Origin of the sequence: Neorhizobium sp. BT27B (assembly GCF_050455485.1) — a bacterium.
Classification (GTDB): Bacteria; Pseudomonadota; Alphaproteobacteria; order Rhizobiales; family Rhizobiaceae; genus Neorhizobium.
In genome coordinates, this window is record NZ_JBCIYT010000005.1 from 57,251 (window position 1) to 287,936 (window position 230,686).

A 230,686-nucleotide genomic window follows, 5' to 3' on the forward strand; every position below is an offset into this window, starting at 1 on the left:
AACTCCTGACCAAGCGTCATCGGTACGGCATCCTGCAGCTGCGTGCGGCCGACCTTCAGGATGGCATCGAATTCCTTTGCCTTGCGCTCGAAAGCCGCCTGCAGGAATTCCATCGACGCTGCCAGCTGATCGATGGCTTCGATCGTGCCAACATTGATGGCTGTCGGATAGGCGTCGTTGGTGGATTGGCTGAGGTTGACGTGGTCGTTCGGATGAAGGTGGCCGTAGTCACCCTTGGCGTGACCAAGCAGCTCGAGAGCACGGTTGGCGATGACTTCGTTGGCGTTCATGTTGGTGGATGTGCCGGCCCCGCCCTGAATGACATCGACCACGAACTGATCGTGCAAGGCGCCTGCCCGAATCTCCCGGCATGCGGCCACGATAGCATCGCGGCGCGCTTCATCGAGAAAACCGAGTTCATGATTGGCCTCGGCCGCCGCTTCCTTCACATAGGCCAATCCGCGAATGACATGCGCATACCGGCTGACCGTGATGCCGGTGATCGGAAAGTTGTCGACCGCCCTCGCCGTATGGACACCCCAATAGGCATCCTGTGGAATTTCCTTCGGACCCAGCAGGTCCTTCTCAATGCGTGTTGCCATCTCCGGCATCCTCCACCCTATTTAAATCTGTCATGCTGTATGACAGATTTAAATACCTACTCCTCTCCTTGCAAAACCGTCAAATGAATTTCATCAAACTTGACGAAACCATGATCCTGGCACTATGAAAGCAAAATCTGTATTACAGCATTACAGGCTTCACGACGAAACAAACGCATGATCGAACAACATCCGGCCTCACCGGCAAAGGATGTGGAAGCTCTAGGGAGGAGCGTTTCAGTGGATAAATCGATACAGGCCAAGGCTGAAAAAGGCATCGAGTTTGCCGAGGAGCTTGGTTACCAGAAGGCCCTCAAACCGCGCCAGATCCAGATGATCGCCATTGGCGGCGCCATCGGTACCGGCCTCTTTCTCGGCGCCGGCGGCCGTCTGGCCGCGGCCGGTCCCGCGCTCATCTTCGTTTACGCGATCTGCGGCTTCTTTGCGTTTCTGGTTCTGCGCGCGCTTGGCGAACTGATCATGCACCGCCCGACCTCGGGCTCGTTCGTATCCTACGCCCGTGAATTCTACGGCGAGAAAATGGCCTTCGCCGTCGGCTGGATGTACTGGCTGAACTGGGCGATGACCGCCGTGGCCGATGTCACCGCCGTCGCCCTCTACATGAACTTCTTCAAGCAGTACGTGCCCTTTCTTGTCGGCATCGACCAATGGGTGTTCGCGCTTGTCGCGCTGCTGGTCGTGCTGGCCATGAACATGCTGTCGGTCAAGGTGTTTGGCGAACTGGAATTCTGGTTCAGCCTCATCAAGGTTCTGGCGCTTTCAATCTTCCTGATCGTCGGCGTCTACTTCGTCATCTTCGGCACGCCGATCGAAGGCCATGTCACCGGCTTCAGCGTCATCACCGACAATGGCGGTTTTCTGCCCAACGGCATATTGCCCGCCTTCGTGATCATTCAGGGCGTGATCTTCGCCTATGCCTCGATCGAGCTGATCGGCACCACTGCCGGCGAAACCGAAGATCCGCGCAAGATCATGCCGCGCGCCATCCGCACCGTCGTCGCACGCCTGCTGGTGTTTTACGTCGGCTCGGTCGTGCTGCTTTCGCTGCTCCTGCCCTATAGCGCCTACAAGGCAGGCGAGAGCCCGTTCGTGACGTTCTTCGGCGCGATCGGCATTCAGGGCGCCGATGTCATCATGAACCTCGTGGTGCTGACGGCCGTCCTTTCGTCACTCAATGCCGGCCTCTATTCGACCGGACGCATCCTGCATTCGATGGCCGTGTCCGGCTCCGCTCCGGCGGCACTTGCCAAGATGAACAAGGCCGGCGTGCCTTATCGCGGCATCGCTGTCACCGCTGCAGTGACGGCCATCGGCATCGTCCTCAATGCCATCGTGCCCGCAATGGCTTTCGAGATCGCGCTTAACCTTGCGGCACTGGGCATCATCAGCGCCTGGGCCGTGATCGTGTTGTGCCAACTGAAGCTCTGGAGCCTTGCAAAGAAGGGCAAGATGCAGCGGCCGGATTTTGCCATGTTCGGCGCCCCCTATACCGGCATCATCACGCTTGTCTTCCTGTTCAGCGTGCTGGTGCTGATGGCACTGGATTATCCGGTCGGCAGCTGGACGATGGGCTCGCTGATCATAATCATCCCGGCCCTGATCATCGGCTGGTATCTGGCGCGTGACCGCATTACAGCAGTCGCAGCCGAAAACGCCGCCAAACAGACGGCCGTGACAGATGGGACCGCATTGTGATCGCATTCGAGAAAAAGCCGTTGGTGGCGATTGTCACCACCGGCGGCACCATTGCCAGCCAGCGGGACTCGGACGGCGTCAGCCGCCCGAGCCTCGATGGCGACAGCCTCATCGGCCTGATCCCGGATGCGGGCGTCGATCTGAAAGTCATCGATCTGATGGCAAAGGATTCGGCCAGCCTGACGCTTGCCGACATGCAGGCAATCAGCAATGCCGTCGGCCTGCTGATCAGGGACCCGCTCATCGATGGCATCGTCGTTCTGCATGGAACCGACGCCATGGAAGAGACGGCGCTGCTTTTGCAATTGCAGCACCAGTTGACCAAGCCGGTCGTTCTGACCGGCGCGCAGTTTACGGCCGATGACGAGCGCACGGACGGCCCGGCCAATCTGGCAGCAGCCGTGCGTGCCGCTGTCGATCATCCCAACACCAGACGCGGCGTGCTGGTCTGCTTTGGCGGAAAGATTCATCCGGCCTGGGGGCTTTACAAGCACGCCACCGATAACGGCGACGCCTTCCGGCAATCGATGCCGGTGCAAAACCCCATACTGCATCTGCCGGCAGATGTGAGCGCGGTACGGATCGATATCATCACCGTCTATCCGGGTGGTGACGGCACGTTTCTGGACCACAGCCTGGCAACGGGTGCGAAAGGCATCGTTCTGGCAGCACTGGGTTCCGGCAATGCCACATCGTCGGTGGTTGAAGCCTCAAAACGGTGCATTGCAAAACAGATCCCCGTCGTGACATCGAGCCGTGTTCCGCAGGGCGGGCTGACATCGACCTATGGCGGCGGCGGCGGCGGCCATGATCTTGCCCAGGCGGGTGCGGTGCTGTCGCACAATCTGCGCCCCGGTCAGGCGAGAATACTGCTCGCCAGCCTTGTTGCGGCAGGCGCGACCGGCGAGACCATCAGCGAAGCGTTTGCGCAGTCTGTCGCGTAACGCTTCATCTGGTACCGCTGCATGAAACTGAACGGGAATTTACCATTGGCAAGGCAAGCATAAGTTAGATTTATCCGCCGCTTGCTTCGCCGCACTCCGGCGCCTATCTCTGGCACTCCCTTATACAATCCGGAGTGTTTTCTTGGCCGCCTCCCCGAAATCGCCTTTCGCCAACCTTCCTGTCGCCCCCATCGCGCCAAAGAAGTCTGTCAGCGACACCCATCACGGCATTACCCGCACCGACGATTATGCCTGGCTGCGCGCCGACAACTGGCAGGCGATGTTCAAGGATCCGAGCCTGCTGGATCCGGAAATCCGCAAGCACCTCGAGGCCGAAAACACCTATATGGAAGCGGCACTCGGCGACACCGCCGATCTGCAGAAGGCCCTGTTTGCCGAAATGCGCGGCCGCATCAAGGAAGACGACAGTTCCGTACCGATGAAGGACGGACCGTTTGCCTATGGCTCGCTGTTCGTTACCGGCGGCGAGCAGCCGCACTATTTCCGCACGCCCCGCGATGGCGGTGAAAAGCAGACACTGCTTGATGGCGACAAGGAAGCGGCGAACAAGGATTATTTCCGCCTCGCCGGCATTGACCACACGACCGATCACGCCAGAGGTATCTGGGGTTACGACGACAAGGGTTCCGAATATTTCACCCTGCGCATCCGCGACCTTGGCACCGGTGAAGATCTGGACGACGTCATCGAAAACACGGCAGGCGGTGGCGTCTGGGCTCCCGATGGCAAGAGCTTCTTCTACACGCTGCAGGACGAGAACCACCGTCCGTCAAAAGTGTTTCACCATATCGTCGGCCAGAAACAGTCGGAAGACCGGCTGGTGTTCGAAGAGAAGGATCCCGGCTTTTTCATGGGCGTCGGCGGATCGCTGCTCGACGACTTCATCTATATCGACATCCACGACCATGAAACGTCCGAATACCGGCTGATCCCGACCTCCGATTTGACCGCCGAGCCAAAGCTGGTGGCGGAACGCGAAGAAGGTATCGAATATTCGATGACCGAAGGCGGTGACGTCTTCTACATCCTCACCAATGACGGTGACGCCAAGGATTTCAAGATCGTCGAGGCTCCGGCTTCCGAACCTGTCAAGGCCAACTGGAAGGAAGTCGTGCCGCATGAGCCGGGCCGGCTGATCATTTCGCATATGGCCTATGCACGCCATCTGATCTGGTTGCAGCGCATGCAGGGCCTGCCGCAGATCGTCATCCGCGACCGTATCTCTGGCGAAGAACATGCGATCGCCTTCGACGAGGAAGCCTATTCGCTCGGCCTGTCCGGTGCGGCCGAATACGAAACAGACACGATCCGTTTCTCCTATTCGTCGATGACGACGCCGACGCAGCTGTTTGACTACAACATGGTCACGCGTGAGCGCACGCTGCTGAAGACCCAGGAAATTCCGTCCGGTCACAACCCGGATGACTATGTCACCCGTCGTGTCATGGCACCCGCCCATGACGGCGAACTGGTGCCGGTTTCGCTTCTCTACAAGAAGGGCACGCCGCTCGACGGTTCATCGCCCTGCCTGCTTTACGGTTACGGCGCCTATGGCATGACCATCCCGGCCTCGTTCTCGACCAATGCCCTGTCGCTCGCCGACCGTGGCATCGTCTACGCCATCGCCCATATCCGCGGCGGCAAGGACAAGGGTTTTGCCTGGTACGAAGACGGCAAGATGGAGAACAAGCAGAACACCTTCAAGGACTTCATTGCCGCCGCCGATCATCTCGTGGCGACCGGGTTCACGGCCTATGACCGGATTATCGCGGAAGGTGGCTCTGCCGGCGGCATGCTGATGGGCGCAATCGCCAACATGGCACCGGAAAAGTTCGCCGGTATCATCGCCGCCGTGCCTTTCGTTGACGTTCTGACCACGATGCTCGACGACACACTGCCGCTGACCCCACCGGAATGGCCTGAATGGGGCAACCCGATCGATTCGGAAGAGGAATACCGCTGGATCGCGGCCTATTCGCCTTACGACAACGTCACCGGCCGCGCCTACCCGCCGATTCTGGCCATCTCCGGCCTCACCGATCCGCGCGTGACCTACTGGGAACCGACCAAATGGGTGGCGAAGCTGCGGGAAAACACGACCGGAACGGCGCCGATCCTGCTTAAAACCAACATGGCAGCCGGCCATGGCGGCAAATCGGGACGATTCCAGCGACTGGAAGAAATCGCCTTCGAATATGCATTCGCCATCAAGGTCGCCGGCAAGATGTAAGTTCATGGTTTTGGTGCGGCCGCCTGCCCTTTGGGCGGCTGCATCAGCTTGCCGATCTTTTCACGACGCTTTTTCTAATTTGTGCGCCGCACAATAATTCTTTTGAAACCATTCAAAAATCCGGAAAAACGGCGTAAAGCAGCGGTTTTTCATTTTCGCATCCGCTAAAACGCAAGCTCCGCGCAAGGTTCCCTTGTTAACTATTGGTTAACGGAACCAGAAACGGAACAGACCGCATGAAAATAGACAGCGGACTGAGCGGATATGGCTACTCCCATCGGTCATACGAGATTGACCGAACGACCGAGGAAGTCCCGCAGCGAGAAGTCGAAGCACGCCAACGCTCTGCATTTGCACTGACGGGCAGCAGTACACTTCTGTCGAGCTCTCTTGCCAGCGCACTGTGGGCTGTCGAAGGAAGCAGCGAATACGATGACGACAGCGATACTCCTCTCATGCAGACGGCCGCTCCGTCGATTGAATGGGTAGAGGGCGCCTATCAGGAATTCTCCGACTACAATTGATTTCGGTCGGATTGACAAGACTCACGAGGGCGAAGGTGTGTTGCGATTGGCGGATCGCAGCACACCTTTTCTTTTTGCCTCACGCCTGCGGCGACACTTCCACGGTCACATGGGATAGCCCCTCCATCGCCTTCAGCTTTTCCTTGTAAAAAGCCGGAGCGCGCGGGTTTTCCGCGGAGATTGCGATGATCGCGGCATGGTGACCGGGGCCAACCTGCCAGATATGCAGATCGGTGACACGATCACCTTCGTTCTCCATCCGTGTGCGGATTTCCTTCGACATCGCCTTTGCTTGCGGAAGCGCATCGAGAAGCACGCCGGACGTCACGCGCACCAGCCCCCACGACCAGCGGGCAATGACCAGACCACCGACGACACCCATGATCGGGTCGAGCCATGTCCAGCCGTAAAGATTGCCAAGGGCCAGCGCCACGATTGCCAGAACCGAGGTGAGCGCATCCGCCAGCACATGCAGATAGGCAGCGCGCAGATTGTTGTCCTTGCCGGCGTGAGCAACATGCCCATGATGCTGATGAGCATGCCCGTGATCATGGTGGTGGTCATGCGCATGATCGTGATCGTGATCGTGATCGTGATCGTGGAGATGCGCATCGCCGTGATGGTGGCCATGATGCGCGTGATCATCCTTCAGCAACCACGCACTGACAAGATTGACGCCCAGACCAAGCGTGGCGACCAGAATGGCCTGACTGAAATCGATGGCGACCGGATTGGCGAGGCGCAGCACGCTTTCCCAGGCGATCAACAGCGCTATCAGGCCCAGTACGATGGCGCTGGCAAAACCGGCCAGGTCCCCGAGTTTGCCGGTGCCGAAGGTGAAATCGCGGTTGCGCGCCTGTTTTCGCGCCACGAGATAAGCGACGGCGGCAATTAGCATGGCGCCAGCATGCGTGGACATATGCCAGCCATCGGCCAGCAGCGCCATCGAACCATAAATCGTGCCGGCGATGATTTCCGCCACCATCATTGCCGTGGTGAGTGCGATGACCGCCCACACACGTCGCTCGTTGCGATCATGATCGCGACCGAGAAAGACGTGCTCGTGTTCCATTGCGTCCGTCGATAGGGACATGGCATTTTCCTTTTGCCTGAATAGCTGCGCCGCCGTCGAATTCCGTAATTTTCAGCGAATGTAGGTTCTGAGCGCTTCCGCCAGTTCATCAACGGCGGCGGCACGCTCCTTTTCGCTTTCGGCATGCAGGACGTGTTCGCGCAGATGATCTTCCATCACCTCGCCGGTCAGGCCCGAAAGGGCACCACGGATCGATGCCAGTTGCTGCAGGATCTGTCCGCAAGGAGCTTCCGCCTCAAGCGCCCGCTCGACGGCCTCCATCTGTCCCTTCATGCGCCGTACCCGCGCCAAAAGCTTTGCCTGTTCCCGAATGGTGTGCGACATGATGGCCTCATTACTATAGGGGGCTACCCTATATTGACAGTCGAACAGATGCAAGAAGGGCGCCGCTTGGCGCCCTTGCAGGGAAATCGTCAGAGATTGCTCAATGTCGTCAGCAGGACAGCCGCCAGTGTAATGCCACCGACCAGCAGCAGCGCGCGCACTCTTGCTCACACGAGACGGAAGGCGGGGCGATCAGACGATAGCCGATTGCGGCTGCCGACATTGAGTGCAGCTTGTTCAGCGCCGGAAGCGATTGCACCATCGGGCAGGCAGCAGACGGCGCCCGGCTGGTGATCACTTTCAAACATTGCAAAATGCACGGCCGAAGCCCGATCGCGAAAAATGCCGCCGACCAGTCCGTCCCGGTCCTGCACGATCCAGCACCCTTTCTTGTCGCGACCGACTGTGAAGCGGACGCCCGAAAATGTGGCCGGATTGTCATGCATCATTGCTTTGCCCATGGGAGAAGTTCCTTCCTGAAAAGGCATTCGGTTAAGGTGTTTCAAACAGTCGGCGTCGCTTTCGGACCCGATTGAACGCGCGGCGCTCTATTGCATCGAATGCAGAACCGCTGTGGCGAGGCCGGTCACGATCAGCACGACCGCGAGGCGCACAAACGCCTGCCAGTCGGTCTGACGGGCGGCCTCATCGGCAATCACAGCCGGAGCCCGACGGACAACATCACGACTCACGACCGGCGCAAGACGACGGCGCTGGTGATGGGGACGGGCCAGCTGATGGGAAAGCATTTTGCTGTTCATCGTTTCATACTCCATGTCCTGCACACCCTTTCAAAAATCCTGCAATTCGGCTTGCCTATGCATTTGCTGCGGTGTGCAGTCTGGAAGGTATGCGCCCAGTCATATGTTTTCGATTGGAGGGTCGCTGCGAAGATGTTGGCGTTTCATAGGAATGCGGGCAAACGCGATCGAGCCGGCCATTTGCCTCGCGTTCGGCTCAGGCAACGACCGGCGATCTGCATTCCTCGACAGGTGCTTCATGGCTGGCCAGCAACCGTTGCAACGCATCGCGCATCTCGGCGTCGATCCCGACCAGCGGCAGCCGCACGGCATCGGCACTGCCCCAGAGAATGGCACCGGCCGCCTTTATGGCGGACGCATCCCACTGGCCGCCGGTCGCCAGTAGCAGCGCCGCCATCTGCTGCGCGAACCGGGCGGACGCACCGGGAAATCCACGCCCCATTGCCGCCAGCAGAAAGGGGAACAGATTGCCGGCGGGCGACACGACACCATGCCCACCACAGGCGAGAAACGCGGGCACATCGACCTCGTCGCCGCAATAATGATGATACCGACGGCGCAAAACGGGATCGAGATGCACAAATGCCAAAAGACGCCCCGCGCCGTGGCGAATACCAACAATATTCTCCACGTCCATCAGCGCCGAGAGGAGCGTCGCCCCGCCTTCGATGACTGTCCGCTGCGGATCGTCATCGATGATGATCGGCAAGTGGGTGGCATCGGCAATGCTGCGCAAGTGATTGGCGACACCGGCCTTGGTCGGTTTTGAATAATAGGGAACGGTAACGAGCAGGCCATCGGCGCCGAGCTGTTGCGCGCGCTGCGTCAGTGCGATGCTGCGCGCAGTGCCGTAAGTACCGGTGGCAGCGATTACGGCAAGACGGCCTCCGGCTTGCTCTAGGCAGGTCGAAAGCACGATATCGCGCTCGGCATCAGTCAGCGAATATCCCTCACCGGTCACATCACAGACGATGACACCATCTACGCCCGCAAGCACCTGCCGGTCGATCGCGGTCATCAAACCGGCACGGTCAATCCCGGCACCATCGAATGGCGTTGCCAGCGCCGTCGCCGTTCTGATATTCGATAATCGCCCGCGCATCCGCATCTCCCGCTCCTGTTCAAGCGGCACGGCATAATCCTCATCCACATAGGAAAGCGAGACCATGTGGCAGAGAGCCGCATAGTTTTCCCATAGCCATCATGGGTCTTTGCAACCTCAAGACTGGGCGAAATAACCGGCATCTTTCCAGTCGAGATTGAGCGACGTCTTGCCTATGCCGGGATTGAATGTGTTGGTCGGATCAAGCTCGCGGTAGAATGCTTTCAGGCTTTCGGCCGCCTCATAAAGATGGCCAACATTGTGCTCGGCCGGATATTTGGCACCCCGCGCTTCCAGCAACGCCAGGATCTCGTGCTTGATCGCGTCGCAATCCTCGCCCTTTTTCACAAGATATTCCTGATGCAGGACGTGGCAGAAGAAGTGGCCGCAATACATGGTGAATTCGATCTTTTGCGAAATCTCCGACGGCAGTATCTCGAACCAGTCGAGCGTATTGCGCGGCAGCGCGATATCGAGCGCGACGATATCCTCCACCGTTTTTGGATGTACGGCACGATAGCGCACAATGGCGCCACCGACGGAGAAGCGGTTGAGCAGCGCCGCCTTGCCTTCCTTCTCGTCGCATTCGAAATAATCGCCGTTTGCCGAGGGAAAACGGGCGGCGAGATAGGCGCGCGCCTCGTCGATACCGGCATCGCCCATCTTCAGCAGGAGATGATGTTCGTAGCGGTCACGATAATCGTTCATGCGGCGCGGCAGATGGTTGGGCATTCGGTCGAAAACGAATTGCAGGATCCGGTCACTGACGGTACCGCCGAACCCGAGCTTTTCCGTCACGCCATCGAACCGGCTTTTCCACGCGAAGGCCAGCGGCACCTTGTCCGTGCCAAAGGCCTGAATATAGAGGAACAGATCCTTGCCGTAACGCCCGCTGGCATCATAGGCGGAACGGTGCATGTATTCACCGGCAATCGGCAGGTTTGCAAAACCTCCCAGAATGTCACGCCGGATGGTTTCGAGTTCGGCCGGATCGTTGCTGCCGATATAGAAGACCTGCGTCTCCTCTTCGGCAGCAAACGTATCGAGCCGCAGCGCAAAGACGGCCAGCTTGCCAGCCGAACCGGAAGCCTCGTAGAGACGCCGCGGATCGGCATTGAAGCGCGCCGGCGTGTCTGCCGAGATGTCGCGCACATGGTCGCAATATTCATGATCGGAGGCATGCAGGTTCGAGACCTCGACGATATCGCTTTCGTCGAACCGACCCTCGTCAAGCCGCCGCAGAATATCTTCAGGAGCTTCGCCCAGCGATATGCCGAGATTGTTGACCAGATGCAGTTCGCCATTCGCATCGACGCGGGCATAAAGCGCGAACTGCGTGAAGGCGGGACCGCGCCGGATAAGCGCACCACCGGAATTGTTGCACACGCCGCCGGTCACGGAGGCGCCGATGCAACTGGAACCGATCACCGAATGCGGCTCGCGACCGATCGGCCTCAGCGCCTTTTCCAGCTGGTCGAGCGTGACGCCCGGATGCGAAACCACCTGCTCTCCGCCATTGACGAGATCAAGCCGGCGAAGACGCAGCGTGTTGATGACCACGACCGGGCGGCCATACCCTTCCGGCACCGGTGTCGATCCGCCGGTCAAACCGGTATTGGCCGCCTGCATGATGATCACGACACCGGCCTGATGGCAGGCCTGCAAGGCCCGCCACATTTCCACCAGCGTGCCCGGCCGCACCACCGCGAAGGCGCCTCCTCCCCCGTAACGATAACCCTGCCGGAAACGCCGGGTTGCGGTGTCACCCGTCAGGCAATGCCGCTTTCCGACGGCATCGCGCAGTTTTTCAAGAAGATCATCCATCCGTTTCGGGCCTCCACCCCAGCACAGCGCGTGGCCTAATAACTGCTTACCATCGGCTGCGAAGCGTCCCCATCCTTGTAGCGGTTGGCGAGCGAGGTGAGGCTCGTCAGAAGAACCGTCAGATCGGCACCGACGGCCACGAAGGACGCTCCCTTTGCGATAAAGCGCCGGTTGAGTTCTTCATCGAAGGTGAGAATACCGGCCGGCTTGCCGGCGGCGATGATGGTTTCGATGGCCGCATCGATCGCCGACAGGACCTCGTCGCTTTTCAGCGGATAACCCATATCGGCGGAAAGATCGGCCGGGCCGATGAAGACACCATCGACACCATCGGTTCTGGCGATCGCCTCCAGGTTTTCCAGCGCCTCCTTCGTTTCCACCTGCACCAGCAGGCAAATTTCGTCGCTCGCCTTTGCGGCATAATCGGCAATCGTGCCGTAACGCGAGGCGCGGGCAACGATCGCTCCCATGCCGCGGTCGCCATTGGGAGGATAACGCACGGAGCGCACGCATTCCGCTGCCTCTTCCGGCGTGTTCACCATCGGGATCAGCAGTGTGCGGGCGCCGATATCGAGCAGTTGCTTGATCATCCACTTCGAACCGACCGGCGGCCGCACAACCGGCTCGACGGGCAAGCCATCGAGAACCTGCAACTGCCGCATGATGCTGCGCAGGTCGTTCGGCCCGTGTTCGCCATCGATCACCAGCCAGTCGAAACCGGTGCGTCCGACGATATCGGCAACCGTGGCCTCCCCGGTGGAAAGCCAAAGTCCGAACTGTTTCTGATGCTTGCCAATCGCTGTCTTGAACCCATTCTCGGTCATGTCGCTCCCATCAACTCCTCGAAATGCTGTTCATTCAACGCCTGAAAAGGCGATTTCTCAAGCCACGCCCAAGCCGATAATCGGCGGCTTGAACACGATCGTCTTCGGTCCCGAAACGCCGCCGTTTGCCATCGCATCGGTGATCAGTCTCGCCGCCGCCTCGCCCATCGCCCGCCTGGGCGATTTGCTCGTGGCGATCGGTGCCGGCAAACTATCCGTCAGATCCAGCCCGTTAAAGCCGGCAAGCACGATCTGCGATGGAACGGCAATGCCATGCTCCATGCACGCGAAAAGCCCGCCGGCCGCCATGTCATCATTGGAATAATAGATACAATCGATATCCGGTTTTGCCGCGATGAGGCGCGTCGTCAGCCGCTTGCCGAGTGCGATGGAGGAAAAGTCGTCATCGAGCTGCTCGGCGGCAAAAGCCAGACCCTGCGCTGCCAGAACCTTGGCAAAGGCCGATTTACGCTTCACCGCCCGCAGATCCTTTTCAAGCGCACTGCCGACATAGGCAATCTTTTTGCGCCCGGCTGCCAGAAGCGCCACGGCCATGTCGCGGCCGGCATCCCCATGCGACAGGCCGACATTAAAATCCACCGGCGTGCCATCGAGATCCATCAGCTGGATAACCGGGATATCGGCCAGTTTCAGCATACGCACGGTCTCTTCCGGCTGGTCGAGACCGGTCACGATGATCGCTGAGGGCTGCCACGACAACATGTCGCGAATGATGTCGCGCTCCTTGTCGGTGTCATAATCGGAAATGCCGAATACCGCCTGCATGCCCGAGCCTTCCAGCCCGGTGGTGATCCCGGAAAGCACTTCGGGGAACACGGTATTGGACATGCTCGGCACAACCACGGCGACAAGATTGGTGCGCTGGGAAGACAGGGAAAGCGCCAGCCGGTTGCCGACATAACTCAAGCTTTTCGCCGCCTGCCGCACACGTTCACCCGTTTCCGGCGCAACGTCGGAGGCGCCGCGCAGCGCCCGCGACGCCGTCATCTTGCTGACGCCGGCAAGAGCTGCAACTTCTTCCAGAGTGGATCTGCGCATGCCGGAAAGATCCTCGAAATTGTAGAGGCCGCGCGTCGGCGGCACAAACAGTCATAGGACTTTTATGCGCTGGAGAAAACTCTCTCCACTTGACATAAATGCACAAAATCGCCCATGTTACCGATACCGGTACCGTTATCATGGTGCCTGAACTTGTGTGGCTCCTGGGGAGGATACGCCGTGCAGGATGCTGGAAAGACGACATTTCCCGCCGGTCATTTGAATGGCTCGCGGCATCATCTTTTAGTTTCAAAATACCATGTCAGAGCCGGCGACAGCGTCGGTCCTGTCGATAATGCATCCAGACCACCACCATCATCCGCGCCGGCAATATCAAACTTATGTTCGATTGCGGGCTTGGCCAAATCGTTGCAAGCTGGCCCGATCCAGAAGTTGCATGGAGCGTGTGGAATGCAGCAATAGTCATCCGGCGGTTCGAAGTGAGGAGCGAACCATCGGACGGAAATATCAACGGCGTCACTGGGAGGAGAAGCCGGAATGCATGTGATGATTTTGGGTGCGGCAGGCATGGTCGGCCGCAAGTTGGTCGACAGGATAGCCGCCAGTCCGCAGGTGCTGGGTGCAGAGATCAGCCGGCTGACGCTTGTGGATGCCTTTCAGCCGCCGGTTCCGACCAGCCTACAGTCGATCACCACGGTGCAGACCGCCGATCTCGCCGATGCGACGATTGCCCCGACACTGATCGCCACACGCCCGGACCTGATCTTTCATCTCGCCGCCATCGTCTCGGGCGAAGCGGAAGCCGATTTCGACAAAGGTTATTCCGTCAATCTCGATGGCACACGCGCCCTGTTCGAAGCGATCCGCCATGAAGGTTTGAAACAGCCTTATGTGCCGCGTTTCGTCTTCGCCTCATCGATTGCCGTATTCGGCACACCTTTCCCCGACATCATCCCCGACGAGTTTTTCACCACGCCGCTGACCAGTTACGGCACACAGAAGGCGATCGCCGAACTGCTGCTCGCCGACTATTCGCGCCGTGGCATTTTCGACGGCATCGGCATTCGCCTGCCGACCATCTGCGTGCGGCCGGGCGCGCCGAACAAGGCGGCATCGGGCTTCTTTTCCAATATTCTGCGCGAGCCGCTGGTCGGCCAGCCGGCAATCCTGCCGGTCAGTGATCAGGTGCGTCACTGGTTTGCCAGCCCGCGCGCGGCTGTCGGCTTTTTCGTGCATGCGGCAACCATCGACACCGCCAAAATCGGCCCACGGCGAAACCTCACCATGCCGGGCCTTTCCGCTCTCGTGGCCGATGAGATCGAGGCGCTGCGCCGCTTTGCTGGCGACAAGGCGGTGGCGCTGATCCGCCGCGAACCGGATCCGGTTATCGAGCGCATCGTCGCCGGATGGGCGACGCAATTCGATGCTCGGCGGGCTTCGAGCCTCGGCTTCAAGGCGGAGGCGAGTTTCGACGAGATCGTGCAGGCGCATATCGAAGACGAACTGGAAGGCAGAGTTTTATGACGGCAGGGAATAAAAGCGGACAGATTGCGTTGGTAACGGGTGGCGGGACCGGTGTCGGGCGCGCCATTGCCAAGGCGCTCGGCGATGCCGGCTACAAGGTGGTCATCTCCGGCCGGCGCGAGGACGTGCTCAAATCCGCCGCGACGGAACTGGCAAACGAAACGGGCGCCGAGTTCATAGCAGTCACCGCCGACGTCGGAGATCCCAACTCGGTGCGGACCCTGTTCGACAGGATTTCGAACATCTATGGCAGGCTCGACCTTCTGGTGAACAATGCCGGCATCAACGTGCCCAACGTGCCCATGGAGGAACTGTCCTTCGAGGACTGGAACGCCATCGTCGCTGCCAACCTCACCGGGGCATTTCTTTGCACCCAGCAGGCGTTCCGGCTGATGAAGGCGCAGGCGCCGCGCGGCGGCCGTATCATCAACAACGGCTCGATCTCGGCCACCGCGCCGCGCCCCAATACAGCCCCCTATACGGCCACCAAACACGCCATCACCGGGCTGACCAAATCGACCGCCCTCGATGGCCGCCATTTCGACATCGCCTGCGGCCAGATCGATATCGGCAATGCCTCGACGGAGATGACCCGAAAAATGGCGAAGGGTGTGATGCAGGCAAACGGCGATATCGCCGTCGAGCCGACCATCGATGCCAGCCATATCGCCAATGCCGTCGTCTACATGGCAAGCCTGCCGCTCGAAGCCAATGTGCTGACGATGACCGTGATGGCGACAAAGATGCCGTTTGTCGGGCGCGGCTGAACCACAGTCGACCGATCGCATACGCAGAGACTAGAGACGGGACTTCATAACATACCCAGGGAGGGAGCATGGCAGACGTTCAATTCACCGATGTCCGCAAATCGTTCGGCGCATTTCCGGTCATCAAGGGTGTGGACATCGAGATCGCCGATGGCGAATTCGTCATCCTCGTCGGCCCCTCCGGCTGCGGAAAATCCACTCTGCTGCGCATGCTGGCAGGGCTTGAAAACATTTCCGGCGGCCAGATCAGCATCGGCGGCAAGGTGGTCAACACGCTGCCGCCCAAGGAACGCGACATCGCCATGGTGTTCCAGAACTACGCGCTCTATCCGCATATGACGGTGGAGCAGAACATGGCGTTTTCGCTGATGCTCAACAAGGCGCCGAAGGCGGAGGCCGACAAACGCGTCAAATATGCCGCCGGCATTCTGGGCCTCGACAAGCTGCTGGAGCGCTATCCGCGCCAGTTGTCCGGCGGCCAGCGCCAGCGTGTCGCCATGGGCCGCGCCATCGTGCGTGATCCAAAAGTGTTTCTGTTCGACGAACCGCTCTCCAACCTCGACGCCAAACTGCGCGTCGCCATGCGCGCCGAAATCAAGGAACTGCACCAGCGGCTGAAGACCACCACGGTCTATGTCACCCACGACCAGATCGAGGCGATGACCATGGCGGACAAGATCGTCGTCATGCATGACGGCGTGGTCGAGCAGATCGGCAGCCCGCTCGATCTGTATGACCAGCCGGCCAACCTGTTCGTTGCCGGCTTCATCGGCTCGCCGGCCATGAACATGATCAAGGGCAAGCTCGACCCGCAGGATCGCAGCCGCTTCATCGCCACCGACGGCACCGTTCTGCCGGTTGCCAACGCACCGGCCGAAGCGCTCGGCCGCGACCTGATCTACGGCCTGCGCCCGGAATATATAGCGCTCGATGCAAACGGCATCCCGGTCGAGATCGTGGTGATCGAACCGACCGGTTATGAGACGCATCTCATCGTGCGGCTGGGCGGCACGGAAGCCAATTGCGTGTTTCGCGAACGTGTCGGCGCCAAGCCGGGCGAAACGCTGCGCGTGTCGATCGATGCCACTCATGTTCACCTCTTCGATGTGGAAAGCGGAAAGAGATTGACCGACTGATACCGCGCGGATGGCCACGGGCAGGAAGAGGAGCCTTCCCGTTTCACCATCCTCGTCGGCGCATTCCGTAACCGAGAATGCAAGGGCCGCCATTCACCAAGCGGGACAGTGGATGCCGGGGGATTTTCGACCCGTGTTTTGGAGGAGGAATATCATGACGATCAGAAGACGTGACTTTCTCGCAGCAACCGCCGCCACTGCCGGTGTCGCGGGTTTGGGCATCCGCCCGTCATTCGCGCAGGCCGAACCGGCCTACAAGCCGGAAAGCGGCGCGAGCTTGAGGCTTTTGCGCTGGACGCCGTTCGTGAAGGGCGACGAAGAGGCATGGCTCGCCAATACCAAAAAATTCACCGAGGCCACCGGTGTCGAAGTCCGTGTCGACAAGGAAAGCTGGGAGGACATTCGCCCCAAGGCCGCCGTTGCCGCCAATGTCGGCTCCGGCCCGGATCTGGTGATGTGCTGGTTCGACGATGCCCACCAGTATCCGGACAAGCTGGTGGATCTCACCGAGCTCGCCAACTATCTCGGCGGCAAATACGGTGGCTGGTATGACGGCATGCGCGGCTATGCCGCCCGTGGCGACCAGTTCATCGCCATGCCGCTGGCCGCCATCGGCAATGCCGTCGTTTACCGCGACAGCCATGTGAAGGCGGCCGGATTCAACGAGTTCCCGAAGGATACGGCCGGTTTCCTCGAATTGTGCAAGGCGATGAAGGCCAAGGGCACGCCGGCCGGCTTCCCGCACGGCAAGGCCGTCGGCGACGGCAACAATTATGCGCATTGGCTGTTGTGGAGCCACGGCGCGCAGATGGTTGATGCTGATGGCAAGGTGACGATCAACAGCCCCGAAACGCTGGCCGCGATCAACTATGCCAAGGAACTCTACGCCACCTTCATTCCGGGCACGGAAAGCTGGCAGGACGTCAACAACAACCGCGCCTTCCTTGCCGGCCAGGTATCGCTGATCGCCAATGGCGTGTCTGTCTATTACACCGCCAAGGGCGACCCGAAACTGGCGGAGATCGCCGCCGATATCCGCACCACCAACTTTCCGATCGGCCCGGTCGGCAAGAGCGTGGAACTGCACCAGACCAGTTCGCTGCTGCTGTTCAAGCACACCAAATATCCTGAAGCGGCCAAGGCCTATATCAAGTTCATGATGGAGGCTGACCAGATGAACGCGTGGCTGACCGGCTCCAGCGCCTATTGCTGCCAGGCACTGAAATCCTTCGCCAAGAACCCGATCTGGACAGCGGACCCGATCCACGCGCCCTATTCGCGCGCGTCGGAAACCCTGCGGCCCAACGGTTATGCCGGCCCGCTCGGTTATGCCTCGGCCGCCACCATGGCCGATTATGTTCTGGTCGACATGTTTGCCGCCGCCGTCACCGGCCAGCGCTCGCCGGAAGACGCGATGAAGGAGGCCGAACGTCGGGCCAACCGTTATTACCGCGTCTGATCCGACCTTGTGACAGTCACGCGGCACGCCTTAACCGGCGTGCCGCCGTTCCCTATCAGGAGGTTTGTCATGGCGACGGTGATTACCAAGGAAACGCGAGGGCCGTTCACCTCGCTCTTGCAGAACAACAATGTGCTCGGCGCCCTGTTCATGCTGCCGGCAGCGATCTTTCTTTTGTGTTTTCTCACCTATCCGCTCGGCCTCGGCGTCTGGCTAGGCTTCACCGATACAAAGATCGGTCGTGACGGCATTTTCATCGGGCTGGAAAACTACCAGTTCCTGATGGAAGACGACGTGTTCTGGCTGTCGGTGTTCAACACCGTGCTCTACACCTTCGTCGCCTCGGTGCTGAAATTCGCACTTGGCCTCTGGCTGGCGCTGCTGCTCAACCAGCATCTGCCGTTCAAATCCTTTTTTCGCGCCGTCATTCTCCTCCCCTGGGTGGTGCCGACGGTTCTTTCGGCGCTGGCCTTCTGGTGGATCTATGATGCGCAGTTCTCGATTATCTCGTGGTCGCTGATGCAGATGGGCATGATCGACAGCCCGATCAATTTCCTCGGCGATGCCACCAATGCCCGCATTTCGGTGATCCTGGCCAATGTCTGGCGCGGCATCCCGTTCGTGGCAATCTCGCTTCTCGCAGGCCTGCAGACCATCCCCGCCTCGTTGCAGGAAGCCGCATCGCTCGATGGCGCCAGCGGCTGGCAGCGGTTCCGCTATGTGACGCTGCCGATGCTGACGCCGATCATCGCCGTGGTGATGACCTTTTCGGTGCTGTTCACCTTCACCGATTTCCAGCTGATCTACGTGCTGACCAAGGGCGGCCCGGTCAATGCCACGCATCTGATGGCGACCCTGTCCTTCCAGCGCGGCATTCCCGGCGGGCAACTGGGCGAAGGTGCAGCGATCGCCGTTGCCATGGTGCCCTTCCTGCTGGCCGCCATCATGTTCAGCTTTTTTGGCCTGCAACGCCGCAAATGGCAGCAGGGCGGACAGGATTGAGGGAAACGAACACATGACCACACAAACCACAACCACCCGCCCCACCGATGATGTGCTGACTGACAATGCCGAGGGCATGAGTTATCTCAACCGCCTGCCCCGGCGTATCGTCATGCTCTATCTGCCGATGGCGGTGTTCACCTTCGTGCTGCTTTTCCCGTTCTACTGGATGGCGATCACGGCGGTAAAACCCAATGACCAGCTGACCGATTACAACAATTACAGCCCGTTCTGGGTGGTCGGCGCCACGCTCGACCATATCAAATATCTGTTTTTCGAAACCTCCTATCCGGGCTGGCTGTGGAACACGATGCTGGTGGCGGTCGGCTCGACCGCGTTGTCGCTGGTCGCCTCCGTCCTCGGCGCCTATGCCATCGAGCGCATCCGGTTCACCGGTTCGCGGCAGGTGGGTCTCGTCATCTTTCTCGCCTACCTGATCCCGCCATCCATCCTGTTCATCCCGCTCGCCTTCATCGTCTTCAAGCTGGGCATCTATGACAGCCGGCTGGCGCTGATCTTCACTTATCCCACCTTCCTCATTCCCTTCTGCACCTGGCTGCTGATGGGTTACTTCCGCTCGATCCCGTTCGAGCTGGAGGAAAGCGCGCTGGTGGATGGCGCAAGCCGCTGGCAGATTCTCGTCAAGATCATCCTGCCGCTGGCGGTGCCGGGCCTGATCTCGGCCGGCATTTTTGCCTTCACGCTGTCATGGAACGAATTCATCTACGCGCTCACCTTCATCCAGTCGTCGGAAAACAAGACGATCCCGGTCGGCGTGTTAACCGAACTGGTGCGTGGCGACGTTTTTGAATGGGGTTCGCTTATGGCGGGCGCGCTGTTCGGGTCTCTGCCGGTGGTGATCCTCTACTCGTTCTTCGTCGACTATTACGTGTCGTCGATGACCGGGGCGGTGAAGGAGTAGCGAATAGCGAATAGCGAGAAATGTCGTCCCCTGATTGCCGCGCAAGAGGTCTCTCCTGCGCGGCATTCGTTTTTATCAGGCAGTCGGTGCCACGCAGCGGTCACCCGTGTCGTCAAAGACATGAAGGTGTCTCGGCGGAAATGACACGTGAACGCTCGGCCCCGCCGACAAGGCCGCACGATCCAGCGTGAACACCTTGAACGCCAGTCCATGCAAGGAGAGATGCAGGATGATGCCGAAACCGGTTGGCTCGACCAGATCGACACTGGCCGCCATGCCTGAGCCCTCGCCGCCCATCACCACATGTTCCGGCCGAATGCCGACGGTCACCTTGGCGCCATCGGCAACCGCCAAAGGTGCCGGCAGGGCGATGACGGTTCCATCCTTCAGCGTCACACTGCCGTTGGCATAGGTTGCGTCGAGAAAATTCATGCCCGGGGAGCCGATGAAACCGGCGACAAAGAGGTTGGCGGGACGGTCGTACAACTCCAGCGGAGCCCCCACCTGCTGGACCACCCCGCCATGCATGGCGACGATCCGGTCCGCCAGGGTCATTGCCTCGATCTGGTCGTGGGTGACGTAGATCGAGGTGGCCTTGAGGTCGCCATGCATTTTCTTGATTTCTGCGCGCATCTGCTCGCGCAGGCGGGCATCGAGGTTCGACAAAGGCTCATCGAACAGGAACGCCTTCGGTTGGCGCACGATGGCGCGGCCCATGGCGACGCGCTGACGCTGGCCACCGGAAAGCGCCTTAGGACGGCGCTCCAGCAGCGGTTCAAGACCGAGTTTTGCAGCGGCACCCGCCACCACGCTGGCGATCTTTTCCTTGGCGATCTTTCTGAGCTTGAGGCTGTAGCTCATGTTGCCGGCAACATTCATGTGCGGATAGAGCGCATAGGACTGGAACACCATGGCGATGTCGCGGTCCTTCGGATGAAGCTCGTTGACGCGCTTGCCGTCAATGCGCATCTCGCCATCGGTTACGCCCTCCAGCCCGGCGATCATGCGCAAAAGCGTGGACTTGCCGCAGCCGGACGGGCCGACCAGCACGACGAACTCGCCGTCCTTGATCTGCAGGTCGATGTCGTGCAGCACCTGCACGTGGCCATAGGCCTTCTTGACGTTCTGGATATCGATCGAAGCCATATGATTACCCCTTGACCGCGCCGGCCGTCAGGCCCTGGACGAGGTAGCGCTGGATGAGCAGGAAGAAGAGAGCGGCCGGGACGAGCGCGAGCACGCCTGCCGCCATCATCTGTCCAAAGTCCACCGAGAATTTGGAAACGAAGGTCAGCAACCCGACCGGGAAGGTGGCGGCATTGTTGCCGTTGATCAGCATCAGCGCGAACAGCAGTTCGCTCCATGCGGCGGTGAAAACGAAACCGAGTGTCGCGGCGATGCCGGGCAAAGTCAGCGGCAGGATGATTTCCCGGAACGCCGTGAACTTCGTGGCGCCATCGATCATCGCCGCTTCTTCGAGATCCTTTGGAATGCCGTCGAAGAAGGACTGCATCAGAAACGTCGCGAAGGGCACGTTGAAGGCGGTGTAGACGACAATCAGCCCCGTCAAACTGTTGGTGAGACCGAGCGGCGTCAAAATCTTGAAGATCGGCGCCACCAGCATGACCAGCGGAAACATCTGCGTCAGGAGCATCAGCCCGACGATCCAGTATTTGGCACGGAAGCTGAAGCGGGAAAGCGCGTAACCGGAGAGCGATGCGCAGATCGTCACGATGATGGCGGTGGAGCCTGAGACGATCAGGCTGTTCTTGAAAAATGTCGGAAAAGCGCTGTGCTGCAATACGAAGGAATAATGTTCCCATGTGGTCCGCGACGGCCACATGCGCACGCCTTCTGAATAGAGAAGGTCGTTCGGCGTCAGCGAAACCTTGAACAGCCAGTAGAGCGGAAAGAGCGCGAAAACGACGTAGGCGAGGATGGCCAGACGATGCGCGGTGGTCGGAAGAAGCGGCGTTCTCATGGTGTCACCCCTTGTTCAGCAATGTCTGCCGCAGCAGGATGATCAGCATCGAATAGGCCAGAAGCAGCACCAGCAGCACCAGCGCGATCGCCGAGGCATACCCGAAATCGAGCGCCTTGAAGGCCTGGGTGAAGATATAGCTGGCAACGATCTGGGTGCGGTCAGCAGGTCCGCCACCGGTCATGACGACGATCAGATCGGCAAAGTTGGAAATCCACACGGTGCGCAGCAGAACGGTGATGGCGATGGTCGGCGCCAGAAACGGCAGCGTGATCGACCAGAAACGCTGAAACCATGAGGCGCCATCGATGGAGGCCGCTTCATAAAGATCACGCGGGATCGATTGAAGTGCGGCCAGAAGCGTGATGGCGAAGAAGGGAATGCCCCACCAGACATTGGCGATGATCGGTCCCCACATCGCATATTGCGGATCGGACAGGATGTTGCCGGGCTGGCTCATCAGGCCGAGATCGAACAGCCAGTGCGGGATCGGCCCGATGACCGGATTGAACAGCCATGCCCAGTTGAGGCCGGCCAGAAACGACGGCACCGCCCATGGCAAAAACACCAATGCCTGAACGAGACCACGGCCCATGAACGGCTTGTCGAGCAGAAGCGCCAGAATGAGGCCGAAGGCAAATTGCAGGAAGACCGACGCGCCTGTCCACCACAGCGTGTTTTTCAAAGCGACATAAAACGCCTTGTCCTTCGACAGGGTTTCGAAATGCTCGAGCCCGATGAAACCGCCGGAAAACGGATTGAGCAGCTGGATATCGCGAAACGCATAGGAAATGCCGACGACCAGCGGCACCAGCATGACAACGATGATGAGGATCAGCGCCGGTGCGCTGTAAAGATAAGGCTCGGAGGCATCAGCAAGGCGCTTTTGCCACGGCCTGCGATCCTGGCGACGATCATAGACGTCGGCGGTCATGGACATCAGACAGTTTCCCGTTTGCGGCGCAAATCTGCGCCGTCATTGCATGAAGAAGAGCGATGTGGCGGCGCGGGTATTTTGCGCGCCGCCACGTAGAAAGTTACTTCTTGGAGAGGTTCTTCTGCTGTGCCTTGGTGAGGTAAGCCGCCCATTCGTCAGCCAGTTCCTTCGCCGTGATGTCGCCGAGCAGAGCCTGTTGCGAGGTCTTGATCGCCAGCGAATCCTTGAAGAAGGCGAATTCCTGCAGGAAGGTCGGCATCACGGTCGGAACGGTGTCCTTGTCGGCCAGTTCCTCGAACCAGCCCTTGAACTGGTCACCGGCGTAGAACGGATCCTTTTCAGCCGCCGTATAGGCCGGCAGCGCGCCGATCTTCTTGTTCCACTCGATATTGCCTTCCGGGCTCTGCAGCGTTTCGATCAGCTTCCAGGACAGGTCCTTGTTTTCGCTCTTGGCGAACATCGACCAGCCGGCATAACCGATCGTCGGGAAGGATTTCCCCGTCGGGCCCTTCGGCAGCGGTGCAACGCCAAAATCTTCCGGCTTCATACGCTCGGCCACGGCGATCAGCGCATCCGGGTCCTGATCGAGGAAGGCGCAGGTACCGGAATAAAACCCGGCAACGACTTCGTTAAAGCCCCAGTTGACACTGTCCTTCGGGGCCAGACCCTTCTTGTAAAGGTCGACCATCCACTCGATACCCTTTGCCCAGCCTTCGCTGTTCATGGTCGAAGTGCCGTCCTCGGTGAAATACTTGTTGTCGCCGGCCATGGAGGCGGCAAAGATCATCCAACCGTTCAGGCCACCCGGCCCGCCGCGCATGCAGTAACCGTATTTGCCCGGCAGCTTGGAAACGGCTTCCGATGCCTTGGTGAACTCGTCCATGGTCTTTGGCGGTGCGGAAACGCCAGCTTCGCTCAGCAGCTTCTTGTTGTAGAACATGGCGCGCAGGTAGAAGCCGTAGGGCAACATATAGGCGGTGTTCTTGACGTCACGGCCGAGTTCCAGCGCGCGCGGTGTCAGCGCCTTGGTGTGCTCCCACTTGGCCAGATAAGGCTCAAGGCTTTCGAGCATGCCGTTATTGCCGTAGAGCGAAAGCCAGGTATCCGGCATTTCCATCACGTCGGGCGTATCGCCGGCCGACACCATGGTGGCGAATTTCTGGAACGCCTCGTTCCAGGGCAGCGAGATGATCTCCACCTTTGCGCCCGGATTTGCGGCCTCGAACTTGTCGACCAGCGATTTCAGCGTCTGCGTGCGCTCCGGGCTGGTGATCACTTCCACCAGCTTGAGCGTGGTATCGGCCATGGCGGTCCCCGCCATCATGGTCGCGATGAATGCAGCCGTTATGATTGTTTTCATTGTCCTGCTCCCAGTTGTTTATTGGTTGATGCGCTAGGTGGCGATGGCAATCGCCTCCTGAATATCGCTCCACAAAGCCTCGGTTCCCTCGAGGCCGACATGGAGGCGTACGGACCGCGCATGGATGCCAAAAGTATGCGCGGAATTCGGCTGGGCCTTCTGCTGCAGCACCACTTCGCCCGGAACGATCAGGCTTTCGTGGCCACCCCAGCTGACGCCGAGCTTGAAGAGTTTCAGGTGATCGGCAAAGGCGCGGATATCGACGCCTTCCTTGAAGATGAAGGAAAACAGGCCGGACGTGCCGTTAAGGCCGGCCGGGAGTCGGTTCGCAAGGCCCGGATGGCAGACCGTTTCCACTACATCGAGTTCCTGCAGGCGCCGCGCGATGGTGAGCGCCGCATCCTGATGCGCCTTCATGCGCAAGGGCAGCGTGCGCATGCCGCGGATCAGCAGCCAAGCATCGAAGGGGGAAAGCTTGCCGCCGAGATAGGGATAGGCCTCCGCCTTCACCCGCGCGATCATTTCCTTTGAACCGGCAACCACACCGGCAACGACATCGCTATGGCCGCCGAGATATTTCGAGGCCGAATGAATGACGAGATCGACGCCAAGCGTGATCGGTCGCTGGAAGACGGGGCTGGCCCAGCTGTTGTCGATCATCGACACGGCACCATGCTTTTTCGCAAGCGCCGCCAGCGCACCAACATCATGCGCTTCCATAACCCAGCTTGTCGGGCTTTCGAGATAAAGCAGTTTCGCACCGGGCAGAGCCTTGTCGACCGCTTGCTCATCGCGACCATCGACATAGGTAACCTCCACCTTCATCCGCTTCAGCAGCGTGCCGAACAGGCGAAAGGCGTCGGGATAAACGTGCTTGACCGCGACGATGCGGTCACCGGGCTCGACAAAGCTCAGGACCGAAGACGAGATCGCCGACATGCCGCTGGCAAACCCGAGCGCGTCTTCGGCACCCTCCAGCTTGGCCAGCATTTCTTCGAACATGCGCACTGTCGGGTTGAGGCCACGCGTATAGATCGGCCGCACCTTTTCGCCGCGATAGGACGCGATCATCTCGTCGTAATCGGAGAAGGTGAAAAGCGAGGTCTGAAAGATCGGCGGCACCACAGCATCGGCAAAGTTGCCATCGTCATGGGCGGTGATCAGCGAGGCAAACGCCGACGGATCGAGCATTTCGTTCATTTGGACATTTCCTTGATGTCTTCCTCGACGACAGCGAGGATTTTTAATGTTTCGCGCCGCGCGCCTTCGGGATCCCGGGCGGCGATGGCGTCGAAAAGCGTGCGATGGAACGGAAAGGAGCGGCGGGCAAAATCCTTGCGATCAAAGGGTGATGACCAGAAATGCTCGAAACTTTCACGCATCTGTTCGAGAAGCTGCCGGAACAGCGGGTTGTGCGTGGCGTCATAAACAGCCAGATGAAAAGCCAGATCTTCCGGGCCGGACGAACCCTGTTCCAGATGGACCGTTTCCATCTTCACCAGCTTGTCCTCGATGATTGCCAGATCATCAGCGGTGCGCATTTGCGCGGCCACCATGCCGGCCTCGCATTCGATGCCGCGGCGAACCTGCAGCGTCTGCAAAAGCACGTCACGCAGGCGTGTCGTATCCAGCGACAGCGGCATATGTACGGTATCGGGAGAGATCGGCCGCAGGAGATAGGTGCCACTGCCCTTGCGGGTCTCGATGACGCCAAGCGCCTGAAAATGACTGATGACCTCGCGGATAGTCGAGCGCCCGACCGCCAGAGCGCCCATCAGTTCACGCTCCGCCGGCAAACGGTCTCCCGCCTTGAGCCTGGCATCGGCGACATATTGGGCAAGTGCTGCCGTGACCTGCTTTGCGCGGTCAACACTCGGCAAAGGCCGAAGCGTATCGGACAGTTTTGGCTTCATGCCACCTCCAGTTTCCCCGCCGACCGCGCTTTACACAGCGTCCAAATTGGTCTGACATCTTAGCAAATCACTTGGGAGCGTGGCTGTCAATCGGGTGTGACAGTGGACATGCATTGCAGGCGCGCCCTTAGCATCCGTATTTGTAGGCCGTAGTTTTTTCTGGAATCGACCGCGCAGCACGATCCCGCCCAATCGCGCCATGATAGACATGCCTTTCCGTCTGGCGGATTTGCCGATCGCCTTGATGTTTATGCCACCAAGCTAACGCCTAGGCAGAAAACATGATTTGAAATCGCAGCCGGCGCGCAAAATAGCTTTGTAGAAAAATAGATGCACTATGGATGACCGACGCAGACCTGACCGCGATCTGCATCGGTTTGAATGGCGGGCACATCAACGCATCGGCGATCGAATCGATGCCGAAATCATTCGCAAGAAACCGTACCCACAGACGCGGTATGCCTGATCGCTTTTGCCGGCCCGCAAGTCACGCTTCAGCACAAGGTCTGAAAAGCGATCCACCTTCAGACCGGATTGATCAGGCCGAAAACCTTGTCGAAATTTCCGGTGGCCTCTGCGGTGCGCTGGGGCATGACGCGGCCGACCAGTACTTCCGATGGTGTCGGCTGGCTGCAAAGCAGCTCTACGGATTCCGTGACGAAATCGGCGAGCGGCATGGCGCGCGGATTTTCCGATTGGCCCGGTGTCAATTCCGTCGCCACCAATGGCGGCGCGATCTCCACCACTGCCACATTTGTGCTGCGCAATTCATGTCGCAGGCTTGTGGACCAGGAATGGATCGCGGCCTTGCTGGCACTGTAGGTCAACGTGTCGGCACGTGGCACGAAGGCCAGGCCGGACGATACGGTGACAACCGCCGCCTCATCACGCGTGCGCAGATGCTCAAGCAGGGCTGCCGTCAGACGGATCGGCGCCAGAAGATTGGTGGATATGGTCTTTTCGACGATGTCGAGATCGTAGCTCTCGGCTAGCACCTTTTCGCTGACCATGATGCCGGCATTATGGATGACGACGTTGAGATCAGGATGATGTTCGGTGATATCCGCCGCGAACTGCTTGATCGCCAGCGGGTCGGTTACATCCAGTTCGTAGCCCAGCATGCCGGGATTGGCATACAGCGTTTCCTTGAGACGCGTATCATCGCGCCCGGTGATGATGACCTTCGCGCCTTCTGCCATCAAGGCCTTGGCAAGCCCCCTGCCAATACCCGAATTGCCGCCGGTGATGAGAATTGTTGCTTTCGAGAAATCCATTTTTCTGCCTCCAGATCGCTTCGGTTTCAGAGATAATCCCAATACTATCTTTTGGTAAGTAGGCACCTTTTAGTAAGTGAAAGATTTTTTCGTGCCCGGCCGGCTATACTATTTGGGGCGCAGCCAACGCATGTGAATGGCTGCAATTTTGGTCAACGTCCCGCTTAATCATCGCGCAATAGTGGCAATGGCTGCGAACTGACGACCGCCACAGACGCATCCATTTAATCTATCACCATGATTTTGATGTGAAATTACAGTTTCATGAAAACTGGCATGAAATCTGCCTACCTTCTTGAGTGACTGGGCAAAAGCTCGGCAAATCAAAAAAGAGGGAACAGCATGACGAAAGAATTGGAGACGAAGCGTTTCGGCATCGACATTTTCACCATGCGTCGGCTGGCGCCGTTCATCGGCGCCGCCACCTTTGCATTGCTGTCGGCAAACACCGTGCTTGCGGCCGGCACATTGCGCATCGGCATGACGGCTTCCGACATTCCGCTCACCACCGGCCAGACCGACCAGGGCGGCGAAGGCCAGCGTTTCATGGGGTATACGGTCTATAACTCGATGATCGAATGGGATCTTTCCAGCGCTGAAAAACCTTCCAGCCTGATCCCGAGCCTTGCGACCAGTTGGGCTGTCGATGGCACCGACAAGACGAAATGGACATTCAAGCTGCGTGAGGGCGTGAAATTTCACGATGGCAGCACGTTCGATGCGGCAGCTGTCGTCTGGAATTTCGACAAGCTGCTGAAGACGGATGCCCCGCAGTTCGACAAACGCCAGGCGGCGCAGGGCAAGTCCCGCATTCCGGCTGTCGTATCCTACAAGGCGGTCGATCAGCTGACGGTGGAAATCGTCACCAACACCCCAGATGCCACCCTGCCCTACCAGTTGAGCTGGATCCTGATGTCGTCGCCGGCCAATTGGGAAGCCCAGGGCAAGAACTGGGATACGGTTGCGCAAAAGCCTTCCGGCACCGGCCCATGGAAAATGGAAAGCGGTTTTACGCCGCGCGAACGCGCCGAACTCACCCCCAACAAGGAATATTGGGACAAGGCACGCGTACCGAAACTCGACAAGCTGGTGCTGATCCCGCTTCCCGAGCCGAATACCCGCGTGGCCGCCCTGCGTTCAGGCCAAGTGGACTGGATCGAGGCGCCTGCCCCGGACTCGGTCAAATCGCTCAAGGATGCCGGTTATTCGATCGTCACCAATTCCTACCCGCATAACTGGACTTGGCACCTGTCGCGCGTCGAAGGTTCGCCGTGGAATGATGTTCGCGTGCGCAAAGCCGCCAATCTGGCGGTTGATCGCGAGGGTCTGAACGAATTGCTGGGCGGTCTCTCCATTCCGGCTCAGGGTTACATGCCGCCCGGCCATCAATGGTTCGGCAAGCCGACATTCAAGCTGGAATACAATGTCGAGGAAGCCAAGAAGCTGATGGCCGAAGCCGGTTACGGGCCGGACAAGCGCATCAAGACCAAGGCTGTGATCTCGTCCTCCGGCTCCGGCCAGATGCTGCCGCTGCAGATGAACGAATACATCCAGCAGACGCTGGCCGAAATCGGCATCGACGTCGAATACGAGGTGATGGACTGGAACACCGTCATCAACGTCTGGCGCGCCGGTGCCAAGGATGCCAGTGCCAAGGAAGCCACGGCCGTCAACTACAGCTACTTCATCCAGGACCCGTTCACCGCAATGATCCGCCAGTCGGAATGCCGGCTGGCACCGCCGACAGGGACCAACTGGGGTTATTACTGCGACAAGGACATGGACGCACTGTTCGCTCAGGTGCGCAACACGTTCGACGCCGAGGAGCAGGACAAGGTGATGCAGAAGATCCACGAAAAATACGTGGACGATGCCCTGTTCCTGATGGTGACGCATGATGTCAATCCGCGTGCGATGACCACCAAGGTCAAGGGTTTCGTGCAGGCACAGAACTGGTTCCAGGATTTTTCGCCGGTCACCGTCGATCCCTGATCAGCCAGATGGCGCGCGGTTTTCCGCGCGCCATTCCATGATGCCCGATCAAGACCCATTCGTGAGGACACCATGCTGCTTTATGCCCTCAAACGCCTGCTGCACGTCATTCCGGTGACGATCGGCGTCAGCATCGTCTGTTTCATGCTGATCCACATTGCCCCCGGCGACCCGCTCGCCGCCATCCTGCCCTCCGATGCTTCCGCTGAAATGCAGACGCAGATGCGCGCGTTCTATGGGCTCGACCGACCATTGCCCGTGCAATATCTTCTATGGGCATGGCACGCCCTGCAGGGTGACCTCGGCACGTCGATCGCGTCCGGCCGACCGGTCCTGAACGAAATCCTCAGCGCCTCCGTCAATTCCATCATTCTCGCCGTCTTTGCGGCAATAATCGGCTTCGTCTTCGGTGCCACACTGGGCTTCCTCGCCGGCATCTATCGCGGTGGCTGGATCGATCGTATCGCCTCGGCATTCTCCATGCTGGGCGTTAGCGTGCCGCATTACTGGCTCGGCATGGTGCTGGTCATCGCCTTTTCGGTCACGCTCGGCTGGCTGCCGGCCATGGGCGGCGGGCCTGAAGGATCGGCGGGGCGCGGTTTCAGCTGGGATTACCTTCGCTTTCTCATTCTGCCGGCAGTCACCATGTCGGTCATCCCGATGGGCATCATCGCCCGCACCATCCGCTCGCTGGTCGCCGACATTCTCGCGCAGGATTTCACTCAGGCGCTGGCCGCCAAGGGACTGATGTCGAGGCAGATCCTTCGCCATGTGGTGCGCAATGCAGCCCCGACGGCACTTTCCGTGATGGGTCTGCAACTTGGTTATCTGCTCGGCGGCTCGATCCTCATAGAAACCGTGTTTTCGTGGCCGGGAACCGGCTTTCTTCTGAACGGTGCGATCTTCACCCGCGACCTGCCGATCCTGCAGGGTACGATCCTCGTGCTCGCGATGTTCTTCGTTTTCCTCAACCTCGTGGTCGACGTGCTGCAAAGCGCCATCGATCCCCGCATCCAGAGGAGCTGATCATGGCCGTCATCACTGCCGATATTGCACCCTCTGTGCAGACGATCGCAAAGTCGCCGGGCTTCTGGAGCGGCGTTGTCAGACGCGTCTGTCGCGATCCCGTCGCCGTCATCGCACTCAGCATTCTGCTGATCCTCGTGCTGATGGCGATATTTGCTCCCTATATCGCGCCCTACGACCCCGCCAAGGGCAGCGTCATCCGCCGTCTGAAACCGATCGGAACGCCGGGCTACATTCTCGGCACAGACGAACTCGGCCGCGACATGCTCTCGCGTCTCATCTACGGCGCACGCCTGTCGCTGATCATGGGTGTCATTCCCGTGCCGATCGCCTTCCTCATCGGCTCGACCATCGGCATCATCGCCGGTTATGCCGGCGGCCTGACAAACACGCTGATCATGCGGCTGGTCGATGTGTTTTATGCCTTCCCCTCCGTGCTGTTGGCCGTGGCGCTGTCCGGCGCACTAGGCTCCGGCCTCACCAATGCGCTGGTGTCGCTCACCGTCGTTTTCATTCCGCAGATCGCGCGGGTGGCGGAAAGCGTGACGACGCAGGTGAGAAAGCTGGATTACGTCGATGCGGCGCGCGCATCCGGCGCGCCGGCGCTGACCATTATCCGCGTCCACATTCTCGGCAATGTGCTGGGACCGATTTTCGTGTTCGCCACCAGCCTGATCTCGGTCTCGATGATCCTCGCCTCCGGCCTATCCTTTCTCGGCCTTGGCGTGCGCCCGCCGGATGCCGAATGGGGCCTGATGCTCAACACGCTTCGAACCGCCATCTACAACAACCCCTTCGTGGCAGCACTTCCCGGCGTGATGATCTTCATCACCTCCATCTGTTTCAATCTTTTCTCCGACGGGCTGCGCTCAGCCATGGACGTGAAGTCATGATCAGTATCGTTGAAGAACCGGCCTATGACCTGCCCGTTGGCGAACGTGGAGGACCGGCGCAGCCGCTGGTTTCCGCACGCGGGCTTTTGAAACATTTTCCCGTAAAGGGAAGCGGGTTTCTCAAGCCGAAAAAAGTGGTGCGCGCTGTCGATGGTGTCGATTTCGATATCCTGAAGGGAGAAACCCTTGGCGTCGTCGGCGAAAGCGGCTGCGGCAAGTCGACGACGGCGCGGCTGCTGATGCAACTGATCATGCCCGATCAGGGCGATATCCTGTTCGACGGCGAAAAGGTCGGCGGCGCGCTGTCATTGTCGGAATACCGGCAGCAGGTGCAGATGGTGTTTCAGGACAGCTACGCCTCGCTCAATCCGCGGCTGACCATAGAGGAATCCATCGCCTTTGCGCCACGCGTGCACGGCATCCCCGCTGCCAAAGCCATCGATCGGGCACACGATCTTCTCTACCGCGTCGGTCTAGAACCCTCCCGTTTTGCCGGCAGATACCCGCATGAACTGTCGGGCGGCCAGCGCCAGCGTGTCAATATTGCCCGTGCACTGGCGCTGCGACCACGCCTCGTCATCCTCGATGAAGCGGTCTCGGCGCTCGACAAATCCGTCGAGGCACAGGTTCTCAATCTGCTGCTCGATCTGAAACGCGATTTTGGCCTGACCTATCTGTTCATCTCCCACGACCTGAACGTCGTGCGCTTCATGTGCGACCGGGTGATGGTGATGTATCTCGGCAAGGTCGCGGAACTCGGCTCCCGCGACGCGATCTTCGAGCATACGCGCCACCCCTATTCATCGGCACTTCTCGCCTCGATGCCAAAGATGGATCCGGCCGAACGGACGCAAGAACCACCGCTCTCGGGCGATCCGCCCAACCCGATCGATCCGCCCTCGGGCTGTCGTTTCCACACACGCTGTTCGTTCGCCGAAAGTGTGTGCAGCGATATGCCACCGCCGCTGACGGATATTTCGAAAGACCAGTCCACCGCCTGTCTTATGTCCCTGCCCGGCTCGGCTCACAGCCGCGCACCCGCATTGATGGAGGCCTGACATGGAAGCCACGATCCATTCATCCGAACCGATGATCGACATCGAAAACCTGTCCGTGACCTTCCATCGCGGTCGCAAACCGGTGAAAGCCGTCAATGGCGTCAGCCTTTCGGTGCGCCCCGGCGAGGTTGTTGCACTTCTCGGCGAATCTGGCTCAGGCAAGAGCGTCACCATGCGCTCGCTGCTGCGGCTGCATCCGAATGGAACGACAGTCGATGGCTCGATGACAGTGTCCGGCCGCGATGTGATGGGCCTTTCCAACCGGGACCTAGGGCAATTGCGTGGGGCCGTGGTGTCGATGGTGTTTCAGGAACCCCGGCTGGCACTCGATCCGGTCTATACAGTCGGGCGACAGATCGAGGAAACCATCCTGCGGCATGAAAAAGTGTCCCGCGCGCAAGCCGCCGCACGTGCGCTTGCTCTGTTCCAGAAGGTGCGCATTCCCTCCCCGGAACGCCGTCTCCAAAACTATCCGCATGAAATGTCCGGCGGCATGCTGCAGCGTGCGATGATCGCCATGGCGCTCGCCTGCAATCCCAAAGTTCTGCTCGCTGACGAACCGACGACAGCGCTCGATGCCACCGTACAGATCCAGATCCTGCTGCTGATCCGGGAATTGCAGGAGGAATACGGGCTCTCGGTCATTTTCGTCACCCACGACATCGGCGTCGCAGCCGAAGTCGCCGATCGGATCGCCGTGATGTATGCCGGCCGCATCGTCGAGGAAGGCAAGGTTGGCGATATCATTCGCGATCCAAAGCATCCCTATACGAAGGGGCTTCTCGGTGCCCGCGTCGAGCTGGCCCATGGTCGTGATCGGCTGATCACCATCCCCGGCTCGCCGCCGGATCTGGCCGACATGCCGCCCGGCTGCGCCTTTGCTCCACGCTGTCCGCAGGCGGAAGAGATTTGCCGCAGCCATGTGCCGGCGCTGGCGGCCACCGGCGACACCGGCAAGGTTGCCTGTGTGCGATATGCCTGAACACATGCGCGAACCATGAAACCCATCGTCCTGATCAATCCCAACACGTCCAGCGCCACGACCGCCATGATGACCGCGATCGCAAGAAAATATGCGTCAGGCATTCCGGTAACGGGAAAAACGGCGTCCCGCGGTGTGCCGATGATCCTAGACGAGGCCGCGCTTGATGCCGCAGCCGAAGGTGTCGTCGAGATGGGCCGGCAGGCCGAGGCTGATGGTGCCGCCGGAATTATCGTCAGTGCCTTCGGCGATCCGGGGCTTGAGGCACTCGCACACATCTGCCCTATCCCGGTCGTCGGCATCTGCGAGGCCAGCATGCTGGAGGCATCGCGCGGCAACAGGCGTTTTGGCATCGCGACGGTGACACCCGATCTTGTCGCGAGTTTTGCGGCAAAGGCGGAAGCGCTTGGGCTGCGACATCTGTTCACCGGCACGCGATTGACCGAGGGCGACCCGATACAGTTGACGGCGGATCCGGCAATGTTGCGCGATGCCCTTCAGGAGACGGCGCGCAGCTGTTTCGAAAAGGATGGCGCCGAGGCGGTCATTATCGGCGGCGGTCCCTTGGGGGAAGCGGCGGAACATATCCAGCAAAGCCTTTCCGCCCCTGTGATTGCACCGATCCGCTCCGCCGTCACATTGCTTCTGTCGCGCCTGAGTGCGGAGCAATCCCGATGACACTCTCGGGCAAAAGCTTCGCTTTTTCTGTTGCAAGCCCGTCCGCAGCGGTCGTAAACCTCAGCGCAGACGATGTGGCGGAGCACCGGGTGCCCAAGGACAAATCCTTCCTGTTTCGCGTGCGGCAAGCGCTGCCGGACCTACACCCCGCCGAAAAGCGGCTGGGCGAGTTCGTCTGCGATTTTCCGGGCGAACTGGCGAGTTATTCCGCCCAGGAACTGGCTGCGCTCGCGCATGTTTCCAAGGCGACCGTCACCCGCTTCATTCAGCGGCTCGGTTATGAAAACTACGAGGAAGCCCGCCGCCACGCCCGCGCCGAAAGGCAGACCGGTTCACGCCTGTTCCTGACGACGGCCGCCGATGCGTCCACCACCCAATCGGTGAAGACACATATCTCTCAAGGTGTCGCCAATCTCGAAGCCACGTTCATGGCAATCTCCGACGCACAGATAGACGGCGCTGCTTCGGCGATGATGCACGCACGCAAGGTCTGGGTGCTGGGCTTTCGCAGCAGCCATCCCTTTGCCTCCTATCTGCAATGGCAGTTGACGCAGGTGCTCGAGGACATCATCGCCATACCCGGCGCCGGAGAGACGCTGGGCGAACATCTGGTCAGCCTGCGGGAAGATGATGTCGTGGTGTTTTTCGCCATGCGTCGGCGGATCGCACAGCTCGATTCCATTCTGGCGCATGTGCGCAAATCGAAAGCCAGGCTCATCTACATCACCGATGAAAGCGCGCCTTTCGAAACCGGCGCGACATGGCATTTCCCCTGCCAGACGCTGGCGCCGGGGCCATTGTTCAACCATACGGCGGTAATGGCGCTCTGCCATCTGCTGATCACGCGATGCCTGGAACAGGCCGGCGTCGAGGGGCGCAAACGATTGCGGCAGATCGAGACCTTGAACGAAAGCCTCGACGAACTCTGACGAGAAGTCAGCTGCCTATGCCAAGCCGCTTGTAGAAAGTCCGCAAGGTTCGGGCGTCGCGTTTCACGATCGTAATCACATCGCCGCGCTCGGCAAGCGCATTGAGCTCGCGAATCGCCAGTGCATGCTCGACGCCCAATATCCGAGCAAAACTGCGGCTGTCACTCGCAATGCCGAGATCGGCAGCAACCATGATTGCCGCCTGAATCGAGGACAGCGCAGGGTCCCCCTCCTGCGCTGTCGCGACAAGCGCCAGGAAGCGTTTGGCCTCCGGCGCGTCGTCGGTCACGCTGCCTGCCGCTTGCGGAAGGACACCATGATAGACTTCGAGGTCGGTGTGTCGCTCTCATCGCCGGCACTGCCGAGCGGAACCAGCACGTTCAGTTCCGGATAATAACCGGCAATGCTGCCGCGCGGGATATCATAGGGCACGAAGCGGAAGTTTTCAGCGACGCGGTCGATACCGTCATTGCTTTCCGTCACGACGTCGACCCGGTCACCGGCAGCGGCGCTCATCGCTTCCAGATCGGCAGGGTGAATGAAGATCACCTGACGCTCGCCGTAAACGCCGCGATAGCGGTCATCGAGGCCGTAAACCGTGGTGTTGTACTGGTCATGCGAACGGAAAGTCTGGAGGGCGAAATTGCCGCCACCCTTGTTCGCCCGCTGATGAACGGTTTCGGCCGGCAGCGCGACGTTCGAGAATGTCGCCTTGCCCTTTGCCGTGTTCCATTCGCGATGGGCTGCGGCATTGCGCAGGTGGAAACCGCGCGGCTTGCGCAGACGCTCATTGTAGTTTTCGAAGCCGGGAATGGTGGCTTCGATATGGTCGCGAATGCGGTCGTTGTTCTGTGCCAGTTCAGCCCAATCGACCACCGCATTGCCGACAGTCGCTTCGGCTATGCCGGCAACAATGGCGACTTCCGACATGAGGTATGGCGAGGCCGGACGGTTGATGCCGGCAGAACCATGCACCATGCTCATCGAATCCTCGACGCTGATCAGCTGCGAAGTGCCTTCGGCGTTGAGATCCATCTCGGTGCGGCCGAGGCAGGGCAGGATGAAGGAAACCTCACCCGGCATCAGATGCGAGTGGTTCGGCTTGGTGGCGATATTCACCGTAAGCTTCATGCGACGCATCGCCTGTTCGACGATGGCGCTATCCGGCGTGGCACGGGCAAAATTGCCGCCGAGCCCGATAAACACTTCCGCCGAGCCATCCAGCATGGCGCCGATGGCGGCGAGAACATTATGGCCTTCATGGCGCGGCATGGCGACGCCAAAATGTTTTTCCAGCGAGTCGAGGAAGGCAACCGGCGGCTTTTCGTTGATGCCGACCGTGCGGTCGCCCTGCACGTTGGAATGGCCACGCACCGGGCAAAGGCCGGCGCCCGGCTTGCCGATATTGCCGCGCAGGAACATGAAGTTGGAAATTTCGCGAATGGTCGCGACGGAATGCACGTGCTGGGTGACGCCCATGGCCCAGGTGCAGATCACCCGGCCGGCTTTCATGTAAATATCGGCAGCACTCTCGATCTGGGCGCGCGACAGGCCGGACTGATCCTCGATCTGCGCCCAATCGGTGGCATCGACGGCGGCTCGGTATTCGGCCAGGCCGACACTGTGTTCGGCAAGAAATGCGTGATCGAGCACGGCCGGTTGGCCCGCCGCGATTGCCGCATCTTCCGCTGCAAACACGGCCTTGGCCATGCCTCGCACGGCAGCCATGTCGCCGCCGAGGCGCGGCTGCAGGTAATCGCTGGCGATATCGGTTGCGCCACCGCGCAGCATTTCCAGCTTGTCCTGCGGGTCGGTGAAGCGTTCCAGACCGCGTTCTTTGATGGGGTTGAACACGACGATCTTGGCGCCACGGACCGCGGCGCGGCGAAGATCACCCAGCATGCGTGGATGATTGGTGCCGGGGTTCTGGCCGATCACGAAGATGGCATCAGCCTCTTCGAAATCCTCGAGAAGGACGGTGCCCTTGCCGACGCCGATCGACTGGCGCAGGCCGACGCCGCTCGCCTCGTGGCACATGTTGGAGCAGTCGGGGAAATTGTTGGTGCCGTAAAGGCGCACGAACAGCTGGTAGAGATAGGCGGCTTCGTTGCTGGCGCGGCCGGATGTGTAGAATTCGGCCCGATCCGGGCTGTCCAGATTCTTCAGCATGCTGCCGATTTCGGCAAAAGCGTCAGCCCAGGCGACGGGCAGGTATTTGTCGCTGACGGCATCGTAACGCATCGGATGCGTCAGACGGCCGTGAAGTTCGAGTTCGTAATCGGTCAGCTTGCGAAGGTCGGAAACGGTGTTTGCGGCGAAGAGTTCAGGGGTTGCGCGTTTTTCGGTTGATTCCCATGCGACGGCCTTCACGCCGTTTTCGCAGAATTCGAACGAAGACCCGTGCGCAGGATCGCCCCACGCACAGCCGGGACAATCAAAGCCATCCGGCTGATTGGCCTTCAGCATGGTACGCGCGCCGGAAAGCGGCGTACCACTTTTCAAGAGCTGCTTGCCGCAGCTTTTCAATGCACCCCATCCACCTGCGGCGGACGATTTCTTACCGATAAATCCTGTGTCCATTTGCCGCATTTCTGACAAATCGCAAAAATGATCAAGCGGATCAAACCCATAGGCCGATAGAAAAAATCTATCGTTGGGCGTGACATAGAGCCGCGCGGCAAAGCGCAGCAAAAAGAACGGGCCGATCTTGCGACCGGCCCGCTGATATTTTCAGTTGAATCGAGAGACCTCAGGCGGCCTTCAGCGTCGCCATGTCGATCACGAAACGGTAACGCACATCGCTCTTGATGACGCGCTCATAGGCTTCGTTGATATCCTTGATATCGATCAGTTCGATCTCGCTGACGATGTTGTGGCGGCCGCAGAAGTCCAGCATTTCCTGGGTTTCCTTGATCGAACCGATCATCGAGCCGGAGATGCTCTTGCGGCCCGGGATCAGCGAAAATGCGTGAACCGGGATGGCATTTTCCGGCGCGCCGACGACCACGAACGAACCCTCGACCTTGAGCAGGCCCATATAGGCATTCCAGTCGATCTCCGCCGAGACCGTGCAGACGATCAGGTCGAACGTACCCGCCAGTTTGGTGAAGGTCTCCTTGTCGTTGGTCGCGTAATAGTGATCCGCACCAAGACGCAGGCCGTCTTCCTTCTTCGACAGCGACTGGCTGAGAACCGTCACTTCAGCACCCATGGCGTGGGCGATCTTGACGCCCATATGGCCAAGGCCACCCATGCCGACGATCGCGACCTTCTTGCCGGGACCGGCCTTCCAGTGATGCAGCGGCGAATAGAGCGTGATGCCGGCGCACAGAAGCGGGGCAGCGGCGTCGAGCGGAAGGTTGTCCGGAATGGACATGACATATCCTTCCTTGACGACGATGCTGTCGGAGTAACCGCCCTGCGTCGGCGTCTTGCCGTCGGCTTCGACACTGTTATAGGTCTGAACCAGGCCGGGCATGTACTGCTCGAGATCGACATCGCGGGTCGCGCACCCAACGCAGCTATCGACGAAGCAGCCGACGCCGACATGGTCACCAACCTTGAACTTGGAAACCTTGGAACCGACTGCGGTGACGACACCGGCGATTTCATGGCCCGGAACGATCGGATAGACCGCACCGCCCCATTCATTGCGCACGGTGTGGATATCGGAGTGGCAAACGCCGGCGAACTTGATGTCGATCACGACATCATCGTCATTGGGTTCGCGGCGTTCGAAGGTGAAGGGAGCGAGGGGTTTGGATGCATCCGTCGCGGCATAGCCTCTTGCAATAGCCATGATGAGAACCTTCCGATTTGAATTGAATGGAAACTCGGCCCTTTCGGACCGATGGGCGAAACATAGGGCCGAGCCGCAATTTAGGCCAGTTCATTCCACCGAGATGATTGCACGATCCTCCGACGCCATGGCGCAAGAGTAAGCATCAATACGGCAGGCCGACATAGTTTTCGGCCAGCGATCTGGCGGCTGCGTCGGAATGGGTCAGATAATCGAGTTCGGCCTCCTGGATTTTCTGGCCAAAATCGCCACCCTCCGGGAAGCGATGCATCAGCGTCGTCATCGACCAGGAGAAGCGCACGGATTTCCAGACCCTTCTCAGGGCTCTCTCCGAATAGGCATCAAGCGCTGTCTGTGTGTGATCGAGATAATGGTCGCGCAGGCCTTCGAACAGGTAATGCACATCGCTTGCCGCGAGGTTCAGCCCCTTGGCGCCGGTTGGCGGCACGATGTGCGCGGCGTCACCAACCAGAAACAACGAGCCAAAACGCATCGGCTCGGCCACGAAGGATCGCAGCGGCGCAATCGATTTCTCGAATGACGGGCCGACCACCAATGCTTGTGCATGCGTCGTCGGCAGCCGGCGCCGCAACTCGTCATAAAAACAGTCGTCGCTCCAGTTTTCCACTTTTTCGTCAAGCGGGCATTGGATGTAATAACGACTGCGGCTGGCCGAGCGCATCGAGCAAAGGGCAAAACCGCGTGGGTGATTGGCATAGATCAGTTCGTGGCTGACAGGGGGCACGTCCGCCAGAACACCAAGCCAGCCGAACGGATAGGTTCGCTCGAAGGTCGCAATCGATCTTTCGGGCACGGATTTACGGCTTATGCCGTGATAGCCATCGCAACCGGCGATGAAATCACAATCGATACGGTGCGTTACGCCATCCTTCTCATAGGTGACATAAGGGCGACCACCGCCAAAGTCATGCGGCATGACATTTGTCGCCTCATAGATGCTGACGCCGCCAGTCGCTTCACGCCTGTCCATCAAATCGCGGGTCAGTTCGGTCTGGCCGTAGACCATGACCCGTTTGCCGGTGAGTGCGAACAGATCGATCCGATGATCACGGCCGTCAAAAGCAAGCGAAAAACCGTCATGCGGCAGGCCCTCTTCGCGCATGCGCATATCTGCGCTAGCGTCTTTCAGGAGGCCAACTGTCCCCTCTTCCAGCACGCCAGCACGAACCCGGCCGAGGATGTAATTCTTGGCGACACGATCGAGGACGACATTGTCGATGCCGGCATTGCCAAGCAACTGACCGAGCAGAAGGCCCGAGGGCCCGGATCCGATGATAACGACTTGAGTGCGCACGATATCCTCCCAGTACGGTGCGCGCAAAGATTGACGAATGACAGAATGGCTTACAATGGACATTTGAAGCGTATTCCTGCACAAATCGAACATCGCTCGGGAGGCGTTTTTGATGTCGCGAACAATTCCGACCTACGATCTGTTTGGCGAAGACCGCGACGACAGTGCGCATTTCCAGCTTCATTGCGAAACCATAGCGTCGCGCAGCAGTGCCTATCATTGGGAAATCGGCCTGCACCGCCATGAGCATTTTCTGCAATTTCTCTACATCTGGGATGGCTCCGGCGATGCCATGTTCGATGGCGCCACGAAGCCGCTCAAGCCACCCTGCGTGGTCTTCATCCCGCCCGGCCCCGTTCACGGCTTTCGTTTTTCGCAGGACATTGCCGGCCTTGTCATCACGGTCATGGCGGCGAAATTGCCATCCCTGCAGGCCGGTCGAGAAGCACAGGTGATCCTGCTTGATGCATCCGGCCCCGACACCGTTTATCTGGACCAGACCTTTCATCGTATCGCTGAGGAGTATGATGCCGCACGACCGGGTCGAACGACCATTCTCGACGCCTATCTTTCGGTCGTCGCCGGACTGGTTTTGCGATCGGACAGCCCTGCCTCCGCTTCAGCCGATATTGTGGTCGATGATGCACAACGTCATGTTATCGCTCTTAACGAATTGATCGGCCGCCATTTTCGCCAGCAGATGACAGCGGCGGAATATGCGGCGCGGCTCGGGCTCTCGCCTACGCACCTCAACCGGGTCGTGCGAAGGGTCACGGGCATGACCGCCCACGATATGATCATCGGCCGCTCCATCGACGAAGCCAGGCGGGCGCTGGCACTTACCGGCGCTAGCATCCAGCACATTTCCGAAAACCTCGGATTTTCCGACGCCACCTATTTTTCCCGCTGCTTTCGACAGCGCACCGGCATGTCCCCAAGCGATTATCGACGGGCGCAACGATCTCAGCAGACAGATGCCGCGTGAACATTCGCACCGCTTGTTAACCTTTTTCATTGCTCCGCCCCGAAAATGCCATGCGCATGGATCGAATTGGCGATGGATTCGTTAACGGATCGCCAGCTTGTCTCATCGCCGGAATGAAGATGGCGGCAACAGGGATTTTTAAGGAGACTGACATGAAGAAGATTATCGCCTTGGCACTCGCCGCCACACCGGTCCTCGCCAGCGCCGGCGCTGTTTATGCCGCCGATGTTGTGCGTGCAGAACGCCCCGTCGTCGTTGAGGAAGGCGCTCGCAACGGCGTCAAGATCGGCTATCTTGATTGCAACATTGCCGGTGGCGCAGGGTATGTGCTCGGTTCCGCCAAGGAAGTCGACTGCGTATTCAAGTCGACCATCGACGGCGAGCCGCTCGACCACTATTCCGGCGCGATCCGCAAGCTGGGCGTCGATATCGGCTTCACAACCCGCAGCCGCCTGATATGGGCCGTCCTTGCCCCGACAGCCGGTTATCACCATGGTTCGCTCGGCGGCATCTATCAGGGCGCCACGGCTGAAGTGACGGCAGGTGCGGGCATCGGTGCAAACATTCTGGTGGGCGGCACGACCGGCTCGATCCATCTGCAGACGGTTAGCGTCACAGGCCAGCTTGGACTCAACGTCGCAGCGACCGGCACTTCGATGACGCTGGCGTCGGTCAACTAAACCGAAGGACACTGTCCTTCTATCAAATGGCGCAAATCCGCTTGGGTTTGCGCCATTTTTCATTGTGTTCCACGGGTTTACCAAGATCTCTTGTTGAAAGCCGCTCCGTTGCAGATATCTTCATGCGACCGCAAAGCGAACGACCGCATCAGGCTTGAAGCGATAGGGAATTGTCCTGTTTGCTGAGGCCCCATCCGTTGGAATTTTGGAGCAAGCATGACCGAGACCGCCGTTACCCTCTCTTATGCCGATCTTGTTACCCTGCTCGAACAGATTTTTGTGAGAAACGGAGTGTCGGAGCAAAACGCGGCAATCCTGGCTGAAAACTGTGCGGGCTGCGAACGTGACGGCTCCCTCAGCCATGGCATATTTCGCATGGCCGGGTACGTTTCATCGCTCAAAAGCGGCTGGGTGGATGGCACGGCGGTAGCGGAGGTCGAGGATGTCGGCCCGGCATTCGTGCGTGTGGATGCAAAGGGCGGGTTTACCCAGCCGGCAATGCTTGCCGCACGGCCATTGCTGATCGAGAAGGTCAAGGCAAACGGCGTCGCCGTTCTTGCCATCCGCCGGTCACACCATTTCAGCGCGCTGTGGCCCGATGTCGAACCATTTGCCGAAGAGGGTTTTGTGGCGCTCAGCGTCGTCAACAGCATGGCCTGCGTTGTGCCGCATGGCGGCAAAAAAGCGGTTTTCGGCACCAATCCGGTCGCTTTCGCCTCGCCGCGCGCGGGTGCTGCCCCCTTCGTCTTCGATCAGGCATCGTCAGCGATCGCCCATGGCGATGTACAGATTGCAGCACGCTCCGGCCATGACCTCAAACCCGGCATGGGTGTCGATCGGGATGGTCAGCCGACCAATGATCCGAAGGAAATTCTGGACGGCGGCGCGCTTCTGCCGTTTGGCGGACATAAGGGCAATTCGATCGCGCTGATGGTGGAAATCCTCAGTGCCGCGCTCACCGGCGGATATTTTTCCGGCGAATTCGACTGGAGCGGCCACAAGGGCGCTCAGACGCCGTTCACCGGCCAGTTTTTTATCGTCATCGATCCGGCACGCGGCGGCAATGACGTGTTTGCCGAACGGGTCGCCGGCATCTGCGATCTGGTGCTGGACGCCGGCCAGGAACGACTTCCCGGCGAGCGCCGCCACATTACCCGCGCCAAGGCGGAGAAGGACGGCATTCCGCTGTCTCGCGAAAATTACGAGAAGCTGAAGGCATTGGCCGAAGCCTGACAATCAACGCTGCAGCGCCACGCCCGATGCAAATTTCCTCAGGATCGTACAATCATAGCGGCTGTCTGGGCGCTTGTGTCAGGATCGCCACGTTATCCGTTCTGAACACGGCGGCAGCATTTTCCTGCAGCATCTGGTCGGTCAGGCTGTCGGCCAATCCTCCCATCCGCGTCAGATAACCGGCATCGCCATAGCGTTTATAGCTCAGCGCCAGCCGTCGCAGCCAGGTGTTCGGGTCCGAAAGCCGTCCAGATTCCGCAAACTCGATATCCGAGCGGATGCGTGCCGTATCAGTCTGCCGCGCGTATTCCGGCATGTTCCTGAGGACGGCAAGTGCTGCCTCCGCTAGTTCCTTTGCCCTTTCCGGAGCGCAGTAGAATGACAGGCTGCCGATGGCGCGATTGCTATCCGTATCCAGTTCCAACTCGAATTGCAGGGTATAGATACCCGCCAGCCGGTACCGCAGCTCGTTTTTCAATGCCTGCTGCGCGACGGGCGTCAGAGCGGAGACAAGAAAACTTGCCTCCGGCGTCCAGTTCATCGGCGTGAAGAAGGAGAGCTGTACGCGGGCACGATCTTTTCCGGCACCTTCACTTTCCGCAATACGAACACCTTCGGCCTGCAAAAGCGGTTCCGGTGTCAGAGCCACGCCACGCGGCACGGCGCCAATCACACCGGCAAAGGCATCGCGTATGGCGGCATCCGGCGCCGGTCCAACAGCAAACCATGTGACGCGCTGCGACAGCAAAGCCCTGGCCGCTGCCTCGAAATGTTCGGCAGAGACGGATGGGGTAGAGCTAGCCGCGCCTTCGACCTCATCCTTTCCGTACAGAAGCCGGGAATAGCTATCGTCGCGACCATCGAGCGACACTCGGTCCTCCTCGACGGCATTGACGGCTTCTTCCCGAACGGTACCGAAAGCGACATCTCGCGCATAACGCTCGAGCATTTCCGGCAGATTTGCGGGTTTGGCGGCAATGGCGACATCCAGCATGCCGGCCTTGAGCGCATAACTCCAATGCCCGCCGTTCGATTGCGCCGAGTTCCAGACGTCATACTGATCCTGCGTCCAGAAGCGATATCCGCTCTGCGTCCACAGTTGCAGGGCAATCTGTGAGGTGGCGCTGCCGTATTCGGCATTCATGAAACCAACCGCCGATTGCCCGGACAGATAGGTTTTTGCGTCCGGCGTATCCCTGACCAGCCAAACAACCCGGTCGCCATTGGAAAGTGTCCATTCGCGAACCTCGGGTGATGTCCGGTGTTCCTGCGATACAATCGTTCCAGTGCGCGCCACCTGCACATCAGCCGGCCATTGTGGAACGGTTGCGGTTTCGTCTTTCGCGCTTGTCTTCAAGGCCGGCAATTGCGCAAGCACGGCGCGTGCCGACAATTCGTCCCGCATGGCCTCTATTTCGGCGGCCATTGGTGCGCTACGCGTTTTACCGCCCGGCAGCTGGTAGAACACGACCTGATCCGGCGCCGCGAGCATTTCCCGCATCCGTGCCTGCAAACCCTCAAACGTGATGCTGGCCAGAAGTTCCTTCGTGCGTTCCGCCCTTCGCGCCGGATCGTCGAGAACGGACCCCATCAGCACGGCGGAGGTGATGCGATCCTCCCATTCGGCATAGGTTCGCTGGCTGGCGGCTTCTATATTGGCTTCATTCACGCGGCGGGCCGAAGCCATGGCGGCATCGAATGCCTTCTGCGAGATGCCCTCGCGCCGCAAGCGCTCGACCGCTTCCAGCAGGATCGACAGGGCAACATCATGGTCTTGACCCGACGCATTGAAGGCCAGGATCAACCGGCGTTCTGTCGTCTCCTGCGCCACGAAACCGAGGCTTTTGACCGTGTCGGCGTAATGCGGTGACTGCGCCTGAATGGCATCGCGGATCAGCCGGGTGAGCAGATATTTCTGCAGATAGGCAAATTGCCCCTCCTCGCTGCTGCGCTCGGGCATTGCCATGCGGAATGCGTATGTCGTCTGCGATGACGAACCGGCTGGGTCCTGAACCAGACCTGCCGTCAGGCTTTCTTTCAGCGGAAGCTCGACATAAGGGCGGGCCGGCTTTGGCTTTTTGGGCGCATTTCCGAAAAGGCGGCGGATTGCCGCTTCTGCCGAGACGCGGTCTATCCGGCCCGAAACGATCAAGGTCATGTTGGAGGCGGTATAAAATTGTTCGTAGAAGGCGCGGATATCCTCGATCGATGCCGCCTCGATGCCCTCGCGTGTGCCGATCGTCGGTCGATCGACGTAACGCGAGCCAACGCGCAAAACCGCCTTCTTCTGGCGGCTGATCCTATCCGCGGCGCTATCGCCCTGCCGCAACTCCTCCAGAATGACAAAACGCTCCTTTGCCCAATCCTCGGCACGCAGTTCGGCGCCGAACGCCAGGTCCGCCGCCAATGCCAGCGATTGCGAAAGGTCCAGCGCATCGTCGGGTCGGGTGCGGATCATGTATTGCGTTTCGGTCTCGCGCGTTACCGCGTTGACCTGAACACCCTGGCGCCAGCCGATCTCCTGAATGTAGCGATGAATGCTTTGCGGATGCGCGCGGTTTGACTGGAAGACCATGTGCTCCAGCATATGTGCGGCACCGCTCGGCCGATCCTCATCGACCGAACCTGCATGGACGACAAGCCGGATATTGAACGGGTCTTCGGGCTTGCCGCTATCGTGCAGGATATAGTTCAGGCCGTTATCGAGCGTGCCGCGGGTGAGACGAGGATCCCACTGCGCCTCGCCGGCGGTGACCGGCAGGGCGATGGCGACGAACAGCAGGAAGGCGAAAAGGCGGGTCATAACTGGCATGCTTAGAACGTCGCCTTTGCACCGACCCAAAAGGTGCGACCGATTACCCACGGCCTTGTATCCGAGGTTTTGCCGTTGCCGATCTGATCGAAAACGTTCTCGACCCGCACATTGAAGCTCAGGCCGGCATTATCCTTTTTGTAGACCTCATAGCTTGCTGCAAGATCGAAGGTCATAAGCGATTTGAAATCGAAATCTTCGTAAATGGAATGCTGTTTGCCGTCGACCGAGATCGTGTCTTCCGTATCGAGCGCGGCCGTATAAGCCAGATTGTAGTTAGCCGTAACATCCAGTTTCAATGCATCGTCGAGCCAGCTGCTTGATAGCCCCGTCTGAAAACGGACAGGAATATCCATGTTTCCGGTCACAACGCTGAAGCCCGCCTTCGAGTAGGATTGCCCCTTGTAATAGATGTAATCGTCCTCGAACGAATCCTCATAATAGCTGTCGTTGGAAACTTCGCGCTTTGACCATGTCACCGATGCATTGAAGAGCAAGGCATCAAGCCCTGGCAATTCAGGTGCCTTCAACTCTTTTGAATATTCTGCAGACACTGACTGATATGCGCCGGTACCATTGTTGGTCAGCGTGTAGCTGTTGCCTGATTTGTCAGAAGCAAACTGGTCTTTGGAGCGCCGGTCCATGAAGCGCAAACGCCATTGACCTCCCAGAAGCGGTTCAATTCCAGATAAGCCGACAGTGAACTCGTCGGTATAGGGTGTATCAAGACCCGTGGCCGAGCTGGTGAAATAAGTTTCAGCAAGCTCTTTCCAGTTTTCTTCGGCGGGTTTAAGGATGTTGCGGGTGGATGTCACCGGCCGTGGTTGGCGCTCACGGATGGCATAGGCAAGGCTCTGGGCATTATAATAACGGTTGGCCCCTAGTGAGATCGAAAAATCCTGCCATGGCGTAATGGTTGCGACCACACGCGGCGCCAGGTCGACGTTTTTCATGTAATCGTCATAGCTTACCCGCCCGCCAGCCCTAAGGTTGAACCATTCCCAAGTCTGTTCCACTTCGGCATAAGCGCTGAACTGGTTGAGCTTTGCGTCGACGTCAAATGCCTTGTAGACAGTCTTGTTGCTGGCATATTGCTCTTCGTTGCATTCTTCGGTCGTTTTGCAAACGAAACCAGTGACGCCTGCTTCTCCTTTTGAGGTGTAAACACCGTAATAAGTCGCGTCTTCGGGTCGGCGGCGATATGCGTCCGTGTGGACGTATTCGCCACCCAGCTTGAAAGAGCCGTTCCCGACATCGCCGGACAGGTCCTGCGACCATGTCAACTGTTCCTGTCCCTGCTCCTTGTCGCCGGTGGCACCATCATAGCAGATCGTCGTCGTCGTAATTCCGGGAGGAGTACGGCACCAGTCGGAGATACCTGACAATTCTGTAGCTTCAAATAACTTCCGGTTAGACCGGTAAAATGTCTGCTTGTAAGCGCGGGCAACATTGCCGTTCATATCGTTGATATTGTCCGACGTGCCATATCCCAGCTTGGACTCAAGCCTGACGTTCGAAAGCGCCATGCCGGCAAGGTCGAAATCCGAAAATTCATAATCGTGTTGCAGCTTGGTATTCAGTCCCTGCGCGATCTGGTCGATCCGCATGTTGCGCCAGCTCGCGTATTCCCACGCCTGCACGTAATCGGTGTAAACACCTTCCAGCGTGAAATCACCGAGGTCGGTCGTGGCCTTGATTTGCGCCCTGTAGAATTCATTCTGGGCTTCCTCTCCGACGCGCTGACTCTCGCTATACTGATAGTCCTTGTCTTTTTCTGTCACCGCTGTCTGGCGGCTATACTGACCCAAGATCGCGATGTTGTCGGTGATCGGCCCGCTGATGGAAATGGCCTGCCGTCGCTTCAGGTAATCCGGCGTGGCGACACCGGTCGGGTTCAGGCCGCTTTTCGATGCAACATGATATCCGGTCCAGTCGCTGGTGGTGAAGTCGGTACTAACGCTGCCGGTCCAGCGATCGGTAGACACCTGCTGCATTCGATAGGACACCACGCCACCCTGAAAATTGCCGTAAACGGCGGAGGCATTGCTGTCGATAACCGTCACATCCTGCAGGAAATCGGTGGGCACATACACAGACTGTGAATGAAGGCCGAAAAAACGTTCCTGGGCGGGAGGGCTTCCCCTATCGAGGTCATCAAGCTCTGCACCCGTGCCAAATTCTTCGCTGCCTGTCACCGTGTTGATGGCCATGCCTTCAAGAAGAAAATTGTTCTCGTAGACACGCCCGCCGGCAATAGACACTTCACGCGGCTTCAGATCGATCACATCCTGATCCGACACGCCCGCATCGTCGTCGACATCGTTCTGGTACTGCACGTTCGGCAGGTTGCGCAGAATATCATTGGCATCGTTTCCGGCAGAGCGGGCGACGATCTGGCCGGCGGCAATGGTCGTCGTGCCGGTGTCGGAAACGCTGTCGGTGCCGAGGTAAACGCCCTTGTTGGTGCCATCGACGGTGATCGTGCCGAGAACCGTGCTGTCACCGCCATCGACTGCGGTTGCAGCGTCCGCTTCGCCGATCAGCGCAACAGTTTCCGGCCCGGTAACGCGCATACTGATACCAGTGCCGGCAAGCATTGCCCCCAATGCCGCCTCAGGTGCCATCCGGCCGGAAATGGCACTCGATGATTTATTCTGCAAAAGGGCTGCCGGATAACCGACCTGCCAGCCGGTAGCGCGGATGAATGCCTTGATAGCAGCGGTCAGCGGCTGGGCGGGAATAGCAAAGGAAATATCCCGGCGGGCCGTCGCTGCTGGTTTGGCAGTTTGTGCAGACGAAATCCCCGGAGTAACCAGAATGATCGCCGAAGAAGTCAACAAAATCGCAAGCTTCTTGCCAACCTTCGCGCCGTGAGCCCCCGCCCCGCGCTTCAACCCCGCCTGCAATGCCATTCCCATCTCCTGAACGCCCCCTGCCATCCGTCATGGATGGCAGGCATTTATCGTCACCAAGCCGCTGAGCCCCTCGGCTCAACGGTTGCCTGCCGTCATGCAACAGGCCTCAGTAGCGTTCGACGTGCGAGGTCGATCGATCTCACAAAAAAAGTTGAGAATTTAACGAATGATTATGTAACCGCCCGGAAGAACGGTGGTTTTTCCGCCAGCAGCGGCAGCGAGGCCGGCAATGGCGGCCTGGGCGCGGTCGGTGCGATAGTCGCCGCTGACGGTGACATCCAGCAGGCTGCGATTGAGCACCATCACCCTGCCATCGAAGTAACGGCCAACCTCCGCCAGTGCATCGCCCAGCGGTTTTGCGTCGATCACCACCCGCCCCTGTAGCCAACCAAGATCCCGCTCGTCGTCGAATTTTTCGACGGGCGACATCGCATCGCTGGAGGCGACGACCATTTCTCCCGGCACAAGATGGACCAGGGAGATCGACTTCTGCTCATGAACGGCGTCAACCGCACCGCGCTGGAGCAGGACCGTATCGGCATCACCTTGAACCTTGACGACAAAGGCGGTGCCTTTCACCTGAACATCACTGTAATGCCCTGCCACATGAAACTGCCGCGTGGCGTCATGCACGACATCGAACCAGACTTCACCCTCGATCAACCGCACGCCGCGTTTGCTTCCGGCAAAATCCAGAGACACGGCGCTATCGGTATTGAGGATCATGCGGGAGCCATCCGGCAGTGTGATCTCGCGACGCTCACCGGCGTCCGTTGTGTAATCCGCCAGCATGCGCGGCATGGATTGCAGGGCGAGATACGTCGCGCCGATGACAACGGCCAGACAGGCAGCGGCGGCCCAGGCCTGCGAACCGATACGGTGTCGCGGCATTTTGCGAGCAGCATCCAGTGGCACGGGCAGGCCGCGCAGGTGGATATCCAGTTCCTGCGCCGCGACGAGCGTTTCCGGTGAGGCCCAGAGCGTCTTGATCTCCTCGAAGGCGGCACGGTGGCTCGGCTCGGCATCCAGCCAGACGTCGAACTCGGCCCTGGCGCCACGATCGACAAAGCCGCCGGCTTCAAGGCGAACCAGCCAGTCCAATGCTTCATCCATTGCCCGGTCCGGATGCCGGTAGGCCTCGTTCAATTCCTGTCCCGCCGTGTTCTCACGCATGGAAAACGCTCACATGCCTATCCATCAGGTGACCATATGAATGATGACGATTGGCCTGCGCCTTTCTCACAAAAAAACAGGTAGGACATTGCAAAAAATCGGGTCGAGCTGAAAAGCGGTCCTGAAACATCATTCTGCATCCATCTTCTTGCGAAGTTCCAATAACAAGGCCATCACCATCTTGATGTCGTTGAAAACGGTATTCGGCGACACCCCCAGATGCGCGGCAATCCGTGGATAGGGCCAGCCCTCGACGCGGCTCAAGACCCAAACTTTCTGGGCGCGAGGCGGCAATGTCCGCAAGGCATCGCCAACCACGCGGAGCTGATCCTTCTGGATGGCGTGATCTTCCGCCGAAGGCTGCGGGTCCGCATAGGTCTGCTCGCCGGTAACGCCTTCATCCAGAGGTTCGGTACCACTGCGCACCTTTTTCCAGCGGATATGATCCAGCGCCAGGTTACGGGCCGTCTGCCATAAAAGAGCCTCCAGATGGCGCGGCTGCGACGTTTCCAGTGCCTTGCGGGTACGAAGATAGGCATCGTGGGTCAATTCTTCGGCGACGGCGACATCGCGAACGATACGCAGAATGAACCTCACCAATGACGGACGCATGCCGGGAAAGATCGCATCGAGCCGCGCGATATCGCGGTCCATGGTCATGCAATGCTTTCTGTGGCGCTGGTCACTGTCAGTCCGAACAAATCTGGAGTTTTATAGTCGTGTTTCGTTATCGTCTCGTCATGGTGTTTTCAATCATCCATCGGGCGATCTGCATGAAACCAAAGACAACCTATGGACGTTGCCGATGCGCATGGGCGTGGCGCCGGTCATAAACGTTATCGATGGTGCCCATGTTGTCGGTTGACAGCGATCGTAGGACATCATATCTCTTAATACGGTTTTACTGCCTTGGAGGAGGCGGTCGTGATTGGGAGGATCGATGATGAAATAACCGTCCGTTAAGCTGCTTGCCACCATTCTGCTTGGCTCTACCCTGCTATCTCAGCCGGTTTACGCGGCAACACCGCCGACCATGCTCGTGGTCGGCTTTTCCATGAACAACATCCTGACACTGGACCCAGCCGCTATTACCGGCAAGGAGACCGTTCAGGTTCTCGCCAACATATATGATAACCTCGTCTCGCTTAACGCCATCGAGCGCGCCAAGGTGGATCCGCAGCTGGCGGAAAGCTGGACGATCGCTGCCGACAACAGCTCGATCACCTTCAAGCTGCGCGATGGCGCCAAGTTCGCATCCGGCAACCCGGTCACTTCCGAAGATGTGGTCTGGTCGTTCAAGCGCCTGATGAAACTGAACCTTGCGCAGGCTTCGTTCCTGAAGACGCACGGCTTCACCGCCGCGAATGCCGATGCCAGCTTCACTGCTCCCGATGCGCAGACTGTCGTCGTGACGCTGCCGAAGAAGGTCGATCCGCAGATCATCGTTCAGACGCTCGGCATTGTTGGCCCCGGCTCCATTCTTGATAGCAAGACCGTGATGGAGCACGACAAGAACGGCGATCAGGGCGCCGCATGGCTCACCAACAATTCGGCAGGTTCCGGCCCGTTCACGCTCGGCCAGTGGGCTTCCAACGAACGCGTCATTCTTGACCAGAACGCCGAATACTGGGGTGAGAAACCGGCGATGAAGCGCATCATGATGCGCCATCTGGCGGAGTCCCAGAGCCAGAGACTGATGCTCGAAAAGGGTGATATCGACATCGCCTTTTCGATGTCGGCGGCAGACCTGAAAGCGCTGGAAAAAGACGAAAATGTCGAGATCCAGACCAATGGCGGCAGCGGCTTTTATTATCTCGCCGTCTCCATGAAGGACGAGAAATTTCAGAACCCGAAAGTGCGCGAGGCACTTCGTTATCTCATCGACTATCAGGGCTTGAACGACAGCGTTCTCCCCTATTTCGGCACGTTGCGTGATCGCCCGATCGCCAGCGGCATCTTTGGCTCGCTCCCAAATGCCGGTTACAAGCTCGACGTGGAAAAAGCCAAGGCACTTCTGGCTGAAGCCGGTTTCCCCAACGGTTTTTCGACCACGCTGCGCGCCATTTCCGACGTGCCGTTCATGAGTGCCGCGACCGCCATCCAGGCGACCCTTGCACAGGGCGGCATCAAGGCCGAGATCATCACCGGCACTGGTGATCAGATTTACGGCGCCATGCGCGAGCGCAAGTATGAATTGCTTGTCGGCCGCGGCGGCGGTGGCCAGTTGCCACATCCGGACTCGAACCTGCGCGCCACCGTCTACAATCCGGACAATTCGGATGCGGCAAAGCTCACCAATTTCCAGGGCTGGCGCACGTCCTTCTACGACGAGAAGATCAACAAGATGATCGATGATGCTCTCGTTGAAGGCAACAAGGACAAGCAGATCAAGGATTACGAGGCGATCCAGACCTATTACGCCGACATGGTCCCTGCCCTGCAGCCGTTCTCCGAAGTCGTCGACAGCGTCGGCTTCCGCGCCGACGTCAAGGGTCTGCAGCTGAACCCGTCCTGGTCGACGCAGCTGCGCACGGTCACGAAAGAGCGCTAACCGCTCCTTGCCGCGGCGCTGCCTCTCGTCTTTTCGCAGCGCTGCGGCCTCCCACGTCATATTGAGGAGGCTCCATGAAGTCCGAGAGTTTCACCGCCTTTGGGCGGCAGGCCGGAACGATTTTCGTTACCCTTGTCGGCTTGCTGATCCTGACTTTCTGTATCGGGCGCATGATGCCGGTCGACCCCGTTCGCGCCATCATCGGCGAAGAAGCGGATCAGGCGACCTATGAAATGGTGGCGGAGCGTATCGGCGCCAATCTGCCGATCTACCAGCAGTTCTTCCGGTATGTGACCGATCTGCTGCAGGGCGATTTTGGCACCTCGATCCGCACCGGCCAGCCGGTCATCAACGATATTCTGCATGTCATGCCGGCAACCATCGAGCTCGCCACTTTCGCCATCCTCTTCGGCGCCGGTCTCGGCATACCGCTGGGTATCCTGGCGGCGGTGCGCCGCAACAAGCCGATCGACCACGTCATCCGCTTTCTCACCCTGATCGGCCACTCGATGCCGATCTTCTGGACCGGCATGATCGGCCTGATCATTTTCTATGCGGTGCTGGATCTGGTCGGCGGTGGTGGACGCATGTCCGATTTCTACATCGGCCTTGTCCCCGAAACGACCGGCTTCCTTTTGATCGACAGCGTGATCGCCGGTGACTGGGAAGTTTTTTGGGATGCCGTCAACCATCTTCTGCTGCCGGCCAGCATTCTCGGCTACTCGTCGATGGCCTACATCACCCGCATGACCCGCAGCTTCATGCTGGATCAGCTGAACCAGGAATACATCACGACGGCGCGCGTAAAAGGTCTCTCCAAGAGCCGCACCATCTGGCACCATGCATTTGCCAACATCCGCGTTCAGCTGGTGACTATCGTGGCACTCGCCTATGGCAGCCTGCTCGAAGGCGCCGTGCTGATCGAGACCGTGTTCTCGTGGCCGGGCTTTGGCCAGTACATCACCAACAACATGCTGATCGGCGACATGAATGCCGTCATGACCTGCGTGCTGCTGGTGGGCATCATCTTCATCGCGCTCAATCTTCTATCCGACGCACTCTACAAGATTTTTGATCCGAGGACGCGCTGATGGCTATCGAAACGCTCAACACTCAGGAACACGCTATGCCGGCTTCGCTATCGAACCCGAACTCGTCCCTGCGGCGGTTTATGGCGATCATTCGCGAGCTGCTCGGCAATCCCTCTTCGGGTTTCGGCCTTGTCGTCATCACCATCCTGCTTCTGACGGCACTCGTTGCACCGCTGATTGCGCCCTACGAGCCCAATGTGATCAACCTCAACAACGTGCTGCAGCCGCCGAATGCCGCGCACTGGTTCGGCACGGATGAACTCGGCCGCGATATCATGAGCCGCATCATCTACGGCACCCGCATCAGCCTGACGATCATCACCATCGTTTCGGTCATCGTCGGCCCGGTCGGCCTGCTGGTCGGAACGACGGCCGGCTATTTCGGCGGCTGGTACGATACGGTGATGATGCGCATCACCGACATTTTTCTCTCCTTCCCGAGCCTCATCCTGTCGCTGGCCTTTGTTGCCGCACTCGGTGCCGGTCTGGAAAACGCCATCATCGCCATCGGTCTCACCGCCTGGCCGCCGATTGCCCGCCTCGCGCGCGCCGAAACGCTGACCTTCCGCAATGCGGATTATATCTCCGCCTCGCGCATGCAGGGTGCATCCAGCCTGCGCATCATCGTCAAGTCGATCGTGCCGATGTGCATGCCCTCGGTTCTGGTGCGCATCACGCTTTCGATGGCAACGGTCATCCTCACCGCTGCCGGCCTCGGCTTTCTCGGCCTCGGCGCGCAGCCGCCATTGCCGGAATGGGGCGCGATGATTGCCACAGGCCGCCGCTACATGCTCGACAACTGGTGGCTGGTCGCCTTCCCCGGTGGCGCCATCCTCATCGTCAGCCTTGCCTTCAACCTTCTGGGTGATGGCCTGCGCGACGCTCTTGACCCGAAACAGCATTAAGGAGTGACCGCGATGGACAATAACCAGCCTCTCCTGAAAGTCGAAAACCTGCGCGTCAGCTATCGCAGCGGCAAGAGCTACAACACCGTGGTCAAAGGCGTTTCCTTCGATCTCGGTCGCGAGCGCCTCGGCATCGTCGGGGAATCCGGCTCCGGCAAATCCACGATCGGTCGCGCGCTCTTGAAACTGCTGCCGACCGCCAAGATCGAAGCCGACCGCATGGATTTCAGTGGCACGGACCTTCTCGCCGCCAGCGAAAAACAGATGCTGAACATTCGCGGCCGGCGCATTTCGATGATCCTGCAGGACCCGAAATTTTCGCTCAATCCGGTGCACCCGGTCGGCGCCCAGATCGCCGAAGCTTACCGCGTCCATTACAGCGCTTCGACGCAGGTCGCCAAACAGAAGACACTGGACATGCTGGCGGCAGTGCAGATCCGCGATCCCGAACGGGTTTTCGATCTTTATCCGCATGAAGTGTCGGGCGGCATGGGGCAGCGCATCATGATCGCCATGATGCTGATCCCCGAACCGCAGATCATCATCGCCGATGAACCGACCTCGGCGCTCGACGTGACGGTGCGTATGCAGGTGCTCAACATCCTCAACGAGCTCGTCACCAACAAGGGCATCGGGCTGATCATGATCAGCCATGACCTCAATCTGGTTCGCAATTTCTGCGACCGGGTTCTGGTCATGCGCCACGGCGAGGTCGTCGAGGAACGTGCAGCGCCTGACATGCGCAACTGCACACATCCCTACACCAAGGGTCTGCTGGCCGCCCAGCCGCATATCGGCGGCAGCAGAAAGCCTTTGCCCGTGCTCAACCGACAATCGCAGATGCCGTCGCAGGAAACACTGGAGGTGCGCTCATGAGTGCCATCGAAGTTCGCGATCTTTCGATCAGCCTCGGCTACAGCGCCGCCAAGAAACGCATCCTCGGTGATGTCTGTTTTGCAGTCGAAGCCGGTGAGTCTTTCGGATTGGTCGGCGAGTCCGGTTCCGGTAAATCGACCATATTGCGCTGTATCGCGCGATTGCTGAATTCGTGGGACGGCGAAGTGCGGCTGGAAGGCACTTCGATCAACGACATGCCGTTTGCCGATTATTGCCGTGCCGTGCAGATGGTGTTTCAGGACCCATACGGATCGCTGCATCCGCGCCAGTCGATCCGCACTGCGCTGCAGGAGCCGCTGCGCATCCACCGCATGGATAGGCAGGTAGAGCGCATGGAGCGTGCGCTGATCGATGTCGGCCTCAACCCGGATTTTCTGTCGCGTTATCCGCATGAACTGTCGGGTGGCCAACGCCAGCGTGTGGCCATTGCCCGCGCCCTCATTCTCGAACCGCGCATCCTGCTTCTCGATGAACCGACGTCTGCGCTGGACGTATCGGTACAGGCGGAAGTCCTGAACCTGCTGGCGGACCTGCGCGCTAAACGGAACCTCACCTACCTGTTTGTCAGCCACGACCTTGCCGTCATCGATCATATGTGCGAGCGGCTGGCGGTGATGCAACACGGCCGCATCGTCGAGATTATGAGCCGCGATGTGCTGGCGACGGGACAGGCGAAAGACCCTTATGCCCGCGAACTCATTCAGGCCAGCCTGGAATATGATCAGGCAGTTTGAATTCAAAACCGGAGGCCTTTGCGATGACAGTTGAAGCCCCACCCGCCACCTGGGCTCGCCGGGAAAGCCTGAGCTCACAGATCGTGCGCGTGCTTTCCGACCGGATAAAGCAGGATGAATATCCGCGCGGCTCCAAGATGCCGACGGAAAAAGCATTGATGGAGGAACTGGGCGTCAGTCGGACGGTCGTGCGTGAGGCGGTCGCCAACCTGCGCGCCAGCGGGCTGGTGTCGATCCAGCACGGGATCGGCGTTTTTGTTCGCGACGATGCCGGCGTGACACCATTCCGGCTTGGCGATGCCGACCTGATGCAGGCCGGAAACATGGTCAAGGGACTTGAGTTGCGCATCGGCATCGAGTCGGAAGCTGCGGCACTGGCAGCTGAGCGTCGGAATGCGGCCGACCTCAAGGCCATGAAAGCCGCCTGCGACACCATGGAAGACGCGGTAGAGAACGCGACGCGCAATACGCTGGCGGATTTCGAATTTCACTGTGCTGTGGCGGCGGCCAGCCACAACGAGCATTTTTCCGGCATTTTCAACTATCTGGGCGAAACCTTGATGCCACGCATGCGCCGGACCACCCATGCCGTCGATGACAAGACGCTGTCCACTCTTCTTGCCCGCGTAAACAAGGAGCATCTCGCCATTCTGACCGCCATCGAGGCAGGTGATCCCGATGGCGCAAGAGCAGCAATGCGCGCGCATCTGATTGCCAGCAAGGACAGAACGCTCGCAAAAATGCGGCAGGACTGATGATCGACGCGGAGAATATGTGCGGCATCGCCCGCCGTCTTCGCGACCGCAATCATTTCGAATGGAACTTTGATCCTGAATCGCTGGATTTTCAGTCTTGGAAATCAGCAACCTGCGGGAAGGTGCGAGCTGCACTGCATGTCGATCACGTATCGCGGGCAACGTCCTCGGTCATTTCGGAATGGTCTGACGGCGACGCGCTTGGGCAGGAACTGGAACTCGGTTTTTCGAACGGCGAAACGACGCGTGCCTATTTGCTGCGCCCCAAGACTGCCGCGCCGACGGCAGCCGTCCTCCTGTTGCACGATCACGGCTCGTTCTTTTCGATCGGCAAGGAAAAGCTGATCAACCGACCGGATGAAAATCCCCAACTGCTCGCCGATATCGAGCAATGGAGTGCCAAACTCTATGGCGGCCGGTTTGTCGGCAACGAACTCGTTCGCCGCGGCTATACCGTGCTGTGCGCGGATGCGCTCGGCTGGGGCAGTCGCAAGGGTAACGGTTACGAGGCGCAGCAGGCGCTGGCGGCAAACCTGATGCAGTTCGGCATATCCTATGCCTCGGTCATTCTTTCGGAAGATCTCGAGGCGCTTGCCTTCCTTCGCGACCTGCCCGGCATCGACAAATCCCGCATCGCCAGCCTTGGCTACTCGATGGGCGGTTCACGCTCGTGGCAACTGGCCGCTCTTTCGGATGACGTTTCCGTCTGCGTTGCCGGTGGATGGATGGGAACACTGCAGGGACTGATGCAACCGGGAAACAACCAGTGGCGTGGCCAGTCTGCCTTTTCCATGCTGCACCCACAGATCGCCGGAAAGCTGGATTATCCGCATTTTGCCGCGCTTGCCGCACCGAAACCGGCATTGTTCTTCACCGGAGCCGATGACCGGCATTTTCCGGAAAGCGTGGCCACTGAAGCCTACCGGCAGCTTCAGACAATCTGGAATGCTGCTGGCGCACCGAGCCGCCTTGAAACGCGGCTGTGGCCGGGTGGCCATGTGTTCTCGATAGAACAGCAGGACCATGTTTTCGACTGGCTTGCTCAGAACCTTTGAGAGAAGCCCGGCTCTGCGTAAGCCGGGCTTCTGTCTCTAAGCGATCAACCGACCAGATTGGCGTTGATGAAGTCGAAATTGATGTCTTCGCCAAGGCCCGGCTTGTCGGAGATATGCACGAAACCGTCTTCATCCATCGGGTCGACGAGTTCGTTCAGGTATTCGAAACCGTCATCATATTCGAGGAAGGGATGCAGCAGACCACGCTCATACCACTTCGCGTTTTTCACGCAGGCGGCGACGATCAGGTTCGGTGCGCCATTGCCATGAATTTCGCAGTTCATGCCGAAGGATTCGGCCAGATGCATGCATTTCATCGCCGGGCTGATGCCGCCGACATCGTGAACACCGGTGCGGAGAATGTCGCAGGCCTTGGATGTGATCCATTCCGCACGATTGAAATGTTTGCCATGCGCACTTTCAGGGCCTACGACCGGAATGTCGAGGTTTTCCGCAAGCCACGCGTAGGAGGCCGAACTCTGTTCGTCCATCGGCTCTTCGATCCAGGCGAAATCGAGCTTTTCGAGGCCGCGGCCAAGCTCAAGCGCTTCGGTGCGCGTGTACCAGTGGAAGGCGTCGATCATCAGGTGGATATCCGGGCCAACCGCCTCGCGCACGGCCGCGCAGGCCTTCAGGTCCATCTTCACGTCCGGCGCCCAGGAAACCGGCGGCATCCAGGTGTGCAGCTTGATGCCCTTGTAGCCGCGCTTGACCAGCTTTTCGGCAAAACGACCGTAATCCTCCGGCGTTGCCAGGCCGTTTTCCAGTTCGTCGCCGCACATGATCGAGCCATAGGCCGGGATCTTTTCGCGGTAGGTGCCGATCAGCTTGTGGACCGGCGTATTCAGCTTGCGGCCGGCGAGGTCCCAAAGTGCGCAATCGACGATCGCGAGCGTCCGGTCCGTCAGCTGCATGGCGCTGCCGCGCTGCCAATGCGCCAGATCCTGCCACAGACGCTCGCGCGCGAACGGATCTTCGCCGATCAGAACCTTCTTGATGAATTTGTCGACCACATGCGGGCGAACGACTTCCGGCGCGGCAAAACAATATCCTTCGGTGCCATCATCAGCGACGACGGTCAGAAGCGCCAGATTGACCTTGTGCGGTGGACCCGGATGGGCATGACCCGCCGTATCCTGATGTCGCTGCGTTGTATGGGAAAACACCCGCACATTGACGTCTACAATCTTCACAATTTCCTCCTCACTCAGCGCCAGAAACTGCGCCATTTCGATTCTGTCTGTCCCGCTTCGTGTTGTCGACCAGGTCGCCATCAACACGCTCGCTCCCGCGGACGTTTCATGTCATCATACATCAGACGTCCTGTCATAGTATAGTCCGAAGCCGCTGCGTCAACGAATTTCTTGCATCCTCCTTGACAAGCAGGCACGCTTTCAGGCCAGTAAGTCACTGAAATGGCATCACCGGAGCGGAAACGGCCTTGACGACATCAGATAACATCACCGCCAAAGCGCCGGCTCGCAAAGGTCGCAACCTTGTCGAGACGGTCAGCCGACGCATTCGTGATGCGATCACCAGCGGCAATCTCAAGCCTGGCGACAAACTGCCGACCGAAAGCGGTCTGACGGAGCAGCACCAGGTCAGCCGCACAGTAATTCGCGAGGCGATCGCCTCCCTGCGCGCCGACAGCCTTGTTGAAGTTCGACATGGCGTGGGCGTTTTCGTGCTTCAGCCGCAGGACGGACTTCTGCAAGGCGGCCTGCGAAACGTCGATGCCGGGCGCGTATCCTCCATTATTGAAATGCTTGAAGTTCGCGCGGCGATAGAAATCGAAGCCGCCGGCCTTGCTGCCCTGCGCTCGTCGCCGGCCCAGCAGGAAACGATTTTCGAATGTCTTGAGGCGATCGAGCAGCAGATCGCTGCCGGAAACCCGACAGTCGAGAGTGACCGCGCTTTCCATCTTGCCATTGCCGACGCCACCAACAATCCCCGTTTTCGGGAGCTTCTTGAGGCAATCGGCAAGCAGATGATCCCGCGCTCCCTGTTGACCGAAGGCGACACGTCGCCTTCCCCCGCAGACTACATGGCGCAGATCCAGAAGGAGCACAGCGCCATTGCCCGTGCGATTGCGGAGAGCAACGATTCGGCCGCACGCGATGCCATGCGAACCCATCTGAAAGGCAGCCAGCAGCGCTACAGATCGCTGATCAGGCGCCCCTGAGGCTCAGGCAATATATTATCTCAATTGACAGTCATAATATCTCTTGTTAGCTTGCTGAAAATCGCAGCAACAGAGGTGCAGGATGTCTACGAACCCGAACGAACTCAAGAAGGCGCTTGGCGCAGGTCTTCTCTCCTTTCCGGTAACTCCGTTCGGCGCGGACGGCCTGTTCAACCGCAAGGCCTATGAGCAGCATGTCGGCTGGCTGGCCGGCTTCGACGCCACCGTCCTGTTTGCCGCCGGCGGCACCGGCGAGTTCTTCAATCTGGAACCTTCGGAAATTCCGGAAATCATCAAGGCCGCCAAGGCATCCGCCGGTTCGACACCGATCGTCGCTGGCTGCGGTTACGGCACGCGTATCGCCGTATCGATCGCCAAGTCTGCCGAAAAGGCCGGCGCCGATGGTATTCTTCTGCTGCCGCATTACCTGATGGATGCCAGCCAGGAAGGCCTCTACCAGCATATCAAGACCGTCTGCCAGTCCGTCGGCATCGGCGTCATGGTCTATAACCGCGACAATTCCATCCTCACGGCCGAAACACTCGCCCGCCTGTGCGATGCCTGCCCGAACCTCGTTGGTTTCAAGGATGGTTCCGGCGATATCGGCCTCGTTCGCAAGATCACCGCGAAGATGGGCGATCGCCTGACCTATCTCGGCGGCATGCCGACAGCCGAACTGTTTGCCGATGCCTATCTTGGTGCCGGCGTGACCACCTATTCCTCGGCGGTGTTCAACTTCGTACCGGGCCTTGCACAGGATTTCTACAAGGCGCTGCGCGCTGGTGATACGGCCACCACGAACAGGATCCTCATCGACTTCTTCTATCCATTCATGGAAATCCGCAACCGCCAGAAGGGTTACGCAGTGTCCGCAATCAAGGCAGGCGTTCGCCTGATGGGCTTCGATGCCGGCCCCGTGCGCGCACCGCTGACAGACCTGACTGCGGAAGAGGTGAAGATGCTCGAAGCGCTGTGCGAACCTTATCGCAACGCCGCGCCGAAATTGCAGGCAGCTGAGTAAAACCTGCGCCGATTTCGACGGACAAGGCCGGCAACGCATGCCGGCCTTGTCTGTTTTCACGCGCTGACATGCAGTTGTCAGATGTCTTCAATCTCGCCGCCATATTGTTCGTGCGACACCTTTTCCATCCAGTCGGCCGTATTGCCGTCAAACGCTTCCTGAATGGCGATATGGGTCAAGGCCGTATCGGGACCGGCCCCGTGCCAATGTTTTTCACCGGCTGGAAACCAGACCACATCGCCGGGGCGAATGGGCCGGATCGGCCCGCCCCATGTCTGGACAAGACCGGCACCGGACGTCACGACCAGTGTCTGTCCAAGCGGATGCGTATGCCATGCGGTGCGCGCGCCTGGCTCGAAGGTCACGCTCACGACTTGTACAGAACCCGGCGCTTCAGCCTTCGCCAGCGGGTCCTGGCGAACCTGACCGGTGAAATAATCCGCAGACGGCGTCAGAGACGGGCGAGCTTCGCTCCGTGTGATTTTCATGATGGAACTCCTTTAGCGGCAAACGTCCGCGCAGCGATTTGGTTTCGTCTCAAGCGACTTCTACGCTCGACAATCATCCACCGACACGCAGTTCCAGACAGGCCAGATCCAGCCAGCGCCCAAATTTCCTGCCGACTTCGGTAAAGGTGCCGACTGTGCGAAAACCCAGTGCTTCGTGGAGGCGGATCGACGCCGCGTTCTGGGCCTCGATACAGGCAACCATGACATGGATATCACCGCTCTGAGCGCGTTTGATCAGCGCTTCCATCAGCAATCGTCCCACACCATGGCCGCGCGCACCGCCATGAACATAAACCGAGTGTTCGACCGTGTGCAGAAAACCTTCAAAGGCCCGCCAGTCGCCATAGGAGGCGTACCCCATCACACGGCCATCGATCTCGGCCACGAGAACCGGAAAACGGCGTGCCATGCGCGCTGAAAACCAATCCTCTCGGTTCTTCAGGTCAACGACATTATCGTTCCAGATCGCCGTCGTGTTCAGTACGGCATCGTTGTAGATATCCATGATTGCGGGAAGATCGGCGGCGGTTGCGTCGCGGATGATGGGGGTCGAAGACATGAGCTATCCGTCTGAGAGGTGGTGGCCCATGTAAGAGGGGCAAGGCCCGACTGTCCAGCGTGCGGAACAGCCTTTACGCTCCCATTCCGGACAGACTGAAACAGGTCATCACCGCGGAATAATGGACTGCGGCAGCGGCAATCACGAAAGCATGCCAGATTGCCCTTTGGAATCGCAGCCGTTCCCAGACATGAAAGACGACGCCGAGCGAATAAATCATGCCGCCGGCAACAATCAGCCAGACGGTGACCGGTGGCAGATATTCCGAAATCGGCCCGGCGACCATCACACCGCTCCATCCCATGGCGAGATAGAGCAGGATTGCCAATCGATCATAGCGGCCGGGAAACACGCATTTCAGCACGATGCCACCGATCGCCACCAGCCAGATGGCAGCCAGCATGATGGCAATCATCGGCTCATGCGAACCGCGCTGCAGAAACGGCGTGTAGGTCGCGGCAATCAGCACGAAAATCGCGGAATGATCAAAACGGCGAAGTATCCATTTGGTGCGCGAGGTCGGCCAGATATTGTAGGTGAACGACACGGCGATACAGAGCACCAGGCCGAGACCATAAATCCATGCAGCAGCCAGTTCGCCATGGCTCGACCACAGCGTTGCGTAAAAGATCAGTGCCGTGACGCCGATAAGCGCGAATACCAGACCGACACCATGGACGATGCCATCGGCAACGATCTCTGCAAAATCATGTGCACGTCCAAAATCGAAAAGCTCGCTTATCGGTTTGGCAATCGCGTTGCCGAGCCTTTTGGTCTCGGCCGCGTCCGATAGACTGGTCATGGTCGCTCCATCTCTTTGACCGTCAGAATGACCAAGCGCATGCGGCAAGGCAATGGCTGCGTCGCATCTTCGGAATCACATTGCGTTGCACGCTGAAAGACGTTGCCCGCGCCTTCACCTGTCGATCAACACCGAACAGCGGGCATGGCGGACAACCCGGTCGGCTGTGGCGCCGATGAAGTAGTTGGAAACATCCGGCACATGCGAGGCAATCAGAATGAGGTCGGCTGCATTCTGCTCTGCCGATGCCAGTATTTCGCGCGCAGCGGCACCCTGACGGATTTCGATCTGCGCATTCACGCCGAGGCGCTCGCACAGCGCCGTCAATGTCTCATCGGCAGCCTTGCGGGCGGCAACGGTCAGATCGATAGGGTCTGCGACCGAAATATAGCTCGGCACGTCTTCAACCGCGTTGACCAGAACAAGAGCGCCGCCGGGCGCCACCATGCGCATCGCACGCCTCAAAATGCGCTCAGCCTTGTCCAACTGCGCCGTATCGATGGCGACGATAATTCTCTCGTACATGATTTCCCCCGGACGCCGCGGGTTCAGCACTGATGGCAGGCGATCCACGGCGATTGTCAACAACCAGCGAACGTTTAATCGCCAATAACTTACCTATCGTGAATGCCCAAAAACAAACATAAGCGATGGTGAAGAGGTGGCGGATCGCCACAGCGAGAGGATCGATGATGAGCAATACCCCCCTGCCCTTCGCCCTGACGCGGCCGGCCCATGTCAACCAGACCCATCTGGTGGTAACGGATCTGTCCACCGTGTCGAAATTTTATCAGGACGTCATCGGCCTCGCCTCGCTGGAGAAAACCGGAAGCGGCGAAGTGCTCGGTGTAGCCGGCGTGCCGCTTTTGACCCTCACTACAGGCAACGATGTCGTACGCGCGCCGCGAACGGCGGCGGGCCTGTTCCACACCGCATTCCTTGTGCCTGACCGTTCTGCTCTCGCAGCCTGGCTGGCGCATGCCGCCCATGCCGGCGTGCGTCTGGACGGCGCGTCCGACCATCTTGTCAGCGAGGCGATCTATCTCTCCGACCCGGAAGGCAACGGCATCGAGATTTACCGCGATCGCAAGCCCGACGAATGGACGATGTTGCCGGACGGAACGGTACAGATGGCGACCGAAGGACTGGATCTGCAGGCACTTTACGACAGCGCCGACAAGGGCAGATGGGCCGGCATGCAGGAAGGCACCGCCATCGGCCATATTCACCTGCAGGTCGGCAATGTGCCCGAGGCTGAAAAATTTTACCGCGACGTACTCGGCCTTAAGGTGATGGCGCGTTATCCGGGCGCGAGCTTCTTTGCCACCGGCGGTTACCACCATCACATCGCGGCCAATATCTGGAACAGCCGCGGCGCCGGCGCGCGCGCAGATAGCATGTCGGGCCTGTCGGATTACTCGCTTCGCTTCAACGACAAGGCAGCCTTGGAACAGGCGGTGGCATCGCTGGACAATCTGGAAATCGCCTCCGCCCGCACCGCCGAAGGCGTATCGCTGAAAGACCCTTGGGGGATAGGCCTGACACTGTCGGCGTGATCTGTTCCTGCTGATTGTCAGGCTGGCGGAACCGGATGCTTTTTGCCGCGTTAGTGGGCGTCAAGGGGAACCGGTGGAACATGGTCACGCTCAGCATCAAAAACAGCAGATACAGAAAACACAGCGCAGAGCCGCCGGTCCTGCGTGCCGATAACCTGTCGGACGATGCAGACGATCCGACAACGTTTGCGCCGCTGGGGCGCGAGGCTCTGGAGGTCGCGAGCTCCTGGGCGCTGATCGGCATTTTTCTGATCATCGGCTTTGCGGTCGTCAACCACATGTCGCTGATCCTCATTCCGGTGACTCTGGCTATCGTCGTCGGCATGATCCTCGGATTGGCGGCAGAAAAGCTCGGCCGCGCCGGCGTGCCGCGTTTCGGCATCGCCATCATCCTGTCCTCGTTGGTCGCCGCTGCGGTCTTCGCGCTCATCAATGCGCTGGCCGAACCGGTCACGACGCTGCTGGACGAAGGGCCGAATTTCGTCGAGCGTACGATCGACAAGCTGATGCCATTTCTCGAGCGCCAGCACTGGCTGAACATCAGCCCGGCCAGTTTCGAAACGGGGCCAATGTCGATGCAGTCGCTGATCGACAATAGCGGCAATATTCTGGGCGTCGTCACATCCAGCCTTACCCCCGCCATCGTGCAGGGACTGATCTTTTTTGCAGCACTTCTGCTGTTCCTGCTCGGCCGTCTGCGGCTGCGCCGCACCATCATCCTGGCTTTCCCGCACCGTCAGCAGCGGCTGGTCGCGATCCGCGTGATCAACTCGATCGAGGAAGTGCTGGGCTATTATTTCGCCACGGCAACGATGATCTATGCCGGTCTCGGCGTTTCGATGACGATCATTGCCTATGTCGGCGGTTTGGCGGCACCGATCCTGTGGGGTGTGTTTGCCTTCGTTTCCAGCTTCGTGCCCTTCCTCGGCATCACGCTGATGACGCTTTCGGTGGCTGTGGCGGGCATCATCACCCATGACTCGCTGCTTTGGGCGCTGGCTCCGGCGGCGGTGTTCTTCGCGGTCCACCTCGTGGTGGAAAATCTGGTTTTCCCGTCAGTGATGGGGCGGCAATGGGAAATCAATCCGTTCGTGGTGTTCATCGCCATCCTGTTCTGGACATGGATGTGGGGTGCGGTCGGCGCCATGCTGGCGCTACCGCTATCGCTGATCATGATGACGGTGATTTCCGAACTGTTCCCGGAACGCAAGACCGTGCCGCGCCTGCCGGCCTGATAAAATCACTATCACCCATCGGTTTGCGGAGCTGCCGGGCCTCTGGTCCGGGCGGTCTCGCGCGCCGCGTAGCGAAAGACCATATTGTGAGCGATAACAGTTTCGACTTCGAGGCAACCACGCAAACCGATCTGGTTACCGGTAAATCACCTTGGGGTGGGCATGCCACAAGCCCGGCGAGCACGCCGCTCACCGAGAGTTTTCGTACAGGCATCGCCATTATCGGCGGCGGCATTACCGGCTCGCTCGCCGCCGAACACCTGACCGCGCTCGGGCATCAGGTGACGATCATCGATCGCGAACCGGCAGGTCTTGGCAGCACCGCCGCAAGCACCGCCATGCTGCAATGGGAGATCGACGCCCCACTTGCCGAACTCACACGTTATTACGGTTTCGAGCGCTCGGCCGATATCTATCGCCGCAGCCTTTCCGCCGTCGCGGGTCTCAGCGCACTGGTCGAACGTCACGCGCTGCCTTGCCATTTTGCTGCGCGCCAGACGCTCTATCTCGCGGCCGACGAGGTGAATTCCGCCACGCTACTGGAGGAACATGGCCTGCGACAACGGGCAGGCCTGCCCGGAACGTTTCTCGACTACACCACGCTGCGCCGCGAATTCGGTTTTGACCGTGAGGCTGCCATCCATTCCGAAGGGTCAGCCGAGGCCGATCCCTTGCTCATGTCATGGTCATTGCTCAATCTGGCGGTATCGCGTGGTGCCGGATTGATCGAAGCATCCGCAACCGGGTTTTCGGAAGAAGGCGGCCGCGTGGTGATCGCCACCGACGGCCCGTATGTGATCGAGGCCGATCATGTCGTGCTGGCCAGCGGTTACGTGATGCCGCAGTTCGTGATGCCGAAACTGCATTCGTCGGCATCGAGTTTCGCGCTGGCCACCGTGCCACAGGACCCTGCAAAACTGTGGCGGGATCGGGCCTTGGTTTGGGAGGCCTCGGAAAGCTACCATTACCTGCGCGTCACCGCAGACAACCGCATCATCATCGGCGGAGAGGATGACGAGATCGCCGATCCGGACAAACGCGATGCCATGCTTGCCGACAAAGTGGCACGGCTATGGGAAACACTGGGGCGAATGTGGCCGGATATCGATCGCCGCGTATCACATACATGGTGCGGTACGTTTGGTGAAACTTCGGATGGGCTGCCACTGATCGGGCTGGTGCCCGGCACGAAGAAGATTTTTGCAGCCTATGGATATGGCGGCAATGGCATCACCTTCTCCTACATGGCATCGCGCATGATCGCCTCGATGATCGGCGGGCAAAGGCAGGCGTGGTTCGAGGCCTTTGCCCTTGACCGGGATGACCCGACCGACAAGGGTTGACGCTCAATCGTAGAGATAGAGACGATCCCATTCACTGCGCGGGATTTTTTCGCCGATCTTGTAGTCAAACGAAACGATGCCGAGCCCCTCGTCGCCGGTACGACATTTGAACTTCAGCTTGTACCAGTCGCCTGCGCTGCGAAAGACGGCACCCGGCGCGCGGATATCGTCACCCTTTTCAATGATATCGGCACGGCTATAGGCGATGACCTTGTCGGGCCGAAACCCCTCGCCTGCCTTGGCAATACGCGACATCGCCTCGATATCGCATCTCTGCTCGCGCCGCTCCTGCGGATCGAGCGCATTCAGTTGCCGTGCGATGCTGCTGTCGATGGCGTGCGCGGGTGCAATGGAGGCGGTGCTGGCTGCGATAACGGCTGCCGCCAGGAAAACTACGGTCTTCAACAATATCCCCATAGATCTGACTCGGACGGCGGCAAAACTAGAAGATGGATCAGAAATTGACCACCTATCATGACGCGAAACAGAATGATGTGAACAGATTGAGGTTCCCCCTTCAAAACCACGGCAACAGGTTTGACGTTCACATGTTGATGCGACGCTCGTATGCGAGTGCGAATTCAAGCGTCGCCCTGTCGGCGCGGGGTGGGCCAACGAACTGGACGCCTGTCGGAAGCCCGCCGGCGCCGAACCCGGCTGGCATGGCCGCAACAGGAAGCCCCGCCATTGTCGGACCGATGACAACCTCCATCCAGCGATGATAGGTGTCCATGCTGCGCCCGGCAATCTCGGTCGGCCACGGCAAATCGACGTCGAACGGGAATACCTGCGTGGATGGCATGACGAGGAAATCGTAACGTTCGAACAGCGCAAGCATATATTTGTACCAGCGCGTTCTGACGACGGAAGCGGCGTGAATATCCGCCGCAGTTTTACCCAGTGCCAGATCGAACTCGAACAGATATTGCGGATTGAGCAAAGCCCGCTTGTCCGGCTGATCATAAAATGCCCGCATGCCGTGGCTCACGTTGAAGCTGCGAAGCGTCAGCCACGCCTCCCACAGGGCCGGCAGGTCGAACTCCGGCGCGACGTCCTCGACCTCGCAGCCGATATCGGCAAGCACCGTCAGTGCGCTGCGCGCCGTATCGAGCACGCCATCCTCGAACGGCAGGTAGCCGCCGAAATCACCGAACCAACCGATCCGCATGCCCTCGGTCGCCGCGGGACCGCGCAGAGCGAGATCCTCGTTGGCGAGGCTCAACGGGTCACGCCGATCGTAACCGGCCTGGGTGGACAGGAGCAATGCGGTGTCGCTCACGGTCTTGCCCATGGGGCCGGCGATCCCGAGCTGGCCAAGGAAAAGATCCGCAGCCTTATCGCTTGGCACCCGGCCGAAACTCGGCCGAAAACCGACAACATTGTTGAAGGCGGCCGGATTGCGCAGCGACCCCATCATGTCGGAGCCATCGGCGACGGGCAGAAGCCGGGCGGCAAGGGCTGCCGCAGCACCGCCCGAGGATCCGCCTGCGGATTTGGTCAGGTCATGCGGGTTTCGTGTCGGGCCGTGAACGGGGTTTCTGGTATGCGAGCCGAGGCCGAATTCCGGTGTATTGGTCTTGCCGATAAAGATCGCCCCCGCACCACGAACCCGTTCCACATGGATGGTGTCCGCCGCGGAGACGTAGTCCGGGAATAGCGGCGAGCCGAAGGAACAGGGCATGCCCTTCACCTCTGCCAGATCCTTGATGGCCTGCGGAAAGCCATGCATCCAGCCTCGGCTATGCCCATCCGCCAGTTCGATATCGGCAGCTTTCGATTCCGCCAGAAGCTCCGGCTCTGGACGCAGATATATGATGGCATTGATATCGGGATTGAGGCGGCCGATACGGTCGAGATAGGCTTCCATCACCTCGACGCAGGATAGTTTGCGATCATGAATTGCGGTGGACAGATCCGCTGCGGAAAGATCCGTGATTTCATTGGTCAAAGATGGCACTCCAGTTCCGCGTCGAGACGCGGCTACGCCTCAACGCTTCCACGCAGGGAAAATTGAACAATCGGGATGAACCGCGACGGCAGGCAACCGCAGCAACGTGGCTGCTGTTAGGCCGCCAGGCGACGCTCGACGATCCGGGCAAGCAGGCTTGCACCCACCGGAAGGATACCGTCATCGAGAACGAAGCCGGGATTGTGCACCGGAACATTGCCCGCATGCCCGACCGTGCAGTAAGCGCCCGGCACCTTGAACAGCATGTCCGCGAAATCTTCGCTCCCCATTATCGGGCCGGTCTTGATGTAGACATTGTCGTCGCCGACAACATCGCGCGCGGCATCGGCAAAGCCGTCGACGAGCTCTTCGGTATTTACCAACACATCGAAGACGTTGCGGATATCGGTTTCGATCTCGACACCGAAGCTGGTGGCAATACCGGCTGCGATCTCCCGCATGCGATCCCTGATCTGCTCGTTCACCTCGCGGTCGAGATAGCGGACAGTCCCTGATATCGTCGCCTCTTCCGGTATGACATTGTATGCGGAGCCGGCATGGATCTGCGTGACCGAGAGCACCGCAGACTTGAGCGGCGAGACATTTCGCGACACCACCGACTGCAGGGCCGAAACAAGCTGTGTGGCGACGATGATCGGATCCTTGGAAAACTCGGGGCGCGCGCCGTGGCTGCCCACTCCCTTGATGCGGAAATCGAAGAAGTCCGCACCCGCCATCGCTGTGCCCGGCTTGATACCGATACGATACGGTTCGTCATCCGGTGCGTTGTGAAGACCATAGATTTCATCGCAGGGGAAGCGGTCGAAAAGACCGTCGGCGATCATCGCCCGTGCGCCGCCACACCCTTCCTCGCCCGGCTGGAAAATGAAAACGGCCGTGCCGGCGAAGTCGCGCGTTTCGGCAAGATAGCGCGCAGCCCCCAGCAACATGGTCGTATGGCCATCATGGCCGCAGCCGTGGAAGCGGTTCGGAGTGCGCGAGGCATAACCGAGATTGGTGCGCTCCTCCATCGGCAGGGCGTCCATATCCGCACGCAGGCCGATGGTCCGGCCCTCTCCCCTTGCACCCTTGAGAACGCCGACAACGCCCGTCTTGCCGATACCGCGATGGACTTCGATCCCCCACTCACCAAGCTTTTCGGCAACGATGCCGGAGGTACGGACTTCTTCAAATCCGATTTCAGGATACTGATGAAAGTCGCGACGGGTTGCCGTCAGCTCGTCTTTCCAGCCGGCAATCTTGTCCATGATAGGCATTTTAAGATCCTCGATTTTTCATAAAGCGAAATGTTTCAGGCAAATGTGCTGCCAAGTGGTGCAAGGCGAATGCCAGGGCGCAACTTCGTCCAGGGCAGCGACGCAGGGCTGACGGCCATCGGTCCGGGTGCCGCGCAGACAATAATGGTCTCGGCGATCGGTTCGAAATCTGCGCGGAAGTGAACGGAACTCTTGTTGACGAGAATGGCTTCCTTCTCCGGTTCAATACCGAGATAACGGAAAAGCCCCCGATCGGCCATTTGCACCTTTTGCGAGGCCACCGCGACACGCACGCCGCCGATGCGCAGGCAGGCCGAAGGCCCCAGATGCATGGGCGCATTGCCGTAAAACGGGCCTGAGACGCGGGTATTGCCATCGGAAATGGCCTCGACCACGAAATCCGCCTCGTAAGGTTCATCCCCGGCAATGCCGGACTGTCCGCCCAAGGCCAGGCGAATGGTTGCGCCAACACCGGCCGCCTGTGCGGCAAGGGCTGCGGCGGGATCGTAAAACAGGCCGAGCGACGCGTTTTGGGCATCGTTGTCGATCAGCGCCCGCAGCATGCCTGTCGTGTTGGAATCGCCGCCGGCGCCCGGATTGTCCTGCGTGTCGGAAATCACTACGGGCTTCTTTGCCATAGCCGCGATCCGCATCGCCTCCCTCACGCCCTCGTCCGGGGTAAAGACCTTTCCGGCGAATGCGGGTTCATTGAGATCGACCAGAGCCTTGATCTCGTCGGCTGCCGCATCTGCTGCCGATTGTGTTTTGCCATAGGCGAGAACGGACGCGCCACAGGCCGCGATATCCGCGGCGGGAAAGCCGAAGAAGAACGAAGTCGACGCCATGTCCCCAAGCTTTTCCAGTGCTTCCACCAGCGAATAAACCGATTTTGCCGGCTCCATCGTGGTGCATTGCCAGGAGATGGGAATGAGGTAATCGATCTGACGGTAGGCTTTTGCAAAGCGCTCGCCGCTCATCAGCCTGTCGAGCAATTCTGCAGCCCGTCTGCCGGTATCTGCCATATCGACATGGGGATAGGTGCGGTAGCCGACCAGCATGTCGGCATCCTTCATCGACTGTTCGGTGATGTTTCCGTGCAGGTCGAGACAAACGGAAATGGGAATGTCGTAACCGATCGCCTGCCGGATACGCGCCAGAAGTTCGCCCTCCCCGTCATCCACATGTTCGGCGACCATGGCCCCGTGCAGATCGAGAAAGATGCCGTCGAGCGGCAGGCTGGCCACGATGCTATCGACGATTTCGCTGGAGATACGTTCGAAGGCATCCTGCGTGACATGGGCTGAGGGGACTGCGCTGGCACGCAGGATCGGCACGATCTCCCAGCCAGCCATGCGCGCATGGTTCAGCGCACCTTCCGTGCCCGTATTCGCTCCCTCGACAGCGGCGATAATCTCCTGCCCTCGGGACATTGGCCGATGACCGGAGCCTCCGACAAAGGTCGCATAGTCGGCCTTGGTCGGTGCGAACGTATTTGTCTCATGGATGAAACCGGCGAAAGCAACGCGTGGCGATGTCATGTAGGCAATTCCCCCGATATCATGCGGCTGTCGGCTCAAGCGGCCGGAAATTGGCGAAATCCCAATGTCGGCCCGGAGCGGCGTCGATAAGCTGGCGTGTGTAGGCGTGCGAAGGATTGCTCAGCACTTCATGGCCCGTTGCATATTCGACGATCCGCCCCTTTTGCATGACGATGACATCGTCGCATATCTGCGCCGCGACGCGCAGGTCATGTGTGATGAACAGAATTGCGATCCCGAATTTTTCCTGCATATCGGACAGAAGATCGAGGACCTGGGCCTGAACGGAAACGTCCAGTGCCGAGACAGCCTCATCGGCAACCAGCACTTTCGGGTTCATGGCCACCGCCCGCGCAATCGCGATACGCTGCCTTTGCCCGCCGGAAAACTGATGCGGATAGCGATTGACGGCATCATCCGGCAGACCAACGATCTGTAGCAATTCCCTTGCCCGCCTGAATGCTTCGGCCTTCGACACACCATAGTTCATCGGCCCCTCGGCAATGCTGTCGCCAACGGTGATGCGTGGATTGAGGGATCGGTAGGGGTCCTGAAAGACCATCTGGATATGCTGGCGGTGGGGCTGGATCGCCCGTCGGGAAAAGTCGGCGATCTCTTGGCCCCCCACACGAATTGAACCGGAGGTCGGGTCGATGAGCCGCATGACGCAGCGCGCCACGGTCGACTTGCCGGAACCGGACTCCCCGACAATGCCAAGGGTACGGCCTTTTTTCAGGGTGAATGACACGTCCGTTGCGGCTCTGGTGCCGGCCTCGAATTTGCCGAACCATCCCTTCTTGCCATAGACCTTTTCCAGTTCCGAGGCGGAAAGAACCACCTCGGTCGATCCCTGTTGCCGGGGCGCTCTCGGGACAAGGCTCGGCACAGACGACAGAAGCTTGCGCGTATAGTCTTTTTGGGGATTGGTCAGGATCGCCTCGATAGGGCCGCTTTCCACGACATCTCCGCGGTTCATGACATAAACCGTGTCGGCGATCTCCGCCACGACTCCCATGTCATGGGTGATGAACAGGACGGCAGTGCCCTGTTTCTCCTGAAGTTCGTCGATCAGCTTGAGGATCTGCTTCTGGGTGGTGACATCGAGCGCGGTTGTCGGTTCGTCGGCGATCAACAGTTTCGGCTTCAAGATCAGCGCCATGGCAATCATGATGCGCTGCCGTTGGCCACCCGACAGCTGATGTGGATAAGAACCGAAAATGCGGTCGACATCCGGCAGATGCACTTCGCGCATCATCTCCAGCACAGCCTGTTTCTGCTCTGTCGCCGAAAGCCGGGTGTGCTCCTGCAGGACTTCGCATATCTGCTGGCCGACGGTTAGCACCGGGTTGAGGGCGGTCATCGGCTCCTGAAAAATCATCGCGATGCTTTTCGATCGAAGCGCACGCATGCGGCTGGCATCCGCCTTCAGCAGATCCTCGCCTTCGAACAGGATTTCACCAGCTCTCGGATCAAGCGATTGTCGCGGCAGCAATCCCATTGTTGCCAGCGACGTCACCGATTTGCCGGAACCGGATTCGCCGACAAGGCAGACCGTTTCTCCGGCACGGATGGTGATGGCAATGCCGTTCAGGACCGGAGCCGTGTCTTCGTCACCGGTGAGGCCGACGACAAGATTTTTGACCTCGAGAACGGCTGCCGCATGGCTCGCATCGAATGAATGATTGGTCATTTCGCGGCCTCTCTCTTTTTCATCCGGGGATCGAGAAGATCACGCGCGGTATCGCCCAGAAGATTGATGGACAGGATGCAAAGCGAAAGCGCCAGACCCGGCCAGAAGATCATCTGCGGGGCAATCTGGAAATAGGCGCGACCCTCCGCCATGATGTTTCCCCAGGTCGGCGTTTCGGTGGAGACACCGGCGCCGAGGAAGGACAGGATCGCCTCCGTGAGGATGGCCGAGGCGCAGACATAGGTTCCCTGCACGATCAACGGCGCGAGCGTGTTTGGCATCAGATGCCGCCACAGGATTTTAGGCAGACTGGATCCGGCAGCGATCGCCGCCTCGACATAGGGTTCTTCACGCGCCGTCAGCACCACCGACCGGACGAGGCGAACCACGCGCGGAACCTCCGGCACGGTGATCGCGAACATCACCGTCCAGATACTGGCACCGGTCAACGAGACGACCGCGATGGCCAGCAGCAGACTGGGGATCGCCATCAACGCATCCATGATACGCATCACGATCGCGTCGAGAACACGGAAAAAACCGGAAACGAGGCCGATTGCCAATCCGATGCCGACGGAAATAACGGTGGAGCCGACGCCGATGAACAGCGAAATCCGCGCACCATAGAGAACCCGCGAGTAGAGGTCGCGACCGTAAGCGTCCGTACCAAGCAGATAGGCATCACTCGAGGGTTTCAGCCGTGACGATGGCGTCATGGCCAGCGGATCATGCGAACTCAGCCATGGCGCAAGAAGTGCAACGATGACGGCAATAACCAGAATGGCAAGCGCCAGGCCGGGGACAAGAAAAGATCTGCGGTGCCGACCTTTCGACCGGAACATGGGCAGACGCATCGCGGCGCCAAAGAATGTAGACTGAGCCATCAGTACCGGATCCTTGGGTCGAAGAATGAATAGGAAAGGTCGATAAGCAGGTTGACCAGCACATAGATGCCGCTGGTCAGCAGGATCATGCCCTGAATGACGGGGTAATCACGCGCCAGGATCGCATCGACGGTCAGTCGGCCGATGCCGGGAATGTTGAATATGCTTTCGGTGACGACGACGCCGGTGATCAGAAGCGCGAAACCGGTGCCGATAATCGTCAGGACGGGAACGGCGGCGTTGCGCAGTGCGTGGCGAAACAGAACGGTTTTTTCCCGCAGCCCCTTCGCCCGCGCTGTCCGCACGTAATCTTCTCCCAGCACTTCAAGAACGGCGGCTCGGGTCATTCTCGCGATGAGCGCGATGTAGATCGACGCGAGTGTCACGGCAGGAAGAACCGCGCGTTCCAGAAACGGCCCGATCCCTCGCGTGATGCTGCGAAATCCCTGCACCGGAAACCATTTGAGGTCGATCGCGAAAATCTGGATGAGAATGTAACCGACGACGAAGACGGGCACCGAAAAACCGACGACCGAGATCGTCATGACGGTGTAATCGACCCATGTGCCGTGCCGCCACGCGGCGATGACACCGAGCGGAACCGCGATGGCCACCGACAGAACGATGGTCAGTAGCGCAAGGCTGATCGTCGGCTCTATATGCTGACCGATCATCTTGGCGACCGGTGTATTGGATATCAGCGAGGTCCCGAGATCACCCTGAACAAGCAGCCAGAACCACGAGAAGAACTGGACAATGATCGGCTTGTCGAGGCCGAGCGATGCGCGGATGCGCTCCAATTGATCCGGGGTGGCCATGTCCCCGGCGATGATGGCGGCGGGATCGCCGGGTGTCAGGCGCAGCAGGAGAAACACGAAAACGGCAACAGTGACGAGTACGGGCACAGCCGCCAGTATCCGCCGGAAAGTATAGGCCAGCATGAGCATCCTCACGTCGGTTTGCGTCAGGGATTGGGTCGGCCGCACCGGGCTTGGTGCCGCCGACCCGTCTGTGCGTTATTCCTCGGTTTTCTCGATATTCCAGAAGACCGGCACGGGTGCATCAAGGAGACCGGTCACCACGTTGCGCCAAACCGATGGCACGTTGTACTGACCAAGAGGAATGTAGCTCACCTCGTCCAGGGCGTGCGCCTGCAGCTCACCGGCGGCGGCCTTCTGCTCATCCGGTGTCTTGGCTGCCAGATATTTGGCGCGCAGCTCTTCCAGTTTCGGGTCGGTCGGCCAGCCGAAGAAGCCATTCTTGCCGCGCCCGTTGAGCATCGGATTGTTGAGCGGCGTCATGATCTCCGGCACGATCCAGTTGGTGAAGAACATGTTCCAGCCGCCCTCGGCCACAGGCTTCTGCGAGGCACGGCGGGTCACCACGGTCTGCCAATCCATCGGCTGAAGCTCGACATTGAAGCCTGCGGCGCGCAAGGCATTGGCGGCGACCACCGGCTGCGCCTTTGTCGTCGTCACGTCGGTCGGCTGAAGAATGACGACCGGCGTGCCATCGTAACCGGCCTCCTTCAACAAGGCTTTGGCGCCTTCCACATCCCCCGAACCGGTCAGCGTCTCGGAACCTGCTGTGGATTCGAATGGCGTGCCACAACCGAAAAGCGAGCCGCAGATCGTGTAATAAGCCGGATTGCCAATAAAGGCGTCGAGAACGTCCTTCTGGTTCATCGCCTTCAGCGCCGCCTGGCGGATCTTCTTGTTGTCGAAGGGCGGATAGAGGAAATTCATGCGGCCCATGGTCTGTCCACCAAGCGGGCTCAGTTTTCTGACGGTCAGTTCGTCATTGCCTTCCACCAGCGGCAGGAGATCGATCGGCGGCGCTTCCAGATAGTCGATTTCGCCCGACTGGATGGCATTCATCGCCGTTTGCGGATCCGGCATGGCGGTCCATTCGACACGATCGACCTTGACGACCTTACCGCCAGCCAGCCAGCTCGGCGCCTCCGAACGGGGAACGTAGTCGGCAAATTTCTCGTAAACGGATTTGACGCCCGGCTGATATTCTTCCGTTACGAACTTGAAGGGGCCGGAGCCGATGAATTCAGTGATGGCGGTATCGGCCGGGGTCGCAGCAATGCGCTTTGGCATCATGAAAGGCACGACCGAGGATGGTTTTGCCAGCGTCTCCGGCAAATAGGCGAAGGTTTCCTTCAGCTTGAAGGTAAACTCTTTTTCGCCGTTTGCCGTCAGGCTTTCGAGCTTGTCGAAAAGCACCTGTCCGGACGTGTCGCGTTTGCCCCAACGCTGAACCGAAGCGATGCAATCCTCGGCGGTGACGGGGGTGCCGTCATGCCATTTCAATCCGTCGCGAAGGGTAAATGTGTAGGTCAAGCCATCGTCGGAAACGGTGTAGCTTGCCATCTGCGGCTGCACCTTGAAGTCCGCATCAAATGCCAGAAGCGTGTCATAGATCATGTAGCCGTGATTGCGCACGATATGCGCCGTCGTGATGATCGGATCGAGAATTCGAAGGCCCGAATGCGGCACCACAACCAGTGTTTCGGCAGAAACAGCGGAAGCGAAGCCGCAGACACCTGTCGAAAACGTAAGAAAGGCGGCGGCCAGCACACCTTTAAGCAGAGAGGGTTTCGTGGTCTTGGTCGTCTGCATTTCAGCTGTTCCCTTATTTTTGATTGAACTTGAAATGGGCATGCAGGATCACCGCCCGCATCGACGCTTGCGGGCGTAATTCGTTAAATGAACAGATGGATTTTCGCCCAAAGACCGGACATCGAGCGGCATTGACGGAAGCCCGAAAGCCCCGACCCGGATGAACGTCGATGTGTGCGATCAAGTCAGCGCGCCCAGGAATCGACAACTGGATTCCAGGCGCACTCGCCCCAGCACCGTCTACCGACGGCGATTACCAAAATAGTGCTTCACGGCGTCCCCTTATGATTATTACCGCAATGCGATTGCTATTCTTGATATGCGATTATAAAGACCGCGAAATGCTTGTCAAAATTTTTCGTCGCAACGCAGCATTTTTTTGAGGAACGGATGTCCGAAACTACAGATCACCGTGCGCGGATTGCCTCCATCGGCAAGGCCTTTACGGTGCTTTCGCTGTTTGGCCCGGAGACACCCGAGCTGCGGATCACGGATATAGCATCGCGCGCGGAGATGACGCGGTCCAGCGCCCAGAGGCTCGTTCACACACTGTTGAAAAGCGGGTGGCTGCGCCGGGATACTTCCGGAACGCTGCTGTCGCTGACCCACCGCGCCGTGGATCCGGCATTCGTCTACCTGTCATCGAACCAACTCCTCGAGCTGGTCTTGCCATTTGCGGTGGAACTCAATGCGCGAACGGCACTGAGCTGCGATCTTTGGCTCCGCGATGGCAATGACATGATCACACTGGCGCGAATTCCCTCCCCGGCATCATCGCTTGCACTCGCCCCCGTGGGAAGCCGCATCGGCCTTGCAGGCTCAGCACCCGGTCGCGCCCTGCTGTCGGCATTGACGGATGAGCAACTCAAACAGACCCTGCCGTTCGTCACGTCAGCGACGGGGGAAGATTATCCGCATTTTCTGAGCAAGCTCGCCGCAGAACGGAAGGCCGGTTATGCCTTCGATCCCGAAGGTGGAAGCAGCAACGGAAATACGATCGCAGCTTCGTTTTGTGGTGCGAACGGCGAGCCGATCGGCGCACTGACGCTCTCCGGTCTTCGGGATGAAACCGCAGCACAGGAGACAGCCACTCTGCTGCGCGACGCGATCGGTAACATCAACGCGACACGCATTGCCCCGATCACCCGGCCAACGACGATCGATCCCGGTTCGCGGGTCATACGGCCGCTGGAGATCGAAGACGACCCGCTGGAGATCGCCGCAGTCAGCAAGAGCATTCATCTCCTGCAGTTTTTCTATCCCGACACGCCTCTGCTGACACTGACGGAGCTTTCCAGGCGAACGGGCTTCCCTGTGCCAACGGTGCAGAGGATCACCGATACGCTGATCGAACTCGGCTACCTTGCGAAATACGAGCCCAAGCGCGCATACCATATCGCGATCCGGTCACTCGATCTTCTCAATCGATTTCAGATGACAAATGATCTTGTTCGTTCCGTCTGGCCAAGGTTGATCCGGTTCCGCGAGGAATGCGGGTTGAGATGTTCGTTCTGCATCCTCGACGGCACCGAGATCGTGCACCTTCTTCACGTACAAAGCAGACCGGATCCCGACTATCGAACAGTGTATCCCGGCCGACGTTTCCTTGCGGCATCATCTTCGGGGGGAAGGGCAATGTTGTCATGGCTGCCGGAAGAGGAAACCCGCGGCATTCTGGCAAACAGCACTATCGAGGCCTTCACGGCACACACGGTAACCGACAAGGACGCCATTTTCGCGGATATCCGAAGCGCCAGTGCCAGAGGTATTGCATTTACCGATCGACAGTCCGTGCGTGACGAGCTGAATGTTGCAGCCGCTGTCCGTGGGCCTGACGGGCGCCCACTTGGCGCAATCGTCGTATCGGCGCCAGCGCGGACGTGGACGATAGACAGGCTGGAGAAGGACGTGGTTCCCTCATTGCTGTCCCACAGCAGAAGTGGCCTGATGTATTGAGGGATATCCGGCGATTACCGATCCGGATGCCATGCACCGCCTGGGAGGCGGGGACAGATTTCAGACTAAGGTCAATGCATCCCTGAGGCCGCGACCTTCCCGATGCTGCAGGTCGAGATCCGCCTCGATGTGGTCGATGTGGTGCACCATCAAGGCAGCGGCACGATCGGCATCACCTTTTTCCAGGGCATCGAGCACCGCCGTATGTTCCGAATGACCACAGCTGGAAGCGCCGGAACGTCCATAAAGAGCAATGACCAGCGATGACCGCGCCACCAGTTCATCCATGAATTTTTCGAGGATGACGTTTCCCGCTGCAGATGCCAGCATCAGATGAAAATCGCCGGACGCCTTGATTTCAGCGCGACGCGCTGTCGGGCCGCGCTCATTCATATGGCGCGCTTCCTCATCCAGTTGCGCGCGGAACCTGGCGATATCGGCAGGCGTGATCCGTTCGATCGCCGCCGCGACAATCCCCGGCTCTATGAGCCTGCGGGATGCAAAGATCTGACGCGCTTCTTCCGGTGAAGGATTGGAAACGAAGGCGCCGCGGTTGCGCTCGGTCTTAACCAGCCCTTCGAAGGTGAGCATCTGCAGCGCGGCACGGGCCACGGTACGGCTTACATCGAACAGCGAGCCGACTTCCGCTTCCGACAGTTTTGTGCCGGGCGCAAGCCGCCGGTCGATGATGGCGTTGCGCAAAGCCTCGCGGATAGCCAGGGAGCGATCCTCCATACCGGCATCGGCAGAGATTGCAGTGTTCTCGAGCAGGGTCATAGGCGTTTATCCGGCATGGCCTCTTCTAACCCGCCTCCCCTTGCCTGCATAGTGTGATGTTTCGCAATCCCACCTCGACATTGCATACAATTTGACCACAAGATCGAAAACCATCGCCGCAAATTTGCTCATGCTCGGCGACTGACCCTGCTCATCTTCGAAAACTCCCTTTCGTTTCAGCGGTAAAACGAACTGGCACGGCCCCTGCATGGATAAATTGTCGCAGGAGAATGCCTATGAGCAAAGCCGCCGAAATAGACATCGTATCCGTCTCCAAGATCTATGGCGCCACCACGGCGGTCCATGAGATCAGTTTGAAGATACCGGCCGGAACCTATTGCTGCCTGCTCGGCCCATCCGGTTGCGGCAAGACCTCGACGCTGCGGATGATCGCCGGCCACGAGACGATCTCGACCGGCGATATCCGGCTCGGCAACACCGTCGTCACCGACTTATCCCCGGCAAGACGCGGCACGGCCATGATGTTCCAGTCCTACGCGCTGTTCCCGCATCTCGACCTGATCGACAATGTCGCCTTCTCGCTGAAGATGAAGGGCGTGCCGAAGGAAGAGCGCCGCAGCAAGGCGATGGAGATGCTGCGACTGATGCAGCTCGAAGCCTATGCGACGCGTCGTCCGGCCCAGCTTTCCGGCGGCCAGCAGCAGCGTGTGGCGCTGGCCCGCGCATTGATCACCGATCCGGAAGCGCTGTTGCTCGATGAGCCGCTTTCGGCGCTCGATCCGTTCCTGAAGATCCGCATGCGTGCGGAACTCAAAAAGCTGCAGACCTCGCTCGGCATCACTTTCGTGCATGTGACGCACAGCCAGGAAGAAGCAATGGCGCTGGCTGATATCATCGTCATCATGAATGACGGGCGCATCGAACAGGCCGCCCATCCGCGCACCGTGTTCGAACGCCCGGCAACGGCCTTCGTCGCAAAGTTCATGGGCGATCACAACGTAATCTCGGGCCGCGTCACCACCAGCACCAGCGATGACCTGATGATCTCGGTGCCGGCCGGCGGCGATTTTCTGGCCACGGGCCAGGGTAGCGCGGGCCTGAGCGAGATGGCGGATATCGCAATCCGCACGGACCGCGTGCGCGTTGGCCCGTCCTCGGAAAAAGGGCTGGGTTTCACCGGCTCGGTGTCCAATGTCGAATATCGCGGCGCTTCGGTGAAGCTTACCGTCAACGGCGCCGGTGTGGAGGATTTCACCGCCATCCTCAGCGACAAGGACTATTTCGCCAGCCCGGTGAAGGTTGGCGACGCCATTCCGCTGACCTGGGAGCGTGAGGATGCGCTCGTGCTGGGCCGGCTGAAGCACTGAAAGACAACAATAAACCTCAAGAGGAGAACTGACATGACCGAGACCAAGAAGACAGCCAAAGGCATTTCGCGCCGCTCGTTGCTGAAAACCGCGTCGGCTGCGGCGGGTCTTGCCGCCGGCTCGGGCGCCATCACCGGCTTCCCGACCATCTGGGCACAGAACCCGATCACGTTGCGCCAGTTCGGCACCGGCGTGTCGAACCTCAATGCGATCGCCGAAAAGTGCAAGGCCGACCTCGGCATCACGCTGGAAATGACCGCAACGGATTCAGATGCCGCCGCACAGCGCGCCGTCACCCAGCCGAAATCCTATGATATCGCCGATATCGAGTACTGGATCCTGAAGAAGGTCTATGCGGCCAATGTCATCCAGCCGATGGATGTGAAGAAGCTGAAATATTACGACAAGGTCGTGCCGTTGTTCAAGAACGGCAAGCTGAAGCCGGACAGCGTGATCGCGCAGGGCACCGCGCCGCACACGGTCGGCTTCGTCGGCAAGCCGGGCGACAAGACGTTCGCCAAGGAAGAGACCCAGTGGTTCACGATGATGCCGACGATCTACAATGCCGATACGCTCGGCATTCGTCCGGATCTCGTCGGCCGCGAGATCACCACCTGGGCCGATATCATGGACCCGAAATTCAAGGGCAAGACCTCGATCCTCAACATCCCGTCGATCGGCATCATGGATGCCGCGATGATCATGGAAGCGCTCGGCAACATCAAATATGCCGACAAGGGTAACATGACCAAGGAAGAGATCGACAAGACGATCGACTTCCTGATCAAGGCCAAGCAGGACGGCCAGTTCCGTGCGTTCTGGAAGTCGTTCGACGAGTCGGTCAACCTGATGTCGTCCGGCGAAGTCATCATCCAGTCGATGTGGTCGCCGGCCGTCGCCGCCGTCCGTTCCAAGGGCATCGCCTGCAAATACCAGCCGCTCAAGGAAGGTTATCGCTCGTGGGGCGGTGGTCTCGGTCTTGCAGCCCACCTGACCGGTGCACAGCTCGATGCCGCCTATGAATATATCAACTGGTACACGTCGGGCTGGGTCGGCGCCTATCTCAACCGCCAGGGCTATTATTCCGCCTGCATGGAAACCGCCAAGGAACACATGTCGGCCGACGAATGGGGCTACTGGATCGAAGGCAAGGCTGCGGCCGGCGACATCGTCGCGCCGGATGGCAAGGTCATGGAAAAGGCCGGCGCTATCCGTGATGGCGGCTCCTTCGAGGAGCGCATGGGCCATGTCGCATGCTGGAACTCGGTGATGGACGAAGACCGCTACATGGTTCGCCGCTGGAACGAGTTCATCGCGGCTTAAGGGAAAACCCCTCCCCACCCTCCCCACAAGGGGGAGGGCTTAACCCTGCCTGACCGCCGAACCTCACTTGAGGCAAAGCGAATGCCGCGGATTTTCTCCCCCCTTGTGGGGGAGATGGCCGGCAGGCCAGAGGGACCAAAAGCGAAGCCTTCCCGCGAGGAAAGGTTCAGATGCTCACGGGAGACGATGCAATGGCCACGATCACATCATCAGAAACCGGAAAAGTCGGACGTGTGCGAAACAGCGGCTTTCGCCTGCCGCTTGCCGTCATCTCCTATCTGCAGGCCATTCCGCTCACCCTGATCCTCGGCTTTTTCCTGCTCCTGCCGATCCTCATGATCACGGTCGTCAGCTTCTGGGACTATGATTTTGCCCAGATGTATCCGGATTTCCTGACGATGAACTACGAGGAAACCCTGGGTTCATGGGTGACCTGGAAAACCTATCTCAACACGCTGAAATTCGCCGTGCTGGTCTGGGCGATCACGCTCGTCATCGGCTTCTGGGTCGCCTATTTTCTGGCCTTCCATATCCGCACGACATCGATGCAGATGGTGCTGTTTCTCGTCTGCACCGTGCCCTTCCTGACATCCAATATCATCCGCATGATCTCGTGGATCCCGGTACTGGGGCGCAACGGCCTGATCAATTCGGCGCTGGTCAATTCCGGGCTGATTTCCAATCCGATAGAATGGCTGCTCTATTCGGATTTTGCGGTCGTGCTAGCCATGGTGCATCTCTACACGCTGTTCATGGTAACGCCGATCTTCAACACCCTGATGCGCATAGACAAATCACTGGTGGAAGCGGCGCGGGATGCCGGCGCATCCAGCTGGCAGATCCTCACCAATGTCATCATTCCGCTCGCTAAACCCGGCATGGCGATCGGCACGATCTTTGTCGTGACGCTGGTCATGGCCGATTTTTCGACGGTGCAGGTCATGTCCGGCGGGCAGAGTGCATCCGTAGCGCTGATGATGAAGAACCAGATGTCGCTGTTGCAATATCCGGCCGCAGCCGCAAACGCCGTGGTGCTGCTGGCACTGGTCCTCACGATGGTGGCGGGCATCCTGCGCGTCGTCGATATCCGCAAGGAGCTTTGAGATGCACCGCGAACCCCGCTCCCGCGAATTCTATCTTCTCGCGATCTTCTTCGCCGTCTTCGTGCTGTTCCTTTACGGGCCGCTTTCGGCAGTGCTGATCCTTTCCTTCCAGGGACCGAATGGCGGCCTCACCTTCCCGCTCAATGGCGTGTCCTTGCGCTGGTTCGCCAATCTGTTCGAAACGCAGGCAGTGGGCGACTTCGGCGGCTCGTTCAGGCGATCCGCCATGCTCGGCATCATGGTCATGCTGGTGACCGTCGCCGTCTCTCTGCTGGCGGGGCTTGCCTTCCGCCGCGGCTTTATCGGCGCAACAGCACTTTTCTATCTAGCGGTCGCCAGCCTCGTCGTGCCGTCGATCATCGTGTCCTTGGGCATCGGTGTGCTGTTCAACCAGCTTGGCCTGCAACCCGCCTGGTATTCCTCCGGTTTCGGCGCGCATCTGACATGGACCCTGCCTTTCGGCGTGCTGATCATGTTTGCCGTGTTCAACCGCTTCTCTCCGGCTTACGAGGAAGCGGCGCGCGACCTTGGCGCCTCGTCGTGGCAGACGTTTTCCAATGTCGTGCTGCCGATGATCGCGCCGAGCCTGATCGGCGTCGGCCTGTTCGGCTTCACGCTATCCTATGACGAATTCGCCCGCACACTGATGACATCCGGCTCGTTCAATACGCTGCCGCTCGAAATCTACGGCATGACCACCAATGTGACGACGCCGGTGCTCTATGCGCTCGGCACGGTAACGACCGTCTTTTCCTTCCTCGTGATCGCCGGCACGCTGGGGCTGATCGTCCACCTCAACCGCCGCCGCCTGAAATCGTAAAGCCAGACCATGCGCATCCTCGTCATCAATCCCAACACCACCGCCAGCATGACGGCAACGATTGCCGACTCGGCGCGCCGCGTCGCCGCTGCCGGCACCGAGATCGTTGCGGTCACATCGTCCATGGGCCCCGTCTCCATCGAAGGGTATTACGATGAGGTCTTTGCCATTCCAGGCCTCCTGAAGGCGATCGCCGAGGGCGAGAAGACCGGCATCGACGCCGTCGTGATTGCCTGTTTTGATGATACCGGGCTCGACGCCGCACGGGCGCTGGCAAATGTGCCGGTGATCGGCATCTGCGAAGCGGCAGTGTCTGCCACCGCGTTCATTGCGCAAAAATTCACTGTGGTGACAACGATGGAGCGTTCACGGTTGCCGCTCGAACATCTGGTGCATCGTTACGGCATGTCGTCGCGCTGCAAGGTCAGGGCCGCCGATATTCCTGTCCTTTCGCTCGAAGACCCGAACTCGAATGCCCGGGAGCGGCTGCGCAGCGAAATTGCGCTTGCCCTGAAAGAGGACCGGGCGGAGGCAATCGTGCTCGGCTGCGCCGGCATGGCGGATTTGACGGCAGAGTTGAGAGCAGAATTCGGCGTACCGGTGGTGGATGGCGTTGCCGCAGCGGTCAAGCAGGCGGAATCCCTCGTGACGATGGGGCTGACAACCGCCAAACGAGGCGCATATGCCACGCCGATCTCAAAACCTTATCAAGGGCTGATGGAAGCTTTCGAACCCGGAAGGCTAACGGAGGCATGACGACACCGATGATCCGCCCGCTTGATGCTCAGGAAGTGGGAAAACTGCTCGAATGGGCCGCAGATGAGGGCTGGAACCCCGGTCTCGCAGACGCACCGGCCTTCCTCGCCGCGGACCCCGAGGGTTTTCTGGGCTGTTTCATAGCCGATGAAATGGTCGCCGGGGTTTCCGCCGTGCGGTATGACAGCGATTTCGGGTTCATCGGGCTGTATATTACGCACCCGGATTTTCGCGGAAAAGGTTTTGGCCGGCGCGTCTGGGATGCAGGCATGGCGCATCTGGCGGGTCGAACGATCGGTCTGGATGGCGTGCCGCAACAACAATCCAACTATCGAACCATGGGTTTCTTACCCGCCTATGAAACATTTCGCTGGAGCGGACGCGTTCAGGGTGCTCATTCCGAGGACGTTGTTCGGGTTGGCGAAGATCTGCTCCCGCCCATTGTCGCTTACGACCGTCGCTTCTTCCCCGCCGGCCGGCAGACATTTCTGGCCGAATGGCTGAAACCGCCGAGAATAACCTTCGCCATACTGCGCAATGGCGCGATCAATGGTTTTGCGGTGTTGCGCAGATGTCAGGAAGGTTTTAAAATCGGGCCGCTTTTCGCCGAGAATTCGGCCGATGCCGAAAGCCTATTGGTCGTCTGCTCCGCGCAGGCGGGCGATGAAATGCTGCATATAGACGTTCCCGGCGCACAGCAGACATTCGCCGGTTTTCTGAAAAATCACGCCTTCACCAGAGGCTTTGTGACATCGCGCATGTATCGTGGTGCCCCGCCAGTGCTGGACGACCGAGGCGTATTCGGCATCACCACGCTGGAACTCGGCTAGTTTGCTTTTACACTTCAACGTCGGGCAACATGCCCGCTGATCTCGGCGCCGGCATTCGGGTGGAAGCGAAGATTCCAGATCGTGGCGGTAATCGAAATGAGCGTCACGACAATGAATGCCGTCGAAAAATCCGCGAGCCCCGGCTGGGAATTTCCACCAGCCGCCATCGAGCCGCGCAGCGCAAGGGCACCGATGCAGATACCCAGAGACAACATCAGCTGCTGAATTGTCGTGTAGAAGCTGGTGGCCGAACTCATCCGCTCCGGCGGTATCTCGTCATAAGCAATGGTGTTGTAGGCCGTGAACTGGAACGACATGAAAAATGCCCCCAATGTCATGACCAGGAACATCAGCCAGACAGGCCAATCCGGCCCGAACATGGCACAGATGCCATAACCGATCGTGCCCAGAACACCGTTGACCGCCAGACTGATGCGAAAACCCATATAGCGGTAAACCGGTTTCGCGAACGGCTTCATCAAAAGTGAGCCGATCGCGGTGGCAATGACCATCTGGCCCGCTGCGGCCGCTGAATAACCAAAACCGAGCTGAAACAACAAGGGCAGCAGAAAGGGCTGCGCCCCTTGTGTGATCCGGGTCAGCGATCCGGCGATGACGGAGGTGCCGAAACTCGGCACTTTCATCAGCGAAAAATCCATGATCGGTGCCGGATGCCTGCTGGCATGGCGCAGATAGGCCATGCCGAAAACACAGCCGGTCGCGATCAGCCCGATAGCCAGCCATCCCTCACCTTCATGACTACCAAGCTCGAAGCCAAACAGAAGTGCGCCCAACGAGACGCCTGAGATCAGGAACCCGACCCAGTCGAACCGGGTGATCGTTTCTCCCTTGAACTCCTGAATGTAGAGCGAAACGACAATCATTCCGACGATGCCGATCGGCACGTTGATGTAAAAGATCCAGCGCCAGTCGAGATAGGTGACGATCAGGCCGCCGATAGGTGGCCCGAGAATCGGCCCGACCAATGCCGGAATGAGAAGCCAGGAAATCGCACTCACCATATCCTTGCGCGCCACACTGCGCATCAGGACAAGGCGGCCGACCGGCATCATCATCGCCCCGCCGGCGCCCTGCAGCAGACGCGCCAGAACCAGCGTCGGCAGGCTTGGCGCCAGCGCACAGCAGATCGATCCGACGATGAAGACAAAAATGGCGGTACGGAAAACGGTTCGAGATCCGTAACGGTCGGCAATCCTGCCGCTTGCCGGAATGAAGATCGCAAGACTGAGAAGGTAGGATGTCAACGCGATCGACATTGCCGGCGCATCGACGCCAAAATCCCGTGCCATGGTCGGAAGCGCCGTCGCGAGAACCGTTGCATCGATGTTTTCCATCAGCATCGCACTGGCGACGATCATGGCAATGACGCGGAAATTCGCTACGGGACGGTCAACGTCTAACGACGAATAAGGCTGATCTGACATCAGGGAGAACGCACTCGGTCTTCTTGCGACCACGCGCGGCGGCCTGTCGGAATGATGGTTTGAATGCGGTCAGGAATGGAGGGCTCGGGCCGCAGGCGAATCTGATGAAAAATATGCTTACTCCTAAAGCGCGCATTTCCAAGGCCATTTGCCACACCAACTGGCGCGAAAAGTCACCTTTTAAGCGACATGCGGCCGCGTCGTGACGGCAGAGGGGTCAGCGTAGAGAAGAGTTGCCGGCATAACGGCGTGGCGCGCTCACCAGAGATTGCCGTGACTGGTGCGACGCATGGAAGAGGCGATCGAGCAGGTCATACCCTTGCGACCACCGACCGAACCCGCTCTCCACATTGATATGTCCTGCCGCGCCGATACTGACCAGCTCGCTTCCCCACAAAAGCGCCCGGCGCTGGGCTTCCGCGCCGCTCATGTAAGGATCATTCGAACTCGCCACGAGAATGCTGGGGAATGGCAGGACGCTCAGAGGCTCCGATCCAAATCCTGCCAGGCAGGGATGCATCATGGTTGCCGTATCGAGCGCGCACGGTGCGACCAGCAATGCCCCTTCGATCTTTCCAGCCAAAGGCCGATCCGCATAACTGGCGGCCAGAAGGCAACCAAGGCTGTGGGCAACAAGAAAGGCGCCGTCGGTCATCGACAGCGCCTCATCAAGCTTCTCATGCCAATCCGACAAGGTCGGACATGACCAGCTGTGCTGCTCGACGACCAAAGAGCCTGGACGGTCGCTCGCCCAGATCCTTTGCCAGTGCGCGTCGGAAGAACCGTTAAATCCGGGGAGAATAAGCGTTTGTGCCATTTCGCTTTTCCATGATCGTCTTCCTGATCTTAATCGAGCGATCGGCGCGGTCAGCGAAAGGCGGCCCAAAAACCATTACATTAGTAGATTATTTTTCTGACCTACCGGATGACAGTCAATCGACGGTTCCTGCCCGCCTCTATCGCTTTAGGAAAAGAAACGGTTCACCGGCCGTGGCAACCCAAGGTGCTGGCGCAAAGTCGTGCCCTCATACTCTTGGCGGAAAAGGCCGCGGCGCTGCAATTCAGGAACCAGCCGCCCGGTGACGTCGTCCAGCCCCTGCGGCAGGAAAGGAAATGCGATCGTAAATCCGTCCGCCGCCGACTGTTCCAGCCATTCCTGCATTTCGTCGGCAATGGTTTGCGGCGTGCCGACGAATGCGAGGCCGGCATAACCGCCATAGCGCTGCGCCAGTTGGCGGACCGTCAGGTTTTCCTGTTCGGCCAGACGCAGCACGGTTTCGCGACCCGACTTGCTTGCATTGCTTTCCGGAATTGCCGGCAGAGGACCGTCAGGATCGAAACCGGAGGCATCGTGGCCGAGCGCGATCGAAAGTGAGGCGATGGCGCTGTCATAATGAACGAGACTGTCGAGCTTGGCGCGCTTGGCCTTTGCCTCCTCGACGGTATCGCCGATGACGATGAAGGCAGCGGGCAGGATTTTCAGATGGTTGGGCGCCCGGCCGATCGCCGCCATGCGTCCCTTGATATCCGCATAGAGCGTCTTGGCCGCATCGATATCCCGCGGCGAGCAAAAGACCGCTTCGGCCGTTTCGGCTGCCAGCTGCCGGCCCGGTTCGGATTGCCCGGCCTGCACGATCACCGGCCATCCCTGCACCGGGCGAGCGATGTTGAGAGGGCCGCGCACCTGCAGTTCCTCGCCCTTGTGGGCAAGAACATGCATCTTTTCCGGATCGAAGAAGATGCCGCTCTCCTGATCCCGAATGAACGCGTCATCGGCAAAGCTGTCCCACAGGCCAGTCACCACATCATAGAATTCCCGCGCTCGACGATAGCGGTCGGCGTGTTCGACATGCTCGTCCATACCGAAATTGCGGGCGGCGTCCGGGTTGGAGGTGGTGACGATATTCCAGGCGGCACGACCATCGCTGATATGATCGAGTGAGGCAAAGCGGCGGGCCACATGATAGGGCTCGTCGAACGTCGTGGAAGCGGTCGCCGCCAATCCAATCTTTTCGGTTACCGCGGCAAGCGCCGAGAGGAGCGTGAACGGTTCGAAAGATGTGACCGTATGGCTGCGCTTGAGCGCTTCCGTCGGCATATTCAGCACCGCCAGATGGTCGGCCATGAAGAACGCGTCGAATTTGGCATCTTCCAGTTTTCTAACAAAAGACTTCAGGTGGGCGAAATTGAAATTCGCATCCGCGTAAGAGCCGGGATAACGCCAGGCCCCCGTATGCAGGCTGACGGGTCTCATGAATGCGGTAAGATGCAGCTTCTTGGACATGGTTGCTCTATGACGTGAGAGGAGAAGAGATACTGTTTCGACCGCAAATATTGTGCGCTGCGACGTTGACCATTTAGATGTTGGCGCGCATTTCGCCTTATGCAAGAGCGCCCCCTGCGTCGTCTTCCACAAAGGAAAAATCTTTTATTTCCAGCCGTTTCCTTAGAATTTGTGATGCGACCCAATGCCGTCATCCTATTATACGCGCAATATCAACCCATCACCGCACCGCCGACGTCCCTTTCAGAGCCGAAATTTTGCAATGCGGAATAACTCTGTCGCAGAGTCCGCTTTTAACAAAAGAAACATTCCCGGCAGCGTCGCAAAATAGAATAGTAAAGCCATGGGCAAACGTCACAAGTGAGTAGGCTCAGGTCATCCATCAACGCTGGAAATGACCATGACGCCTTACCGCAAAATTCTCGCCCTGAGCCTCGGCCTGCTCGCGGCCACCGCCCTACCAGCCCTGACCCGAGCAGCCGATGCGCCGGTAAAGGGTGGCACGCTGGTCTATCTGGAGCAGCAGGCGCACACCAACCTCTATTCGCCGGCCGGCGGTTTTTATCCGAATGGCGGCATTCTCAACCAGATCACCGACAAGCTGACCTATCAGAACCCGAAGACGCTGGAGATCGAGCCCTGGCTGGCTGAATCCTGGCAGATCAACGAGAATGCCACGGAATATACGTTCAAGCTGCGCTCGGGCATCACCTTCTCCGACGGCACGCCGGTGGATGCTGCCGTGATCGCCAAGAATTTCGATACCTACGGTCTTGGCGACAAGGCGCTCAAGAAGCCTATCTCGGAAGTGGTCAACAATTACGAGCGCAGCGAAGTCATTGATCCGCTGACCGTGAAATTCTATTTCAAGAAGCCATCGCCCGGCTTCCTGCAGGGCACCTCGGTGATCGGCTCCGGCATTGTATCGCTCTCCACGCTGGCACTGCCTTTCGAGCAGCTGGGTGACGCGACGAAGATCATCGGCTCAGGCCCGTTTGTCGTGGCCGCCGAAACGATCGGCAAGACGCTCGATCTGAAAGTCCGCGAGGATTACAAATGGGGTCCGGCCAAGCTGGAGCATCAGGGCCGCGCCTATCTCGACGAGATCAAGTACATCGTCACCGGTGAAGACAGCGTGCGTATCGGCGCGCTGCTGGCCGGCCAGGCCGATTTCATCCGCCAGATCCAGGCCTATGACGAAGGCCAGGTGGAAGCCCAGAGCTTTACCATCTACGCGCCGGGCACGCGCGGCATGAACAATTCCATCGCCTTCCGTCCGGACAACCCGCTCCTTGCCGACGTCAAGGTGCGCAAGGCCCTGTCGCTTGCCGTCAATCGCGACGAGATCATTTCGACGATCTTCTCCAAGAACTATCCGAAGGCAACCTCCGTCCTCGCGTCCACTGCGATCGGTTACGTGCCGCAGACCGACAAGCTGGAATTCGACCTTGAAAAGGCAGAGGCGCTGCTGGACGAAGCGGGCTTCAAGGCGGGCTCCGACGGCATCCGCGAAAAGGATGGCCAGAAGCTGGTGCTGACGGCGTATGCATCGCTGCCGCAGCCGCAGAGCCAGGCCGTGTTGCAGCTGATCGCGCAGCAGTGGTCGAAGATCGGTGTAAAATTCAACGTTCTGGCCGGTGATGCCGGCAGCAAGGTCGTCGATGAACTCGACCCGCTGAAGACGCCGATTGCAGTCGCCATGGTCGGCCGCGCCGATCCCGATGTGGTGAAAAGCCTCTATTACCCGACGCTGCGCAACCAGCTGCTGCAGCAGGGCGGCACCAGCGACAAGGTGAAAACCTTCTCCGACGCCAAGCTGAACGCCATCCTCGACGAGATCGCCTCCCAGCCGGATCGTGAAAAGCGCCTGAAGGCGGTTGCCGATGCGCAGGCTTACGTTCTCGATCAGGCCTATGCCGTGCCGATCTTCGAAGAGCCGCAGGCCTTTGCCGGCGCGCCTTATGTCAAGGGCATCGCTTTTGAAGCGGTTGGACGCCCGTCCTTCTACAGCACCTGGCTCGACAAGTAAGAAGCAAGGGGATGGCCGCCTGAAGGCTGGCCGTCCCGCCCTTTCCCGGAGAGACCCATATGTCACGCTACGTCGTCGGACGGATAGGACAGGCACTGCTCGTCCTGTGGGCAGCTTTCACGCTGTCCTTCATACTTTTGCAGGCCATGCCCGGCGATGCGGTGCTGATCAAGTTCCTCAACCCCGAATTCGGCCTCAGCGCCGACCAGATCCGGGAAATTCGCGCCGCCTATGCGATCGATTCCGGGCTTCTGGTCCAATATGCCAACACATTCGCAAACTTCCTGCAGGGCGATTTCGGATATTCCATGCAGGCCGGCGTGCCGGTCTCTGCACAGCTGGCGACCAACCTGCCGCCGACGCTGAAACTGGCCGGCCTCGGATTTCTGGCGGCAACCATTCTCGCCGTCTTCATTGCCTTCCTCTCCACCATGGCGCCTTTCGCCTGGCTCAAGAACCTCATCCAATCGCTGCCGTCACTGTTCATCTCGGTGCCGGTCTTCTGGCTGGCGATCATGCTGATCCAGATCTTTTCCTTCCGCCTGAAGCTGGTCTCGGTGATCAATCCCGGCCCTTGGGAAAGCGTCGTGCTGCCGGTCGCAACGCTGGCGGTCCCGATCGCCGCGCCGCTGGCGCAGATCCTCATCCGCAATATCGACGAGATCCGCACCCGCCCCTTCGTGCCTGTCGCGCGTGCCAAGGGCGCCAGTGAAATCGGCATCCTGTGGCGGCATGTCGCCCGCAACGCCATCCTGCCGGTCCTGACCATTGCCGGTGTGCTGTTCGGTGAGCTTCTGGCCGGCGCCGTCGTCACCGAAACCGTTTTTGGCCTCAACGGCATCGGCGGCCTCACCGAAAAGGCCGTCAGCAATCAGGACCTTTCTGTTCTGCAGGCCGTCGTCGTCATCTCGGCCGCCGCCTTCGTCACCATCAACCTTGCCGTCGATCTGGCCTATCCGCTGCTCGATCCGCGCCTCAGAACCCGGAACGGAGCCACGGCATGACCACCGCAGACACATTTTCCGATCTCGACACCGGCAAGCGATCGAAACGTGCAGGAACCTCCCGCAGCCTCGCGTCGATCCTTCTCAACTTTCCCTATGGTCTGGCGCTGGCATGGCTGGTGATCGCCACCGTGCTGCTGTGGACGCTCGTCCCCGGCCTGTTCACCGCCTACGATCCGTTGCAGGGCGTGCCCGGCGGCCAGCTGAAAGCGCCATCCGCCGCCCATCTGCTCGGCACGGATTCGCTCGGTCGTGACCTGTTTTCGCGCATCGTGCATGGCGCCGTGCATTCGCTTTCGGGCGCCATTGCCGCCGTCGGCGTCGGCCTCGTCGTTGGTACGGGGCTCGGGCTTTTCGCAGGCTCGGTGCGCGGCCGGGTGGACGAAATCATCATGCGTTTCGTCGATGTGCTGCTGTCGATCCCGACACTGCTCCTGTCGCTCAGCATCATCATCCTTCTCGGCTTTGGCACGATCAACGCCGCCATTGCGGTCGGTGCCACCGCGATCGCCGGTTTCGCCCGCCTGATGCGCTCCGAGGTGGTGCGCGTCCGCAATGCCGAATTCGTAGAAGCCGCCTTCGGCTCCGGCGGCACGTTCGGCAAGGTTCTGTGGCGGCACATTCTGCCCAACTCGCTGACCTCGGTCGTCGCCTACACGGCCGTGCAGTTTGGCTGGGCGATCCTGCAGATCTCGACGCTCGGTTTTCTCGGTTATGGCGCGCCACCGCCGACACCGGAATGGGGCCTGCTGATCGCCGAGGGCCGCAACTATCTGGCCACCGCATGGTGGCTGACGGCAGCCCCCGGCCTCGTCGTTGTCGCCGTCGTGCTGTCGGCCAATCGCATCAGCCAGTCTATCGGCAAGACCAATGGAAGGAGCGCATGATGAGCGCATCCGACAAACCCGTTCTCGAGGTCCGCGACCTCAACGTCTCCTACAGCCAGAGAGACATCCGCTCCACCGTGGTGCATGGCGTCTCCTTCTCCGTCAATGCCGGCGAAGTGGTCGCCCTGGTCGGTGAAAGCGGCTCAGGCAAAACCTCAACCGCGCAGGCCGTCATCGGTCTTCTGGCCGAAAACGGCCGCATCGAAAGCGGAGCGATCGTTCTCAACGGCGAGGATATTTCGCGCTGGAGCAATGCGCGGCTGCGCAACATTCGCGGCGCCGTCGTCAGCCTCGTGCCGCAGGACCCCGGCAATTCGCTCAATCCGGTCGCGACGATCGGCGAGCAGGTGCGGGAAATCCTCAGCATCCACGGTCGCATCAGCCGACGCGAGGCCGATCGCCGTGTCATCGAACTGTTGACGCATGTCGGCCTGTCCGAACCCGAATTGCGCGCCAAACAATATCCGCACGAGCTTTCCGGCGGCATGAAACAGCGCGTGCTGATTGCCATCGCCATTGCGCTGCGGCCGGCGCTGATTATCGCCGACGAGCCCACTTCGGCGCTCGACGTTACCGTGCAGCGCCGCATCCTCGATCTGATCGACGATTTGCGCCGGCAATACGGCACCGCGGTCCTCCTCGTCACCCACGATCTCGGTGTTGCAGCCGACCGCTCCGACAAAATCATCGTGCTGCAGGGCGGACGCATTCAGGAACAGGGCAAGACCGCCGATGTGCTGGCGGCCCCGCAAAGCGCCTATACCAGAAAGCTGCTGTCCGATGCCCCGTCTCTGGCAGCGGCGAAACCGCGCGCACCGATCGAGCCGGGCCGTCCGGCGGCGCTGACCATCAGCAATCTGGTGCAGGATTTCAATCTGCCGTCGGGCAAGACGTTTCGCGCCGTCGACGATATCTCCTTCACCGTGCCGCGCGGCACCACCCACGCGGTCGTCGGCGAATCCGGTTCCGGCAAGACCACGACGATCCGCGCGATTGCCGGTTTCCAGAAACCGACAGGCGGCCAGATCCGCATCGGCGATTTCGATGTCGGCAGCCTGAATTCGAAGGATCTGCGGCAGTTCCGTCGCAAGGTACAGCTCGTCTACCAGAACCCGTGGGCATCGCTCGATCCACGCCAGACGGTGCGGGCCATCATCGAGGAACCGCTTTTGAATTTCGAGCCGGTTGCCCGCGAGGAACGTGACCGTCGTGTGGCTGCGATCGCCGATCGCGTCGGCCTGCCGACGACCCTTCTGTCACGACTGCCGCACGCGCTTTCCGGCGGCCAGCGGCAGCGCGTGGCAATCGCCCGCGCTCTGGTTCTGGAACCGGAAGTGGTCGTTCTCGACGAAGCGGTTTCGGCCCTCGATGTCACCGTGCAGGCGCAGATCCTCGATCTTCTCGCCGAACTGCAGCGCGACCTTGGCCTCACTTACGTGTTCGTTTCGCACGACCTCGCCGTGGTGCGCCAGATCGCCGACACCGTCTCCGTGCTGCACAACGGCCGTCAGGTCGATTACGGCACGGTCGAGCAGGTCTTTTCAGCCGCCTCCAGCGACTACACGCGCGAGCTTATCGACGCCATTCCCGGCGCGAAATTTCCGCATGCCGACATTTCGCGACATGCTTTTTCAGCAGGACCATTGTCATGACAAACACCATTGCCAAAAAACGCCTGGGCTTTTTCACACGCCTTCTCGATGACGTGCCGGCCGGCGAACGCTATCGCCTCGCGGCTGAACAGATCATCCATGCCGAAGAAAACGGTTTCGACAGCGCCTGGATTGCCCAACACCATTTTCACGCCGACGAAGGCGGCCTCCCCGCGCCCGCGGTTTTCCTCGCGCATGTGGCGGCTCGCACCTCCAGAATTCGCCTCGGTACCGGTGTCATCACGCTGCCGATGGAAAATGCCATTCGCGCCGCCGAAGACACCGCCGTGCTCGACCTTTTGTCGAACGGACGTCTCGAAGTTGGCTTCGGCACCGGCGGCACACGCGAATCCTTTGACGCTTTTGGCATCGATTCCGATCGGCGCGGCGAGGTTTATGCCGAAAATCTGGCGATCGTGCGCGATGCCTGGGCCGGCAAGGCCTTCAAGGCTGGCAACGTGCTTTATCCAGATGCCCCGCACCTGCTCGACCGCGTCTGGCTGGCCACCTTCTCCGCCAATGGTGCCCGCCTGGCAGGCCTCAGCGGCGACGGACTGATGCTCTCGCGCACCCAGCCCCGCCCCGCCGACAAGCCGGATGCGACACTGGACGAAATCCAGAACCCGATCATCGACGCCTATCTTTCAGGGCTGCCGGAAGGCCGTGCTCCCCGTATTCTCGGTTCGCGCAGCCTGTTCGTCGCCGACGACCGCAAGCGCGCGCTGGCCTTTGCCGAAACCGGCCTGCGTCGCGTTGCCGACCGTTTTGCGGCAGCAGGCCACCGTATTCCGGGCGAGACCGTCGAGGATCTCATTAAGGCGCTCGATAGCCATGTCGGCACGCCGGACGACGTGATCGCCTCGCTGAAGGCCGACACCGCGCTCGCCCGCTCCACCGACATCGTTTTCCAGGTCCATTCCATCGATCCGCCGCATGCGGAAATCCTCCGCTCGATAGAGCTGATCGCGGCCGAAGTCGCCCCCAAGCTCGGCTGGGATCGCTCTTCCGAACCCCGCCTTGTCGCTGCCCAGTAACAGAGAAAAGACTGTCATGACCGATACGATCGACATCATCGACCATCTGGTCGGCGTTACGCCGGATTCGAAGGCCGAAGGCCTGCGCGCCCGCCGCCCCATCACTCGCGAACATGCCCAGAAAAGCTGGCTTGCCTTGTTCGAGCCGGCCGATGTGAGCCAGGTCTCTCTTGCGGAGCGCTTTGCGGTTGCGACATTCGTCGCTCTTCTGCATGGGCAGACGGACATCGCCGACTTCTACGCAGGAAAACTGGCAAGCCTGGACAATGGCACCACGCTCCTCTCAACCGTCAAGGGACTGGCCGAGCTGAACGGCGCCAACGGCCCTTATGGCCATTATCCGGCAGGCCCGCTGAGCTCCGAAAACAAAGATGGCCCGGCTCTGAACATCACCCCTGCCGATCGTGATGTGCTTGGCGAGAAGCTGGCGGCGGCACTTTACCATGCGCACCTGCTGGTGTTCCGTCCGCGCGAGGCAAGCCCGGCCGCGTTGCAGGCACTGCTTTCCGCCGGCTGGAGCACGACCGGCATCGTCACGCTGTCGCAGCTCGTGTCCTTCCTTGCCTTCCAGATCCGCGTCGTCGCGGGCCTGAAGACGCTCGCCGCAGCCTGACGGAGTTTCTTGACATGACCGATACCGTTATTGAACCAACCATCGAAAATCCGCCCGTCGCCTTCACGCAGGAGCATATTGGCTGGACCGCGTGGCTACCGCCACTTACCGAAGACGAGCTGACCGACCGCCACTATGAAGCGCTGGTCGACAAGGCGCGCGCCAAGAACGGCTATTTCGCATTGCTGGTGCGCGATCCAGACATTCTGGAAGCGCGCACCAAGACCGACAACGACATCTTCTACAACACCAAGGACGGCCTGCCGCGTGCCGAACGCGAACTGGCGGCCACCGCCGCCTCGCGCCTTAACGGCTGCATTCTGTGCGCGTCAGTGCATTCCCGTTTCGCCTCGCAATATTCGAAGCGCACCGAAGACGTTCAGAACCTTCTGGACGACGGCGTTTCAACAGATCTGGGCGAACGCTGGAACGCAATCGTTGCGGCCTCGGTCGCGCTCAGCGCCACCCCGCCTGCTTTCGGAAGCGAGCATGTGAAACGCCTGCGTGACGCAGGTCTTGCCGACGAGGAGATTTCCGACGTCGTTCACGGCGCCTCCTTCTTCAACTGGGCGAACCGCCTGATGCTTTCGCTCGGCGAGCCGACACCTGCCGCCTGACCGACCGAGGAAAACACCCATGACGCATCCCGTTCTTGGCGTGGATCACACCTATCTTCTGGTCCATGATCTCGATGCCAGCGCCGAACTCTATCGACGGCTCGGCTTCACGCTGTCTCCACGCGGGCTGCACAGCCCGCAAAAGGGAACGGCCAATTACACGATCATCTTCACCGATGATTATCTCGAACTGCTCGGGGTGGTGAGCGAAACCGAGTTCAACATCCCGCAGCGGCAAAGTCTGGCAAGCCACGGCGAAGGACTGCAGGCGATCGCCAACCGCACAGCAAGCGCGGATGCCGCCAAACCGGCGCTGGATGCACTTGGGCTCAAAACGGGCGATGTCAGCGCCTTTTCCCGCCCGCTCCCCTTGCCCGGTGGTGGCGAAGGCATAGCCAGTTTCCGGACACTGACCTTTGATCCGCAGGAAGTGCCGCTGGGGCATTTCTTCCTCTGCCAGCACGAAACCCGCGACATGGTGTGGCGACCTGAACTGCAGCAGCATGCCAATGGTGCGGTAGCACTTGGCGGCATCGTCGGTATCAGCGAGACACCACGAAAGACCGCAGAAACCTATGCGCGGTTCTATGCGGCAGGTGAGGTGAGCGAGGCAGAAGGTGGTTATCGCGTGATAACCGGCGAAAACTCGGCACCGCTTCTGTTCCTCGACAGGGCGGCTGCGCAGAAACTCTTTCCGGGCATCGATATTTCAGGCACGCCGGCCAACGGTTTTGCCGGACTTCGCATCAAGGTCCGCGACCTCACGCGAACGAAGGACGTGCTCCTCAATCACGGTGTTCCGTTCGAGACGACACCGCGCGGCGGCATTGCCGTGAAACCGCATGATGCCAGCGGCACGATCATAGAGTTTTCCGAAAACTAGGGAGATAGCCACGGCGGTGACGGATGCGCTCGCCGGCGCGCCGTCACCGTTTGGCTGCATCGCATGACATCCATACGCAAAAGAAAACACCCGCGTCACGAGGCCTGGTTCAGCGAACTATCTCTCGGCAATTCCAGCTGGAGTGGGCTCGCAGGACGTGAAGGGGACAAGCAGTCAGAAGACATCCTGCAAAAGGCATGGGATGCCGGTATCCGTTATTTCGATACCGCACCCTATTACGGCAGCGGTCTGTGCGAGCGTCGCCTCGGTCATGGTCTCGTCTGGCAACAGCGTGAAGATTATCTTCTCTCCACCAAGGTCGGCGTCAATCTCGACCCATTTTCGCGCAAGCCGGGCGTGACACGCCATTACCCGCATCATGCAGGTTTCACACCTGTTTGCGACTACAGTGCAGACGGCATCGCCGCGTCTTTCGAAACATCGCTGCACCGGCTTGGCATTCCGTCAGCCGACATCGCTTACATGCACGGACTTTCGATCTGTGACGGCGGCATGGAGGCGGCGCTTGAAACCGGCATGCCGGCATTGCTCGACCTGCGCGAAGATGGTCGTGTCAGGATGGTGGGTGTCGGGGCCAACACGCCGGAAATCGCCATGGCATTTCTGGAGCGCTACGATATCGATCTTCTGCTGTTTGCCGGCGGCTTTTCCTTGGCCGATCATGCAGGAGCAGAAGCCGTCATCTCGCTTTGCCAGGAGCGTGGCACGGGTGTGATCGCCGCCTCTCCTTTTGGCAGCGGCCGTTATTTCACGCCCGAAAACGAACCGTTTCGCCAGAAACTCCAGGCCCGATGCGCCGAGTTTGGCATATCGGAGAACGCCGCCGTCCTGCAGTTTGGAATGCGATACCCTTCCGTGCTGTCCGTTCTGTGGTCGACCAAGACGCTTGCCAAGGTGGAGCCGACAATAGAGGCAAGCCGGCAGCACATTCCGGACGGTTTCTGGGATGCACTCGTGCAGGATGGCATCATCAAGTTTTGAGCATCATCATTGCGCCTATGTGATCAATTGCCCCTTTTGTAGAATTGTCCGCATCCGATCAGATCGAGACGGCAGCCTGCTTGACTGCCGTCTTGTTGGCGATTTTGTCTCTAGGAAAGCTTACTGTTTCCCGAGACGCGGCTCAGCTTTTAGGCAGGCCCGGAGGGTTAGTGCGTGACTCCGGCAAAGCTTCTTCCGCGAGCTGCCAGCGATCGAGAATTTTGGCATAAACACCATTCCTGATCAGATTGTTGGTCGCCAGCGTCAGCGCATCCGCAAGCCCTGATCCCTTGCGGGTGGCGATGGCGACATCCGAGCGCTCCGGCCAACCGGCCGATAGCGTGCCGACCCGTTTGATGCTCTTGTCGCGCGCGGCGATGTAGACCAGCTGCGCATGCGGCTGCACGATCACGTCGACACGCCCCGCCTGCAACGCAATCACACGTGCTGCCTCGTCGTCATGATATTGCAGTTCGATCGGCTTCAGGCCGGCCGCAACATCTTCCTCACTCCATTTGAGCAGGATGCGCTCCTGATTGGTGCTGGCGCCAACGGTGATGCGCAGGCCGGCGGCATCCTTCGGCTCATTGATTTCTTTGATGGCGCTATCCGCTTTCACGAAAAAACCGTGCAGGCCTTGCCGATAGGTGGAGAAATCGAATTTTTCCTTGCGCAACTCGGTCACGCCGACATTGGAAATGACCGCATCATATTTGCCGGATGCAAGGCCGAGCGGCCAATCTGCCCAGGCCACCGGCAGCAATTCCAGTTCGAGGCCAAGGCTGTCGGCAATGGCGAGCGCATAGTCCGGGTCTGCCCCGACGACCGTTTTTGCGTCCGTGGCATAGGTCGCAAGCGGCGGGCCGCCCGGCGAGACGGCGACCGTCAGCCTGCCCGGGTTGACGAACTTGAAATCGGCGGCAATCGCGGCGATCGCCGCCGGGTCTTTTTCCGCGCGCACCCGCCCGGCCTGGGTCGGCGAGAGATCGAAAATGTCGCCCGCGGCCAAGGCGCCATGGGCCAGAAGCGGCAGCGTGAGGAGGCCGGCGACAATCGCCCGGCCAATATTCCTGTGAAGCGTCATGATTGTTCATCCGATTAAAGGATTGGGGCGCCGGCCGAAAGAGAGCCCGCACCCCGTCAGGCCGTGTCCCCCGACCCGGACATTGTCGGCATCAGCTCTTGGGCAGACCCTGCGGGTTGGTGCGCGACTGCTTGATCGCTTCGGCCGACAGGTTCCAGCGGGCCAGAACCTTGGCGTAATTGCCATTCTCGATCTGGGCATTCAGCGCGGTGGTGATCGCCTCTGCAATGCCGCCATCCTTCTTGGTGGCGACGGCGATTTCTGCGGTTTCCGGCCAGCCGCCGGAGAAGGTGCCGACCTGCCTCGTCTTCTGTTCCTGTGCCGCCTTGAAGGCCGAGGTGGCGTTCGGGCCGAGATAGGCATCGGCGCGGCCGGACTGCAGCGCCACGTCGAGCACGGCCTCATCGTCGTAATACTGCACTTCGCTCGGAGCGAGGCCCTTGGCCTTGTTGGCTTCGATCCAGCGCAGCAGAATCTGTTCCTGGTTGGTGCCGGACGAGACGATCACCTTCAGGCCGGCGACATCTTCCGGCTTGGAAATGCTCTGAACCTTGCTGTTGAGCGGCACGTAAAAGCCGATCAGATCGGTGCGGTAGGTCGAGAAATCGAATTTCTGCTTGCGCTCCTCGGTAACGGTGATGTTGTGGATCGCCGCATCGAAACGGCCCGAGGTGACGCCGAGCGGCCAGTCGGCCCAGGCGATCGGCACCAGTTCCAGCTCCAGCCCAAGACTGTCGGCAACCAGCTGGGCGATGTCCGGCTCGCTGCCGACCGGGGTCTTGTTGTCATCCGCATAAACCGCGAACGGCAGGCGACCGGGGATGGAGGCGACGGTCAGTTTTCCGGGCGTCACGAATTTGAAATCGGCGGGGACCAGCTTGGCTGCGGCCTCGACCTTTTCGGCGCGGACGCGGTCTTTCTGTTCAGGAGAAAGATCGGGGCCTTGCGCATGTGCGGTCGTGGCAAGCGCCGCCGAAAGCGACAGGAGGCCGCCGGCGGCAATGCTGAGAAGTCGTGTTCTGTATGACATCCTGAGTGTTTCCTATTGTTTTGATTAAAGGACTTTGGCGAGGAAGGCGGCCGTGCGCGGATGATCCGGCTGGCCAAAAACCTTGTCCGGCGTGCCGGTTTCAAGGATACGGCCCTGTTCCATGAAGACGACCTGATCGGAGACTTCACGGGCAAAGCCGATTTCGTGGGTGACGATGACAAGCGTGGCACCGGAACGGGCGAGTTCCTTGATGACGTCGAGCACTTCGCCGACCAGTTCCGGGTCAAGCGCCGATGTCGGCTCGTCGAACAGCAGCACTTTTGGCTTGAGCGCGAGCGCGCGGGCGATGGCAACACGCTGCTGCTGGCCGCCCGACAGCTGACGCGGATAGGCATGAGCCTTGTCGGCCAACCCGACGCGGGCCAGCAGATCGAGCGCCTCAGTCTCCGCCTGCCGGCGCGGCAGGCCGCGCACCGTGACCGGCGCCTCGACGATGTTTTCCAGCGCCGTCAGGTGCGGAAAGAGATTGAAATTCTGGAACACCATGCCGACTTCGACGCGGCGTTTCAGGATGTCCTTCTCCTTCAGCTCATAAAGCGTTTCGCCATCCTGCCGGTAACCGATCAGCTCGCCATCGATGGCGATGAAACCTTCATCGACGCGTTCCAGATGGTTGATCGAGCGCAGCAGGGTGGATTTGCCCGAACCGGACTGGCCAAGAATGGTGGTGACGCTGCCGACAGGGATGCGCAAAGACACGTCGTCGAGCACTTTCAGCGGCCCAAAGCTTTTGGAAACGCCATGGATCGTCACCTCGCCGCCATTGGCATGCAGCGGGTTGCGGCCGACAGGTTTTGTTGCTGCCCGTACCACCGGTTCGTCGCTGGCCGTTACGGCAGCGCGTGCCGGGATGAAGCGGCGGGACAGCGCCGAAAAAATCGATGGCGGTGGGTTGCGCAGCGCACCGCGCGAATAATGCCGCTCGATATAATGCTGGATGATCGACAGGACTGTGAGGATCACCAGATACCAGACGGTGGCCACCATCAGCAGCGGAATGACTTCCAGATTGCGGCGGTAGATGATCTGGATCGTATAGAACAGTTCCGGCAAAGCGAGGATGTAGACCTGCGACGTGCCCTTGGCGAGGCCGATGATATCGTTGAAGGCGGTGGGCAGAATGGAGCGCATGGCCTGCGGCAGGATGATGCGCGATGCCTGCCGGTGGCGCGGCAGACCGAGCGCCGAGGCCGCCTCCAGTTGGCCCTGATCCACCGACAGAATGCCGCCGCGGATGATTTCCGATGCGAATGCCGCCTGATTGAGCGTGAGGCCGAGAACAGCGGCGGCAAACGGCGTGATCAGCTGCGTGGTGTTCCAGCTGATGAAGTTGATGCCGGTATAGGGCACGCCGACGGTGATCGTCTCGTAGAGATAACCGAGATTGTTGAGGATCAGCAGCAGCACGATCAGCGGGATCGAGCGAAAGATCCAGATATAGGTCCATGACACGCCGGCCAGAAGCGGCGAGCGCGAGACACGCGCCAGCGCCAGCCCGGTGCCGAGCACGAAACCGAACAGGGCGCCCAGCGCCGTCAGCAGCAGCGTGCGGCCGAGGCCGACCAGAACCGGTTCGGCAAAAAACCACTCGGCAAACACGTCCCAGCCCCAGCGCGGATTGCCGAGAACGGAATGCACGGTTGCGGCGATGACCAGAAGCGCAAAAACGGTTCCAATCGTGCGGGCCGGATAACGGGCAGGCACAACGCGGTAATGGGAATAATCGCCGCGTTTGACCGCCGCCTTGCGGTTTTCATCCACCGGGATGTCGTTGAAATCCGTCGTGATCGTCATCGTGGGTTTCCTTAAGCGCCGTGCAGGGCGGATACCCGGCCGGTCGGCGCGGCGGCAAAATTGCCGGCTGTCAGATGCTTTTCGAAAGGAAGCTGGCGAACTGTCTCGGGATCGGCGGTGGTGTCGTAGAGCGCCGTGTAGCCATTGGTGAGATAGAGGCCGACCGCTTCCGGTTGGCGAAAGCCGGTCGTCAGGTAGATGCGGTTATAGCCTTGCCGAGCAGCCTGCTCTTCCAGTTCCACCAGCACGCGTTTGGCCAGCCCCTGGCGACGAAAACCGGAATGGGTCCAGACACGTTTGACCTCAGTCGTGCCCTCATCCTGGTGGCGCATGAAGGCACCACCGGCGATCGCCTGACCATCGCGCAGCAGCAGCACGAAATTACCGTGCGGTGGCGCAAAAACCTCCGGTCCGTAACGGTTCATCTCCTTGGTCGCGCCTTCGGCATGGAAGAACGTGCCGTAACGGCTGTCATATTCGAAGGTCAGTTCCTCGATCAGCGGCCGCGCCAGCGGATCGATCAGCGTCGTGTAATAAAAGCGATCACTCACAGGTCGCACTCCCATGTTTCGAGCGATGGTTTCGGGCGCTCACGCCAGAAAGGTCTCGGCCAGCCGCGCCCAGTAGCGGGCGGCGGGCGCGATGATGTCGTCGTTGAAATCGTAAAGCGGGCTGTGCAGCGGCGCGCTGTCGCCATTGCCGACGAAGAGATAGGAGCCAGGGCGCGCCTGCAGCATGTAGGCAAAGTCTTCGCTCGCCGTGCGCGGCCGGAAATCGACCGCCACCTGATCCGCCGGAAACGCATCCTCTGCGACGCGGCGGGCGAACCGGGTTTCCTCGACATGGTTGATCACGGGCGGAAAACCCCGGCGGTATTTGACATCCGCCTCCGCCCCAAAACTTTCGGCCTGGGCGCGGGCAAGCGCAGGCACCCGCTCTTCCAGCCGGTCACGAACGGCCGGCGAATAGGCGCGCGCCGTCAGCTTCAGCTCGACGCTGTCGGGAATGACATTGGAGGCCGATCCGCCATGGATCGATCCGACCGTCAGCACCGCCATTTCCAGCGGATCGACATTGCGGGCGACGATGCTCTGCAGGGCGGTGATGAAGGAGGCCGAGGCGAGAACCGGGTCCACCGTTTCATGCGGCGAAGCGCCGTGGCCGCCTTTGCCGATGATACGGATCAGCGCCTGATCGACCGATGCCATGGCCGGGCCCTCGACAAATCCGAACTGCCCTGCCGTCACGCCCGGCCAGTTGTGCAGTCCGAAGACTGCATCGACCGGAAACCGCTCGAACAGCCGGTCCTCGATCATCTTTTTCGCGCCGGCTCCCACCTCTTCCGCCGGCTGAAAGATCAGCGTCAGCGTGCCGGAAAAACGGCCGTGTTCGGCAAGGTAGCGGGCAGCCCCCAGCAGGATGGTCGTATGACCGTCGTGTCCACAGGCATGCATGACGCGCGGATTGTGACTGGCATAGGGAAGATCCGTCGCCTCTTCGATCGGCAGCGCGTCGATATCGGCGCGAATGCCAAGCCGCTTGTCGCCATTGCCGCGCCGCAGCGTGGCGACGACACCGTAACCGCCCACACCCTCCGTCACCTCGTAGCCGTAGGAGAGCAGATATTTGGCGATGACCTTTGCAGTGCGCCCCTCGTGAAAGGAGAGTTCCGGGTACTGGTGCAGATCACGCCGGATCGCCACCAGTTCATCGATGAAGGCAAGGATCGACCGTTCGGCGTCGTCGCTATGACGCGCGCCGTCAATATGGATATTCATGATTTTCGCTTTCCGAAGGTTGGTGCCGACGGTTTGCCGCCGGCTGGTTCACCTTTTCAGAGTGTTATGCGCGGGCTTTTTCGACCTCGCCGCCGGCTCCCGCATAGACGCTCTGGCGGTATGGAAGGCCGAGGTTTTCACGCAGCGTGCTGCCCTTCAGTTGTGGGTCGAAATAACCGCGCTCCTCCAGGATCGGCAGAACGAAACGGGCAAAATCGTCGAGCCCCTCGGCAATCACCGGGAAACCGAGGATGAAGCCATCGGCCGCGCCGTTTTCGAACCATTCGATGAGTTTCGAGGCGACCGCATCCGGCGTGCCGACAAAACCTTCGCGCGGCGTGGCGGCTGCCAGCGCGGCTTCCCGCAGCGTTTGCCCCTGCTCTTTCGCCACCTGCTTGATGCGGTCGGTCGTCGAGCGAAAGCTGTTTTTGCCGATATCACCGAGTTCCGGGAACGGCGCATCGAGATCGTAGACGCTGAAATCGTGGTGATCGAAGAAACGGCCAAGATAGGCGAGTGCCTCGTCGATCGAGATCAGGTTGCGGATGACCTCGTATTTTTCTTCCGCCTCGGCCTGCGTCCGGCCGATGATCGGGCCTATGCCAGGGAAAATCTTGACGTCATCGGCAGAGCGCCCCTGCGCCACCGCCGACTGTTTGACCCGGCGTGAAAAACTTTGGTTGTCTTCCAGCGAAACGCCGTTGGTGAACACCGCATCGGCGTGTTTGCCGGCAAGTCCCACACCTGCATCCGAAGACCCGGCCTGAAAGATGACCGGCTGGCCCTGCGGCGAACGCTGGATATTGAGCGGGCCTTCCACCTGGAAGAACCGGCCCTTGTGACCCAGTGTGTGCAGTTTCTCCCGGTCGAAGAACTTTCCGCTGTCGCGGTCACGGGTAAAGGCATCGTCATCCCAACTGTCCCACAGGCCACGAACGACTTCCAGATATTCGTCGGCGATCTCGTAACGCAACGCATGTTCCGGGTGGTTGCGGCTGTAGTTTTTCGCGGTCCCTTCCAGCGGCGTCGTCACCGCGTTCCAGCCGCCGCGTCCGCCGCTGATCAAATCCAGAGAGGCGAACTGTCGGGCGATGGTGAAAGGGTCGCTATAGGAGGTGGAGACCGTGCCGGCGAGGCCGATCCTGCTTGTCACTGTTGCCAGCGCCGAGAGGATGGTGAGCGGCTCGAAACGGTTGAGGAAATGCGGGATCGACTTTTCGTTGATGTAGAGCCCATCGGCAACGAATGCAAAGGCAATACCCGCCGCTTCCGCCTTCAGGGCGTTCGTCTTGAAGAAATCGAGGTTGACGCTGGCATCGACCGGGCTTTTGGGGTGACGCCACGCATTCATATGGCCGCCCGCGCCCTGCAGCATGATGCCGAAAGTGATCTTCTTGGTCATCAGATGTCTCCTTTTGGAAGTCAGGCTGCAGCAGACAGAGGCTTGCGCGCCAGAAGCTCGATGGATGCCAGTCGCCGGTCGGTGCCGACGGCCGGCGGTTCGAGGATGAATTCCTTGATGCCGTGGAGTGAGGAAAGGCGTGAAAGTTCGGCGTGGATGCTGTCCGGCGTGCCGTGCAGCACGCTCGGCTTGCGCTCCTCGATGCGGAAATCCTTGGCTCCGGCCTGCCGCGCAAACTCTTCCGCCTGCTCACGACGGCCGAGGCTGACCGATTGGCCGTTGTCGAGAAACACCTTGAAGATTTTCAGTTCCGACACCCGCGCTGCCGCATCCTCGGCACTTTCTGAGGCGTAGGCCGCCAAAGCCAGGATCGGCGACCTGCCGCCGCTCTGTTCACGGTAGGTCTTGAGGCTGAGCGCCAGATTTTCCGGGTCGCCATTAAGGTGCCCGGCAAAAACGAAATCCCAGCCATGCGTCGCTGCCAGTCGTGCGCTGTCCGGGCTGGCACCCAGCAGAAAACGCTCGGCCGCCACCAGCGGCTGCGGGCCGGAAAAGGCACGCTCTGCCGACCGCTGCGCATCCAGCGCATGCGCGAGATATGCCTGCAACTCGGCAAGCTGCGCCGCGAAATCCGGTTTTTCGGCGCGATAGGCCTGCAGCGCCGAGGTCGATTGCGGCAGCCCTCCGGGCGCCTTGCCGACACCGAGATCGACGCGCCCCGGCGCCAGCGAAGACAGCACGTTAAAAACCTCGGCCACCTTGTAGGGACTGTAATGTTGCAGCATGACGCCGCCGGAACCGACGCGGATGCGCGAGGTGTGCGACAGGATCCAGGCGATCAGCACTTCCGGCGCGGAGCTGGCCAGTTCGGTACTACCGTGATGCTCGGCCACCCAGAAACGGTGATAACCGAGTTCTTCCGCCCGCTTTGCCAGCTTGACCGTGTTGGCCAATGCCACGACCGCGCTTTCTCCGGAAAATATCGGGCTCTTGTCGAGCAGGCTCAATGCATACATCGTCGCCTCGTTGGCAGTTTCGATCATGCATCTATTTGTCTACTGATTTAGTGTAATATGAAGGGCGTTAATTCCGATTGACGCGGCAAGGAGAGAAAATCCTTTTCTCCATGTCGGATTGAACGAGCAATTTGGAACCGGCAAAACGGAACAGCGGACGAAAGCCGCTTCTCGCTGTGACGCCTGGACACGCCATGGCACAGCAGGAAGCGGCCTCCCTGCTTTTATGGGCGCTTAGTGGCTCCCGAGAGATCCGCCTGATCCGCAACGATGGCAACCGCCTCATTGCGAAGCACGTCCTTGGCGTTCTTGCGCGCATTTTCCATCGCCAGATCCGCACTCAAGCTGCGCTCGTTCGACTGCAGGCCGTCATCGTCCTGCGGCGGCGTGCCATCGGCCTGCTGGCGCGCCTTGAGACGCTCCGTCAGGGCAGCCATTTCCTTGCGGCGCTCCGTCTCATTGAGCGAGACGGTGCGCTTTTCGCGCTGGACCTTGAGTTCGTTGGCATCCTCGACAAAGCGCTGGAAATCAGCGTCCGATTTAACGCGTGCGTCATGGCGTTCCTGCAATTGCGGCACCAGCGCCTTCAAATCGCCTGAGGCCTTGTGCTTTGCGGGCTTGATCTGCGTCCATGGCAGAGCATTGTCATAGCTCGCCTCACCAAACGCCTTCGGGTCTGCCAGCGCCGGCAGATTGATATCGGGGGTCACGCCGCGCAACTGCGTCGTGCCACCATTCACGCGGAAAAACTGCGCGATGGTCAGCTTCAGTTCACCGAGATCAGCATCGCTGTTCTTGACCATGCGGTCCAGATTGACGACGGTCTGAACGCTGCCCTTGCCGAAGCTCGGATCACCGATGACCACGCCACGACCGTAATCCTGTATCGCCGCTGCAAAAATCTCGGAGGCGGATGCAGAGCCACGGTTGATCAGAACGCCGACCGGGCCGGTCCAGGCGGGCTTTGGCAGATCGTCACTTTCGATCCTGATTTCGCCTTCGGCATTGCGCTGCTGGACCACCGGCCCCTTGCCGACGAACAGGCCCGTCATTTCGACGGCCTCGGAGAGCGAGCCGCCGCCATTGTCACGCAGATCGATCAGAACGCCATCGACATTTTCCTGCTTCAGCTCCTCAAGCAGCTTGGCAACATCACGGCTGGCGCCGCGATAGTTCTTGTCGCCTTTCTGCCGTGCCTCAAAATCCTCGTAGAAAGCAGGAAGCGTGATCACGCCGATCTTGCGCGCGACACCATTGTCTTCGACAGGCAAAACGGCCTTGCTGGCCGCCTGTTTTTCGAGGCTGATCTTTTCACGCACCAGGCTGATGACACGGTGCGTGCCGCTTTCACCAGCGTCGGCCGGCAGAACATCCAGCCGGACAACGGAATCTTCCTTGCCGCGGATCAACTGCACGACTTCATCGAGGCGGGTGCCGACGACCTCTTCGATCGCGCCCTCTTCGCCCTGGCCGACACCGATGATGCGATCACCGACCGCAATCTTGCCGGACAGCTGCGCCGGACCACCTGCAACAAGCTCGCGGATCGTCGTGTAACCATCGCGGTCCTGCAACACCGCACCGATACCAACCAGCGAAAGCTTCATCGAGATATCGAATTCGGCAGCCGCCCGCGCGCCGAAATAGTCGGTGTGCGGATCGACGGACGTCGTATAGGCCGCCATGAACGACTGAAAGACGTCGTCGCTCTTATAGGTGTAAATGCGGTCGAGAATGTTCTGGTAGCGCTTGTTGAGCGTCTTGCGAATTGTTTCTTCGTTCTGGCCGGCAATTTTCAGCCGCAGCCAGTCGCTCTTGACGCGTTTGCGCCACAGCTCATGGCTTTCCTCCTCGGAACCGGCCCAGGCAGCATCTTCGCGCAATATCGAAAACTCTTCCTGCACGGTGAAATCAAAATCCTGTTTCAGCAGGTTCTGCGCATAGGTCATGCGATCGACGACACGCTGGGAATAGGTTTTGAAGATCGAAAACGGGATCGACAGATCTTCGCCGAGAATGGCGTCATCCATCTTCGTGCTGTCGGCCATGAACGCATCGATGTCAGCCTTGGCGAACAGCATCCTGTCCGGATCGAGCGACTTGATGAACTGGTTCATGATCTTGCCCGACAAGGCATCGTCGAGCGGAACCGATTTATAGGCATAACGCGTCAGGAATTGCGCGCTCAGATGGGCCGCCTGCGCCTGTCGCTCCACCGGCGCCAGTTCCGGCAGCTGCTTCGGTTCCAACGAATAGGCGGGCGTTGCAAGCGAAAGAATTAAGCCGATAAGACCGTATCGTATTTGCATTCAGCTATGACCTCGTTTGCAATATCGGGATTGTCCTTGAGGTGTAGGTGGAGCAATTGGGGCGTTTTGGCAACTCACGAAAGGGAGCGCACGCAGGCTATCCATGACGAGATCCGATGAAATCACCTTGAAAATCAGAGCGAGGCGGCAGCACGGGCGGCCTGATCATAATGACCGGAGAGTGCACGCAGCCGTGCCGCAACTTCCGAAAGCGCCTCGGCAGACACTTCCGTCGCCAGCAATGACTTGACCAAAAGGCTTTCTCGCGTCGACTTGTAGCGGGCACAGGCCTGCGATCCGGCTTCCGTCACCATCACCAGCTTTTCCTTGCCGCGACGACCGGATTTGATCAGCTTCAGCCGCTCCAGCTTTTTCAGCGCATAGGTCACGACATGCGTATCCTCGATGTTGAGGACGAGCGCGATGTCGGCCAGCGTTTTTGGCTTGTTGCGGCTATTGATGTTGTGCAGGACGAGAATATCGACCGGTGACAGATCAGGCACGCCCGCCGCCGCCATACAGCGCACCATCCAGCGGCTGAAAGCATGGTTGAGCATGGTGAGGCCGAACTCGATCTCGGAAAGGGCTGGAAGCGCACCGCTCGCCAGATGCTCCGAAGAGACGATCGGGCCGAGTGTGTCGATAGGTTTGGACATGATCTCCTCCGGAAAAAACGGAAGCGCCGCCACTATAGCAGCGGCGCCCCGGCTTACTTCTTGTATGCGTCGAGAATGGCCTGACCTTCGGCACCGGCCTTCTTCGACCAGTCTTCCGTCAGCTTGGCGCCCACGCCCGACAGGCCGGTCTTCAGCTCAGTGCTCGGCTCCAGAACCTGCATGCCGTTTTTCTTCAGCGTCTCCATGTAGGACGCGGTCCGTTCGACGGCGAGCGCCCAACCGCGGGTTTCGGCGGCAGCCGCAGCATCCGTCACAGCCTTCTGCGTGGCTTCATCGAGCGCGGTGAAAGCTGCCTTGTTGACGAAGATGACGTTCTTCGGGATCCAGGCCTGGGTGTCGTAATAGTGGGTAAGCGATTCCCAGATCTTGGAATCGACGCCAGTCGCCGACGAAGTCATCAGTCCGTCGACGACACCAGTCGCCAGTGCCTGCGGCAGTTCTGCCGCCTGGACGGTGACCGGTTGGGCACCAACCAGCTCGGCGATGCGAGACGTGCCGACGTTATAGGCGCGCCATTTCAGGCCCTTAAGGTCGGCAACGCTGTTCACGTCCTTCTTGGTGAAAATACCCTGCGGTGGCCATGGTGTCGTATAAAGGAGTTTCAGTCCCTGCTTGTCGAGCGCCTGTTCGATGGCAGGCTTGGAAGCGTCCCAGAGCTTCTTCGACTGGTCGAAGCTGGTGGCAAGAAAGGGGACGACGTCGAGGCCGAAGATCGGGTTCTCGTTCTCGTGCAGCGACAACAGCACTTCGCCGGCCTGCGCCTGGCCTGTCTGCACCGCGCGCTTGATATCCGGTGCCTTGAACAGCGAGGCGTTGGGATGAACCGTGATCTTCAGCTCGCCCTTGGTCGCCGCATCGACGTCCTTGGCGAACTGGTTGAGGTTTTCGACGTGATAGTTTGCCGGCGGATAGGCGGACGGCAGGACCCAGTTGGCTGCAAACGACGACGCCGTCGTCGACAGAAGCGCTGCCGCGGCGAAGCCGAGACGGGCAATTTTCCCAGTTACGTTCATGTGTTCAGTTCCCTCTCTTGTTATCCCGGAAACGCCATTCTCGGCAGTACCATCACGATATCCGGGAAAACCGTGATGATGGCGACTGTCGCCACAAGCAGGAAGAAAAACGGCAGCGAGGCCTTCGCTACCGTCAGGCTGTCGCGCCCGCTCATCGTCTGCAGGACGAAGAGGTTGAAACCGACCGGCGGCGAAACCTCCGCCATCTCGACGATCAGCACCAGGAAGATGCCGAACCAGACGAGATCGAAACCCGCCTGCTGGATCATCGGCAGCACGACGACGGTCGTCAACACGATCATCGACAGGCCATCGAGGGCTGCACCGAGCAGGATATACATGACGGTCAGCACGGCGATCAGCGCGAAGGGGCTGAGGTTAAAACTGTCGACCCAGGCGGCGAGCGCGTTCGGGATGCCGGTATAACCCATGGCGATCGACATGAAGCCGGCGCCGGTGAGGATCAGCATGATCATGCAGGTGAGACGGGTGGCGCCCATCACGCTGTCCCAGAAGGATTTCCAGGTGAGCGAGCGCGACCAGGCGGCAATGCCGAGCGAGCCGAGCACGCCCCATGCTGCGCATTCCGTCGCCGTTGCCCAGCCGAGCAGCAGCGTTGCGAAGACGAGGATGATCAGCAGCGTCACCGGGATGAGGTTGGCGGATTCCTTCAGCTTCTCCTTGAAGGTCATCTTCGGCGGTGCGGGCGGCGTCTTGTCGGGGTTGAGCAGCGACCAGACGGCGATATAACCGCAGTAGAGCACCATGACGATCAGGCTCGGCAGAAAGCCGGCGAGAAAGATCTGGATGATCGAGACGTTTGCCGCCACCGCATAAACGACCATGGTGATCGACGGCGGAATGAGGATGCCGAGCGTACCGGCGCCGGCCAGAGAACCGAGGCTGACCATTTCGTCATAACCGCGCTTCTTCAGTTCCGGCAGGGCGATCTTGGCGATCATCGCCGTCGTGGCGGCCGACGATCCGGAAATCGAGCCGAACAGGCCGCAACCCAGCACGTTGACATGCATCAGCCGGCCCGGAAGCCAGCCGAGCCATGGCGCCAGACCGCGAAACATCTCTTCCGACAGTTTGGTCCGAAACAGGATCTCGCCCATCCAGACGAAGAGCGGCAGGGCCGCGAGCGACCACGAGGCGCCGTTGCTCCACGAATTGGTGGCGAGCACGGCGCCGATCGGGATGCCGGGCATGAAAAGCATGGCGATAAAGCCGCAGATCAGCAGCGAAATGCCGATCCAGACACCGGCGGCAAGCAGGCCCAGAAGGGCCACGAGAATGATGCCGGAGATTTCGACGAGTTCAATCGTTCCCATATCAAGCCCCGCTCTGCATGGCGCGTTCGATGACTTCTTCCGCAGTCTCCGGCGCCGGCTTTTCGTAGCGCGGCATCCCTCCGAAGATCACATGAATAAGCTCGTCGGCCATGGCGATTGCGAGGATGATGAGCCCGCCGGAAAAGCCGATCTGCGGGATCCACAGCGGCATGGCGACGACGCCCTGTGCGAGATCGTTGAACTGCCAGGAGGTGCGGTTCATGTCGAAGGCGTACCAGGCGAAATAAACCGCAGCAGCAGTACCGATGAAAAGCGCCACCGCCTCGAAACTCTGGCGGGTGCGACCGTTAAATCGCTCGATCAGCAGGCCGACGCGGATCATCTCGCCGGAGCGGAATGTGTGGGCCAGACCGAGGAATGCGGACGCGGCCATGCACCAGGAGGCGAAATCGTCGCCGGCCGGAACGTCGATGCCCAGAGGCCTGCCGGCCGACAACGCCAGCATGATGACGAAGATCGCGATGAGAAAACCACCGGCCAGCCAGCCGGATACGAGATACAACCCATCCAGCCCCTTGCGGAGCCATTCGGGGAAAATGCTATGGTGCGGATCAGCGGCGGACATGGCTTGTCCTCCGCTCGTTCGTGCGGAAATCGCTCATGTGGCTTCCCCTCGGTTGCCGTTGCGGGCGCGGCTCTGTCGGCCACTTTGCCCTTTCGATAGGCATGATGATGCAATAGGCAATTTCTTGTCAATCAATCATTGACGTTTTATCGACGAACTGTTTTCGTTGGGTCAGATCGACTGTTACGGGGGCATGACATGGCGAACGGCAAATGGGATTTCTGGATCGATCGTGGCGGCACGTTCACCGACGTTGTGGGCAGAAAACCGGATGGAACGCTCGTTGCGCACAAGGTCCTGTCGGAGAATCCGGAGGCGTATAGGGACGCCGCAGTCCAGGGCATCCGTGAGCTTCTCGGCGTCTCTGCCGGCGCGCCAATCCCATCCGGAATGATCGGCGCGGTGAAGATGGGCACGACGGTTGCCACCAATGCGCTGCTCGAGCGCAAGGGCGAACAGACGCTGCTCGTCACCACACGGGGTTTTCGCGATGCGCTGGCGATCGGCTATCAGGCTCGCGCTGACATTTTTGCCAAGAAGATTATCAAACCCGAATTGCTCTACAGCGCCGTCATCGAAGTCGATGAACGCGTGCGCGCCGACGGCACTGTCGAGGCGGAGCCCGACGAAACGGCAATACGCGCTGACCTGCAGGCGCAGTTCGATGCCGGCATCCGCGCCGTCGCGATCGTTTTCATGCATGCCTATCGTTACCCGGCCCATGAACAGCGCGTTGCCCTTATCGCCCGCGAGATCGGCTTCACCCAAGTCTCTGTCAGCCATGAGGTTTCGCCGCTGATCAAGCTGGTCGGCCGTGGCGATACCACCGTCGTCGATGCCTATCTGTCGCCGATCCTGCGCCGTTATGTCGAGCAGGTGGCGAGCGAACTCGGCGCTGACGCGAATAACGCCGGAGAAGACGGCCCGCAGCTGATGTTCATGCAGTCTTCCGGCGGACTGACGGCGGCGCGGCTGTTCCAGGGCAAGGATGCAATCCTGTCCGGCCCGGCCGGCGGCGTGGTTGGTGCGGTGGAAACCTCGCGGCTTGCCGGTTTCGACCGGATGGTCGGCTTCGACATGGGCGGCACGTCCACCGACGTCTCCCATTATGACGGCGAACTGGAGCGTTCCTTCGAGACGGAAGTGGCCGGTGTGCGCATGCGCGCCCCGATGATGTCGATCCACACGGTGGCCGCTGGCGGCGGCTCGATCCTGCATTTCGAGAACAGCCGTTTTCGCGTCGGACCCGATTCCGCCGGTGCCAATCCCGGCCCCAAGGCCTATCGCCGCGGCGGACCTCTGACCGTTACCGACGCCAATGTCATGCTCGGCAAGCTGTCGCCCGATCTCTTCCCGAGGATTTTTGGACCCAACCGTGACCAGCCGCTCGATGCCGATGCCGTGCGTACCGCTTTCGAGGACATGGCCAGGGTGGTCGGTGACGGCCGCACGCCGGAACAGGTGGCCGACGGTTTTCTCGCCATCGCGGTGGAAAACATGGCCAATGCGGTGAAGAAGATCAGCGTCCAGCGCGGTTATGACGTCACCCATTATGCCCTCACCTGCTTCGGCGGCGCCGGCGGCCAGCATGCCTGCCTTACCGCCGATGCGCTCGGCATCTCGACCGTGTTGATCCATCCTTTCTCGGGCATTCTTTCCGCCTATGGCATGGGGCTTGCCGATATCCGCGCCACCCGCCAGCGCACGGTGTCGGAGGGGCTGGAAACCGCCCTCGCCGCACTTGGCCCCGTTCGCGACGAGTTGACGGCAAGCGTGCTGGACGAGATGGCGAGCCAGGGCGTCGCCAAGGCCGATACCGACGTCGCTCACCGTGCGCATCTACGCTATCAGGGCACGGACACAACCCTGTCCGTCACCGTCACCGATGCGGCCGAGATGACCGCCGCTTTCGAGACGGCACATAAAAAGCAGTTCGGCTTCATCTTCGAAAACCGCGAGATCATCTTCGAAGCCTATGAGGTCGAGGCGATCGGCGGTGGCGCGGATTCCTCCGAGCCCGAATTTGCGCTCGACGCCGCCGCGCCGAAATCCGCGGAAAGCTCGAAATTTTTCTCCGGCGGTGCATGGCGCCAAGCGCCGATCTACCGCCGGGCGGAGATCACGCCGGGCGCCCGTGCCGTTGGCCCCTGCCTGATCGTCGAACCACATCAGACGATCATCGTCGAAGACGGCTGGGCTTTCGAGATCACCAAACTGAACCATGTCGTGTTGAAGCGCGTCACCGAGCTTTCCCGCATAAATGCCGTCGGCACGCAGGCCGATCCGGTTCTGCTCGAAGTGTTCAACAACCTGTTCATGTCGATCGCCGAGCAGATGGGCGTGACGCTGCAGAATACGGCATCCTCCGTCAACATCAAGGAACGCCTCGACTTTTCCTGCGCCGTGTTCGACGAGAACGGCGCGCTTGTCGCCAATGCCCCGCATATGCCGGTGCATCTCGGTTCGATGGACAGGTCGGTCGAAAGCGTGATCGCCCAGAACCAGGGGAAAATCCGGCCCGGTGACGTGTTCGCACTCAACGCGCCCTATAACGGCGGCACGCATCTGCCCGATATTACTGTGGTTACCCCGGTCTTCGACGATGCAGGCCAGAAGATACTATTTTACGTCGCCTCGCGCGGCCATCATGCCGATGTCGGCGGTACGGCGCCGGGGTCGATGACGCCACTGGCCACCACCGTCGACGAGGAAGGCGTACTGTTCGACAACGTGCTGCTGGTCGATCGCGGCCGGTTCGACGAGGCAGGCATTACCAGCCTGCTCTCCAACCATCCCCACCCGGCCCGCAACGTGCCCCAGAACGTCGCAGACCTTCGCGCCCAGATCGCCGCCAACGAAAAGGGCGTGCACGAGATGCGCAAGATGATCGCGCAGTTCGGGCTTCCCGTGGTGCAGGGCTATATGGGCCATGTGCAGGACAACGCGGAAGAAAGCGTGCGCCGGGTTCTGGAAAAGCTTGGAGACGCCGAGTTTGCCTACACCACCGATCAGGGCAGCACGATCCAGGTGAAGATCACAATCGACAAGGAAAGCCGCGAGGCCACCGTCGATTTCACCGGCACCAGCGAGCAGCAAAAGAACAATTTTAACGCTCCGGAACCGGTGACGCGCGCCGCCGTGCTCTATGTCTTCCGCGTCATGGTGGAAAGCTCGATCCCGATGAATGCCGGCTGCCTCAAGCCGATCCGCATCATCGTGCCGGAAGGCTCGATGCTGAAGCCGCAATATCCGGCGGCGGTCGTTGCTGGCAATGTCGAGACCTCGCAGCATGTCACCAATGCGCTGTTCGGCGCGCTTGGTGCGATCGCCGCGAGCCAGGGAACGATGAACAATCTCACCTTCGGCAATGCGACCTACCAGTATTACGAGACGCTGTGCTCCGGCTCACCTGCTGGCCGGTTCAACGACGGCAGCGGTTTTGCCGGCACGGATGCGGTGCATGTCCATATGACCAATTCGCGCCTAACCGACCCGGAAATCCTGGAGACGCGCTATCCGGTGCTGCTGGAGGATTTCCACATCCGCGAAAACTCCGGCGGGACGGGCACATTTCCGGCCGGTGACGGCACGAAAAGAACGATCCGCTTTCTTGAAAAGATGGATTGCGCCATCCTTTCCTCGCACCGGACGATCCGCCCGCATGGATTGGACGACGGCGGCGAAGGCGAACTCGGCCTCACCACCGTTCGACGTCTCGACGGCACTTTGGAAGAACTCGCAGGTTGCGCCCAGACACTGATCGAAGCCGGCGAAGCGGTCACGGTCGTCACACCGACGGCCGGCGGTTACGGCAAGCGGGTTGATGTATCCTGAGACCCACCGGTGATGCCCCGGAGAAATTGAACGCCTGAGACAGAAACGGCCCGAAAATCGCAATGGATTTTCGGGCCGTTTTTTTTAAATCTCAGGGCGTTAGAGCGCCCGGAAACCTGTTTTTAGTACTGAACCGACAGGGCGTCGATCTTCGGCGTCTGCGGCGGTGCGAACTTGGTCAGGTCGATACCGACGACAGCGGCCTTATATTCTTCCGCACTTGGTGTGCGGCCAAGGATCGCCGACAGCACCACGACAGGGGTCGAAGCCAGCAGCGATTCACCCTTCTTCTCGGCCGTGTCTTCCACGACGCGGCCCTGGAACAGGCGTGTCGAAGTCGCGAGAACGGTATCGCCCTTCTCGGCCTTTTCCTGGTTGCCCATGCATAGGTTGCAGCCCGGACGCTCGAGATAGAGAATGTTCTCGTATTCGGTACGGTTGGCCGTCTTCGGCTTCAGGTCGTCGAATTCGAAGCCGGAATACTTCTGGAGAATCTCCCAGTCGCCTTCGGCCTTGAGTTCATCGATGATGTTGTAGGTCGGAGCAGCGACGACGAGCGGCGCCTTGAACTCGACCTTGCCCTCGGCCTTTTCGATGTTCTTGAGCATCTGCGCGACGATTTTCATGTCGCCCTTATGCACCATGCAGGAACCCACGAAGCCAAGATCCACCTTCTTGGTGCCGCCGTAATAGGAAACCGGGCGGATCGTGTCATGGGTATAGCGCCTCGACACATCGGCATTGTTGACGTCGGGGTCGGCGATCATCGGCTCGTCGATGATATCCAGATCGACGACGACTTCAGCGAAGTATTTCGCATTGGCATCCGGCGTCAGCGCCGGCTTTTCGCCGGAACGGATCTCGGCGATGCGGGCATCGGCCTTGGCGATCAGGCCCTTCAGCGTCTGGGCAGCGTTGTCCATGCCCTTGTCGATCATGATCTGGATGCGCGACTTGGCGATTTCCAGAGACTCGATCAGGGTCGCGTCCTCGGAGATACAGATCGACGCCTTGGCCTTCATTTCGGCCGTCCAGTCGGTGAAGGTGAAGGCCTGGTCGGCAAGCAGCGTGCCGATATGGACTTCGATGATACGGCCCTGGAAGACGTTATCGCCGTGCTGCTTGAGCATCTGCGCCTGCGTCGCGTGGACCACGTCGCGGAAGTCCATATGCGACTGCATCTTGCCCTTGAAGGTGACCTTGACCGATTGCGGGATCGGCATGGTCGCTTCGCCGGTGGCAAGCGCCAGCGCCACGGTGCCACTGTCGGCACCAAAGGCAACGCCCTTGGACATACGGGTATGGCTGTCGCCGCCGATGATGATCGCCCAGTCATCCACGGTGATATCGTTCAGCACCTTGTGGATGACGTCCGTCATCGAATGATAGGCGCCCTTCGGGTCACGCGCGGTGATGACGCCAAAATTGTTCATGAAGGACATCAGCTTGGGAATATTGGCCTGAGCCTTCTTGTCCCAGACGGATGCCGTGTGACAACCCGACTGATAGGCGCCATCGACCAGAGGCGAAATGACGGTTGCCGCCATCGCTTCCAGTTCCTGCGCGGTCATCAGACCGGTCGTGTCCTGGCTGCCGACGATGTTGACCGTCACACGAACGTCGGAGCCGGCGTGCAGCACCTTGCCCGGCGCGACGCCAACGGCGTTGCGGTTAAAGATCTTTTCGACCGCGGTCAGGCCCTGGCCTTCGACCGAGATTTCCTTGTTCGGAGCGAAAACCGGCGTTGCCTCGACGCCCAGCGTCTGCGCGGCAAACGTCTGCAGCTTCTTGCCGAATACGATCGCGTAGGACGAGCCGGCCTTCATGAACTCCATTTTCTGGGGCGTGAAGGCAGACGCGACATCGACCAGTTCCTCACCGTTCTCGTCGCAGAGCTTCTTGTTCTTGGCGTCGATCTTCAGAACGGTACCGGTCGCAACCGAGTATTTCTGCTCGAGGATCGGGTTGCCTTCGTTGTTGAGGATCGGCTTGCCGTCTTCACCGGTCTTCTTGACCCAGTTCTTCAGGTTGACGCCGATGCCGCCGGTCACGTCGACCGTCGTGGCAAAAATCGGCGAGATGCCGTTGGTGCCTGCAACGACGGGGGCAAAATTGACGAAGGGAACATAGGGGCTGGACTGCTTGCCGGTCCAAAGCGCCACGTTGTTGACGCCGGACATGCGCGACGAGCCGACGCCCATCGTGCCCTTTTCGGCAATCATCATCACCCGCTTGTCGGGATGCTGCTTCTGCAGCGCGACGATTTCCGCCTGCGCTTCGGGCGTGATCATACACTGGCCGTGCAATTCGCGGTCGGAACGCGAATGCGCCTGATTGCCGGGGGAAAGAAGATCGGTCGAGATATCGCCTTCGGCGGCGATGAAGGTCACGACCTTGATCTCGTCTTCTACGTCCGGCAGCTTGGTGAAGAACTCGGCCTTGGCATAGCTTTCCAGCACGCCCTTCGCGACCGTGTTGCCGGCCTTGTAGGCGTCGCGCAACCGGAACATGTCGGCATCATACAGGAAGACCTGGGTCTTCAGCACGTCGCCCGCCTGTTCGGCGATCACCGCATCATCGCCAAGCGCGATGTCGAGCAGCACGACGATCGAAGGACCGCCCTTCATATGAGACAGAAGCTCGAGTGCGAAAGTGGGCGTGATCTCCGGGACGATTGTTTCGCCGAGGATGATCTGCTTCAGGAAGGCCGCCTTGACACCCGCGGCGCTGGTTGTGCCTGGCAGGGTGTTGTAGATGAAGAATTTGAGGGCATCAGCCCGGTGCTCGCTACCGGTATCCCGGATCAGGGCGATGATGTCGCCGACAAGCGCGCCATCGTCAATCGGTTTGGGAGCAAGTCCCTGGTTTTCTCTGCTTTTGATCTCGGCCAGGTAATCCAAGTAAAGGTTCATTGCAGTCCCAACGTCATGATGATTATGGCGCTGAAACGCAGCACCATCGAACGATATGATAATAGGCCGCAAGGCCTGTCGGTCTGGAGTACGTCAACCAGGACCGTGTGACAAGATACCGCATTCCAGTAAAAAAGTGGTATTCTTTATTCAGGTATCGAGGCTGAGAACGCCGATTTGCGTGCCCACGCAATCGCATGCCGCACTCAATCGATTTACCCCGCCTGTCCGATCCAATCAGGCCAAGACAAAAACTTTTCCGTGTCCCTGTCTCTGCGGCCGGCAATCCGGCGACAGGACTTGCGAAATGCTAAAATAGACTGGTGGAAAATCCGAAAAAACGATCGGAAGCGTCGAGACCGCCCGAATCGTATCGATCCTTCCGGGGAAATTTCCGGTCAGCTCGACCGGGAGGCAAAAGCCATGCGGACGGCCGGCCGAAAGATTGGCCCAGCGGCAACCACCATGCCTCCATCACCAGAAATGATTGAACCCCTTGGTGCAAAGGGGAAGCGCACCACCATACGGTCAGCAATCCTGTCGTGATCGCCGCCGCGCCCAAAGCGAAATCTGTGTGCTCTCGATTTATTTATTTTAGCACTTCATTATTTTAGTACTTTCTTATCGAATGTTCCGTCTTCTCGGAGCTGTCGAAAAATCGGCGCGGCACGGAAGACGACAGCCTTTCGAGCAATGACAAAAAAATGCGAGGAGACGTATTGAGATGGTTGCAGTTGTATCGGACAAAGTCAGTGGTGAAACATCTACAGTCGCCACAAACGAAATTTCCATAACCCGCCCCAGCACGATCAAGCTTAAGCTTTCCCCGAAAGACATATCCGCAACGTCGCGCTCCGGATCAGACCTCATCATCAACCTGACCAATGGTGAGCAGATCCGTATCGATGGCTTTTTCACTGGAGAAGGCGACAAGCGGAGCGAACTCATTCTCGAGGACGAGTTCGGTAATCTCTGGAATGGCGAATACACCGATGCATTTGCCGATCTGCAGTTCGAGCCGCTTTCAGCCGTCGATCAGATGGTCGGAGGTGCAGCGGCAGCCGGTGCCGGCTCGGCGTTCAGTATTCTTGGCCCCTTGGCTCTGGCTGGCGCCGCCCTTGCAGCTGTCGGCGCAGGCGGCGGCGGTGGTGGCGGCAACAATGGCGGCGAACCCGGCACACCTGCCCCCGGCGCCCCGGCGGTCAGCCTCGGCAACGGCGATGGCTTTCTGAATGCACAGGAAACGGCCGGCGGCTCCGTGGTCGTAAGCATCAATCTGGCAGGCACAGGAGCGGTTGCAGGCAACACGCTGACGGTCAATGGCACGACGGTGACACTGACCGACGCCCAGATCGCAGCGGGCGTCGTCGAAATCAATGTCCCCGCGCCAGCTGACGGTCAGACGCTGACCGTGACCGCATCCTTGACCGACGCAAACGGCAATACATCGCCGGTGACAACGATATCGGCCGTCGTGGACACCACGGCTCCGGGTCTTCCGAGCGTATCGGTGGGGAATGGCGACAACGTCATTTCAGGCGGTGAAGTCACGAACGGGCAGGTCAAGGTGACGGTCAATCTTGCCGGTAGTGGCGCCGTTGCCGGCGACACACTGGTCGTCAACGGAACTGCAACCGTGCTGACGGCGGCGCAAATCGCAGCGGGTGTCGCGGAAACGACCGTGCCGGTGCCGGCCGACGGCCAGACACTGACGGTAACGGCGTCGTTGACAGATGCCGCCGGAAACTCCTCGCCGGCCGCAACCATATCCGCGCAGGTGGACACGACAGCACCAACCGCTCCTGTACTGACGGTCGGCAATGGCGACAACATCATCACAGGGGCTGAAATTTCGAATGGCGCGGTAACCGTCAGGATCGACATTGTCGGGACCGGTGCCGTCGCCGGTGACACCGTCACCGTCAATGGTAGCGCAATCGTTCTGACCGGCGCGCAGATCGCTGCCGGTTTCGTCACCACGACGGTGACAGCTCCGGCGAGAGGAGAGACGCTCAACATTTCGGCGTCCCTTACCGATGCCGCCGGCAATGTCTCGCCGCCTGCAACACTGTCTGCAGTGGTGGACCCCAATCTCCCAGGCACACCAACCGTCACCGTCGGGAATGGCGACGCCTATATCAATGCCGCTGAAGCCGTCGGCGGGGTGGTATCGGTTTCCATCAGCCTCGCCAATACTGGCGCTGTTGCCGGCAACACCCTGACTGTCAACGGCAACACGATCGTATTGACGGGCGCGCAGATTGCGGCCGGCCTTGCCCAGACGACTTTGCCCGTCCCGGCGGACGGCGAGACACTGACGGTGACGGCATCGTTCACCGATAGCTCCGGCAATACGTCACCAGCGACCACGATCAGCGCGTTGGTCGACACGATCGCCCCTAACCTGCCCGGCTTGACGCTCGGCGATGGCAACGGCCCGATCGGAAGCGGCGAAATCTCTGGCGGATCCGTTACGGTTTCCGTAAACCTTGCCGGCACGGGAGCCGTGGCCGGCGACACGCTGATCGTCGGTGGCATACCTGTCACGTTGACGGCGGCGCAAATTCAAGCAGGCACCGTGACGGTAGCGGTGACCGCTCCGGCTGACGGCCAGCCACTGTTCGTTTCGGCGACGCTCACCGATCCAGCCGGGAACAGTTCACCCATTGCGACGGCTTCAGCTCTTGTCGACACGACAGCTCCCGGTCTGCCCACAGTCACGCTTGGTAGTGGTGGACCCTTTCTGGGACCGAATGACATCACAGGTGGCGTCGTTGACGTTACGATCGGCCTTGCCGGCACAGGTGCCGCAGCAGGAGACATACTGGCTATCAACGGCGATACGTTCGTATTATCGGCTGCCGATATCAATGCTGGCACAGTCACGAAACCGATCCCGGCACCGGCCGAAGGCCAGACCCTCACGGTCACGGCAACCCTGACGGACACGGCCGGCAATCCTTCCCCGGCGGCAACGGTTACAGCGATTGTCGACACGACGCCTCCGGGGACACCCGGCATCATCCTTGGCAATGGCGATGGTGTCATTGAAGCTGGCGAACTGGTCAACGGCTCCGTTCCTGTCAGGATCAGTCTTGCGGGCACCAACGCTGCGGCCGGCGACACGCTGACCGTCGGGAGTGTATCGATTGTACTGACTGCCGCACAGGTCGCTGCAGGTGTGGTGGACACGAGTGTGCCTGCCCTCGCCCAAGGCGCCCAACTGACCGTTTCAGCCTCGCTGCAGGATGCCGCCGGCAACAGTTCAGGCACCGCAAATGCTTTGGCGGTAATGGACACAAACCTGCTCGGCACGCCCAGCATGACGCTGGGTGACGGCGATGCCTATCTCAATGCTGCGGAGGTCATCAATAATCTGGTGACAGTAACATTCAACATTACAGGCACCGGCGCTGCGGCAGGCGATACTCTGACCGTGAATGGCACTCCGATCACACTGACCGCCGGCAACATTTCCACCGGCACCGTTTCAACCCAGGTGACGGCGCCGGCGGATGGCTTGACCTTGTCGGTGACGGCGCAACTCACCAGCACCGGTGGCTACACCTCGCCAACGGTCACAGCCTCGGCACTGGTCGACATCAGCCCACCCGGCACCCCCGTCCTGACCTTGGGCGATGGCGACGCTTACATCAAGGCGAGCGAGGTCACCAACGGAACGGTAAACCTTCGCATCACCATCACGGGCACCGGCGCCGCTGAAGGCGATACCCTGATGGTCAACGGCAGCCCGATCGTATTGACTGCCGCCAATATAACAGACGGCTTTGTGGCAATGACGGTGCCGGCACCGGCCACGGGACAAGCGCTGACAGCCCATGCTTCGCTGGTTGATATCGCCGGCAACAGTTCGCCGATTGCGACCGCATCGGCAGACGTCGATACGGTGACGCCAGGCCAGCCAGCTGTGACAATCGGCAACGGCGACGGCTTCATCAACGGTAGCGAGATCACCAACAACCAGGTTGAGGTTTTCGTCGATCTCGCCAATACCGGCGCGGCTGTGGGAGACAGGCTGACGGTCGCCGGCACAACCATCGTGCTGACGTCTTCGATGATCAGCAACGGCGTCTTCGTCAATGTAAACGCCGTTCCGGATGGACAGGCGCTGTCGGTTTCGGCCTCAATAACCGACATTGCCGGCAACACCTCGCCGGTCACGACAGTCACTGCTAACGTCGATACCACAGCACCTAACCAGCCGGCCGTGACGCTTGGTGATGGCAACGCCTATATCAATGCCGCAGATGTTGTTAATGGCGCGGTTTCCGTCAACGTCAGCCTTGCCGGCACCGGTGCTGCTATCGGCGACAAGGTGAACATCGACGGCACCATCATCACATTGACGGCTGCGCATATCAGCGCAAACGCCGTATTGACGACGGTGCCCGTGCCGGCAACAGGCGGCACATTGACTGTCAACGTTTTCATCACCGATGCGGCAGGTGATAACTCGCCGACGGCAACCGTGTCGGCGCCGGTCGATACGGATCAATTCGGCACGCCCGTGATTACCATCGGCAACGGCGACCCCTTCGTTATCGCCAACGAGGTAACCGGCGGCAATGTCGCGGTGTCAATCAACATCAGTGGCACAGGCGCACTCGCAGGTGACAGCCTGATCGTCAATGGACAGACCATCGTTCTGAATGCTCAGCAAATAGCGCTGGGGCATGTCGACACCAGCGTCCTCGTTCCCACAGACGGTTCGCCGCTGACGGTTACGGCAAACCTCACCGATACCGCAGGCAACACCTCTCCTGTCGCAACTGCGTCCGCCGCTGTGGACCTCGACGTTCCAACAGCTCCGGGGGTTATCCTTGGCACGAATGGCGACCTTTATATCAACGCGGCAGAAGCGGCCGGCGGTGTGGTTTCCGTCAGGATCAGCATTCTCGGAACCGGTGCGGTTGCAGGCGACAGTCTGATCGTTAACGGGGCCAGGATCGTGTTGACCAGCCAAGAGGTCATTGCGGGTGTGGTAACGACGACGGTATCGGCCGCGGCAAATGGTCAATCCCTGATCGTAACAGCCCAGTTGCAGGACGTTGCCGGCAACGAGTCGGTGGTGACCACCGTCACTGCCTTGACCGACACGATAGCGCCGACCGCACCCGTCCTGACCCTGGGCAATGGCGACGGATTCATCAGCATCGTCGAAGTCAGCAATAATGCGGTTGCTCTCAGAATAGACATCAGTGCGACCGATGCCATTGCTGGCGATACACTGACCGTCAACGGCAACGCCTACGTCCTCACCGCCACCGACATTACCAATCGCTATGTCGATACGACCGTTGGCCTTCCCGCTGTCGGCAACACTCTGGAGGTCGACGCATTCCTGACTGACATTGCCGGTAACACATCAGCGGTCGTCGAGGTCAACGCAACGGTCGATATAACTGCGCCGACGTCGCCGATAGTGACGATTGGCAGCGGCAACGGCTTGCTTGGGATAGCCGACGTGACGGGCGGAGTGGCGCAGGTATCCGTCGATATCCGAAGCACGGGCGCCGTTGCAGGCGACATTCTGACGGTCGGCGGGCAGTCTATCGTCCTGACAGCATCGCAAATCAGCAATGGCATCATCACGACAACGGTTCCCATCCTCAATTATGGTCAACCGCTGCAGGTGACCGCAGTTCTCACCGATGCAGTCGGCAACGCATCGGCACCGACGACGGCTTCCGCAACAATCGACATCACAGCGCCCGGAATTCCTCTCGTCACGCTTGGTGATGGCGATGCCTTCATCAATGCGAGCGAGGTGACTGCCGGCAGAGTCGAAGTCAGGATTTCTCTTGCCGGCACAGGTGCCGTGGCAGGCGATACCCTGCTCATCGATGGACAGGCCACCATCCTCACCGCCCAGGACATCACCGACGGCCTGACCACAGGCATCGTCAGAACGGTTCCGGTTGTGCCCGATGGCGACCCCTTTGCGGTCGCCGTGTCACTGCGGGACCAGGCCGGCAACGGATCGCCGACAGCGACGGTCACAGCATCAGTAGACACGCAGGCTCCGCTGGCACCCACGGTTCAGCTTGGTGACGGCAATAATTTTATCATCGCCAGCGAACTGGTCGGCGGGGCCGTTCCTGTCTCGATCAGTCTTGCGGGCACCGGTGCCGCGATCGGTGATACACTGACGGTGAATGGCACGACTATTGTTCTCGACGCGACGCAGATCGCCACGCAACTCGTTACATTGACGCTACCGGCACCTGGCGACGGCCAGACGCTGAACGTCACCACAACGATCACGGATGCCGCCGGCAACACGTCTATTCCTGTTACGGAACAGGCCGTGATGGATACCGACATTCTCGGCGCGCCCACACTGACGATCGGCAACGGAGACGGCTTCATCACGGCAACCGAAATCATCGGCGGTAACGTTACGGTACGCGTTGGCCTTGCCGGCACAGGTGCGGCTGCCGGTGATACCGTGACGGTCGACGGCCAGCTGTTCGTTTTGACGCCGGGCGACATCACTGCCGGCTACATAAACGCGCCAGTGCTCGCGCCCCTGGAAGGTCAGTCGCTGACAGTGACGGCATCGCTTACCGGTTTTGGCGGCAACCCGTCGCCGGATGGCACCGTGACGGCCGTGGTCGACACAGTTGCGCCGCCCCCCGTCACTGTGACAATCGGCAATGGTGACGGCTATATCGTCTCCGGTGAGATTTCCGGCGGGACGGTCGCGGTCGCAATCAACATTACTGGTGCCGCAGCCGGTGATACCTTGACGATCAATGGAACGAGCCGGGTTCTGACGGCTGCCGATATCACTGCCGGCACCGTACAAACCAACCTGTCTGCGCCTGCAAGCGGCCAGTCGCTGACGGTCGAAGCTTCACTCACCGATCCGGCTGGCAACATCTCGACGCCGACGACTGTGTCCGCACTGGTCGATACGATCGCTCCTGACCTGCCTGTCATCACCATCGGCAATGGCGACGGCTTCATCCTCCCTGCGGAAATAGTGGGCAACAATGTTTCCGTTGCCATCAATATTCGCAATACGGGTGCAGTCGCAGGCGATACGCTGATCATCAACGGTGTTGCAAATGTGCTGACGACACAAAACATCATTGACGGCGTTGTAAACAGAACCATCCTCGCGCCGGCCAACAACTCCACGCTGACCATCAACGCCTCTCTTGTCGACGCAGCCGGAAACAGTTCCGGAAACGCCTCGGCAAATGCGCTTGTCGATACGACGGTGCCGACGGCACCAACCATCACGCTCGGCAATGGCGACGCCTATATCAATGCCGCCGAGGTGAGCGCCGGGCGCGTTGCCGTGTCCATCAATATCGGCACGAGTGGCGCGGCTGTCGGTGACACGCTCAACGTCAACGGCACGACGATCGTCCTGACGGCGGCGCACATATCTTCCGGTACCGTCGCCACCACGGTTGCGGTGCCGGTCAGCGGACAGACGCTGGCCGTGACCGCCTTCATCACGGATACATCCGGCAATATTTCCTTGCCGGCAACCGCCAACGCCCTTGTGGACACAATAGTGCCATTGGCCCCGTCCCTCAGCCTCGGCAGCAATGGCGATGCCTATATCGGCATTGCCGAGGTCAATTCCGGATTGGTCAACGTCTCCGTCAGCCTGGCCGGTACGGGTGCCGTCGCGGGCGACCGGCTGAACGTCAACGGCACATTCATCACCCTGACCTCGGCGCAGGTTCTTGCCGGAACGGTCACGACGAGCGTGGCTGCGCCTGCGAATGGCTCGCTGCTGACGGTCAATGCGTCGCTGATCGACATTGCCGGCAACACGTCACCGATCGTGACGGGAACCGCCACCGTCGATTTGGTCGCGCCGACCGCTCCGATTGTAACGCTCGGCACCAATGGCGATGCCTATATCAACCTCAGCGAGGTGACTGCCGGGTCCGTGGCCGTTTCGGTCAACCTTGCCGGAACGGGTGCCGTTGCCGGCGACCGGCTGACGATCAATGGCACAACCACCGTGCTTAGCGCAGCGCAGGCAGCGGGCATATTCACCACCACTGTCCCCGCACCGGGAAGCGGCTCGACCCTGACTGTCAATGCAATCCTGACGGATGCCGCAGGCAATGCCGCGCCGCTGACCACCGCGATCGCCACCGTCGACACCACTCCGCCTGTTGCTCCAACCGTGGGTTTCGTGGTCGATAGCGGCACGATCGGCGACGGCATTTCGACAAACGGCGCGATCAGTGTCAGCGGCATCGAGCCGGGTGCGCGCTGGGAATACAGCACGAATGGCGGCACCAACTGGTTGACGGGTTCCGGCACGGGGTTCACGCTCGGTGTCGGATCGCATAACGTTCTCGTGCGTCAGATCGATGTGGCCGGCAATGCGACAACGCGGACCCTGGGGCCGGTGACGATCATCAACCTCGTCGCCAACGATGATGCGTCAACCATAAACCTCAACATCACGCCCTCGACCGTGACCCAGCCGAAACAGACCGGCGCCGTCGGCGGCGTCCTCAACCTCGGCCTGTTGGGCAATGCGGTTGACGTCTCGCTTCTCTCCGGCCAGAGCCCATTGAAGTTTACCGTTGCCAACAACACGACGCAGCAGGTGAGCGTGAAGGGCACGGGCGCCGCACTTGCAGCGCTGACGCTGGTCGGAGAACAGAACTACGATCTGATCGTCTACCGCGTCGAGAATGGACAGACGCAAGCCCAGCAGGTCCATGTGATCACTGACTGGCTGACCTTTAATCCCGGCATTCTGGGATTGCTGCTGCCAAGCTGGTCCGCCTCGTCCACGACACTGCCGCAATTCGAAGGCGGCGGCACCTATTATCTGGTTCTGGCCAATCCCGGCGGCCTTCTCAATCTTTCGGCGCTTGCCAACATGACAGTCGAGACGACTTCCAATGTCGTCACGGATTATCGCAACGTCAACGGATCGGTGGCCGGCAATGTGCTGACGGGTGATGCCACGGTTACGGGAACGATCGTCTCGAGCGTCGATCAGGCCGCAGTCGGCCCCACCGGTCTGGTGATCCATGGCGATCATGGAACGCTGACGATCAGCAGAGGCGGAGCCTACAGCTATGTCGCCGATCCACTGTTCACCGGTGCGGATGGCAGCACGGACGTCTTCACCTACACGATTACCTCACCGGATGGATCGACCTCGACCGCCAACCTGACGATTACGGCGGATTATGCGCATGGTCCGCAGGCTCTGATGAGCGCCTCCATCGAGGAATTGAACACGGACGACATGTTCTCGATGGCGATGTCCTTCGATAGCGACGCGCTTGATCCAGACAGCGCAAGTATCGATCTCGACAGCATAAATGCGCCGGACACGGATGGGACGGACTTTGCACCTGACCAACCTGTTTTCGCAGAGTTGCAGCTTGATCAGGGAGGGCAGGAGGTGGATCTCGCCGCTCTTGGCCTGTCGGCGGATATCGACCCGTCACAGACGCCCGACGCGCCATTCGACGATGCCGCGTTCCTGACTGCACGGATCGAGATCACCGAAGACCTGCCCATGGATCCATTTCCAGTCAGCCTACTTCCGGAGGATCAGTTGCATACGTCGGTCATATGACGCCGACGGGGCAATCCGAAACGATGGACTATCGCTTGCCGGCCATTTGATGATGGCCGGCAAGCGAAGGCTTGACAAAAAGAGACAGAAATAATTTATAACCATCTGGTTGGAAATAAATCGGATGAGTTCATGGGCAGGAAACGTGTCATCGATCAGCAAGCCGTGCTCGATGCGGCCGAGCGTGTCGTCGGGCGCGACGGCGCGGCAAACCTGACACTCGACGCCGTTGCCAGGGAAGCCGGCATCAACAAGGCGAGCGTGATCTACGACCACAAGACCAAACAGGCTTTGGTCGAGGCTGTCGTCGATCGCGCGTTCGAGCGCGACAACGCGCATCATGCCCGCATCGAAGACGGGATAGGCGAGCCGGAAGACCGACCTATCCGGGCTCGGATCACGGCTGCGGCCGAACCGCCGCCGGAGGAGTTTCGTGCCGTGGCCTTGAACCTCAGCGCGGCCCTGGCACTCGATGCCGGATTACGCCGGAAAATGCAGACGAACCAGGCCTCCACGATCACCCGCATTGTGGAAGCCTCACCATCCCCGCGGGGCGCGCTTCTCGCCTATCTCGCGCTCGAGGGGCTGAAATTTCTCGAACATCTCGATTTCCACCATTTCACCCGCGAGGAACGCGACAGGCTTCTTCGCGAGATCAACTGGCTCGTCACCGCCTCCCCGCGGGAGATCGACCTGCCGGACAGGCCGGCAAACTGAATAGCCAAACTTTTTAGGTAACATCACATGACCAATACCAGCATTGCCGCACCCGCCGCGGCCACGGACGAACACGTCCCATCGAAGCGGATATTTCTGACCGGAGGCAGTGGTTATGTCGGCCGCAACCTGATCCGGCATTTTGTCGCGCGTGGCGCAGACGTCGTCGCACTCGTTCGCAGCCAGCAGTCCGAGGAGAGTGTCCGGGCGCTGGGCGCAATTCCATGCCGGGGCGATATTCTTGTTGACGACCTCGCAACGGCAATGTCGGGTTGCGATAGCCTGATCCATGCGGCAGCCGATACCGGCCACGGACCGGCCACCGCCAGCCAGCAGCGTGTGAACGAGGATGGCACGCGGGCCGTCATGCAGGCCGCCCGTGCCGCGGGCATCCGCCGGGCGATCCATATCAGCACCGAATCCGTTCTGGCCACCGGCAGACCGCTGGTCGATGTGGATGAGAGCACGCCTCTGCCCGCGCGACCGGCGGGTGGTTACTCACGCAGCAAGGCCGCGGCCGAACGTATCGCTCTTGCATCCAACTCTGCGCAATTCGCCGTCGTCGTCTTGCGGCCCCGTTTCGTCTGGGGCCGTGATGATACGACAGCGCTTCCTGCCCTGACCGAAGCCGCCCGCTCGGGCAAGCTTGCCTGGATCGGCGGCGGTACATACCTTACCTCCACCACCCATATCGCCAACCTGTGCAGTGCCGTCGAACTGGCGCTCGCCAAAGGGCGCGGTGGCGAGGTCTATTTCATCTCGGATGGAGCACCCGTTGCATTCCGGACTTTCGTCTCGGCTCTACTGGAAACGCAGGGATTGGTGGCGCCGGAAAAATCCATTCCGCGCCCAGTGGTGAGGGCCATCGCGGCGATCGGCGATCTGCTTGCGGCAATCTCGATGGGACGCATCCACCCTCCCCTGACGCTGCAGTCCTATGCGACATCGGCCGTCGAAATTTCCCTGAACATCAGCAAGGCAGAACGGCAGCTCGGGTACAAACCGCTGATCTCGAGAGAACAGGGACTGAAAGAACTTCGCGCCGGTCAGCACTGGTAATCTTCAAGGCGGGGCGCATCATCGGGCTTTCCGACCTTGATCCAGCTGACCTTGCCGCGCAGGAAGGACAGCGCCGCATTCACGGCGGCCTGTCGTTCTTCCAGCCTTTTGATCTGCATCTGCAGAACATCGATCGTGCGTTCCGGCGAATGGGCGCCGGCGCGGTATTCCTCGTTGAGCGCCAGTATCTGCGCCAGCGAATATCCCAGTGTTTGCTGGAGACGGATCATACGCGCCGTCGTCACGTCGTCGGGACTGAACATCTGATACGGGTTCGAGCCGCCCTTGCTGCTGCGCTTAGGCTTCAGCAGCCCTTTGGTGATGTAGAAGCGGATCGTATCGATCGGAAGTTCGGTGGCTTTGGCAAATTCCGAAATCAGCATTTTTTGATCCTTGACCATGGAGTATGGTCAATACTTATAAGGCGTGCTTGTCGAAATATGGAGACCCGACATGACAAGCCAGATGATCACCATGCCCAAAGTTCAACTCGGCCATGATGGCCCGATGATCGGTGCCCAGGGACTGGGCTGCATGGGCATGAGCGAATTTTACGGACAGACGGACGAGGCCGAATCCCGCGCAACGCTTGAGCGGGCCGTTGAGCTTGGCATAAGCCTGTTCGATACCGCCGATATGTACGGGCTCGGTGCGAACGAGGAGTTTCTGGCGCCCTTCATCGCCAAGAATCGCGACAATATCGTCATTGCCACCAAATTTGGCTACACCCGCAGCCCGGAAAATCCGAACGACTGGAGCATCGACAATCGCCCCGAATTCATTCGCGCGGCCGTTGATCGCTCACTGAAACGACTCGGGGTCGATGTGATCGACCTCTATTATATGCACCGGCGGATCGACGCCGTTCCTCTGGAAGAGTCCATCGGAGCCATGGCCGAACTGGTGACAGCGGGAAAGGTGAGATGGCTCGGCCTTTCAGCGGTCAGCGCATCGGAATTGCGGGCGGCACACGCAATTCATCCAATCGCGGCGCTGCAATCCGAGTGGTCGATCTTCACCCGCGACATAGAAAAGGACGTGATACCGGCGGCGTCCGAACTTGGTGTGACGATCGTGCCCTATTCGCCGCTCGGTCGTGGCATGCTGACCGGCCAGACATTCGCCGGCGCATTGACGGATGACGACGCACGCCAGAACTTTCCGCGTTTCTCAGCCGAAAACCGCGAAGCAAACATGCAACTGGTCGCAAGGATCGAGGATATCGCATCCGCGAGGGGCATCACGCCGGCACAGGTGGCGCTTGCCTGGCTTTACGCGCAGTCCCGAAAGCTGAATGCGAAAACCGTCCCCATTCCCGGCACGCGAAAACGGAACCGCCTGCAGGAGAATGCAAGCGCTGCCACGATCATATTGTCTGACGAGGAGATGGCCGCACTGGAACCGCTGGCCGATGCGGTGCGCGGCATCGCGGTGTGATCTCCGCCTTGCGTCTGGGCATGCAGCCTATGTTTCGCCGGTGATCCAGACGCGAACCGTATCGAGCGCGTCCGACTTTCGATAACGTGGCCACACGAGATAGAAGTCGGACGGCCCGCGCAATGATCCGTCGAGGGCGCGCACGAGGCGCCCCTCGGCAATGTCGCGCGCGACGAAATCGCTGTTGGCGAGAACGATCCCCTGCCCGGCGATCGCCGCCTCGATGGCATGCGAGGTCTGACTGAAACTGATGCCCTTGAATGTCGTCTGCTCCCGGTGGCCGAACTGCAAATCGACGAATTCGGGCCAGAAATTGTGTGCATCGTGGAGCAGCATGTAATGGGCGAGCTGCTCGGCGTTTCCGGGCGTGCCGAGGTCGGAAAGCAGATGAGGGCTGCAGACCGCGATAATCTCCTGTTCGAAGAGAAGCTGATGCGCCAGTCCGGGTCCGAACGGTGGACGGCCGTATCGGACAGCAAGATCGACGCCATCCAGCTGAAAATTCGACATGCGCTCGGTCGCCAGAATATGAAGGTCGAGCTTGGGATGCCGAGCCGTGAAATCCTGCAGTCTCGGGATCAGCCATTTGGAGGCGAAGGTCGGCGTCGTGCTGATCGTCAGCTTCACCGGCTGCGGCCGAAGCTCGGTCGTCGCCTGCGAGATGATTTCGAGCGCGCGTCTGATGTCGGCGATATAACGCCTTCCCTCGCCGGTCAACACCAGCGTCCGCGGCAGGCGTTCGAACAAAGACACGCCGAGTTCGGCTTCCAATCCGCGAACCTGCTGGGCGACCGCGCCCTGCGTTACGCCGAGTTCCTCGGCCGCCAGCCGGAAATTGAGATGCCGCGCCGCCACTTCGAAGGCCTTGAGGCCATTGAGCGATGGGAGTTTTCCTAAAACGTCCATTTGTCGATAGTTTTTCTACTGATTGAGGCGCGGAGAACTCTCTCGTTTATGCGCAAAAACAAGGATATCCTGTTGTGGAAAATTCGGCAATCGAATGCCGCGGTAGAAAGGGATAGGAAAATGGCAGTAGAAAAAGTCGCAATCATCACGGCAGGCGGCAGTGGCATGGGGGCTGCGGCCGCAAAACGTCTGGCCGCCGATGGCTTCAAGGTCGCCATCCTGTCCTCTTCCGGAAAAGGCGAAGCCCTTGCCGAGGAACTGGGCGGCATCGGCATCACCGGCTCCAACCAGTCCAATGACGATCTCAAGCGACTGGTCGACACCACGATGGAGAAATGGGGCCGCATCGATGCGCTGGTCAACAGTGCCGGCCACGGCCCTCGCGCCCAGATCGTCGAGATCACCGACGAACAGTGGCATACCGGTCTCGATGTCTATCTGATGAATGTCATTCGCCCGGTGCGGCTGGTCACGCCGATCATGCAGGCGCAGAAATCTGGAGCGATCGTCAACATCTCCACCGCATGGGCATTCGAACCATCATCGATGTTCCCGACCTCGGCCGTGTTCCGCGCCGGTCTTGCCGCCTATTCCAAGATTTATGCCGACACCTATGCCGGTGACGGCATCCGCCTCAACAACGTGCTGCCCGGCTGGATCGACAGCCTGCCCGCCACCGAGGAACGTCGCGACAGCGTGCCGATGAAGCGCTACGGCACCAGTGCGGAAGTGGCGGCCACCATCTCCTTCCTCGTCTCGGAAGGGGCAGGTTACATCACCGGCCAGAACCTGCGCGTCGATGGCGGCATTACCCGGTCGATATGATCCGAAAGCGACACCGTGCGGCTCCATCCGATTGAAGAGCTGCACGGGTCGGTGGCAATAATGACCGGCTACTCGGCCGTTTCGGCCTCGCGCGCCAAAAGGTCGGCATATTCGTTTGCGGCGATGCCGGAATGGCCCTTGCACCAGCGCACAGAGACATCCGAATTGCGCTCCAGCAAATCATCGAGCTTCTGCCAGAGCAGCATGTCGGGGATGGCACGCCGCCTGGCGCGTGGATTGGGATTGACGCGTTTCCACCCGTTGTGGCGCCAGATTGCCCGCCAATGCCGGCAGCCCTCGACTACATGATGGGAATCGGTCCAGACCGTGACGTCGGCGCCGCGCACCTGGGCATCGACGAAGGACAGCGCCTGCAGCACCGCCAGAACCTCGAATGTGTTGTTGGTTTCCCCGGAGGCGACACCGTGGTGAGCGTGAAGCTGCTGTTCAGCCCGCATGACCACATAGGCCCATCCGCCCGATCGTGTCGCCGGGGTGAATGATCCATCCGTGTAGATATGCAATTCGCCAGCGATGTCGGATGCCATGAATTCTGCCTGTTTGATCAGGCTGGGCATAGCATGGTTGGCCAGGAATTTTTTTGAAATTTGCGGGAGGCCGCGGTCGGCGGCAATCGCCGAGTTTCCATTGCGCATGTCGCGCGTAGGGCATGCTTGCGGTCGGCCCGATCCATAACGGCCGGGCCGACCAGTATCAATTACAGAACAGTGACGTTTTCTGCTTTGGACTTGCCCGTCTTGCGGTCCTGGCCCACTTCGTAGCTGACCTTCTGGCCGTCCTGGAGCGAACCGCCGTATCCAACGGCCGAGATGTGAACAAAAACGTCCTGGCCGCCATCATCCGGAGTGATGAAGCCAAAGCCCTTGTCCTGAGCGAAAAATTTTACCGTACCAGTTGCCATAAGGTCCTCGTTGAGTGCTAGCGTACACCAAAGCATTAGCGTCCAAATCGGGACACGGCAACTTGCAGTGCAGATATCCCAGACCAATGCAGCAAAAATCGACACAAGTCGACTATATTTTCGCTTCGCCGCATCGGTATTTGCCCGCAGCATTCCAATCGACCGGCATGCCGCGCATATCAACCTGTTAAGATAGCTGTCTGACCTGGGTGATTCCTCTGATTTTCGACAGCGGTTCTAGAGCTGGTCCAGCAGGATATCCGCACCGCGAAAGCTTGGCGGATAAACTTCATAACGGGAGAAGCTGAAAATGCGCTTCGTTTCGTATGCGCGCAGAAAACCTTCATAACCCGGCGCGATGCGGGCGAGGTCGGTAAAGACGCTGCTTTCATTTTCTCCGTTTTCAGGAAGAAACGACGTGACGATGAGATCCGCATCGATTTCGCCGATGAGTTCGGCGCCGATCGTCATGCGGCTCTGACCGGTGGAAACAGCCTCGCTCAGGGCGATGCGCTTCATGCCAAGGTCATCGAGGACAGTGGTCAGCACGCCGTATTCCTTCAGAAGGGTGAGCGTGCCATCGCGACCATTGGTGAGAATGGCGGAATAGGTGCCAGACACGAAGGTTGCCGGCAGTTTTGATCGCGTCATGGCAATGCGCTTGTCGTAAGCAGCTTTCAGGGTTTCGAACTGTTCCGAGCGACCGATCCAGCCGGCATATTCGCGGTAGAGTTCGAACGGTGGCCGGCCATTCTCGGCGTCGAACATCAGGGTCGGCGCGATGCTCGACAACTGTTCCTGCAGAGCGTCGTAATCCCCGGCATTGGCGACGATGAGATCGGGCTTCAGGGAACGAATACGCTCGAGATCGGGCTTGCCATGGATCGACGCAAGCTCGATCTGGCTGAAATCCAGCCCGAACAGTTCGCGACCGCCACGGATGAATGTACTGCCATCCGGCGCAAGCCGACCACTGCTGGCAATCAGCGGCGCGCCGAGCTCCCGCGTCATCACCGTCAAGGTCCAGTCATGCAGCGAGAGTATCCGTTGCGGCGCATCCGGCACCTCCACCACATGCCCTGAATGATCGGTGACCGTGCGTGCGGTGGCAGCGGTGGCGGCAAAACCAAGGACGGCCGCCAGAACGAAGGTGGCGAAGCGCATGTGGGAACTCCTAATATCGTGTGCGGGAAAGGCGGGCGGCAACGAGGAAGGTCAGCACCCCGGCAATGGAAACGAGAATGCCGGCCGGCACGATAACCGGCAGAAAAAGCGTGCGGCCGACGGTATCGGCGGTGAGCAGGATGAGGGCACCGCACAGCATGGCGACCGGCACGACCGCAGTCGGGCGTTCACCGACAAGCCTGCGGGAGATATGGCCGGCGATCAGGCCGAGAAACGATATGGGACCGACGGCCGCCACCACCGGCGCCACCAGCGCCGCGGCAAGCAGGGTGAGACCGAGCGACAGCCGCCGCGGTGACGCGCCAAGGCCAGCCGCCTGCTCATGCCCGAGCAGAAGCGGCATCATTCGCCCCGAAACCAGCAGGCAGAGCGGCAGCAATATCGCCGCCCACAGAGCCATCATGCCCGTACTGGCAGGAGATGCAGCCGTCAGCGAGCCGTGTGACCACGCCAGCAGCCGGGCAAATTGCAGCATGCCGCCCTGCACCATGACGATCTCTATCGCGGCGCCAAGCACGATACCGACGGCGAGGCCGACCAGAATAAGTCCGGTTGCGGAAGCGAGGCGATAGGCGAGCGTCAGAACGATCGCGGCGGTCAGAAACCCGCCCAGCAGACCGACCCAGGCAAGCCATGCCGGCGACAGGCCGAACAACGCACCACCAAGGATGATCGCCGCCATGCTGCCCTGCGATATGCCGAGCAGGCCGGGATCGGCCAGACCATTGCGGGCAACCACCTGCAACAGATAACCCGAGACCGAAACCATGGCACCGCCAAGAATGGCCACGGCAATGCGCGGCCAGCGCAACCGCATGATCGAGGCGGTTTCCGGCTCCGTGGTTGTGAATGGGGCAAGCCAGTGCAGTACCTGCCCCAGGCTGATCGCGGTGGAACCGAGCTGGAGCGATATCAATGCGGCGAGAGCCAGGACAAGGCCGAGACCGAGGATAACGGCTGAAGATCTCAGCGCGATGGGCAGGTGCACGACACGGCCGATGCGGATGACGAATGCTGCTTTACGTATCGAAGGAAGCCGCATCAGGCCGCCCGCCGCCGCAAGGTGGTGAGGATGATGGCAAGGAATGCGACGCCGCCGCACAGCGCCATCACCGTTCCGACCTGCAGGAGTTGCGGGGCAAGCAGCGTGCGCGCGGCCATATCGGCCGCAATGACGATGACGGCACCGGTCAGAGCGCAAAACACCATCGTGCTCCGGCCCGTTTCACCAAGCAGAAGGCGCGCGACATGCGGCGCGATCAGCCCCACGAAACCGATCGGTCCGACAACACAGACGGCGGAGATGGCAAGCGGAATGGCGAGCGCCAATGCCCCGCCGCGCACGAAGCGTGGATCGGCGCCCAGTGTCGCGGCCTGTTCGGTGCCGAGCGTCAGCAGGTCGATCGGCCGGCATAACGCGAGCGCCATACCGATGCCCAGCAAACCGACGGGCCACAGATAGATAAGCGGCTGATAGTCGAAATTGCCGATGTCACCGACCAGCCAGCCCAGCAGTTTTCCAAACCGATCCGGATCGATCGAGATCACGAAGGTTGTGGCCGACGAAAACAATGTGGCGGTCATGGCGCCACCAAGAATGAGCGACAACGGATCCCGCGCGCCCTGGCGAACCAGACCCGCGGCGAGAAATGTTACCGCGACGGCAAAAACACCGCCCAGCAGGGCCGGCCAGAACAGCGCCGCGCCATCGAGGCCGAACGCATAGATGCCGAGCACGACAAACGTGACCGCGCCGCTATTGATGCCGAGTGTGGACGGAGAAACGAGATCGTTGCGCAACACCTTTTGCAGCAGCATGCCCGAAACGGCCAGAACCGCACCGGAATAACCGGCGACCAGCAGCCGTGTCAGCCGTTGCTTGACCACGACGACGTGCTGGTAGTTGCGCGGATCGTGGTTCAACAATGCATCCAGCACCACGCCCGGCGAGGCAAGGCGGGCGCCGGCCATCAGATGCAGGAGAGCAAGGGCGACCACCGCAACAGACAGCAAGGCAAGGCCGGAACCCGCCTTCATTTCCGTTCTCCGGCAGGCTGTCGTTTTTCGACCAATGCACTTTCCGGCAGGTGCACGACGGCGCGCCCAAAAGGCATTGCGACGGTGGAAATCCCGTAGACTTCAGCCACGTTTCCGGTGGTGAGAACATCTGCCGGAGGGCCTTCAGCCACCACTTTTCCCTTCGCCATCAGGATGATGCGGTCGGCATAAAGGCTGGCATGGGTGAGATCGTGCAGGACGGCGATCACTGCGCGGCCTGATGCCGCCTGCATGCGCGCCGTTTCCAAAAGCGCATATTGGTATCGCAGATCGAGATGGTTGGTCGGCTCGTCGAGAAGCAGAATGCCGGCATCCTGTGCCAGCGTCATTGCCATGCGGCAACGCTGCAACTGACCGCCCGAAAGTTCCCCTACGCGGCGCTCGGCAAGGTCGCAAACCTCCATGATATCCATGGCCGTCTGCACATGCCGCAGATCCTCCGGCGAACCACTGCTGAGCCAGCCCTCATGGGCAAAGCGGCCCATGCCCACCAGATCGCGCACGACCATGCCTTCCGGCGCCTCGTTGGACTGCGCCAGCATGGAAAGTTTTCGGGCGAGTTTTTTGCGCGATGTTCCCGCGAGTGGCGCGCCCTCGACCAGAACTGCGCCCTGGCTCGGCTGAAGCAAGCCCGCCATCACTTTCAAAAGCGTGCTCTTGCCACAGCCGTTCGGCCCGACCACCGCCACGAACTGACCACGGGCAAAGTCGAGCGAGATGGCGTCCAGCACGGCGCGACGGCCATAGCTGAACCCGACATCTTTCAGTGACAGGGCCAGTGCGCCCTGCCCGTTTTGCGGCGCGGCGGCAATCAAAGTCAGAACGACGCCTTGAGCGCCGCCATGAAATTGATCGGCGCGCCGGCATGGTTTTCTGTACGGCTGGCGGTGCTTTCGATATAGCGCTGGTCGGTCAGATTGCGGCCGATAAGCGAGAAATCCAGATTGTCGTTGATCTTGTAGGAAACCGACGCATCGACGCGGTAATATCCGTCGACATAGAAACTGTTGTCCAAGTCGCCGGTGCGCTTGCCGACGGCGGTCACGCCGGTGCCGAGCTTCAGGCCTTCCAATGTTCCCGTCTGGAACTCGTAGGTCGTCCACAGGCTGCCGCTCCACCGAGGTGCGCCGACCAGCCGGTTGCCGACCTGATAGTTATCATCCTTGGTAATTTCCGCATCCACATAACCAAGCGAGGCAATGACCTGCCAGCCGTCAGTGATCTCGCCGGTAATATCGAGTTCGGCGCCGCGCGACCGCTGCTCACCTGTCAATATGGAGTAATCCTCGCCGGCGACATCGACAGCGACATTGCTCTTTGTGATCTGGAAGACGGAGAATGTCGCGGAAATCCTGTCGGTGAGGTCAGCCTTGATGCCCGCCTCGATCTGCCATCCTTCCTGAGCGTCAAGCGCCGTATTTCCGACACCGAATCCATTCTGCGGCATGAAGCTGGTCGAGTAGCTCGTGTATAGCGATGTCGTGTTGGTCGGCTGATAGACGAGACCGATGCGGCCTGTCATGGCAGAGTCATTTGTTGCAGGTTCACCTGAGCCAACGCGGACACCCATTTCGCTTTCAAAGGTATCGTAGCGCAAGCCGCCGAGCAGTTTCCACTGGTCGCTGATATCGATCTGGTCCTGAAGGTATACGGAGGTTGCCACGATGTCCTGGATGTATTCCAGCGCGCCGGAGGTCGCCGGCAGCATGGGCGCACCATAGACCGGGTCATAGATGTTGATGGGAGCGACACTCGCGCGTCGACGCCAGAAATCCATCCGTGAATGCACACGCTCGACACCAGCCAGAACAGTGTGCCCGATATTGCCGGTGTCGAAGGTCATGATGCCCTCGAACTGGCCATTGAAGTTCTGCATGTCCTCGATGCGGTCGGTATAACGCCGGGTCATCAGGCTGCTGTCGTCTTCGTCCAGCCCCTCAAAATCGATGCCGGTATCGTGGGTAAGAGCAGCATCATAACGCACACTGCCTCGAAACTTCAGCCAGTCCAGCGCTTGGTGTTCGGCCGTCAGAGCGACGCGGGTCTTGTGGCTATCCACCATTGACCAACGTTCGCCGAGGAAACGTTCCGCCGGCCAATTGATCTCGTTGTCTTCCGTGACGATCAGACCTCGGTCGTAAGGCTGCTCCTGACGCGTATGATCAACGCTGAGCGAGACCTTCGTGTCCTCGTCCGGCGCCCATTCCAGCACCCCACCAATATACTGACGTTCGCTGTCGCGCCGCTCGTCGACAAATCCCTCTTCCCGCTGAGCTGCACCGGTAACACGGCCGGTCAACGTGCCATCTTCATTGAGGGCACCGCTGGCAGTGGCTTCGGCGCGACGAAAACCAAAACTGCCGACCTGGGTTTTCACTTCCGCTGTCGGAGTGGGTGTGGGGCGGCGGGTGACGAGGTTGATCAGGCCGCCGGGCTCGCCGCGACCGTAAAGAACCGAGGCAGGGCCCTTCAGCACCTCGACGCGCTCGATGCCGGCGAGATCAGGATTGACCTCTGGACGGCTGCCGGTGGCATTGAGGACCGAGCCGTCGATGGCATACGTGTTGGAGGCAAAGCCACGGGTAATATAGGTGGCGGCGCGGTTGCCGGCGGTGGAGCTTTCACGCACGTTGGACACATTTTCGAGCGCTTGCGTCAGCGACGTCGCCTGCTGGTCCTCGATCACGCTGCGCTTGACCACCTGGATGGACTGCGGCACGTCGCGCAATGGCGTATCGGTCTTGGTGCCGACGCTGCTGTCGCCGGCCACATAGCTGCGACCGGATTCGCCTTCGACAACGATGGCACCGAGCACGGTAGTGCCGTCTGCCGAAACGGCGCCGGTTACTGCCGGCGGTGCGATGATGGTGACGGTATCGTTTGCACCAAAACGGAAGGTCAGTCCGGTGCCGGACAGCAATTGCTGCAAGGCCTGCTGCTCCGACAGACGGCCGGCAACGGCCTTGCTGCGGGCATTGCCCGGCAATGTGCCATCATAAACGACGCTGAAGCCGGTCAGGGCAGAAAAGCGCACCAGAGCGGAGGCGACGTTTTGGGCGGGAATGCGAAACTCGTGGGTGCGAACCGTTTCCTGAGCCTGCGCCACAGCGACAACCGCAAACATGCTCGTCGTCGTCATCAGGGTAAAGCCAAGTCCGAGCCCGGCCAACCGGCCGCCGATTTTTTCCAACATATCCCATGCCCCTCAAGATCGTTCATTGCGGGCCTGATCAGCGCCGCTCAGTCCCCATACGATCTGGAAACACGAAAACCTGAGTTCCTAAGACAAATATTTTAAAAAAATTCTGGCGGCGAGTTGCACGATTGCCGAACAGGCGATCGCCGCCGCCGGCAGGGCTAAATTCCGGCGCCTTCGGCCACACGCGACATCGCGGTCATGGAGGGCGCCACACGTTTCGGTTTGGCAATCGAAGCGTTTCCGGGACAGTTCTCGACAAGATCCGCGATCGAATAACAGTCCAGAAAATCATGAACCGCCGTGCTGGCATCGACGAGAACGGAGACCAGAGATCTCTCCATTGTTTCAGATGCGCACGGCGCCGGCTGAAAACTGGCCGGCTGCATGGTCCTGACAATGTCGCCGAGCAGGAGTTGATCAGCATCCACTGCCAGGCTCAAACCGCCTCCCCGTCCGCGACGCGTCTCTATCCATCCAGCCCGCACCATGGCCTTCAGCACCTGCGCCGCGTGATCCTTCGTGGTGTGAGCCTCGGCGGCGGCAAACTGTGTGTCGATCAGCCTGCCGCCTCTGGCACAGGAGATGAGGATGCTGATGGCAATTTCCGTCTGGCGGGTCAGCCGCATGTAAGCTCTCCTCTTTTCAAAATTGCGCAGGCGACCTAAACGGCCGCCCCACCCAAAATTCCGCCATCCCTGACCGGTTTGCCGATCTGTATGCGCGATACTTTTTTCATCGCCTTCGGTGTCGTGCCGAACTGTTTGCGGAAGGCGGCGGCAAAGTGGCCGAGATTGGTGTATCCGACCTGGTTTGCGACCGTCGTCACCGACTGTTCACCCTTCATCAGGGCGCTGCGCGCGGCAATCATCCGGCGTTCCTTCAGATAACCGAACGGGGTGTTGTCAAAGAGCATTTTAAAGCCCTTTTTCAGCTTGAAGTCGTTGATCCCGACCTCATGCGCCAATGCGATCAGTGACGGCGGATCACTGAGATTTTCGCTCAGAATGTCGCGCGCACGCTTCAGCCGCTCCACATCCGCCGGTGTCAGCCGGCAATCGCAGTTTTCGATGCTGAGGCGTTCCAGTCCAAGCGCCACCAGTTCATAGGTCTTGCTGGTGAGGAAAAGCGAGCGCAGGGAGATGCCGACCGGTGCGGCCGACATCTGGTGCAATACCGACTGGATCGACGCGCAGGACGGGATCTCGCGATAGACCCTTTCCGAGGGATCGTTTTCGACAAACGACCGCAGCCCTTCCGGGCACAGCTCCGCAAAAACCTTGGTCATGTAGACGCGCGGCAATTCCACGAAGACCGCCGATAATTTCTCGGTGGCGGACAATATCGTGGGACCGAAGGCAAAACCTGCGGATAGCAGGCCCGCATCTCCCGCTCCGAGAACGACGCGGCCCTGCGGCACCTTGGCGGCAAGACTGACCGTGCCGGCCGCAACGAAAACCATGGTCAGCGCATGACGGCGCAATGGCAGAGGAAACTTGCAATCCTCGGCAACCTCGCCTTTGACCACCGTGAGCTTGATCCCATGATCGAGTTGCATGATTTCGGCGCTCAGGCCGTCTTCCGTCTCGTTATCAAGACCCGCGACATGAATGTCGTCAAACTGTCTGATCTGTTGTTTCATGAAACACCCGATGCTGGCTGGAAACCTTGGACAGTGACTTTCCTCTTGCATTGAAATCTGCACGCGATCAGCCGCGTGCCTGTACGGCTGCCTGATGTACGGCTGTTTGAAAGGTGTTGACGGCAACATCATCGCACGGCGCGGACTGCGGGCTTGCGCGATAAAGCCGGATGGCGAGCAACCCGGCGACCACGGCCAGCACGGCAGCGATTGCCACCATTACCGGATAGCCGGCAGCCCCTGCCACCTGAAGAGCAACCGTGCCCGACAGGAAACCCATAAAACTGTAGAGACTGTACTGGACGGTAAAATCCGTTCCCTCACTGCCGGTGGCGGTGCGGTCCATCATGATCGTCAGCATGACGGTGGCGACCGGATTGTAGATGAGGAAAACCAGCACCACGCCGGGCAGGATGACAGGCATTGTCGTTGCGCCGTAGGCCAGCGGCAATACGCTGAGAATGATGGCGGCCTGGATGAAGGCGGCGGCGACAAGGATCGGCCGGCGACCGAATTTCCGGATCAGGACGCCGGTTGCGGCGACCGCCGCAAGACCGACCAGCGACCCAACGATATTGAGTGTGAAGCCCACCGCCTCCAGAGACCAGCCGATATCGACCAGCATCGGGCTGAGCATGGCAAAGATCATGCCCACGCCGAGCGGAACGATCATCATCAACAATGCCCAGGTGCCCATGCCCGGCTCGCGCCAGATGCGCCAGATACGGGAATACGGCACGCGCTGCTGCGTGATTTTCTCTGTAGATGGTTCACGGAAAAACAGGATCTGGGCGAGGCATATGCCAACCACTGCGGCCATCAGAAGGAAGCAGCCGGCCCAGCCGATGTGGGCGTAAAGCGCAAGCGTTGCGCCGCCACCGAGCATGATGCCGACCAGGCCGCCTGCGACCTGAATACTGTTGCCGATGCCGCGATTTTCAGGCGTCAGCAGGCGGCATGTGATGGCATCCGTGGCGATATCCTGCGTGGCAGAAAACACGGTCAGGATAAGGCCGAGGATGACGAGCAGCGGAAAGTTGGCCAGACCATCGATCTGGCTGACAAGCAGCAGCATGCCGACCATTGCCGTCTGCATGGCAATCAGCCAGCCGCGATAGTGGCCGAGACGTCCGAAGGACACACGATCGACAAGCGGCGCCCAGAGGATTTTGAACACCCAGACGAAGCCCAGCAGATAAAGCGCGCCGATTTCCTCGAGCGTCTTGCCCTGCGCCCGCAGAATTGCCGGCAAGCCCATGAAGAAGAACGAGACCGGAAGGAACTGGGTCACGTACAGGCTGGCAATCAGTATCCAATGGGCTGGCTTCATGGGGTATGCTTCTCCTTGGGAGTGGCCGGCAATTCGCTGCCGGCCATTTTTCGACGGTTCGCAGCGCGATCAGAACTTGGCGGTCATGCCGATACCGATGGTGCGTCCGCGCGAGACGAGGACCGAATTGATGGAACCGGTCATGTTGGCGCCCTGCTGCTCGAGCCTTTCGCCGACCAGATTTTCACCGAACACATAGAATTCCGTCTGATCGATCGTCAGACCGATACGCGCATCGACGACGTGCTGTGCATCCAGCTCGAAATTGTTGCCGGTATCGCCGGCGCGCTTGCCAACGTAGCGATAGCCGAGATAACCGGAGAGTTCCGGGTCGCTCGACATCTGCAGGAAATCGGCAGGCCCGCGATAGGCGATGCCGAGATTGCCCGACCAGCGCGGCACGTTCGGCGTTTCGTTGCCGACGGCAGCCGCCAGTACACCATTTTCCGGAATGCCGGTGATTTCCGAATGCGTGTAGGTGACCCCACCGACAAGACTGAAGCCGTTGTCGAATTCCTTGCGGGCTTCGAGTTCGAAACCGTAGTTTTCGAGATCGAAATTCTCGATCGGGAAGGTGGTGGTCATCGGATCATAGCCGAAGATCGCCTCGTCCTTCACGTCGTTGTAGAAACCGGCCAGCGAGACGGTGGTGCCGGCATCCGGGAACTGCGCCTTCCAGCCAAGCTCATACGCCCAGATGGAGGTGTCATCGTAACCGTCTTCCGGCAGGCCGATGGCGGCGTTACCGGTGAAGCGCGGATAACCGCCCGCCTTGTTGCCGCGGCTGATGCTGCCATAGACCAGGCTATCTTCCGTCAGCTTGTAGCTGAGCGACATGCGGCCCGACAGCATATCGAAATTGCGCGAGCTGTCCTGCGCATAACTTGCGACCGTCAATGGCGAGGTACCGGTAAAGAGCGCATCGATGCCCTTGCGCTCGTGGGTGTAGCGCAGGCCACCGCCTATCTCGAATTTTTCGCCGAGCGGCTGGGCAATATCGAAGAACACGGCAGAGGAAGAGGAGGTCAGGTTGACATCGCGCGTACCGTTGATCGACGCGGACATGCTGGAGGTGCCGTAGGTGCTTTCGTTGAAGTCGTTATAGGAAAACACTCCGCCGACGACCCACTTGGTATCCGCGCCTTCCAGCGACTGCAGGCGGACTTCCTGGTAGAACTGGTTTTCCCGCTGGTCGGTGATGTTGACGTCACCGTCATAGGTATAGGCGGAGACCGGAACCGGCATGCCGTAAGCGCCGAACGTGGCGCTGTTGATGTAACCGTCCGAATTGTCGGTCCAGTTGTAGATGTCGTAATGGGTGAAGCCGGTCGTCGTCTTCAGCGCAAAGTTTTCGAATTCATGCGACACATTGAGCGTGGTGTAGGCAAGGCTGCGGCGAAATTCCGGCGTTTCCTGCCAGGCGTTTCCGTCACGCAGCAAATAGGGATAACCCGTCTCGCCGACGTAACGCTCGTAACCGAGGCTGAGCTTGACTTCGGTGGCATCGCCGGGCGTCAGCAGGAAAGTACCCTTTACCGCGCCGAGATCGAACCCGCCGATATCTTCCTGACCGGGGTGGTCGTTGGTGACATAGGCGCCGCGGCTGAGATAACGCATCGAGAAGCGCCCCATCAGCTCCTCGTTGATGGCGCCACCCAGCAGAAATTCACCCTTGCGATACCCTTCAGTACCGATTTCCGCGGTCACCTGACGGATCGTTTCGTCCGTGGGCGTGACGCTGAATACGTTGATGGCACCGCCGGTGGAATTGCGGCCGAACAAGGTGCCCTGCGGCCCGCGCAGGACCTCGACCTGGCCGACATCCAGCAGCTGGCCATTGGCCGCAAAGGCTGGCATCGGCACGCCGTCGACGATTGTCGGCGCCGTGCTGTTGTCGGGCGACAGCATGGTCGACAGCGTGCCGACACCGCGCACGATGGGCTGAACGGTACGGGGATCATCACCATAGTTCGGCATCTGCAGGCCGACGGCCTTGTTGGCGAGATCCTGGATCTCGTTCAGCCGCTCTTCCTGGATCTTTTCCTCTCCGACGACGGAAACGCTGACAGGCACGTCGATCGGATTTTCTCCGTAGCGACGGGCTTCGACGGTGACGACATCGAGCACCGTGGTGCCATCCGAAGACTGTTCCGATGCGGCAACCCGATTGACCTTGTCTTCCTCTCTCACATCCTGCGCATACACCGCACCGGCAGCCGCCATCGACAGGGAGAAAGCAACACTCGCCATCAGGCGGGTGCGCCGCGAAACCGTTTCGCAAGCCGCGGATTTCGACAGGGTACGGACCGGGGCAAGGCTCTGCGGGTCATGGTATGCGGACGACATTCGATACTCCAGTCGAACGGGCGAGCAAAGCCATTGCGGGCCGAGAGGCCCACAGTGACAATCACCAGCGGTTTGAAATCAAAGAGAGATTATTGTTTCAGTGCGGTCGCGGCCATAGGGCGGGCCTATGCGAGCGGACAGATTGCTTATGCGGGGAGCTAAATCTCTCCCCGCGCCAGATGGCCCGGAGAATAACCGAAATAGCGATGAAAGGCGGTCGAGAAATTGCTGCCATGGCGATAGCCTGTGAAATGCGCCGCCTGGCTGACCGTCCAGCCTTCCCGTTCGATGCCCTGCCGCGCCCGGTCCATGCGGACGTCATGCAGAAAGGCGAATACGGACTGGCCATAGATTTCGCGGAACTTGTTTTTCAGGCTGGAAACACTGACGCCCGCCTCGCGCGCCAGAGACGAAAGGCTGTGCTCCGTACCCGGCTCCGCCAGCATGAGTTCCCGGATGCGCGCCATGCGCATACGGTCATTTCCCTTGACGCTCGCAGCATGGTCAGGGCTGCGGCGCCCGGCCGCCTCGATCGCCCGCGCCACCAGTTCCAGCGTGTAGCTCTCCATCAGGAGGCAGCCGACCGTTCCACAAAGACCGGGATCGAAAAGCTGCCCGCACAACGCATTCATCCGCACATCGGCGGCAAAGCTCAGGATTTCGCTGCTGCGCGTGCGCGTCTCGACGAAATCGGCCAGATTGATTTCGGAGATCAGGTCGGGCCGCAACTGGATCAGCATCGACTTGCAGCGATGGCCGCAACTGTAGCGTCCGGTGGTGTGCGCATCGTCGGAAAAGCTGAAAAAGGCGGCCTCGCCGGGCTGCAGCGTCATCGTCCGGCACCCGTTGCCGGCATTGAATTCCGACGGCCGCCCCTCGAGAGACAGGACGATGCTCAGCGAGCGGGGGAAAATGGCGGAATGGTCGCTGTCGCTCAGCGCCGTCATCTGCGCCGTGCTGACATTGATACCGGTGCTGAGCCGACGGAAGCCGAGCGTGCCTTCGAAAAGCGGATTTTCCTCGTCACCGCCAGCCTTCGAGGTGAGCAGCGAATAGTCATCGCAAAACACCATGGATGCCTGTGAAAAGTCCCTTGCCGACACCGCCGAAGAGCGTGCCTGAGAATGGTCCGGCAACTGCGTCATCGCAACAACCCCATCAATGAAGACCCCACCAATGCAGACGCAACATATTGCGGACACGCGCTATGCGGCATCCGACACTGAAGCACCATGCTTTCGACGCGAACACTAAGTGATGTTTCTCAAATTGGCAACAAACATGACAAAAAAAGTCATGATTATGCAGTCCGCCGCAATTTTCTGCCTTAGAACTAGCAGATCTGCAGGTTCACGCATCCTCTTGGACGCGGCCTATCTGCCAGCATGAAGCCTGACTGCGCAGGTTCCAGAGATGCGCATACAGCCCATCGCCGGCCAACAGGTCTTCATGCCGTCCCTGTTCGGCAACGCGGCCATGATCCAGAACGACGATCTGATCGGCATTTCTGATCGTCGACAGGCGATGGGCGACAACCACAAGCGTCCTGTTTTCCACCAACCGTGCCAAGGCCAGCTGGATCGCTCGCTCGTTGGTGGGATCGACGGCGGCGGTCGCCTCGTCCAGAAGCACGATCGGTGCATCCTTCAGCATGGCGCGTGCAATCGAGATCCGTTGTCGCTCGCCGCCGGAAAGCGTGGCACCGGCCTCCCCTACGCGGCTGGAATAGCCATTCGGCAAAGCCATGATGAAATCATGCGCCTGCGCCTGACGCGCAGCGTTCTCGATTTCCCCAAGGGTAGCACCGGGCTTTCCGGCTGCGATGTTATCGGCAATCGTACCGGAAAAAAGATATACGTCCTGAAAGACGACAGCGATTTTTTCAGCCAGATTTTCGAAACGCATGTGGCGCAGATCCGCCCCGCCGATCGTGATACGGCCTTCCTCGACGTCCCAGAACCGCGACAACAGGTTCAGGAGGGTGCTTTTGCCGGAGCCGGACGGCCCGACGATTGCCGTCATCGACCGCTGCGGCACGGCAAAACTGACATCCCGCAAAACCGGCTTTCCCTGCACATATGAAAATCCGACATTCTCGAACCGGATATCGAAGCCGTCAGGCGTCGCAGGCACTGCCGGTTCCGCAAGAGGGGCGGCGTCGAAAATGCGATCGATACGGTCGAGCGCGCTTTCGGCAGAACGCGCCGTTTCCATCACGCCAGCGATCGAGAGGATCGGGAAATACAGGGATGTCATCAGGCCGAGCGCAACAACCACCGAGCCGCTTGAGACACTGCCGCCGAAATGGCGATAACCGACAAATGCCATCAGCAAGGGCAGGCCGAGCATCACGACCGCCGAAAAGCCGATCATCGGCACGGCGAGTGCGGTGATCATTCGCACCGAAATGGCATGGAAACGATCAAGCGCGCCGCGAAACCCCGTCCAGCCGTCGGCGACACGGTTGAAGGCGTGGATGACCTTCATTCCCTGCACGAATTCGATCATCCGCGTGGCGGCATCCGCCTGCATGGTGCTTCGGCTGGCGGAGAGTGCGGCGAGACGGCGGCTCGACCAGAGAAAGAACGGCCGACCGCAGGCGATGGACACCACGCTCACAAGCGCGGCCGGCCAATCCGTCACGACGAGCAGACAGAATGCGGCAAGCGGCAGGCCCAGCGCATGGGCAATGCGCGGAAATCCATCGGCAAAAAAGGCCTCAAGCATCTGGATGTCGGCCGTCACGGCGGTCACGGTCTCACCCTTGTCGCGGCACAGGTGAAAACCCATGGGCAGATGACGAAGACGTTCCAGCATGGAAAGCCGGAGATCGCCGCCGAGATGATGGCTGGCAAGCCAGCAGGTCTGCATAGACAGGATGCCGAAACCGACCTGCCCGACAAGCGACAATGTCATCAGCAGGGCGGCCTGCCAGATCATCCGAGACGAAACGGCAGGCTCTTCTGCCAAGGTCGCCAGCGCCCATAAAACGACGGCAAAGGCTGCACCGAGACAGATGGATTGCAGCAGGCGAAGGGCAAGGCCGAACAGAAGGCGACCGCGCCATCGCCCGGCAAGGGTCAGCAATCGCCTGACGGCATCGATATCGGAGCGGATGGTAACGTTTGCCGTCTGGATATCACTGCTCACGACGCCTGCTCCATCGCCGCTCGCCCCGACACAGGCCTGACGGCCGTCGTGCGCACAGCCTGCCAATCCTGCCACAATCGCCCATAAACACCCTGCGGGGACACCAGTGCCTGATGATCACCCCGTTCGACAATTCTACCACCGGACAGGATGAGGATCTGATCGGCGGTCGCGATCGTGTGAAGCCGGTGAGCGACGACGATCAGGGTTCGCCCCTTTGCTAGGGCGGCAATCGCCTTCTGGATCAGCGCCTCACTGTCGGGATCGCAGAAAGCGGTCGCCTCATCGAGAACGATGACTGGTGCATCCTTTAGGATGGCGCGGGCGATCGCGATTCTCTGACGCTCCCCACCTGACAGGTTTATGCCGGATGCCCCGATGCGCGACTGATACCCTTGCGGCAGGTCCGAAATGAAATCATCGGCCTGCGCAGCGCGCGCGGCGGCCTGTATCTCTTCCTCGCTTGCACCGGGTTTCCCGAAGCCGATATTGGCGGCAATCGTATCATCGAACAGAAACACATCCTGAAAAACGAAGGATATTTCCCGCATCAACTGTTCGCGGCCGATGTCGCGAATATCCACCCCGCCGAACAGGATACGCCCCGAGGCGATATCGCTGAAACGGGCAACGAGCGACGCCGCCGTGCTTTTGCCGGAGCCCGAAGGCCCGACCAGAGCGGTCACCGTGCCCGTGCGGGCGGTGAAGGAAAGATCATGCAATACGGCACGGCTGTCATATTCGAACGACACATTTTCGAAGCTGATATCGTGGTTTGCAAGCTGCACCTCCCTGCCCGTATCCGGTTGAGCAGCGGTGCTAAGCACCTCCTCGACAGATCTCGACGCCACGGAAATATGGGCGATGTTCTGGAAAAGATTGAAGAGTTTGGTGAGGGGCAGGCTATAGCCCGAGCCGAGGATGACGAAAAAAGCCAAGGTGGCGATATCGATTTCACCGGCCTGCAGCAAAAGCAGGCCGACCGGCAGGATGATGGTGACATTGGCGAGGACGAGCGCGCTGAAGGCGCCGCCGAGCGGCACATAGGAGCGAGCGATGTCGAGTTCTATATCGACATAGTCGCGCACGGCGCGGGAAGCGCCGGAGACGCTTTCACTGCTGCTATTGAAGATTTTCACCACCGGCATGCCCGCCACATATTCAAGCACGGCTGCATTCATGCGCTGGTTGGCCACCTGAAATGCACCGACCTTGCGGCTGGAACGCACCGTCGCCATCACGATCAGCAGAAAAGCGACCGGCGTCAGCACGATCGATGCAAACGCCATGCGCCAATCGACGACGAACAGCCAGACCGAAACCACGGCCCATGTGGTCAGCGCGCTGCTGCCTTCCGGAATGCCGTGTGCCGCAACCATTTCCAGCCGCTCCGGCTCGTCGATCACGAGCGTCTTGGCCTCACCAAGCGTCCGGTCTGAAAACCAGCCGAGCGGCAGCCGCATGAGGTGGGCGGCAATCGCCAGCCGCAAGTCGTGAATGATGCCGAATGCCGCGATATGCGCCTTCGCCACCGAAGCGGCCTGCAACCCATAACCGCCGAGAATGGCGACAACGGCCAGCCCGGAGGAGATCAGAAAACCGGAAAATGTCGCTTCTGCCGCAATGACGTCGACGACCAGACGCCAGACCAGCCACAGCGGAACAAGTTCCAGCGCGGCGGCACAGCAAGCAAGGAAAACAGACACTGCGATGGTGAGCCGCTTTTTGCCGGCATGGAGCCAAAGCAGGCGCAGGCTGGCGAAATAGTCGATTTTGGGTCCGACGGCCGTGGGACAGTTTTCATGTCCGTTTTTCTTTTCGGCATCGGCATTGCTCATCTCAGTCACTACGCACACCCGGTTCTACACGGCAACATTCCAGCCGATCGCATTGCTCGCGAGCGCCCCTGCCCGCGTTCTCCATCTGCATCCTTCTCGCCAGACAATGGGCACGGTGGGCAAGCCGCGCCTGCCGCTAAACTCCGCATTCGGCTGAATTGGCTCCTCAGCGGAGCGGTCACCAACGGATGGTTCGGTGTCTAAGGGAGAAGACAATGCCGCCATCGCCATGATGGTGCGCAGACGAGTGCCGTAATGCTGGAGGTTGCCGTGACTGCTGAACCCATCGCGATCATAGGAATGACCTGCCGCTTTCCCGATGCGCCGGATATCGCCACCTTCTGGCGCAACCTGACCGGCGACCACGAGGCAGTGCGACCGCTCGAACCTGCCGAGATGGAACGGCAGGGCATAGATCCCTCGCTTCTCGAAAACCCGGACTACGTGAATGCCGGTACGGTGGTTGCGGATGCAGACAGGTTCGATCACGCCTTTTTCGGTTATTCGCCACGCGAAGCCGAGCTGATGGACCCGCAGCACCGACTGTTTCTGGAGGAATGCCGGAAACTGATGGATATTGCCAACCTGACGCGCAGCGATCTCAAGATCGGTGCGTTTGCCGGTTGCCGCCAGAGCACATACCAGTCGCTGCTGCCGCCCATCCGCGCCGAGGAAATCACCCGCACCGACAGTTTTCAGCAGCTGATGGGCAATGACAAGGATTACCTCGTCACCCGCGCCGCCTACAAACTCAACCTGACCGGCCCGGCCATGACGGTGCAGACAGCTTGCTCCAGTTCGCTTGTTGCCGTGCATCAGGCCATCGAAAGCCTGCTGAGACGCGAATGCGACGCAGCCCTTGCCGGTGGCGTGGCGATCTCCTTCCCGCAGGGCAGCGGGTATTTTCGCCAGCAGGGCATGATCTTTTCAGAAGACGGTCATTGCCGGCCGTTCAGCGCCGAAGGCACCGGCATCGTGGCCGGCAATGGGCTGGGCCTTGTTGCGCTGAAAAGACTGGCGGAGGCGCAACGGGGCGGTGATGTCGTGCATGCCGTCATCCTCGGCTCGGCCGTCTCCAATGACGGCAGCGCCAAGATCGGTTACACCGCGCCCGGTCGTGCCGGCCAGCAGCGCGCCATCCGCGAAGCGCTATCCCGCAGCGGCGTTTCGCCGATCGAAATCGGAATGCTGGAGGCGCATGGCACCGGCACTCCCCTTGGTGATCCGGTAGAGATCGACGCAATTTCCGAAATCTATCGCGCCGCCGAGGTGAAGCCGCAGACCATTGCGATCGGTTCGGTGAAGGGCAATGTCGGACATCTCGATACCGCCGCCGGCATCGCGAGCCTGATCAAGACGGTGCTTGCGGTCAAATCCGCGGCCATTCCGACAAGCCTCCACAGCACTCCTCATAATCCGCGTATCGGCTTTCCCAATACGCCGTTTCAGCCTGCCGAAGAAACGACAGCGTGGCCGGATCGCTTCGAGCGCCGTATCGCCGCCGTCAGTTCCTTCGGTATCGGCGGCACCAATTGCCACATGATTGTCGCCGAGCCGGGCGTTTCAGAAGGCGCGACGGACCGATCGGATTGCGAAGACCATATCCTCGTCTGGTCCGCCCACAGCGAAGCAGCGCTTCAGCATGGATTGCCGGCACTTGTGCAAACGCTTGACGACAGCGGACTTGCTGCGCAATGCGCGACTGCGGCGCTGCGCCGCCAGCATTATCCTTATCGAGCCGCCGTCACTGGCCGCACTGCGGAAGAACTGAAGGCCGCAATGTCCGCCATCAAGCCGATGCGCGCATCGGCGGGCGGTCGCGTCGCATGGATGTTCAGCGGTCAGGGCAGCCAGTTCACGGCGATGGGCAAGCGGTTGCGGGACGAAAACCCGTCCTTCCGGGAGGCTTTCGATACCTGCGTTGCCGGTTTTGCTGCAAACGGCATCGAAGACCTAGATGACGTGATCAATGATCCGGCAAGGGCCGCCGACCTCGACCGCACGCTCTATACCCAGCCTGCCCTGTTTTCCTGGCATTATGCCTTCTCACAGATGCTGATCGACTGGGATCTGCGACCCGATCTCGTCTTTGGCCATTCCGTCGGCGAATTTGCCGCCGCCGTCACGGCCGGCATGCTGGCACTCCATGATGCCATAAGGCTGGTGGCGATGCGCGCTCGCCTGATGGAAAATGCAACCGAAGCCGGCGCCATGCTGGCTCTCTCGCTCCCGCAAGCGGAGCTTGAGGCGGTTTTGCAGAACCATCCGGGCATCGGCATTGCCGCCATCAACGGCCCGGATCGTTTCAGCCTCAGTGGCCGTATTGCAGAGATCGACACGCTGTCGATCGAATTGACGGAACGCAAGGTCGCGCATCGCCGGCTTGGTGTGAACCGGGCGTTTCACTCGGCAACCATGGAAGCGATCGAAATGCCGTTCAAGGCGGCATGCCCGGTTGCGGATTTCGGCGCGCCCGAATGCGACATGCTTTCTACGCTGACGGCGGACCTGCTAAATCCCGGCTCGCTTGATGCCGATTACTGGTATCGCCAGCTGCGCGAACCTGTCCGTTTCCTTGATGCCGCCCAGCGTCTTGCCGATCTCGATATCGATCAGGTGATCGAGATCGGCCCGGATGCCAGTTTCTCCAGGCTGCTGACCGCTTGCGATATCCCCGCGTCGGCGGCAGCGCTCACCGCAAAAAGCGCTGACGATCCGGCATCCGTGATCGCTGCGCTTTACCGGCTGGGGCATGAAGCACCGCTCGAAAATCACTACCGTTCGCGCAATTTCGGTCTGGCCAGCCTGCCGCCGGTCAGCCTGATGGGAACGCGCATCTGGCCGGAGACATTGCCGAAAACAGCCCGGCCGACAGAGAACAAATCGGCTCTGGAAACCCTGTTCGCTCCCCTCAGGGCACCATTCTCAGCGCGCAAAGCCGCTGTTCAATTCGGTTTCGAACGGCCACTGCCGATCACGGCAAGGCCTTTGGCCGGGACGGATCACCGCGGCTTCCTCGGGCATGGCAAGCTGGCGCTCGCATTGGCAGCCGGCGCGGTAGAGGCCGAATATCGTCCGGCCGCCGCCCCGGCATTGCCGACTGCCGCAACGACACCGCTAGCGGACTGGCTGGCGGCGGCGACCGCAGCGGGCAACACCATAGCGACAGCATGGCTTTCCGCTGACTGGCGTCAGGCCAGCGACGTCCGTGAGGTTGAGGGCCGCGTATTTCTGTCGGACGGCAGACGCTGCGTCGCCTGGCTGGACATGGGTGAGCCGGAAATCGCTGCCGAACAGATGCCGGTGCAGCTGTGGCAGTGGCGCTGGAACGAGGTGGCGCGCCTTTACCAGCAGAAACTCAGCGCATCCTCCATCGCCACGCGCGAAGAATGGCTGATCGTCGGAGACGGCGCGGTCGCCGATGAAATCGCGGCCATGGGCAGGTGGATCGGCCATAATGTCCTGCAGAGCGGCCAGCCACTCGACGGAGCGTTCAGCCAGATCATCGATTGCCGCGCGCTTGGCGATGCGACGGAATTCACTGTCGGCACAACGGCGGTAACCGCTGCGCTTAACCGCGCCCTCGGTTGGCTGCGTCATGGACTGGCGCATCCTGCGTGCCGCATCACCACGCTTGTCGCCAATGCCTGCGATCCGCAGACCGGAAATCCGGCCGGCCCGAACTGGGCCACCATGCAGCTTTGGCGCAGCCTTCGCAATGAACACCCGCATCTGCCGATGACCTGCGTGGACATTGCCGATGGCAAGGATATCGAAGCGCTGACCGGTCATCTCGATCATCTCCATGATCTTGGCACCACATTGGCATTGCGTGGCGGCAAACTTTACGAGCCGGCCATCGAGGCCGCCATCGCGCGCGAAGATCACAGCCCTATCGACTGGGGCAGCCGTCCGGCCACATTGATCGCCGGTTTCGGGGCTGTCGGGCGGGAACTCGCTTTCTGGCTGGCCAATCAGGGATGCCGGCATCTTGTCATCATCCTGCACCGCGCACCGGATGCCGCGCAGGAAGCCTGCATTGCTGAACTGAAGGCTCGCGGCACGACTGTCGACATGCTTCATGCCAGCCTGACCGATGCAGCAGATCTGCGCGCCGCCGTCACAAATCTCGGCGTGTCGATCGGGCAGGTTTTTCATACCGCCCATGCCGGGGGAAGTGCACTTCTCTCGGAAGAAACGTTGGAACGCTTTGCCACCGGCGTCACCGTGAAAATCGAAGGCAGCCTTGCTCTCTATCAGGCAGTTTCCGACCAGCCGCTGGCGCTATTTTGCCTGTTCAGCTCAGCCGCCTCGCTGCTGGCCATGCCGGGCGCGGCCTATAATGTCGCCAATGCCTGGCAGGATGCCTTTGCCCAGCACCTGCGCGATCAGGGCGTGCCGGCACTCTCGATTGCCTGGGGCCAGTTCGCCATGGACCGCCGCGCGGAAAAACTGGAACAGCTGGGCAAGACCAGCCTCAAGCCCATCCCGGCGGCAACCGGCTTTGCCATCATGAATGGTCTTCTGAAGGACGGCGTCACCGGCCTCGTACCGATCTCGGTCGATGCCGTAGCGCTTGCCGCGGCGACCGGCGGCATGCCGGCCACCCGCAGCCTGCTGCGCCCGCTTCTCGATACCCGCAATGAAGCCAGGGAAGAGGTGGAATTCGAACTCACGCTCGATGGCCTTTCCGAATCCGAACGGTCGGAAAAAATCGCCGCCTATCTGCGCGCGATCATCGGCAAGCGGCTGAAATTCGACAGCGATGCTCTCGACATCGACCGACCGCTGACCGAACAAGGCGTCGACTCACTGGTCTTCCTCGAACTCGTTCACATCATCAACGGCCGCTTCAACCTGTCACTGCCACCGACTGCCGGTTACGAGTATGGCACCATCGCCGCACTCTCCGCGCATATTGCCGGCCTCACGGAAAAAACCACCGACGACATCGATTTCTCGCGTCAGTTGGCTAAGGGCAATATCGAGATCATCGACCGGCCGGAGGAACGTTTCGAACCCTTCCCGCTGACCGATCTGCAGCAGGCCTTCTGGGTCGGCCGCAAGGGCGGCATGCGGCTCGGAGCCGTTTCCTGCCATGAATATCTGGAAATCGAACTCGACGATCTGAACGTCTCAGCCCTCGAAACCGCGTGGAACCGGCTGATCGCTCGCCACGAAATGATGCGCTGCGTGATCACGCCCGCCGGTCAGCAGCAGATCCTGAAAAAGGCACCGCACTACGAGATCACGCAACGCGATCTGACAGTACTTTGCGAACAGGAGCGTGAGGAGACCCTGAACGGGATCCGCGAGCGGATGTCCTATCAGGTGTTCGATCCGCAGGTCTGGCCGTTGTTCGAACTGACCACCAGCCATCTTCCGGGTGGCGCGACACGCATCCATCTCGACATGGATCTGCTCGTCTTCGACATCCAGAGTTTTCGCGTCGTGTTTGGCGAACTGGCAACGCTGCTGGCAAACCCGGAAGCTTCACTGCCCGACCTCTCGCTGTCTTTCCGCGACTATGTGCTGGCCGAAGATGCCGCGCGTCAGGGACCGGCATGGGACAAGGCCCGCGATTTCTGGCTGGAAAAACTCGAAACATTCCCGCTGGCGCCGGAACTGCCGCTGCGTCGCAAGCCGGAAGAGGTTGCCCGCCCGACTTTCCGCACGCTTGATCATCGGCTTTCGTCCTCCCACTGGAAGCAATTCCAGGCGAAGGCGTCCGAGTGCGGCCTGACCGCCAGTGGTGCGCTTCTGACCGCCTTCAGCCAGGTGCTTGCGACCTATAGCAAGGCGCCGGAATTCACCCTCAACGTCACCTATTTCAACCGCAAGAACGTGCATCGGCAGGTGATGGACATTTGCGGCGATTTTACCTCGCTGATGCTTCTGCCGGTCGAGGCACGCGGCCAGGAAAACTTCATCGACGCGGCCAAGCGCACCCAGAACGACCTCTGGCAGGCATTGGCCCACCGCGAATTCAACGGCATCCGCCTGATGCGAGAACTCGGCCGCCAGCGCAATGGGGGCGCCGATGGCATCGACATGCCGGTCGTTTTTACCAGCATGATCGGCATGGACTTTGACGATCCGAACCGCGCCGACTGGCCACTGACCAGTCGTCAGGTGTTTCAGATCAACCAGACGCCGCAGGTCTGGCTCGATTATCAGGCAACCGAATATGGCGGTGCGCTGGTCACCCGTTGGTTCATTGCCGACGACCTTTTTGAACCACGCATGATCGACGGCATGTTCCGCGCCTACACGGATTTCCTGCAGAAGCTGGCTGTGGATGACACGCTCTGGGGGGCGCTCGTGCCCGACATGCGCCCCGAGACGGATCGCCTTCTGGCGGCAAGCACCCAGACGATTGCGGAGCGGCCGCAAGGCGTGTTGATGCCGGATCTGCTGCAGCACTCGGCGAGTGCCATGGCCGCCAACACCGCCATCTTCAGCCCACAAGGTGATCGCACCTACGCCTCTCTGCGGACGGATGCGAACCGCCTTGCCAACCACCTGATCGCCCTCGGTCTTCAGCCATCGCAGCCGGTCGCGGTCGTCATGCCCCGCCAGCCGGATGCGGTTCTGTCGGCGCTCGCCATTCAGGCTGCCGGCGGCTGCTATGTACCCGTCAACGGCGATTACGAAAACGAGCGGCTGATCGCCATCCTGCAGGATCTTTCGCCCTTTGCCGTGCTGACCCATGGCCCGGCACCTACCCTTCCGGCAGAATTTTTGCGTATCGATCTGGCCAGTCTTTCGGTCACGGATCTGCCCGATACGACGCCGGAACAGCGCCAGACCGAAAAAGACCTCGCCTATATCATCTACACATCCGGAACGACCGGCCAGCCCAAGGGCGCCATGCTCGATCACCGCGGCCCGCTCAACACGATCTCCGCGCTGATCCGCCGACTTGGCGTCACCGAACGCGACCGCACGCTGTCGCTATCGGCCTTCCACCACGACATGTCGGTGTTCGACATCTACGCGATGATGGCAACCGGAGGCGCGATCGTGCTTCCGGATCAGGACCGCTCCAAGGATGCCATGCATTGGCTCGATCTCGTTTGCGAGCACCGGCCGACCATCATCAACGCCGTTCCGGCCTTCGTCTCCATGCTGCTCGATGCGCAGGCGCTGCGCCAGATCGATCTTCCAGCCCCGCGCCATGTGATGATGGGCGGCGACTGGATCCCGCTGGAGCTGGTGCGCCGCCTGAAAGCGTTGTGGCCGACATGCGAGATCCACAGCATCGGCGGGCCAACCGAAACCGCCATCGTCTCGGCCTACTACCACCTGAAGCAGATCGATCCGGCCTGGACAAAAATCCCTTACGGCCGTCCGCTCGAAAACCAGACATGCCGCATCCTCAACACCGCGGGGCAGGATTGCCCGATCAGTGTGGTCGGCGAAATCTGCACCGGCGGTCTGGCCATGTCGCTCGGTTATTGGGGCGACGAGGTTCGCACGGCGGAACGCTACCGCATCCACGCGTCCAGCAGCGAAAAACTGTTCCATACCGGCGACCTCGGCAGGCTGAACCCGGATGGCGAAATCGAGATCGTCGGGCGCATCGACAGCCAGCTGAAGATCAGCGGCATGCGCATCGAGCCGAGCGAGATCGAGGCCGTACTGGGCGAACATTCTCACATCGCCGATGCCGCCGTCATCTATGGCGGGTCGCCGCTGAAGCAGTTGCATGGGTACTTCACCCCTTCCAGCGACGCACCGGCGAACGGTTCGCATAGTGACGGCGACAATGGCTGGCACCGTGCGCTGACGGTGGGAGACTGGGCCTGCAACGACCTGTCGGAGGATTTCAATCTCGACGACTACGGCAGCCATTTCGACAATATGGAACAGCTCAGCACCTGGGTGATGCTGGCGACCATGCAGGCGGCGGGACATTTCTGCACTGCCGGTGATACGGCCACGACTGGCGATCTCATCGCCTCGCTGAAGGTGATCGAGAAATACAAAAAGCTGTTCGTCAGCTGGCTCGATGTGCTTGAAAGCGATGGCTATCTGCAACGGAGCGGCGCCACCTATCGCGCCACCGATCGTATTGCCCTTGCCGAACGGCTGCCATCCCTGAAGGCCCGTATCGCCGCCCGCGCCACGCAGGGTGCCGATTATGACCGCCGCATCTGGTCGCTTTACGAGCGCTGCATCGCCGAGCCGCAGGCGCTGTTGCAAGGCCGGCTCAATCCGCTGGAACTGATGTTCGAAGGTGGCCGCACCGATTTCGTCGAAAGCTGGTACCGCGAAAACCCCGTTTCGAAACATTTCAACATCGTCGCTGGCGAAACGGTGCGCGGCCTGTTCGAAGATGCCGACCCCGACCGCACGATCCGCATTCTCGAATTCGGTGCGGGTATCGGCAGCGTCACGCATGATATCCTCAAGGCCCTGCCGCACGAAAACTTCACCTACGCCTTCACCGACCTGTCGCGCTACTTCCTCGACAATGCGCAAAAGATGTTCGCTGACTGGCCGCAGATGCATTTCGGCCTGTTCGACATCAACCAGGATCCGGCCCTGCAGGGGTTTGACCTCGGTTCCTACGACCTCATCATCGGCGCCAACGTTCTGCACGATGCGGCGGACGTCAATCGCAGCAGCCGGCTGGTGCGTTCTCTTTTGAAACCATCGGGTCATCTGCTTCTCGTCGAAGGCACCCGCAATCCGCGCTTCCAGCTGGTCAGCCTCGGTTTTGTCGAGGGGCTGAGCCATTACGAGGACGAGCGGCTGGAAACCAACCTGCCTATGCTTGATGCAAGCCGCTGGCAGACGGTGCTCGGCGGCGCAGGCTTTGCCCTGCAGGCCGCCTTGCCGAAACCCGGCAATCCGGTCGAGCGCATGAACTATCACGTAATCCTCGCCCAGAATGCAGCGACAGTGACCGTGATCGACCATGCCGAACTCGATATCTGGCTGAAGGCAAAGCTACCGGATTACATGGTGCCGCAGCGCTGGCACCAGCTTTCCGCCATGCCGCTGACGCTGAACGGCAAGGTGGATCGCACACGCCTGCAACAGGCCGTCGAGCTGGAAGTGCAGCCGCCCGAGCAGAGCGAGGATCCGCTGGCCGAAGGTTTGCAGACCCGGCTTGCCGGTCTCTGGCAGGAAATTCTGGGTCAGCAAATCATCTCGGCATCGGCAAATTTCTTCGTGCTTGGCGGGGATTCACTGCTGATGACGCGGCTTTCGAGCCTGCTGCAGCATCATTTTGGCACCGCACCTGATCTCGCCTCTCTGCTGCGCAACCCACTCCTGAAGGATCAGGCCCGTCTGATTGCCGAAATCGCCGGTAAAGAGGGGGCGCTGGAAGACGACGAAGCCTTCGAAAGCGGAGTTATCTGATGGAAGCTGTAGCCCCGATGACGCTCGCCGAATTGCAGCGGCAGATGCAGGAAAACCGCATCCGCCTGTGGGTGGCGGATGGAGAACTGCGGTATGCCGCCCCGCAGGGCAAGATGACGGCAGCGCTGCGTTCCGCGCTCGGTCATCACAAGACTGTGCTGATCAGCGAGCTTTCTCGCGAAGCGGCGACAATCACCGCGCAGCCGGACGCCCGCCACCAGCCCTATCCGATGACGGATCTGCAGCAGGCCTATTGGGTCGGCGAGCATGGCGGTTATGCGCAATCCGCCATCCCCTGCTTCTTCCATCATTGCCGTTTCGAACACATTGAGCCGGACGTTGTTCAGCAGGCATTGTTTCGCCTACAGACCCGCCACGAAGTGATGACCGCGCGCTTTCTTGCGAACGGAACGCAGGTCATACCGAAGCCGGGCGATAACCCCTGCCTGTTGGCCGTCGAGGATTTTCGCGCACTTTCCGCAGACGAGGCCGAAAAGCGTCTCGAAATCCTCTGCGAAACCTATCCCGAAACACTGCCGTCACTGGAACAGGGCCCGCCGCTTGCCGCAACGCTGGTGCGGCTGGCCGGCAGCGACCGCCTTCTGATCGCTTTCCGCCTGATCGCCATCGACGGGCCTTCACTCTCGATGATTTTTCGCGATCTGCTGCGCTACCTGTTCGAGCCAGATGGCGCGCAGGAGACGCCACCGCTTCTCAGCCATCGCGATTATGTGCTGGCGCTCAAGGCGGCATCGGCGCCCGAAAGTGTGAAATATTGGGATCGTACGCTACCGGCCCTGCCGCCACCGCCGCAACTGCCACTGACCGGTCATTCGCCACGCTGGTCGAGTTTTCGCCGACTGGCCGGAAAACTGGATGGCGAACGCTGGCAAAAATTGAAGGCGCGTGCCGCCGAACATGGCGTCACCGCAAACGCCGCCATGCTGGCGCTTTACGCTGCAATGCTGCGTCCGTTTTCGGCTCAACCGGATTTCACCCTGAACGTGCTTGCCAACTACCGGCCGTTCTCGTATCCGCAGATCGGCGAGATGACCGGCAATTGCTCCAATACCTCGCTGATCGACTGCGTTGACGGCGGCAGTTTTGCCGAACAGGCGCGCCGCATTCAGGCATTGATGGCCGAACGGCTGGCCCATGCTTCGGTCAGCGGCGTCTCCTTGATCCGTCGGTTACAGCTTGCCGCAGACACCGACGCGCCGGCTGCACCCTTCGTGTTCACCAGCGGTATCAGCAGCGGTCGCCCCAGCCTGCCGGCCGAACACACCAGCCGTTTCGAACTGCTGGGCAGCCATCTGCGCACGCCGCAGGTGTGGATGGACCATCAGGTGATCGAGAACCATGAGGGGCTGATCTATTACTGGGATTATGTCGAACAGGTTTTCGCCGATGGCGTGCCGGAAGCAGTGTTTCAGCACTATCAAATGGCGTTGGACAGACTGGTCGAAAACCCGGCGGCATGGATAGACAGTAATCCTGCCGGCAGCGATACGACGCTTCCCCCTCTCGTCCCCGGCCATGCTCAGGACAGGGCAGAAACGCTGCCTCAGGTGTTCCTTTCCACAGCCGCCCGCACGCCGGATGCGATCGCCCTGCTTTCGAACGACGAAACGCTGACCTACGACGATTTACGCCTCCGGGCTGAGCGAATTGCTGCGACCCTCACCAATCGCGTTGCAAAACCTGGCGATATCGTCGCGATTGCCTTGCCGAAAGGTGCCGACCAGATCGCCGCCGTGATCGGCGTCAGTTTGGCCGGGCTCGTGTGGTTGCCGATCGACAGCCGCATGCCGGCCGAGCGTCGTGATGCCATTCTGCGCCATAGCGGCTGCCGCTGGCTGATTGCCGAAACGGCGAATGTACTGCCGGACGGCGTCTGCAATCTGTCGCCGCAGGTTTTTGCTGAACTGCCAAACCCGGCCTTTGCGTCCGCGTTCGCGCGTCCTACCGATCGCGCCTACATTATCTACACATCCGGTTCGACCGGCCTGCCCAAGGGCGTGGTTATCACCCATGGCGCGGCGCTTAACACCATCCGCGACATCAACCGGCGTTTCGACATCACCGCGGATGATCGCATTCTGGCGCTATCGGCGCTCAGCTTCGACCTGTCCGTCTTCGATATCTGGGGCGCGCTGGCCGCAGGCGCCGCCATCGTCGTGCCGCCCGACAGCGAGTTCCCGGATCCGGCAGCAACCCTTGCCGCCTGCGCCCGCCACGGCGTGACCGTGTGGAATTCGGTACCGGCGCTGCTCGACATGGCGCTGTCTGCGTCCACCGACGCACCGGTCAGCGCACTAAAAACGCTGCGCACGATCATGCTGAGCGGTGACTGGATTCCGCTGGCGCTTGCACAAAAGGTTCTGGTCGATTTTCCGGATGCAAAATTGTTCAGCCTCGGCGGCGCCACCGAAGCGTCGATCTGGTCGAATTTTTATCCGGTCACGGCAATCGACCCGGCGTGGAAATCGATCCCCTACGGTTTCGGGCTATCCGGCCAGCAATTGCATGTGCTTGACGCCCATGGCCGCACCTGCCCGATCGGCGTAACCGGCGAGATCCATATCGAAGGGTTTGGGCTGGCCGAAGGTTACCTCAACGACGCCGAAAAGACTGCCGCCAGCTTTGTGGTTCATGAGAGCGGTCGCCGCCTGTATCGTACTGGCGATCTTGGGCGCATGCTGCCGGATGGCGCGATCGAATTTCTGGGCCGCAAGGATTTTCAGCTCAAAATCGGCGGGCATCGTATCGAGGCAGGCGATGTGGAAGCCAACCTCACGCGGCATCCGGATATCGATCAGGCTCTGGTCTTTGCAATGCCGACGCCGGGCGGCCATCCGATATTGGTCGCCTGCTATACCGGCCGGTCGATGCCATCCTCAGAACTGGGTGCGTGGTTGGGCGAGCGTCTGCCGCGATACATGGTGCCGGATCGCATCGTTCATCTGGACACCCTGCCACTGAGCGCCAATGGCAAGCGCGACCGCAAGGCGGCAGTTGCACGTGTTGCTGCCATCCTGCCGGCTGGCGGAGACGGTAAATCCTCCGCCACCGCGATTGCGCATGACCTGGCACCGCTTGCCGATCTCTGGGCAGAGGTCACCGGGCGCAAGCCTGTCTCTCCGGAAGAGGATTTTTTCCAGAGCGGCGGCAATTCACTGCTGGCCGTGCATCTGTCGCGGGCCATTTCGAAAACGTTCGGAGTCGAGGTCGGCCTTGTCACGATTTTCCGCGCACCGACGCTGGCCGCAATGCGCCAGGCCATCGCCGCGCAGATGCCGGCCGACACTTCCTCATCACAGACCAGCGGAGCCGCTTCATGACCTGCCTCCCCTTCAAGGACACAAAGCCTCACGCGAGCATCGATCTGTTCTGCCTGACCTATGCCGGCGGCAGCTCGGCGGTCTATCGCGACTGGGATCGCCTGTTTCCATCGTGGATCTCGGTGCGACCGATCGAATATCCGGGGCGCGGCACGCGCATGGGCGAGCGGCTGGAAAACGATCCCGACCGTCTGGCGGGCGATATCGTCGAAGGATTGAAGCCGCACATGAAGCGCCCCTTTGCCATTTTCGGCCACAGCCTCGGTGCGGCACTGGGTTACCGCATGACCCTGCTGCTGCAGGAAAAAACGCCGCCGCTTGCCTTCTTCGCTTCCGGCCGACACAGCCCGGCTTGCGCGGATCCGGCGCCGCAGCGGGCGCATCTCTGCGACGACGACCTGCTGGCCGAGGTGCGCTCGCTCAACGGATCGCCCTCGGAAGTGCTGGAAAACCGCGAGTTGATGGCGCTGCTTCTGCCGATCATCCGCAACGACTTTCACATGAGCGAAGCGATCCGCGCCGAACGTGATGCGCGGCGTATCACCTGCCCCCTGCATGTCTTCGGAGGTGTTGATGACCCGGAAGTGCCACCGCGGGGCATCGCCCAGTGGCGCAACGTGTCCGCCGATGCGTTTTCGACCACGATGCTCGATGGCGACCATTTCTTCCTCCACCACGCCCAGCATGTGCAGGCGATCTCGGCGCGCATTGCGGATGTCCTGATGCCGCACGCATCCGGGCAGACCGAAACGCGACGCCGCGCCTGAAAAGAGGAGAGACCATGTCCCGCACCTTTTGCCAGATTGTCGGTTTCGGCCCCGCCTGTACGAGTTTTCTCGTCAGCGCCGACCGCAATGGCCTCCTGACTGACCTGCTGCAACGCGGCCTCGTCATTCACGAGCGGCGCCCGAGCGTCGAGCAGCTGCTGTTTTCCGGCATCAACTACGATATCCCGTCCAACTCCGACGCCAGCGATTTCCTCGACGGCATTTCGCCGGATGGCATTTTTGCGCCGGTTCTGGACAGCATGCCGGCACGCCTCATTCGTGCGCGCGGCAGCCAATCGGCGCCATTGCAACTGGTGGCCATGCTTTCGGCCGAACTGCGTCGGGTCTTTCTCACTGCAGCCGGCCGGTTTTCGAATTTCGAATTGCGGCTTGGCCAGATGGTGCGTGAAACGGTGCAGACCGGTAGCGGCTGGGTGATGCGGTTCGAGGACGGTTCCACCGTCGAAAGCCGCCTCGCCATTCTTTCTGCCGGCAGCACACCACATCTGCCGCCGGAACTTCGCCGGATCGCCGAGCAGCGCGGCATTCCGCTTCTCCATTCGGACACGGTTTTGCGGCCGGTCGATCTTGGCGATCTGCTGCCGGAAAATGCGCGGCGCATCACCGTAATCGGCGCATCGCACAGTGCGTTTTCCGTTCTGCACAAGCTGATCGAGGCGCTGCCCGGCCGCCCTCTTGACCTGACGCTGGCGCACCGCACCCCGATCCGCCGCATGCACCGTTCGGCCGACCTCGCCCGCGAAGCCGGCGAAACGTTTGATCCGGTGCGCGATGTCTGCCCGTCCAGCGGCCGGGTTTTTCGTTTCCAGGGCCTCTATACCCGCTCGAAACTGCTTTACGAGCAAATCCTCGCCGGACGTCATCCCGACATCACCCTCGCACGCTGCGCCGATGCGGACGCCGTGACCGACATCATGCGGATATCCGACGTGGTGATCGCCGCCACCGGCTACCGGCCCAATCTGCCGCTTTTCAGCGATGCAGCGGAGCGGCCGATCAGGCTTGGCCGCAATGGCAGCGCCGTCAATGTCGATGCTTCGGGCCATATCGCCGACAGTCAGGGCCGGCCGCTTGCCGGCCTGCTCGGCATCGGCCTAGGTTTCGGCCGCATGCGCTCCGACATCGGCGAGCCCTCCTATCGCGGCGCGCCCGTCGGCATCAACATTTTCCAGGGCCCGGACGGCGACGCGCTCTGTGACAGCATTCTCTCGACACTCCAACAAAAAGCAGGTGAACCTCTTGGCAAAGAGTATTCTTAAGGAATGGGCCGGGCGCTTCCGCAGCGAGGCGACCGGCGTTTCGGCAAAAACCGAATGGGCCGACCAGCTGACCCGCTCGCGCAATGCCGGGCCTCGGATGACCAACCAGACGGTGATCGATCCGAAACAGCACGGAACGGGCACGCTCGCCGTGCATGCCGGCACCTATAACGACCCGATCACCGGTGCCGTCGGCACACCCGTGTTTGCGGCCACCACCTTCCTGTTCCAGAAGGAAAGCTACGAAGCCTTCGATCAGGGCATGATCCGCGATTACCCGATCTATACCCGTTACGGAAACCCCAACCAGTGGGCCGTGCAGGAGAAGATCGCGGCGCTGGAACATGCCGAAAGCGCCATCGTGTTTTCCTCCGGCATGGCGGCGATCAGCACCACGCTTCTGGCGCTGACCAATCGCGGCGGCCATATCGTCACGGCGCGTGATCTTTACGGCGGCAGCTACAATCTGATGCGCGAGGACATGCACCAGTTCGGCCGCGAGGTGACCTTTGTCGATCCGATGGATATCGCGGCAATCGAGGCGGCTGTTCAGGACAATACCGAGGTCCTGTTCTTCGAAACGCTGACCAATCCGCTTTTGAAATTCGCACCGGTGCGCGGCCTCGCCAAGCTGGCGGCCGAGCGCAACCTGTTCCTGATCCTCGACAACACGTTCCTCTCGCCCTGCTGCCTGACGCCGATCGATGACGGCGCACATGTGGTCATCCATAGCGGCACGAAATACCTGAACGGCCATAGCGATCTGGTTGCCGGCACGGCCGCCGGCAGCCGCAAATATCTCGACATGATCTGGGCGCAGATGCTGAAGCTCGGCGGCAGCCTCAATCCGCAGGATTGCTCGGTTCTCGAGCGCGGCATGAAAACGCTGGCACTGCGTATGCGCGCGCATAACGAGAATGCGGAGGCGCTGGCCCATTGGCTGGCGGCGCATCCGGCGATTGCCCGCGTCTACCACCCGGCTTTGCCGGATTATCCTTATGCGTGGGCGGCGGAAGCGCTGACAAAGGGGAGCGGCGGCATGGTGTCCTTCGAGGTGAAGGGCGGCGACAAGGCCGGGCTGAAGCTGATGGAAGGGCTGAAACTCGTGCATGCCGCCACCAGCCTCGGCGGCGTCGAATCCCTCATCAGCATGCCCTTCAACACCAGCCATAGCAGTCTGATCGATCGGCAGCGACGTGAGGTCGGCATCAATCCCGGCCTGATGCGCCTGTCCGTCGGCATCGAGGATCTCGACGATCTCAAGGCCGATCTCGACCGGGCACTGCGCGCAATCGGAGACATCAAGCAATGAAAAACGGCATCAACGTCGCCGCCGTCAGCGAACTCGTCCACGAGATCCGCAAGGTCGCCGGCGAAGGCGAAATCTTTTACTGCGTCGATCTGGAATGGCTGGGCGGCCTGACGATGGATATTCACACACGGCCGCTGCGCTTCGGCAGCAAGCGGCTGGGGCGCGATTTCGCCTTTCGCGTCAGCCATCACGACGATCCGAGCCCGCAGGCGCCGCCGACCCCGGCCGATTATTTCACCACCGGGCTTGGTGCCTGCGTCGCCAATATTCTCGTGCAGGGCGCATCCTACAAGGGCCTGACCATCGACAGGCTGCAGGTGGAAACGGCGACAAAACGCAGCGGCGGCGCGCTGTCCGATACCGCCATCTCGGTCAATCTCGACGCAGACGGCAGCTGGCTGCAATACAAGCAGATGATGATGAACGTGGCGCGTTTTTCGCCCAATTACATCACCGTGACGCTGCCGAACAGGATCGAGGTTTCCTACCGCCACCTGCCTTCGAATTTCCGCCGTGCCAATGGCGCTGCGAATGATGCCAAGGTCAACGGCACTGCAAACCCGACGGCACAGGCCGGCTCCAATGCGCCGATCCATCTCGGCGTCGATATCGCCTGGCGCAACGCCACCCAGTTCGATGTCAGCCTGCGCGACCGCCAGTATCAGGACGAAAGCTGGAGCCTGCCCGCGCGTTTCTCGGTTGATCAACCGGCGCCGGCCGCCGGTCTCAACGAGGCGCCCAACCCGCAGGAATATCTGCTGGCGGCGGTGCTTTCCGACCTTGCCCAGCAACTGGTGATCCTGTGCGTACAGGAAGGCAAACCGCTACGCCAACTGTCCGCATCCATGCGGTGCCGGCTGGACATGCGCGGCTGCTTCAACCTGTTCGACAAGTCGGCCGTGCAGTTGCAGGACAATGTCATCGAGATTTCCGCCGTCAGCGACAATACGGAGGAAGAGATGCAGGCGTTTCTCGCCCGCGCGCAACAGTCCTCGGCCTGCTGGCAGGGTTTTGTCAACGCGACGCCGGCAAGCCTGGAACGGGTGGCCTGACGGGCCACGAAGCGACCGACAGGCAGATAGCCTCTACGCCAACAGCAAAACCGTCGCCTTCACCCGCGACGGTTTTTGCGTTCGGCTGATCCGTCATCCGCCTCACCTCCAAGCCCGAAACCGAAATTTTCATCCGTCAAGTCACTCCGCGAAAGGCACTGAATGCTCCGCGTCTGGCCGGACAGGAACAATGCTCCCGCCTAGTATGTGACATGCGCAGAAACACACGTCCGCGGCCATTTTCGCGATGCGAACATTCAGTCACACGAGCGGGGCAAAGCATGCTTTCAATTTCCCAAACCGCCCTCTCGCCGCTTCCCGTCTCCCATAAATGGCAAGGTGCAGCCACGTGAGCGCTCAGTCTTTGGAGCAACCGAGCGAGCGCATCGCCATCATTGGCCTGGCCGGACGTTTTCCCGGCGCGCCGAGTGTCGCCTCCTTCTGGGCGATGCTGGAGGATGGATTGTCGGGACTGAGCAAGCCTGCGGAAGATCATCCCGGTGTCGTCGGCGCGCGTTTTGCACTCGCCGACAAGGAATGCTTTGACGCGGAATTTTTCGGCTTTGCACCGTCGGAAGCAGCCCTGATGGACCCGCAGCAGCGGGTGTTTCTGGAAACCGCCTGGCACGCCATGGAAGATGCCGGTTACGGGAATGGGGCCAACCAGGTAACCGGTGTGTTTGCCGCCTCCGGATTTGGCGATTACGTGCTCAAACATGTCGGCCTGCGCAGCTATGCCGACAGCGCCGCCGAGCATTTCGCGATGTTGATCGGCAATGACAAGGATTTTCTGGCCTCACGCGTCGCCCATCATCTCGACCTCAAGGGTCCGGCCGTGGTGGTGCAGAGCGCCTGCTCCAGCGGACTTCTGGCCGTGCATCAGGCCATCCAGTCGTTGCTGTCAGGTGAAATAGAGATGGCGCTGGCCGGCGCCGTGTCGATCTCGATGGATATCGAGGACGGTTATCACGCAGATCCCGGCGGTCCGATGTCGCCGACCGGCCGCATCGCGCCCTTCTCGGCCGGTTCCGATGGCATTGTCGGCGGAAACGGCGTGGCGGCATTGGTGCTGAAGCGGCTGGAAGACGCCATCCGTGACGGCGATGCCGTTCAGGCCATCATCGAAGGTTCCGCCGCCAACAATGATGGCGCGGAACGCGGCAATTTCACTCAGCCGAGTGTATCCGGGCAGAAGCGGGTTTTGCGCGAGGCGTTGGCGCTCAGCGGTCTCGATCCCGCCGAGATCGGCTATATCGAAGCCCATGGCACAGGCACGCCGATCGGGGATCCGATCGAGATGGAGGCGATCCGGGCCGTCTATGGCGCGGGCAACACGCCCTGCCTGATCGGTTCGGTCAAGGCCAATGTCGGCCACCTCAATGCGGCAGCCGGGCTGGCTGGACTGATCAAGGCCATCCGGGTGGTGCAGACCGGCCGAGTGCCGGCGACGCTGAATTTCGGTGCGGCCAATCCGCTTCTGGAACTTGACGGCAGCCGGTTTGCGATCTGCGACCGGCTGACGGACCTGCCGACCGCTGCCACATATACCGCTGCCGTCAGCTCCTTCGGTTTTGGCGGAACCAACGTGCATGTCGTTCTGTCGAGTCCCACACCGGAATCCGTTGCAGCCGCCAGTGATGCGCCCGTCCTGCTGGCATGGTCGGCCCGCAGCGACGCTGATCTGGCCGTCATGGAACAGGCCCTGGCCGGTTTCTGGAGCGAAGTCGCAGACCGATCGCTTCTGGATGATGCCGGCACGCTGCTGACCGGCCGCAAAACCTTCGCCCACAAACATGCGATGGTCGCTAGCAATCGCGGTGAAGCCGCGGCCAAGCTGGCTTGCGGTAATGTCATCCACTCAAACACGGGTGAACCTTCCGAGCTTGTCTTTGTGTTTCCCGGTCAGGGAACGCAGTTCGCCGGCATGGGCAAACCGTTCTACCAGACGCTTGCGGCCTTCCGCGAGGCAATCGATCGCTGTGCGACGATCGCAACGCCGCTGATCGGTGAGGATATTCGCCCGCTGATCTTCGGCAATGACAATACGGCGCTGAAGCCGACGCTTGTGACGCAATTTTCGCTGTTTGCCACGGAATATGCGCTGGCCCGCAGCCTGATATCGGCCGGACTGAAACCGGCGGCCCTGCTGGGCCACAGTATCGGCGAATATGTTGCAGCCTGCATCGCCGGGGTGTTTTCGCTGGAAGATGCGCTCAATCTCGTTTTTGCGCGGGCACAATTGATGTCGCGGCTGCCGGAGGCGGCGATGCTGGCCGTTCCGGGCAGCCCGCAGACCATCCGGCCCTATCTGCACGACGGCCTTTCACTGGCAGTGGTCAACCGCCCGGATCGATGCGTCATTTCGGGTTCAACAGGCGATATCGAAAAGCTGGCGGCAGACCTTGCCGGCAAAGGCATTTCAAGCCGTTTGCTGGATGTTTCGCATGGGTTCCATTCGCATCTGATGGATCCGGTTTTGAGCGAATTCGCCGAAGCCTGCGCCAAAATTCGTTTTTCCACGCCGAAAATTCCGGTGCTCAGCAATACCAGCGGCAGAATTGCCGATGCGGACGACATTGCCACACCGGATTACTGGGTCAGGCACCTGCGCCAGACCGTGATGTTTGCCGACAACATGGAAAATATCGCGAAGATCTGGCCGAACGCCACCTGCCTCGAACTCGGGCCCGGCACGAGCTGCACCGGTGCGGCCAAAGCCGCCGGTTTGCGATGCCTGCCGATGCTCGTCTCCGCGGACAGCCAGACGACCGATCTTCTGACGGCGCTTGCCGCGCTCTGGGTGGAAGGCCACCCGATCGACAATGATCTGCTGATGCTCGGGCGACCGTGGCGGCGCGCATCGCTGCCGGGATATCCTTTCCGCCGCATACCGCATCTCCTGCCGGCACTGGATCGCGCAACCGAACAGGTGCCACTTCAGCCAAAAGCGCTCTCGCTGGAAAAATGGTTCCACGCGCCGACATGGCATTCCCTGCCCATGTCAGGAAAATCGGGAATATCCGAACAGAAAACTCTTCTTCTATTCCTGCCCGAGAAGAACGAGGTTTCCGACGGTTTCGACGGCAGCATCCGCATTCTTCCCGGCAATGCCTATTCTCAGGAAGCCGATGGCAACTATCGACTGCGGCCCGGCAATGCCGGTGATTTTTCTCGTCTTGCCGAAAATCTGCGCATGCGTGGCATACAATCGGCAACCTGCGTTTTCGGCTGGCTGTTTGACGAAAATGCCGTTGCAACGAGCTATGGCGACGATAGCCTCGTGCGGTTGGCGCAGACCTTGGCACCCGCCGGCCTGATCGATCACGTCATTCTCGTCACACGAACACTGGCGCCGATCATTGGCACGGAACAGCCCGATGCGGAACAGGCGCTGGCGCTCGGCGTGCTGCGGGCGATACCGTTCGAACATGAGGCGGTGAAAGCCAGCTGGCTGGATGCCGACCGTCTGCCGAACCGCAACGAGACCGACCGGATCCACATGCTGCGCACCCAGCATGCCGGCAGACACGCGCTTTCGCTTGGCCTGCGCAATGGCCGTTTCTGGCAGCGCCATATCGAACCGGTCAGCGTCGAACCGACTATCGCCGGAGATGTTATCAAGGACGGTGGCGCATATCTGATTGCCGGCGGCAACGGCAATCTTGGCCGCCATCTGGTAACACAGCTGCGTCAAAAGAACTGCAATGTCATCACACTCGGACGGTCAGCATCGACGACCGATACCGTGACGGATGGCGAAGTGGGCGGCAGCCTGACCCACATCACCGGTTCCGCAGCCGACAGATCCATACTGGAAGACCTGTCGCGCAATCTGCGGGCACAAGGCAGAATGCTCAACGGCATTTTCAACCTTGCCGGCCGCTATGTCACGCAGACGCTGGCCGACCGCACACTGGCGGAAACGGACGGCAACCGCGCCGCCAAGGTGGATGCAACGACCGCTCTTGCCGATATCTTTGCATCGCACGAGCCGGATTTCCTCGTCGCCTTTTCATCCCTTGCCGGCGAGACATCCGGTTACGGCAATTCGGATTACATGTCCGCCAATCTCTATCTCGATTTTCTGGCCGAAGCGGGTGCGCGGCCCATGCCCGTCATCAGCATAGGCTGGGATAACTGGCAGGCCGAAGGCGCTTTCCATGGTGTGCAGCAGAATGGCAAAGCGCTGTTTACCGGTGAAGACTGGCAGGCGATCGACCCCGAGCGCGGGTTTTCCGCATTGTGGCGGATCATTGCCAGCGGTCTGCCGCATGTGATCGTCACGCCGCGCGCGCTCGACCATCGTCTGTGCGAGATCAGCGATGCTGCCAATGCCCGGTTTGCTCGTAAACCCGATGCAAAGAGCAGGGTGATTGCCGCCAATGACGGTTCGCCGCTGGAGCGTTTTTCCCGGCTGTTGTTTGCGCAGACACTGGGCATGCCCGAAATCACCGCAACGGACGATTTTCTTCAGCTCGGCGGCGATTCCATTCTGGCCGTCCGGCTGCTGTCGCGCCTGCGCCGCGTTTTCCAGATCGAATTCGGCCTGCCGGATTTCCTTGCCGCACGCACGCCGGAACAACTGGCCCGCCGCCTCGAAACCTTCGACGGCACAGAACAGACGGCACTCGCCTATCTGCACATCCATGCCCTTCCCGATACCGAGCGGCAGGCGCTTTTGCGCCGGTCGGCCAGCGCCTGAGGTGAACCGCCCATGTCGATCAACACCTCGCTCAACACCCTGCCCATCTTCGATCCGGAATTGCTGAGCCGGCTTACCGGACTTGATGACGACCCCGTTTTTATTGCCGCCGATACTGACCAGCGCCATCAACCGTTTCCGCTCACCGAAATCCAGCGGGGCTATCTCATCGGCCGCGATGCCAGCCTGCCGCTGGGTGGCGCCGCCTGCCAATTCTATTACGAACTCGATTGCGAGACGCTGGATATCGATTGTTACCGGGGCGCCTGGCGCAAGGTGATGCAGCGCCATGACATGCTGCGGGTGAAAATTCTCGACGCCAGCAGCCAGCAGGTGGAACGGGATATTCCCGAACCGGCAATAGTCATTCACGATCTCACCAGCGAAGCCGACCGGGAAGAGCGGCTGACCGAGATCCGCCGGCGGCTGGCGCGCGATCTGCCGGCTGCCGACAAATGGCCGATGATCGACATAGAACTCAGCCTGATGCCGAGCGGACGCGTATTCATCCATCTGCGCTTCGATCTTCTGGTCGCCGATCAGCAGAGCATTCTCATTCTGCTTGATGAGGTTGCACGGTTTTATCGCGATCCCGGACTTCATCTGAAAGAACCCGCCCTGACATTCCGTGATTGCGTGATGACGGAACGTTCGGAAGAGGATGCATACAAGGCACGAAGCTATTGGCGTGAACGTGCTCCCGACATGCCGGATGCACCGGTCCTGCCTCTGCTGGCACCCGTCGAGGAATGTGGCGTACCGGTCTATGATCGGTTGTCAAACACAATGGCCAAGCCACAGTGGAATGACCTTAAGACAACCGCGGCACGGCTTGGCGTAACCCCCTCGGCGGTTCTGCTGTCGCTGTTTGCCGAAGCGCTATCGGCCTGGGCGGCAAAGCCGCATTTCTGCCTGAACATGACGCTGTTCAACCGCCCGCCCATTCACCCCGATGTCGACCGTGTGATCGGCGATTTCACCACCAATCTCTTGTTCGAAACCGATCTGCGCACGACCGAAAGCCGGCGCGCGCGCATCGCACGGCTGCAGGCCGCTCTCTGGAGGGACATGGAACACAGCGCCGTCGGAGGCACGGAGGTGCAGCGGCTGATGGCGACGGCGCGTGGTCATCTCGACCGTCCGTTGATGCCTGTGGTCTTCACCAGCACGCTGACCCAGAACGACGCCAAGCTGTTTACCGATGCCGCCGCCCAACCCGGAAAACCGGTGCTCGCCCTGTCGCAGACACCGCAGGTCATTCTCGACAATCAGGTGATGGAATGGGAAGGTGCGCTGGCGATCAACTGGGATATCGCCGTCAACGCGCTCGATATCCGGATCGCCCGCTCGCTGTTCGATGATTTCGTTGCTCTGGTCGAGCGTTTTGCCAGCCGGCCGGACATGCTGGATGAAACGGTTTCGGCCGTTGCCGATCCGTCCGAAGCGATGATAGCCCCGGCGATTATCGAGCATGCCGCGCGACATGAGCGTCTGGCAGACCTCTGGCTGCGAAACCTGCCGGCAGTGCTGGAAAAGCCTTCTATCGGCACATCGGATCGCAGCCTCACCCACGCGGAACTTGCCCGTCAAGTGGCAGGATTGGTGGAGCGGCTTGCAGAAGACGATATCGGGCCGGGCGCAAAAGTCGCCATCCGGCTCGCCAAGTCACCGGAACAGATTGCCGCCTGCCTTGCTGTCTCGATTGCCGGAGCGGCCTATGTGCCCATCGATACGACGCAACCTCTTGCCCGGCAAGCGCGCATCCTCGCGGATCTCAAGCCGAACGCCATTATCGGCGACGGGCTGCTTCCGCTCGAACTCGCCGAAACACCGACCGCACATGTGATCGATATCGGCCGCGTGCCGCTCGGGTCGATCGACCGCTTGCATGAAGCACCTGGCGCAGCGCCGAATGATCTGGCCTATATCATCTATACGTCCGGTTCGACCGGCAATCCGAAGGGTGTGATGGTCAGCCATGCGGCGGCGGTCAACACGATTGCCGATGTCAGCGCCCGTTTCGGCATCGGCGCCGATGACTGTGTGCTTGGCCTGTCGCAACTGCATTTCGATCTTTCGGTCTATGATATTTTTGGCGTGCTCGGCGCCGGCGGTGCGATCGTGCTGCCGGATGTGGCGGAGCAGAACAACCCCGCCCATTGGCAGGCGCTGTGCCTCCAGCATGGCGTGACGCTGTGGAACACCGTGCCGGGCCTGTTTTCGCTCTTCGTCGATTACCACGAGATCGGCACTGGCCGTGCCATGCCGCCAATCGCCACGGTGATGATGAGCGGAGACTGGATCGGCCTCGATCTTCCCGGCAGGGCGAAAAAAGTCTGGCCGCAGGCAAGGCTGTTCAGCCTTGGTGGCGCCACCGAGGCGGCGATCTGGTCGATCTACCATCCGATCGAAACCGTCGATCCGGCCCGGACCAGCATTCCCTATGGAAAGGCGCTCGGCCGCCAGCAGATTTTTGTGCTGACCGAGGACATGCACATTGCCCGACGCGGCCATACCGGCGAACTTTATATCGCCGGCGATGGGCTGGCCTTCGGATATTTCGGCGATGCCGAAAAGACGAAAGCCCATTTCCTGAAACATCCCCGCAGCAGCGTGCCGCTTTACCGCACCGGCGATCTCGGCGCCTATGACGCCGATGGCACGATCATCTTCCAGGGTCGCACCGATGCGCAGCTGAAGATCAACGGTTATCGCGTCGAACCCGGCGAAATTGCCCGTGTGCTGCAAAACCATCCGGATATCGAGGAAGCACAGGTTCTGCCGGCAGGCGACAGGAAAAACCCGCGCCTTGCAGCCTTCATTCGCAGCAGCAGCGGCATCGACCACAAGGCCATCGCGACCCATCTGCGCGCCGAACTGCCCGCCTATATGGTGCCGGCACTTTTCCATACGGTCGAAACATGGCCCTTGACGGCAAATGGCAAGCTTGACCGCAAGGCTTTGCTGGCGTTGATCGATGAGGCCGGGCAGACCAGCGCTCCGGCAACCGGGGTGAAGACAGATCAGGCACTGCAACTTGCCGTTCTCGGCATGGTCGCCGAAATCCTCAGGCAACCGTCGGTGACGATTGACGACAATCTCGTCGCACTGGGTGCCTCTTCGCTGGAGCTGATCGCACTGGCTAGCCGCATCGAGGTGCTGAGCGGCAAACGACCGCCGCTGACCGAACTGGCGCGCGCCGTAAGAATGCCGGATCTGGTGGCGCTGGTCGGCGCTCTGATGCCGGAGACGTCGAAGACGGCATCAGGTCCCAGCCTCTGGCCCGGCGAAGATGTTTTGCGCGATTACCTAGCCCGCAATCCTGCCATCAGTGATCCGGTGGCGCGGCGGCTGTTCAAGACGCGGCCGCGTTCGCTTCAAAACGGTAATGCCATCGTGCTGGACGCTCAGCCGGGGATCGACCTGCCACCGCTGGCAGACCGTCGCAGCTGGCGGGATTTCTGCGATCGTCCGCTGTCGTCGGCTGAATTGTCAGAACTGCTCAGCCCGTTGCGCCGCCATTATGCCGATGGGCAGGCACGCCGCCTTTATGCCTCCGCCGGCGGACTTTATCCGGTTGACACCTATCTGATCCTGCAGCCGCAGGCTGTCGATGGCATGGGTGCCGGTGGCTATCGCTATAATGCGGATACCCATGCGCTGATCCCCTGCGCCTCGGGCGACACCATGGTCGATATCGCCACGCTCAGCTCCGGTAACCGCGATCTGCTGGCGGCCAGCAAGGTGCTCTTCTGCTTCGTGCTGTCGCTGGACGCCATCGCGCCGCTTTATGACACGGCCAGCCTGCCCTTCGGCATGATCGAATGCGGCGCGATCTGCCAGCTGCTGGAACAGGCCTCCGCACAATTGCCGGTCGGCCTTTGCCAGATCGGCGACATGCCGCTTGCCGAACTGGGTCGCCGCCTCGGTCTGGCATCCCACCGCATATGCCTGCACACACTGGCAGCCGGCGCTTTGCATCCCACCCCGCACGCGACATGGCTTGCCACCCCAAAAACCTATGAACAGGACATGATGGAGGGCGAACTGTGAGCCTTTCCGCCCTTCTCGACGAACTCGAACAGACCGGCATCCAGCTATGGCTGGAAAACGGCCAGCTGCGTTTCCGGGCCCCGGCCGGCGCCATGACGGCACCGCTCAAGGCAAAACTGACGCAGCAGAAACAGGCCTTGCTGGATCGTCTGTCCGGCTCATCCGGCCAGCCCGCGGCAGAGGCCTCGCGTTTCGAACCTTTCCCGCAGACGCCGATCCAGCAGGCCTATCTGGTCGGGCGCACCGGCGCGCTCGATCTCGGCGGCGTTTCCGCCAACAGTTATCTCGAATTCGAATGCCCGGATCTGGATATCACCTGCGCCGATGCCTGCCTTGCCGAGGTGATTGCCCGGCACGACATGTTGCGTACCGTACTTCTGCCCGATGGCATGCAGGTGGCGATGGAAAGCGTACCGGACTATCCCGTTCCGCTCAGCGATCTGCGCGGTCTCGATGCAGCAGACCAGCAGAAACGCCTTGCCGAACTGCGCAAGGATATCAGCGAGCGGGTCCGCGACCCGTTTACATGGCCGCTATTCGAGCTGCATTGGGTGCGCACCGGCGAAAAGCTTCTGCTGCTCTCCTGCGTGGACCTGATCGCGCTCGATGCCTGGAGCAGCCAGCTGTTTCACCGTGAATGGTTTGCGCTGATCGATGGCCGGCAACTGCCGCCACCACCCGGCATCCGTTTCCGTGATTGCGTGGTCAACGAGACCAGCGAGCAGCGCAAGCAGGAGGCGTGGCAATACTGGCATCGCGAACTGCCGCTTCTGCCGCCTGCGCCCCATCTGCCAGCGTGCCGCGTGTCGGGCCAACCGGGCCGTTTCCACCGCCTTTCCGGTCATGTCGACCAAGCTCGCTGGCAGGCCCTCAAGGCCGCGTGCAAAGACCGTGGCGTAACGCCCACCAGTCTTGTCGCCGCCGTTTTTGCCAATGCGCTTTCCATCTGGAGCCGCAATGAAGACGTGACGTTGAACATGACGCTGTTCAACCGCCCTCAGCAACATGCGGACATGCGCCGGGTTCTGGGTGAATTCACCAATACGACGCTTGTCGGCTTTGCCGGCATGCAACGCCCGCTGCTGGAGCAGGTTCGGGAAACCCAGTCAGGCCTGCTGGAGCGGTTGGAAAACAGTGTCGTTTCCGGCGTCGATCTGCTGCGCGAACTGGCGCGGCTGCGCAAGGATTATTCCGGCTCGCTGATGCCGGTCGTCTTCACCAGCCTGTTGATCGGTGAGGAAGCGGAGAGCGGCGATGACCGCCGCTGGAAACAGATCGCCGGCATCAGCCAGACGCCGCAAGTAGCGCTCGATCATCAACTGTTCGAGGAAAACGGCGGTCTGTCCTTCAACTGGGATGCCGCCGAAGCCGCGCTCGATCTCGATGCCGTGAAGGCAGCGTTCGAGCGCTATGTCGAGATACTGACGGCGCTTTGCGACGATACCGGCAATTGGGACCGGCCGATCGCACGGCTTTTGCCGGAGAGCCAGCAAACCATCCGCCACGCCATCCACGCTCCACCGACCATCACCCTTGATGACAATCTCGATATTACGGCCGGTTTCTGGAACGGCCTGGGCGAGAATGCCGGGCGCGATGCGCTGCTCTGGAGCGGCGGGAGCATGTCCCATGGCGAACTCGCGGCACGCGCCACGACCCTTGCCGGGCGCCTGCGCGATACGGGTGTTCACAAGGGCGACCGCGTGTTCGTGCGGCTGCCGAAGGGACCGCTTCAGATCGTCGCCGTTCTGGCCGTTCTGCATGTGGGTGCAGTCTACGTGCCGGTGGCGCCGGACCTGCCGAACGCCCGCATGGAGGCAATGCGTGCGCAGGTGACACCCGTTGCCGAAATCGTCGAAGCCGGTCAGGTCGGCGAGGATGACCACCGCCAGATTGCCGTATCGCTGACGGATGCCATTTCGGACGTGGCTGCAACCGACAGAGTGCCGGCAAAAAGCAGCGACACCGCCTATATCATCTTCACCTCCGGTTCGACCGGCGTGCCGAAAGGCGTGGCGATGTCGCATGGCGCGGTTGCCAACACGCTGGATGACATGGCCACCCGTTTCGGCATGACAGCCGATGATCGTGTCTTTGCGCTGTCTTCGCTGAGTTTCGACCTCTCCGTCTACGACATCTTTGCACCGCTGGCGCATGGCGCCGCCGTGGTGTTTCCCGATCCGGGCCAGGAGCGCAATCCTGCTCATTGGCACGCCATGCTTGAAGCGCATCGGGTTACGATCTGGAACTCCGTGCCGATGCTGCTCGACATGGCGCTGGTCTGGTGCGCCAGCATGACGCTTGCGTTGCCCGCTTCCCTGCGGCTGTCACTGGTGAGCGGTGACTGGGTGCCGCTCGATATGCCTGCCCGCCTCACAACGTCTGCCCCTCAGACGCGTCTTGTCGCACTCGGCGGCGCGACAGAAGCGGCGATCTGGTCGAACTGGCAGGAGGCGAACAGGATCGCCCCTCATTGGAAATCGGTGCCTTACGGCAAGCCGCTGACCAACCAGTATTTTCGCGTGCTCGACCGTTATGGTTCGGACCGACCCGATCGGGTTGCCGGCCAGTTGCATATTGGTGGCCATGGACTGGCCGATGGCTACTGGGGCGATGCGGAAAGAACCTCCTCGGCCTTTATCACCATCAAGGAGAGTGGCGAACGGCTTTATCGCACCGGTGATCTCGGTTGCTTCTGGGAAGACGGCACACTCGAATTTCTCGGTCGCGATGATGGTCAGGTGAAGGTCGGCGGGCATCGTATCGAGCTTGGCGATATAACCCATGCTCTGGAAAGCCATGCCGACGTCGCCCGCGCCGTGGCGATCACGCAGGAAACGAGCGGCGGCCGCCAGATCGTCGCCCATGTCGCGACCGCCGGAAACACATCGCCGAGCGAAGAAATGTTACGCCAGCATTGCCGCTTCCTGCTGCCGGCCTACATGGTGCCGACCCGTATCGGCATTCATGCTGCCTTACCGCTCTCGGCCAATGGCAAGATCGATACCAAGGCGCTGCCGGCAATCACCGAACGCCTGTCGGTTACCACGTCACTGCGTTCCAGCCGCGTCCGCAGCGTGTTCGAGCGCATCCTCGGTCGCCGGGGCCTGCCCGCCGATATCAATTTCTTCGAACTTGGCGCCACATCGATCCGCCTCGTGGAGGCACATGCGGCGCTGCGCAACGAACTCGGCATCGATCTGCAGGTCACCGATCTTTTCATGCACACGACGATCGCCACGCTGGAGGCTCATGTCGCCAGCCTGCAAGCCGCTGACACAACCGCTTCCGGGAAGGTTCACTGATGCAGCACGCTCCCGCCAAAACAATGGTCGCAGAGACCGCGCCGACCTTCCTATCGCAGGCGGATCTTCTTGACCGCGCCCTGTTCGTATCCCCGAAGACCCGCATGCTTGCCAGCGGCATGGCGGCTTGCTGTGACCCCGCCGACGGTGACCTGCGCGCCAGCATGGATCGGTTGTTCGCGATGGCCCGAGCCGGCGGTCACCCGCCGGTCATCATAGGCGCCATTCCCTTCGACACAAATGCCGCCCCTTCGCTTTATGTGCCCAGACAGATCGAGGAGCCGTCGCTTGCCGACTGGCAGGCTTTTGGTTTTTCGCCCTCCCGTTACGCCGCACCCAAGATCACGGACATGCGGCAGACACCGTCTCCGACGGATTATCGTCGCGCCGTGGCGGAAGGCGTGCAGCGCATTGCCCGCTCGCCTCTCGAAAAGCTGGTTCTGGCCCGTCGCCTCGAAATCGAGCTCGATAACCAACCGGATGTCATCAGCCTGCTGGCGACGCTGATGAAACGGCACAGGGCGAGTTTCGTCTATTCCATCCCGCTGACAGCCGATGGAGACCGGGAAGCCGGCCTTCTGGTCGGCGCCAGCCCGGAACTTCTGGTATCGAAGCGCGGCAACCGGGTGTTCGCCAATCCGCTGGCCGGCACCATCGCCGCCGATCCCGATCCGAAGCGCAATGCCCGCAACATTGCCGACCTCATGGCATCACCCAAGGACCGGCACGAGCATGCCTTTACCAGCCGCGCCGTCGGCGAGGCACTGCGGCCTTTCTGCAGATCGATCAACGTCCCGCACGAGCCGAGCGTGCTTGCCGCAGGGCCGGTCAATCATCTGTCGACCGTTATCGAAGGCGAACTGTCCTCGACCGATACCGGCATTCTCGACCTCATGCTGGCGCTGCATCCGACACCGGCGGTTGGCGGCGTGCCGCGCGCCGAAGCTTTGGCGGCGATTGCCGATATCGAACATTTCGACCGTGGTCTTTATGCCGGCATGGTCGGCTGGTGCGATGAAAACGGCGATGGCGAATGGGCGGTGACGCTGCGCTGCGCCGAGATCCGCAACCGCAACATCCGCCTGATGGCCGGTGCCGGCATTGTCGCCGGATCCGACCCGGATGCCGAATTCCGGGAAACAGAAAACAAGTTCAAGACCATGCTTCAGGCACTCGGCCTCGATGCGAAGGCAATCTGACAGATAAGAGGAGCCGATCATGCAGCACACAAGGGCGGGCGACGACGCAGCCGACATGCCGACATGGCCGCAGGAATTTCGCGAGCGCTATATCGGCGAAGGCTTATGGCGCGACGAAACATTTGCCGGCACAATCGATCGGCTTGCCGCAGGCTATGGAAACAGGATCGCGCTGATCGACGGCGACCGCCGGCTGACCTATGCCGAACTGCAACAGCGCGTGCATGCGCTGGCCGCAGGTCTTTCCGAACGCGGTCTGGTGCGGGGCGACAAGGCCGTTGTGCAGATGCCGAACAGCATCGCCTTCGTCGAGATCACCTTTGCTCTGATGCGGCTGGGCGTCGTGCCGGTTCTGGCACTGCCGGCTCACCGCCATCTCGAAATCGGTCGTTTTCTCGAATTCGTCGAGGCACGCGCCTTCTTCATCGCCGACCGGGCGGGCGGCTTCGACTACCGGGGCCTTGCCCGCGATCTCAGGCCCGGCCTGCCGGCGCTCGAACATGTCGTCGTCGATGGCGAGGCAGAAGAATTTCTCGACCTCTCATCGTTATACAAACATGGCGGCACGGTCCCTGACGCGCCCTCACCGGATGATGTGGCCGTTTTCCAGATTTCCGGTGGCACGACGGGCGTTCCAAAGCTCATCCCGCGCCGCCATAACGAATATCTCTACAATATCCGCACGGCAGCCGAGGTCAGCGGCATGGATGGTGACACCGTCTATCTCTGCGCGCTTCCCGTCGCGCACAATTTTCCGCTGGCCTGCCCCGGCATTATCGGCACATTCATGCAGGGTGGAACGGTGGTGATGGCCCCGGATCCGGGTGCCGACACCGCCTTTGCGCTGATGGATGCCCACAAGGTGACCATTGCCGCGGTGGTGCCGCCACTTGCGCTTTTATGGATGGAAGAGGCCGAAAAGCGCAACCACCGGCCGGAAAGCCTGCAGGTGCTGCAGGTGGGGGGCGCCAAGATGAGTGCCGAACCGGCGCGACATGTCGGACCGAAACTCGGCTGTACGCTGCAGCAGGTTTTTGGCATGGCCGAAGGGCTGATCTGCTTTACCCGGCTCGATGACCCGCAAGAGGTTATCGTCAACACGCAAGGGCGACCGATGTCACCGGGCGACGAAATCCGTGTCGTCGATGCCGATGGCAATGACGTCCCAGTCGGAGAGACCGGCGAGCTTCTGACGCGAGGCCCCTACACGATCCGTGGCTACTACCGCGTGCCCGAGCATAATGCCCGCGCCTTCACGCCGGACGGTTTTTACCGGACGGGGGACATCGTGCGGCTTGCCTTTGGCGGCAATATCGTCGTGTCCGGACGCGACAAGGACCAGATCAATCGCGGCGGCGAAAAGATATCGCCGGAAGAGGTGGAAAACCTGCTCCTCGCCCACGACGATATCCATGATGTCGCGGTCGTCGGGTTACCGGATGCCATGCTCGGCGAACGCATATGCGCTTTCGCGATCAGCAGGAGCGGCCAGACGAAGGCCCTTGCCCTGACCCGACACCTGCGCAGTCGCGGCCTCGCTTCCTTCAAGATGCCGGACGATTTCGTTTTTGTCGCAAATTTCCCCGAAACCGGCATCGGCAAGATCAGCAAGAAGGAACTGCGCGAAAAACTGAAGCAACTCCATCTCGACCAGATCTCCATCAGCAAGGCCGGATAGATCATGCCCACGCCCAAGGAACTCGGAATAAAGGCACTGACGCCGGCGGATTGCCAGGATCTCGGCGATATCAGGCAGGCGATCGACACGCTCGACCATGCGGTGGTGGAAATGCTCGGCCTGCGGCTCGGCTATGTGCTCGAGGCTTCACGTTTCAAACCGGATGCCGCCGCCATTCCCGCGCCCGAACGTGTTGCCGCCATGTTGCCGGAACGGCGGCGCTGGGCCGAGGAAAACGGCCTCAACCCGGATTTCGTGGTGCCGCTGTTTGCCCAGATCATCCAGTGGTTCATCCAGCAGCAGGTGGCGTTCTGGCAGGAGCGACACGAAACAAACAGGTCGGTGGAATAGGATATGGCGGAACTTGCGCGAGCCGGACACGACCTCAGTGAGACCTACAACGCCGCGAGAGCGCGTGTCCACGCGATGGTGGCTGCAGAAATCGGCGCCGAGCCGGAAGAATTCGGTCCCGACGAAAACCTGATCGAACTGGGGCTGGCCTCGATCGCACTCATGCGCCTGCAGGCGGCCTTCGCCGCCGCTGATGCGACGATACCCTTGAGTACACTGATCTCCGAGCCGACCGTCGATGCCTGGACGGCGCTCGTCATGGAAAATCGGTTGGACGGCAGGGCCGATATCGGCTCGGCTACCGCAAAACCCGAAGCGGAAGAAGCAGCCTTTCCGCTGACGGACATCCAGCGTGCCTACTGGCTAGGCCGGGAGAACCACTTTGAACTCGGTGGCACCGCTGCCCACGGTTACATCGAAGCACGCTGCGATGATCTCGATATCGATCTGCTTGAAGACGCGCTGAATGCGACGATTGCCGCACATCCGATGCTGCGGGCGGTGATCAGCGCGGATGGCATGCAACGCGTGCTCGACGACGTGCCGCGTTTTCGGATCGACCGTACCGATCTGACCACCCATGCCGATACCGGGCGGGAGAAAGGCCTGCAGGCCATTCGCGATGTCATGGAACAGCAGGTGCTGCCGGCCGATTGCTGGCCGCTTTACCGCGTCCATGCTGCCCAAGTTTCCGAGCGCTCCCATATCCTGCATCTGAGCTTCGACATCCTTGTCTTCGATCTCAAATCACTGGAGATCTGGCTGGGCGAATGGTGGACCCGTTACAGCGATCCCGATGCCGTCATCTCCGCTCCGGTTGCCCGGTTCCGCGATCATGTCGCGGCGCTGGAGGCACGCGCACATTCTCAGGCAACGCAAGAGGCACGGCGTTACTGGCGCAAACGTGCCGCCTTGATGCCGCTTGGTCCCGCGCTGCCACTCGCCCGACCACTGGAAGCGCTCACCCCGCCGCGTTTTGCCCGGTTGCAGACCATTCTCGATCGTGATGACTGGCAAAGACTGCAGGACGCGATCCGCCAGCGCGGCCTGACGGCATCGGCCGTATTGCTGGCCGCTTACGCACGTATCCTTTCTTCGTGGAGCGACAGCAGCCGGTTCTCCCTGACGACCACCCTGTTCAACCGTCCGATGACCGGCCCGGACAGCGGCAACGTGATCGGCGACTTTACCTCGCTGACACTGGTCGAGACCGACAGCGGATCGGCGCCTGCATTTCTCGCGTTTGCGCAGCAGGTGCAGACGCAATTATGGCACGATCTCGACCACAGCGCTGTGAGCGGCGTCGAGGTTCTCGGCATGGTCGCCGGTGTTCACGGCCTGCATAACCGGGCGATCATGCCGTATGTCTTTACCAGCGCGCTCGGCACCGGCCGCAGTTATCTCGACGCCTTTTCGGGGTTCGGCGAGATCACCCGCGCTGCCGTGCAGACCCCGCAGACCCTGCTCGATCATCAGACGCTGGATCACGACGGCCGGCTGGTGCTGAACTGGGATCATGTGGAAGCGGCATACCCACCGGGCCTGATCACCGACATTGCCGACCTGCATCTGCAATTGCTGCGCACACTTGCCCGTGACGAACCTGCCTGGGATGCGCCTGACGTCACGGCATTGCCCGCCGCGCAAGCCAGCCGACATGCGGCCGTCAATGATACGGCATGGCAGGCACCGACAACCGCCGTGGCTTTGCATGAACCTTTCCAAAAGCAGGCACGGCAACGTCCCGACGCTATTGCCGTCATCGCCGATGGCCAAAGCTGGACCTATGCCGATATCGACTGCGCCAGCATGCGTCTTGCCCACCGGATCGCCGCCCGGCAGGAGAACCATGGTCTGCCGGTGAGCATACTCCTGCCCAAGGGCTGGCAGCAGATCGTGGCCGTGCTCGGCATTCTCAAGGCGGGCATGGCCTATCTCCCCATTGATCCGGCCTTGCCGACGGCGCGCATCGGGACGCTGCTGGAGGAAAGTGGCAGCAATCTCGTACTGGCTCTGCCCGACAGCGAGATCGAAAAAGTTTCCGGGCGTCAGGTCCTGCATATCGGTCGCGACCTCTTTGAACCCATGATGGAAGCGGAAGAACTGGCGCCGCTGCGGCAAGCCTGTGCCGATGATCTCGCCTATATCATCTTCACCTCCGGCTCGACCGGCAAACCCAAAGGCGTTGCAGTCCGGCATGGCGCGGCACTGAATACGGTTCTCGATATCAATGCGCGTTTTGGCGTCGGCCCTGCCGATCGATGCCTCATGGTCTCGTCTCTGAGTTTCGATCTTTCCGTCTACGACATTTTTGGCCTGCTGGCGGCAGGCGGAACGGTGGTGATACCGCCGCCTGCGGTGGCACCGGATCCGGACAACTGGCTGGACCTGATCGAAGAGCACGACATCACGCTGTGGAACAGCGCACCGGCGCTGATGCAGCTGTTCCATGACCGTCTGTCTGACCGCGAACAGCTGACCGCACTCTCGCGCCTGCGGCTGGTGATGCTGAGCGGCGACTGGTTGCCGCTGCCATTGTGCCGCTCCCTGATCGCGCTCGACAATGGACCAAAACTGGTGTCACTCGGCGGCGCCACCGAGGCGGCGATCTGGTCGATCGCTCACGAGGTCGATGCGGTCTCGCCCGCCTGGACAAGCATTCCCTATGGCCGACCGCTCGCCAACCAGACCATTCATGTTCTGGATGAAAATTTTGCCCCGCGCCCCGACCATGCCATCGGCGAAATCTTCATTGGCGGTGCTGGCCTCGCTGACGGGTATTGGCGCGACCCGCAAAAGACGGCGGAGCGTTTTGTCACGCATCCCACCAGCGGTGAACGGCTTTATCGCACCGGCGATTTCGGGCGCTGGCACCCCGATGGTTTTGTCGAGTTTCTCGGCCGCCGCGATGGTCAGGTCAAGGTCAACGGCCTGCGTGTCGAACTGGGCGAGATCGAGACGGCGATCGCAAACGATCCGTCCATTCGACAGGTCAGCGTCGTGGCCGCCGGCACGGCCGGCAAGGGAAACCGGCTCGTCGCCTTCCTGACGCTCGATGAACAGGGTGCCTATGACGAAGCCGTGCTGCGCCGATATCTCGACGACAGGCTGCCGGCCGCGATGATCCCCGCCACGTTCGTTATCCTCGACCATTTGCCGCTTTCCATCAACGGCAAGGTCGACCGCAAGGCTCTGGAAAAACAGGCACAGGAACTGGCCGAGCCGGCGCAGAGCAAACCGACATTGCCTGCGTCGCAACTTGAAAACCGCATCCGCGACATTTGGCAGAACCTGTTGGAACATCCGGTGGAATCCACCGCCACGAGCTTTTTCCAGGCGGGCGGCAATTCGCTGCTGGCAACCCGGCTGGCGGGAAGGCTGTCGCAGGCTTTCGAAAAACCGATCTCGGTGATCCGCGTGTTCGAACATCCCACCATTGCCGGACAGGCCGCTTTTCTTGCCGCGGATGGCGAACAGGAACCGGCGGTCGCAGAGCCGACACCAACACGCATTCGTCGTTTCCGCGACCGTCCGCGTGCATATGAAGGAGACAGACGATGAGCCATCCCGGCGGTTTCATCCATACCGCAAGCCTCGCCGTTGTCATGGCCGTCACCGGCATGGGCACTTTGGCCATGGCACAGGAGCAGCCAGCCGTCGTCGCGTCAAAACTGCCGGCGATCGTCGTCACCGACGTGATCGAGCGTGCCCTCACCGATCGCGTTCTGGCCAGCGGCACGATCCGCCCTGTGGACGAGGTTCTGGTTCAGCCACTCGTCGATGGCCTGCCGATCAAGGTTATCCATGCCGATATCGGCGACCGCATCACGGCCGGGACCATACTGGCGACGCTCGATGGCGATGCGCTGGTTTTGCAGCAAAGCCAGTATCAGGCCAACAAGGCCAAGGCCGAGGCGGCTCTTGCGCAGGCGCGGGCGCAGGTTGTGGAGGCGCAGGCAAGCTACGACGACACCATTCGCCAGCGCGACCGTACCAAAAGACTTGGTCAAAGCGGCACAAGCTCGGTTTCGCAGATGGAACAGGCGACAGCACAGGCCGACGTTGCCGACGCCAAGCTGAAGGCGGCCGCACAGGCCGTTATCGTCGCCGAGGCGGAAATCAGGGTTGTCGATGCCCAGCTTGCAGATATCGAGCTGAAACTTGGTCGCACGGACGTGCGCTCGCCGGTGTCCGGTATCATATCGATAAGGAACGCAAAGGTCGGCGCGATCGCCGCCGGCAGTGGCGATCCGCTGTTCAACATCATCCGCAACGGCGCCATCGAACTGGTCGCAGATCTGCCGGAAGCCGACATCGGCAAGATCAGGCGTGATCAGAAAGCCACGATCCGCGTGGCCGGCAACCGCACCGGCATAGACGGCGTCGTGCGCCTCGTCTCGCCGACGGTCGATGCCTCGACCCGTCTCGGCGCCGTCCATATCGTCGTCGATGCAATAAGCGCCGCCCGATCCGGCATGTTCGCCAGCGCCGAAATCATCGTTTCGCAGGCCAATGTTCTGGCATTGCCGCAATCGGCCGTCACCACAGGCCGAGACGGCCCGACCGTCCGCAAGATTGCTCAGACGAATGGAGACAATGTCGTCCGGCAGGTCTCCGTCGCAATCGGCGTTCAGGATTCCGGTTTTGTCGAGATCGTCAGCGGGCTTGTCAAAGGCGAAAGCGTCGTGGCCAAGGCCGGCGCCTTCGTGCGCGATGGTGATCATATTGCGCCCGTAAACGCGCCGGATCACACGCAATCGGCGCAGCCTACGAACTGAAGGTTTTTCGAATGAATTTTTCCGCCTGGTCGATCCGCAACCCGATCGCGCCGATCCTTGGTTTTGCGCTGCTGATGTTCGTCGGCATCCAGTCCTTTTATGCGCTGCCGATCACCCGCTTCCCGAACGTGGATGTGCCGGTCGTTTCGATCGTGGTCAACCAGAGTGGTGCATCGCCGGCGGAGCTGGAAATGCAGGTGACCAAGGAGGTCGAGGACGCGGTCGCGGCCATTAGCGGAATCGACGAGATCCACTCGACCGTGGTCGACGGGCAGTCGACGACCAATATTCTCTTCAGGTTCGAAAAGCCGACCAACGAAGCCGTTCAGGACACCAAGGATGCCATCGACCGCATCCGCAGCGACCTTCCCGCCGATGTCGAAGAACCCGTCGTCTCCAAGGTCGATGTCGAGGGTCAGGCGATCCAGACCTTTGCCGTCTCCTCCCCCAACATGACGCTGGAAGAGATTTCATGGTTCGTCGATGATACCGTCAAACGCGCCCTGCAGGGTCAGGCTGGCGTCGGCCGTATCGACCGTTACGGCGGCTCCGACCGCGAGGTCCAGGTCATGCTCGAACCCGGTCGGCTCGATGCCTATGGCATTACCGCATCCGAAGTGAACGAGCAGCTGCGCGGCACCAATGTCGATCTCGGTTCCGGCCGCGGCCAGATCGGCGGCAATGAGCAGGCGATCCGCACGCTCGGTGATGCACGCAGTGTCGCGGAACTGAGCAATACCACCATCACCCTGCCGACCGGCAATTTCGTCAAACTCTCGCAGCTCGGCCGTGTCACCGATGCCTATGAGGAGCAGAAATCCTTCTCGCGCTTCAACGGCAATCCGGCCGTCACCTTTGCCGTCTTCCGCGCCAAGGGCGCCAGCGAAGTCTCCGTGGCCGAAACCGTCGCGAAAAGTCTCGATCAGGTGCGCGCTGCCCATCCGGATGTCGCCATCGAGATGGTCGATGACTCCGTCTACTTCACATACGGCAATTACGAATCCGCACTGCACACGCTGGTCGAAGGTTCGATCCTTGCCGTCATCGTGGTGTTCCTGTTCCTGCGTAACTGGCGTGCGACGCTGATCGCAGCCGTCGCCCTGCCCTTGTCGGCCGTGCCGACCTTCTGGATCATGGACGTGATGGGCTTTTCGCTCAATCTCGTCAGTTTCCTAGCGCTGACGCTGGCAACCGGCATTCTGGTGGATGACGCGATCGTCGAGATCGAAAACATTGCCCGCCATATCAAGATGGGCAAGACGCCGTATCGGGCAGCGCTGGAAGCTGCGGATGAAATCGGCCTCGCCGTCATCGCTACCAGTTTTACCATCATCGCCGTCTTCGTGCCGGTGTCGTTCATGCCGGGCATTCCGGGCCAGTATTTCATCCAGTTCGGCCTGACGGTTGCGTTTTCGGTGTTCTTCTCGCTGATGGTGGCGCGGCTGATCACGCCTCTCATGGCCGCCTATCTGATGCGGGCAGAAGACGCGATGGATGACCATCACGACAATGATGGCCGGCTGATGCGGGCATATTCGAAGGTCGTCTCCGGCACGACACACAAATGGTACTGGCGTTATGCGACGCTGCTCGGCGCAATCGGTTTCCTGTTCGCATCCATGGCGCTCCTCTCGCAGGTCCCCGGCAGTTTCATGCCGCCGGAAGATTCGTCGCGCGTCGTCCTCTCCGTCGAACTTCCCCCAAGCGCCACGCTGGAGGAAACGGACCTCACCACCAGCGAGGTCTTCCGAACCATCCGTGACATAAACGGCGTCGACAGCGTGTTCGTGTTGGGCGGCGCGTCGCCCAAGGGTGATCTGGAACTGCGCCGTGCCACCATCCGCGTCATCCTCGGCAACATGGATCACTCGCTTTGGAAGACGATCGTCAATAAGGGGCTTGGCAACATCCCGCTGCTGGGTGCCTATTTGCCGAAGGTCGAAGACCATGGCCGCACACGGCCGCAATGGGATATCGAGAAGGAGCTGTTTGAAAAAATACGCGCCATTCCGGATGTCCGCATTTCGAAAGTGAATGACCGGGCCGAGCGCGAGCTGACCTTCAACTTTCTCTCCGATGACAACGACAAGCTGAATGAGGCCGTCGCCATTCTGGAAAACAACCTTCGCGCCTCGGCGATCCTCGCAAATGTATCGTCCGAAGGGGCGCTTCCCCGCCCGGAACTGCAGATCCGTCCGCGCAAGGATGAAGCCGCCCGCCTCGGCGTCACCCCACAGCAGATTGCCCAGACCGTGCGCGTCGCCACGATCGGGGATATTGATGCGGCACTGACAAAGATCTCGCTCGATGACCGGCAGATCCCCATCCGTGTCCAGACCTCGCTTGACGCTCGTCGTGATCTCGCGCGGCTCCGATCGCTGAAAGTGAAAACCACATCGGGCGCCACCGTACCGCTCTCCAGCGTCGCCGATATCGATTACGCCGAAGGTCCAAGCTCGATCAAACGTTACGATCGCCATCGGGTTGTGTCGATCGGCTCGGATGTGCCGCAGGGTACGGCGCTGGAAACCTCGACCGCCGAGTTCAAACGGATCGTCAATGAGACCACCTTGCCGCAGGGCGTAGGTCTGGTGGAAAGCGGAGACGCAAAAGTTCAGGCGGAGATGCAGGCGGGTTTCGGCAATGCCATGCTGCTCGGGCTGCTGCTGGTTCTGGTCGTCCTGATCCTTCTCTTCAAGGACGTGATCCAGCCTTTCACCATCCTCTTCTCGCTGCCGCTTGCCATCGGCGGCGTCGCGGTGGCGCTGATCATCACCCAGAACGCGCTGTCCATGCCAGTGCTGATCGGCATTCTCATGCTGATGGGTATCGTCACCAAGAACGCCATCCTGCTGGTCGATTTCGCCATAGAGATGAAACATGCGGGCATGGCACGTGTCGATGCCATGGTGGAGGCCGGACGCAAACGCGCCCGCCCAATCATCATGACCTCGATCGCCATGTCTGCCGGCATGCTGCCATCCGCGCTCGGCGTCGGTGAAGGCGGCTCGTTCCGTGCACCGATGGCGATTGCGGTGATCGGTGGCATCATCGTCTCGACCGTGCTTTCCCTGCTGGTCGTGCCGGCCTTCTTCCTGATCATGGACGACCTGTCACGCCTGCTCGCGCGTCTGTTCGGCCGATTGGTCGGGAAGAAGGACGAGGAAGAACTGCCGATGACGAAAGAGGCGCTCAGCAAGGCGTCGCGGCAACACACGGAAGCACTTGCTGCATTGGAAAAACGTATCGCCACGGCAGACACCAATAGGCAAATCGCCGCCGAGTGACATCCGCGACGGTTTGGCAGATCACGATTGCTTCGGAGCGATTTCAGTCTGACGGTCAACCCTTAGGGCGATGATCAAGAAACTCCAAGTGGTGGTCGTTTTCATCGACCTATGCCGAACGCAATCGCGAGCTGCCCGTTTAGGGGAGCAGCTCGCACGTTGTCCTTTCGGCAATTCAATTGAAGGCGCCAAAGCTTAGTGAGCATGCCACGGCGTTGGGGAGTATCCTTCGACCATCGAGGCCAGACGCCCGTCTCCCAGCTGACGTTTGCGCACGAGCACGCTCATGACACGTGCCGCGGTCGAAAAGGTCATTTCATCGAGGGGCCCCTCGCCCTGCCAGGGCTTGGAGAGTTGCTCGGTAACACCGCCCACGACATTGGCAGGCACGACATCCGTGCAGCCGCGCAATGCGCCGAAAATTTCGGATATGGGGATTGTTTCAAGCCCGACAGAAAGAGCCGGTTCGGGGTCTCCAATCTGCCAGTCTTCAAATGCTTCGAGTGAGTCGCGAAAATACTGCTGCAGGGTGATCGGCGCGTGACCATGTTCAAGCGCGGGAAGGATATGAGCCATCAGCTTTCTCCGTGTCTGCTTGTGGGGTAAGTCGACCAATCCAGTCGTTTTACACGTCTATGACCTCGCCGTGAAGCCCTTTTGACACGCAAGGATTGCACCGACCCGCGATAGCATCGAATCCGCAGCACTCCCCTTCGGGTAAAAAGCGCCAAAAAACAGCCGATTATTGAAGGTTTATTCCTTTCAACCCAAGCGCCGGCATGGCTCAATAGCCGCTTAATTTCAGGAGGCTTTGATGAGCAATGTCGTTGGCTTGACCACAAAGCTCAGGGCGGTTGCGCCCTATATCGCAAGTGAGGACCAGGCGATCGAAGTCGCAACCACGCTGGCAAAGCGGGTTCGCGAGGGTTCGAGCAATCGCGACCGTCAGCGCATCCTGCCCCATCATGAAATGGAGCTTGTTTCGCAATCCGGGCTGCTCGGCGTTACCGTTCCCGCAGAATATGGCGGCGCCGACATTTCGAACCCGTTTCTGGCGGAAGTGATCGCCATCCTCTCGGAAGCGGATAGCTCGGTCGGCCAGATTCCGCAGAACCATTTTTATATTCTGGACGTGCTGCGGCTTGCCGGAAGCGAGGAGCAGAAGCGATATTTCTTCTCACGCGCACTGGCGGGTGACCATTTCGCCAATGCGTTGGCGGAAAAAAACGTGAAGGCGGCGGGCGACATCGAAACGCGCCTCTCACCGGACGGCGCCGGCTATCGGATATCCGGCCGGAAATATTATTCCACCGGCGCGCTGTTTGCGGACTGGATCGCCATATTCGCGCTCGACGAGCATGACCGGCTGGTGATGGCAATCGTGGCACGGGAAAGCGATGGCTTGTCGATCGTCGATGACTGGTCAGGTTTCGGGCAACGCACCACCGCCAGCGGCACGGTCAACATCGACAATGTCTATGTTTCGGCGGATGCCGTCATCCAGCAACACCTCGCATTCGAGCATCAAACACCGCTCGGCGCTTTCGGCCAGTTGCTGCATGCCGCAGTCGATCTGGGCATTGCACGCGGCGCCTTTGCCGACATGGTGGAGTTCGTGCGTACCAAGGCGCGCGGTAACATCAATCTTGGCATCGATGCCGTCAGTGCCGATCCGCTGGCGGTGGCGCGTGCAGGCTCGATCGCGGTAAAGATCGAGGCCGCGTCGGCTGTTCTGGATCGCGCCGGCCGGAAGATAGACACGGCACAGGTCAGCCCATCTCTGGAAGCCAGTACCGAAGCCTCGATATCCGTGGCGGCGGCGAAAATCCTGACGACCGAGGCAGCATTGGACGCGACCAACGCGCTGTTCGAGCTGGCGGGCACATCATCAACCGACGAGGTTTTCAACTTCGATCGCCACTGGCGCAACGCGCGGACACATACCGTGCATGATCCGGTGCGCTGGAAACATCACGCCATCGGCGATTTCCACCTCAACGGCAAGCTGCCCAAGCCGAACGGGCAATTCTGATCAGCGCGTAACCTGTTCGATCAAATTCGAGGACCGCTTGGCGACCATTTGCTCCAGTGTCATCGTGTCGAGCACGGCGGAAATGGCATCCCTGACTTCCATCATGGAATGCCGGACCTGACAGTGATCCGGCTCGTTGCAATCGTCGCAGGGTTCGAAAGCCGTCTTGCTGGCACAACGGATCGGAGCGAGCGGCCCGTCGAGAATACGCACCGCCTGGCCGATGGAAATTTCCGAGGCTGACCTGGACAATGCATAACCGCCGCCCGGCCCCTTCTTGGAGCGCAGAATTCCACCCTTGCGCAGTTCAAGCAGGATCGCATCCAGGAACTTCTTGGAAATGTTGTTCTGCTGGGCGATATCGCTCACGAAGGCGGTTTTACCGGGTTCAAGCTGGGCCAGATGCACCAGCGCCTTCAGCCCGTATTTCCCTTTTTTGGTCAGCATGGATGCTCGACAATCCGATCACTTTTCCGGCTTCATTGCCGGGTGTTACGCCAGCGATAGCGAAATCGTCGAAAGCCTTCAATCATCCGACTCGGCAAAAAGACGAGAGTTTATGAGGGAAAACTCTTGCATCGGCAGTCGGCCATCGCAGAGCACCTTACTTGAAATGAGATGTACATTCCTAAATTATAGGGAATACCGATATCATATTTCCAAATACCGGCACCAAGAATGGAATTTTAGATTTATCTTTCGATCTCCACGTCATCTTTGTTGAAAACGGCAAGGAGAAAGTATAGTTATTTCATAGAATAAAACTTCAAGGAGACACACATGATCGATAGCCGCACAAAAGCGCACTTTCTTGCGTCCATCCTCCTTGGCCGTTCTTCACTCCGTTGTTGCCACTCCAATGCCTCGCGAATGCCAGGCGCCACCGGCGCAGATCATCCAGCAGGACACACGGAACAGAGCCCATACGGGCGGAGTGAGCACCATGAGCAGACAAGTTATTGAACACGCGGGACTTCCAGTCGGCATTGCAGTCCATCAGGACGACGCTTACCGCTTTATTGCGGTGAAGTACCACGTCATAGACCTCGACGAACGGCGGTTCGCCAACCTGAGCGATCTCAGAGCCGCCATTCGCGATCACGTCATTCAAAATAGCAGCGCGCTGGCAGCATGACCGATATCGATTTTGAAAACTCCCGGCGGCCATCGCGCACCAGGGAATTATTGAACGGAACCGCATCCGAGCACCGCCGCACGCGGGGCAGTTCGGCACGCAATCTTTTCTGCGTGAGTTCGCTCAGCCTGATCGCGATCGGTATTTTTCTGATGATCGTTGGCGCAGTCTGCCAAAGCACATCCGCTCTGCCGGAGTGGACCGGCATTGCGCCGCTCACGGCCGGATTGGTGATCCTGATCTTCCTGACCGGACGACATAGCTGAACATGATGGTGCGGCAGGCAGGATAAACCCTGCCTGCCGACAAGCCATTTATGTCACTCGTCAGGACGGCTCGCTCTCCGTTTTGCGCGCCAGAACATTCCCAACGACAATGACCAGCAGACCGGCTATGCCAAGGCATGCGGCAAGGAAGAACATCGGCACGATGGCGCTTCCCGTGGCATCATTGATCCACGGCACGGCATTCTGGGCAATGAAACCACCAAGATTGCCCACCGAGTTGATGGCGGCGATGCCCGCTGCCGCTCCTGCCCCTTTCAGGAACCGTGACGGCAGGCTCCAGAAGACCGGTTGTCCGGCAAAGATGCCGGCCGCGGCGATGCACAGGAAGACGAACTGTATGATCGGGGAGGTGAAGACCGCCGACAATGCCAGCGCGATGGCACCGATAAAGGCTGGACCAACAATATAAGGCGTCTTCTTCTCGGTCCTGTCGGCAGCGGCTGGCACGAACCAGAGCGCGATGGCGACGATCACCCACGGGATGATGTTGATGAAGCCATTGGTGGTGTTCGACACGCCAAAACCCTTGACGATCGTCGGCAGCCAGTAGCTGAGACCATAGGCTGCCAGAGGAAATCCGATAAAGCACAGCGCCATCAGCAGCACACGCGGGTTGATCAGCGCCTTGAAACCATCGTCGGCCTCGCCATCCATGCCCTGATTTTCGCGGGCGAGGCGATCTTTCAGCCAGCGTTTTTCATCGTCACTCAGGAACTTTGCCTTTTCCGGTGTGTCGTCGAGATAACAGAACGTCACGACACCGGCGATAACGGCGGGCACGCCGGTTGCCAGGAACACCCATTCCCAACCGGCCAGCCCAAGAAAACCATCCAGATCCAGCAGAAAGCCACCGAGCGGCGCGCCGACAGCATTGGCAAGGGCACTGAAAATCATGAAGAGGCCGACCATGCGGCCACGGTAATCCTTCGGGAACCAGAGCGTGAGGAGATAAAGGACGCCCGGAAAGAACCCAGCTTCCGCCACACCAAGCAGGAAGCGAAGGATGTAGAACATCGTCATGTTCTGGGTAAACGCAAGGCCGATCGTCACCAGCCCCCAGGAGACGAGGATGCGGGTAAACCAGACGCGCGCGCCAAAACGGGTGAGAAACAGATTGGCCGGCACTTCGAAAATGAAATAACCGACGAAAAACAGCGAGGCACCCAGGCCGTAAGCGTATTCGCTCATGCCCAGTGCATCGACCATGTCGAGTTTGGCATAACTGACATTCTGCCGGTCAATATATGCAATGAGATAGAGAATGCCCAGGAACGGCATGAGCCGCCAGGTGATCTTTTTGATAAGTGCCTGTTCTGAAACCATGCATCTCCTCCAATGCAACAACGCCCCCTCAACACCACCTAGTGTGCAGCAGGGGACTGGCAAGTGGAGGTCGCATGCCATCAGCGAAGTAAGGGCGGTTCAGCCTTCGTCGCGGTCACCATCATCATCGTCGCGAAACTTTCGCTTATAGGGAAGCGTCAGGATCGCCGAAGCAGCGGCTGCCGCAGCGAACAGCGACGCAAACGGCACCATGACAAGCATCAACGGCAAAACAGGATTGGACGCCCGTCTGAGCAGGCCCAGCAAACCGCCGATATCGAGTAGCAGCAGCGACGCGCCGACAAATATGCCGATCAGCGCGCCACCCAGAGCGTTCAGCGCCATCAGGCGCAACATATCCTGATGATCACGCCGTGCCGCTTCGGGGCTCATGCGCGGCTTGCGACTGTTGAGCAGAATGAAATCGCGTTTGCGCTGCCGGCCCGCCCACCGTTTGATCGGCTTGAGCGGATCGGTCAGCCTTGCCATTTCGACGATCGGTACAAGCATCACGTTTCCTCCGCAGCCTGTCGATCGTCAAAAAATATCAGATTTCGAAGAAGTTCTCGAACGATTCCGGAAAGCTCTTGCGCGCCACTCGCTCATCGATCCTCAGCAGGGCCTGATAAGAAAGCGGATCGAAATCCTTTTCCACCGGCACGACTTCACGGCCCAGAAGAAGGTTGAGACGCGCGGCATCGAGATTGCCGCGCTCAAAGGGTTCGGCCCCAAAATGATGCCAAAGCGCATGGAGAAATGCACCGTCGACGCGGTGTTCAGCCATGCCCGGGCGTTTGCGCCGAGGGATCACCTTCAACGGCGTCACACCCTTGGGATTGGCGCGACGGATCGTGAACTGGATCCCGGTGCTTGGCATCCCGCCCGGAAAACCGCGATGTTTGGTCATTTCGGGCAGGTTTGCCATCTGTCTCAGTCCTTTAAGCGTTGGCGACCTTGTCGGCCGTCTTTGTGTCGAAATCGGAAGCGTCGTGACGCTCGCGCAGCTGTTCGGATGGCTCACCGGATGTCCGGTTGACCATACGGCCACGCTTCACTGCAGGCCGTGCGAAAATCTCCGCCGTCCAGCGTTGCAGGTGCTTGTAACTCTGAACTTCGAGAAAGTCACCGGCATCGCCATAGGCCTGGCCAAGCGCGAGATTGCCGTACCACGGCCAGATCGCCATGTCCGCAATCGAATATTCCTTGCCGGCCATGAACTGGTTATCGGCGAGGTGACGATCGAGCACATCGAGCTGACGCTTGGTTTCCATGGCGTAGCGATCGATCGCATATTTGATCTTGACCGGCGCATAGGCGTAAAAATGGCCAAAACCACCGCCCACAAAGGGAGCCGAGCCCATCTGCCAGAACAGCCAGTTCATGGCTTCGGTGCGGCCCCGCAGATCGGTCGGCAGGAAGGCACCGAATTTTTCCGCCAGATAGACGAGGATGGAGCCCGATTCGAACACGCGGATAGGCTCGCCGCCGCCTTTTGGCGCGCGGTCCAGCAGCGCCGGGATTTTCGAGTTCGGATTGACATCGACAAAGCCGGAGCCGAACTGGTCGCCCTGGCCGATATTGATCAGCCAGGCATCGTATTCGGCGTCGGAATGGCCGGCTGCCAGCAGTTCTTCCAAAAGGATGGTCACCTTGACGCCATTCGGCGTACCCAGCGAATAAAGCTGGAACGGATGTTTGCCGACCGGCAGAACCTTGTCCTGCGTCGGGCCGGCAATCGGCCGGTTGATACTGGCGAACTGGCCGCCATTGCCCTTTTCCCAGGTCCAGACTTTTGGAGGTTCATAACCCGCGGGAAGATTGTCGGCGGAAGATTTTTCGGTCATCAAAACGGTCCTTTGCGTGGATAGCAGTTGGCGTATGAAAAACGCTGAAAGGCTATATAGGCAATCGACCGCGTGGATGCACAGGTCCCAGACCTGATATACCGACAAAAATTAGAAATCTATTCCTTCAACGCTGCCATCTTGCCAGCTCGGTATTGACCCGATCCCGCCAGCCACGCGCCTTGACCAGCGTCTCGGGGAACAGTCCGTCGATGGCAAAGAAAGGTGCGGAAGGATCGGCAGCATCGCCAGCCCGTGCGGCGCCGAGAATTTCCTCTCGACGTGGATCGTTGCAATCCATCCGCTTGGTGACCGCAGCAATCCAGGCGGCAACGACATCGGCAAACTCGGTCGCATCACCACCCGCCGCCAATGCTTCCGCTGCCGGCGCAAAAATGCGTTGCGGCAGTTTCTGGCTGCTGTCCGAGGCGATCTGCACATTGCGATGGGCAATCGCCGGATTGGCAAAGCGGGCGATCAGCTGATCCGTATAAGCGTTGAGATCGATACCCGGCACCGGATCGAGCGTCGGCAGCACCGCTTTCATGTGCCGTTGAACCAATGCCCTCAGCGCCGGCACCGCCATCACATCGCGCACATATTCCAGATTATGCAAAATGCCGAGATGGGCGATCAGCGTGTGGGAACCATTGAGCAGCCGCAGCTTCATCTTTTCATACGGCTCGACATTTTTGACGAAGAGCGCGCCGCCCGCTTCCCATTGCGGTCGACCGGATACGAACCGATCCTCGATCACCCACTGCATAAAGGCTTCGGTCTCGATGGCCAAAGCATCCTCGACACCGAGCAGTTTTTGCGCACGCTCGCGTGTTTCATCGGTGGCGGCAGGCACGATGCGATCGACCATGCTGGAGGGGAAAGCACCATTCTCCCTGATCCACGTCGCCAATGCCGGGTCACGCCGCTCTGCCATCTCCAGCACAAGGCGTTCAACGATATGCCCGTTGGAGGGCAGGTTATCGCAGCAGAGAACGGTATAAGGCGGCAGCCCCGCCGTCTTGCGCAGCGCCAGCCCTTCGACGAGAAAGCCCAAAACGCCGACAGGTTCGTGCGGATTGGCGAGATCAGCGGCGACCGCAGAATGCGCCATGTCCAGTCCACCGCTGGCCGGGTCGAGACCATAAGCCTTCTCCGACACAGTCAGCGTGACGATACGGATCTCTTCGCTGGCAAGGGTAGCCAGCACCTTGGCGCGGTCGTCTGCGGCACAGATCCAATCGATCGTGACGCCGATGACTTCCGCCGCATCATCCCCCTCACCACGCACGATGACGGAGAACAGGCCGTCCTGCGCTGCCATTGCCGCGACCGGTTCCGGCGATCGCAGGTTGACGGCGACGATGCCCCACGGCCCGAACGTGCTCATCAGCGCGCGCTGGGTGAAAACCGCCTGATGTGCACGGTGAAAGGCGCCAAGCCCGATATGGACGATACCGGGTTTCAGCACCGTGCGGTCATAGGCCGGCACCGCCACGTTTGCGGGAAGAATGGTCGAGGATGAGAGCCGTGTCATGGCGTCACCGCATGCCGTAGTCGGCGTGCAGGAGCGTCCGCTCGATACCTCGCAATTCGGCCAGCCCCTTGAGACGGCCGATCGCCGGATAACCGGGCTGGGCGCCACGCGTCACGTCATCCAGAATTTCCTGACCATGGTCGGGACGCATGGGGATTTCGTGATCCTCCCTGCCGTCGTCGCGCCGCCGCTTTTCTTCCTTCAGCAGCGCTGCGATGACGGCAACCATATCCGTGCCACCTTCCAGATGTTCGTCTTCGTAAAACGAGCATGGCAGGCTGTCCTCGTCGCGCGTGACATTGCGCAGGTGGACGAAATGGATACGCGAGGCAAACCGTTCGGCAATCGCCGGCAGGTCGTTATCGGCACGTGCACCGAGCGAACCGGAGCACAACGTCACGCCATTGGCACGGCTATAAACCGTATCGAGAATATAGGCGTAATCGGCCTCGGTGGAGAGAATGCGCGGCAGGCCGAGCAGCGGCCACGGCGGATCATCCGGATGGGCGCAGATGTTGATGCCGACCTCTTCCGCGACCGGCACGACTTCGCTCAGGAAATCGATCAGATGCGTCTGCAGTTTTGGTGCAGTGATGCCCTGATAGGTCCGCAGCTTTTCCAGCAACTGGTCGAGCGTGTAGCCATCCGCCGAACCCGGCAGGCCGGCGCCGATATTGCGGCCGAGTGCAGCAATCTTGGCATCGCTTATTTCGGAAAAACGCCGGGCAGCGGCATCCTGCAAGGCTTCCGGATAGTCAGAGGCAGCATCCGGCCGTTTCAGGATGTTGATATCGAAAGCGACGAAATCGGTGAGATCGAAACGCATGGCGCGGGCGGCGTGGCGGGTTTCCCAGCGCAGATCGGTGCGGGTCCAGTCCAGCACCGGCATGAAATTGTAGCAGACCGTGCGGATGCCACTTTGCGACAGACGCCGCAGCGTTTCCTGCCAGTTGGCGACGTGGGTGCGCCAGTCTCCCGTCTGGGTCTTGACGTTTTCCGACACCGGCACGCTTTCCACCACATCCCAGAACAGGCCACCGGCCTTGATTTCCGCGTGGCGTTTGGCGATTTCATCCACCGGCCAGACATCACCGGTCGGGATGTGATGCAGGGCGCTGACAATGCCCTTGGCCCCCGCTTGCGCCGCATCCTGCACGGTCACCTTATCGACCGGTCCGAACCATCGCCATGTATGTCTCATGCGTCATGTCCCTTGATATCCGAATTCAGCACAATCAGATCGTGAGTGGCCCGCGCCCTCCTCCGGCGCGGGCGGCATTGGTCAGCGGATCAGGCCCATCTCGGTCGGCAGCCACAGGGTGATGGCCGGGATGAAGGTGATCAGCACCAGTGCGACCAGCAGCGGCACCAGCCAGGGCAGGATGGCGATTGTCGTGCGCTCTACCGAAAGTTTGGCGACACGCGACAGAACGAACAACACCATGCCAAGCGGCGGATGCAGCAGACCGATCATCAAATTCAGTGTCATGATCAGACCGAAATGAACCGGATCTATATCAAACTGCAGCACGATCGGCAGCAGGATCGGCACCAGAATGGTGATGGCGGCGATCGTATCGAGAAAGCAGCCGACAAACAGCATCAGCAGATTGACGAGGATCAGGAACACCCACTTGCTGTCGGTCAGGCTGGTGATCGCCGTCGACAGCAGCTGCGCCGTCTGGCTGACCGTCAGCAGCCACGCGAAGACCGAGGCCGCCGCCACGATGAACAGAACCGAGGCCGTGGTTTCGATCGTGTCGAAGGTCGCCTTGGCCAGCGACTTCATCGTCATCGTGCGGTAGCGCACGAGGCCGAGGAACAGCGACCACAGAACGGCTGCAACAGCCGCTTCCGTCGGCGTGAACCAACCCATGGTCATGCCGCCGATCAGGATGACCGGGGTCATCAGCGCCATGACGGCGGAAAAGTCAAAGTACCAGTCACAGGCAAGAAGAACCACCAGCACGATCAGGATCGACAGGTTGAGCGACAGACCGACCAGCGTCAGAAGATAGATGCCGATCGGCACCATCATCACCACCAGCACTTCCAGCGAGGCGCCAAAAATGTTGCGCAGGCTGAACGGGGTGTCAGAACCCCACTGCTTCACATAGGCAAAGACGGCGACGGTCAGCATCATCAGCACGGTCATGACCACGCCCGGCACGATGCCGGCCATGAACAGCGCGCCGATCGAGACATTGGCCATCATGCCGTAGATGACGAAGGGCAGTGATGGCGGAAAGATCGGCCCAAGCGTTGCAGAGGCGGCGGTCACACCGACGGCGGCTTCGACCGGATAACCGTGATCCTTCATCGCCTTGATTTCGATCGTGCCGATACCGGCGGCGTCGGCAAGCGCGGTGCCGGACATGCCGGAAAACACCACAGAGCCGATGATGTTGACCTGCGCCAGACCACCCTTCATCCAGCCGACCAGCGCGACCGCGAAGGAATAGATGCGGCCAGTCACGCCGGCCGAGTTCATCAGGTTGCCGGCGAGGATGAAGAAGGGCACGGCCAGAAGCGGAAAGCTCTCGACGCCGGCAATCAGCCGCTGGGCTGCGATAATGTCGGGCGCGACGCCGTAAAAGACGATGTAGAGGACCGACGAGGTGGCCATGGACACGGCGACGGGCAGGCCGAGCACCATCAGAAGCAGAAAGGAACCGATCAGAAGCAGCATGATATCAACCCTCGGCGCTCTGGAATTCTTCGGGGCGTTCCAGCACCGAATAACCGCGACGCATATTGGCGACAAAAACCTGGATGGAGCGCAGCAGCATCAGCACGAAGGCGACGAGCACGCTGTAAAAGACGATGTTGCGGGGAAGCTGGACGGTGACCATTTCCTCACCCTCGACGATCTCCATGTAACGCCACATCAGCCATGAGCCGTAGGCGAAGAAACCGATGCGGATGAGATCGACGGCTGTCGCCATTATGCGGGTGATATGCGCCGGCAGGTAATGGTAAAGCACATCCACCTGGATATGGCGCGACATGCGCACGCACATGACCGAGCCCAGAAACACCACGCCGATCAGGCAGTTGACGGCGATTTCCTCGGTCCATGCATAACTGTTGTTGAGCACATAGCGGGTAAAGAACTGCAGGAAGACGCAGCCCGTCATTGCCCAGAACAGGGCAAGAGTCACCCAGTCCTCGAAGGCATAGATTTTCAGGTTTACGTCGATCGGGGCTTCGTCGAAGGTATGCGCAAGCTCCTCAGGCGTGACCTGAGTGCGAATTTCCGGCTGCGTTGACATATTCATGCATCCCATTTGCTGGTGAGCGGTCGCGGATGATGAAAGCCCCCTCTGGCCTGCCGGCCATCTCCCCCACAAGGGGGGAGAAAACCTGCCGCAACCGCCTTGCCTCAAGGGAGGTTCGGCTGGTCGGCCGGGTTAAGCCCTCCCCCTTGTGGGGAGGGTTGGGAGGGGTCTTTCTTCAGCTAAGCGCGGCCTTCCTCGACCGCGCCAAACGGGATCACTTGATGGCGCGAATGGCTTCCCAATCGGACTTCTGGTAGCCGAACTCTTCGAACGTCACCTTTTCCAGCACGTTCTTCTCGAAATCGGCCTTGTCGACCTCGACAACATTCAGACCACGCTTCTTGAAATCGTCGACAAGCGCCTTTTCACGCTCCTCGATGATTTTCGTGGTGCGCTCGGCGGCCTGCAGCATCACCTCGGTGAAGATCTTCTTGTCTTCATCGGACAGGCTTGCCCAACGGCTCTTGGACACGACCGTGTTGAGGTGGTCGACGATATGGCCGGACAGGACGATATTCTTCTGCACTTCGAAGAATTTCTTCGCCTCGATCGTGGTCAGCGGGTTTTCCTGAGCATCCACCGTGCCGTTCTGCAGCGCCAGATAGACTTCGGCGAAGGCAATCGGCGTGGTGTTGGCACCGCAGGCGCGGGGCATGGCGAGATAGGCCGGCACGTCCGGCACGCGCATCTTCACGCCCTTGAGATCTTCGCATTTCGCGATCGGCTTGTTCGAGGTCGTATGGCGGGTGCCGTAATAGCTGACGGCCGTGATGACGTTGCCGGTCTTGTCCTCATACCCCTTGGCAAGCCGCTTGAAGACATCGCTCTTGGTATAGGCGATCAGATGCGCCGGATCACGGAAGATATAGGGGAAATAGGTGACGCCGATCGGCTTGTAGTCACGCGAGGCAAAGCTCGAGCCGGAAATGATCATGTCGACCGTTCCGAGCTTCAGACCCTGGTTGATATCGGCTTCCTTGCCGAGCTGCGATGCCGGAAAGACGTCGATCTTGTAACGACCTTCGGTGCGCTTGGCGATTTCCCCTGCAGCCCAGACGGATTCCGTGTGGAAGGGTTCGGATGTCTCATAGACATGCGCCCATTTCAGCGCGGTCTGCGCCTGCGCGGTCAGCGACGATGCCATGATGACTGCCGCTGCTCCCAGCAGCGTTTTGAACCTGAATGTCATGCTCTCCTCCCGAGTGATTTCAGATATGTGCGATAAAGATCCGCCGCCTCCTCGCGGTCGGATCAGTCTTCTCTTGGCGGCTCCTCTCCGAAGCTTTCCGAGAATCTCTTCTGCGAGCGTGTCAGATGCTCGCGCATGGCTTGGCGCGCCGCTTCCGGGTCACCGGCAGCGATTGCGTCGCGAATGACGTGATGTTCCTCCAGTGCCTTCTGCCAGGTATGCGGCCCCTCGAAATAGCTGGCGAGCTTTTCGAAATAGGGCGACAGACGGCGGTCGTAGATCAGGCCCGTGAAACGATTGAGGGCCGAGTTGCCGATGATGTCGGCAATGGCGGTATGAAAGGCGCGGTCGATCGCCAGCGCCTGATGCGAATTTTCGAGCGAACCTGCCATCTCGGCCAGAAGCGCGTCCAGCACGGCGATATGTTCAGGCCGCGCCACACGCGCCGCCTCTTCGGCAATCGCGCTTTCGATCAAGCAACGCGCCTGCAGAAGCTCGAACGGTCCATCGCTGTCATCGGCCGGCAGAACGGTATTCTTGCCCGGCTTGCGGTTCACATAAACGCCCGATCCCATGCGGATCTGGATCAGCCCCTCGACCTCGAGCACGATCAAGGCTTCACGCACGGTCGGGCGCGACACACCCAGCCGTTCCGCAAGCTCGCGCTCCGCCGGAAGACGCTCGCCAGCCGGCAGCTCTCCCGTTTCGATAAGCGCACGCAACTGCTCCGCGACCTGCCGGTAAAGGCGGCGCGGCTCCAGAGCCACAAACATTGATGTCCTCCCGGCGCCGACAGTTCCTCCTCCGCGGCGCTGGTGGTCAGATTGTCTGACCAATTTGCAGATGTCAATATTTTATAAAGAAATGGGGCAGTTCCTATAGTGGTCCATATATGCGGCAGGACGGGCCGAAGCATAAGCGGGCCAAACGCGCCGCTTATGCTCGCATGTCGCAATACGAGTTAGCTGAAATGCAGCGTCACGCCGTATGTCTCGCCAAGGGCGGCAAATGCTTCCCGCGTCGCCGGATCGATCCGCACGCCGGCCTTTTCCCGCTCGGCAGCCACAGCCCATTCACGATCACCGGGCGCCATCACATGCTGCCCCTCCCTTGCCGGGGAATTGCGCAACACGTCCAGATACCGTGCCATGCCGGCATCGAATGTCGCCTGATCCCCAAAAGCATCCGGCTTGATGGCGATGACGAAGGCACCGAGCCCGCGCGGCGTCGCCATGTCCGACGAGATCATGCCCGGCAGATCGAAACTGAGCCGCATGCCGGTCACGACCGCGCTGAGGATTTCCGCGAGACCGGCAAGGCCGGCACCCTTGAAACCGAATTCACCGCCGAGCGGTGCCAGCATGTCCACCGCTTCCGCATCCCGCGTGTCGATGCCCGCAGAATCGGATGCCACGGCCTGCGGCAGCTCTGTACCTGTGCTGCGATAAAGAAGCACGCGGTTGAAGGGGACCGCGCTTGTCGCCATGTCGAGCAACCATGGATTCTCTCCCGCGGAGGGAACCGCCACGGCAATCGGATTGGTGCCGTGAAAACGTTGCGCGCCGCCATGCAGGCGAACAAAGCTGTCGGAATTGCAGAAGGTGAAACCGATAAACCCTTGCCGCGCGGCCTCTATCGAATAGGCGCCGGCCGGCCCGAAATGCGAACTGTTGCGAATGCCGACAGCGCCGATACCGAAGTGCGCCGCCAGTGCGATGGCGTGATCCATGGCCGTATAAGTGGCAAGCGCCCCATGCGCATCGCCGGCATCCAGCGTTTCGATGGCACCGAAAGCATTGGCGACCTTCAGGTCCGGGTTCTTGTTGATGCGCCCGCCTTCCAGCGCCCTGACATAATGATCGAGAAGCCGCACGCCGTGACTATCCACGCCGTGGCGCGTGCCATGCATCATCGCTCTTGTGACCGCATCTGCCGTGGCCTCGTTCGCCCCACAGGCGATGAGCACCGAATGGCAAAAGCGCTCAAGCTCGCCCAGGGAAACACTGTTCTGATTATGCTGATCCACGCGTTTGGCTCCTCCCATTCAATCGTGTGCGGAGAGCCTAACGCATCCCTTTGGAAACCGGAATGGTTTGCGCGCAAGACGAGGATGGCGGATCGACCCGATCGCCGCTAATGGTTTCCAATCACGCTTCGATCACACCGATCGCCTTCAAGGTTCGCCATGCCCGCAAATCCCGCCTCCTCGATCAACACCCCTCTCGATCTCACCACACGCTTCGTGGGATTTGCCGAACTGAATGAACCACGCGTGGTCATCGACGAGGCCGTCCTCAACCGCAATATCGAGGACATGGCCGCTCTGATCGGCGGGCGTGCGGCACTGCATCCGCATATCAAGACCCACAAGAGCCTCGAGATCGCCCGGCTGCAAAAACAGAACGGCGCGGCAGGCTTCACCACCGCCCGCCCCTATGAAGCGGCCATGCTGCTGCGCGACGGTCTTTTTCCCGTCACCATCGCCTACCCGCTTCTCAATCCGCTGACGATCGCCAGTCTGCTGCGGGAGGCAACGAGCGCCGAAGACATCCGGTTTGTTGCCGATAGCCACGAGACCGTGGAAGCGCTTGTTGCGGGTTCACAAGAGGCAGGACGAAAGGCGACGGTCTTCATCAAGGTCGATGTGGGCCTGCATCGCTGCGGTGTGGACCCGAATGGCGGCGCGGCTCTGGAGATTGCGGCCGCCATCGACAAAAGCTCCGACCTCGCCTTCGCCGGCCTGCTTTCGCATGCCGGTCATGCCTATGGCGCCGGCAATGCCGTTGCCATCACCGCGATTGCCGAAAGCGAACGCGCCATCATGTCCGCGCTACGCAAGCAGTTAGAGGCGGCCGGCCTTGATGTGCCGCGCGTTTCCGTGGGCAGCACGCCGACCATTGTCAGCAATGCCGGCTTCGACGGCATCGATGAAGTACGGCCCGGCAATTATGTCTTTTACGACCTTACCGCAGTGAGGCTTGGGCTGGTGGACCGCAACAATCTGGCGCTCGGCGTCGCCGCGCAGATTATCGCCGTCAACGATCATTACGCCATTGCCAATGTCGGCTCGAAAACCCTGTCTTCCGATCTGGGTGCACATGGCACGTCGGCGACAAAATCCTTCGGCGAAGCCTGGATGATCGGTCAGGATGAGCCGATGTCGGTGGCAAAACTTTCCGAAGAACACGCGTTTCTGGAATGGAGCGGCAAACGCCCCGCAGTCGGAACGCCTGTGCTCATACTCCCCAACCATTCATGCCCGGTCGCCAATCTCAGCGGCGGCATGCTGGTTCTCGGCGGCGAAAACGCACCTTCACGAGCGCTGCATGTAGAAGCTTTTGTCGGCAATTTCCGGTAGGAGTTACGGCGCTATTTCTGTCGGATGTGCTGCTCGACCAGCCGTTTCAACACGGCCTCATCCTTCGCCTGCAAAGCATCGACCATCTGGTGATGCTCAAGCGCTGACTGATCCACCCGCGCCCTCGTATGCCACTGCGAGACAGGCGCGGATGAGGTGCGCTGGCGCAATTCCGCAATGACGCCGTTCAGCTCCTCATTGCCGGAAAGATCGACGAACAGCCGGTGGAAGGCAAGATTGCCCTCATAGACCTCGAGCAGCGTGCCCGAAAGCGTCAACTCCTGAAAGCGAACCGCCAAAGCGCGCAGGTTTTCGACATCCGCATCACTCGACCGGGCGATCACTCTCGGCACGATACCGGTTTCCAGCATGATGCGGATTTCGGCAATATCCTCGGCCTGCCTGCCATCGGTGCGATAGACATGATAACCGCGATTGGGAACATGCTCGACCACGCGTTTTAATGCCAGCCGGTCCAGTGCGCGGCGGATTTCATTGCGGCCGCGACCATAACGGGTTTCGAGATCGATCTGCTTCAGCCAGACACCGGGAGCATAATGGCCAGCCTGGATGTCCTGCAGGATCAATTGGGTCGCGTCCTGCCCATCTTCCGCCTCGGTCACCGTGAGAGAGCCTGTCATCACCTACCTTTGAAACCCCGCATTTCTGCTTAAGAAACAATCAAAAATACATGTTGCGCAAATGTTATTCCGTCAATAGGATTGGTACCAATTTTGTTAATAAAAGAAATACCGCGCATGAAAAACTCCGATGCCGTATGGGAACTGGTCGATGAAAAGACCGCCGATTACGCTCGTTTGAGCGATCAGGTCTGGGACACGCCGGAAGTCAACTACGAGGAATTTTCGTCGTCCGACGCGCACGCGGCACAGCTCGCGGCCGAAGGTTTCCGCATCACCCGCAATGTCGCAGGCATGCCGACGGCGCTCATGGGCGAAGCGGGTGAAGGCGGCCCGGTAATCGCTATTCTCGGTGAATATGATGCCTTGCCCGGCCTCAGCCAGCAGGCCGGCCTTGCCGAAGAAAGCCCGCTTGTCGCCGGTGGCCACGGCCATGGCTGCGGCCACAACCTGCTCGGTTCCGGCTCGCTTCTGGCCGCCGCCGCCGTGAAGGATTATCTCGCCGCCAACAACATTCCCGGACGCGTGCGTTACTACGGTTGCCCGGCGGAAGAAGGCGGATCGTCGAAGGGGTTCATGGTCCGGGCCGGCGTGTTCGATGATGTCGATATCGCCATCTGCTGGCATCCGGCCGCTTTTGTCGGCGTCAACAATCCGGTGTCGCTGGCCTGCAACGAGCTGAATTTCCATTTCTCCGGCCGCGCCTCGCATGCCGCCGCCACGCCGCATCTGGGCCGCAGCGCCCTTGATGCCGTCGAACTGATGAATGTCGGCGTCAACTATCTGCGCGAACACATGCCGTCGAGCGCACGCGTGCATTACGCCGTCACCGATACCGGCGGCCACGCGCCGAACGTGGTGCAAGCGCGCGCCACAGTGCGCTACCTTGTGCGTGCCCGCGATCTTCCCGACCTTCTCGAACTGGTGGACCGCGTCAAGGACGTGGCCGACGGAGCTGCCAAGATGACCGGCACGACGGTAAGAAGCGAGATTATCAGCGGCGATGCCAATCTGGTCGGCAACACGCCGCTGGAAACCCTGATGCACAGCCATATCGAGCGTATCGGCCTGCCGGATTTCGACGACGCGGATCGCGCCAAGGCCGCCGAATTCCAGAAGACGTTCACGCCGGCCGACATCAAGGCTTCGTTCCAGCGCTTTGGCCTCAAGCCGCGTCCCGGCGTATCGCTCTGCGACGTGATCTTTCCGCCGGAAAGCGGTGACACATCGATCGTTGGCTCCACCGATGTCGGCACCGTCAGCTGGGTGGTTCCGACCGTGCAGGTGCGCGGCGCGACCTATGCGATCGGCACGCCCGGCCATTCCTGGCAGCTGGTCGCCCAGGGCAAATTGCCGGCAGCCCACAAGGGCATGGCGCATGCCGCCAAGGTCATGGCTTCCACTGCCGCCGACCTGTTTGCGCATCCGGAAAAAATCGCCGAGGCCAAGGCTGATTTTGCATACCGGCTGGAAGGCACGCCCTTCGTCAACCCGATCCCGGATGACGTCGATCCACCGCTGCCGCCCGCTCAGGACGCTGCATGACACAGCCCTCGCTTTTCGATCTGTTGGGCAGTGGCCCGGATGGCTGGGGCCCTGCCCTTGCCGCCGGCGCGCTGATGACGATCCTGATCGCGCTGGCGGGTTATGCCATCGGCATGGTGTTCGGGGCATTGGGCGCCTGGGCCAAAATCGCCGGCGGACCTGTCGCGCGCGGCGTTGCCGGCACCTATACGACAGTGCTGCGCGGCATTCCCGATCTTCTTGTCATCTATCTCTTCTATTTCGGTGGCAGCACGGTCATTTCGGCAATCGGCCACCTGTTCGGTGCAAGCGGCTTCATCAGCTTCCCCGGCTTTCTGGCCGGCGCACTTGCGGTTGGCGTCACCTCCGGCGCACAGCAGACGGAAGTGTTTCGCGGCGCCTACAAGGCGGTCCATAGCGGCGAACTGGAAGCGGCGATTGCCTGCGGCATGTCGCCCTTTCTGCGTTTTCGCCGCATCATTGCGCCGCTGACGCTGCGCCACGCGCTGCCTGGCATGGGCAATGTCTGGCAGGTGGTACTGAAGGAATCCGCGCTGGTATCGATCACCGGCGTGGTTGAACTGCTGCGCCAGTCGCAGATCGGCGCCGGCTCCACCGGCCGGCCTTTCGACTTCTATTTCATCGCCGCCATCATTTATCTCGCCATCTCGACCCTGTCGGGCGCGCTGCTGCAATTCGGCGAAAAGCGGTTCACCCGCGGCGTTCGGAGGGGCTGATGGATTTTGCTTTTCTCTACGAGACGTTCGTCACGCTGGTCTCGGCCATTCCGACGACGTTGCAACTGGCCGCGACATCCGTGGCGCTCGGCACCGTTCTCGCGCTTGGTCTGGCTCTATGCCGTCTCTCCGGCATTGCGCCGCTCGACTGGTTCGCCCGCGCATACATTTTCATTTTCCGCGGCACGCCGCTGCTGGTGCAGATCTTTCTGATCTATTACGGCCTCAGCCAGTTCCGCGAAGTGCGCCGCAGCATGTTCTGGTTCATCCTGCGCGATCCCTATTGGTGCGCGGTGATCGCACTGATGTTGTGCACGGCAGCCTACTCCGCCGAAATCATCCGTGGCGGGCTGTTGTCAGTCCCGCACGGTCAGGTGGAAGCCGGCCGCGCTTCCGGCATGTCGCGTTTTATGGTGTTTCGCCGCATCGTCATGCCGCTTGCCATACGCCAGTCATTGCCGGCCTATTCCAATGAAATCATCTCGATGGTGAAAGCGACCTCGCTCGCCTCGATCATTACCATCATGGAAATAACCGGCGTGGCCGCCAAGCTGATTTCCGAAACCTACAGGGCGATTGAGGTCTTCATCGTTGCCGGCGCGATCTATCTCGCCATCAATTTTCTGCTGATCCGCATCGTCGCCTTGATCGAATATCGCCTCAGCCCGCATCTGCGGCAGGCGCCTGTCCTGCCGCCCGTTGCCGCAGGAGAAACGAGATGACCGTCATGTCCAACATCACCACCACGCCGGCGATCGAAGTGCGTGGCCTGCGCAAGAGCTTTGGCCCGACAGAAGTGCTGAAAGGCATCGATCTCACCGCCCATGAAGGCGAAGTGATCTCGATCCTCGGCTCTTCCGGCTCCGGCAAATCGACCATGCTGCGTTGCATCAACATGCTGGAAACGCCTGATGCCGGCGACATCAGCGTCGCTGGCGAAAAGATCGCTCTGAAGCATGACGCGAAAGGCCGTGGCCAGATCGTCGATCGCCGCCAGGTGCAGCGCATCCGCTCGGAACTCGGCATGGTTTTCCAGAGCTTTAATCTCTGGTCGCACAAGACGGTGATCGAAAACATCGTCGAAGCACCGATCCATGTGCAGAAGCGCCCGAAGGCGGAAGCCATTGCCGAAGCCGAGGCGCTGCTTGAAAAGGTCGGCATTGCCGACAAGCGCAACCATTACCCCGCCCATCTTTCCGGCGGCCAGCAGCAGCGTGCGGCGATTGCCCGCGCGCTCGCCATGCGCCCGAAAGTGATCCTGTTCGATGAACCGACCTCGGCGCTCGACCCTGAACTGGTGGGTGAAGTTCTGCGCGTCATGCGCTCGCTGGCCGACGAAGGCCGCACAATGCTTGTCGTCACCCACGAAATGGGTTTTGCCCGCGACGTTTCCAGCCGGGTGATCTTCCTGCATCAGGGCGCGATAGAGGAACAGGGCAGCCCGCAGGAGATGTTCACCAATGCGCAATCGGAACGTTTTCGCAAGTTCATCAGCGGTTGAAGACTGAAAGATACCCAACAAGGAGACGGGGAACAAAATGACATTTCTGAAAACACTGGCTGCCGGCACGTTCGCAGCCCTCACACTTGCAACCGGCGCTCTCGCGCAGGAAAAGACGGAAATCACCATCGCCACCGAAGGTGCTTTCCCGCCCTATAACCTGACCAAGCCGGACGGCACGCTCGATGGTTACGACGTCGAGTTGGCGCATGATCTGTGCGCCCGCATGATGCTGAAGTGCACGATCGTTGCCCAGGCATTCGACGGCATGATCCCTGCCCTTAACGCCGGCAAGTTCGACGCCATCATGGCCGGCATGTCGGCTACCGACAAGCGCAAGGAAGTCATCGACTTCTCGATCTCCTACGGCAGCACCGGCCAGGCGTTTGCGACGCTGAAGGACAGCGACCTGTCGAAAATGCCGCTGAAGGATGCGCTGTTTTCGCTGACCACCAACGAAGCCGGCGCCCGCAAGGCCGTCGAAGAGCTGAAGCCGCTCCTGAAGGGCAAGGTCATCGGCGTGCAGAGCGCCTCGATCGGCGCCCGCTTCATCGACGAATACCTGTCGGACACGGTCGAGAAGCGCGAATACAAGACCACCGAACAGCACGATCTCGACCTTCTGTCGGGCCGCGTTGACGTGATCATGGCGTCGATGGGTTATCTCATCAAGGCCGTCGAAAAGCCGACCAACAGCGAGATGGAAATCGTCGGCCCGCGTTTCCAGGGCGGCTTCCTCGGCGCCGGCAGCTCGGTCGGCCTGCGCAAGAGCGACACCGCGCTGAAGGCCAAGTTCGACGAAGCGCTGACCGCTGCCATCAAGGACGGCACCGTCAAGAAGCTCTCGGAAAAGTGGTTCGGCTTCGACCTGACCCCGCAATAAGCTTTTTAAAAAGCGAACAGCAAAAAGCCGCGGCACCGATGTGTGTCGCGGCTTTTTCGTTTTGGAGGTGAAAACACGCATCTGCGTGATTGTTGATAAATGGCAGAATAGTGACACTTATCATGCAATCAATAAACATGAGTATTTTAGTCAGATTCAAACTTGACTCATTGACGAATGTTTTCCTAGCTAGGGACGAACGTTTCCAGCGGGGAAATCACTTCGATTTTGGGGCAAACAATGCAGTCGAAACTCTTCAGATCGCGCCTTCTCATTTGCAGCACGGCCATGGTGTCGGTGATGTGCGCAACAGTTACAGCGCTGGCTCAGGACACCACACAACAGGCTGAGACCCAGCTTGGACCGATCGTCGTTCAGGGCCAAGGCGGCGGCATTGCGGACGCCCCGGCGTCGCCCCTCACCCAGCGCACCGATCGGGTGGTCATCCAGCAGCGCATGGTCACCGATTTCAAGGATTTTGCTCGGCGTGTGGATGCCGGTGTCAACTTCAACAGCCAGACGAACAGCATCAACCTGCGCGGCCTGCAGAACGATCGCGTCCTCACGACGCTGGACGGCATCCGCGTTCCGTGGCTCGTCGATCCGCGCTCTTCTGCACAAGGCGGCGTAAACTCGTTCGATTTCGATAGCCTGTCCGCTGTGGACATTACCAAGGGAACGGATTCCAGCCGTTATGGCTCGGGCGCGCTCGGCGGCGTTGTCGAACTGAAGACGCTCAACCCGGAAGACCTGATCGACGGCAAGAAGAACTGGGGTGCCGTGGTCAAGAGCACCTATGACAGCGGCGACGAAAGCTGGGGCAACAATGCCGCCGTTGCCGGCCGCTTCAACGATACCTGGCTTCTGGTACAGGGCGGCTACAAGAAGGGTAACGAGACCGGCAATGAAGGCACGATCGGTGGATATGGCAGCACCAGAACGGAACAGAACCCCGGTGACTTCGACCAGCGCAACATTCTTGTAAAGCTGCACCAGTATCTCGATGGCGGCCATCGTTTCGGCCTGACCGGTGAAATCTTCAATCGCGACGAAGATTACAGCAACATGCGCGGCACGACATCGTCATATCAGCCGGGTTCGCTGCAATCGGGCGAAGAGGTAGATCGCAAGCGCCTTTCGGCATCTTACGATTTCATCTCGCCCGACAACAGCGATTGGCTCGATCAGGCCAATATCGTTGGCTACTGGCAGAAGCAGACGATGAACAACACGACCGACGGTTTTCGTCTTCAGGATGGCCGTGCCGCCCTGCCTGCAATCCCTGCTATCCCACGCATTGGTTACGCCGGCACGGCCAGCGGTTCAGCGCTCTATTATGGCCTGCCCACCGGTGTCTATCAGCGTGATAACCAGCTTGAGCAAACGAGCTACGGTCTGAGCGGCAACGCATCCAAGGCAGTGGATCTCGGCGGCCTGTCCAACACGTTCCGCTTCGGTGGCGAAATCTATTGGCAGGACACGCACCAGTATTCCGCAGGCGTCGACAATTGCCCAGATGTCGACTGGTCCACGGTTCCGCAATATATCGTGCCCGGCGGCACCAGCCTCGGCCCGCAAAGCTGCCGCATGCTGCACTCGAATTCGTCAGATATGCCCGACGTCGATAGCGTCACATTCGGCATGTATGTCGAAGACGACATCAAGTTCCTCGATGATCGTCTGACCATCACCCCTGGCCTGCGTTTCGACTATTACGAGCACTCGCCGAAGAACACGGCCGCCTACCAGAGCAGCCCTCTGTTCGACACCGATTATCTGGAAGGCACCAGCGATTCCCGCTTCTCGCCCAAGCTGCGCGCAGCCTTCAAGGCAACGAACGAGCTGGAACTTTTTGCGCAGTGGTCACAGGGTTTTCGTGCACCCAGCGTCACCGAGCTTTACCAGACCTATGGCGCACCGGGCTCCTACGCCCGCATCGGCAACCCCGACCTGAAAACCGAGACCAGCAACGGCTTTGAAATCGGCGCCAACTACAAGGCGACCGACTACAGCATCTCGGCCACCGTCTTTAACAATTACTACCGTAACTTCATCGATCAGGTAACCCTTGCACCGCCCGGCGGAGATTTCCCGGTCGGAGGCATTCTGGGATACGACAATCTCAACCGCGTCCGCATCTACGGTATCGAACTTGCCGGCGAATGGCAGTTTGCCAATAATTGGCGGACATGGGGTTCGTTCGCCTGGTCGCACGGCAAGGATACGGACACCAATCAGTACCTGAATTCCGTTGCCCCGCTTCGCGCCATCACCGGTCTTGGTTACTCTACCGACACCTGGGGAACCGACGTGTCGTTGACCATGGCGTCGGCGCGCAACAAGACCAGCGGCACCGGCTTCAAGGCACCGGGTTACGGTCTGGTGGACACGACCTTCTGGTGGCAGCCGGAACAGATCGAGGGCCTGAAAATTCAGGCCGGTATCTTCAACATCTTCGACAAGAAGTACTACAACGCCATCGACGTTCCTGACGGCACGGCGCTGGCTTCCAGGGACTTCTTCAGCGAAACAGGCCGTTCATTCCGCGTTTCCGTTACCAAGAAGTTCTAAATCGCTACAGATACCGTGCCGGCCGGACTGTTACGCAGTCCGGCCGATTTCATTTTCAGACCAATCACAACCGCGCCTTGGTGCTCCTCGGCGTCGCCAGCAACAGGTTCGTCTCGCTCGCGGTTATGCCCGGCACAAGTCGCACCCGGCGCAGCACATTGTCGAAATCCGCCAATGTCGCCGTCCCAAGTTCGACGATCAGGTCCCAGCGTCCATTGGTCGTGTGGATCTCGGAAATCTCCGGAAAACCGCCCAGCGCCTGAATGACGCGATCGGCAACACGCCCCTCGATCTCCACCATCATGATGCCACGCACCGGCAGTTCCACTGTGTCAGCCCGCAGGATGACGGTGTAGCCGATGATGTTGCCGCTCTTTTCCAGCTTTTCCATGCGCGCACGCACCGTCGCCCGCGATGTTTTCAGATCGGCGGCAAGATCGGATATGCTGCGGCGGGCGTCGTGACGCAAAAGCGTCACCAGTCTGTGATCGAATTCATCCATGTGCAGATTGATAAATCATGCTGCCGAAATGGAAAGCCATTTCGATATTTTTGGCAAATATATCTATTCAATCTGCCAGCCTGCCATGATCTTTTCCATTCAACGGAGTAAAAACATGCATTGCAGATTGATCGGCATCCCCCTTCAGGACGGCGCATCGCGGCTTGGCTGCGAAATGGGGCCGAGCGCCCTGCGTGTCGCCGGCATCCGCACGGCGCTGGAAGACCTTGGTCACGAAGTCACCGATATCGGCAATGTAGCGATCGATGACGTGCCGGATGTGCATCACCCGAACCCCGCGCTGCGCAACCTGCCGCAGATCGTCGCCTGGACGCAGCTGTTGAGCGAAGTCGCCTATCACGAGAGCAGCAAAGGCATGCCGATCTTTCTGGGCGGCGATCACGCGCTGTCTGCCGGAACGGTGCCGGGTGTGGCGCGGCGTGCAGCCGAACTGGGGCGCCCTCTCTTCGTGCTCTGGCTCGATGCCCATACGGATTTCCATTCGCTGGACACCACCACCAGCGGCAATCTTCATGGCCTGCCGGTTGCCTATTACACCGGTCGTGCCGGTTTCGACGGCTATTTCCCGCCGCTCTCTCATCCGGTCGATCCGGCAAACCTCTGCATGATCGGCATTCGCAGCGTCGATCCGGCCGAGCGCGAGGCCATCAAGCAGACGGGTGTTACCGTTCACGACATGCGCACCATTGATGAACACGGTGTCGCCGTGCTGTTGCGTCGCTTTCTCGAACAGGTCGAGGCCGCGAACGGTCTTCTGCATGTCAGCCTCGACGTCGATTTCCTCGACCCGGCGATCGCGCCCGCCGTTGGTACCACGGTTCCGGGCGGCGCCACCTTTCGCGAGGCGCATCTGGTGATGGAAATGCTGCATGACAGCTGCCTCGTCAGCAGTCTCGATCTCGTCGAACTCAACCCCTTCCTCGACGAGCGCGGCCGCACCGCCACGCTGCTTGTCGATCTCACCGCCAGCCTGATGGGCCGCACCGTCATGGATCGCCCGACGAGGAGTTACTGATGACTGCCGAACAGAACCTCAACATCGTCCCCTTCGTCAGCGTCGAGAACATGATGGATCTCGTGCTCACGACCGGTACGGAAGCCTTCCTTCGCGAACTGGCGGCCTATGTGGAGGAGGATTTCCGGCGCTGGGAACTGTTCGACAAGGTGGCGCGCATCGCCTCGCATTCGCGCGACGGCGTGATCGAGTTGATGCCGGCCAGCGACGGAAAACTTTACGCCTTCAAATACGTCAACGGCCACCCCAAAAATACCCGCAGCGGCCGCCAGACCGTGACCGCTTTTGGCGTGTTGTCGGATGTCGACAGCGGTTATCCGCTGCTTCTGTCGGAAATGACGATCCTGACGGCGCTTCGCACCGCAGCCACCTCCGCCATTGCCGCAAAATATCTGGCACCCAAGGGCGCAACCACCATGGCCCTGATCGGCAATGGTGCCCAGAGCGAGTTTCAGGCGCTGGCCTTCAAGGCACTTCTCGGCATCGACACACTGCGGCTCTACGATATCGACCCATCCGCCACCGAACGCTGCCGCAAAAACCTCTCCGGTCTCGGCCTGACCATCACATCATGCCGATCTGCCGAAGAAGCGGTCGAAGGCGCGCAGATCATTACCACGGCCACGGCCGACAAGCGCAATGCCACCATATTGACCGACAACATGATTGGCCCCGGCGTGCATATCAACGCGGTCGGCGGCGACTCGCCCGGCAAGACCGAGCTGCATCGGGACATCCTGCTGCGCGCATCGATCTTCGTCGAATATCCGCCGCAGACGCGCGTCGAGGGAGAAATCCAGCAATTGCCCGCCGACTATCCGGTCACGGAATTCTGGCAGGTGGTAGTCGGGCAAAAGACAGGCCGGGAAAGCGACGGCCAGATCACGTTGTTCGACAGCGTCGGCTTTGCAACAGAGGACTTTTCGGCACTTCGCTACGTCTATGACAAGCTGCATGGCGGCAACGGTTTTGAAAAACTCGACCTTGTTGCCGACCCCGATGAGCCGCGCGATCTTTTTGGCATGCTGCTGCGCCGCGCGGCGATGCCGGCAGGCAGTATCTAGACTTCAGGGGGCATCGCCCACCCGACGCCACCACAGCCAATAGTCGTAATAATCCGGCCACTTCTACAATCCAGAAGAAGCACTTGATGTCGGGCACATGACAATAGAATCGAATTCGACGACCGGGCCTTCTTGGCCTGATACATTTTCATCTTCTTTAATTCAAATTTAAACTGAATACCGTTCTCTCCGCCGCAGTGCAGATTTCCTGGCACCGCGCGCATGAGGCGTTGCGACCGAGCCCGAGCGGGCATGCCCAACAGTCAATTCCCCCGTCGTTCTCCGTCGCCCAAGGAACTTCTGCTTGTCCAAGAAAACCAATCTGATGACGCGCATTCTCATTGCCGCGTCTCTTGTCGTCGTTGCCGCGTTTGCCGGCTTTTCACTGTATATCGACAGTCTTCAGCGCGCTGCTGTGGCCGAGTCGGTTGCACACAACATGGATTCCTCGGGCAAGCAGGCGGCCCAGAGCATTTCCAACTGGCTCGGCGGCCGCGTCATGCTGACCGACACCGTGGCCAAGGGTATGGAAAAGGCCGAAACCAATGCCGCCAAGATGGCTGTGCTGAACAACCCCGTTCTTGCCAGCCAGTTTCTGTCCACCTATTTCGGCGGCGAAGACGGCATCTTCATCCAGTACCCGGACATGGCGATGCCCGCCGAATACGATCCGCGCAAGCGTCCCTGGTACAAGGGCGTCGTTGCGACCGGCGGCCCGGTGCTGACGGAACCCTATATCAGCGCATCGACCGGCCAACTGAACGTCACGGCCGCCGTGCCGGTCATGGTCAACGGCAAGCTGGTCGGCGTCACCGGCAGCGACTTTTCGTTGGAATCGCTGGTCACGGCCATCAAGTCCATTGATGCCGGCCCGAAGGGTTATGCCTTCCTCGTCAACAAGGCCGGCAAGATCCTGATCCACCCGGACGCCAAGATGATCGACAAGACCATCGGCGAACTCTTCCAGGGCACCGCGCCCGCCATGTCCACCACGATCTCCGAAGCGCAGACGGCCGGTGAAATGAAACTCGTCAGCTTCCTGCCCGTCGCCGGCCTGCCCGGCGCGGAATGGAGCATCGGCTTCGTCGTTGACGAAGAGACCGCCTATGCCTCGATCGGCGAGTTTCGCATCGCGGCAACCATCGCTACCCTTCTCGGCGTCGCCGCCATGATCGGCTTCCTCGCCACTCTGCTCAGCAGCCTTGTCGTCAGGCCGGTCACGCAGATGACGGCGGCCATGGAAGAGCTGGCCAGTGGTCACCTCAATGTCGCCATTCCGGGTGAAAGCCGCACCGACCAAATCGGTTCGATGGCAGCGGCCGTTGCCGTGTTCCGCACCAATGCACGCGAACGTCTGCGTCTGGAATCCGACGCCGAGCAAAACCGTTCGCTCACCGAACAGGAACGTAGCGAGCGCGAACGCGTCACAGCCCGCAACAGTGCCGATGTCCGCTTTGCCGTCGATGCGCTGGCCAAGGGTCTTGCCCATCTGTCGGATGGCGATCTCGAATATCGCATCTCGACACCTTTCGTTGCCGACCTCGATCGTCTGCGCGAAGACTTCAACGGCTCGATCACCAAGCTCAATGCCGCCCTGACCAAGGTCGGTCACAACGCCCGCGCCATCGATGCCGGCGCCAGCGAAATCCGCCATGCGGCCGACGATCTTGCCCGCCGCACCGAACAGCAGGCAGCCTCGGTGGAAGAAACCGCAGCGGCTCTGGAAGAGATCACCACGACCGTCAAGGATTCGGCACGTCGCGCCGAGGAAGTCGGCCGTCTGGTCAACCGTACCCGCGACAATGCCGAGCAGTCCGGCAATGTGGTGCGCAACGCTGTTCGCGCAATGAGCGGCATCGAACAGTCCTCGTCGGAAATTTCCAACATCATCAGCGTCATCGACGACATCGCGTTCCAGACCAACCTTCTCGCCCTGAACGCCGGCGTCGAAGCAGCCCGTGCCGGTGAAGCCGGGAAGGGTTTTGCCGTCGTTGCCCAGGAAGTCCGCGAGCTGGCCCAGCGTTCGGCAAATGCCGCCAAGGAAATCAAGGCGCTGATCACGACCTCCGGTTCGCAGGTCCAACAGGGCGTCACTCTCGTCGGCGAAACCGGCAAGGCGCTGGAAACGATCGCTGCCGAGGTTCAGGAGATCAACGGCCATATCGCCGCCATCGTCACCGCCTCGCGCGAACAGTCGACAGGCCTTCAGGAAATCAACACCGCCGTCAACACGATGGACCAGGGCACGCAGCAGAATGCCGCCATGGTCGAGGAACAGACGGCCGCAAGCCATGGTCTGGCTTCGGAAGCATCGGCATTGAAGGCGTTGCTGGCGCAGTTCCGTCTCGGCGGTGCTTCGGATGGATCACGCAACGGCTACAGCCGCGCCGCATAAAACGGCAGCTATCATCATCGACAACCAGATGGCCGGAGTAAAATCCGGCCATTTTGCATTTGAGAAGCCTGATCGAGACATCGGCGCGCAATCATGCGTCAACACGCATGTCGGTCAGAACGGATCGCTGGAAGAGATGAAAACTGCACACGACATGGCGGCACAAAGCTTGCGCCTGTCGGCAGGAGAAGGTAGCGCGTACGCAATACAAAACACGCGCAGGGGCTTTATTGCCTGCAAATCCTCAACGAAAGATAAACCGGAAGAATTTTTCAATGGAAACCGTCACCATCGAAACACGCGCCGATTTTGCTCAATGGGCGATCGAACGGGCGCGGGCAATCGTCGCCGAGCAGGGCGGCAATCTGGCACTGGCCGCACGCGACATGCAGGACGACAAGATCGCCGAAACCGGCAATGCACTGGGACAGGCCATTGTCGACGCCATGCTGGAAGTGTTTGACGGCCTCGCGCCAGAGGATTGACCAGCGGCCTCCCGCTGAGACAATGACTTACGAAGCAAGTTGCGTGGGATAAAGCCGCGCTTCGGCACTGAGAAACAGCATTTCGCTGGCGTCACACCAGCCATTCGGGCGCAATCCCTTGATTGCGTCCGGCCATTCGGCCTTGCCGGACGCATTTACATAGCCCAGGCAATCGCAGCTCCCGGCGTCTTCAAAGTGAAGATAAGCCAGTCTGCCCACACCGAGCGTTTCAATCGCACGCCACATAAAAACCCCTGAACTGCGTAATACGGCCGTGACAATGTATCACGACGCTTGCGCGGGTCTGGTGACGGGAATGTGACAGCCTGTTTTCTTCTCCGTCATCACATTCCTGTTGCACGCCCGGTTTCGCCACCCGGTTTTGCCCGCGCCTTATTGCAAAACCCATAAACTTGAGTATCAGTGTCCAATTATTAGTTCGGCACCAGGTTTCCACCTGCGCAATGGCCGACAGAAAGGGCATTCACGTGGTCTCTCGTTTTCTAATCTCCCTAGGTTTCCTCGGAATTTTCGCCACGTCCGGCACTGCCATTGCGGCGGAAAAGGGCAACCCTGAAGCCACCCGCATCGTCTCGATCGGCGGCACGATCACGGAAATCCTCTATGATCTTGGTGCGCAGGACCGCATTGTCGCCCGTGATTCCACCAGCTTTTATCCCGCCGATGCCAATTCCAAACCGGATGTCGGTTACATGCGGGCGCTCTCGGCCGAAGGCATTCTGGGCCAGAAGCCGGATCTCATCCTGATGGAAGAAGGCTCCGGCCCGCCTCCGGTGATCGAAATCCTCAAGGCCAGCGAAGTGCCGATGGTGGTCATCCCGACGCCGCCGAAGGCAGACAAGATCGGCCAGAAAATCCGTGACATCGGCGCGGCCGTCGGCCTTTCCGACAAGGCGGAGCCGCTTGCGACCAAAACCGAAGCCGACCTGAAAACGCTGGCCGATGATGTCGCCAGGATCAAGGCCGAGAAGAAGAAGGTTCTGTTCGTGCTGTCGCTCTCGAACGGCCGCGTGATGGCCGGTGGTGCCGACACCGAAGCCGGTGCCGTGATCGAAATGGCCGGCGGCATCAATGCCGCGCCGACCATCAACGGTTATAAGCCACTCTCCGACGAAGCCGTCATTGCCGCCAGACCCGATGCGATCCTGTCCATGTCGCGCGGTGATCATTCCATCAAGCCGGAACAGGTATTTTCCCTGCCTTCAATGCAGACAACTCCGGCCGCCGAGAACAAGGCGCTGATTTCCATGGACGGCCTGCTGCTGCTCGGGTTCGGGCCCCGCACGCCGGAAGCCGCACGCGCACTCGCCGCGCAGATTTATCCCGGCGAGATCAAGTAGACATGAGAGCGCTCTCCTTGCCCCTGCGGCCAGCCGCTGATGGCGATCGCACCCAGCAGGGCGTCCTCGTTCTTTTCGGGCTTGCAGCCCTGCTGGTCATCGCCTGCCTGATCTCTCTCGGTGTCGGGCCAACAGGCGTCGGCCTTGCAGACCTCTGGGCCTACCTCACCGGAAATGCCGATCGGCTGACCACGCAGGAGCGCGTGATTCTTGAAGCCGTCAGGTTGCCGCGTACCGCACTCGGTCTGCTGGTCGGCGCAGGTCTCGCGGTATCCGGCGCCATGATGCAGGGGTTGTTTCGCAATCCGCTCGCAGATCCCGGCATCGTCGGCGTCACAGCCGGCGCAGGTCTCGCCGCCGTGGCGGCGATCGTGCTCGGCAACGGCATTCTGGCACCAATCGCGCTTCTGCTCGGCAATCAGTTTCTACCGCTAATGGCGTTTTTCGGGGGGCTCATCAACACCTGGACGCTCTACCTGATCGCCACCCGCGACGGTCGCACCTCGACAACGGCCCTCATCCTCTGCGGCATCGCCATCGGCGCATTGACGGCGGCATTGATGGGCCTGCTGATCGTCATGGCCGATGACCGGCAATTGCGCGATATCACCTTCTGGAGCCTCGGCTCGCTTGGCGGCGCCACATACGGGCGCATCGTCTCCATCCTGCCCTTCATCGCTGTCGTGCTGGTGATCATTCCCTTCGTCGCGCGCGGACTGGACGCTCTCATTCTGGGAGATGCCGCAGCCTTTCACATGGGCATCCCGGTGCAGCGCCTGAAAAAGATCGTCATCATCGCCGTCGCCGCGGCCTGCGGCTCCACCGTTGCCGTTGCCGGCTCCATCGGTTTTGTCGGCATCGTCGTGCCGCATCTGCTGCGCCTGGCCATGGGGCCATCCCACCGTTTCCTGCTGCCCGGATCAGCCCTTGGCGGCGGCGCCCTGCTGTTGATCGCAGACAGCGTGGCGCGCACGGTGGCAGCACCGGCAGAATTGCCGATCGGCGTCATCACCGCCCTGTTCGGCGCACCGGTCTTCCTGTTCCTGCTGCTCGGTAAGAACGGCGCCAGCATGCGAGACCTGCCATGATTATCGCCGAAAATATCACCATCACCCGCAGCGGTCGCAATCTCGTCAAGTCGGTCGACATCGAGCTGAGACCCGGCTGCTTCACCGTGGTGATCGGCCCGAACGGCGCCGGCAAATCCACGCTGATGAAAGTTCTCTCCGGCGAGATGCGGCCGGACGAGGGAACCGTTTCTTATCACGGCAAAAATCTCGATCTCTGCCGGCCGGAAGATCTGGCGAAATGCCGGGCGGTCCTGCCGCAGGCAACACAGCTGGCTTTTCCGTTCACGGCGCTCGAAATCACCCGCATGGGCGCTGTCGCCCACGGCGCGCTGGATCCATCCGATCAGGCCCGCAAGGCATTGAAACGCGCCGGTCTTCATGGTTTTGAACGCCGTCCCTACCCTTCCCTGTCAGGCGGCGAGCAGCAGCGCGTGCAATTCGCCCGCGCATTGGCGCAGGTGCCAAAGCCGGTGTCCGACGGCGTGCCGAATGCGCTGTTTCTTGATGAACCGACGGCAAGCCTCGATCTCGGCCATCAGATCTCGGTGCTGGAAACGGCGCGCGATTTTGCATCCGCCGGCGGCATCGTGCTGGCCATCCTGCATGATCTCAATCTGGCCGCCGAGTTCGCCGATCATCTGGTCGTCCTGCACAATGGCAAGGTCGTGAAGTCAGGCGTCTGCGCGGACGCGATCACCGACGACGTCATCGCAAAAGTGTATGGCATCGGCGGCGCTGTCGGTCGCCTGCCTGCGGTGCATATGCCCTATGTGCTGCCGCAATCACGGCATCGCTGACAAGGAAGGTCCTTATGGCCCCGATCGCACGGTCTTTCGCCAGACCGGCAGGGCTTTCAGCGTGGTGACGGCACTGGCATCGGCAAACTCGCGCCCGTCCGTCACGCCTTTGGCGATGATTTCCGCCATTTCCTCGATAGGCTGGCGAAACGTCGTCAGCGCGTAACCGTCCCAGCCCGCCTGTTCGATATCGTCGAACCCGAGGACACACAGATCCCTCGGGATGACCATGCCAAAATCCTGGCGGGCGATATCCATGAAACCGCAGGCGAGAAGATCCGTGACGCAGAAGACGGCATCCGGACGCGCCGCGCCGGGCAACAACAGGCGTGCGGCTTCCGCGCCGCTGCGATAGCTGGTTGGCCCGACCTTGATCACCTGCGGCGGCTCGAAACCCGCTTCGACGATCGCCGCACTGAACAGCTTTTCGCGTGCCAGAAGGCTGGGCGAATTGTTGGTGGATGAAACGATCGCGAACGACCGACAGCCCGCACGGGCGAGCATATGCCGGGCATCGTTCATGGCGCTCTCGTGATCGAGATTGATATGCTCCGCCTCCTCTATCTGCCCCTGCCGATTGATGAGGATGACGTGCTGGCCGCTTTCGATGCAGGTGCGCACCAGCGAGACCGGCGGCGCGCCGGAGAGCACGATGGTGGCGGACGCGCGATAATTTAGCGTCTGATGCAGAGCCGCGCGTGAATCCGCCTCGTTGCCGGCGGTGTTGATGACCATGACGGCGCGGCCTGCCGCCTGAATGCGCCGCGTCAGCGCTTCGAGAAGCGCCGACTGGTAAGGCGCATGCAGATCGCCGCCGAGAATGCAGATCGGCCGGCTCTTCTCCTGCGACAACCCGCGCGCCAGATGGTTGACGTGGTAGTTCAGCTCTTCAGCCGCCGCCAGAACCTTGCGGCGGGTTTCATCCGAAACGCTCGCCCCTGCTGTAAACGTGCGCGATACTGCGGAGCGGGAAACCCCGGCGCGCTGCGCGACCTCGCTTGCACTTGCAAAATTCTGCGGCGGCCGATTGCTCATGCGACAGCCTTGTCCTTGTTCGCTTCGATAAGACGGATCATATCGGCCGCCCGCTCGACGGCATGGATCAGTTCCGGTTTCGGCGTTTCGAACCATTCGTCAGGATGCAACTGCCGTCTGTCACGCACATGGTCGATCGCCGATGCCAGCGTCGGATAGAGGTCCGGCATTTCCAGATGCAGGAACAGCGACACCAGCGAAACCGACCGGCTGCGACCGGCGCGGCAGTTGACCAGCACATTGCCCTTGTCCCGATGCGGATAGGACGGCTTTTGCGGAAAGCTCTGGCTGAGCGCCCCGCGCAGGAGATAATAACCGGCCATCAGCATGGTATCGGCATTGCCGGGACCATCGACGAGGCCGAGCTTGTAATAACGCAGGAAACCAGGACCGGAGGCGATGCGTCCTTCCTCGACAGGCTGCTCTGCGCCGACGAGATTGACATCGAAATTGACCGCGCAATTGACGATCACCTTGATGCCATGCTGTTCCAGCAAATCCGGCGTACTCACGGCTTCACGGCCACCGATATAAAGATCGACATCCCAGCCCGGCAGGTTCTTCTGGATAAGGCTCAGGTGCGGCCGCTCGTAATGCGGAGAGGACGTCATGCCGCTTCTCCCTTTCGTTCTGTCGGTGCGATCGCAATTTTCATCGCAGCGGAAAATTCGGCGGCAATGCCGGGCGCTGCGGCAAAAATCTCGCCGCCCATCAGCAACTCGGCTTCAGTTGCGGGATAGGCACCGGTCACACCGCCGGCTTCGCGCACCATCAGCAGACCGGCAAGGCAATCCCAGGCATTCATATAGTATTCCGCATAACCATCGGTGCGACCTTCCGCGACCCAGGCAATGGCAAGTGCCCCGGATGCCCCACGGCGGATATTGGCGCCCTCGGCAAGAACGCGCTCCTGCGCGGCCAGATAATCCGTCGTCGCTACGCGCGGCGACCAGCCGATCTCGACCGAAGCATTGGCGATGGCATCTGTTGCGGCAACGGCAAGCGGCGTGCCGTTCTTGGTTGCCCCTGCCCCCTTGCGGGCGAAATAGAATTCGTTCGAAGCCGGATTGAAGATCGCCCCGAGCAGTGTCTCACCCTTCACGCAGAACGAAATCGCGACGCAGAAATGGGCAATGCCGCGCGCGAAATTGGCGGTCCCATCGATCGGATCGATTACCCAAAGCCGTTCCGCCAGCGCGCCGCCGGCTTCCTCGCCCAGAATGCCATCTTCCGGAAATTCCGCCGCGATCGCAGCGCGTACATGGTTTTCCACGGCGCCATCGGCTTCGGTCAGAAAATCCTGGCGCCCCTTGAGGGTGAAATCGCCCGGCTTGCGGGTCTGGAAGGCGTCAAGTGCCAGCGCGCCGGCAGAGGCCGTGACAGTGCGCAGCAGGGTTTCGCGTTGGTTCAGTTCATCGACAGTCAGCATGGGGTCTTTCGGCGAGAGGATGACGGGGCACTGCAAGTGAGGCCCCGCCATGTTTCAGTTCGAATATGCGGCGATTACTTCTTGTAGTTCAAGGACCAGAGATCCTGCCAGTCCTGACGCGCTTCCCAGTCGTCACCGCCGGTCGAGGCATCATAGGCAAGCAGCTGATCGCGCACCTTGCCGACGCCGGAAGGTTCGTTGTCGGGGAGGCCGATCGTGGTGTTCGTCGACATCTTGCCGTCCTTTGCCTGTGGCGCGATACCTTCAGCCGTCATCATGTACCGGATGAACAGTTTTGCGGCATTCGGGCTTTTGGTGCCGGAGGCGATCAGACCGAGCGATGGGTAGGTCCAGCCGGAAAAGGGCGAGAGACCAGCGCAAAGGCCAAGCTTCATGCCATCCTTGTTGTCACGGTATTTGGCCGTGCTGACCAGACCAACAAAGCTTTCCTTGGTGTCCGGCGCGCCGATCGATTCGGCGGCAGCACCATCGGAATCGGTGAGCAACGGGCTGTTGGCGGCCAGAGCCTTGACCCATGCGGCGGTGGCACTGGCCTCGTCCGTCTTCAGCGGCTTGCCGTATTGCGCCTGATAGGCATCGGCAACAGCCTTGTCGGCATGCGTGGCGAGCTGGTTGAACCAGTCGGTATAGGACGGCTTGCCGATCGGATCCTGCATCGCCACCTTGCCCTTCCATTCGGCCTCGGTCAGCTGCCAGATATTCTTGACCGGGCAGCTGTCATGCAGGGCAGTGTTGTACGTCCAGACATTCGGAGCGAGAACGATGGTCAGCGGATCCTGATAGATCGCAGGAATATCCTTGGCGAGATCGGCAGGCAGCCAGCTTTTGGCATATCCCTTGGCAACGATCTGCGACAGCGCCGCCGGTGCATCCGCCAGAATGACCACATCGGCCTTGACGTTATTGGCCTGCGCCTCGCGGATGACGATTTCCAGCGTCTCCGGTGCGCCGGATTTTACGCCGGTGACCTTCACGCCGTATTTTTCGGAAAAGGCCTTGGCCTGTTCGACGATCTTGCCGGTGGAATCATAAACGGTGATCGGCGCTTCTTGTCTGGCAGCCTCGATCACGGCGTTGAGGTCGAATGCCTCCTCGGCGCCGGCGCTGGTGGCGACCAGCGAGATGGCGGCGGAAAACATCAGCGAAGACATCAGAGTGCGGGAAAGTCTCATCGATATTCCTTTGAATGATTTGAACAGGGATTTTTACGGGAGTTTATGCGGGTAAAAGCGCCGGCCGGCCTTGGCCGATCGGCTGTGCCGCGTTTTGCGCGCGGATTTCAGTGAGCTCGATGCGCTGCCCATCGGCGTCGAACAGGTGCAGGCCTTCGGCTTTTGCAAAACAGTCGACCACGTCGCCCGGCCTCGCCGTCGGGCGCGTGTGGGTGGCGTGGAAAAGACGCTCGGCCCCAAGCGAAAGCTCCAGTATCCAGCTGCCACCGGTCGGCATGATGCTTTCAAGCTTCAGCGTCCCGAGCGGCACGGCACCGACGGTGGCGGAAAACGCAATCTCTTCCGGCCGAATGCCGACTGACGCAACCTTGGACGTGCCCCCTAAGGGCAGTTTGCCGAACAGCCGCGCGGCCAGCCCGCCAAGCACTGACTGGGCATCGAGCGAGATCATGTTGATCGGCGGGTTGCCGATGAATTCCGCCACGAACCGGTTGACCGGCCGCGAATAGATATCATCCGGCGCACCGACCTGCTGCAGACGACCACCGTTCATCACCGCGATCGTGGTCGCCAGTGTCATCGCCTCCCACTGGTCATGGGTGACAAAAACGATCGTAGTGCGGAATTCCTCATGCAGTCGACGCAGTTCGGCGCGCATTTCGAGGCGAAGCGTGGCATCGAGATTGGACAGCGGTTCATCCAGCAACAGGATTTCGGGATTGACCGCCAGCATGCGGGCCAGCGCCACGCGCTGCTGCTGACCGCCCGAAAGCTGCGACGGATACCGCGCCGCATAATCGCGAATGCGTAGCTTTTCCATCACGTCATTGACCTTGGCGCGGCGCTCCGCTTCCGGGATCTTGCGCAGGCGCAGGCCGAAATCGATGTTGCGCTCCACGGTCATATGCGGCCAAAGCGCATAAGATTGGAAAACGAGGCCGAGCCGACGCTGCTCCGGCGGCAGAAAAGTGCCCGCGCTCAGGCTATCGACCACACGTTCGCCAATGGCGATCTCGCCGCCGCTCAGGTGCTCGAGACCGGCAATCATCCGCAATGTCGTGGTCTTGCCGCAGCCCGAGGGGCCTAGCAGGCACATGAATTCACCATGGGCGATGGTGAGGTTCAGATCGGAAACGGCGGCATGACCATGGCCGGCATAGTTCTTGGTGACATTGGTCAGTGTGATATCGGGCATGTCAGCTCTCCAGACCCTTGGCGATGCCTTTGCCGGTCAGTCGGTTGATGAGAATGGTGCCGGCCAGCGCCAGCAGCGCGATCATCAGCACGACGGCATTGGCGGCCTGGGTGTAATTGTAATCCACGAGGCGCAGCGAATAGGTGGTCAGCACATCGGTGGCCGGCACGGCGAGGATGATGAACAGGCTGACGCCCTTGATGCCGGAGATGAACGGCAGCAGGATCGCACTCGCCAGAGCCCGCTTCTGGATCGGCATCACGATGCTGGTCATGCGTCGCCACCAGCCGGCACCGGCAACACGCGCCGCCTCTTCCGGCTCCTTGCCGAGCTGTGCCATGGCGGCAATGCCGGATCGCGAGGCAAACGGCATCTGATCGGCAATCAGGGCCAGAATGAGGATGATCGAGGTGCCGTAAAGTGCCGGGATGGGACCGCGCGGCACGGCAAACAGCGTCAGCGTTGCCGCCGCAAAAGCGATGCCCGGCACCAGATAGGGCATGAAGGTTATCTGCCGCAGGAAGGCGCCGAGCGCAGCAAACGGGCTGCGGATGACGACATAACCGACCAGAAGACCAA

General features: G+C 60.2%; 178 protein-coding genes (2 of these 178 cut by a window edge). 86 read left to right on the plus strand and 92 right to left on the minus strand.

The genetic code is table 11. The annotated features are described in order from the left end of the window. On the minus strand, window positions 1-602 hold the beginning of the coding sequence (locus tag AAIH70_RS14670) for an aspartate ammonia-lyase (protein ID WP_430034496.1). Its footprint begins 832 nt before the window's first position; 602 of the gene's 1,434 nt are visible here — the first part of the coding sequence; the start codon lies at window positions 600-602; its stop codon lies off the left edge, out of view. A 240-nt stretch (window positions 603-842) separates the two neighbouring features. Between AAIH70_RS14670 and AAIH70_RS14675 the strand changes: the two genes are divergently transcribed. From AAIH70_RS14675 to AAIH70_RS14690, 4 genes are all read left to right on the plus strand, one after another. Then, a complete protein-coding gene (locus AAIH70_RS14675) occupies window positions 843-2,318 on the plus strand; it encodes an amino acid permease (RefSeq protein WP_245519157.1) in 1,476 nt (491 codons plus the stop codon). After that, window positions 2,315-3,262 carry an asparaginase gene (locus tag AAIH70_RS14680; RefSeq protein WP_245519158.1) on the plus strand — a complete coding sequence of 316 codons (948 nt, stop codon included), beginning with the start codon at window positions 2,315-2,317 and terminating at the stop codon, window positions 3,260-3,262. The genes AAIH70_RS14675 and AAIH70_RS14680 overlap by 4 nt, the downstream gene beginning before the upstream one ends. Before the next feature lie 142 nt (window positions 3,263-3,404). After that, on the plus strand, window positions 3,405-5,513 hold the full coding sequence (locus AAIH70_RS14685; protein WP_132273877.1) for a S9 family peptidase: 2,109 nt from the start codon (window positions 3,405-3,407) through the stop codon (window positions 5,511-5,513). 236 nt (window positions 5,514-5,749) lie between these two features. Beyond that, window positions 5,750-6,037: a hypothetical protein gene (locus AAIH70_RS14690; RefSeq protein ID WP_132273879.1), complete on the plus strand. Its 288-nt coding sequence runs from the start codon at window positions 5,750-5,752 to the stop codon at window positions 6,035-6,037. Between the two features lie 79 nt (window positions 6,038-6,116). Here AAIH70_RS14690 and dmeF read toward each other — a convergent pair whose 3' ends face one another. The 8 genes from dmeF to AAIH70_RS14730 all read right to left on the minus strand — a co-directional run bounded on the left by dmeF (window position 6,117) and on the right by AAIH70_RS14730 (window position 13,024). After that, entirely contained in the window at window positions 6,117-7,130 is a 1,014-nt protein-coding gene (dmeF, locus tag AAIH70_RS14695; protein WP_430034499.1) for a CDF family Co(II)/Ni(II) efflux transporter DmeF, read from the minus strand. A 51-nt stretch (window positions 7,131-7,181) separates the two neighbouring features. Beyond that, entirely contained in the window at window positions 7,182-7,454 is a 273-nt protein-coding gene (gene dmeR, locus AAIH70_RS14700; protein WP_132273884.1) for a Ni(II)/Co(II)-sensing transcriptional repressor DmeR, read from the minus strand. A 167-nt stretch (window positions 7,455-7,621) separates the two neighbouring features. Further along, complete coding sequence (locus tag AAIH70_RS14705; RefSeq protein WP_245519159.1) at window positions 7,622-7,915, minus strand: hypothetical protein; 294 nt, start codon at window positions 7,913-7,915, stop codon at window positions 7,622-7,624. An 87-nt stretch (window positions 7,916-8,002) separates the two neighbouring features. Continuing rightward, window positions 8,003-8,215, minus strand: a complete 213-nt coding sequence (locus AAIH70_RS14710) for a hypothetical protein (RefSeq protein WP_132273887.1) — start codon at window positions 8,213-8,215, stop codon at window positions 8,003-8,005. 196 nt (window positions 8,216-8,411) lie between these two features. After that, window positions 8,412-9,383, minus strand: a complete 972-nt coding sequence (locus AAIH70_RS14715) for a dihydrodipicolinate synthase family protein (protein WP_132273890.1) — start codon at window positions 9,381-9,383, stop codon at window positions 8,412-8,414. 51 nt (window positions 9,384-9,434) lie between these two features. Next, on the minus strand, window positions 9,435-11,141 hold the full coding sequence (gene dld / locus AAIH70_RS14720) for a D-lactate dehydrogenase (RefSeq protein ID WP_132273892.1): 1,707 nt from the start codon (window positions 11,139-11,141) through the stop codon (window positions 9,435-9,437). A 35-nt stretch (window positions 11,142-11,176) separates the two neighbouring features. Continuing rightward, complete coding sequence (locus AAIH70_RS14725) at window positions 11,177-11,965, minus strand: HpcH/HpaI aldolase family protein (protein WP_132273895.1); 789 nt, start codon at window positions 11,963-11,965, stop codon at window positions 11,177-11,179. Between the two features lie 57 nt (window positions 11,966-12,022). After that, a complete protein-coding gene (locus AAIH70_RS14730) occupies window positions 12,023-13,024 on the minus strand; it encodes a LacI family DNA-binding transcriptional regulator (protein WP_132273897.1) in 1,002 nt (333 codons plus the stop codon). Between the two features lie 498 nt (window positions 13,025-13,522). On the opposite strand from AAIH70_RS14730, the gene denD reads away from it, so the two are divergent. The 6 genes from denD (at window position 13,523) to AAIH70_RS14760 (ending at window position 19,795) form a co-directional block, all read left to right on the plus strand. Beyond that, on the plus strand, window positions 13,523-14,509 hold the full coding sequence (gene denD, locus AAIH70_RS14735) for a D-erythronate dehydrogenase (RefSeq protein WP_132273900.1): 987 nt from the start codon (window positions 13,523-13,525) through the stop codon (window positions 14,507-14,509). After that, complete coding sequence (locus AAIH70_RS14740; RefSeq protein ID WP_132273903.1) at window positions 14,506-15,276, plus strand: SDR family oxidoreductase; 771 nt, start codon at window positions 14,506-14,508, stop codon at window positions 15,274-15,276. Before denD ends, AAIH70_RS14740 begins: the two co-directional genes overlap by 4 nt. A 68-nt stretch (window positions 15,277-15,344) precedes the next feature. Next, window positions 15,345-16,412, plus strand: coding sequence for an ABC transporter ATP-binding protein (locus AAIH70_RS14745; RefSeq protein ID WP_132273905.1), 1,068 nt, complete (start codon window positions 15,345-15,347; stop codon window positions 16,410-16,412). Window positions 16,413-16,566: 154 nt separating this feature from the next. Beyond that, entirely contained in the window at window positions 16,567-17,871 is a 1,305-nt protein-coding gene (locus tag AAIH70_RS14750) for an ABC transporter substrate-binding protein (RefSeq protein ID WP_132273908.1), read from the plus strand. A gap of 69 nt (window positions 17,872-17,940) precedes the next feature. Then, the gene (locus AAIH70_RS14755) at window positions 17,941-18,873 is read left to right on the plus strand and encodes a carbohydrate ABC transporter permease (RefSeq protein WP_132273911.1); all 933 of its coding nucleotides are present in this window, start codon (window positions 17,941-17,943) and stop codon (window positions 18,871-18,873) included. 13 nt (window positions 18,874-18,886) lie between these two features. Continuing rightward, a complete protein-coding gene (locus AAIH70_RS14760) occupies window positions 18,887-19,795 on the plus strand; it encodes a carbohydrate ABC transporter permease (RefSeq protein WP_132273914.1) in 909 nt (302 codons plus the stop codon). A 75-nt stretch (window positions 19,796-19,870) separates the two neighbouring features. On the opposite strand, the gene AAIH70_RS14765 is transcribed toward AAIH70_RS14760, so the two are convergent. The 7 genes from AAIH70_RS14765 to AAIH70_RS14795 all read right to left on the minus strand — a co-directional run bounded on the left by AAIH70_RS14765 (window position 19,871) and on the right by AAIH70_RS14795 (window position 27,260). Further along, complete coding sequence (locus AAIH70_RS14765; protein WP_132273916.1) at window positions 19,871-20,941, minus strand: ABC transporter ATP-binding protein; 1,071 nt, start codon at window positions 20,939-20,941, stop codon at window positions 19,871-19,873. A 4-nt stretch (window positions 20,942-20,945) separates the two neighbouring features. Then, complete coding sequence (locus tag AAIH70_RS14770; protein WP_132273919.1) at window positions 20,946-21,776, minus strand: carbohydrate ABC transporter permease; 831 nt, start codon at window positions 21,774-21,776, stop codon at window positions 20,946-20,948. 4 nt (window positions 21,777-21,780) lie between these two features. Continuing rightward, entirely contained in the window at window positions 21,781-22,716 is a 936-nt protein-coding gene (locus tag AAIH70_RS14775) for a carbohydrate ABC transporter permease (protein WP_132273922.1), read from the minus strand. Between the two features lie 97 nt (window positions 22,717-22,813). Continuing rightward, complete coding sequence (locus tag AAIH70_RS14780) at window positions 22,814-24,073, minus strand: ABC transporter substrate-binding protein (protein WP_132273924.1); 1,260 nt, start codon at window positions 24,071-24,073, stop codon at window positions 22,814-22,816. Between the two features lie 33 nt (window positions 24,074-24,106). Next, the gene (locus AAIH70_RS14785) at window positions 24,107-25,273 is read right to left on the minus strand and encodes a PLP-dependent transferase (protein ID WP_132273926.1); all 1,167 of its coding nucleotides are present in this window, start codon (window positions 25,271-25,273) and stop codon (window positions 24,107-24,109) included. Next, window positions 25,270-25,986: a FadR/GntR family transcriptional regulator gene (locus AAIH70_RS14790; RefSeq protein ID WP_430034506.1), complete on the minus strand. Its 717-nt coding sequence runs from the start codon at window positions 25,984-25,986 to the stop codon at window positions 25,270-25,272. The genes AAIH70_RS14785 and AAIH70_RS14790 overlap by 4 nt, the downstream gene beginning before the upstream one ends. Window positions 25,987-26,510: 524 nt before the next feature. Then, on the minus strand, window positions 26,511-27,260 hold the full coding sequence (locus tag AAIH70_RS14795) for an SDR family oxidoreductase (RefSeq protein WP_132273931.1): 750 nt from the start codon (window positions 27,258-27,260) through the stop codon (window positions 26,511-26,513). 480 nt (window positions 27,261-27,740) lie between these two features. Between AAIH70_RS14795 and AAIH70_RS14800 the strand changes: the two genes are divergently transcribed. The 7 genes from AAIH70_RS14800 to AAIH70_RS14830 all read left to right on the plus strand — a co-directional run bounded on the left by AAIH70_RS14800 (window position 27,741) and on the right by AAIH70_RS14830 (window position 34,818). Then, window positions 27,741-29,252, plus strand: a complete 1,512-nt coding sequence (locus tag AAIH70_RS14800; RefSeq protein ID WP_430034915.1) for an ABC transporter substrate-binding protein — start codon at window positions 27,741-27,743, stop codon at window positions 29,250-29,252. Between the two features lie 72 nt (window positions 29,253-29,324). Then, window positions 29,325-30,278: an ABC transporter permease gene (locus tag AAIH70_RS14805; protein WP_430034508.1), complete on the plus strand. Its 954-nt coding sequence runs from the start codon at window positions 29,325-29,327 to the stop codon at window positions 30,276-30,278. 2 nt (window positions 30,279-30,280) lie between these two features. Further along, on the plus strand, window positions 30,281-31,171 hold the full coding sequence (locus AAIH70_RS14810) for an ABC transporter permease (RefSeq protein ID WP_132273936.1): 891 nt from the start codon (window positions 30,281-30,283) through the stop codon (window positions 31,169-31,171). Beyond that, window positions 31,168-32,229: an ABC transporter ATP-binding protein gene (locus tag AAIH70_RS14815; RefSeq protein WP_132273939.1), complete on the plus strand. Its 1,062-nt coding sequence runs from the start codon at window positions 31,168-31,170 to the stop codon at window positions 32,227-32,229. Before AAIH70_RS14810 ends, AAIH70_RS14815 begins: the two co-directional genes overlap by 4 nt. A gap of 1 nt (window position 32,230) precedes the next feature. Beyond that, window positions 32,231-33,211, plus strand: coding sequence for an ABC transporter ATP-binding protein (locus tag AAIH70_RS14820; protein WP_430034511.1), 981 nt, complete (start codon window positions 32,231-32,233; stop codon window positions 33,209-33,211). A gap of 15 nt (window positions 33,212-33,226) precedes the next feature. Beyond that, window positions 33,227-33,889, plus strand: a complete 663-nt coding sequence (locus AAIH70_RS14825) for an aspartate/glutamate racemase family protein (RefSeq protein ID WP_132273942.1) — start codon at window positions 33,227-33,229, stop codon at window positions 33,887-33,889. Window positions 33,890-33,978: 89 nt separating this feature from the next. After that, a complete protein-coding gene (locus AAIH70_RS14830; RefSeq protein WP_132275779.1) occupies window positions 33,979-34,818 on the plus strand; it encodes a MurR/RpiR family transcriptional regulator in 840 nt (279 codons plus the stop codon). A gap of 7 nt (window positions 34,819-34,825) precedes the next feature. Here AAIH70_RS14830 and AAIH70_RS14835 read toward each other — a convergent pair whose 3' ends face one another. From AAIH70_RS14835 to pobA, 4 genes are all read right to left on the minus strand, one after another. Beyond that, the gene (locus tag AAIH70_RS14835; protein ID WP_132273944.1) at window positions 34,826-35,107 is read right to left on the minus strand and encodes a hypothetical protein; all 282 of its coding nucleotides are present in this window, start codon (window positions 35,105-35,107) and stop codon (window positions 34,826-34,828) included. After that, window positions 35,104-37,398: an FdhF/YdeP family oxidoreductase gene (locus AAIH70_RS14840; protein ID WP_132273947.1), complete on the minus strand. Its 2,295-nt coding sequence runs from the start codon at window positions 37,396-37,398 to the stop codon at window positions 35,104-35,106. The genes AAIH70_RS14835 and AAIH70_RS14840 overlap by 4 nt, the downstream gene beginning before the upstream one ends. Before the next feature lie 169 nt (window positions 37,399-37,567). After that, on the minus strand, window positions 37,568-38,617 hold the full coding sequence (locus AAIH70_RS14845) for an NAD(P)-dependent alcohol dehydrogenase (protein ID WP_132273950.1): 1,050 nt from the start codon (window positions 38,615-38,617) through the stop codon (window positions 37,568-37,570). A 145-nt stretch (window positions 38,618-38,762) separates the two neighbouring features. After that, window positions 38,763-39,932, minus strand: a complete 1,170-nt coding sequence (gene pobA, locus AAIH70_RS14850; RefSeq protein WP_132273952.1) for a 4-hydroxybenzoate 3-monooxygenase — start codon at window positions 39,930-39,932, stop codon at window positions 38,763-38,765. A gap of 112 nt (window positions 39,933-40,044) precedes the next feature. On the opposite strand from pobA, the gene AAIH70_RS14855 reads away from it, so the two are divergent. The 3 genes from AAIH70_RS14855 (at window position 40,045) to AAIH70_RS14865 (ending at window position 42,830) form a co-directional block, all read left to right on the plus strand. After that, on the plus strand, window positions 40,045-40,917 hold the full coding sequence (locus AAIH70_RS14855) for a helix-turn-helix domain-containing protein (protein WP_132273955.1): 873 nt from the start codon (window positions 40,045-40,047) through the stop codon (window positions 40,915-40,917). Window positions 40,918-41,069: 152 nt separating this feature from the next. Further along, the gene (locus AAIH70_RS14860) at window positions 41,070-41,597 is read left to right on the plus strand and encodes a DUF992 domain-containing protein (protein ID WP_132273958.1); all 528 of its coding nucleotides are present in this window, start codon (window positions 41,070-41,072) and stop codon (window positions 41,595-41,597) included. Window positions 41,598-41,813: 216 nt separating this feature from the next. Continuing rightward, window positions 41,814-42,830 (plus strand): Ldh family oxidoreductase, encoded by a 1,017-nt coding sequence (locus AAIH70_RS14865; protein WP_132273961.1) that lies wholly within the window; start codon window positions 41,814-41,816, stop codon window positions 42,828-42,830. Between the two features lie 52 nt (window positions 42,831-42,882). Here the strand turns inward: AAIH70_RS14865 and AAIH70_RS14870 are convergent, their stop codons facing one another. The 4 genes from AAIH70_RS14870 to AAIH70_RS14885 form a co-directional block, all read right to left on the minus strand. Continuing rightward, window positions 42,883-45,633, minus strand: coding sequence for a M16 family metallopeptidase (locus tag AAIH70_RS14870; protein ID WP_165932020.1), 2,751 nt, complete (start codon window positions 45,631-45,633; stop codon window positions 42,883-42,885). 11 nt (window positions 45,634-45,644) lie between these two features. Next, a complete protein-coding gene (locus AAIH70_RS14875) occupies window positions 45,645-48,554 on the minus strand; it encodes a hypothetical protein (protein WP_430034517.1) in 2,910 nt (969 codons plus the stop codon). 162 nt (window positions 48,555-48,716) lie between these two features. Further along, window positions 48,717-49,730: a FecR family protein gene (locus AAIH70_RS14880; RefSeq protein WP_430034519.1), complete on the minus strand. Its 1,014-nt coding sequence runs from the start codon at window positions 49,728-49,730 to the stop codon at window positions 48,717-48,719. Between the two features lie 129 nt (window positions 49,731-49,859). Next, window positions 49,860-50,390, minus strand: a complete 531-nt coding sequence (locus AAIH70_RS14885; RefSeq protein WP_245519160.1) for an RNA polymerase sigma factor — start codon at window positions 50,388-50,390, stop codon at window positions 49,860-49,862. Between the two features lie 394 nt (window positions 50,391-50,784). Between AAIH70_RS14885 and AAIH70_RS14890 the strand changes: the two genes are divergently transcribed. The 7 genes from AAIH70_RS14890 to AAIH70_RS14920 all read left to right on the plus strand — a co-directional run bounded on the left by AAIH70_RS14890 (window position 50,785) and on the right by AAIH70_RS14920 (window position 57,718). After that, window positions 50,785-52,281, plus strand: a complete 1,497-nt coding sequence (locus AAIH70_RS14890; protein WP_430034521.1) for an ABC transporter substrate-binding protein — start codon at window positions 50,785-50,787, stop codon at window positions 52,279-52,281. Between the two features lie 74 nt (window positions 52,282-52,355). Further along, on the plus strand, window positions 52,356-53,372 hold the full coding sequence (locus AAIH70_RS14895; RefSeq protein ID WP_132273972.1) for an ABC transporter permease: 1,017 nt from the start codon (window positions 52,356-52,358) through the stop codon (window positions 53,370-53,372). A 35-nt stretch (window positions 53,373-53,407) separates the two neighbouring features. Then, window positions 53,408-54,277 carry an ABC transporter permease gene (locus tag AAIH70_RS14900; RefSeq protein WP_430034916.1) on the plus strand — a complete coding sequence of 290 codons (870 nt, stop codon included), beginning with the start codon at window positions 53,408-53,410 and terminating at the stop codon, window positions 54,275-54,277. A gap of 12 nt (window positions 54,278-54,289) precedes the next feature. Further along, window positions 54,290-55,153: an ABC transporter ATP-binding protein gene (locus tag AAIH70_RS14905; protein WP_132273977.1), complete on the plus strand. Its 864-nt coding sequence runs from the start codon at window positions 54,290-54,292 to the stop codon at window positions 55,151-55,153. Beyond that, window positions 55,150-55,908, plus strand: a complete 759-nt coding sequence (locus AAIH70_RS14910; RefSeq protein ID WP_132273980.1) for an ABC transporter ATP-binding protein — start codon at window positions 55,150-55,152, stop codon at window positions 55,906-55,908. Before AAIH70_RS14905 ends, AAIH70_RS14910 begins: the two co-directional genes overlap by 4 nt. Before the next feature lie 23 nt (window positions 55,909-55,931). Next, a complete protein-coding gene (locus AAIH70_RS14915) occupies window positions 55,932-56,663 on the plus strand; it encodes a FadR/GntR family transcriptional regulator (RefSeq protein ID WP_132273982.1) in 732 nt (243 codons plus the stop codon). Beyond that, window positions 56,663-57,718, plus strand: a complete 1,056-nt coding sequence (locus AAIH70_RS14920) for a dienelactone hydrolase family protein (protein ID WP_132273985.1) — start codon at window positions 56,663-56,665, stop codon at window positions 57,716-57,718. The genes AAIH70_RS14915 and AAIH70_RS14920 overlap by 1 nt, the downstream gene beginning before the upstream one ends. Window positions 57,719-57,762: 44 nt before the next feature. Here AAIH70_RS14920 and AAIH70_RS14925 read toward each other — a convergent pair whose 3' ends face one another. Then, a complete protein-coding gene (locus tag AAIH70_RS14925; protein WP_132273988.1) occupies window positions 57,763-58,911 on the minus strand; it encodes a mandelate racemase family protein in 1,149 nt (382 codons plus the stop codon). A 248-nt stretch (window positions 58,912-59,159) separates the two neighbouring features. Between AAIH70_RS14925 and AAIH70_RS14930 the strand changes: the two genes are divergently transcribed. Together AAIH70_RS14930 and kdgD are read left to right on the plus strand one after the other, a co-directional pair. Then, entirely contained in the window at window positions 59,160-59,900 is a 741-nt protein-coding gene (locus AAIH70_RS14930) for a FadR/GntR family transcriptional regulator (RefSeq protein ID WP_132273990.1), read from the plus strand. An 82-nt stretch (window positions 59,901-59,982) separates the two neighbouring features. After that, on the plus strand, window positions 59,983-60,921 hold the full coding sequence (gene kdgD / locus AAIH70_RS14935) for a 5-dehydro-4-deoxyglucarate dehydratase (protein WP_132273993.1): 939 nt from the start codon (window positions 59,983-59,985) through the stop codon (window positions 60,919-60,921). A 77-nt stretch (window positions 60,922-60,998) separates the two neighbouring features. Here kdgD and AAIH70_RS14940 read toward each other — a convergent pair whose 3' ends face one another. From AAIH70_RS14940 to AAIH70_RS14955, 4 genes are all read right to left on the minus strand, one after another. Continuing rightward, a complete protein-coding gene (locus AAIH70_RS14940) occupies window positions 60,999-61,409 on the minus strand; it encodes a (R)-mandelonitrile lyase (RefSeq protein WP_132273995.1) in 411 nt (136 codons plus the stop codon). Window positions 61,410-61,482: 73 nt separating this feature from the next. Then, on the minus strand, window positions 61,483-61,989 hold the full coding sequence (locus AAIH70_RS14945) for a GNAT family N-acetyltransferase (RefSeq protein ID WP_132273998.1): 507 nt from the start codon (window positions 61,987-61,989) through the stop codon (window positions 61,483-61,485). Window positions 61,990-62,062: 73 nt separating this feature from the next. Then, window positions 62,063-62,731 carry a PAQR family membrane homeostasis protein TrhA gene (gene trhA, locus AAIH70_RS14950; RefSeq protein WP_165932048.1) on the minus strand — a complete coding sequence of 223 codons (669 nt, stop codon included), beginning with the start codon at window positions 62,729-62,731 and terminating at the stop codon, window positions 62,063-62,065. Between the two features lie 174 nt (window positions 62,732-62,905). Next, window positions 62,906-63,316: a universal stress protein gene (locus AAIH70_RS14955; protein WP_132274003.1), complete on the minus strand. Its 411-nt coding sequence runs from the start codon at window positions 63,314-63,316 to the stop codon at window positions 62,906-62,908. Between the two features lie 167 nt (window positions 63,317-63,483). Here AAIH70_RS14955 and AAIH70_RS14960 point away from each other — a divergent pair, with 167 nt between their 5' ends. The 3 genes from AAIH70_RS14960 (at window position 63,484) to AAIH70_RS14970 (ending at window position 66,925) form a co-directional block, all read left to right on the plus strand. Then, the gene (locus tag AAIH70_RS14960) at window positions 63,484-64,347 is read left to right on the plus strand and encodes a VOC family protein (RefSeq protein WP_132274005.1); all 864 of its coding nucleotides are present in this window, start codon (window positions 63,484-63,486) and stop codon (window positions 64,345-64,347) included. An 80-nt stretch (window positions 64,348-64,427) separates the two neighbouring features. After that, window positions 64,428-65,582 (plus strand): AI-2E family transporter, encoded by a 1,155-nt coding sequence (locus tag AAIH70_RS14965; RefSeq protein WP_132274008.1) that lies wholly within the window; start codon window positions 64,428-64,430, stop codon window positions 65,580-65,582. Window positions 65,583-65,668: 86 nt separating this feature from the next. Beyond that, a complete protein-coding gene (locus tag AAIH70_RS14970) occupies window positions 65,669-66,925 on the plus strand; it encodes an NAD(P)/FAD-dependent oxidoreductase (RefSeq protein ID WP_430034527.1) in 1,257 nt (418 codons plus the stop codon). A 3-nt stretch (window positions 66,926-66,928) separates the two neighbouring features. Here AAIH70_RS14970 and AAIH70_RS14975 read toward each other — a convergent pair whose 3' ends face one another. The 8 genes from AAIH70_RS14975 to AAIH70_RS15010 all read right to left on the minus strand — a co-directional run bounded on the left by AAIH70_RS14975 (window position 66,929) and on the right by AAIH70_RS15010 (window position 76,889). Further along, entirely contained in the window at window positions 66,929-67,330 is a 402-nt protein-coding gene (locus AAIH70_RS14975) for a DUF930 domain-containing protein (protein ID WP_430034529.1), read from the minus strand. Between the two features lie 139 nt (window positions 67,331-67,469). After that, complete coding sequence (locus tag AAIH70_RS14980) at window positions 67,470-68,882, minus strand: amidase (RefSeq protein WP_207908250.1); 1,413 nt, start codon at window positions 68,880-68,882, stop codon at window positions 67,470-67,472. 107 nt (window positions 68,883-68,989) lie between these two features. Further along, window positions 68,990-70,150, minus strand: a complete 1,161-nt coding sequence (locus AAIH70_RS14985; protein WP_132274016.1) for a M20 aminoacylase family protein — start codon at window positions 70,148-70,150, stop codon at window positions 68,990-68,992. Window positions 70,151-70,185: 35 nt separating this feature from the next. Continuing rightward, window positions 70,186-71,688 (minus strand): M81 family metallopeptidase, encoded by a 1,503-nt coding sequence (locus AAIH70_RS14990; protein ID WP_132274019.1) that lies wholly within the window; start codon window positions 71,686-71,688, stop codon window positions 70,186-70,188. Between the two features lie 19 nt (window positions 71,689-71,707). After that, window positions 71,708-73,378 carry an ABC transporter ATP-binding protein gene (locus AAIH70_RS14995; protein ID WP_132274022.1) on the minus strand — a complete coding sequence of 557 codons (1,671 nt, stop codon included), beginning with the start codon at window positions 73,376-73,378 and terminating at the stop codon, window positions 71,708-71,710. Next, on the minus strand, window positions 73,375-74,262 hold the full coding sequence (locus AAIH70_RS15000; RefSeq protein WP_132274025.1) for an ABC transporter permease: 888 nt from the start codon (window positions 74,260-74,262) through the stop codon (window positions 73,375-73,377). The genes AAIH70_RS14995 and AAIH70_RS15000 overlap by 4 nt, the downstream gene beginning before the upstream one ends. Then, complete coding sequence (locus AAIH70_RS15005; protein WP_132274027.1) at window positions 74,262-75,203, minus strand: ABC transporter permease; 942 nt, start codon at window positions 75,201-75,203, stop codon at window positions 74,262-74,264. The genes AAIH70_RS15000 and AAIH70_RS15005 overlap by 1 nt, the downstream gene beginning before the upstream one ends. Window positions 75,204-75,278: 75 nt before the next feature. Then, complete coding sequence (locus AAIH70_RS15010; RefSeq protein ID WP_132274030.1) at window positions 75,279-76,889, minus strand: ABC transporter substrate-binding protein; 1,611 nt, start codon at window positions 76,887-76,889, stop codon at window positions 75,279-75,281. Window positions 76,890-77,279: 390 nt separating this feature from the next. Here AAIH70_RS15010 and AAIH70_RS15015 point away from each other — a divergent pair, with 390 nt between their 5' ends. Continuing rightward, window positions 77,280-78,845: an IclR family transcriptional regulator gene (locus AAIH70_RS15015; RefSeq protein ID WP_132274033.1), complete on the plus strand. Its 1,566-nt coding sequence runs from the start codon at window positions 77,280-77,282 to the stop codon at window positions 78,843-78,845. 60 nt (window positions 78,846-78,905) lie between these two features. On the opposite strand, the gene AAIH70_RS15020 is transcribed toward AAIH70_RS15015, so the two are convergent. Beyond that, complete coding sequence (locus AAIH70_RS15020; protein WP_132274036.1) at window positions 78,906-79,622, minus strand: GntR family transcriptional regulator; 717 nt, start codon at window positions 79,620-79,622, stop codon at window positions 78,906-78,908. A 236-nt stretch (window positions 79,623-79,858) separates the two neighbouring features. On the opposite strand from AAIH70_RS15020, the gene AAIH70_RS15025 reads away from it, so the two are divergent. From AAIH70_RS15025 to AAIH70_RS15050, 6 genes are all read left to right on the plus strand, one after another. Continuing rightward, complete coding sequence (locus AAIH70_RS15025; protein ID WP_132274039.1) at window positions 79,859-80,950, plus strand: ABC transporter ATP-binding protein; 1,092 nt, start codon at window positions 79,859-79,861, stop codon at window positions 80,948-80,950. A gap of 33 nt (window positions 80,951-80,983) precedes the next feature. Next, window positions 80,984-82,273, plus strand: a complete 1,290-nt coding sequence (locus AAIH70_RS15030; RefSeq protein WP_132274042.1) for an ABC transporter substrate-binding protein — start codon at window positions 80,984-80,986, stop codon at window positions 82,271-82,273. Window positions 82,274-82,464: 191 nt separating this feature from the next. Further along, window positions 82,465-83,376: an ABC transporter permease gene (locus AAIH70_RS15035; RefSeq protein WP_132274044.1), complete on the plus strand. Its 912-nt coding sequence runs from the start codon at window positions 82,465-82,467 to the stop codon at window positions 83,374-83,376. Between the two features lies 1 nt (window position 83,377). Further along, window positions 83,378-84,196: an ABC transporter permease gene (locus tag AAIH70_RS15040; RefSeq protein WP_132274047.1), complete on the plus strand. Its 819-nt coding sequence runs from the start codon at window positions 83,378-83,380 to the stop codon at window positions 84,194-84,196. 9 nt (window positions 84,197-84,205) lie between these two features. Next, window positions 84,206-84,952, plus strand: a complete 747-nt coding sequence (locus AAIH70_RS15045) for an aspartate/glutamate racemase family protein (protein WP_132274050.1) — start codon at window positions 84,206-84,208, stop codon at window positions 84,950-84,952. Then, complete coding sequence (locus AAIH70_RS15050) at window positions 84,949-85,782, plus strand: GNAT family N-acetyltransferase (RefSeq protein ID WP_132274053.1); 834 nt, start codon at window positions 84,949-84,951, stop codon at window positions 85,780-85,782. Before AAIH70_RS15045 ends, AAIH70_RS15050 begins: the two co-directional genes overlap by 4 nt. Before the next feature lie 14 nt (window positions 85,783-85,796). Here the strand turns inward: AAIH70_RS15050 and AAIH70_RS15055 are convergent, their stop codons facing one another. The 3 genes from AAIH70_RS15055 to AAIH70_RS15065 form a co-directional block, all read right to left on the minus strand. After that, window positions 85,797-87,227 carry an MFS transporter gene (locus tag AAIH70_RS15055; protein WP_132274056.1) on the minus strand — a complete coding sequence of 477 codons (1,431 nt, stop codon included), beginning with the start codon at window positions 87,225-87,227 and terminating at the stop codon, window positions 85,797-85,799. 217 nt (window positions 87,228-87,444) lie between these two features. Then, window positions 87,445-88,113, minus strand: a complete 669-nt coding sequence (locus AAIH70_RS15060; protein WP_430034535.1) for an RBBP9/YdeN family alpha/beta hydrolase — start codon at window positions 88,111-88,113, stop codon at window positions 87,445-87,447. A 78-nt stretch (window positions 88,114-88,191) separates the two neighbouring features. Next, window positions 88,192-89,511 carry an LLM class flavin-dependent oxidoreductase gene (locus AAIH70_RS15065; RefSeq protein WP_132274061.1) on the minus strand — a complete coding sequence of 440 codons (1,320 nt, stop codon included), beginning with the start codon at window positions 89,509-89,511 and terminating at the stop codon, window positions 88,192-88,194. 400 nt (window positions 89,512-89,911) lie between these two features. Here AAIH70_RS15065 and AAIH70_RS15070 point away from each other — a divergent pair, with 400 nt between their 5' ends. The 9 genes from AAIH70_RS15070 to AAIH70_RS15110 all read left to right on the plus strand — a co-directional run bounded on the left by AAIH70_RS15070 (window position 89,912) and on the right by AAIH70_RS15110 (window position 99,232). Then, window positions 89,912-91,540, plus strand: a complete 1,629-nt coding sequence (locus AAIH70_RS15070; RefSeq protein ID WP_132274064.1) for a TIGR04028 family ABC transporter substrate-binding protein — start codon at window positions 89,912-89,914, stop codon at window positions 91,538-91,540. A gap of 59 nt (window positions 91,541-91,599) precedes the next feature. After that, complete coding sequence (locus AAIH70_RS15075) at window positions 91,600-92,544, plus strand: ABC transporter permease (RefSeq protein WP_132274067.1); 945 nt, start codon at window positions 91,600-91,602, stop codon at window positions 92,542-92,544. Then, entirely contained in the window at window positions 92,541-93,431 is an 891-nt protein-coding gene (locus AAIH70_RS15080) for an ABC transporter permease (protein WP_132274069.1), read from the plus strand. The genes AAIH70_RS15075 and AAIH70_RS15080 overlap by 4 nt, the downstream gene beginning before the upstream one ends. Further along, window positions 93,431-95,083 carry a dipeptide ABC transporter ATP-binding protein gene (locus AAIH70_RS15085; protein WP_132274072.1) on the plus strand — a complete coding sequence of 551 codons (1,653 nt, stop codon included), beginning with the start codon at window positions 93,431-93,433 and terminating at the stop codon, window positions 95,081-95,083. Before AAIH70_RS15080 ends, AAIH70_RS15085 begins: the two co-directional genes overlap by 1 nt. After that, complete coding sequence (locus AAIH70_RS15090; RefSeq protein WP_132274075.1) at window positions 95,080-96,117, plus strand: putative FMN-dependent luciferase-like monooxygenase; 1,038 nt, start codon at window positions 95,080-95,082, stop codon at window positions 96,115-96,117. The genes AAIH70_RS15085 and AAIH70_RS15090 overlap by 4 nt, the downstream gene beginning before the upstream one ends. A 16-nt stretch (window positions 96,118-96,133) precedes the next feature. Beyond that, the gene (locus tag AAIH70_RS15095) at window positions 96,134-96,730 is read left to right on the plus strand and encodes a CMD domain protein (protein WP_132274078.1); all 597 of its coding nucleotides are present in this window, start codon (window positions 96,134-96,136) and stop codon (window positions 96,728-96,730) included. Between the two features lie 14 nt (window positions 96,731-96,744). Beyond that, on the plus strand, window positions 96,745-97,347 hold the full coding sequence (locus AAIH70_RS15100; RefSeq protein ID WP_430034539.1) for an alkylhydroperoxidase domain protein: 603 nt from the start codon (window positions 96,745-96,747) through the stop codon (window positions 97,345-97,347). A 19-nt stretch (window positions 97,348-97,366) separates the two neighbouring features. Further along, on the plus strand, window positions 97,367-98,230 hold the full coding sequence (locus AAIH70_RS15105) for a VOC family protein (RefSeq protein WP_132274083.1): 864 nt from the start codon (window positions 97,367-97,369) through the stop codon (window positions 98,228-98,230). A gap of 63 nt (window positions 98,231-98,293) precedes the next feature. Next, window positions 98,294-99,232: an aldo/keto reductase gene (locus tag AAIH70_RS15110; protein ID WP_430034542.1), complete on the plus strand. Its 939-nt coding sequence runs from the start codon at window positions 98,294-98,296 to the stop codon at window positions 99,230-99,232. Window positions 99,233-99,374: 142 nt separating this feature from the next. Here the strand turns inward: AAIH70_RS15110 and AAIH70_RS15115 are convergent, their stop codons facing one another. The 12 genes from AAIH70_RS15115 to AAIH70_RS15170 all read right to left on the minus strand — a co-directional run bounded on the left by AAIH70_RS15115 (window position 99,375) and on the right by AAIH70_RS15170 (window position 113,276). After that, window positions 99,375-100,316 carry an ABC transporter substrate-binding protein gene (locus AAIH70_RS15115; RefSeq protein WP_132274089.1) on the minus strand — a complete coding sequence of 314 codons (942 nt, stop codon included), beginning with the start codon at window positions 100,314-100,316 and terminating at the stop codon, window positions 99,375-99,377. Window positions 100,317-100,407: 91 nt separating this feature from the next. Next, on the minus strand, window positions 100,408-101,346 hold the full coding sequence (locus AAIH70_RS15120; RefSeq protein WP_132274092.1) for an ABC transporter substrate-binding protein: 939 nt from the start codon (window positions 101,344-101,346) through the stop codon (window positions 100,408-100,410). A 24-nt stretch (window positions 101,347-101,370) separates the two neighbouring features. Beyond that, on the minus strand, window positions 101,371-103,161 hold the full coding sequence (locus tag AAIH70_RS15125; RefSeq protein WP_132274095.1) for an amino acid ABC transporter permease/ATP-binding protein: 1,791 nt from the start codon (window positions 103,159-103,161) through the stop codon (window positions 101,371-101,373). Window positions 103,162-103,172: 11 nt separating this feature from the next. Continuing rightward, on the minus strand, window positions 103,173-103,712 hold the full coding sequence (locus tag AAIH70_RS15130; protein ID WP_132274098.1) for a GNAT family N-acetyltransferase: 540 nt from the start codon (window positions 103,710-103,712) through the stop codon (window positions 103,173-103,175). Window positions 103,713-103,751: 39 nt separating this feature from the next. Next, a complete protein-coding gene (locus AAIH70_RS15135; RefSeq protein WP_132274100.1) occupies window positions 103,752-104,939 on the minus strand; it encodes a M20 aminoacylase family protein in 1,188 nt (395 codons plus the stop codon). A 64-nt stretch (window positions 104,940-105,003) separates the two neighbouring features. Next, window positions 105,004-106,341: an LLM class flavin-dependent oxidoreductase gene (locus tag AAIH70_RS15140; RefSeq protein ID WP_165932022.1), complete on the minus strand. Its 1,338-nt coding sequence runs from the start codon at window positions 106,339-106,341 to the stop codon at window positions 105,004-105,006. A 20-nt stretch (window positions 106,342-106,361) separates the two neighbouring features. Continuing rightward, window positions 106,362-107,357, minus strand: a complete 996-nt coding sequence (locus AAIH70_RS15145) for an MsnO8 family LLM class oxidoreductase (RefSeq protein WP_132275792.1) — start codon at window positions 107,355-107,357, stop codon at window positions 106,362-106,364. A gap of 224 nt (window positions 107,358-107,581) precedes the next feature. After that, entirely contained in the window at window positions 107,582-109,666 is a 2,085-nt protein-coding gene (locus tag AAIH70_RS15150) for a carboxy terminal-processing peptidase (RefSeq protein WP_132274106.1), read from the minus strand. A gap of 134 nt (window positions 109,667-109,800) precedes the next feature. Further along, the gene (locus AAIH70_RS15155; protein WP_132274109.1) at window positions 109,801-110,322 is read right to left on the minus strand and encodes a winged helix DNA-binding protein; all 522 of its coding nucleotides are present in this window, start codon (window positions 110,320-110,322) and stop codon (window positions 109,801-109,803) included. A 53-nt stretch (window positions 110,323-110,375) separates the two neighbouring features. Next, window positions 110,376-111,356: a TRAP transporter substrate-binding protein gene (locus AAIH70_RS15160; RefSeq protein ID WP_132274112.1), complete on the minus strand. Its 981-nt coding sequence runs from the start codon at window positions 111,354-111,356 to the stop codon at window positions 110,376-110,378. A 20-nt stretch (window positions 111,357-111,376) separates the two neighbouring features. Further along, window positions 111,377-112,690 (minus strand): TRAP transporter large permease, encoded by a 1,314-nt coding sequence (locus AAIH70_RS15165; RefSeq protein WP_132274114.1) that lies wholly within the window; start codon window positions 112,688-112,690, stop codon window positions 111,377-111,379. A gap of 1 nt (window position 112,691) precedes the next feature. Further along, window positions 112,692-113,276: a TRAP transporter small permease gene (locus AAIH70_RS15170; RefSeq protein ID WP_132274117.1), complete on the minus strand. Its 585-nt coding sequence runs from the start codon at window positions 113,274-113,276 to the stop codon at window positions 112,692-112,694. Window positions 113,277-113,474: 198 nt separating this feature from the next. Here AAIH70_RS15170 and AAIH70_RS15175 point away from each other — a divergent pair, with 198 nt between their 5' ends. Then, a complete protein-coding gene (locus AAIH70_RS15175) occupies window positions 113,475-117,110 on the plus strand; it encodes a hydantoinase B/oxoprolinase family protein (RefSeq protein WP_132274119.1) in 3,636 nt (1,211 codons plus the stop codon). A gap of 122 nt (window positions 117,111-117,232) precedes the next feature. Here the strand turns inward: AAIH70_RS15175 and AAIH70_RS15180 are convergent, their stop codons facing one another. After that, complete coding sequence (locus AAIH70_RS15180; RefSeq protein WP_132274122.1) at window positions 117,233-120,022, minus strand: bifunctional aconitate hydratase 2/2-methylisocitrate dehydratase; 2,790 nt, start codon at window positions 120,020-120,022, stop codon at window positions 117,233-117,235. A gap of 724 nt (window positions 120,023-120,746) precedes the next feature. Here AAIH70_RS15180 and AAIH70_RS15185 point away from each other — a divergent pair. The 3 genes from AAIH70_RS15185 to AAIH70_RS15195 all read left to right on the plus strand — a co-directional run bounded on the left by AAIH70_RS15185 (window position 120,747) and on the right by AAIH70_RS15195 (window position 131,396). Further along, the gene (locus AAIH70_RS15185; RefSeq protein WP_430034548.1) at window positions 120,747-129,620 is read left to right on the plus strand and encodes a BapA/Bap/LapF family prefix-like domain-containing protein; all 8,874 of its coding nucleotides are present in this window, start codon (window positions 120,747-120,749) and stop codon (window positions 129,618-129,620) included. 132 nt (window positions 129,621-129,752) lie between these two features. Continuing rightward, window positions 129,753-130,337, plus strand: a complete 585-nt coding sequence (locus AAIH70_RS15190; protein ID WP_132274127.1) for a TetR/AcrR family transcriptional regulator — start codon at window positions 129,753-129,755, stop codon at window positions 130,335-130,337. Window positions 130,338-130,364: 27 nt separating this feature from the next. Continuing rightward, a complete protein-coding gene (locus tag AAIH70_RS15195; protein ID WP_132274130.1) occupies window positions 130,365-131,396 on the plus strand; it encodes an NAD-dependent epimerase/dehydratase family protein in 1,032 nt (343 codons plus the stop codon). Here the strand turns inward: AAIH70_RS15195 and AAIH70_RS15200 are convergent. Next, window positions 131,384-131,779: a MerR family transcriptional regulator gene (locus AAIH70_RS15200; RefSeq protein WP_132274133.1), complete on the minus strand. Its 396-nt coding sequence runs from the start codon at window positions 131,777-131,779 to the stop codon at window positions 131,384-131,386. The genes AAIH70_RS15195 and AAIH70_RS15200 overlap by 13 nt on opposite strands. A 70-nt stretch (window positions 131,780-131,849) precedes the next feature. Here AAIH70_RS15200 and AAIH70_RS15205 point away from each other — a divergent pair, with 70 nt between their 5' ends. Then, window positions 131,850-132,833 (plus strand): aldo/keto reductase, encoded by a 984-nt coding sequence (locus AAIH70_RS15205; protein WP_132274136.1) that lies wholly within the window; start codon window positions 131,850-131,852, stop codon window positions 132,831-132,833. Between the two features lie 27 nt (window positions 132,834-132,860). On the opposite strand, the gene AAIH70_RS15210 is transcribed toward AAIH70_RS15205, so the two are convergent. Then, window positions 132,861-133,739, minus strand: coding sequence for a LysR substrate-binding domain-containing protein (locus AAIH70_RS15210; protein WP_132274139.1), 879 nt, complete (start codon window positions 133,737-133,739; stop codon window positions 132,861-132,863). Window positions 133,740-133,859: 120 nt separating this feature from the next. Between AAIH70_RS15210 and AAIH70_RS15215 the strand changes: the two genes are divergently transcribed. Next, window positions 133,860-134,564, plus strand: a complete 705-nt coding sequence (locus tag AAIH70_RS15215; RefSeq protein ID WP_132274142.1) for an SDR family oxidoreductase — start codon at window positions 133,860-133,862, stop codon at window positions 134,562-134,564. A gap of 68 nt (window positions 134,565-134,632) precedes the next feature. Here AAIH70_RS15215 and AAIH70_RS15220 read toward each other — a convergent pair whose 3' ends face one another. The 14 genes from AAIH70_RS15220 to AAIH70_RS15285 all read right to left on the minus strand — a co-directional run bounded on the left by AAIH70_RS15220 (window position 134,633) and on the right by AAIH70_RS15285 (window position 152,231). Beyond that, entirely contained in the window at window positions 134,633-135,112 is a 480-nt protein-coding gene (locus AAIH70_RS15220) for a ribonuclease H family protein (protein ID WP_245519162.1), read from the minus strand. Between the two features lie 170 nt (window positions 135,113-135,282). Further along, a complete protein-coding gene (locus AAIH70_RS15225) occupies window positions 135,283-135,486 on the minus strand; it encodes a cold-shock protein (RefSeq protein WP_132274145.1) in 204 nt (67 codons plus the stop codon). A gap of 237 nt (window positions 135,487-135,723) precedes the next feature. Next, window positions 135,724-136,650 (minus strand): ABC transporter substrate-binding protein, encoded by a 927-nt coding sequence (locus AAIH70_RS15230; protein ID WP_132274148.1) that lies wholly within the window; start codon window positions 136,648-136,650, stop codon window positions 135,724-135,726. Between the two features lie 10 nt (window positions 136,651-136,660). Beyond that, window positions 136,661-137,713 carry a FecCD family ABC transporter permease gene (locus tag AAIH70_RS15235; protein ID WP_132274151.1) on the minus strand — a complete coding sequence of 351 codons (1,053 nt, stop codon included), beginning with the start codon at window positions 137,711-137,713 and terminating at the stop codon, window positions 136,661-136,663. Further along, window positions 137,713-138,708: a FecCD family ABC transporter permease gene (locus AAIH70_RS15240; protein WP_132274153.1), complete on the minus strand. Its 996-nt coding sequence runs from the start codon at window positions 138,706-138,708 to the stop codon at window positions 137,713-137,715. Before AAIH70_RS15240 ends, AAIH70_RS15235 begins: the two co-directional genes overlap by 1 nt. Next, window positions 138,705-139,544, minus strand: a complete 840-nt coding sequence (locus AAIH70_RS15245) for an ABC transporter ATP-binding protein (protein ID WP_165932023.1) — start codon at window positions 139,542-139,544, stop codon at window positions 138,705-138,707. The genes AAIH70_RS15240 and AAIH70_RS15245 overlap by 4 nt, the downstream gene beginning before the upstream one ends. Window positions 139,545-139,546: 2 nt before the next feature. Continuing rightward, window positions 139,547-141,922 (minus strand): TonB-dependent siderophore receptor, encoded by a 2,376-nt coding sequence (locus AAIH70_RS15250; RefSeq protein WP_132274158.1) that lies wholly within the window; start codon window positions 141,920-141,922, stop codon window positions 139,547-139,549. A 164-nt stretch (window positions 141,923-142,086) separates the two neighbouring features. Beyond that, on the minus strand, window positions 142,087-142,554 hold the full coding sequence (locus AAIH70_RS15255) for an RrF2 family transcriptional regulator (protein ID WP_132274161.1): 468 nt from the start codon (window positions 142,552-142,554) through the stop codon (window positions 142,087-142,089). 35 nt (window positions 142,555-142,589) lie between these two features. Continuing rightward, window positions 142,590-143,567, minus strand: coding sequence for a helix-turn-helix transcriptional regulator (locus AAIH70_RS15260; protein ID WP_165932024.1), 978 nt, complete (start codon window positions 143,565-143,567; stop codon window positions 142,590-142,592). A 67-nt stretch (window positions 143,568-143,634) separates the two neighbouring features. Then, on the minus strand, window positions 143,635-144,897 hold the full coding sequence (locus AAIH70_RS15265) for an MFS transporter (RefSeq protein ID WP_132274167.1): 1,263 nt from the start codon (window positions 144,895-144,897) through the stop codon (window positions 143,635-143,637). Between the two features lie 69 nt (window positions 144,898-144,966). After that, complete coding sequence (locus AAIH70_RS15270) at window positions 144,967-147,243, minus strand: TonB-dependent receptor (RefSeq protein ID WP_132274170.1); 2,277 nt, start codon at window positions 147,241-147,243, stop codon at window positions 144,967-144,969. A 158-nt stretch (window positions 147,244-147,401) separates the two neighbouring features. After that, the gene (locus AAIH70_RS15275) at window positions 147,402-148,388 is read right to left on the minus strand and encodes a helix-turn-helix transcriptional regulator (RefSeq protein ID WP_132274173.1); all 987 of its coding nucleotides are present in this window, start codon (window positions 148,386-148,388) and stop codon (window positions 147,402-147,404) included. A gap of 205 nt (window positions 148,389-148,593) precedes the next feature. Beyond that, the gene (locus AAIH70_RS15280; RefSeq protein ID WP_132274175.1) at window positions 148,594-150,393 is read right to left on the minus strand and encodes an ABC transporter ATP-binding protein; all 1,800 of its coding nucleotides are present in this window, start codon (window positions 150,391-150,393) and stop codon (window positions 148,594-148,596) included. Then, window positions 150,390-152,231, minus strand: a complete 1,842-nt coding sequence (locus AAIH70_RS15285; RefSeq protein WP_132275798.1) for an ABC transporter ATP-binding protein — start codon at window positions 152,229-152,231, stop codon at window positions 150,390-150,392. The genes AAIH70_RS15280 and AAIH70_RS15285 overlap by 4 nt, the downstream gene beginning before the upstream one ends. Window positions 152,232-152,501: 270 nt before the next feature. Between AAIH70_RS15285 and AAIH70_RS15290 the strand changes: the two genes are divergently transcribed. The 15 genes from AAIH70_RS15290 (at window position 152,502) to AAIH70_RS15360 (ending at window position 192,708) form a co-directional block, all read left to right on the plus strand. Beyond that, the gene (locus AAIH70_RS15290) at window positions 152,502-161,603 is read left to right on the plus strand and encodes a non-ribosomal peptide synthetase/type I polyketide synthase (RefSeq protein WP_165932025.1); all 9,102 of its coding nucleotides are present in this window, start codon (window positions 152,502-152,504) and stop codon (window positions 161,601-161,603) included. Beyond that, window positions 161,603-164,944 carry a non-ribosomal peptide synthetase gene (locus AAIH70_RS15295; protein WP_132274181.1) on the plus strand — a complete coding sequence of 1,114 codons (3,342 nt, stop codon included), beginning with the start codon at window positions 161,603-161,605 and terminating at the stop codon, window positions 164,942-164,944. The genes AAIH70_RS15290 and AAIH70_RS15295 overlap by 1 nt, the downstream gene beginning before the upstream one ends. Beyond that, entirely contained in the window at window positions 164,941-165,711 is a 771-nt protein-coding gene (locus AAIH70_RS15300) for a thioesterase II family protein (RefSeq protein WP_132274183.1), read from the plus strand. The genes AAIH70_RS15295 and AAIH70_RS15300 overlap by 4 nt, the downstream gene beginning before the upstream one ends. Window positions 165,712-165,725: 14 nt before the next feature. Then, window positions 165,726-166,991 (plus strand): SidA/IucD/PvdA family monooxygenase, encoded by a 1,266-nt coding sequence (locus AAIH70_RS15305; protein ID WP_430034557.1) that lies wholly within the window; start codon window positions 165,726-165,728, stop codon window positions 166,989-166,991. Beyond that, window positions 166,972-168,303, plus strand: a complete 1,332-nt coding sequence (locus tag AAIH70_RS15310) for a trans-sulfuration enzyme family protein (RefSeq protein ID WP_207908252.1) — start codon at window positions 166,972-166,974, stop codon at window positions 168,301-168,303. The genes AAIH70_RS15305 and AAIH70_RS15310 overlap by 20 nt, the downstream gene beginning before the upstream one ends. Then, entirely contained in the window at window positions 168,300-169,355 is a 1,056-nt protein-coding gene (locus AAIH70_RS15315; RefSeq protein WP_132274189.1) for an OsmC family protein, read from the plus strand. Before AAIH70_RS15310 ends, AAIH70_RS15315 begins: the two co-directional genes overlap by 4 nt. 349 nt (window positions 169,356-169,704) lie before the next feature. Then, window positions 169,705-174,057 carry a beta-ketoacyl synthase N-terminal-like domain-containing protein gene (locus AAIH70_RS15320; RefSeq protein ID WP_430034560.1) on the plus strand — a complete coding sequence of 1,451 codons (4,353 nt, stop codon included), beginning with the start codon at window positions 169,705-169,707 and terminating at the stop codon, window positions 174,055-174,057. 12 nt (window positions 174,058-174,069) lie between these two features. Continuing rightward, on the plus strand, window positions 174,070-178,110 hold the full coding sequence (locus tag AAIH70_RS15325) for a non-ribosomal peptide synthetase (RefSeq protein WP_132274194.1): 4,041 nt from the start codon (window positions 174,070-174,072) through the stop codon (window positions 178,108-178,110). Further along, window positions 178,107-181,415, plus strand: coding sequence for a non-ribosomal peptide synthetase (locus AAIH70_RS15330; RefSeq protein ID WP_132274197.1), 3,309 nt, complete (start codon window positions 178,107-178,109; stop codon window positions 181,413-181,415). Before AAIH70_RS15325 ends, AAIH70_RS15330 begins: the two co-directional genes overlap by 4 nt. Further along, complete coding sequence (locus AAIH70_RS15335; RefSeq protein ID WP_132274200.1) at window positions 181,415-182,614, plus strand: isochorismate synthase; 1,200 nt, start codon at window positions 181,415-181,417, stop codon at window positions 182,612-182,614. Before AAIH70_RS15330 ends, AAIH70_RS15335 begins: the two co-directional genes overlap by 1 nt. A gap of 19 nt (window positions 182,615-182,633) precedes the next feature. Beyond that, window positions 182,634-184,292, plus strand: a complete 1,659-nt coding sequence (locus tag AAIH70_RS15340) for a (2,3-dihydroxybenzoyl)adenylate synthase (RefSeq protein WP_132274203.1) — start codon at window positions 182,634-182,636, stop codon at window positions 184,290-184,292. Window positions 184,293-184,295: 3 nt separating this feature from the next. Further along, window positions 184,296-184,643 carry an isochorismate lyase gene (locus AAIH70_RS15345; protein WP_132274206.1) on the plus strand — a complete coding sequence of 116 codons (348 nt, stop codon included), beginning with the start codon at window positions 184,296-184,298 and terminating at the stop codon, window positions 184,641-184,643. 3 nt (window positions 184,644-184,646) lie between these two features. After that, window positions 184,647-188,204, plus strand: a complete 3,558-nt coding sequence (locus AAIH70_RS15350) for a non-ribosomal peptide synthetase (RefSeq protein WP_132274209.1) — start codon at window positions 184,647-184,649, stop codon at window positions 188,202-188,204. Further along, a complete protein-coding gene (locus tag AAIH70_RS15355; RefSeq protein ID WP_132274211.1) occupies window positions 188,201-189,421 on the plus strand; it encodes an efflux RND transporter periplasmic adaptor subunit in 1,221 nt (406 codons plus the stop codon). The genes AAIH70_RS15350 and AAIH70_RS15355 overlap by 4 nt, the downstream gene beginning before the upstream one ends. Before the next feature lie 11 nt (window positions 189,422-189,432). Then, window positions 189,433-192,708: an efflux RND transporter permease subunit gene (locus AAIH70_RS15360; RefSeq protein ID WP_132274214.1), complete on the plus strand. Its 3,276-nt coding sequence runs from the start codon at window positions 189,433-189,435 to the stop codon at window positions 192,706-192,708. Window positions 192,709-192,903: 195 nt separating this feature from the next. Here the strand turns inward: AAIH70_RS15360 and AAIH70_RS15365 are convergent, their stop codons facing one another. Further along, window positions 192,904-193,284, minus strand: a complete 381-nt coding sequence (locus AAIH70_RS15365; RefSeq protein ID WP_132274217.1) for a hypothetical protein — start codon at window positions 193,282-193,284, stop codon at window positions 192,904-192,906. 238 nt (window positions 193,285-193,522) lie between these two features. Between AAIH70_RS15365 and AAIH70_RS15370 the strand changes: the two genes are divergently transcribed. After that, complete coding sequence (locus tag AAIH70_RS15370; protein WP_132274220.1) at window positions 193,523-194,740, plus strand: SfnB family sulfur acquisition oxidoreductase; 1,218 nt, start codon at window positions 193,523-193,525, stop codon at window positions 194,738-194,740. Here the strand turns inward: AAIH70_RS15370 and AAIH70_RS15375 are convergent, their stop codons facing one another. Then, the gene (locus tag AAIH70_RS15375) at window positions 194,741-195,187 is read right to left on the minus strand and encodes an RrF2 family transcriptional regulator (RefSeq protein ID WP_132274222.1); all 447 of its coding nucleotides are present in this window, start codon (window positions 195,185-195,187) and stop codon (window positions 194,741-194,743) included. A 496-nt stretch (window positions 195,188-195,683) separates the two neighbouring features. Between AAIH70_RS15375 and AAIH70_RS15380 the strand changes: the two genes are divergently transcribed. Further along, a complete protein-coding gene (locus tag AAIH70_RS15380; protein WP_132275804.1) occupies window positions 195,684-195,875 on the plus strand; it encodes a hypothetical protein in 192 nt (63 codons plus the stop codon). Further along, window positions 195,872-196,141, plus strand: a complete 270-nt coding sequence (locus tag AAIH70_RS15385) for a hypothetical protein (protein WP_132274225.1) — start codon at window positions 195,872-195,874, stop codon at window positions 196,139-196,141. The genes AAIH70_RS15380 and AAIH70_RS15385 overlap by 4 nt, the downstream gene beginning before the upstream one ends. A gap of 60 nt (window positions 196,142-196,201) precedes the next feature. On the opposite strand, the gene AAIH70_RS15390 is transcribed toward AAIH70_RS15385, so the two are convergent. The 11 genes from AAIH70_RS15390 to AAIH70_RS15440 all read right to left on the minus strand — a co-directional run bounded on the left by AAIH70_RS15390 (window position 196,202) and on the right by AAIH70_RS15440 (window position 207,356). Next, on the minus strand, window positions 196,202-197,485 hold the full coding sequence (locus AAIH70_RS15390; protein WP_132274228.1) for an MFS transporter: 1,284 nt from the start codon (window positions 197,483-197,485) through the stop codon (window positions 196,202-196,204). A gap of 99 nt (window positions 197,486-197,584) precedes the next feature. Then, the gene (locus AAIH70_RS15395; RefSeq protein WP_245519202.1) at window positions 197,585-197,995 is read right to left on the minus strand and encodes a hypothetical protein; all 411 of its coding nucleotides are present in this window, start codon (window positions 197,993-197,995) and stop codon (window positions 197,585-197,587) included. Between the two features lie 37 nt (window positions 197,996-198,032). Then, window positions 198,033-198,410, minus strand: a complete 378-nt coding sequence (locus AAIH70_RS15400; RefSeq protein WP_132274231.1) for a hypothetical protein — start codon at window positions 198,408-198,410, stop codon at window positions 198,033-198,035. Window positions 198,411-198,423: 13 nt separating this feature from the next. After that, window positions 198,424-199,329, minus strand: a complete 906-nt coding sequence (gene yghU, locus AAIH70_RS15405) for a glutathione-dependent disulfide-bond oxidoreductase (protein WP_132274234.1) — start codon at window positions 199,327-199,329, stop codon at window positions 198,424-198,426. Window positions 199,330-199,456: 127 nt separating this feature from the next. Further along, a complete protein-coding gene (locus AAIH70_RS15410; RefSeq protein ID WP_132274237.1) occupies window positions 199,457-200,863 on the minus strand; it encodes a mannitol dehydrogenase family protein in 1,407 nt (468 codons plus the stop codon). A gap of 4 nt (window positions 200,864-200,867) precedes the next feature. Continuing rightward, on the minus strand, window positions 200,868-202,064 hold the full coding sequence (gene uxuA / locus AAIH70_RS15415) for a mannonate dehydratase (RefSeq protein WP_132274240.1): 1,197 nt from the start codon (window positions 202,062-202,064) through the stop codon (window positions 200,868-200,870). 81 nt (window positions 202,065-202,145) lie between these two features. Then, window positions 202,146-203,552, minus strand: coding sequence for a TRAP transporter large permease (locus AAIH70_RS15420; RefSeq protein WP_132274243.1), 1,407 nt, complete (start codon window positions 203,550-203,552; stop codon window positions 202,146-202,148). 4 nt (window positions 203,553-203,556) lie between these two features. Next, window positions 203,557-204,141, minus strand: a complete 585-nt coding sequence (locus AAIH70_RS15425) for a TRAP transporter small permease (protein ID WP_207908253.1) — start codon at window positions 204,139-204,141, stop codon at window positions 203,557-203,559. 214 nt (window positions 204,142-204,355) lie between these two features. Then, window positions 204,356-205,330, minus strand: coding sequence for a sialic acid TRAP transporter substrate-binding protein SiaP (locus AAIH70_RS15430; protein ID WP_132274246.1), 975 nt, complete (start codon window positions 205,328-205,330; stop codon window positions 204,356-204,358). A gap of 62 nt (window positions 205,331-205,392) precedes the next feature. Then, entirely contained in the window at window positions 205,393-206,103 is a 711-nt protein-coding gene (locus tag AAIH70_RS15435; protein ID WP_132274248.1) for a FadR/GntR family transcriptional regulator, read from the minus strand. A gap of 188 nt (window positions 206,104-206,291) precedes the next feature. Further along, window positions 206,292-207,356, minus strand: a complete 1,065-nt coding sequence (locus AAIH70_RS15440) for an Ldh family oxidoreductase (RefSeq protein ID WP_245519163.1) — start codon at window positions 207,354-207,356, stop codon at window positions 206,292-206,294. Between the two features lie 159 nt (window positions 207,357-207,515). On the opposite strand from AAIH70_RS15440, the gene AAIH70_RS15445 reads away from it, so the two are divergent. Then, on the plus strand, window positions 207,516-208,688 hold the full coding sequence (locus AAIH70_RS15445) for an alanine racemase (protein WP_132274254.1): 1,173 nt from the start codon (window positions 207,516-207,518) through the stop codon (window positions 208,686-208,688). Between the two features lie 11 nt (window positions 208,689-208,699). On the opposite strand, the gene AAIH70_RS15450 is transcribed toward AAIH70_RS15445, so the two are convergent. Then, window positions 208,700-209,329 (minus strand): GntR family transcriptional regulator, encoded by a 630-nt coding sequence (locus tag AAIH70_RS15450; protein ID WP_132274256.1) that lies wholly within the window; start codon window positions 209,327-209,329, stop codon window positions 208,700-208,702. 117 nt (window positions 209,330-209,446) lie between these two features. On the opposite strand from AAIH70_RS15450, the gene AAIH70_RS15455 reads away from it, so the two are divergent. The 6 genes from AAIH70_RS15455 to AAIH70_RS15480 all read left to right on the plus strand — a co-directional run bounded on the left by AAIH70_RS15455 (window position 209,447) and on the right by AAIH70_RS15480 (window position 216,545). Beyond that, window positions 209,447-210,874, plus strand: a complete 1,428-nt coding sequence (locus tag AAIH70_RS15455; protein WP_132274259.1) for a M20 family metallopeptidase — start codon at window positions 209,447-209,449, stop codon at window positions 210,872-210,874. Continuing rightward, window positions 210,871-211,590 carry an ABC transporter permease gene (locus AAIH70_RS15460; RefSeq protein WP_132274262.1) on the plus strand — a complete coding sequence of 240 codons (720 nt, stop codon included), beginning with the start codon at window positions 210,871-210,873 and terminating at the stop codon, window positions 211,588-211,590. Before AAIH70_RS15455 ends, AAIH70_RS15460 begins: the two co-directional genes overlap by 4 nt. Further along, on the plus strand, window positions 211,590-212,312 hold the full coding sequence (locus tag AAIH70_RS15465) for an ABC transporter permease (protein ID WP_132274264.1): 723 nt from the start codon (window positions 211,590-211,592) through the stop codon (window positions 212,310-212,312). Before AAIH70_RS15460 ends, AAIH70_RS15465 begins: the two co-directional genes overlap by 1 nt. Further along, window positions 212,309-213,091 carry an ABC transporter ATP-binding protein gene (locus AAIH70_RS15470; RefSeq protein ID WP_165932027.1) on the plus strand — a complete coding sequence of 261 codons (783 nt, stop codon included), beginning with the start codon at window positions 212,309-212,311 and terminating at the stop codon, window positions 213,089-213,091. The genes AAIH70_RS15465 and AAIH70_RS15470 overlap by 4 nt, the downstream gene beginning before the upstream one ends. Before the next feature lie 37 nt (window positions 213,092-213,128). Next, the gene (locus AAIH70_RS15475) at window positions 213,129-213,974 is read left to right on the plus strand and encodes a transporter substrate-binding domain-containing protein (RefSeq protein WP_132274267.1); all 846 of its coding nucleotides are present in this window, start codon (window positions 213,129-213,131) and stop codon (window positions 213,972-213,974) included. A gap of 240 nt (window positions 213,975-214,214) precedes the next feature. Then, window positions 214,215-216,545: a TonB-dependent hemoglobin/transferrin/lactoferrin family receptor gene (locus tag AAIH70_RS15480; protein WP_132274271.1), complete on the plus strand. Its 2,331-nt coding sequence runs from the start codon at window positions 214,215-214,217 to the stop codon at window positions 216,543-216,545. A gap of 64 nt (window positions 216,546-216,609) precedes the next feature. Here the strand turns inward: AAIH70_RS15480 and AAIH70_RS15485 are convergent, their stop codons facing one another. Continuing rightward, window positions 216,610-217,047, minus strand: a complete 438-nt coding sequence (locus AAIH70_RS15485; RefSeq protein ID WP_132274274.1) for an Lrp/AsnC family transcriptional regulator — start codon at window positions 217,045-217,047, stop codon at window positions 216,610-216,612. 115 nt (window positions 217,048-217,162) lie between these two features. Here AAIH70_RS15485 and rocF point away from each other — a divergent pair, with 115 nt between their 5' ends. From rocF to AAIH70_RS15505, 4 genes are all read left to right on the plus strand, one after another. After that, window positions 217,163-218,083: an arginase gene (rocF, locus tag AAIH70_RS15490; RefSeq protein WP_430034573.1), complete on the plus strand. Its 921-nt coding sequence runs from the start codon at window positions 217,163-217,165 to the stop codon at window positions 218,081-218,083. Continuing rightward, window positions 218,083-219,147, plus strand: coding sequence for an ornithine cyclodeaminase (locus AAIH70_RS15495; protein ID WP_132274280.1), 1,065 nt, complete (start codon window positions 218,083-218,085; stop codon window positions 219,145-219,147). Before rocF ends, AAIH70_RS15495 begins: the two co-directional genes overlap by 1 nt. A gap of 304 nt (window positions 219,148-219,451) precedes the next feature. After that, a complete protein-coding gene (locus tag AAIH70_RS15500; RefSeq protein ID WP_132274282.1) occupies window positions 219,452-221,542 on the plus strand; it encodes a methyl-accepting chemotaxis protein in 2,091 nt (696 codons plus the stop codon). A 275-nt stretch (window positions 221,543-221,817) separates the two neighbouring features. After that, on the plus strand, window positions 221,818-222,027 hold the full coding sequence (locus AAIH70_RS15505) for a hypothetical protein (protein ID WP_132274284.1): 210 nt from the start codon (window positions 221,818-221,820) through the stop codon (window positions 222,025-222,027). A 27-nt stretch (window positions 222,028-222,054) separates the two neighbouring features. On the opposite strand, the gene AAIH70_RS15510 is transcribed toward AAIH70_RS15505, so the two are convergent. Beyond that, window positions 222,055-222,273 (minus strand): hypothetical protein, encoded by a 219-nt coding sequence (locus AAIH70_RS15510; RefSeq protein WP_132274286.1) that lies wholly within the window; start codon window positions 222,271-222,273, stop codon window positions 222,055-222,057. Between the two features lie 218 nt (window positions 222,274-222,491). Between AAIH70_RS15510 and AAIH70_RS15515 the strand changes: the two genes are divergently transcribed. Genes AAIH70_RS15515 through AAIH70_RS15525 form a run of 3 tightly spaced genes read left to right on the plus strand, consistent with a single transcriptional unit; the run spans window position 222,492 to window position 225,255 of the window. After that, the gene (locus AAIH70_RS15515) at window positions 222,492-223,388 is read left to right on the plus strand and encodes a heme/hemin ABC transporter substrate-binding protein (RefSeq protein ID WP_132274288.1); all 897 of its coding nucleotides are present in this window, start codon (window positions 222,492-222,494) and stop codon (window positions 223,386-223,388) included. A gap of 2 nt (window positions 223,389-223,390) precedes the next feature. Next, on the plus strand, window positions 223,391-224,476 hold the full coding sequence (locus AAIH70_RS15520; protein WP_430034576.1) for a FecCD family ABC transporter permease: 1,086 nt from the start codon (window positions 223,391-223,393) through the stop codon (window positions 224,474-224,476). Beyond that, complete coding sequence (locus AAIH70_RS15525; RefSeq protein ID WP_132274294.1) at window positions 224,473-225,255, plus strand: heme ABC transporter ATP-binding protein; 783 nt, start codon at window positions 224,473-224,475, stop codon at window positions 225,253-225,255. The genes AAIH70_RS15520 and AAIH70_RS15525 overlap by 4 nt, the downstream gene beginning before the upstream one ends. 12 nt (window positions 225,256-225,267) lie before the next feature. On the opposite strand, the gene AAIH70_RS15530 is transcribed toward AAIH70_RS15525, so the two are convergent. From AAIH70_RS15530 to AAIH70_RS15555, 6 genes are all read right to left on the minus strand, one after another. After that, the gene (locus tag AAIH70_RS15530; RefSeq protein ID WP_132274297.1) at window positions 225,268-226,290 is read right to left on the minus strand and encodes a LacI family DNA-binding transcriptional regulator; all 1,023 of its coding nucleotides are present in this window, start codon (window positions 226,288-226,290) and stop codon (window positions 225,268-225,270) included. Next, entirely contained in the window at window positions 226,287-226,901 is a 615-nt protein-coding gene (locus tag AAIH70_RS15535) for a dual specificity protein phosphatase family protein (protein WP_132274301.1), read from the minus strand. Before AAIH70_RS15535 ends, AAIH70_RS15530 begins: the two co-directional genes overlap by 4 nt. Further along, window positions 226,898-227,719: an inositol monophosphatase family protein gene (locus AAIH70_RS15540; RefSeq protein WP_430034579.1), complete on the minus strand. Its 822-nt coding sequence runs from the start codon at window positions 227,717-227,719 to the stop codon at window positions 226,898-226,900. Before AAIH70_RS15540 ends, AAIH70_RS15535 begins: the two co-directional genes overlap by 4 nt. 74 nt (window positions 227,720-227,793) lie before the next feature. Further along, window positions 227,794-228,912 carry an ABC transporter substrate-binding protein gene (locus tag AAIH70_RS15545; protein ID WP_207908254.1) on the minus strand — a complete coding sequence of 373 codons (1,119 nt, stop codon included), beginning with the start codon at window positions 228,910-228,912 and terminating at the stop codon, window positions 227,794-227,796. A gap of 43 nt (window positions 228,913-228,955) precedes the next feature. Further along, window positions 228,956-230,107, minus strand: coding sequence for an ABC transporter ATP-binding protein (locus AAIH70_RS15550; protein ID WP_132274306.1), 1,152 nt, complete (start codon window positions 230,105-230,107; stop codon window positions 228,956-228,958). A gap of 1 nt (window position 230,108) precedes the next feature. Beyond that, window positions 230,109-230,686, minus strand: the end of a protein-coding gene (locus AAIH70_RS15555; protein ID WP_165932028.1) for an ABC transporter permease. It continues 1,255 nt past the right edge of the window; the window shows 578 of its 1,833 coding nt (coding positions 1,256-1,833); its start codon lies beyond the right edge, outside the window — the gene reads right to left on this strand; it ends in the stop codon at window positions 230,109-230,111.

Coding starts and splice junctions, on each gene's coding strand:
- AAIH70_RS14690 (WP_132273879.1), top strand. CDS start 5,750: ATGAAAATAGACAGCGGACTGAGCGGATATGGCTACTCCCATCGGTCA.
- dmeF (WP_430034499.1), bottom strand. CDS start 7,130: ATGTCCCTATCGACGGACGCAATGGAACACGAGCACGTCTTTCTCGGT.
- dmeR (WP_132273884.1), bottom strand. CDS start 7,454: ATGTCGCACACCATTCGGGAACAGGCAAAGCTTTTGGCGCGGGTACGG.
- AAIH70_RS14705 (WP_245519159.1), bottom strand. CDS start 7,915: ATGGGCAAAGCAATGATGCATGACAATCCGGCCACATTTTCGGGCGTC.
- AAIH70_RS14710 (WP_132273887.1), bottom strand. CDS start 8,215: ATGAACAGCAAAATGCTTTCCCATCAGCTGGCCCGTCCCCATCACCAG.
- AAIH70_RS14715 (WP_132273890.1), bottom strand. CDS start 9,383: ATGGTCTCGCTTTCCTATGTGGATGAGGATTATGCCGTGCCGCTTGAA.
- dld (WP_132273892.1), bottom strand. CDS start 11,141: ATGGATGATCTTCTTGAAAAACTGCGCGATGCCGTCGGAAAGCGGCAT.
- AAIH70_RS14725 (WP_132273895.1), bottom strand. CDS start 11,965: ATGACCGAGAATGGGTTCAAGACAGCGATTGGCAAGCATCAGAAACAG.
- AAIH70_RS14730 (WP_132273897.1), bottom strand. CDS start 13,024: ATGCGCAGATCCACTCTGGAAGAAGTTGCAGCTCTTGCCGGCGTCAGC.
- denD (WP_132273900.1), top strand. CDS start 13,523: ATGCATGTGATGATTTTGGGTGCGGCAGGCATGGTCGGCCGCAAGTTG.
- AAIH70_RS14740 (WP_132273903.1), top strand. CDS start 14,506: ATGACGGCAGGGAATAAAAGCGGACAGATTGCGTTGGTAACGGGTGGC.
- AAIH70_RS14745 (WP_132273905.1), top strand. CDS start 15,345: ATGGCAGACGTTCAATTCACCGATGTCCGCAAATCGTTCGGCGCATTT.
- AAIH70_RS14750 (WP_132273908.1), top strand. CDS start 16,567: ATGACGATCAGAAGACGTGACTTTCTCGCAGCAACCGCCGCCACTGCC.
- AAIH70_RS14755 (WP_132273911.1), top strand. CDS start 17,941: ATGGCGACGGTGATTACCAAGGAAACGCGAGGGCCGTTCACCTCGCTC.
- AAIH70_RS14760 (WP_132273914.1), top strand. CDS start 18,887: ATGACCACACAAACCACAACCACCCGCCCCACCGATGATGTGCTGACT.
- AAIH70_RS14765 (WP_132273916.1), bottom strand. CDS start 20,941: ATGGCTTCGATCGATATCCAGAACGTCAAGAAGGCCTATGGCCACGTG.
- AAIH70_RS14770 (WP_132273919.1), bottom strand. CDS start 21,776: ATGAGAACGCCGCTTCTTCCGACCACCGCGCATCGTCTGGCCATCCTC.
- AAIH70_RS14775 (WP_132273922.1), bottom strand. CDS start 22,716: ATGTCCATGACCGCCGACGTCTATGATCGTCGCCAGGATCGCAGGCCG.
- AAIH70_RS14780 (WP_132273924.1), bottom strand. CDS start 24,073: ATGAAAACAATCATAACGGCTGCATTCATCGCGACCATGATGGCGGGG.
- AAIH70_RS14785 (WP_132273926.1), bottom strand. CDS start 25,273: ATGAACGAAATGCTCGATCCGTCGGCGTTTGCCTCGCTGATCACCGCC.
- AAIH70_RS14790 (WP_430034506.1), bottom strand. CDS start 25,986: ATGAAGCCAAAACTGTCCGATACGCTTCGGCCTTTGCCGAGTGTTGAC.
- AAIH70_RS14795 (WP_132273931.1), bottom strand. CDS start 27,260: ATGGATTTCTCGAAAGCAACAATTCTCATCACCGGCGGCAATTCGGGT.
- AAIH70_RS14800 (WP_430034915.1), top strand. CDS start 27,741: ATGACGGCTTCCGACATTCCGCTCACCACCGGCCAGACCGACCAGGGC.
- AAIH70_RS14805 (WP_430034508.1), top strand. CDS start 29,325: ATGCTGCTTTATGCCCTCAAACGCCTGCTGCACGTCATTCCGGTGACG.
- AAIH70_RS14810 (WP_132273936.1), top strand. CDS start 30,281: ATGGCCGTCATCACTGCCGATATTGCACCCTCTGTGCAGACGATCGCA.
- AAIH70_RS14815 (WP_132273939.1), top strand. CDS start 31,168: ATGATCAGTATCGTTGAAGAACCGGCCTATGACCTGCCCGTTGGCGAA.
- AAIH70_RS14820 (WP_430034511.1), top strand. CDS start 32,231: ATGGAAGCCACGATCCATTCATCCGAACCGATGATCGACATCGAAAAC.
- AAIH70_RS14825 (WP_132273942.1), top strand. CDS start 33,227: ATGAAACCCATCGTCCTGATCAATCCCAACACGTCCAGCGCCACGACC.
- AAIH70_RS14840 (WP_132273947.1), bottom strand. CDS start 37,398: ATGGACACAGGATTTATCGGTAAGAAATCGTCCGCCGCAGGTGGATGG.
- AAIH70_RS14845 (WP_132273950.1), bottom strand. CDS start 38,617: ATGGCTATTGCAAGAGGCTATGCCGCGACGGATGCATCCAAACCCCTC.
- AAIH70_RS14855 (WP_132273955.1), top strand. CDS start 40,045: ATGTCGCGAACAATTCCGACCTACGATCTGTTTGGCGAAGACCGCGAC.
- AAIH70_RS14860 (WP_132273958.1), top strand. CDS start 41,070: ATGAAGAAGATTATCGCCTTGGCACTCGCCGCCACACCGGTCCTCGCC.
- AAIH70_RS14865 (WP_132273961.1), top strand. CDS start 41,814: ATGACCGAGACCGCCGTTACCCTCTCTTATGCCGATCTTGTTACCCTG.
- AAIH70_RS14870 (WP_165932020.1), bottom strand. CDS start 45,633: ATGACCCGCCTTTTCGCCTTCCTGCTGTTCGTCGCCATCGCCCTGCCG.
- AAIH70_RS14875 (WP_430034517.1), bottom strand. CDS start 48,554: ATGGCATTGCAGGCGGGGTTGAAGCGCGGGGCGGGGGCTCACGGCGCG.
- AAIH70_RS14880 (WP_430034519.1), bottom strand. CDS start 49,730: ATGCGTGAGAACACGGCGGGACAGGAATTGAACGAGGCCTACCGGCAT.
- AAIH70_RS14885 (WP_245519160.1), bottom strand. CDS start 50,390: ATGACCATGGACCGCGATATCGCGCGGCTCGATGCGATCTTTCCCGGC.
- AAIH70_RS14890 (WP_430034521.1), top strand. CDS start 50,785: ATGAACAACATCCTGACACTGGACCCAGCCGCTATTACCGGCAAGGAG.
- AAIH70_RS14895 (WP_132273972.1), top strand. CDS start 52,356: ATGAAGTCCGAGAGTTTCACCGCCTTTGGGCGGCAGGCCGGAACGATT.
- AAIH70_RS14900 (WP_430034916.1), top strand. CDS start 53,408: ATGCCGGCTTCGCTATCGAACCCGAACTCGTCCCTGCGGCGGTTTATG.
- AAIH70_RS14905 (WP_132273977.1), top strand. CDS start 54,290: ATGGACAATAACCAGCCTCTCCTGAAAGTCGAAAACCTGCGCGTCAGC.
- AAIH70_RS14910 (WP_132273980.1), top strand. CDS start 55,150: ATGAGTGCCATCGAAGTTCGCGATCTTTCGATCAGCCTCGGCTACAGC.
- AAIH70_RS14915 (WP_132273982.1), top strand. CDS start 55,932: ATGACAGTTGAAGCCCCACCCGCCACCTGGGCTCGCCGGGAAAGCCTG.
- AAIH70_RS14920 (WP_132273985.1), top strand. CDS start 56,663: ATGATCGACGCGGAGAATATGTGCGGCATCGCCCGCCGTCTTCGCGAC.
- kdgD (WP_132273993.1), top strand. CDS start 59,983: ATGTCTACGAACCCGAACGAACTCAAGAAGGCGCTTGGCGCAGGTCTT.
- AAIH70_RS14940 (WP_132273995.1), bottom strand. CDS start 61,409: ATGAAAATCACACGGAGCGAAGCTCGCCCGTCTCTGACGCCGTCTGCG.
- AAIH70_RS14945 (WP_132273998.1), bottom strand. CDS start 61,989: ATGTCTTCGACCCCCATCATCCGCGACGCAACCGCCGCCGATCTTCCC.
- AAIH70_RS14955 (WP_132274003.1), bottom strand. CDS start 63,316: ATGTACGAGAGAATTATCGTCGCCATCGATACGGCGCAGTTGGACAAG.
- AAIH70_RS14960 (WP_132274005.1), top strand. CDS start 63,484: ATGAGCAATACCCCCCTGCCCTTCGCCCTGACGCGGCCGGCCCATGTC.
- AAIH70_RS14965 (WP_132274008.1), top strand. CDS start 64,428: ATGGTCACGCTCAGCATCAAAAACAGCAGATACAGAAAACACAGCGCA.
- AAIH70_RS14985 (WP_132274016.1), bottom strand. CDS start 70,150: ATGCCTATCATGGACAAGATTGCCGGCTGGAAAGACGAGCTGACGGCA.
- AAIH70_RS14990 (WP_132274019.1), bottom strand. CDS start 71,688: ATGACATCGCCACGCGTTGCTTTCGCCGGTTTCATCCATGAGACAAAT.
- AAIH70_RS14995 (WP_132274022.1), bottom strand. CDS start 73,378: ATGACCAATCATTCATTCGATGCGAGCCATGCGGCAGCCGTTCTCGAG.
- AAIH70_RS15000 (WP_132274025.1), bottom strand. CDS start 74,262: ATGGCTCAGTCTACATTCTTTGGCGCCGCGATGCGTCTGCCCATGTTC.
- AAIH70_RS15005 (WP_132274027.1), bottom strand. CDS start 75,203: ATGCTGGCCTATACTTTCCGGCGGATACTGGCGGCTGTGCCCGTACTC.
- AAIH70_RS15010 (WP_132274030.1), bottom strand. CDS start 76,889: ATGCAGACGACCAAGACCACGAAACCCTCTCTGCTTAAAGGTGTGCTG.
- AAIH70_RS15015 (WP_132274033.1), top strand. CDS start 77,280: ATGTCCGAAACTACAGATCACCGTGCGCGGATTGCCTCCATCGGCAAG.
- AAIH70_RS15020 (WP_132274036.1), bottom strand. CDS start 79,622: ATGACCCTGCTCGAGAACACTGCAATCTCTGCCGATGCCGGTATGGAG.
- AAIH70_RS15025 (WP_132274039.1), top strand. CDS start 79,859: ATGAGCAAAGCCGCCGAAATAGACATCGTATCCGTCTCCAAGATCTAT.
- AAIH70_RS15030 (WP_132274042.1), top strand. CDS start 80,984: ATGACCGAGACCAAGAAGACAGCCAAAGGCATTTCGCGCCGCTCGTTG.
- AAIH70_RS15035 (WP_132274044.1), top strand. CDS start 82,465: ATGGCCACGATCACATCATCAGAAACCGGAAAAGTCGGACGTGTGCGA.
- AAIH70_RS15040 (WP_132274047.1), top strand. CDS start 83,378: ATGCACCGCGAACCCCGCTCCCGCGAATTCTATCTTCTCGCGATCTTC.
- AAIH70_RS15045 (WP_132274050.1), top strand. CDS start 84,206: ATGCGCATCCTCGTCATCAATCCCAACACCACCGCCAGCATGACGGCA.
- AAIH70_RS15050 (WP_132274053.1), top strand. CDS start 84,949: ATGACGACACCGATGATCCGCCCGCTTGATGCTCAGGAAGTGGGAAAA.
- AAIH70_RS15055 (WP_132274056.1), bottom strand. CDS start 87,227: ATGTCAGATCAGCCTTATTCGTCGTTAGACGTTGACCGTCCCGTAGCG.
- AAIH70_RS15065 (WP_132274061.1), bottom strand. CDS start 89,511: ATGTCCAAGAAGCTGCATCTTACCGCATTCATGAGACCCGTCAGCCTG.
- AAIH70_RS15070 (WP_132274064.1), top strand. CDS start 89,912: ATGACGCCTTACCGCAAAATTCTCGCCCTGAGCCTCGGCCTGCTCGCG.
- AAIH70_RS15075 (WP_132274067.1), top strand. CDS start 91,600: ATGTCACGCTACGTCGTCGGACGGATAGGACAGGCACTGCTCGTCCTG.
- AAIH70_RS15080 (WP_132274069.1), top strand. CDS start 92,541: ATGACCACCGCAGACACATTTTCCGATCTCGACACCGGCAAGCGATCG.
- AAIH70_RS15085 (WP_132274072.1), top strand. CDS start 93,431: ATGAGCGCATCCGACAAACCCGTTCTCGAGGTCCGCGACCTCAACGTC.
- AAIH70_RS15090 (WP_132274075.1), top strand. CDS start 95,080: ATGACAAACACCATTGCCAAAAAACGCCTGGGCTTTTTCACACGCCTT.
- AAIH70_RS15095 (WP_132274078.1), top strand. CDS start 96,134: ATGACCGATACGATCGACATCATCGACCATCTGGTCGGCGTTACGCCG.
- AAIH70_RS15100 (WP_430034539.1), top strand. CDS start 96,745: ATGACCGATACCGTTATTGAACCAACCATCGAAAATCCGCCCGTCGCC.
- AAIH70_RS15105 (WP_132274083.1), top strand. CDS start 97,367: ATGACGCATCCCGTTCTTGGCGTGGATCACACCTATCTTCTGGTCCAT.
- AAIH70_RS15110 (WP_430034542.1), top strand. CDS start 98,294: ATGACATCCATACGCAAAAGAAAACACCCGCGTCACGAGGCCTGGTTC.
- AAIH70_RS15115 (WP_132274089.1), bottom strand. CDS start 100,316: ATGACGCTTCACAGGAATATTGGCCGGGCGATTGTCGCCGGCCTCCTC.
- AAIH70_RS15120 (WP_132274092.1), bottom strand. CDS start 101,346: ATGTCATACAGAACACGACTTCTCAGCATTGCCGCCGGCGGCCTCCTG.
- AAIH70_RS15125 (WP_132274095.1), bottom strand. CDS start 103,161: ATGACGATCACGACGGATTTCAACGACATCCCGGTGGATGAAAACCGC.
- AAIH70_RS15135 (WP_132274100.1), bottom strand. CDS start 104,939: ATGAATATCCATATTGACGGCGCGCGTCATAGCGACGACGCCGAACGG.
- AAIH70_RS15140 (WP_165932022.1), bottom strand. CDS start 106,341: ATGACCAAGAAGATCACTTTCGGCATCATGCTGCAGGGCGCGGGCGGC.
- AAIH70_RS15145 (WP_132275792.1), bottom strand. CDS start 107,357: ATGTATGCATTGAGCCTGCTCGACAAGAGCCCGATATTTTCCGGAGAA.
- AAIH70_RS15150 (WP_132274106.1), bottom strand. CDS start 109,666: ATGCAAATACGATACGGTCTTATCGGCTTAATTCTTTCGCTTGCAACG.
- AAIH70_RS15155 (WP_132274109.1), bottom strand. CDS start 110,322: ATGTCCAAACCTATCGACACACTCGGCCCGATCGTCTCTTCGGAGCAT.
- AAIH70_RS15160 (WP_132274112.1), bottom strand. CDS start 111,356: ATGAACGTAACTGGGAAAATTGCCCGTCTCGGCTTCGCCGCGGCAGCG.
- AAIH70_RS15165 (WP_132274114.1), bottom strand. CDS start 112,690: ATGGGAACGATTGAACTCGTCGAAATCTCCGGCATCATTCTCGTGGCC.
- AAIH70_RS15170 (WP_132274117.1), bottom strand. CDS start 113,276: ATGTCCGCCGCTGATCCGCACCATAGCATTTTCCCCGAATGGCTCCGC.
- AAIH70_RS15175 (WP_132274119.1), top strand. CDS start 113,475: ATGGCGAACGGCAAATGGGATTTCTGGATCGATCGTGGCGGCACGTTC.
- AAIH70_RS15180 (WP_132274122.1), bottom strand. CDS start 120,022: ATGAACCTTTACTTGGATTACCTGGCCGAGATCAAAAGCAGAGAAAAC.
- AAIH70_RS15185 (WP_430034548.1), top strand. CDS start 120,747: ATGGTTGCAGTTGTATCGGACAAAGTCAGTGGTGAAACATCTACAGTC.
- AAIH70_RS15190 (WP_132274127.1), top strand. CDS start 129,753: ATGGGCAGGAAACGTGTCATCGATCAGCAAGCCGTGCTCGATGCGGCC.
- AAIH70_RS15195 (WP_132274130.1), top strand. CDS start 130,365: ATGACCAATACCAGCATTGCCGCACCCGCCGCGGCCACGGACGAACAC.
- AAIH70_RS15200 (WP_132274133.1), bottom strand. CDS start 131,779: ATGCTGATTTCGGAATTTGCCAAAGCCACCGAACTTCCGATCGATACG.
- AAIH70_RS15205 (WP_132274136.1), top strand. CDS start 131,850: ATGACAAGCCAGATGATCACCATGCCCAAAGTTCAACTCGGCCATGAT.
- AAIH70_RS15210 (WP_132274139.1), bottom strand. CDS start 133,739: ATGGACGTTTTAGGAAAACTCCCATCGCTCAATGGCCTCAAGGCCTTC.
- AAIH70_RS15215 (WP_132274142.1), top strand. CDS start 133,860: ATGGCAGTAGAAAAAGTCGCAATCATCACGGCAGGCGGCAGTGGCATG.
- AAIH70_RS15220 (WP_245519162.1), bottom strand. CDS start 135,112: ATGGCATCCGACATCGCTGGCGAATTGCATATCTACACGGATGGATCA.
- AAIH70_RS15225 (WP_132274145.1), bottom strand. CDS start 135,486: ATGGCAACTGGTACGGTAAAATTTTTCGCTCAGGACAAGGGCTTTGGC.
- AAIH70_RS15230 (WP_132274148.1), bottom strand. CDS start 136,650: ATGCGCTTCGCCACCTTCGTTCTGGCGGCCGTCCTTGGTTTTGCCGCC.
- AAIH70_RS15235 (WP_132274151.1), bottom strand. CDS start 137,713: ATGCGGCTTCCTTCGATACGTAAAGCAGCATTCGTCATCCGCATCGGC.
- AAIH70_RS15240 (WP_132274153.1), bottom strand. CDS start 138,708: ATGAAGGCGGGTTCCGGCCTTGCCTTGCTGTCTGTTGCGGTGGTCGCC.
- AAIH70_RS15250 (WP_132274158.1), bottom strand. CDS start 141,922: ATGTTGGAAAAAATCGGCGGCCGGTTGGCCGGGCTCGGACTTGGCTTT.
- AAIH70_RS15255 (WP_132274161.1), bottom strand. CDS start 142,554: ATGCGGCTGACCCGCCAGACGGAAATTGCCATCAGCATCCTCATCTCC.
- AAIH70_RS15260 (WP_165932024.1), bottom strand. CDS start 143,567: ATGAAACAACAGATCAGACAGTTTGACGACATTCATGTCGCGGGTCTT.
- AAIH70_RS15265 (WP_132274167.1), bottom strand. CDS start 144,897: ATGAAGCCAGCCCATTGGATACTGATTGCCAGCCTGTACGTGACCCAG.
- AAIH70_RS15270 (WP_132274170.1), bottom strand. CDS start 147,243: ATGTCGTCCGCATACCATGACCCGCAGAGCCTTGCCCCGGTCCGTACC.
- AAIH70_RS15275 (WP_132274173.1), bottom strand. CDS start 148,388: ATGACGCAGTTGCCGGACCATTCTCAGGCACGCTCTTCGGCGGTGTCG.
- AAIH70_RS15285 (WP_132275798.1), bottom strand. CDS start 152,231: ATGAGCAATGCCGATGCCGAAAAGAAAAACGGACATGAAAACTGTCCC.
- AAIH70_RS15295 (WP_132274181.1), top strand. CDS start 161,603: ATGGAAGCTGTAGCCCCGATGACGCTCGCCGAATTGCAGCGGCAGATG.
- AAIH70_RS15300 (WP_132274183.1), top strand. CDS start 164,941: ATGACCTGCCTCCCCTTCAAGGACACAAAGCCTCACGCGAGCATCGAT.
- AAIH70_RS15305 (WP_430034557.1), top strand. CDS start 165,726: ATGTCCCGCACCTTTTGCCAGATTGTCGGTTTCGGCCCCGCCTGTACG.
- AAIH70_RS15315 (WP_132274189.1), top strand. CDS start 168,300: ATGAAAAACGGCATCAACGTCGCCGCCGTCAGCGAACTCGTCCACGAG.
- AAIH70_RS15325 (WP_132274194.1), top strand. CDS start 174,070: ATGTCGATCAACACCTCGCTCAACACCCTGCCCATCTTCGATCCGGAA.
- AAIH70_RS15335 (WP_132274200.1), top strand. CDS start 181,415: ATGCAGCACGCTCCCGCCAAAACAATGGTCGCAGAGACCGCGCCGACC.
- AAIH70_RS15340 (WP_132274203.1), top strand. CDS start 182,634: ATGCAGCACACAAGGGCGGGCGACGACGCAGCCGACATGCCGACATGG.
- AAIH70_RS15345 (WP_132274206.1), top strand. CDS start 184,296: ATGCCCACGCCCAAGGAACTCGGAATAAAGGCACTGACGCCGGCGGAT.
- AAIH70_RS15350 (WP_132274209.1), top strand. CDS start 184,647: ATGGCGGAACTTGCGCGAGCCGGACACGACCTCAGTGAGACCTACAAC.
- AAIH70_RS15355 (WP_132274211.1), top strand. CDS start 188,201: ATGAGCCATCCCGGCGGTTTCATCCATACCGCAAGCCTCGCCGTTGTC.
- AAIH70_RS15360 (WP_132274214.1), top strand. CDS start 189,433: ATGAATTTTTCCGCCTGGTCGATCCGCAACCCGATCGCGCCGATCCTT.
- AAIH70_RS15365 (WP_132274217.1), bottom strand. CDS start 193,284: ATGGCTCATATCCTTCCCGCGCTTGAACATGGTCACGCGCCGATCACC.
- AAIH70_RS15370 (WP_132274220.1), top strand. CDS start 193,523: ATGAGCAATGTCGTTGGCTTGACCACAAAGCTCAGGGCGGTTGCGCCC.
- AAIH70_RS15375 (WP_132274222.1), bottom strand. CDS start 195,187: ATGCTGACCAAAAAAGGGAAATACGGGCTGAAGGCGCTGGTGCATCTG.
- AAIH70_RS15380 (WP_132275804.1), top strand. CDS start 195,684: ATGAGCAGACAAGTTATTGAACACGCGGGACTTCCAGTCGGCATTGCA.
- AAIH70_RS15385 (WP_132274225.1), top strand. CDS start 195,872: ATGACCGATATCGATTTTGAAAACTCCCGGCGGCCATCGCGCACCAGG.
- AAIH70_RS15390 (WP_132274228.1), bottom strand. CDS start 197,485: ATGGTTTCAGAACAGGCACTTATCAAAAAGATCACCTGGCGGCTCATG.
- AAIH70_RS15395 (WP_245519202.1), bottom strand. CDS start 197,995: ATGCTTGTACCGATCGTCGAAATGGCAAGGCTGACCGATCCGCTCAAG.
- AAIH70_RS15400 (WP_132274231.1), bottom strand. CDS start 198,410: ATGGCAAACCTGCCCGAAATGACCAAACATCGCGGTTTTCCGGGCGGG.
- yghU (WP_132274234.1), bottom strand. CDS start 199,329: ATGACCGAAAAATCTTCCGCCGACAATCTTCCCGCGGGTTATGAACCT.
- AAIH70_RS15410 (WP_132274237.1), bottom strand. CDS start 200,863: ATGACACGGCTCTCATCCTCGACCATTCTTCCCGCAAACGTGGCGGTG.
- uxuA (WP_132274240.1), bottom strand. CDS start 202,064: ATGAGACATACATGGCGATGGTTCGGACCGGTCGATAAGGTGACCGTG.
- AAIH70_RS15420 (WP_132274243.1), bottom strand. CDS start 203,552: ATGCTGCTTCTGATCGGTTCCTTTCTGCTTCTGATGGTGCTCGGCCTG.
- AAIH70_RS15425 (WP_207908253.1), bottom strand. CDS start 204,141: ATGAATATGTCAACGCAGCCGGAAATTCGCACTCAGGTCACGCCTGAG.
- AAIH70_RS15430 (WP_132274246.1), bottom strand. CDS start 205,330: ATGACATTCAGGTTCAAAACGCTGCTGGGAGCAGCGGCAGTCATCATG.
- AAIH70_RS15435 (WP_132274248.1), bottom strand. CDS start 206,103: ATGTTTGTGGCTCTGGAGCCGCGCCGCCTTTACCGGCAGGTCGCGGAG.
- AAIH70_RS15445 (WP_132274254.1), top strand. CDS start 207,516: ATGCCCGCAAATCCCGCCTCCTCGATCAACACCCCTCTCGATCTCACC.
- AAIH70_RS15450 (WP_132274256.1), bottom strand. CDS start 209,329: ATGACAGGCTCTCTCACGGTGACCGAGGCGGAAGATGGGCAGGACGCG.
- AAIH70_RS15455 (WP_132274259.1), top strand. CDS start 209,447: ATGAAAAACTCCGATGCCGTATGGGAACTGGTCGATGAAAAGACCGCC.
- AAIH70_RS15460 (WP_132274262.1), top strand. CDS start 210,871: ATGACACAGCCCTCGCTTTTCGATCTGTTGGGCAGTGGCCCGGATGGC.
- AAIH70_RS15465 (WP_132274264.1), top strand. CDS start 211,590: ATGGATTTTGCTTTTCTCTACGAGACGTTCGTCACGCTGGTCTCGGCC.
- AAIH70_RS15470 (WP_165932027.1), top strand. CDS start 212,309: ATGACCGTCATGTCCAACATCACCACCACGCCGGCGATCGAAGTGCGT.
- AAIH70_RS15475 (WP_132274267.1), top strand. CDS start 213,129: ATGACATTTCTGAAAACACTGGCTGCCGGCACGTTCGCAGCCCTCACA.
- AAIH70_RS15480 (WP_132274271.1), top strand. CDS start 214,215: ATGCAGTCGAAACTCTTCAGATCGCGCCTTCTCATTTGCAGCACGGCC.
- AAIH70_RS15485 (WP_132274274.1), bottom strand. CDS start 217,047: ATGGATGAATTCGATCACAGACTGGTGACGCTTTTGCGTCACGACGCC.
- rocF (WP_430034573.1), top strand. CDS start 217,163: ATGCATTGCAGATTGATCGGCATCCCCCTTCAGGACGGCGCATCGCGG.
- AAIH70_RS15495 (WP_132274280.1), top strand. CDS start 218,083: ATGACTGCCGAACAGAACCTCAACATCGTCCCCTTCGTCAGCGTCGAG.
- AAIH70_RS15505 (WP_132274284.1), top strand. CDS start 221,818: ATGGAAACCGTCACCATCGAAACACGCGCCGATTTTGCTCAATGGGCG.
- AAIH70_RS15510 (WP_132274286.1), bottom strand. CDS start 222,273: ATGTGGCGTGCGATTGAAACGCTCGGTGTGGGCAGACTGGCTTATCTT.
- AAIH70_RS15515 (WP_132274288.1), top strand. CDS start 222,492: ATGGCCGACAGAAAGGGCATTCACGTGGTCTCTCGTTTTCTAATCTCC.
- AAIH70_RS15520 (WP_430034576.1), top strand. CDS start 223,391: ATGAGAGCGCTCTCCTTGCCCCTGCGGCCAGCCGCTGATGGCGATCGC.
- AAIH70_RS15525 (WP_132274294.1), top strand. CDS start 224,473: ATGATTATCGCCGAAAATATCACCATCACCCGCAGCGGTCGCAATCTC.
- AAIH70_RS15530 (WP_132274297.1), bottom strand. CDS start 226,290: ATGAGCAATCGGCCGCCGCAGAATTTTGCAAGTGCAAGCGAGGTCGCG.
- AAIH70_RS15535 (WP_132274301.1), bottom strand. CDS start 226,901: ATGACGTCCTCTCCGCATTACGAGCGGCCGCACCTGAGCCTTATCCAG.
- AAIH70_RS15540 (WP_430034579.1), bottom strand. CDS start 227,719: ATGCTGACTGTCGATGAACTGAACCAACGCGAAACCCTGCTGCGCACT.
- AAIH70_RS15545 (WP_207908254.1), bottom strand. CDS start 228,912: ATGAGACTTTCCCGCACTCTGATGTCTTCGCTGATGTTTTCCGCCGCC.
- AAIH70_RS15550 (WP_132274306.1), bottom strand. CDS start 230,107: ATGCCCGATATCACACTGACCAATGTCACCAAGAACTATGCCGGCCAT.